This window comes from Bdellovibrio bacteriovorus (assembly GCF_048286975.1).
In the GTDB taxonomy this organism is placed as follows: domain Bacteria; phylum Bdellovibrionota; class Bdellovibrionia; order Bdellovibrionales; family Bdellovibrionaceae; genus Bdellovibrio; species Bdellovibrio bacteriovorus_H.
The window spans coordinates 115,344-346,029 of record NZ_JBLVRT010000003.1; the positions used below are offsets into that span (position 1 = coordinate 115,344).

At 50.7% G+C, this 230,686-nt stretch carries 197 protein-coding genes and 3 tRNA genes (2 of these 200 only partly in view); 93 read left to right on the top strand and 107 right to left on the bottom strand.

The window, feature by feature from the left end; genetic code table 11:
• From ACNQKP_RS11330 to pheS, 4 genes are all read right to left on the bottom strand, one after another.
• Positions 1-316, bottom strand: partial view of a MerR family transcriptional regulator gene (locus ACNQKP_RS11330; RefSeq protein WP_417864835.1) — the 5' portion only. The gene continues 227 nt to the left of window position 1, outside the view; 316 of the gene's 543 nt are visible here — the first part of the coding sequence; its start codon is at positions 314-316; its stop codon lies beyond the left edge, outside the window.
• On the bottom strand, positions 288-620 hold the full coding sequence (locus tag ACNQKP_RS11335; RefSeq protein ID WP_038451770.1) for an integration host factor subunit alpha: 333 nt from the start codon (positions 618-620) through the stop codon (positions 288-290). The genes ACNQKP_RS11330 and ACNQKP_RS11335 overlap by 29 nt, the downstream gene beginning before the upstream one ends.
• A gap of 188 nt (positions 621-808) precedes the next feature.
• Positions 809-3,250, bottom strand: coding sequence for a phenylalanine--tRNA ligase subunit beta (gene pheT / locus ACNQKP_RS11340; RefSeq protein WP_011164115.1), 2,442 nt, complete (start codon positions 3,248-3,250; stop codon positions 809-811).
• Positions 3,247-4,272 (bottom strand): phenylalanine--tRNA ligase subunit alpha, encoded by a 1,026-nt coding sequence (gene pheS / locus ACNQKP_RS11345; RefSeq protein WP_417864836.1) that lies wholly within the window; start codon positions 4,270-4,272, stop codon positions 3,247-3,249. The genes pheT and pheS overlap by 4 nt, the downstream gene beginning before the upstream one ends.
• Positions 4,273-4,383: 111 nt before the next feature.
• Between pheS and ACNQKP_RS11350 the strand changes: the two genes are divergently transcribed.
• From ACNQKP_RS11350 to ACNQKP_RS11365, 4 genes are read left to right on the top strand one after another with little or no spacing between them, the layout of a single operon-like run.
• Positions 4,384-5,250, top strand: a complete 867-nt coding sequence (locus ACNQKP_RS11350) for a 16S rRNA (guanine(527)-N(7))-methyltransferase RsmG (RefSeq protein WP_011164113.1) — start codon at positions 4,384-4,386, stop codon at positions 5,248-5,250.
• Complete coding sequence (locus ACNQKP_RS11355) at positions 5,250-6,377, top strand: winged helix-turn-helix domain-containing protein (RefSeq protein WP_417864837.1); 1,128 nt, start codon at positions 5,250-5,252, stop codon at positions 6,375-6,377. The genes ACNQKP_RS11350 and ACNQKP_RS11355 overlap by 1 nt, the downstream gene beginning before the upstream one ends.
• Entirely contained in the window at positions 6,374-6,787 is a 414-nt protein-coding gene (locus tag ACNQKP_RS11360) for a hypothetical protein (RefSeq protein ID WP_011164111.1), read from the top strand. The genes ACNQKP_RS11355 and ACNQKP_RS11360 overlap by 4 nt, the downstream gene beginning before the upstream one ends.
• 8 nt (positions 6,788-6,795) lie before the next feature.
• Positions 6,796-7,551, top strand: coding sequence for a TrmH family RNA methyltransferase (locus tag ACNQKP_RS11365; RefSeq protein WP_011164110.1), 756 nt, complete (start codon positions 6,796-6,798; stop codon positions 7,549-7,551).
• A gap of 37 nt (positions 7,552-7,588) precedes the next feature.
• Here ACNQKP_RS11365 and ACNQKP_RS11370 read toward each other — a convergent pair whose 3' ends face one another.
• The 8 genes from ACNQKP_RS11370 to rpmI all read right to left on the bottom strand — a co-directional run bounded on the left by ACNQKP_RS11370 (position 7,589) and on the right by rpmI (position 14,177).
• The gene (locus ACNQKP_RS11370; protein ID WP_417864838.1) at positions 7,589-8,326 is read right to left on the bottom strand and encodes a DNA alkylation repair protein; all 738 of its coding nucleotides are present in this window, start codon (positions 8,324-8,326) and stop codon (positions 7,589-7,591) included.
• A 76-nt stretch (positions 8,327-8,402) separates the two neighbouring features.
• Entirely contained in the window at positions 8,403-9,290 is an 888-nt protein-coding gene (locus tag ACNQKP_RS11375) for a mevalonate kinase (protein WP_417864839.1), read from the bottom strand.
• Positions 9,280-10,260, bottom strand: coding sequence for a diphosphomevalonate decarboxylase (mvaD, locus tag ACNQKP_RS11380; protein WP_011164107.1), 981 nt, complete (start codon positions 10,258-10,260; stop codon positions 9,280-9,282). The genes ACNQKP_RS11375 and mvaD overlap by 11 nt, the downstream gene beginning before the upstream one ends.
• Positions 10,257-11,156, bottom strand: coding sequence for a hypothetical protein (locus ACNQKP_RS11385; protein WP_417864840.1), 900 nt, complete (start codon positions 11,154-11,156; stop codon positions 10,257-10,259). Before ACNQKP_RS11385 ends, mvaD begins: the two co-directional genes overlap by 4 nt.
• Positions 11,157-11,165: 9 nt before the next feature.
• Positions 11,166-12,482, bottom strand: a complete 1,317-nt coding sequence (locus tag ACNQKP_RS11390) for a hydroxymethylglutaryl-CoA reductase, degradative (RefSeq protein WP_011164105.1) — start codon at positions 12,480-12,482, stop codon at positions 11,166-11,168.
• Positions 12,479-13,522, bottom strand: coding sequence for a type 2 isopentenyl-diphosphate Delta-isomerase (gene fni, locus ACNQKP_RS11395; protein WP_038448927.1), 1,044 nt, complete (start codon positions 13,520-13,522; stop codon positions 12,479-12,481). Before fni ends, ACNQKP_RS11390 begins: the two co-directional genes overlap by 4 nt.
• A gap of 49 nt (positions 13,523-13,571) precedes the next feature.
• A complete protein-coding gene (gene rplT / locus ACNQKP_RS11400; RefSeq protein ID WP_011164103.1) occupies positions 13,572-13,919 on the bottom strand; it encodes a 50S ribosomal protein L20 in 348 nt (115 codons plus the stop codon).
• Between the two features lie 66 nt (positions 13,920-13,985).
• Complete coding sequence (rpmI, locus tag ACNQKP_RS11405; RefSeq protein ID WP_011164102.1) at positions 13,986-14,177, bottom strand: 50S ribosomal protein L35; 192 nt, start codon at positions 14,175-14,177, stop codon at positions 13,986-13,988.
• 329 nt (positions 14,178-14,506) lie between these two features.
• Between rpmI and ACNQKP_RS11410 the strand changes: the two genes are divergently transcribed.
• The 3 genes from ACNQKP_RS11410 to ACNQKP_RS11420 all read left to right on the top strand — a co-directional run bounded on the left by ACNQKP_RS11410 (position 14,507) and on the right by ACNQKP_RS11420 (position 25,636).
• The gene (locus ACNQKP_RS11410) at positions 14,507-22,996 is read left to right on the top strand and encodes a CUB domain-containing protein (protein WP_417864841.1); all 8,490 of its coding nucleotides are present in this window, start codon (positions 14,507-14,509) and stop codon (positions 22,994-22,996) included.
• A gap of 31 nt (positions 22,997-23,027) precedes the next feature.
• A complete protein-coding gene (locus ACNQKP_RS11415) occupies positions 23,028-24,050 on the top strand; it encodes an alpha/beta hydrolase (RefSeq protein ID WP_038448925.1) in 1,023 nt (340 codons plus the stop codon).
• 98 nt (positions 24,051-24,148) lie between these two features.
• A complete protein-coding gene (locus ACNQKP_RS11420) occupies positions 24,149-25,636 on the top strand; it encodes an acetyl-CoA hydrolase/transferase family protein (RefSeq protein ID WP_417865070.1) in 1,488 nt (495 codons plus the stop codon).
• Between the two features lies 1 nt (position 25,637).
• Here the strand turns inward: ACNQKP_RS11420 and dtd are convergent, their stop codons facing one another.
• From dtd to ACNQKP_RS11440, 4 genes are all read right to left on the bottom strand, one after another.
• Positions 25,638-26,075 (bottom strand): D-aminoacyl-tRNA deacylase, encoded by a 438-nt coding sequence (dtd, locus tag ACNQKP_RS11425; protein ID WP_417864842.1) that lies wholly within the window; start codon positions 26,073-26,075, stop codon positions 25,638-25,640.
• A 126-nt stretch (positions 26,076-26,201) separates the two neighbouring features.
• On the bottom strand, positions 26,202-26,798 hold the full coding sequence (gene infC, locus ACNQKP_RS11430; RefSeq protein WP_038448920.1) for a translation initiation factor IF-3: 597 nt from the start codon (positions 26,796-26,798) through the stop codon (positions 26,202-26,204).
• A 150-nt stretch (positions 26,799-26,948) separates the two neighbouring features.
• Positions 26,949-28,913: a threonine--tRNA ligase gene (gene thrS, locus ACNQKP_RS11435; protein ID WP_041583513.1), complete on the bottom strand. Its 1,965-nt coding sequence runs from the start codon at positions 28,911-28,913 to the stop codon at positions 26,949-26,951.
• Between the two features lie 130 nt (positions 28,914-29,043).
• Positions 29,044-29,736, bottom strand: a complete 693-nt coding sequence (locus tag ACNQKP_RS11440; protein WP_417864843.1) for a PilZ domain-containing protein — start codon at positions 29,734-29,736, stop codon at positions 29,044-29,046.
• Between the two features lie 181 nt (positions 29,737-29,917).
• Here ACNQKP_RS11440 and ACNQKP_RS11445 point away from each other — a divergent pair, with 181 nt between their 5' ends.
• Positions 29,918-30,247, top strand: a complete 330-nt coding sequence (locus tag ACNQKP_RS11445) for a hypothetical protein (protein WP_417864844.1) — start codon at positions 29,918-29,920, stop codon at positions 30,245-30,247.
• 81 nt (positions 30,248-30,328) lie between these two features.
• Here ACNQKP_RS11445 and ACNQKP_RS11450 read toward each other — a convergent pair whose 3' ends face one another.
• From ACNQKP_RS11450 to ACNQKP_RS11495, 10 genes are all read right to left on the bottom strand, one after another.
• The gene (locus tag ACNQKP_RS11450) at positions 30,329-30,895 is read right to left on the bottom strand and encodes a hypothetical protein (protein ID WP_417864845.1); all 567 of its coding nucleotides are present in this window, start codon (positions 30,893-30,895) and stop codon (positions 30,329-30,331) included.
• A gap of 470 nt (positions 30,896-31,365) precedes the next feature.
• The gene (locus tag ACNQKP_RS11455) at positions 31,366-32,568 is read right to left on the bottom strand and encodes a hypothetical protein (protein WP_015090753.1); all 1,203 of its coding nucleotides are present in this window, start codon (positions 32,566-32,568) and stop codon (positions 31,366-31,368) included.
• 8 nt (positions 32,569-32,576) lie between these two features.
• Positions 32,577-33,158, bottom strand: coding sequence for a c-type cytochrome (locus tag ACNQKP_RS11460; protein ID WP_015090752.1), 582 nt, complete (start codon positions 33,156-33,158; stop codon positions 32,577-32,579).
• Positions 33,159-33,162: 4 nt separating this feature from the next.
• Positions 33,163-33,687, bottom strand: coding sequence for a DUF3341 domain-containing protein (locus ACNQKP_RS11465; protein ID WP_417864846.1), 525 nt, complete (start codon positions 33,685-33,687; stop codon positions 33,163-33,165).
• Positions 33,687-35,048, bottom strand: coding sequence for an NrfD/PsrC family molybdoenzyme membrane anchor subunit (nrfD, locus tag ACNQKP_RS11470; protein ID WP_011164088.1), 1,362 nt, complete (start codon positions 35,046-35,048; stop codon positions 33,687-33,689). The genes ACNQKP_RS11465 and nrfD overlap by 1 nt, the downstream gene beginning before the upstream one ends.
• Positions 35,045-38,182, bottom strand: a complete 3,138-nt coding sequence (locus ACNQKP_RS11475) for a TAT-variant-translocated molybdopterin oxidoreductase (protein WP_417864847.1) — start codon at positions 38,180-38,182, stop codon at positions 35,045-35,047. The genes nrfD and ACNQKP_RS11475 overlap by 4 nt, the downstream gene beginning before the upstream one ends.
• A 12-nt stretch (positions 38,183-38,194) precedes the next feature.
• The gene (locus ACNQKP_RS11480) at positions 38,195-38,677 is read right to left on the bottom strand and encodes a cytochrome c3 family protein (protein ID WP_048349851.1); all 483 of its coding nucleotides are present in this window, start codon (positions 38,675-38,677) and stop codon (positions 38,195-38,197) included.
• Positions 38,678-38,908: 231 nt separating this feature from the next.
• The gene (locus ACNQKP_RS11485) at positions 38,909-40,549 is read right to left on the bottom strand and encodes a cytochrome c biogenesis protein (RefSeq protein ID WP_417864848.1); all 1,641 of its coding nucleotides are present in this window, start codon (positions 40,547-40,549) and stop codon (positions 38,909-38,911) included.
• A complete protein-coding gene (locus ACNQKP_RS11490) occupies positions 40,546-41,961 on the bottom strand; it encodes a cytochrome c biogenesis protein ResB (RefSeq protein WP_417864849.1) in 1,416 nt (471 codons plus the stop codon). The genes ACNQKP_RS11485 and ACNQKP_RS11490 overlap by 4 nt, the downstream gene beginning before the upstream one ends.
• A gap of 92 nt (positions 41,962-42,053) precedes the next feature.
• Entirely contained in the window at positions 42,054-42,869 is an 816-nt protein-coding gene (locus ACNQKP_RS11495) for an N-formylglutamate amidohydrolase (RefSeq protein ID WP_417864850.1), read from the bottom strand.
• Positions 42,870-42,937: 68 nt separating this feature from the next.
• Here ACNQKP_RS11495 and ACNQKP_RS11500 point away from each other — a divergent pair, with 68 nt between their 5' ends.
• The 3 genes from ACNQKP_RS11500 to ACNQKP_RS11510 all read left to right on the top strand — a co-directional run bounded on the left by ACNQKP_RS11500 (position 42,938) and on the right by ACNQKP_RS11510 (position 46,236).
• Positions 42,938-43,513 carry a cob(I)yrinic acid a,c-diamide adenosyltransferase gene (locus ACNQKP_RS11500; RefSeq protein ID WP_038448910.1) on the top strand — a complete coding sequence of 192 codons (576 nt, stop codon included), beginning with the start codon at positions 42,938-42,940 and terminating at the stop codon, positions 43,511-43,513.
• Between the two features lie 11 nt (positions 43,514-43,524).
• A complete protein-coding gene (locus tag ACNQKP_RS11505) occupies positions 43,525-44,655 on the top strand; it encodes a hypothetical protein (protein WP_417864851.1) in 1,131 nt (376 codons plus the stop codon).
• Positions 44,656-44,781: 126 nt separating this feature from the next.
• Positions 44,782-46,236 (top strand): hypothetical protein, encoded by a 1,455-nt coding sequence (locus tag ACNQKP_RS11510; RefSeq protein WP_374028235.1) that lies wholly within the window; start codon positions 44,782-44,784, stop codon positions 46,234-46,236.
• A gap of 3 nt (positions 46,237-46,239) precedes the next feature.
• On the opposite strand, the gene ACNQKP_RS11515 is transcribed toward ACNQKP_RS11510, so the two are convergent.
• A complete protein-coding gene (locus ACNQKP_RS11515) occupies positions 46,240-47,718 on the bottom strand; it encodes a methyl-accepting chemotaxis protein (protein WP_417864852.1) in 1,479 nt (492 codons plus the stop codon).
• A gap of 75 nt (positions 47,719-47,793) precedes the next feature.
• Entirely contained in the window at positions 47,794-48,360 is a 567-nt protein-coding gene (locus ACNQKP_RS11520; protein WP_374028233.1) for a hypothetical protein, read from the bottom strand.
• A 175-nt stretch (positions 48,361-48,535) separates the two neighbouring features.
• On the opposite strand from ACNQKP_RS11520, the gene gspC reads away from it, so the two are divergent.
• The 6 genes from gspC to ACNQKP_RS11550 all read left to right on the top strand — a co-directional run bounded on the left by gspC (position 48,536) and on the right by ACNQKP_RS11550 (position 56,722).
• Positions 48,536-49,450: a type II secretion system protein GspC gene (gene gspC, locus ACNQKP_RS11525; RefSeq protein ID WP_417864853.1), complete on the top strand. Its 915-nt coding sequence runs from the start codon at positions 48,536-48,538 to the stop codon at positions 49,448-49,450.
• A 103-nt stretch (positions 49,451-49,553) separates the two neighbouring features.
• Positions 49,554-51,851 carry a type II secretion system secretin GspD gene (gspD, locus tag ACNQKP_RS11530; RefSeq protein WP_417864854.1) on the top strand — a complete coding sequence of 766 codons (2,298 nt, stop codon included), beginning with the start codon at positions 49,554-49,556 and terminating at the stop codon, positions 51,849-51,851.
• A gap of 74 nt (positions 51,852-51,925) precedes the next feature.
• Positions 51,926-53,551 carry a type II secretion system ATPase GspE gene (gene gspE, locus ACNQKP_RS11535; protein WP_367143999.1) on the top strand — a complete coding sequence of 542 codons (1,626 nt, stop codon included), beginning with the start codon at positions 51,926-51,928 and terminating at the stop codon, positions 53,549-53,551.
• Between the two features lie 80 nt (positions 53,552-53,631).
• Positions 53,632-54,849, top strand: coding sequence for a type II secretion system inner membrane protein GspF (gene gspF, locus ACNQKP_RS11540; protein WP_011164075.1), 1,218 nt, complete (start codon positions 53,632-53,634; stop codon positions 54,847-54,849).
• A gap of 137 nt (positions 54,850-54,986) precedes the next feature.
• Positions 54,987-56,348, top strand: coding sequence for a pre-toxin TG domain-containing protein (locus tag ACNQKP_RS11545; protein WP_417864855.1), 1,362 nt, complete (start codon positions 54,987-54,989; stop codon positions 56,346-56,348).
• A complete protein-coding gene (locus ACNQKP_RS11550) occupies positions 56,345-56,722 on the top strand; it encodes a hypothetical protein (protein ID WP_417864856.1) in 378 nt (125 codons plus the stop codon). Before ACNQKP_RS11545 ends, ACNQKP_RS11550 begins: the two co-directional genes overlap by 4 nt.
• A 30-nt stretch (positions 56,723-56,752) precedes the next feature.
• Here the strand turns inward: ACNQKP_RS11550 and ACNQKP_RS11555 are convergent, their stop codons facing one another.
• Together ACNQKP_RS11555 and ACNQKP_RS11560 are read right to left on the bottom strand one after the other, a co-directional pair.
• The gene (locus ACNQKP_RS11555; protein WP_417864857.1) at positions 56,753-57,178 is read right to left on the bottom strand and encodes a hypothetical protein; all 426 of its coding nucleotides are present in this window, start codon (positions 57,176-57,178) and stop codon (positions 56,753-56,755) included.
• A complete protein-coding gene (locus ACNQKP_RS11560) occupies positions 57,178-58,239 on the bottom strand; it encodes a hypothetical protein (RefSeq protein WP_417864858.1) in 1,062 nt (353 codons plus the stop codon). The genes ACNQKP_RS11555 and ACNQKP_RS11560 overlap by 1 nt, the downstream gene beginning before the upstream one ends.
• A 422-nt stretch (positions 58,240-58,661) precedes the next feature.
• Between ACNQKP_RS11560 and gspG the strand changes: the two genes are divergently transcribed.
• From gspG to ACNQKP_RS11585, 5 genes are read left to right on the top strand one after another with little or no spacing between them, the layout of a single operon-like run.
• The gene (gene gspG / locus ACNQKP_RS11565; protein ID WP_011164071.1) at positions 58,662-59,072 is read left to right on the top strand and encodes a type II secretion system major pseudopilin GspG; all 411 of its coding nucleotides are present in this window, start codon (positions 58,662-58,664) and stop codon (positions 59,070-59,072) included.
• 5 nt (positions 59,073-59,077) lie between these two features.
• Positions 59,078-59,662 carry a pilus assembly FimT family protein gene (locus ACNQKP_RS11570; RefSeq protein ID WP_011164070.1) on the top strand — a complete coding sequence of 195 codons (585 nt, stop codon included), beginning with the start codon at positions 59,078-59,080 and terminating at the stop codon, positions 59,660-59,662.
• Positions 59,659-60,159, top strand: coding sequence for a type II secretion system protein (locus ACNQKP_RS11575; RefSeq protein WP_011164069.1), 501 nt, complete (start codon positions 59,659-59,661; stop codon positions 60,157-60,159). The genes ACNQKP_RS11570 and ACNQKP_RS11575 overlap by 4 nt, the downstream gene beginning before the upstream one ends.
• Entirely contained in the window at positions 60,159-61,037 is an 879-nt protein-coding gene (locus ACNQKP_RS11580) for a type II secretion system protein GspJ (RefSeq protein ID WP_417864859.1), read from the top strand. Before ACNQKP_RS11575 ends, ACNQKP_RS11580 begins: the two co-directional genes overlap by 1 nt.
• On the top strand, positions 60,985-62,268 hold the full coding sequence (locus tag ACNQKP_RS11585) for a general secretion pathway protein GspK (protein ID WP_417864860.1): 1,284 nt from the start codon (positions 60,985-60,987) through the stop codon (positions 62,266-62,268). Before ACNQKP_RS11580 ends, ACNQKP_RS11585 begins: the two co-directional genes overlap by 53 nt.
• Before the next feature lie 61 nt (positions 62,269-62,329).
• Here the strand turns inward: ACNQKP_RS11585 and ACNQKP_RS11590 are convergent, their stop codons facing one another.
• Positions 62,330-63,283, bottom strand: a complete 954-nt coding sequence (locus ACNQKP_RS11590; RefSeq protein ID WP_417864861.1) for a hypothetical protein — start codon at positions 63,281-63,283, stop codon at positions 62,330-62,332.
• A gap of 673 nt (positions 63,284-63,956) precedes the next feature.
• Between ACNQKP_RS11590 and pilM the strand changes: the two genes are divergently transcribed.
• The 14 genes from pilM to ACNQKP_RS11660 all read left to right on the top strand — a co-directional run bounded on the left by pilM (position 63,957) and on the right by ACNQKP_RS11660 (position 80,525).
• Positions 63,957-65,624, top strand: coding sequence for a pilus assembly protein PilM (gene pilM / locus ACNQKP_RS11595; RefSeq protein WP_417864862.1), 1,668 nt, complete (start codon positions 63,957-63,959; stop codon positions 65,622-65,624).
• Positions 65,621-66,316 (top strand): hypothetical protein, encoded by a 696-nt coding sequence (locus ACNQKP_RS11600; RefSeq protein ID WP_011164064.1) that lies wholly within the window; start codon positions 65,621-65,623, stop codon positions 66,314-66,316. Before pilM ends, ACNQKP_RS11600 begins: the two co-directional genes overlap by 4 nt.
• Complete coding sequence (gspN, locus tag ACNQKP_RS11605; RefSeq protein WP_417864863.1) at positions 66,316-67,281, top strand: type II secretion system protein GspN; 966 nt, start codon at positions 66,316-66,318, stop codon at positions 67,279-67,281. Before ACNQKP_RS11600 ends, gspN begins: the two co-directional genes overlap by 1 nt.
• Before the next feature lie 162 nt (positions 67,282-67,443).
• A complete protein-coding gene (locus ACNQKP_RS11610) occupies positions 67,444-67,875 on the top strand; it encodes a single-stranded DNA-binding protein (RefSeq protein ID WP_011164062.1) in 432 nt (143 codons plus the stop codon).
• A gap of 126 nt (positions 67,876-68,001) precedes the next feature.
• On the top strand, positions 68,002-68,391 hold the full coding sequence (locus ACNQKP_RS11615; protein WP_417864864.1) for a hypothetical protein: 390 nt from the start codon (positions 68,002-68,004) through the stop codon (positions 68,389-68,391).
• A gap of 10 nt (positions 68,392-68,401) precedes the next feature.
• The gene (locus ACNQKP_RS11620) at positions 68,402-69,313 is read left to right on the top strand and encodes a hypothetical protein (RefSeq protein ID WP_417864865.1); all 912 of its coding nucleotides are present in this window, start codon (positions 68,402-68,404) and stop codon (positions 69,311-69,313) included.
• Positions 69,314-69,460: 147 nt separating this feature from the next.
• On the top strand, positions 69,461-69,961 hold the full coding sequence (locus tag ACNQKP_RS11625) for a hypothetical protein (RefSeq protein WP_417864866.1): 501 nt from the start codon (positions 69,461-69,463) through the stop codon (positions 69,959-69,961).
• A 199-nt stretch (positions 69,962-70,160) separates the two neighbouring features.
• On the top strand, positions 70,161-71,465 hold the full coding sequence (locus ACNQKP_RS11630; protein WP_417864867.1) for a PepSY-associated TM helix domain-containing protein: 1,305 nt from the start codon (positions 70,161-70,163) through the stop codon (positions 71,463-71,465).
• A complete protein-coding gene (locus ACNQKP_RS11635) occupies positions 71,462-72,649 on the top strand; it encodes an MFS transporter (protein ID WP_417864868.1) in 1,188 nt (395 codons plus the stop codon). The genes ACNQKP_RS11630 and ACNQKP_RS11635 overlap by 4 nt, the downstream gene beginning before the upstream one ends.
• Positions 72,642-74,393 (top strand): IucA/IucC family protein, encoded by a 1,752-nt coding sequence (locus tag ACNQKP_RS11640; RefSeq protein WP_417864869.1) that lies wholly within the window; start codon positions 72,642-72,644, stop codon positions 74,391-74,393. Before ACNQKP_RS11635 ends, ACNQKP_RS11640 begins: the two co-directional genes overlap by 8 nt.
• Entirely contained in the window at positions 74,390-75,367 is a 978-nt protein-coding gene (locus ACNQKP_RS11645) for a GNAT family N-acetyltransferase (RefSeq protein ID WP_417864870.1), read from the top strand. Before ACNQKP_RS11640 ends, ACNQKP_RS11645 begins: the two co-directional genes overlap by 4 nt.
• Positions 75,364-77,112 carry an IucA/IucC family protein gene (locus tag ACNQKP_RS11650; RefSeq protein WP_417864871.1) on the top strand — a complete coding sequence of 583 codons (1,749 nt, stop codon included), beginning with the start codon at positions 75,364-75,366 and terminating at the stop codon, positions 77,110-77,112. The genes ACNQKP_RS11645 and ACNQKP_RS11650 overlap by 4 nt, the downstream gene beginning before the upstream one ends.
• Positions 77,109-78,386, top strand: coding sequence for a lysine N(6)-hydroxylase/L-ornithine N(5)-oxygenase family protein (locus ACNQKP_RS11655; protein ID WP_417864872.1), 1,278 nt, complete (start codon positions 77,109-77,111; stop codon positions 78,384-78,386). Before ACNQKP_RS11650 ends, ACNQKP_RS11655 begins: the two co-directional genes overlap by 4 nt.
• Before the next feature lie 9 nt (positions 78,387-78,395).
• Positions 78,396-80,525 carry a TonB-dependent receptor gene (locus ACNQKP_RS11660; protein WP_417864873.1) on the top strand — a complete coding sequence of 710 codons (2,130 nt, stop codon included), beginning with the start codon at positions 78,396-78,398 and terminating at the stop codon, positions 80,523-80,525.
• Here ACNQKP_RS11660 and ACNQKP_RS11665 read toward each other — a convergent pair whose 3' ends face one another.
• The 11 genes from ACNQKP_RS11665 to ACNQKP_RS11715 all read right to left on the bottom strand — a co-directional run bounded on the left by ACNQKP_RS11665 (position 80,526) and on the right by ACNQKP_RS11715 (position 92,696).
• The gene (locus tag ACNQKP_RS11665; protein ID WP_417864874.1) at positions 80,526-83,120 is read right to left on the bottom strand and encodes an ATP-binding protein; all 2,595 of its coding nucleotides are present in this window, start codon (positions 83,118-83,120) and stop codon (positions 80,526-80,528) included.
• Positions 83,107-85,323: a RelA/SpoT family protein gene (locus tag ACNQKP_RS11670; protein ID WP_088565543.1), complete on the bottom strand. Its 2,217-nt coding sequence runs from the start codon at positions 85,321-85,323 to the stop codon at positions 83,107-83,109. The genes ACNQKP_RS11665 and ACNQKP_RS11670 overlap by 14 nt, the downstream gene beginning before the upstream one ends.
• A gap of 133 nt (positions 85,324-85,456) precedes the next feature.
• Positions 85,457-85,696: a DNA-directed RNA polymerase subunit omega gene (gene rpoZ, locus ACNQKP_RS11675; protein WP_041577399.1), complete on the bottom strand. Its 240-nt coding sequence runs from the start codon at positions 85,694-85,696 to the stop codon at positions 85,457-85,459.
• A 35-nt stretch (positions 85,697-85,731) separates the two neighbouring features.
• Entirely contained in the window at positions 85,732-86,277 is a 546-nt protein-coding gene (gmk, locus tag ACNQKP_RS11680; protein WP_417864875.1) for a guanylate kinase, read from the bottom strand.
• Between the two features lie 14 nt (positions 86,278-86,291).
• Positions 86,292-87,170 (bottom strand): YicC/YloC family endoribonuclease, encoded by an 879-nt coding sequence (locus ACNQKP_RS11685; protein ID WP_417864876.1) that lies wholly within the window; start codon positions 87,168-87,170, stop codon positions 86,292-86,294.
• 36 nt (positions 87,171-87,206) lie between these two features.
• The gene (miaA, locus tag ACNQKP_RS11690; RefSeq protein WP_417864877.1) at positions 87,207-88,133 is read right to left on the bottom strand and encodes a tRNA (adenosine(37)-N6)-dimethylallyltransferase MiaA; all 927 of its coding nucleotides are present in this window, start codon (positions 88,131-88,133) and stop codon (positions 87,207-87,209) included.
• Positions 88,133-90,013, bottom strand: a complete 1,881-nt coding sequence (gene mutL, locus ACNQKP_RS11695; protein ID WP_417864878.1) for a DNA mismatch repair endonuclease MutL — start codon at positions 90,011-90,013, stop codon at positions 88,133-88,135. Before mutL ends, miaA begins: the two co-directional genes overlap by 1 nt.
• A 24-nt stretch (positions 90,014-90,037) precedes the next feature.
• Positions 90,038-90,613 carry a hypothetical protein gene (locus tag ACNQKP_RS11700; protein WP_011164044.1) on the bottom strand — a complete coding sequence of 192 codons (576 nt, stop codon included), beginning with the start codon at positions 90,611-90,613 and terminating at the stop codon, positions 90,038-90,040.
• Positions 90,614-90,693: 80 nt separating this feature from the next.
• Positions 90,694-91,500: an SH3 domain-containing protein gene (locus tag ACNQKP_RS11705; RefSeq protein WP_417864879.1), complete on the bottom strand. Its 807-nt coding sequence runs from the start codon at positions 91,498-91,500 to the stop codon at positions 90,694-90,696.
• 16 nt (positions 91,501-91,516) lie between these two features.
• On the bottom strand, positions 91,517-92,212 hold the full coding sequence (locus ACNQKP_RS11710) for a polyprenol monophosphomannose synthase (protein ID WP_417864880.1): 696 nt from the start codon (positions 92,210-92,212) through the stop codon (positions 91,517-91,519).
• Positions 92,213-92,255: 43 nt separating this feature from the next.
• Positions 92,256-92,696, bottom strand: coding sequence for a hypothetical protein (locus ACNQKP_RS11715; protein WP_011164041.1), 441 nt, complete (start codon positions 92,694-92,696; stop codon positions 92,256-92,258).
• Positions 92,697-92,774: 78 nt separating this feature from the next.
• On the opposite strand from ACNQKP_RS11715, the gene ACNQKP_RS11720 reads away from it, so the two are divergent.
• The 5 genes from ACNQKP_RS11720 (at position 92,775) to ACNQKP_RS11740 (ending at position 98,864) form a co-directional block, all read left to right on the top strand.
• Positions 92,775-93,434 (top strand): hypothetical protein, encoded by a 660-nt coding sequence (locus ACNQKP_RS11720; protein ID WP_417864881.1) that lies wholly within the window; start codon positions 92,775-92,777, stop codon positions 93,432-93,434.
• A 48-nt stretch (positions 93,435-93,482) separates the two neighbouring features.
• On the top strand, positions 93,483-95,204 hold the full coding sequence (locus ACNQKP_RS11725) for a BamA/TamA family outer membrane protein (protein WP_417864882.1): 1,722 nt from the start codon (positions 93,483-93,485) through the stop codon (positions 95,202-95,204).
• Positions 95,204-97,540, top strand: a complete 2,337-nt coding sequence (locus ACNQKP_RS11730) for a translocation/assembly module TamB domain-containing protein (protein ID WP_417864883.1) — start codon at positions 95,204-95,206, stop codon at positions 97,538-97,540. Before ACNQKP_RS11725 ends, ACNQKP_RS11730 begins: the two co-directional genes overlap by 1 nt.
• 67 nt (positions 97,541-97,607) lie before the next feature.
• A complete protein-coding gene (locus ACNQKP_RS11735) occupies positions 97,608-98,243 on the top strand; it encodes a hypothetical protein (RefSeq protein ID WP_417864884.1) in 636 nt (211 codons plus the stop codon).
• A gap of 42 nt (positions 98,244-98,285) precedes the next feature.
• Positions 98,286-98,864 (top strand): Yip1 family protein, encoded by a 579-nt coding sequence (locus tag ACNQKP_RS11740; RefSeq protein WP_417864885.1) that lies wholly within the window; start codon positions 98,286-98,288, stop codon positions 98,862-98,864.
• 279 nt (positions 98,865-99,143) lie between these two features.
• On the opposite strand, the gene dut is transcribed toward ACNQKP_RS11740, so the two are convergent.
• The 12 genes from dut to ACNQKP_RS11800 form a co-directional block, all read right to left on the bottom strand.
• On the bottom strand, positions 99,144-99,593 hold the full coding sequence (gene dut, locus ACNQKP_RS11745; RefSeq protein ID WP_011164035.1) for a dUTP diphosphatase: 450 nt from the start codon (positions 99,591-99,593) through the stop codon (positions 99,144-99,146).
• A gap of 19 nt (positions 99,594-99,612) precedes the next feature.
• Positions 99,613-100,881, bottom strand: a complete 1,269-nt coding sequence (locus ACNQKP_RS11750) for a M16 family metallopeptidase (protein WP_011164034.1) — start codon at positions 100,879-100,881, stop codon at positions 99,613-99,615.
• A 3-nt stretch (positions 100,882-100,884) separates the two neighbouring features.
• Entirely contained in the window at positions 100,885-102,978 is a 2,094-nt protein-coding gene (pnp, locus tag ACNQKP_RS11755) for a polyribonucleotide nucleotidyltransferase (protein ID WP_417864886.1), read from the bottom strand.
• 100 nt (positions 102,979-103,078) lie between these two features.
• Entirely contained in the window at positions 103,079-103,348 is a 270-nt protein-coding gene (gene rpsO, locus ACNQKP_RS11760) for a 30S ribosomal protein S15 (RefSeq protein WP_417864887.1), read from the bottom strand.
• Between the two features lie 130 nt (positions 103,349-103,478).
• Positions 103,479-104,405 (bottom strand): tRNA pseudouridine(55) synthase TruB, encoded by a 927-nt coding sequence (gene truB, locus ACNQKP_RS11765; RefSeq protein WP_417864888.1) that lies wholly within the window; start codon positions 104,403-104,405, stop codon positions 103,479-103,481.
• A complete protein-coding gene (gene rbfA, locus ACNQKP_RS11770; RefSeq protein WP_011164030.1) occupies positions 104,395-104,799 on the bottom strand; it encodes a 30S ribosome-binding factor RbfA in 405 nt (134 codons plus the stop codon). Before rbfA ends, truB begins: the two co-directional genes overlap by 11 nt.
• Positions 104,799-107,723, bottom strand: a complete 2,925-nt coding sequence (gene infB, locus ACNQKP_RS11775; RefSeq protein ID WP_417864889.1) for a translation initiation factor IF-2 — start codon at positions 107,721-107,723, stop codon at positions 104,799-104,801. The genes rbfA and infB overlap by 1 nt, the downstream gene beginning before the upstream one ends.
• A 101-nt stretch (positions 107,724-107,824) precedes the next feature.
• On the bottom strand, positions 107,825-109,213 hold the full coding sequence (gene nusA, locus ACNQKP_RS11780; RefSeq protein WP_417864890.1) for a transcription termination factor NusA: 1,389 nt from the start codon (positions 109,211-109,213) through the stop codon (positions 107,825-107,827).
• A gap of 15 nt (positions 109,214-109,228) precedes the next feature.
• Positions 109,229-109,732, bottom strand: a complete 504-nt coding sequence (gene rimP / locus ACNQKP_RS11785) for a ribosome maturation factor RimP (protein WP_226988095.1) — start codon at positions 109,730-109,732, stop codon at positions 109,229-109,231.
• 239 nt (positions 109,733-109,971) lie between these two features.
• Positions 109,972-110,409 (bottom strand): GNAT family N-acetyltransferase, encoded by a 438-nt coding sequence (locus ACNQKP_RS11790; protein ID WP_417864891.1) that lies wholly within the window; start codon positions 110,407-110,409, stop codon positions 109,972-109,974.
• Positions 110,410-110,411: 2 nt separating this feature from the next.
• Positions 110,412-111,041 (bottom strand): hypothetical protein, encoded by a 630-nt coding sequence (locus ACNQKP_RS11795; protein WP_416481088.1) that lies wholly within the window; start codon positions 111,039-111,041, stop codon positions 110,412-110,414.
• Positions 111,042-111,197: 156 nt separating this feature from the next.
• Complete coding sequence (locus ACNQKP_RS11800) at positions 111,198-112,394, bottom strand: hypothetical protein (RefSeq protein WP_417864892.1); 1,197 nt, start codon at positions 112,392-112,394, stop codon at positions 111,198-111,200.
• A gap of 308 nt (positions 112,395-112,702) precedes the next feature.
• Between ACNQKP_RS11800 and ACNQKP_RS11805 the strand changes: the two genes are divergently transcribed.
• Together ACNQKP_RS11805 and ACNQKP_RS11810 are read left to right on the top strand one after the other, a co-directional pair.
• Positions 112,703-113,602, top strand: a complete 900-nt coding sequence (locus ACNQKP_RS11805; RefSeq protein ID WP_417864893.1) for a S1 family peptidase — start codon at positions 112,703-112,705, stop codon at positions 113,600-113,602.
• A gap of 107 nt (positions 113,603-113,709) precedes the next feature.
• Positions 113,710-113,791 (top strand) — tRNA-Leu (locus ACNQKP_RS11810).
• A 179-nt stretch (positions 113,792-113,970) separates the two neighbouring features.
• Here ACNQKP_RS11810 and ACNQKP_RS11815 read toward each other — a convergent pair.
• From ACNQKP_RS11815 to ACNQKP_RS11830, 4 genes are all read right to left on the bottom strand, one after another.
• Complete coding sequence (locus ACNQKP_RS11815) at positions 113,971-115,545, bottom strand: hypothetical protein (RefSeq protein WP_417864894.1); 1,575 nt, start codon at positions 115,543-115,545, stop codon at positions 113,971-113,973.
• Between the two features lie 16 nt (positions 115,546-115,561).
• A complete protein-coding gene (locus ACNQKP_RS11820) occupies positions 115,562-116,779 on the bottom strand; it encodes a hypothetical protein (RefSeq protein ID WP_417864895.1) in 1,218 nt (405 codons plus the stop codon).
• Between the two features lie 14 nt (positions 116,780-116,793).
• Positions 116,794-118,071 (bottom strand): hypothetical protein, encoded by a 1,278-nt coding sequence (locus ACNQKP_RS11825; protein ID WP_417864896.1) that lies wholly within the window; start codon positions 118,069-118,071, stop codon positions 116,794-116,796.
• 112 nt (positions 118,072-118,183) lie between these two features.
• Positions 118,184-118,990: a TIGR02147 family protein gene (locus tag ACNQKP_RS11830; RefSeq protein ID WP_417864897.1), complete on the bottom strand. Its 807-nt coding sequence runs from the start codon at positions 118,988-118,990 to the stop codon at positions 118,184-118,186.
• A 146-nt stretch (positions 118,991-119,136) separates the two neighbouring features.
• Here ACNQKP_RS11830 and ACNQKP_RS11835 point away from each other — a divergent pair, with 146 nt between their 5' ends.
• The 8 genes from ACNQKP_RS11835 (at position 119,137) to ACNQKP_RS11870 (ending at position 129,406) form a co-directional block, all read left to right on the top strand.
• Positions 119,137-120,291, top strand: a complete 1,155-nt coding sequence (locus ACNQKP_RS11835) for a hypothetical protein (RefSeq protein WP_417864898.1) — start codon at positions 119,137-119,139, stop codon at positions 120,289-120,291.
• Between the two features lie 141 nt (positions 120,292-120,432).
• Positions 120,433-122,199, top strand: a complete 1,767-nt coding sequence (locus ACNQKP_RS11840) for an ATP-binding protein (protein ID WP_417864899.1) — start codon at positions 120,433-120,435, stop codon at positions 122,197-122,199.
• A gap of 118 nt (positions 122,200-122,317) precedes the next feature.
• A complete protein-coding gene (locus ACNQKP_RS11845; protein WP_417864900.1) occupies positions 122,318-123,793 on the top strand; it encodes a CoA-acylating methylmalonate-semialdehyde dehydrogenase in 1,476 nt (491 codons plus the stop codon).
• Between the two features lie 15 nt (positions 123,794-123,808).
• Complete coding sequence (locus tag ACNQKP_RS11850; RefSeq protein ID WP_417864901.1) at positions 123,809-125,056, top strand: GTP cyclohydrolase II; 1,248 nt, start codon at positions 123,809-123,811, stop codon at positions 125,054-125,056.
• On the top strand, positions 125,049-126,266 hold the full coding sequence (locus ACNQKP_RS11855; RefSeq protein ID WP_417864902.1) for a URC4/urg3 family protein: 1,218 nt from the start codon (positions 125,049-125,051) through the stop codon (positions 126,264-126,266). Before ACNQKP_RS11850 ends, ACNQKP_RS11855 begins: the two co-directional genes overlap by 8 nt.
• A 23-nt stretch (positions 126,267-126,289) precedes the next feature.
• A complete protein-coding gene (upp, locus tag ACNQKP_RS11860; protein WP_417864903.1) occupies positions 126,290-126,922 on the top strand; it encodes a uracil phosphoribosyltransferase in 633 nt (210 codons plus the stop codon).
• 5 nt (positions 126,923-126,927) lie between these two features.
• Positions 126,928-127,551: a uridine kinase gene (gene udk, locus ACNQKP_RS11865; protein WP_417864904.1), complete on the top strand. Its 624-nt coding sequence runs from the start codon at positions 126,928-126,930 to the stop codon at positions 127,549-127,551.
• A gap of 91 nt (positions 127,552-127,642) precedes the next feature.
• Positions 127,643-129,406 (top strand): ABC transporter ATP-binding protein, encoded by a 1,764-nt coding sequence (locus ACNQKP_RS11870; RefSeq protein ID WP_417864905.1) that lies wholly within the window; start codon positions 127,643-127,645, stop codon positions 129,404-129,406.
• Here the strand turns inward: ACNQKP_RS11870 and ACNQKP_RS11875 are convergent.
• Both ACNQKP_RS11875 and ACNQKP_RS11880 read right to left on the bottom strand, forming a co-directional pair.
• A complete protein-coding gene (locus ACNQKP_RS11875; RefSeq protein ID WP_417864906.1) occupies positions 129,403-129,528 on the bottom strand; it encodes a hypothetical protein in 126 nt (41 codons plus the stop codon). The two genes, ACNQKP_RS11870 and ACNQKP_RS11875, sit on opposite strands and share 4 nt — an antisense overlap.
• Complete coding sequence (locus tag ACNQKP_RS11880; RefSeq protein WP_417864907.1) at positions 129,518-129,976, bottom strand: host attachment protein; 459 nt, start codon at positions 129,974-129,976, stop codon at positions 129,518-129,520. Before ACNQKP_RS11880 ends, ACNQKP_RS11875 begins: the two co-directional genes overlap by 11 nt.
• A gap of 164 nt (positions 129,977-130,140) precedes the next feature.
• Here ACNQKP_RS11880 and ACNQKP_RS11885 point away from each other — a divergent pair, with 164 nt between their 5' ends.
• A complete protein-coding gene (locus tag ACNQKP_RS11885) occupies positions 130,141-131,271 on the top strand; it encodes a hypothetical protein (protein ID WP_417864908.1) in 1,131 nt (376 codons plus the stop codon).
• Here the strand turns inward: ACNQKP_RS11885 and ACNQKP_RS11890 are convergent.
• Complete coding sequence (locus ACNQKP_RS11890) at positions 131,255-132,244, bottom strand: Ppx/GppA phosphatase family protein (protein ID WP_417864909.1); 990 nt, start codon at positions 132,242-132,244, stop codon at positions 131,255-131,257. The genes ACNQKP_RS11885 and ACNQKP_RS11890 overlap by 17 nt on opposite strands.
• Before the next feature lie 179 nt (positions 132,245-132,423).
• Between ACNQKP_RS11890 and ACNQKP_RS11895 the strand changes: the two genes are divergently transcribed.
• Together ACNQKP_RS11895 and ACNQKP_RS11900 are read left to right on the top strand one after the other, a co-directional pair.
• Entirely contained in the window at positions 132,424-132,654 is a 231-nt protein-coding gene (locus ACNQKP_RS11895) for a glycine zipper domain-containing protein (RefSeq protein WP_015090670.1), read from the top strand.
• A gap of 49 nt (positions 132,655-132,703) precedes the next feature.
• Entirely contained in the window at positions 132,704-133,267 is a 564-nt protein-coding gene (locus ACNQKP_RS11900) for a hypothetical protein (RefSeq protein WP_417864910.1), read from the top strand.
• Here the strand turns inward: ACNQKP_RS11900 and ACNQKP_RS11905 are convergent.
• The 3 genes from ACNQKP_RS11905 to ACNQKP_RS11915 all read right to left on the bottom strand — a co-directional run bounded on the left by ACNQKP_RS11905 (position 133,261) and on the right by ACNQKP_RS11915 (position 135,410).
• A complete protein-coding gene (locus ACNQKP_RS11905) occupies positions 133,261-134,217 on the bottom strand; it encodes a sigma-54 interaction domain-containing protein (RefSeq protein ID WP_417864911.1) in 957 nt (318 codons plus the stop codon). The two genes, ACNQKP_RS11900 and ACNQKP_RS11905, sit on opposite strands and share 7 nt — an antisense overlap.
• Positions 134,214-134,969, bottom strand: a complete 756-nt coding sequence (locus ACNQKP_RS11910; protein WP_417864912.1) for a type 1 glutamine amidotransferase domain-containing protein — start codon at positions 134,967-134,969, stop codon at positions 134,214-134,216. The genes ACNQKP_RS11905 and ACNQKP_RS11910 overlap by 4 nt, the downstream gene beginning before the upstream one ends.
• A gap of 105 nt (positions 134,970-135,074) precedes the next feature.
• Complete coding sequence (locus ACNQKP_RS11915) at positions 135,075-135,410, bottom strand: hypothetical protein (protein ID WP_417864913.1); 336 nt, start codon at positions 135,408-135,410, stop codon at positions 135,075-135,077.
• A gap of 89 nt (positions 135,411-135,499) precedes the next feature.
• Here ACNQKP_RS11915 and ACNQKP_RS11920 point away from each other — a divergent pair, with 89 nt between their 5' ends.
• The 3 genes from ACNQKP_RS11920 to ACNQKP_RS11930 are packed head-to-tail and all read left to right on the top strand — an operon-like array spanning position 135,500 to position 138,966.
• Positions 135,500-136,120 (top strand): murein L,D-transpeptidase catalytic domain family protein, encoded by a 621-nt coding sequence (locus ACNQKP_RS11920; protein ID WP_417864914.1) that lies wholly within the window; start codon positions 135,500-135,502, stop codon positions 136,118-136,120.
• A gap of 12 nt (positions 136,121-136,132) precedes the next feature.
• Positions 136,133-136,855, top strand: coding sequence for a pseudouridine synthase (locus ACNQKP_RS11925; RefSeq protein WP_417864915.1), 723 nt, complete (start codon positions 136,133-136,135; stop codon positions 136,853-136,855).
• A gap of 50 nt (positions 136,856-136,905) precedes the next feature.
• Complete coding sequence (locus tag ACNQKP_RS11930) at positions 136,906-138,966, top strand: M1 family metallopeptidase (RefSeq protein ID WP_417864916.1); 2,061 nt, start codon at positions 136,906-136,908, stop codon at positions 138,964-138,966.
• Between the two features lie 3 nt (positions 138,967-138,969).
• Here ACNQKP_RS11930 and ACNQKP_RS11935 read toward each other — a convergent pair whose 3' ends face one another.
• Positions 138,970-139,314: a hypothetical protein gene (locus tag ACNQKP_RS11935; protein ID WP_417864917.1), complete on the bottom strand. Its 345-nt coding sequence runs from the start codon at positions 139,312-139,314 to the stop codon at positions 138,970-138,972.
• 92 nt (positions 139,315-139,406) lie between these two features.
• Complete coding sequence (locus ACNQKP_RS11940) at positions 139,407-139,877, bottom strand: DUF2127 domain-containing protein (protein WP_417864918.1); 471 nt, start codon at positions 139,875-139,877, stop codon at positions 139,407-139,409.
• 134 nt (positions 139,878-140,011) lie between these two features.
• On the opposite strand from ACNQKP_RS11940, the gene ACNQKP_RS11945 reads away from it, so the two are divergent.
• Together ACNQKP_RS11945 and ACNQKP_RS11950 are read left to right on the top strand one after the other, a co-directional pair.
• Positions 140,012-142,207 (top strand): phospholipase D-like domain-containing protein, encoded by a 2,196-nt coding sequence (locus ACNQKP_RS11945; RefSeq protein ID WP_417864919.1) that lies wholly within the window; start codon positions 140,012-140,014, stop codon positions 142,205-142,207.
• A gap of 99 nt (positions 142,208-142,306) precedes the next feature.
• Positions 142,307-142,702, top strand: coding sequence for a hypothetical protein (locus ACNQKP_RS11950; RefSeq protein WP_417864920.1), 396 nt, complete (start codon positions 142,307-142,309; stop codon positions 142,700-142,702).
• A 61-nt stretch (positions 142,703-142,763) separates the two neighbouring features.
• On the opposite strand, the gene ACNQKP_RS11955 is transcribed toward ACNQKP_RS11950, so the two are convergent.
• The 8 genes from ACNQKP_RS11955 to ACNQKP_RS11990 all read right to left on the bottom strand — a co-directional run bounded on the left by ACNQKP_RS11955 (position 142,764) and on the right by ACNQKP_RS11990 (position 152,287).
• Positions 142,764-143,192 (bottom strand): ferritin-like domain-containing protein, encoded by a 429-nt coding sequence (locus ACNQKP_RS11955; RefSeq protein WP_417864921.1) that lies wholly within the window; start codon positions 143,190-143,192, stop codon positions 142,764-142,766.
• Between the two features lie 303 nt (positions 143,193-143,495).
• Entirely contained in the window at positions 143,496-144,902 is a 1,407-nt protein-coding gene (locus ACNQKP_RS11960) for a sigma-54-dependent transcriptional regulator (RefSeq protein WP_417864922.1), read from the bottom strand.
• A 38-nt stretch (positions 144,903-144,940) separates the two neighbouring features.
• Complete coding sequence (locus ACNQKP_RS11965) at positions 144,941-146,518, bottom strand: two-component system sensor histidine kinase NtrB (protein ID WP_417864923.1); 1,578 nt, start codon at positions 146,516-146,518, stop codon at positions 144,941-144,943.
• A complete protein-coding gene (locus ACNQKP_RS11970) occupies positions 146,519-147,736 on the bottom strand; it encodes a type II secretion system F family protein (protein ID WP_417864924.1) in 1,218 nt (405 codons plus the stop codon).
• 1 nt (position 147,737) lies between these two features.
• On the bottom strand, positions 147,738-148,781 hold the full coding sequence (locus ACNQKP_RS11975) for a twitching motility protein PilT (RefSeq protein WP_417864925.1): 1,044 nt from the start codon (positions 148,779-148,781) through the stop codon (positions 147,738-147,740).
• Entirely contained in the window at positions 148,781-150,481 is a 1,701-nt protein-coding gene (pilB, locus tag ACNQKP_RS11980; protein ID WP_417864926.1) for a type IV-A pilus assembly ATPase PilB, read from the bottom strand. Before pilB ends, ACNQKP_RS11975 begins: the two co-directional genes overlap by 1 nt.
• A 47-nt stretch (positions 150,482-150,528) precedes the next feature.
• Positions 150,529-151,362 carry a hypothetical protein gene (locus ACNQKP_RS11985; protein WP_417864927.1) on the bottom strand — a complete coding sequence of 278 codons (834 nt, stop codon included), beginning with the start codon at positions 151,360-151,362 and terminating at the stop codon, positions 150,529-150,531.
• Positions 151,343-152,287, bottom strand: a complete 945-nt coding sequence (locus ACNQKP_RS11990) for a bifunctional riboflavin kinase/FAD synthetase (RefSeq protein ID WP_417865071.1) — start codon at positions 152,285-152,287, stop codon at positions 151,343-151,345. The genes ACNQKP_RS11985 and ACNQKP_RS11990 overlap by 20 nt, the downstream gene beginning before the upstream one ends.
• A gap of 177 nt (positions 152,288-152,464) precedes the next feature.
• Here ACNQKP_RS11990 and ACNQKP_RS11995 point away from each other — a divergent pair, with 177 nt between their 5' ends.
• Positions 152,465-154,228, top strand: a complete 1,764-nt coding sequence (locus ACNQKP_RS11995) for an ATP-binding protein (protein WP_417864928.1) — start codon at positions 152,465-152,467, stop codon at positions 154,226-154,228.
• Positions 154,225-155,637 (top strand): sigma-54-dependent transcriptional regulator, encoded by a 1,413-nt coding sequence (locus ACNQKP_RS12000; protein WP_417864929.1) that lies wholly within the window; start codon positions 154,225-154,227, stop codon positions 155,635-155,637. The genes ACNQKP_RS11995 and ACNQKP_RS12000 overlap by 4 nt, the downstream gene beginning before the upstream one ends.
• Here ACNQKP_RS12000 and ACNQKP_RS12005 read toward each other — a convergent pair.
• On the bottom strand, positions 155,624-156,697 hold the full coding sequence (locus tag ACNQKP_RS12005; protein ID WP_417864930.1) for a glycosyltransferase family 9 protein: 1,074 nt from the start codon (positions 156,695-156,697) through the stop codon (positions 155,624-155,626). The genes ACNQKP_RS12000 and ACNQKP_RS12005 overlap by 14 nt on opposite strands.
• Positions 156,648-157,697 carry a glycosyltransferase family 9 protein gene (locus tag ACNQKP_RS12010; RefSeq protein ID WP_417864931.1) on the bottom strand — a complete coding sequence of 350 codons (1,050 nt, stop codon included), beginning with the start codon at positions 157,695-157,697 and terminating at the stop codon, positions 156,648-156,650. The genes ACNQKP_RS12005 and ACNQKP_RS12010 overlap by 50 nt, the downstream gene beginning before the upstream one ends.
• Positions 157,698-157,904: 207 nt before the next feature.
• Here ACNQKP_RS12010 and ACNQKP_RS12015 point away from each other — a divergent pair, with 207 nt between their 5' ends.
• Positions 157,905-159,026, top strand: a complete 1,122-nt coding sequence (locus ACNQKP_RS12015; RefSeq protein ID WP_417864932.1) for a cyclic nucleotide-binding domain-containing protein — start codon at positions 157,905-157,907, stop codon at positions 159,024-159,026.
• Here ACNQKP_RS12015 and ACNQKP_RS12020 read toward each other — a convergent pair whose 3' ends face one another.
• The 13 genes from ACNQKP_RS12020 to ACNQKP_RS12080 form a co-directional block, all read right to left on the bottom strand.
• Complete coding sequence (locus tag ACNQKP_RS12020) at positions 159,027-160,106, bottom strand: DUF3108 domain-containing protein (RefSeq protein ID WP_417864933.1); 1,080 nt, start codon at positions 160,104-160,106, stop codon at positions 159,027-159,029. It lies immediately after the preceding gene.
• Between the two features lie 59 nt (positions 160,107-160,165).
• Positions 160,166-161,050: a lysophospholipid acyltransferase family protein gene (locus tag ACNQKP_RS12025; RefSeq protein WP_417864934.1), complete on the bottom strand. Its 885-nt coding sequence runs from the start codon at positions 161,048-161,050 to the stop codon at positions 160,166-160,168.
• Entirely contained in the window at positions 161,022-162,041 is a 1,020-nt protein-coding gene (lpxK, locus tag ACNQKP_RS12030; protein WP_417864935.1) for a tetraacyldisaccharide 4'-kinase, read from the bottom strand. The genes ACNQKP_RS12025 and lpxK overlap by 29 nt, the downstream gene beginning before the upstream one ends.
• A complete protein-coding gene (gene lpxB / locus ACNQKP_RS12035) occupies positions 162,041-163,189 on the bottom strand; it encodes a lipid-A-disaccharide synthase (RefSeq protein WP_417864936.1) in 1,149 nt (382 codons plus the stop codon). The genes lpxK and lpxB overlap by 1 nt, the downstream gene beginning before the upstream one ends.
• Positions 163,189-164,115: a Gfo/Idh/MocA family protein gene (locus ACNQKP_RS12040; RefSeq protein ID WP_417864937.1), complete on the bottom strand. Its 927-nt coding sequence runs from the start codon at positions 164,113-164,115 to the stop codon at positions 163,189-163,191. Before ACNQKP_RS12040 ends, lpxB begins: the two co-directional genes overlap by 1 nt.
• Complete coding sequence (lpxA, locus tag ACNQKP_RS12045; RefSeq protein ID WP_417864938.1) at positions 164,108-164,932, bottom strand: acyl-ACP--UDP-N-acetylglucosamine O-acyltransferase; 825 nt, start codon at positions 164,930-164,932, stop codon at positions 164,108-164,110. The genes ACNQKP_RS12040 and lpxA overlap by 8 nt, the downstream gene beginning before the upstream one ends.
• A 58-nt stretch (positions 164,933-164,990) precedes the next feature.
• Positions 164,991-165,491 carry an OmpH family outer membrane protein gene (locus ACNQKP_RS12050; RefSeq protein WP_417864939.1) on the bottom strand — a complete coding sequence of 167 codons (501 nt, stop codon included), beginning with the start codon at positions 165,489-165,491 and terminating at the stop codon, positions 164,991-164,993.
• A 144-nt stretch (positions 165,492-165,635) separates the two neighbouring features.
• Entirely contained in the window at positions 165,636-167,990 is a 2,355-nt protein-coding gene (bamA, locus tag ACNQKP_RS12055) for an outer membrane protein assembly factor BamA (protein WP_417864940.1), read from the bottom strand.
• Between the two features lie 213 nt (positions 167,991-168,203).
• Positions 168,204-168,887, bottom strand: a complete 684-nt coding sequence (locus ACNQKP_RS12060; protein ID WP_417864941.1) for an ABC transporter ATP-binding protein — start codon at positions 168,885-168,887, stop codon at positions 168,204-168,206.
• Positions 168,880-170,109 (bottom strand): FtsX-like permease family protein, encoded by a 1,230-nt coding sequence (locus ACNQKP_RS12065; protein ID WP_417864942.1) that lies wholly within the window; start codon positions 170,107-170,109, stop codon positions 168,880-168,882. The genes ACNQKP_RS12060 and ACNQKP_RS12065 overlap by 8 nt, the downstream gene beginning before the upstream one ends.
• A protein-coding gene (gene prfB / locus ACNQKP_RS12070; RefSeq protein WP_144313807.1) for a peptide chain release factor 2 occupies positions 170,106-171,237 on the bottom strand; the annotation gives its coding sequence in 2 pieces (ribosomal slippage) (positions 170,106-171,155 and positions 171,157-171,237; 1,131 coding nt in all). Before prfB ends, ACNQKP_RS12065 begins: the two co-directional genes overlap by 4 nt.
• A 294-nt stretch (positions 171,238-171,531) precedes the next feature.
• The gene (gene ybeY / locus ACNQKP_RS12075; protein WP_417864943.1) at positions 171,532-171,984 is read right to left on the bottom strand and encodes an rRNA maturation RNase YbeY; all 453 of its coding nucleotides are present in this window, start codon (positions 171,982-171,984) and stop codon (positions 171,532-171,534) included.
• A 2-nt stretch (positions 171,985-171,986) separates the two neighbouring features.
• Positions 171,987-174,401 (bottom strand): HD family phosphohydrolase, encoded by a 2,415-nt coding sequence (locus ACNQKP_RS12080; protein WP_417864944.1) that lies wholly within the window; start codon positions 174,399-174,401, stop codon positions 171,987-171,989.
• A gap of 101 nt (positions 174,402-174,502) precedes the next feature.
• Here ACNQKP_RS12080 and mazG point away from each other — a divergent pair, with 101 nt between their 5' ends.
• The 13 genes from mazG (at position 174,503) to ACNQKP_RS12145 (ending at position 190,074) form a co-directional block, all read left to right on the top strand.
• Positions 174,503-175,321 carry a nucleoside triphosphate pyrophosphohydrolase gene (gene mazG, locus ACNQKP_RS12085; RefSeq protein WP_417864945.1) on the top strand — a complete coding sequence of 273 codons (819 nt, stop codon included), beginning with the start codon at positions 174,503-174,505 and terminating at the stop codon, positions 175,319-175,321.
• Positions 175,322-175,679: 358 nt separating this feature from the next.
• A complete protein-coding gene (locus tag ACNQKP_RS12090; RefSeq protein WP_417864946.1) occupies positions 175,680-176,741 on the top strand; it encodes a hypothetical protein in 1,062 nt (353 codons plus the stop codon).
• Between the two features lie 11 nt (positions 176,742-176,752).
• Positions 176,753-177,373: a PilZ domain-containing protein gene (locus ACNQKP_RS12095; RefSeq protein WP_011163968.1), complete on the top strand. Its 621-nt coding sequence runs from the start codon at positions 176,753-176,755 to the stop codon at positions 177,371-177,373.
• Positions 177,345-178,055 carry a MotA/TolQ/ExbB proton channel family protein gene (locus ACNQKP_RS12100; RefSeq protein ID WP_417864947.1) on the top strand — a complete coding sequence of 237 codons (711 nt, stop codon included), beginning with the start codon at positions 177,345-177,347 and terminating at the stop codon, positions 178,053-178,055. The genes ACNQKP_RS12095 and ACNQKP_RS12100 overlap by 29 nt, the downstream gene beginning before the upstream one ends.
• A gap of 55 nt (positions 178,056-178,110) precedes the next feature.
• Positions 178,111-178,656: an ExbD/TolR family protein gene (locus ACNQKP_RS12105; RefSeq protein ID WP_417864948.1), complete on the top strand. Its 546-nt coding sequence runs from the start codon at positions 178,111-178,113 to the stop codon at positions 178,654-178,656.
• 3 nt (positions 178,657-178,659) lie between these two features.
• Positions 178,660-179,163, top strand: coding sequence for an ExbD/TolR family protein (locus ACNQKP_RS12110; protein WP_417864949.1), 504 nt, complete (start codon positions 178,660-178,662; stop codon positions 179,161-179,163).
• Positions 179,164-179,167: 4 nt separating this feature from the next.
• The gene (locus tag ACNQKP_RS12115) at positions 179,168-182,881 is read left to right on the top strand and encodes a tetratricopeptide repeat protein (protein ID WP_417864950.1); all 3,714 of its coding nucleotides are present in this window, start codon (positions 179,168-179,170) and stop codon (positions 182,879-182,881) included.
• Between the two features lie 14 nt (positions 182,882-182,895).
• Positions 182,896-183,144, top strand: a complete 249-nt coding sequence (locus tag ACNQKP_RS12120) for a hypothetical protein (RefSeq protein WP_038448831.1) — start codon at positions 182,896-182,898, stop codon at positions 183,142-183,144.
• 15 nt (positions 183,145-183,159) lie between these two features.
• Positions 183,160-184,626 (top strand): AgmX/PglI C-terminal domain-containing protein, encoded by a 1,467-nt coding sequence (locus ACNQKP_RS12125; RefSeq protein ID WP_417864951.1) that lies wholly within the window; start codon positions 183,160-183,162, stop codon positions 184,624-184,626.
• 15 nt (positions 184,627-184,641) lie between these two features.
• Positions 184,642-185,406, top strand: coding sequence for an outer membrane beta-barrel domain-containing protein (locus ACNQKP_RS12130; RefSeq protein WP_417864952.1), 765 nt, complete (start codon positions 184,642-184,644; stop codon positions 185,404-185,406).
• Between the two features lie 23 nt (positions 185,407-185,429).
• Positions 185,430-187,559 carry a tetratricopeptide repeat protein gene (locus ACNQKP_RS12135; RefSeq protein ID WP_417864953.1) on the top strand — a complete coding sequence of 710 codons (2,130 nt, stop codon included), beginning with the start codon at positions 185,430-185,432 and terminating at the stop codon, positions 187,557-187,559.
• Positions 187,560-187,575: 16 nt separating this feature from the next.
• Positions 187,576-188,229 (top strand): hypothetical protein, encoded by a 654-nt coding sequence (locus ACNQKP_RS12140; RefSeq protein WP_417864954.1) that lies wholly within the window; start codon positions 187,576-187,578, stop codon positions 188,227-188,229.
• A gap of 195 nt (positions 188,230-188,424) precedes the next feature.
• Positions 188,425-190,074, top strand: a complete 1,650-nt coding sequence (locus ACNQKP_RS12145) for a HAMP domain-containing methyl-accepting chemotaxis protein (protein WP_417864955.1) — start codon at positions 188,425-188,427, stop codon at positions 190,072-190,074.
• A 23-nt stretch (positions 190,075-190,097) separates the two neighbouring features.
• On the opposite strand, the gene ACNQKP_RS12150 is transcribed toward ACNQKP_RS12145, so the two are convergent.
• Positions 190,098-190,334: a hypothetical protein gene (locus ACNQKP_RS12150; RefSeq protein WP_417865073.1), complete on the bottom strand. Its 237-nt coding sequence runs from the start codon at positions 190,332-190,334 to the stop codon at positions 190,098-190,100.
• Between ACNQKP_RS12150 and ACNQKP_RS12155 the strand changes: the two genes are divergently transcribed.
• Positions 190,246-191,898 carry a HAMP domain-containing methyl-accepting chemotaxis protein gene (locus ACNQKP_RS12155; protein WP_417864956.1) on the top strand — a complete coding sequence of 551 codons (1,653 nt, stop codon included), beginning with the start codon at positions 190,246-190,248 and terminating at the stop codon, positions 191,896-191,898. The genes ACNQKP_RS12150 and ACNQKP_RS12155 overlap by 89 nt on opposite strands.
• On the opposite strand, the gene murJ is transcribed toward ACNQKP_RS12155, so the two are convergent.
• Positions 191,870-193,378, bottom strand: coding sequence for a murein biosynthesis integral membrane protein MurJ (gene murJ, locus ACNQKP_RS12160; protein ID WP_417865072.1), 1,509 nt, complete (start codon positions 193,376-193,378; stop codon positions 191,870-191,872). The genes ACNQKP_RS12155 and murJ overlap by 29 nt on opposite strands.
• 115 nt (positions 193,379-193,493) lie before the next feature.
• Between murJ and rpsT the strand changes: the two genes are divergently transcribed.
• On the top strand, positions 193,494-193,757 hold the full coding sequence (rpsT, locus tag ACNQKP_RS12165; RefSeq protein WP_011163955.1) for a 30S ribosomal protein S20: 264 nt from the start codon (positions 193,494-193,496) through the stop codon (positions 193,755-193,757).
• Positions 193,758-193,780: 23 nt separating this feature from the next.
• Here the strand turns inward: rpsT and ACNQKP_RS12170 are convergent, their stop codons facing one another.
• The 3 genes from ACNQKP_RS12170 to ACNQKP_RS12180 form a co-directional block, all read right to left on the bottom strand.
• Positions 193,781-194,149, bottom strand: a complete 369-nt coding sequence (locus ACNQKP_RS12170) for a PilZ domain-containing protein (protein ID WP_417864957.1) — start codon at positions 194,147-194,149, stop codon at positions 193,781-193,783.
• Positions 194,150-194,217: 68 nt separating this feature from the next.
• Complete coding sequence (holA, locus tag ACNQKP_RS12175; protein WP_011163952.1) at positions 194,218-195,228, bottom strand: DNA polymerase III subunit delta; 1,011 nt, start codon at positions 195,226-195,228, stop codon at positions 194,218-194,220.
• Positions 195,229-195,243: 15 nt separating this feature from the next.
• On the bottom strand, positions 195,244-195,825 hold the full coding sequence (locus ACNQKP_RS12180; RefSeq protein WP_015090613.1) for an LptE family protein: 582 nt from the start codon (positions 195,823-195,825) through the stop codon (positions 195,244-195,246).
• Between the two features lie 75 nt (positions 195,826-195,900).
• Here ACNQKP_RS12180 and ACNQKP_RS12185 point away from each other — a divergent pair, with 75 nt between their 5' ends.
• From ACNQKP_RS12185 to ACNQKP_RS12210, 6 genes are all read left to right on the top strand, one after another.
• A complete protein-coding gene (locus ACNQKP_RS12185) occupies positions 195,901-197,064 on the top strand; it encodes a pyridoxal-phosphate-dependent aminotransferase family protein (RefSeq protein ID WP_417864958.1) in 1,164 nt (387 codons plus the stop codon).
• Entirely contained in the window at positions 197,061-198,047 is a 987-nt protein-coding gene (locus tag ACNQKP_RS12190; RefSeq protein ID WP_015090611.1) for a D-2-hydroxyacid dehydrogenase, read from the top strand. Before ACNQKP_RS12185 ends, ACNQKP_RS12190 begins: the two co-directional genes overlap by 4 nt.
• Positions 198,048-198,108: 61 nt before the next feature.
• On the top strand, positions 198,109-199,407 hold the full coding sequence (locus tag ACNQKP_RS12195; RefSeq protein WP_011163948.1) for an adenylosuccinate synthase: 1,299 nt from the start codon (positions 198,109-198,111) through the stop codon (positions 199,405-199,407).
• Positions 199,408-199,561: 154 nt separating this feature from the next.
• Positions 199,562-199,637 (top strand) — tRNA-Lys (locus ACNQKP_RS12200).
• Between the two features lie 27 nt (positions 199,638-199,664).
• Positions 199,665-199,740, top strand: a tRNA-Glu gene (locus ACNQKP_RS12205).
• A gap of 374 nt (positions 199,741-200,114) precedes the next feature.
• Positions 200,115-200,468 carry an ASCH domain-containing protein gene (locus ACNQKP_RS12210; RefSeq protein ID WP_038448819.1) on the top strand — a complete coding sequence of 118 codons (354 nt, stop codon included), beginning with the start codon at positions 200,115-200,117 and terminating at the stop codon, positions 200,466-200,468.
• Here the strand turns inward: ACNQKP_RS12210 and ACNQKP_RS12215 are convergent.
• The 3 genes from ACNQKP_RS12215 to ACNQKP_RS12225 are packed head-to-tail and all read right to left on the bottom strand — an operon-like array spanning position 200,406 to position 203,754.
• Entirely contained in the window at positions 200,406-201,881 is a 1,476-nt protein-coding gene (locus ACNQKP_RS12215; RefSeq protein WP_417864959.1) for an FAD-binding protein, read from the bottom strand. The genes ACNQKP_RS12210 and ACNQKP_RS12215 overlap by 63 nt on opposite strands.
• Positions 201,878-202,711: a TauD/TfdA dioxygenase family protein gene (locus ACNQKP_RS12220; protein WP_417864960.1), complete on the bottom strand. Its 834-nt coding sequence runs from the start codon at positions 202,709-202,711 to the stop codon at positions 201,878-201,880. Before ACNQKP_RS12220 ends, ACNQKP_RS12215 begins: the two co-directional genes overlap by 4 nt.
• Complete coding sequence (locus ACNQKP_RS12225) at positions 202,708-203,754, bottom strand: L-tyrosine/L-tryptophan isonitrile synthase family protein (RefSeq protein WP_417864961.1); 1,047 nt, start codon at positions 203,752-203,754, stop codon at positions 202,708-202,710. Before ACNQKP_RS12225 ends, ACNQKP_RS12220 begins: the two co-directional genes overlap by 4 nt.
• A gap of 88 nt (positions 203,755-203,842) precedes the next feature.
• Here ACNQKP_RS12225 and ACNQKP_RS12230 point away from each other — a divergent pair, with 88 nt between their 5' ends.
• Complete coding sequence (locus tag ACNQKP_RS12230; protein ID WP_417864962.1) at positions 203,843-204,673, top strand: LysR family transcriptional regulator; 831 nt, start codon at positions 203,843-203,845, stop codon at positions 204,671-204,673.
• Positions 204,674-204,690: 17 nt separating this feature from the next.
• Here ACNQKP_RS12230 and ACNQKP_RS12235 read toward each other — a convergent pair whose 3' ends face one another.
• The 6 genes from ACNQKP_RS12235 to ACNQKP_RS12260 are packed head-to-tail and all read right to left on the bottom strand — an operon-like array spanning position 204,691 to position 209,838.
• The gene (locus ACNQKP_RS12235) at positions 204,691-205,323 is read right to left on the bottom strand and encodes a MarC family protein (RefSeq protein ID WP_417864963.1); all 633 of its coding nucleotides are present in this window, start codon (positions 205,321-205,323) and stop codon (positions 204,691-204,693) included.
• A gap of 7 nt (positions 205,324-205,330) precedes the next feature.
• The gene (locus ACNQKP_RS12240) at positions 205,331-205,798 is read right to left on the bottom strand and encodes a YidH family protein (RefSeq protein WP_417864964.1); all 468 of its coding nucleotides are present in this window, start codon (positions 205,796-205,798) and stop codon (positions 205,331-205,333) included.
• Complete coding sequence (locus ACNQKP_RS12245; protein WP_038448808.1) at positions 205,788-206,141, bottom strand: DUF1622 domain-containing protein; 354 nt, start codon at positions 206,139-206,141, stop codon at positions 205,788-205,790. Before ACNQKP_RS12245 ends, ACNQKP_RS12240 begins: the two co-directional genes overlap by 11 nt.
• 11 nt (positions 206,142-206,152) lie before the next feature.
• Complete coding sequence (locus ACNQKP_RS12250) at positions 206,153-207,070, bottom strand: formylglycine-generating enzyme family protein (RefSeq protein WP_417864965.1); 918 nt, start codon at positions 207,068-207,070, stop codon at positions 206,153-206,155.
• 40 nt (positions 207,071-207,110) lie between these two features.
• Positions 207,111-208,811, bottom strand: a complete 1,701-nt coding sequence (locus ACNQKP_RS12255; RefSeq protein WP_417864966.1) for an arylsulfatase — start codon at positions 208,809-208,811, stop codon at positions 207,111-207,113.
• A 34-nt stretch (positions 208,812-208,845) separates the two neighbouring features.
• Positions 208,846-209,838, bottom strand: coding sequence for an HAD family hydrolase (locus ACNQKP_RS12260; protein WP_417864967.1), 993 nt, complete (start codon positions 209,836-209,838; stop codon positions 208,846-208,848).
• A 236-nt stretch (positions 209,839-210,074) separates the two neighbouring features.
• Between ACNQKP_RS12260 and ACNQKP_RS12265 the strand changes: the two genes are divergently transcribed.
• Positions 210,075-217,736, top strand: coding sequence for a Calx-beta domain-containing protein (locus tag ACNQKP_RS12265; RefSeq protein ID WP_417864968.1), 7,662 nt, complete (start codon positions 210,075-210,077; stop codon positions 217,734-217,736).
• A 71-nt stretch (positions 217,737-217,807) separates the two neighbouring features.
• Positions 217,808-220,642, top strand: a complete 2,835-nt coding sequence (locus ACNQKP_RS12270) for a hypothetical protein (protein ID WP_417864969.1) — start codon at positions 217,808-217,810, stop codon at positions 220,640-220,642.
• A 42-nt stretch (positions 220,643-220,684) separates the two neighbouring features.
• On the opposite strand, the gene ACNQKP_RS12275 is transcribed toward ACNQKP_RS12270, so the two are convergent.
• Positions 220,685-221,359, bottom strand: a complete 675-nt coding sequence (locus ACNQKP_RS12275) for a hypothetical protein (protein WP_417864970.1) — start codon at positions 221,357-221,359, stop codon at positions 220,685-220,687.
• Between the two features lie 110 nt (positions 221,360-221,469).
• On the bottom strand, positions 221,470-222,159 hold the full coding sequence (locus tag ACNQKP_RS12280; RefSeq protein ID WP_417864971.1) for a MarC family protein: 690 nt from the start codon (positions 222,157-222,159) through the stop codon (positions 221,470-221,472).
• 265 nt (positions 222,160-222,424) lie between these two features.
• On the opposite strand from ACNQKP_RS12280, the gene ACNQKP_RS12285 reads away from it, so the two are divergent.
• From ACNQKP_RS12285 to ACNQKP_RS12310, 6 genes are all read left to right on the top strand, one after another.
• Positions 222,425-225,583, top strand: a complete 3,159-nt coding sequence (locus ACNQKP_RS12285; RefSeq protein ID WP_417864972.1) for a S8 family serine peptidase — start codon at positions 222,425-222,427, stop codon at positions 225,581-225,583.
• A gap of 82 nt (positions 225,584-225,665) precedes the next feature.
• Positions 225,666-226,178: a hypothetical protein gene (locus ACNQKP_RS12290; protein WP_417864973.1), complete on the top strand. Its 513-nt coding sequence runs from the start codon at positions 225,666-225,668 to the stop codon at positions 226,176-226,178.
• A 114-nt stretch (positions 226,179-226,292) separates the two neighbouring features.
• Positions 226,293-226,601, top strand: coding sequence for a hypothetical protein (locus tag ACNQKP_RS12295; RefSeq protein WP_417864974.1), 309 nt, complete (start codon positions 226,293-226,295; stop codon positions 226,599-226,601).
• 344 nt (positions 226,602-226,945) lie between these two features.
• The gene (locus tag ACNQKP_RS12300) at positions 226,946-227,746 is read left to right on the top strand and encodes a hypothetical protein (RefSeq protein WP_417864976.1); all 801 of its coding nucleotides are present in this window, start codon (positions 226,946-226,948) and stop codon (positions 227,744-227,746) included.
• Positions 227,747-227,892: 146 nt separating this feature from the next.
• Positions 227,893-228,102 (top strand): hypothetical protein, encoded by a 210-nt coding sequence (locus tag ACNQKP_RS12305; RefSeq protein ID WP_038448790.1) that lies wholly within the window; start codon positions 227,893-227,895, stop codon positions 228,100-228,102.
• Entirely contained in the window at positions 228,095-228,265 is a 171-nt protein-coding gene (locus ACNQKP_RS12310; RefSeq protein ID WP_417864977.1) for a DUF1328 domain-containing protein, read from the top strand. The genes ACNQKP_RS12305 and ACNQKP_RS12310 overlap by 8 nt, the downstream gene beginning before the upstream one ends.
• A gap of 41 nt (positions 228,266-228,306) precedes the next feature.
• Here the strand turns inward: ACNQKP_RS12310 and ACNQKP_RS12315 are convergent, their stop codons facing one another.
• Complete coding sequence (locus ACNQKP_RS12315) at positions 228,307-229,260, bottom strand: YeiH family protein (protein WP_417864978.1); 954 nt, start codon at positions 229,258-229,260, stop codon at positions 228,307-228,309.
• Positions 229,261-229,382: 122 nt separating this feature from the next.
• Here ACNQKP_RS12315 and ACNQKP_RS12320 point away from each other — a divergent pair, with 122 nt between their 5' ends.
• On the top strand, positions 229,383-229,835 hold the full coding sequence (locus ACNQKP_RS12320; protein ID WP_417864979.1) for an OsmC family protein: 453 nt from the start codon (positions 229,383-229,385) through the stop codon (positions 229,833-229,835).
• A 39-nt stretch (positions 229,836-229,874) separates the two neighbouring features.
• Here the strand turns inward: ACNQKP_RS12320 and ACNQKP_RS12325 are convergent, their stop codons facing one another.
• Positions 229,875-230,686, bottom strand: partial view of an FAD-dependent oxidoreductase gene (locus ACNQKP_RS12325; protein WP_417864980.1) — the 3' portion only. It continues 754 nt past the right edge of the window; 812 of the gene's 1,566 nt are visible here — the last part of the coding sequence; its start codon lies off the right edge, out of view; the stop codon is at positions 229,875-229,877.

Here is a 230,686-nt window from a genome sequence, read left to right on the forward strand (position 1 = left end):
GGTTGTTAGAGGCTTTTTTCGGACGAAGAACTTCAAACTCTGTTTCCCAGTAACGCAAAACATATTGTTTGATGCCCAGGATCTCAGCCACGTCGCCGATCTTGAAACCCATTTTGTCCGGGATGGCATTGATTTCTTCCAGAAGCTTCTCATCACACAGCATCGCCGGGATGGAAATCGGAGTCGCCGCCGTCACAGGAACGGAAGTGGCTTTTTCGGTCTCTTCGACAAAATCAATATGATGATCCCCTAGCGACAGCTCGGAGCTGTCAGCCTCCAGGGACGGATTACTCATTGTCGTCGTAGTCATCATCATCGTCCTCATCTTTTAAGTGAGCGTACTCTTCACCGTTCAACATCGCCTTCAAAACCTGAGACGGACGGAAAGTAAGAACACGGCGTGCAGAGATCTTGATCTGCTCCCCGGTTTGCGGGTTGCGACCAATACGCTCGTTCTTGCCACGAACAACGAAATTACCGAAACCAGAAATCTTAACTTTTTCGCCATCTTGAAGAACAGTCTTCAAGGTGTCGAAAACAAGTTCCACCAATTCAGAAGCCTCTTTCTTGGAGAAACCGATCTTCTGATATACGTTCTCGACGATATCGGCCTTAGTCACAGTTGATTTACCTAAGTTCTGGCCTGCCATAATAGTCATTCACTCCAAATAATTTATCTTCAAGTGCTGCTTCAGCTTGCGTGCCTCTGGCACTCCAGCTCTGCCGGCGGAGCCGGGCTTCAGCTTCCGCAGCTACCGGCTGAAGCCGATACATAAAGCCTAACAACTAACTGAAAACAATCAAGAATTTATCTCACAGAAAGGTCAAAATTCTTCTTCAGACTCTCTAGAATCTTGGTTGTTGTCTCGTTAATCTGGGTTTCTTGCAGTGTGGCATTTTTATCCTGCAGCCAAATACGAATCGCTACGGATTTTTTGCCTGCTTCCATCTTCTCGCCTTCGTACAGGTCAAAGACGTCCACGTTCAGAAGCAAACCTGCTCCGGCCTTGCGGATGTCTTTCAGGACATCGCCGACTTTCAGGGCTTTTGGCATCACAAAGGCGAAGTCACGCTCCACGATCGGGAACTTGGACACGCTTTGGATGCGGTATGGACGAGGCTGACCTTTATAAAGCTGATCCAGATCCAATTCGGCCAAAGCCGCAGGAACACGGATCTTATTGTCTTCAAGCAGAAGCGGATGAAGTGTGCCGATGAAGCCCACTTTCTTACCTTCCACCAAAAGCTGTGCAAACTGCCCTTGATGCAGGAACTCTGGAACTTCGGACTTATTCGCCGGAGTCACCCAGGTGTAAGAAGAGATATTCAAAGACTTCAAAAGAACTTCAACTGCCGCTTTAAGTTCATAAACAACCGGATAATCCAGGGATTTGTTCCAAAGGTTGCTTGCGCGACCCCAGATAGCCATCCCGGCACGGCTGCCTTCCGCAAAACTTCCGTCATCCTTAACAAAGAACGTGCTGCCGATCTCAAACAGACGACCCTGCATGTTGCCGGAGTGGAAGTTATGGTTCAGGTTTTTGAACAGACCAAAGCTCAAAGAGCTTCTCATCACATCCATTTCCTCATTCAGAGGATTCAGGATGCGGATTTCCTTTTCAGTGGCTGCCAGACCCGTCGCTTTCAAGGCCTCCAAAGAACCCAAGAATGCTTTTTGAGCTTTGGAACCAACAAAGGCAAAGTTCACCGCTTGCTGGAAGCCCTCACCACGCAACAGTTCGCTGGTGGTACGGTTTAACATGAAAGTCTTGTCCTGGAAGCTTGGAGCTGCCGCCAAAGCCGGCAATGCCTCTGGAATATGCTCATACCCGTTCAGGCGAGCGTACTCTTCAACCAGGTCCATGTCCTGTTCGATGTCGAAACGGAAGGTCGGAGGAAGCACCGTGAAGGTCTCGCCCTTTTTGTTGATTTCACAACCCAGACGTTTCATGAAGTCGACGAATTTGTGTTCTTCAGCTTCATAACCCAAACGGTCAGAAACCGTTTTGATGGTGATATCCACCGGCGCTTTTTTCACCGGATTTGGATAGAAGTCATGATGATCAGCATAAGCTTCGCCACCCGCCACTTCCAAAATCAAAGCCGCGGCACGGTTCAAGCCGCGCAAAGTTCCATCTGGATCCACACCGCGGGCAAAGCGGTAAGAAGAATCCGTGTCGATACCGTGCGAACGTGAAGTTTTACGCGCACTCATCGGCAGGAAGTAAGCCGCTTCCAGGAACACTTCGGTCGTGGAATCAGAAACGCCCGAGTTTTTGCCACCCACAACGCCCGCCAGACACACCGGATGGTTCACATCACGAATAGTCAATTCAGCGCCGTTCAGAGCGATTTCAGTTCCGTCCAGAGTGATGAATTTTTCACCAGCAACGGCACGGTCCACGATGATTTTTTTTCCGTTGATGAAAGCCGCATCAAAGGCGTGCAATGGCTGTCCCAGCTCCAACATCACGTAGTTTGTCACGTCCACGATGTTGTTGATGGAGTTCATGCCCACGCTTTCAAGGCGCGCTTTCAACCAGGCAGGACTTGGTCCCACTTTCACACCCTTCAAGAAACGACCCGCGTAACGAGGGCACAGATCGAAGGCTTTGACGTCCAAAGCAATTTCAGACTTGCTGGATTTGCCATTGGTTTTAAGCTCAGAGGAAGGCACTTTCAGCTCTTTCCCGAACAAAGTGGAAACCTCACGTGCCAAACCGAAGTGCGACAGACAGTCTGCACGGTTCGCCGTCACTTTCAGTTCGAAAGTCACGTCGTCATAACCGCCGTATTCCGCATAAGCTTTACCCACCGGAGCATCCGCAGGCAAAATCGCAATGCCTTCCGATTCCGTCGCCAAGCCCAGCTCTTTCAAAGAGCACAGCATGCCGGCAGAATCCACTCCGCGAACTGCGGATTTTTTAATCGCAAAATTGCCTGGCAGTACTGCCCCCGGCAACGCCACGATCACCCGGTCACCCGCTTTGTGGTTTTGTGCGCCACACACGATCTGGTGAACCACGCCCTCGCCCGTGGAAACACGGCACAGGGAAAGTTTATCCGCATTCGGATGTTTGTCTTTTTCAAGGATGTGACCAATCACCACGTGATTGAAGTCCTTCGCGCGATTGGTGATTTCTTCAACCTCCAAACCGCCACGGGTCAAAGCTTCCGCCAGCACTTCCGGCTTTTGGAAGAATTCGGTCACATCAACATAATCATGGAGCCATTTTAAACTGATCTTCATTTTACAAACTGCCTTAAGAATCTTACGTCGTTTTCAGGGAACAAGCGGATGTCTTCGATGCCGTACTTGATGATGGCCATACGCTCAACACCAAAGCCGAAGGCAAAGCCCTGCCACTTAGGATATTCAATTTTTGCCGCCTGGAACACTTTCGGATTCACCAGACCGCAACCGCCGATTTCAATCCAGCCGCTTTGTTTGCACAAAGAACAGCCTTTGCCTTTACAGATCGGGCAAGAGCAATCCACTTCCGCAGAAGGCTCGGTGAACGGGAAATAGCTTGGACGGAAACGGGTTTTCAGACCCGGACCGAAGAACTCACGCACGAAGAAGCTGATCGTCCCTTTCAGGTCCGCCATGGAGATTTTCTCATCCACGCACAAAGCTTCAATCTGATGGAAGTTCGGCAAGTGAGAAATATCGCTGTCACAACGGAACACCGGACCCGTCCCGATCACACGCAATGGAAGTTCTTCATTTTCCAAAGAATGGATTTGAATCGGAGACGTGTGTGTTCTTAAAACGTGGGTTTTGTCGACGAAGAAGGTGTCCGCCATGTCACGCGCGGGGTGATCTGCCGGAATGTTCAGGGCTTCAAAGTTATAATAATCCTTCTCGATCATCGGACCTGTACGGATGCTGTAACCCAGACGGGACATCACGGTGAAGATTTCTTCCACCACGATATTCACCGGGTGCGCGGTCCCCTTTGGCTGGGAGAACGCCGGCAAAGTCATGTCGATTTCCTCCGCCGCCATTTTGGCAGAGATCTCTTTCTTTTTCAGAGCGTCTTCTGCTTCGGTGTAAGCGGCTTCCAGAAGCTGCTTCACTTCATTTACTTTTTTACCAAACAGAGGCTTTTCCTCTTTCGGCAAAGAAGCCATTTCTTTCATGATTTCAGTCAGGGACCCGCTTTTACCCAGGTACTGAACTTTCAGATCATAGAGGTCTTTGGAGCTGGGGGCCGCATTAAAGGCCGCCAGGGCGTTATCTTTGATGGAATCAAGTTTGGTCGTCGACATAGGTTCTCAATATCCCTCCGGAGGCCCGTATTTTCAAGCATTTAGCTTTTACACACGGCGCAGAAAAGACTTGAGGTTTAAGGCCTTTAGACCTATGTTCCCCCGACTGCTATGGCCCATAAGAACAAGACCAACTACAGCCCGTATAAAGCCCGCCAAGAAGCCCGTCATGGGTCCAAAGGCGCTGGCGCACCTCCTGCGACCTCCAACATGGGCCGCCATAAGAAACCAGAGACGATCTATGACATCCATGAGGCCAATGACCGCCTTGCTGATGTCTTCCGCAATCACGGATTTGATCTGGTCAGCCACAGCCAAAGACAGCAACTGGCGCACTTTTACCGCCTTTTGATGCTGAATCAGGAAAAAGAGAACTTCACAAGACTTCTGAAACTTCGTGATGTGGCCATCAAACACTTCATCGACAGCATCATCATCATGAAATACACCGACCTGCAGTTCCCACTGCTGGACGTGGGCACGGGCCCCGGCTTCCCGGGAATTCCCCTTAAAATCATGTACCCGGATCAACAGATCCTGTTGGGTGAAGGCGTTCAGCGCCGTGTGGAGTTCCTCAAGCATGTCCGCAGTGAGATGAATCTTAAAAACCTCGACATTCTGGGCCGCAATATCAACAAACATTGCGTTTATCCGGTTCGCGGCGCCATCACCCGCGCTGTTGAAGATATCGGCAACACCCTGGGGAACGTGATGAGCTGCCTTGAAATCGGCGGCCGCGTTTACTTCATGAAAGGCCCCGGCGTGGGTCCTGAAATTGAAGCCGCCAAAAAAGACTGGGGCGAGTACTACAAACTGGTTCAGGACGTGGCGTATTCCCTGCCGCAAACTCCGCACGAACGCCGTCTGGTCGTTTATGAAAAAATCAAAAACATGCCTTTGCCGGAAGAAGACGAAGGCGAAGAGCTTTTGATGGACGAGCTGTCCAACGAAGAAAAAAGACGCTGGGCTAAGTACTGATGTCAAACTCCACCCAGAACACTTCATTGCAACTGGCACGTTTGCAGCACCGTAAAGGGGCGCTGCACGAGGCCCGTTTATTGAGTGAAGAAGCCATGGTGGCGGCTTCGGCCCGCGGACTTTCCCAAGACTGGATCGAATCCGCCCGTCTGTACTTCCAATGCTGTCATGAGCTGGAAGAGCTTTCAGAAGCTCAATCCGTGATTGATCAGACTCTCACTTTAAGTCGCAACACTTCGGACGAGCGCCTGCAGGGCATGGCCGAAAACCTGATCGGCTCCTGGCTTTTGGCCAACGGTAAAATGCAAGAGTCCGAAGACTACATCAACTCGGCCATTGCCAAAGCCACGCAAACTGGCGATCTGGACACGCTGGTGCGCGCCCTGTTCACCAATGCAATGACCCGCGCTTTTGAACCAGCCCAATTCGCGCAAAGCCTGGTGCAGCTGAACAAGCTCGACACCATTTTGGCTGAAATGGATAACGCCGAAATGCAGCTGACGTCCCGTCTGTTGCGCACACACATCTTCACACAAACCGGGAAACTGGAAGCGGCGAATGATCTTTTGTGGGACTGCTATGAACAAGCCAAACTGCACGGCTTCCATCTGCTGATTTCCCGTATTCTGGCGCAAATGGCCCATGTGAACCGCGAACTGGGTAACAAAGAAGCTTATCGCATTTATGCAGAGTTGGCGCTGCGTGGAACGGACAAAGCCCGTCTGCCACGCGTTTATAAATTCATCCGTCAAATGTGCCCTGAAGATATTGTTCGCAATGCTCCTCAGTTTGATTTCCAGATCGACGAGGCGGCACGCAGCGTTCAGGAGCGCACCAAGGGCCTGATTGACTTCCGCAATCAGCATATTCTTTTTGACCTGGCTTTGTTGTTCATCAAAAAAGCCGGCACCCGTTATTCCAAGGAAGACTTGATAGAAATCATCTGGCAGCAGGCTTATGACCCTGAACTGCATGACAATCTGATTTACGTTTCGATCAAACGTCTGCGCGCCCTGCTTGAGCCTGACATGGAAAGCCCAAGATACATCCTGCGCGACCGCAAAGGTTATTACTTTAATCCGCAATCATCTGTGCATTTCAGACAATCGGAGGAAGCTACTTTATGAAAACACTCCTGTTAGTAATTCTCGCTGTTTTCAGTATTTCAGCTCATGCCCGCGGCCCGGGTGGTGACCCTGTCATTCCATGGCCAACGTTTGTTTCACTGACTCCGGTCACTTGCGAACAGCTCCAGGGCGACTGGGTGGCTTATGATCACAACTCCATCTGGTTTGTGAATCTGGAAATGCGTGAAGGCGACGCTCTGTCCACGTTGCGCATCAAGTCCCATGCCCTGTTCACGCACAAGGCCACCGGTTGGCTGGAAGCGGACGGTCCGCTGTTCTATGGTAAGATCGCCATGGATCCGACCCACTTCTATGACGTGATTGTCTTCAGAGACCTGGATGGAACCAAGATTCGTATCATCAAAGGTCCGCAGAAATACTTCGACCTGAAACTTTACCGCCGCGAGTAGGATCAGCCGTGATTGAAATCAGCTCTAAAACCAACGACCATTTTCGCCGCTGGAGCGATCTTAGCTCTGCGCGCGGAATTAAAAAGCATTCTGAATTTATTCTGATGGGCGAAAAGCTGATCGAAGAGTTTTTGGAAAACCCGAACTTCCGCATCAAGGGTGAAATCGTGCACGAGGACCTGAAGTCCGTGACGATGACCGCGCCTAAGCTTAAAGGCCAGCGCATCCCGGTTTTCAAACTGCCAAAAGCACTGTTTAACGAAATTGACGTCGTGGGCACGCACTACAATCTTCTGGTTCTGGAACCGAAAGAGATCGCTCCGCTTACAACTGCAAAAGCTGAGGGCCTGGAAGTGATCTCCCCGTTGGGCGACCCTTCCAACCTGGGCGCTTTGGCGCGTTCCTCTTTGGCATTTGGTGCGAGCAAAATGATTCTGACCGAAGAAAGCTGTTCCCCGTACCACCCCAAAGCGATCAAGGCTTCCGCGGGGGCTTTGCTGAAACTGCCGTTGTTTAAGATTGGTAAATTTGCAGACTTTGTTTCCAACAATGATCAGATCTATGCTTTGGACATGAAGGGCGAAAGTGTCGCGAATTTCAAATGGCCTAAAAATGTGCGTATTGCCTTGGGCGAAGAAGGTCCTGGCTTCAGTGGGATTAAGAACCTGCAGCGCCTGTCTGTAGCCACTCAGAGCGTGGAATCCCTGAATGCCACCGTCGCTGGCAGTATTGCGCTGTACAGCTATTCTTGTCAGCACCGCTAACCCGTTCAGTCTTGGCGCAGAAGCGAACTGCGCCTGTTTATTTATTCATATAATGCCTGCGTTTTTCTGCAGGCAGCTTTTCCAGAGAATAGCGCAGCATCGTTCTTGGCATCTTGGCCGCATATTGATCCAGAAACTTCAGCAGTTTTTCTTCGCTGACTCTTTTACCCATCTCCCGCAGCATCCAGCCCACCGCCTTGTGAATCAGGTCGTGCTCGTCCTTCAACAGAAGCTTTGCGATCTTGAGCGTGTCGGCGGACTCGCCATTATAGATAAAATGAAACGTCGCCAACATGGCAATACGGCGCTGCCACAGGTTCTTGGATGTCGCAAGTTTCTGCAAAACAGGACGATCTCGATTCAGCAGATAGCCACCAACAATGGCTGGTGCGGAGGTGTCCACTAGGTCCCAGTTGTTCACGCACTTTGAATTCTTGATATAAAGCTTAAAGATACGGGCTTGTTCTTTTTCAGTGGCCTCTTGAAACTGCGACACCAAAATCAGCAGAGCTATCAGACGCTCTTCGTGATTCGCGGACTTCATCAGACTATCAAGCTCTTTCAAACCAAGGGCGGAAGCATACTTTTTGGCGATTTTACGGCTTTGCGGAACGGTCAGACCTAAAAAGACATCGCCCTCAGCATACTCGCCTTTTCCGGTTTTGAAGAATCTTTGCAAGACGACGGCGCGACTGGCATCCGCATGACTGTGAACGTCCTTTTGCAACTGCGATACCGCTGACAATGCTTGCGAAATGCCTGACTCTTTCTTCATGCTCGCCGCCTTAGAGGGAATAGTGATCTATTCCAATACTAACGCTTTGTAGGCAGAAAAAACAACCAGGCACCTTTTAGCAGGGGATCAAATGAGATTGGATTTCTGCCGGAGGCAGTGAGGTCCACAGGGACAAGACATAGCCGCCGCCGCCAGAGCCAGTTGGTTTTACAGCCAGGGCGCCTTGTTCTTTGAGCCAGGCGATGTGTTTTGCGGGTTCGCCTTCGTTCAGGTCCCACTTTTCAAAGCAGTCACCTGCCAGGGTCAGGGCTTTTGCCAAAACTGGCAGGCCTGTTTTTTCATCCATCTTCAGGGCTGTTTCCAAGATGCCCACGGCTTCAGCCATCTGCTGGTCGATCTTTTCACCCACAGTGGGATTTTTCAGAAGCAGGTCTTTCACCTTGTTCACAGCATCCACGGTGACACCGCGTTTGCCAGAATAGGAGATGTACCAGTGCGGTTTCCACGCCGGGGTCAGAGGCTTCTTTTCGCCATTGCGAACAAAACGCAGACCTTCACCACTTAAGGCAACGGCGATATCAACGCCGCTGGATTCGCCATGGAAAAGGTTTTCCAAGTTGCGGGCGAATTCATAGTAGTCCTCTTCAACAACATACCCCAGATATCCCAACCAACGGGTCAGGGCCACACAAAGGGCGGCGGAAGCGCCCATGCCCGCCCCCACAGGAATGGAGGATTCCAGCAACAAGGTGCCTTTTAAATCGGAGCGTTTAATGCCTTTAAGCTCGCACGCCTTTTCAAGCACGCCCCACACCAGCAATTGCAATTCTTTGCCGTGATCCCCGACCAGACGCAGTTCCAACGGCTGCTCGCCGCGGGAATAACTTAAATCCAGATTGCGGGACTGGATGGGAAATACCACCGCCGGCACACCACGCAAAACCGCGTGCTCACCAGCTATGATACATTTACCAAAGGCTTTGCAGGTGAAATCAATGGACATTGTCTTTCACACCTTCAAAGGCCATGACCTTGAAGTCCTTTTCAAAATGCTCACGATACTGCGCGAACTGTTTTTTCTGATCATGACGGAACAACAAGTGCACGTTGGCACCCGCATCCATGGTCACCAAAGGGCCATCTTGCCATTTGTTCCAAAACGCCTGGCAATCTTCCAGAACCTTTTTGGATCCATCGTTCATATAAGTGAAAGACGGCGTGCTGGTTTCAAACAAACGGTGCATATCGATGAATTCATCCCAGACGATCTGACGCGCGATATGCCAGTCATTGAACTGCAAGGCCATGCTTAGGTCTTTCAAGCGCAATTCCGCACGCTCTGGACGACCCGTGAAACGCGGGCTTGTGGTCACAAGTTTGTGCGCCTCAGAACTGGAAACCTCTTTTTTAGAGTCTTCGACAATCACCACCATGTGGTGCAGGTTTTTGACTTCAAACGCCATCGGCTCGGCGTATTCATGCTGCCACAACGCCCACGGTGTGAACAAGGAACGGCAGGAAGAACCCGAACCCTGGCGGGAAAGCTCGGAAAGATATTTTTTATCCGTGCCCCACGGCTGTGGGTTGATCTGCTGGAACATTTCCGCCGCCGCCAAAGTCAGGGCCGCAAAGCTGGAAGCCGAGCTGGCCAGACCGCAGTCTGATGGGAAATTGTTCGCGGACTCAATCAGGAAACTTTGTTTTATGCCCCACTTGTCCTTTAGATTTTGCAGGTGCTTGATAAAGCGCTGCTGGCCTTTTTCAGACAATTCAATTTTTTGCAGGTCTTCACGAACCAAGGGCTTCCACTGATCTTGTGCGCCGTCGACTTCAGTCAGGCGAACATAGGTGCGCAGGTTTTCCAAAGTATAGGACAACGAACCGTTGGTCGGTTTATTGCCAGAGCCCTCAATTTTACCCATGTACTTGATAAGGGCGATATTGGATGGAGCAGATACAGTCACTTGTTTCATAGACTACCTCGGACCTGAAGTCCGGACGAGATTTTATCAGAGGATGAAAGCACGGACAGGCCCTTGCTTTCACAGTAGGCTTTAACACCTGCAGTTTCACCTTTGGCCGTCACAATCGCCATCACATCCACCCCCAAAGCGCCACAACCTTTGGCGGCTTTGACTCCTGGAATTTGACGGATGTCAGACAAAAGTTTTAGCGTCGGTTCACAGGTGAAATTCAGTTTTAACAGTTCTTGGGCATAGGCTTTGATCCCTTCGACAAAACGAACACTGTCGATTTTGTCGAAAGCTTCCCGGATCGTCAGCATGGCGCTTTCAAGCCCTGCGGTCGGGAACACCGGCAGCGTGCGCAGATGTTCGTGGGTCGCAAGCTTGTTGCCGGTATGAACCAGCAACAATTCCAGATCCTCAAACGGCCAGTTGGTCACAGAGATCATCCCACTGCGCTTCTCAAAGAAGGTCATCGACCCCTTTAATTGTGCTACCAGATCCGCGCCACTGGGTCGCTGACCCTGCCCGTTCCAGGCCACGTGATAGTACACTTCAAGCATGTGTTTGAAGTCGAGATACTTTTCCATGTCCATTTGATGGGCTTCTCTATAAAGCCACATCGCATAGACGGAAAGGAACTGAGCCGTCGAGGCCCCAAAGCCACCTTTGCCGGAATAAGCATCACGGAAAGTGATATCAAAATTTCTGAAATAACCCCGGTGTTTGCTCATGAAAACCCCGGCAGGGCTTTCCGGATGAATGCCCAGAACATCGCCCTTGCCACGGGAGATTTCCGTTTCAAAGCAAGGCTGCGAAAGGAAGAACAGTGTCGGCCCTTCCGCCAGCGCCAGATATTCACCAGCAATAAATGTTTTTCCGGGAACGGAGAAGACCAGCGACAAGGTCCGCTCCTAGGAATGATGTTGAGTCGTGGAGGCTGGGGTTTTCTGAGCCGCACGAAGTTCTTTCAGAACGTCGATGGCATTGCTCAGGGATATGCGCTTGCGAATCGCCAGAATTTCTTCCAGCTTCTTCTGAACCAGAGGAATTTCTTTTTCCTCGGCTCCTGCACCCAAAGCCAGGTTTTTTGTGTGAAGCTTCATGTGACCTTCGATGATACCCACCGTGGTCAATGCCTTCAAAGCACCCAGGTTCTGCACCAAGCCCACCGCCGCAACAATACGGGACAATTCATTGGCAGATTTGGTGTCCAGCATTTTCATGGAAAGCATCGCGGTTGGATGCAAAGTCGTCACACCACCTACGGTGCCCACAACCAGTGGTGCTTCAAACACGCCCACCAGGCTTTTGCCTTCACGGTACCAGCGAGTGATCGAACGGTACTGACCATCACGGCAAGCATAAGCATGAATACCCGCTTCCACCGCGCGCCAGTCGTTGCCGGTTGCAATCAGAATCGGATCAATGCCGTTTAGAACACCTTTGTTGTTGGTGGCTGCACGGTACGGGTCCATTTGCGCGAACAAAGAAGCTTCTTCAATTTTTTCTGCCAACTCAGGCTCGATGTCATCAATGCGCACAACCGCGCGAGTGACTTTGGAATCCACCAGATTGGACAGGATGCACATGGTGACTTTTTCACCGCTGAACTGCTCAATCGGCTCTTTCAGGTATTCGCACACCTGATTGATGATGTTAGCCCCCATGGCATCGCACGGGTCCATCAGGATGTGGATCACGGCCATATCTGAGCCGTCACCGCGAGGCACACGGCGCACTTGCAGGTCACGCACTCCACCACCACGACGAACCAGACCGAAGGCCACTTCACGGTTGGCCGCTTCGATCAGGTAATTTTTCTGAGCCAGGATTTGTTTTTCAAAATCCGCAAAGCTGCGGATTTTTGCCAATTGGATCTGACCGATGATTTCGTTTCCGATCACTTCGGTGGTGATAGAACCGGATTCACGGATCCATTTGGCCGTTTTAGAGCACGCGGCCACGATAGAGGTTTCCTCCACCGCCATAGGAACGACAAAGTCCTTGCCGTCCACGCGCATGTTGGTGACAACCCCCAGCGGAAGCTGGAAGTAACCAATCACGTTTTCAATAAACTTTTCACCCAAAGAAGTGTCTTTCAACCCACCCTTGGCAAGATAGTCAGCTTCGGCTTCGTTCAATGCACCGACTTCTTTAAGTGCTTTCAGACGTTCTTCACGAGACAGTTTGGAGAAACCTTTAAAGATATCCTGAAGTTGTTTTGTCATTGAATCACCTTCTTGCTTTGGAGGTCTTTCAGATTGCGGCTGCCCGTGCAGAACATAGTTACTTTCAACTCTGTTTCCAACTGGGTCAGCAGTTTCTCAAGGGCCTCATCGCCCTGAAGAGCCGCTTCGAGGAAAGGTTTTGCAACCCCCACCTTTGAAGCTCCCAACGCCATAAGTTTACCAATTTCCAATCCATTTCTCACGCCGCCCGATGCCCAGAGCTGATACTCTACCCGGGCTTCGATGGCATTCAGCATGCTTTGCTTCGTGCTGATGCCCCAGTTGGCGAAAGTTTGGGCTACGTGATAAAGCATGTCGGATTCCTCCGAACGATAACCTTCCACGCGGCCCCAGTGCGTGCCACCCTTGCCGCTAACATCCACACCGTAAATGCCGGTGCTGGAAAGTCGCTTCAGGGTATCGACAGAAAAACCACAGCCGGTTTCCTTCACAATCACCGGCACGCCAGCCAGTTTTACCAGATTTTCAATCGCGGCCAGGCCGTTTTTGAAATCAGTCGTGCCTTCGGGCTGCAAAGCCTCTTGCAAAGGATTCAGGTGGACGAACAAAGCCACGGCTTCCGTGGAATCAATCAGTCGGCGGATTTTATCAATCGGCGACTTGATGAGCTGAGCGATTCCAATATTGCCAAGCAAGCGGGCCTTCGGTGCTTGTTTGCGCACGCGAGCCCATTCTTCGGCAGCATTGGAATCTTCCAGTTCACGACGTTGAGAGCCAACTCCCATCAGAATCTGACGGCGGTCGCTCAGACGCGCCAAAGCTTCATTGATCTCCCGGCCCTTTTCGTGGCCCGCAGTCATTGAAGAGATAAAGATCGGAGAAGAAAGTGGGATGGACTCCCCGGAAAAAAAGAAAGAGGTCGAAATGTCGACCTCTTTAAAGTTCAGATCAGGCAAAGCCTCATGAATCAAAGTGATCGAGTCCAATCCGTTTTGTCCATCGGTCTGGGACCTTGGATCCAGCGCAATCCTGATATGATCACGCTTTCTTTTTTCAAACTGACTATTGGACTCGTCCATGGGGCTAAGGCTCCTTTAACAGAGCTTTGCTGTACTTTTTAGCTTTGGCTTATGCCAAAGCGTGTTTGCAAAGTGCAGTGAATGCTGCTGCGTCGTTGATTGCAAGGTCAGCCAAGATTTTACGGTCAACTTGGATGCCAGCTTTAATCAAGCCACCGATCAAACGAGAGTATGTAGTCCCGTTCAAACGAGCTGCTGCATTGATACGTTGATTCCACAAAGTGCGGAAGTTACGTTTGTTAACTTTGCGATCGCGGTAAGCGAAAGCCATACCACGGTCATTTTTCTCTACCGCGTGGATGTACGCGCGAGAACCCGCAGAGTAGTAACCTTTTGCTCTTTTAAGAACTTTTTTGTGACGAGCACGATTTGTTTTACCAGATTTTACACGAGCCATTTTGAACCTCTATTACGCCACGGACTTAGCCGGGCACCGAAAGACATTAATTTTAAAATTTAAAAACTAGAATACCAAACAACGACGAACTTGAAGCATGTTCGCGTCTTCAACGTATGATGTTTTGCCTAGTTGTCTTTTCGTCTTAGAGCTCATGTGAGAGTTCAAGTGACGCATGCGAGTGCTTTTTTTCTTAACTTTACCGCTTGAAAGAACTTTCAAACGCTTCTTAGCGCCAGAGTGAGTGCGCATTTTCATATAGATACCTTCCACCGATAAGGCGTTCTTCCCGAAAGGGAGGACTCTTAACCATTGCCTTAGACAGTCGTAAATACGGACTCACTGTTTTAGGGTGAAAGGTGGGGGAAATCAAGCTTTTTGAGGACTTAGTGGTTTTAGCTCCATTTAAGAGACATTCTCATATTATACTCGCAAAATCGCGGTCATTACCGCATTTTAATTGCCCCCGAAAACAGCCCTATTTCCGCGAGGACCCAGCGGAAAGGCTGGTGTTTCCAAGAGTTTATTGAACATTTTCCCCCAAAATGGGGATTTAGTTTCATTCACGGAAACCCGAAGAACCTTCCATGAATTGTACGTTTCTTAACACCATCTACCTAACCCAACAGGCGAAAAGGCTTCTTCTTTCCTTTTCCCTGATGGTTTTGGCCGGGTGTTCTCTGGAACTGCAAATCGCTGCTGAAAACTCCACCCCCACCACCCTGAAATGGAGCAGCGATTCCCTGGGGCAGCAGGGTCTGCTAAAGGCCGAGTGGATTCTTCCTGAAAAAGCCGACATCAAAGAACAGCAGGTTCTCTATTTCCGAGGTGACTCTTGCGCCACCCCGATTCTGCCGGTAGCCAACGTCGGTCCCGCTGAAACATCTCACCTTCCGACCTTCACTCCCGAAGATGGCGTCGAGTACACTTTCAAGGTCTTCGTCCTGTCTAAAGACGGCAGCGTTGCTTCTTCATCTTGTTCGAACCCCATCACCTATTTTGGCGCCTTTTCCATCGAAAGCCTTTCTCAGTCCATCATCAATGAAGGCAACGTGACGGCTGCCCCCTTCAAAGGAACCTGCCTGCTGGGATCCTCGATCGAGTTTTCCGCGGCCGCGACACCTTTGCTGATCTTCACCTGCAGTGACCGTCAGTGGACAAAGAATCTGGATTTCAGCTCTTTGCCAAACTTGTACAGCGGCGACTTGATCGCCACTGTCACTGCCCCTGGCGGCACACCGAAGGAGTACCGTCTGGCTATCACCAAAGACGTGGTGCCTCCGACGATCACTCTGAATGCCCTGTCCACCATCACCTCTGTGAATCAAAATGCTTACACGGTCAGCGGCACCTGTTCTGAAACAGGCCGTAATGTTTCCGTCACCGCAGGAGCCGTGAGCGCCGAAGTCGTCTGTTCTGGCGGAACCTATTCAACGTCAATGAACCTTAGCTCGCTATCAGGCACGTCGGTTGTGGTATCAGCAACTCACACGGACCCCGTCGCAAATACGCGCACAGCCACATCCACCGTCAGCCGCGATGTCACGGGGCCTGCGGTGAACTCTTTGGCTCTGAATAACGGCGATGCGGCAACGAATTCGCTGAGTGCAACTCTGAACAGCTCGGTCACTGATGCCGCAGAGATGTATCTGAGTTCGGTGGCTGCTTGTACCGGAGGAAGCTGGGTCGCCTACAATGCGGCAGCCCCTTGGACTCTGACAAACAGCAATGCCACAAACACGGTGTATGCGAAATTCCGCGACAGCCTGGGTAACGAATCCCCTTGTGTCAGCGATGATATTCTTCATGACAATGTCGCTCCGACTCTGGCTTTCACACTTCCTGTTTCCGGCACTATCATCAATTCCGACAATGTGAACGCGTTCACGGTCAGTGGCACCTGTTCTGAAAACAACCGATCTGTGAACTTTTCTGGTCCGGGTGGATTCACCGGAACGACAATCTGTACAGGCTCAGCCTTTTCCGCGATCCTGGATCTGAGCGCCCTTCCACAGGGAACATTCCAGCTGACGGCTTCCTTGAATGACGTTGCTGGAAACTCCAACACCGCAAACTCGCCAACCTACAACAAAGATACACAGGCTCCGACGGGAACCCTGAGCATTAATTCAGGCTCAGCCACAACCAATGACCTTGCTGTTTCCCTGGGACTGACAAGTGCGGATGCGGCGGAGATGTATGTCACCAACACCGCAGGTTGCGCCACGGGCGGTACTTGGGAATCCTTTGCCACTGGAAAATCATGGACGCTGCCAACGGCGGATGCCCTGAACACTGTTTACGTTAAGTTCAGAGATGCCGCAGGCAATTCTTCTGTCTGTTACGATGACAGCATCACTCACAACAGCACGGTGCCGTCACTGTCGTTGGCCTCCCCGGCCGATGGCAGCTTTGTGAATCTTGCCAATGTTTCAGCCTTTGTGATTTCCGGGGCCTGTTCTGAGGATGGCCGCCCGGTTGAAATTTCTGTGACGGGCCAGTCTGCCACAACAGCAACATGTTCCAGTGGCACCTGGACTAAAACTCTGGATCTTAGCACTTCAGCCCAAGGGGATCTGACGTTCACTCTGAATCACTCGCGTGCCAGCGGCGCGACGGCCCCGACGGTCACGAAAGTCTTTGCCAAAGACACAGTGGTTCCGACAGTGGACAGCTTTGTCATTAACAATAATGATGCCTACGCCACCAGTCTCAGCGCCACACTTGCAAGCACCACCACTGACGGCGTCCAGATGTATGCCACAAACACGGCTCTGTGCCTGAATGGCGGCACCTGGGAAACCTACAATGCCAGCAAGTCCTGGACACTGCCGACAGCCAACAATACCAATACGATTTATTTCAAAGTCCGCGATGTGGCCGGGAATGAATCTGACTGCGCGTTTGATTCCATCATTCATGATTCCGTTTCACCGACGGTCACGCTGACTTCTCCGGTGGCCGGGACCTTTATCAATTCATTGAATCAGACAGCATTGAACCTTTCCGGCGCCTGTTCTGAAAACGGTCGTTTGGTCAACCTGACCGTCACTGGTCACGCCGGAGTGACCGGATCTGCAACTTGCACCACGGGTTCGTGGACAGCTTCTTTGGACTTCAGTTCTTTGGCCGATACTTCTGGCACTCCATTCACAGTGGTCGCCTCTCACAGCCGAGTCAGCGGCAACAATGCCACAGCATCATCAACTTATCCGAAAGACACCCAATCCCCGGGAGCTGCGACAATCACAGGGGCTCCGACAGGAACCAACTCCACCAGCACACTAAACATCACTGTCGGCGGCACGGATATCACTCACTATCGTTACTTTATAATTGCTCCGGGCGGCACCGAGGTCTGCACAAACAGTACCGCTTACACCGGGAGCGATATTCCCGTAGCCACAAAAATCACCGACACACTGACGGAGCAAGGGGCCTATAAGCTCTGCGTCTTTGGTCGCGACACTGCAGGCAACTGGTCCACGGCAACATCCCAGGCGACTTGGACAAGGGATACTCAAGGCCCTGTCATCCTGACTGTGGATGCCACCACCGCTGATGGCGTGTATGGTCCGGGTCAGTCTGTGCAGGTTCGTGTGACGTTTGATGAAAATGTAACCGTCACCGGAACTCCGCAACTGACCCTTGAAACTGGCACGACCGACCGAGTGGCCAACTATTCCAGCGGCTCCGGCACAACCCAGCTTCTGTTCACCTATGTCGTTCAGACCGGTGATGAAACCCCGGATCTGGATTACACCAGCACGACCGCCCTTGCCTTGAACGGCGGAACAATGAGGGATGCACTTAGCAATAACGCCACCCTGACACTTCCGGCGCCGGGAACGGCGAATTCTTTGGCAGGAACCAAAAATATCGCCGTGGAAGCTTACTCAAGTCCTCTGGCCAAAGCCATTCTAAGCAACACACCGATGGGAGCGGATTCCAACGACACTCTTAACATCACTGTGTCGGGATTGGATGTCGTTTCTTATAAATACAAACTGGGATTGTCCGGATCTGTCGACTGTTCCACTTACACGGATTATTCAGCTGAAATTCCGGTGGCGACCCCTATTACGGACACCATCAGTGCGCATCCGAAATATTCGTTCCTGAAAATCTGCGTTCTGGGTAAAGACAGCACAGGAAAATGGCAAAAGGCTTTCGCCGTCACACAGGCGCAATGGCACTATGTTGAAAATCTGCCATCCTTCAATCTGTGCGGAACCGTCAAGTCCTCGACGGCTCCCAAAGGGCGTCTGTATGACTCCGGCGGGCCGACCGCCAACTACAGCGACAATGAAACTATTGCCAACTGCTATTTCTCGATCAATACAGGTACGGCGATTTCCGCCACTGTTAGCTACGACACTGAAAACAACATCAGCTATGATTTCCTGAGACTGCGTGAAACGGGAGCTGCTGGAGCAGTGATTTTGGGCCCAGTGGCTGGCACCGTCACCAACACGGCTGTCAACTCGACCTCCGGCACTCTTTATGCCGAATTCAAGAGTGACGGCTCCGTGGTGGGTGCTGGTGTGATTCTGGTATGGGGAGGAGCCCCAAATCTGACGCCCACCATGACCCTTACTAACGTAACAAATGCGACCGTGAATACCGTTTACAGCCGTGTTGCGGCTGCCTATGGCCTTAGCACAGCCACTGTGTTCTCGGTTTCAGGTTATGACTCGGAAATTCGCAATGTCACAACCTCTTCCGACTTCTCAAGTTCTGTGCTTGTGAATCCTGGAGATGCGGTTGAAGTCCGCATGACTTCACCAAATGCGACAGACCAATACCGACTGGCCCATGTTCGCGCCGGCGATGCCAGCTATTACTGGATGGTGGCGACTCCACTGCTGCCAACAACCGTGACTCATGTTACTGCCACAAATCCTGATGGCACTTATAAGCCGGGCGACAACATCGACATTCAGGTTGTCTTCACAAAACCAGTCACGGTTCTGGGTACAAACCCGGTCATGACTTTGGCTGCCGGTTCCGGCGTGACAGCCTCATATCTGAGCGGCAGTGGATCCACAGAGCTGATCTTCCGTTATACCGTGGCCTATGAACACAGTGCTGCGGACCTGGACTATTCATCAACCACATTAACCAATGCCGCTTCCATTAAAGATGCCATGGGCAGCAATGCCACCGCCACGCTACCAGCTATTGGCTCAGCAAATTCCCTGGCCGGAAGAAAAAATCTGGTTATCGAAGGTTACCCGTTTGTAGTCGCCACGGCCAGCAATGTACCGGCTTCCAACAACAGCACGACCACTCTGGATGCCACGGTGGGGGGCGCCAATGTCGTATCTTACAAATACAAACTTGGAACATCCGCAACCACGGACTGTACTGTTGCAACCGGATATGGATCTGAAACAGCCATTTCATCCAATATCACTGCTGATCTTAGCGTCTTTGCAAATGAAAGACTGAAACTTTGTATCCTGGGTAAACACACCAATGGAACCTGGCAGGCTCTCTGGCACCCAACGGAATATCAATGGGACCGCTACAACGTACAAAACTTCTACTCACTGTGCTCAGCAACAGCCTCGACGGCCACAACCGGGTTCATATATGACTCCGGCGGCGCGAGCGGTCTGTATCAGAACAACGAAAACTGTCAGTTCGAGATCAATACGGGATCTCCAATCAGCCTGACCTTCACGGCCTTCAACACGGAAGCCTCCTGGGACAAACTGAGCGTCTATGACGGAACAACCGCAGGAACTCTGCTGCTGAATCAGGTCAGCGGAAGCTCTATTCCAGCAACACAAACTGCCAACTCCGGTAAAATGACAATCAAGTTCACCAGTGACGGCAGCGCGACTCGTGACGGCTGGGTTGCCTATTGGGGAAATCCAGGCCCGATCCTGACAACACCACCGACTTTTGCGAAAATTCATAATGCGGCTTTGAACACCCGCTACGCCACAGCCAATACAACCATCAGTTCCCTGAATCAAACCGCCATCGCCACAGTCACGGGAGCAGATGCGCAGATTCGCAATATCACAACGGGAAGCTACTGGGGTGGGTCTGTTGCAGTTTCTAACGGTCAAGTCATTCAGTTGCGCATGACGTCCCCTGCCGCCAACGCCCAAACCAACACAGCCACCGTCACCATCGGTAACGCGGTCAGTACGTGGGAAATCAGCACGCCATATCCACCTCCGACTCCAACGCTGACAGGATATCCGGTCGGAATTTCAACAACGTCGACTTTGAATGTGACTGTCTCTGGGTTCCGTGTGACTCAATATAAAAAGGCGATCATCACTTCCGGCACTTGTGCTGCTGCAACATACTCGGCGGCTTACAACACTTCCACCAACATCACCGACAATATTTCGGCTTTGCCAAATGGACCGGTGACGTTGTGTGTGCTTGGTGGTGATGCCACAAACTTATTCCAAGCAGCGGCCGATGCGGTTTCTGTCAGCTGGACCAAGGATTCCATTTCAGCAGTGAATATCACCAGCACAAGAATGAATCGGGTTCAGGAGGGTTCGGGTCCCCGAACAATCAATGTCAGCCTGACTCCGGCAAAAAGCTATGATGTGACCACCTATTACAAGATCACCGGCGATGCCGTGAATCCGGACCACCATGACCTGAGTTCAGGTTTCATCACTTTCCCGGCGGGCTCCACGACCGCCACAATCACTGTCAACTTCCCTGACAACAGCCTGGTGGAAGGCGAAAAACTATTGAATCTGCACTTCACCCACACCGATTCGCCACTGGCGACCATGGGCGACAACTATCAGGCTCAGTACTTTATTGCGGATGATGAAAAGAATCTGAAAGCCTCCCAGCTTTCCATGGCCCGCGGCCACCAGTGCGCGATCATGGAAGACTCGTCCCTTCGATGCTGGGGTACAAACATGTACCGCCAGATTGATGGTTCGGTGAGCGACTTCAAGGCTTCTCCGTTCGTCATCAACATTGCGGGTGTGACTGGCTACCGAAGTGTTTCAACCGGTGAATTCCACACTTGCACCGTCACTCTGGACAACCGCCTGTTCTGCTGGGGTAACAGCAGCGACGGTCAAGCTGGCGGCGGAACCACGGGGAATCAATGGTCGCCACTGCACGTGGACAACGCGACGACCTATCTTTCCGTCACATCCGGAGACTATCACTCTTGCGCCATCACGACGGCCAACAAGCTGAAGTGCTGGGGCAAAAACGACTATGGCCAGTTGGGTGTGAATGATACCACCCTACGCACGTCACCGACTGATGTGGACAATGCTAACTCTTACAAATTTGTCCATGCCGGCTCCCGTTCCACCTGCGCTATTCGCAGTGACGACAAGCTGTTCTGCTGGGGCAGCAACGTTAACTATCAACTGGGTGATGGGTCAGCAACAGCCCGTGGAGTTCCGACGGCCATTGACGCCGCCGAATCCTACAAGTCCGTGGCTATCGGATCAAAACATGCCTGCGGTATCACTCTGACCAACAATCTGAAGTGCTGGGGTACGAACAACTATGGTCAGGTTGGTGACAATGGTGTCACAACAAGGACAACTCCGGTTGCCGTCTCGGGCTCAGAGGTTTACAAAACTGTTTCCGTGAATGATGACGGCAATATCGCAACAGCCCGTGGTTTCACCTGTGCCATCACATCCAATGATGTTTTGCAATGCTGGGGCTTCAATTCCCTGATACAGCTAGGGAACGGAACTTCCAACATGCAGTACGTCCCGGCCACATCGGATGCGGGTACAGCCTATGCAGCAATTCAGATTTCTGCGGCCCGTGCCTGCGGCATCACTCTGACAGGAGCTCTGAAGTGCTGGGGAAATCTGCTGGGCGACAGCTCCCCGCAAAGTTCTTACAGCTATGGAAGTGGTAATGCCCGCCATCAGTATGCAGAAAAAATGACCAAAGCGTCCGAGTGGACCTTTGACACGCTTTCCGTCTTTGGCGCTGATGCCATTGACGACCACTATTCAGGAACTTGTGGAATATCCTCCAACAAACTTTACTGCTGGGGCTCGATGAAAGCGACGGAAGGTCCTTTTGGTGACGGTTCTCAAACCGATGCACGTCGCCCAGCCCCGGTGATGATTGATCCAAGCACAAATTACAGCTACATCCACACCCGCAGATCTCATGACTTCTGCGCCATCACCAGTGCGGGACAGATGAAGTGCTGGGGTATCAACAACTACGGCGAACTGGGCGAAGCCGCAGCCGTCAGTGCGACTGTTCATACTCCGACCGTGGCAGACAGCACCACCACCACCTATACGAAAGTGGTTTCATTTAATCATGCGACCTGCGGCATCACCACCACTGGTGTCCTGAAATGCGCCGGCAACAATGACAACGGCCGCCTGGGACTGGGAGACACCACAGCCCGCACCGGATTCACTGTCGTCGACAGTGGCGTCAGTTATAGCGACATCGAAATGGGCATGACTCACACTTGTGGGCGAACGACCACGGGTGTTTTGAAGTGCTGGGGTAGTAACTCTCAGGGCCAGATCGCCAAAGCCAGCGGCACCTCTGCCTATTATCTTCCAGATGTGGTGGATTCTGGCGTCACTTATACGAAGATCGCCACGGGGTCTTTCAACAGCTGCGGCATCACCTCTGCCAACAAGCTGAAATGCTGGGGAGCCAACTTCCTTGGGCAACTGGGGGATGGAACAAGCGCAAGCCGTTACACCCCGACTGCGATTGATGCTTCGGCTGATTATTCGGATATTTCCATGGCGTCGGGCCATACTTGCGGCATCACCGCCGGACAAATCAAATGCTGGGGTAATGCGACCTATTCCGGACTGGGAGCGCCCCAATATACGGGAGGCCACACGGTCTATATGAGCCCAATGGTGGTGGATGGCGCCAACACATACACCAAAGTGTGGGCTGCGAACTCGTCCACGTGCGCTAAAGCCACGTCTGGCGAAGTGCGCTGCGTGGGTCGCGCTTACGGCGGAAACTTCGGCTATGTAGATTCTGCCGTTTTGATGACTATCGGCAGCGGAATTACCAAGATCATCTACACGCCAACATTCATACACAAGTGGCAAGGCTATTGACCTGACTTGTGAACGTGGCAGAATTTCATACATGATTAACCATGAAGTTCTGCCCAATTACCGTTCCTATGAAACCCCACAATTCAAAATCGAGACTTTAAAAATCGAAAGCTCGATTCTGAGATCAAACCCGCTGCAGGATCCAGCCACCCGCTTCAACCCGGTGCTGGTCCCACATGTGCCAGGTCCGTGGCCAGTGGTGGTGATTTTAAGCGGCTTTACCAGCAACGCCCCTTTTAACTTCAATGGCAAATTCAACGAAAAGAACCCGGTGCAAATCATCAATGAAGCTGCGGCCCGTGGTGAAGCTCCGCAGGCGCTCTATGTCTTTGTCGATGCCCTGACCACCTGGGGAGGGTCCCAGTTCATCAATTCCAGCGCGGTGGGAAATTACGAAGATTATATTATGCAGGAGCTGATCCCGGCCGTGAAAAAGCACTTCACAGTTTCTGACCAAAAGTCAGACTGGTGTGTGACTGGTGGATCCAGCGGCGGTTATGGAGCGCTTCACCTGGGATCAAAATATCCTGACACCTTCGGCGTGATTGCAGCGATTGCTCCGGACTCTTTCTTTGAAGCCAGCCTGCTTTCAGAATTCTACCAGACGGCCCCTCTGTGGGAAAAGTATCAGTCAGGACTGAAAGCCCTGGAAGAACTGCGCAATGGCAGACTGACAAAGATGCGCAACTGGCACACACTTTTAAATGCTTTCGGCATGGCGGCTTGTTATGCACCGAAGGGCGAGCATGGCGACTTCCACTTTCCGCTAGAAAAAGACGGCACAAAAAACTCTGCCGTGTGGAAAACGATTCTGGAAAAAGATCCGCTGCACTTTTTGCCGCAGCGCTTGGGTGCTTTGAAAAACACTGCGGTCTATCTGGATGTCGGCAACAAAGACAACTTCCATCTGCAGTATGGATGTCGGCAGATTTCTGAGCTGTTCAAAAAAAATAGCATCACTCACGATTATATTGAATTCGATGGGAACCATTTTGATATTGGTGAAAGACGAATTGAAGTTTGGCGCTGGCTCTCCACCCAATGGCGGAGATAAGAAAAGCACTGAGTGTCAATTCATCGGAGCCCTTGATTTTTAGTCTCTCCTCTTCCAACGTTGTACTTTAAGAGATGATGTTGGAAGTGAGTGATACTATGCACCCTGAAAGAGTTAAACACGGCGAACTAAGCAAAAAAATCATGACCGCCCAAGAGGCGGCCGCCTTCATCAAAGATGGAATGGTCGTCGGCGCCAGCGGCTTCACCAAAGGTGGCGACAGCAAAGTCGTACTGAAAGCTCTGGCACAGCGGGCCTCTACAGATCCACTGAAAATCACACTGATGACCGGAGCTTCCCTGGGCCACGGCATTGACGGCCGCCTGGCCGAAGCCAAAGCGCTTTCGCGCCGACTGCCTTTTCAGGCCGATCCCATTCTCAGAAACAGCATTAACTCCGGCGAGGTTATGTTCGTCGATCAGCACTTGGGTGAAACTGCTGACCTGCTGGCGAACGGCTTTTTGCCTCCGGTGGATATCGCGGTGCTGGAGGTGGCGCAGGTTCTGGAAAATGGTCACGTCCTGCCCACAACTTCCGTTGGCAACAATCTGGCCTATGCCCAGCACGCCAAACACATCATTCTGGAAGTCAACGTCACGATCCCACTTGAAATTCGTGGCTTCCACGACATTTTCTATACCGGTCTTTCCCCGCACCGCTCGATCATTCCGGTGACGGATGCCGGATCGATCATCGGCACTGACACCATGCCAATGGATCATGAAAAAGTGATCGCCATTGTCTTTTCTGATGCTAAAGACAGCCCGGCAGAACTGGTCGCACCCGACACAAAAACCAGCGCCATTGCCGGTCACCTCATGGATTTCTTCAATCACGAAATCAAAATGGGCCGCATGACTCCGTCCCTGCACCCGCTTCAGGCCGGCATCGGCAAAGTGGCCAATGCCGTTTTAAGCGGCTTTGTTCATGGGCAGTTCGAAAACCTGACGATGTATTCGGAAGTCCTGCAAGACAGCACCTTTGAACTGATTGATTCTGGCAAAATGACTTTTGCGTCAGCCTGCTCTTTGGCGGTTTCGCAAAGCTGCTATGAAAAGTTTTTTGCCAATCTGGAAAAGTACCGTGGCAAAATTCTGCTCAGACCACAGAACATCAGTAACGCGGCTGAAGTCATCCGCCGTCTGGGGCTGATCGCAATCAACACCGCCATCGAATTTGATATCTATGGCAACGTCAACTCGACCCATATTGCCGGATCAAAAATGATGAATGGGATTGGTGGTTCCGGGGACTTTGCCCGAAACTCTTACATGAGTATTTTTGTGACTCAGGCGGCTTCCAAGAACAACACCATTTCACACGTGGTGCCGATGGCATCGCACGTGGACAGCAACGAACACGACGTCGACATTCTTGTCACAGATCAGGGATTGGCGGATTTGCGTGGACTGGCGCCGCGTGAGCGCGCCAAGGTCATCATCCAAAACTGCTGTCATCCCGAGTTCCGGGATGCTTTGAATGAGTACTATCAAGAAGCCCTGGCTCGTGGCGGTCAGACCCCTCACGTGCTGAGCAAAGCCCTGTCCTGGCATCAGAAGCTGCAGGACACAGGCAGCATGAAATAAACTATACTTCCAGCAGCAACGTCACCGGGCCGTCATTCAGCAAACTGACCTTCATGTCGGCCCCGAATATACCGCCTTGGGTTTTTACGCCTTGAGATTCGCTGAGCACCAGAGCCTTTTCATAAAGTTCTTTGGCGCGATCCGGAAGTTCTGCTGCGATGAAGCTGGGACGATTGCCTTTGGAGGCATCCCCCAGCAAAGTGAACTGCGACACGATCAGGTGCTGCCCGCCCACGTCTTTCAGGGACAGGTTCATCTTGCCGGTTTCATCCGGGAATATTCTTAAAGCAAGGATCTTGGTCATCAGCTTTTGCAGTTGTTCTTCACTGTCGCCCTTGGCAACCCCCAACAACGTCAAATAGCCTTTATCGATGGAGGAAACCAACTTTCCATCCACAACAACGGAGGCATTCTGAACTCTTTGCACTACGGCTTTCATAGGGGCTCCTGATAAATCAGATTCTAAAAAAACAAAACCCACATTCTTCAACGTGGGTTTGATTGAACAAATTGTATCAGCTTACTGGTTCGATGCAGCGCTTCGGAAAAAGTAAGCAGGTACCTTTTACTCTTCGTCGTCTTCTTCGACTTCTTCAAGTTCAGCAAGTTCTTTGGTGTCTTGCTTGGACTTGTTCGGGTGAAGTTTCTGGTATTCTTTGATCTTGAGCGGGTCTGGACCCAGCATCAGGAACATGTTCTTACCTTCCATCTTCGGCTGAGATTCAACCAGTGCCAGATCATCAACGAAAGCGATGCACTTTTTCATCACGTCCATACCCAATTCCTGGTGGGCCATTTCACGACCCATGAAACGCAAGGAAACTTTCACCTTGTCGCCTTCCAGAAGGAAGCGGCGGGCGTGGTTCATCTTGGTTTCAAAGTCATGCTGATCCGTGCGAGGACGCATCTGGATTTCTTTGATTGTCACAACAGTCTGTTTTTTACGGGCCGCAGTGGCTTTTTTCTTATTCTCGTACTTCCACTTGCCGTAATCCATGATTTTACAAGTGGGAGGAGTTGCTGTTGGAGCAATCTCAAGAAGATCGAGGCCTCTATCTTCAGCAATGCGTAACGCCTCAGGAACTGTCATCACGCCCAGCATGTTACCTTCATCATCGATAACACGGATCTGTTGCGCGCGAATCTCGCGGTTGACTCTCAATGAGTCTTTAGAGTCTTTTTTGTTGCGATCAAAGCGACCGCCACCTCTAAAATTACCTTCAAACTTGCTAATGGTAAACCTCCACTGGCTTACACTCCGGCTTCGCCGGAGTAATTTAAGTTAAATTCTAGCGTCGCTTAAGTGCGCCGTCTAGTTTGTCGTTGCAGACTTCGCAAGAGAGCTCTGCAAACTTCTTGTTTTAATATCTGTCGTAATCAAATTCATCACCTGATCCACAGTCAGACCTTTGTGTTCTGAACCGTCTCTCAAACGCAATGAAACCGTTCTGGATTCAGCCTCTTTATCCCCCACAATAATCATGTATGGGATTTTTTGCAGCTGCGCCTCACGGATTTTATAATTCAACTTCTCGTTACGGCGGTCAAACTCAACGCGAACGCTGTGTCCTTTCAAAGAGTTTTGCAACTCTTCGCAGAACGAGTTCACACGGTCCGTCACGTTCAGGATCGCCACTTGCACTGGCATCATCCACGGTGGCAGGTGACCTGCCGTGTGCTCCAGGTAAACGCCGATAAAGCGCTCCAAAGAGCCCAGGATCGCACGGTGAAGCATCACTGGACGGTGCTCCTTGTTGTCCTCGCCCGTGTATTTCAAATCAAACGCCTGCGGAAGATTTGGATCCACTTGAAGTGTACCCAACTGCCAAGGACGATTCAATGCATCGACGAACATGATATCCAACTTAGGTCCATAGAAGGCCCCGTCCCCTGGATTCAGCTCAAATGGCAAATTCAGGGATTTCAAGGCTTCCGCCAAGGCGCCCTCTGCCATATCCCAGTATTCCTCACTGCCCATACGGTTGTCCGGACGAGTGGAAAGGAAGATCTTGTAATTGCCCATGCCCAGCTTGTCGTAAACACGATTCAGCAGGTTCATGAACTTGGCGATTTCCTCCTGCAACTGATCCATGCGGCAGAAGATGTGCGCGTCGTCCTGACAGAACGTACGAACACGGGTCAAACCGTGCATGGCACCCGATTTTTCATAACGGTGCAAACGACCAAAGTCCGCCATTTTGATAGGCAGATCACGGTAAGAATACTTCTCAGAGTTATAAAGCAAACAGTGAGAAGGACAGTTCATTGGTTTGGAAGCAAAATCACGCTCATCCACTTTGGTGAAGAACATGTTTTCTTTGTAGTTCTGATAGTGACCGGAAGTATGGAACAGGTTCACGTCGAAGATCTGCGGCGTGATCACTTCCTGATACCCTGTTTCGAAATACAGCTCACGCAGATAAGTCTGCAAAGAGTTGTAAACCGTCGCACCCTTACCCGTGAAGAACGGAGAACCCGGAGCCAGTTCGTTGAAATAGAACATGCCCAGTTCTTTACCCAGTTTACGGTGATCGCGTTTTTTGGCTTCTTCGATGTTGTGAAGATATGTTTCCAGATCTTTCTTGTCGTTGAAGGCTGTCGCGTACACGCGCTGAAGCTGGGCGTTTTTCTCGTCGCCTCTCCAGTAAGCCCCCGCCACGCTCAAAAGTTTGAACGCTTTGATCTGGCCTGTGGACTGGATATGAGGACCGCGGCACAGATCAAACCAGCTGGTGCCGTTAAAGTAGATGCCAACAGTGGTCTCGCCTTTTTTAGCCAGGTCCTCGATCAACTCAACTTTAAAGCGTTCGTTCATGCCCTTGAAGGTCTCGATCGCTTTTTGAATCGGCCAGTCTTCACGATGAATTGGCAGATCCTTGGATACGATCTCAGACATCTTCTTTTCGATTTTCTCGAAGTGCTCTTCCGTGAAGGCAAACGGAGAATCAAAATCGTAATAGAAACCATTGTCGATCACCGGACCGATAGTCACTTTCACTTCAGGCCAGATGTCCTGAATCGCCTGAGCCATGATATGCGCGCAGGAGTGACGAACAACCTCAACTGATTCAGGAGATTTTGTGGTGACCAGAGCCACCTTCGTTTGATCTTTCAAAACGGTGCGAAGATCAGAGATTTCAGTTGATCCGTTCAGTTTTGCACCCAGAGTTTCTTTGGCCAAGCGAGGGCCAATGGACATCGCCACTTCCAGCGCTGTCGGTTCATGGTCAAAAACCTTCGTAGAGTTATCCGGCAAAATAATTGTAATTTGTGACATTAGCGTGCTTGCACTCCGGCCTGGCCGGAGTCAGAAAGGGTCGTCGCGGAAAGCGCCGTACTAGTTTGAAAATGTGATGAATAATTATGCATTTGCATCACATTAGTAGTAATCCCCCACCCTCAAGGGGTCAAGCACTCACCGCAAGAAATTGCACACCAATAATCTGCTCACCCTCAGGCGAACAGGCGACCCAGCGGACCTGAGATTCCACAGACACCCAGACGCCATGCTGGTTCTTGTACATCAAACTTATGAAGTCCTTTTTCTGGACCTGTTCCTGTCCCAGGGAGATCTGTGCCCCGCCTTGGGAAAAGTCCACCATGTGGCCTTCACGCAGAAACTGAACCCAGGCCCCGGTCGGCGAACTTTCCGCCATTACGGACTTCTTTAACATCACCGGAGAACTGACCGCCATGCGATCCTGTTTGCGGCTTTTTAAGCTCTCGCCATTTAGGCGACGCGTCACAAGCTGTTCTATTCTTTCGCGCTCAGACTCCCTCAGAACAAGGATGTCCGGGCGATTCAGAATAAGTTGATGTACAGAGTTTTCAATATGTTGAGCGATAAAAATAAACGACGCCTTTACCTGGGAATGACTCCAGCTCAAGAAGGCCTGAACCGCGCGCAGACTGAGGTTTTCGGTGCGAATGATCACGTGAAGATCCCCTTTTGAAGATTGAAGTGTTTCCTTAAGTTCAGCCGCACTTCGCGACCGATACCAGCGCACGCCCCGCAGTCTTTGCAGATACAAAGGCAAATGCTGGCTCGAACTGAGATAAATAAGGTCCTTAAAACGCTCATTGGGCATGAAGGACTTCATTGCAAAACGGAAGCCCGCGGATCAAACGCGTCTATATTTGAGATCACCGTATAGCACGTGGACAGTCGTATAGAATGCTTTAAACAACATTGTTAAATTACTGATTTACCTGAATTAAAATACAAATAACTATCTTTGAACAATACTCATGAAATTCAACAATCTATTCAAGGAGACCTCAATGAAATCAGTTTTTTTGGCAAGCGTGGCATTTCTGGCTATGACGTCCCTGGCAACTGCCGAAGAAAGCATGACCGACAAGGCCGCAACAAAAATGGAAAAAGCTGGCGACAAGACCAAGGAAGTCTATAAAGACGCCGAAGTCGGAACCAAAAAAGCCGCCCGCAAAGCCAAAAGAACAGCCAAGCAAGGCATGAATCGAATTGAGGAAGCCACATGCATGGAAGGTGATATGAAGTGTGCCGCAAGAAAAGCCGGCAATCACATGGAGGAAGGCAAAGATGCCGCCGTCGATGCCGCAAAGGATGCTTCAGACACAATGAAAAAGTAACCCTTCAGCGTAAACCCCTAAAAAACAAAACGACCGGCCTGAAATCGGTCGTTTTGTCATTTAAATCCTTCAAAACAGCACTTACCTGCACTGCTGGGCGACCTGCCTCAACTCTGACATCTCGTCACAGTCAAAGCGCGACAGCCGCGAGCACACATAGTCGATGCAGGAAATATCCACCAACCCCCTGCACAACCCCACCACCTCAAAGACCTCGACCTTTTCATCACAGGAAAAACGCGACATGCGACTGCACAAGCTGGTCACACAAGGCCCACTGACATTGCGACAAGCCCGGGTGACTTCATACATATCGTCCTTGTCGTCACATTCAAAGCGGCTAAGCTGCTTGCACACAGCCTCTACACAACGCCCGGGAAAACCTCCCCCTCCACCACCACCGTCCGGAGGACAATTCGGAGGCCGGTTCGGTGGCGGATTGCCAGGGTTGTTAGGAGAATCCGGCGGATATTCCTCAGGCGGCAAAGGCCTTGGAGGATTCCCCAAGATAGAGACCCAAAGGTCTTTGGCAGCATAAAACTGATCCACCAACTGCTGAGTTTTGTCGGCAACATTCACCGGCACCGCCAGCGAATCCACCGTCGTTAAGAGCAACAAGATCACAAGCACAGAGAGCAAGTTTCTCATACGTCCTCCACACAGCCCAAGGATGTGCCAATGGAAAACAGAAACAACTAAAGACGCCAAATAAGGCCAAAATACAGGTCCAGAACCCCACCAATGACACACCGTAGACGTAAAAAATCACCAGGCACCTTTTAAACCTTTTAAAGATACCCCTCCCTCCGCCAACGGGCGACCAGCGGCGCCAGCACGCTGTAGCTATTCGGGCCGGGCGCCTTTCGCCAAAGGCGAAACAGCCAAACGTCTTCGAGGCGGCGATGAAACACCCGGTGCCGAATAAGAGCCAGGAGGCTGGCGGAGTGGGGGCCTTGGCCCTCAAAACCGAGTTCCGCAGCACCTGAAAAAAACTGCCGTAGTAATCAGAAGAGTAAAAAGAATAAAAAAAGGGAGCCAAGATAGGCTCCCTTTGTGCGAGGACTGTCTGAGCGTTTTGAGGGCCAAGGCCCCCACTCCGTCAGCCGACCACGTGCTACTTAGTAAGCAACGTGGTGGTTCAGCGCTTCGTGCATTCTTGGGTCTTTCAACGGAACCAAAGAGTGCTTAGACCAGAAGGACATGATTGTCAGAAGGAACGCACCCGCGAAACCAGCGAAGATGCCGATTTCCCAGAATCCGAAGGTCACGTGACCGTCGAAGAAGTTCGGGTAAACCATCCAATAAATGTCCACGTATTGCATTACCAATACCAATACAGAGATCAACAACACGTTGCTGTCGTTGCGTTTCATTCCACGAGGCAAAAGCGCCAGGAACGGAACCACGAAACGGAAGATCAGAAGAGCCATTGAGATGCTCATCCAGCCGCCTTGAGCGCGCGCGATGTAGTACTCAGTTTCCTCAGGGATGTTAGCGTACCAGATCAACATGAACTGAGAGAACGCAATGTAAGCCCAGAAGATGGAGAATCCTTTAAGGTATTTCACCACGTCGTGCTGATGCTCTTCAGTCACATAACCCTTAACCAAACCAGAGCGTCTCATCAAAACGATAACGATCGCCAGGAATGCCATGCCCGCCTGGAACATACCAGAGAAGCCATAGATACCAAAGATGGTGGAATACCAGGTTGGCAGCAAGGACATCAACAGATCCACGCAGAACAAAGAGAACATCAAAGCGTAGAACACGATGAAACCAACAGATGGAGCCACGGACTTCGTAGTCAAAGACTCGTCACCGGACTTGTCCTGTTTCAAAGAGTTGCCCACGATCACATGACGGAAGATCATGCAACCCACCGCAAAGATGAACAGACGAATCACGAAGCCACCCATGTTCAGGTAGCCGGTTTTCGCTGCGATCACCGGATTTTCAGCCACCACCTCTGGGTTCGCCCAAGGGTAAAGGTGTTTGAAACCAACCAACAGAACCAAACCACCGATCAGAATCGCCGGCAGGAAGGACGTTGTTGCTTCAGCATAACGACGGATGGATACAGACCAGCCGGCTTTAGCCACGTTGTTGATAACGATCCAGAACAAACCACTCAATGCCAGGCAAGAGAAGTAGAAATAGGACACCAGGTAGGAAGTCCACAATCTGTCCTGATTTTTCATAAGACCGATCACGAAAGTCAAAAGACCAATTGCGATCAGGGCGAAGCTCAGCGTTTTCAATTTCGCTGGAGCTTCAAATTTCGATACATGCAGATTTACATGATGATTGCTTGCGCCCATTTTACAACCTACTTAGCTTCTTGCTTCTCTAGGAAGCGAATATAGTTAACAACCTGCCAGCGGTATTGCTGAGGAATGTGGGAAGCATAAGGACCCATCACACCCTGGCCCACTGTGATCACGTGATACATGTGACCATCAGTCCAGCCTTTGACTTTATCAGTCAGCAAAGAAGGTGGTTTCAAAGCCATTTTTGCGGAGATGGTGGACTTCGCAGCCTCACCGCCTTCACCTTTGTAACCATGGCAAAGAGCGCAGTTTGTTTCGTAGAATTTCTGACCTACGATCAAAGTCTCTTCGTCCATTTTGCCAGCCAGTGGATTTTTCAGATTCTTGGAAGCGGCTTCCACGTCGGTGGCATATTGGTACGGTTCAAAACCAACCGGCGCTGTCCCTTCTGGAGGAACACGCATGCCACGGTGATGAGGAGCATCCGCATCGTAGGACTGAGCCTTGACTGCCGGAGTCACCATCATATCCTGGATAATTTCCACATTCGGCTTGTTGCCACGAGGACCGCAGCTGGACAACGCCAGAACAGCCAATCCCGCTGCTGCAACACCCATTGAAATATTCACGATGTTTCTCATCTTACTAGTACTCCGTCTTCTTCACTTCAGTTGCGCCAAGCTCTTTGAACATAGATTCAATTTTAGCTTCGTCGTAACCGTTGTCATTGTGCGGGATAAAGATAGCGAACTTGTGGCAGCTTAGATCCGGATCGATCACCGGTGGATCCATGCGCGGAATACCGCAGGCATAGAACAAAGCCCCTACTGAAGAAAGCGCCGACAACAAAATCGTCAATTCGAACATGATAGGTACAAACGCAGGCAAGCTGAAGAACGGCTTACCACCCACGTTCACCGCCCAGTTCACAGCAGATGTCCAGTAAGTCAATGCAAGACCACCAGCCAAACCAGCCAGACCCATTGTGAATGCCACGTAAGGAATCCAGGAGCGTTTGATGCCCGCTGCTTCTTCCATTCCGTGAATAGGATAAGCAGAGATCGCTTCAAACTTCGTGAAACCGGACTCACGCACTTTGCGGGTCGCTTTCAGAATTTGGTGCTCTTCCAACCAGATACCAGCAATACCTTTAGTATATTTAGCCGCCATTAGTGGTGCCCTCCTTTATCATCGTAACCCACATGCAATACGGGCTTCACTTCCGCGATAGAAACCGCAGGGAACAGACGCAAATACAACAAGAACAGTGTCAGGAACATACCGAAGGATCCAACCAGAACCCCGGTATCGAACCAAGACCAAGCATACATGCCCCAGGAAGAAGGCAGGAAGTCTCTGTGCAAAGAAGTCACAGTGATCACGAAACGCTCGAACCACATACCGATGTTCACCAGGATGGACACTACGAACATCACCGGGATGGAACGACGGAATCTGCGGAACCAGAACAACTGAGGGAAGATGGTATTACAAGAAACCATGATCCAGTAAGACCAGCCGTAAGGACCGAACGCACGGTTGATGAACACGAAGCGCTCGTATTGGTTGCCAGAGTACCATGCAATGAAGAACTCAGATGCGTAAGCGTAACCAACCAGCATACCTGTGGTCATGATGATCTTATTCATCACTTCCATATGATCCAATGTTACGTAGTTCTTGAATTCAGGGAATCCAATACGAACCAACGTCATCAGAGTCACAACCATCGCGAAACCGGAGAAGATCGCACCGGCAACGAAGTATGGAGGGAAGATCGTGGTGTGCCAACCCGGCAAGTTAGAAACCGCGAAGTCGAAGGATACGATCGTGTGAACGGACAAAACCAGCGGAGTGGAAAGACCTGCCAGAAGCAAGTAAACCATTTCGTAGTGAGACCAGTTCTTCGCAGTACCTCTCCAACCCAAAGACAACGCACCGTAAACAGTACGGCGAAGTTTGTTTTTCGCACGGTCTTTGATAGTTGCAAAGTCAGGAACCAAACCGATGTACCAGAACACCATGGAAACTGTCGCGTAAGTGGATACCGCGAAAACGTCCCAAAGAAGCGGAGAACGGAAGTTCACCCACAATGGACCACGTTGATTCGGGTACGGGAACAACCAGTAATCCAACCAAGGACGACCGGTGTGCAACAGCGGGAACAGACCCGCGGTCATAACCGCGAAAACGGTCATCGCCTCTGCGGTACGAGCTACGGAAGTTCTCCACTTTTGACGGAACAGGAACAGAACCGCGGAAATCAGAGTACCGGCGTGACCGATACCGATCCAGAATACGAACGTAACGATCATCGTACCCCAGAACACCGGGCTGTTCACACCCAGAAGACCGATACCCACACCCACGACGGATGCCAGGATACCGATATAGAACAGAAGCAACGTCTTCGCACCCAGGAACATCCCCACCCAACCTTTGGATGGGAAGCGTTCCACCGGAGCGCAGATGTCGTCAGTAACATCTTTCAAAGTTTTATTGCCAAGGACTAATGGGCTACGCTTCATCATGAGTGCTCACCTTGTTTTGCAGTACCGTGACCTTTTTGATCACCAGTTGATTCTTTATCATTGTTACGGATCTTGGAAAGATAGCGAACGGACGGAGCCGCATGCCACTCTTCAAGAAGTGCATAACCACGTTCTTCAGTTTTGAAGATTTTGGCTACAGCACTGTTTGGATCGTTCAGGTCACCGAATACGATACCGCCTGCAGGACATGCAGTCTGACACGCAACCTTAACATCCCCGTCTTTCAACTGACGTTTTTCATTGCGAGCCACTGTTTTGGCATCCTGGATTCTTTGAACGCAGAATGTACATTTCTCCATCACCCCGCGGGTACGAACACCCACAGAAGGATTCAGAGCCATGTGCATTGGCTTCTCGATCAGTTTCGCATAGTTGAACCAGTTGAAACGACGTACTTTGTACGGGCAGTTATTCGCGCAATAACGAGTACCAACGCAACGGTTGTAAACCATGTCGTTCAGACCCTCGTCAGAGTGAACCGTCGCCAGAACCGGACACACCGTTTCGCACGGAGCATTGTCACAGTGTTGGCACATCACCGGCTGGAAGACCGCTTCTGCGTTCTCCGGATTGCCGATGTAGTAACGGTCGATACGCAACCAGTGCATCTCACGACCTTCAAGAACGTATTTCTTACCCACAACTGGAATGTTGTTCTCGGATTGACATGCAATCACGCAGGAAGAACAGCCTGTGCAGGAATGAAGATCAACCGCCATACCCCATTTGTGACCACTGTATTCGTGACCGGACCAGATGGACCAAACGTGTGGGTGCGGGATGCCTGTGGATTTCTTTTTGTTGTAATCAGCCAGTGTCGCTTCAACCGCGATAGTACGGCCTTCCATTGTGTGGTGACCTTGCGTGATCGCAATTTCATACTTCTTGGAAGTTTTCTTGAAGGACGCAGCAGTACCAGCAGCAATAACTTTACCGTCTTTAGCCGTTACGAATGCAAAGGCGTTTTGACCGATGCCATTACCAACTTTACCAGCGCGCGTGCGACCGAAGCCGACAGCCACTGCCAAAACATCGTCGTGAAGACCCGGCTGGATCAACACTGGAAGTTCCAGAGTTTTACCGCCCACAGTCAGTTCAACCACAGTCGCTTGCTTCAGGCCGTGCTTTTCAGCCGTCGCCAAAGAAACCATCACATAGTTGTCCCAAACTGCTTTGGTCACTGGATCTGGAAGTTCATGCAACCAGGAAACGTTCGCCAAGGAGCCGTCGCCGTGTTGAGAAGTGGAATAAAGCGCAAGTTCAAAGCCTTCTTTAGCCGCTGCCGGTTTGATGGATGTGAATGCATCCACTTTGAAGGAACGAGAAGAAGATCCAGAGTTGATCTCCCCTACATAACCTTTTTGCAGAGCCGTCTGCCAGAAGTCCTCGAAGGACTGACCTTTTCCGTATTTAGGGAAGATGTCAGATTTCCAGAAGACGCGCAGGTAATCATAGAAGGTCTCGTAGTCACGAAGACGGGATGGACCCATGTTCGCAAGGTACGCCCAAGTCATCAAAGACAACTGGAAGGAACGAGTGTCGTACATTGGACGGATGGACGGCTGGCAGATGCTGTAAACGCCGGAAGCCAGTTCCATATCGCTCCAGGATTCCAACGCGTGGTTGTCCGGAGTGATGTAGTCAGCAAATACGCCTGTTTCGTCGATACGATCACCTGTGTAAACAACCAGGTCGACTTTTTTGATAGCCTCAGCAAAGCCCATGTCCGCGCCCAGAACGAAGCCTGGATTCACACGGTGGATGATCAAAGTTTTCACTTTGCCATCTTTCATGTCTTTGATCAAAGCAGCCATGTCAGCATTGGAAGCTTTGTCACCTTTGTTTCCACCGTTGTGGTCAACAGTCTTACCGTCGTTACCCAGGATGGAGTTCAGGAAGTTCACTGCCACCTGAAGTTCTTTGGATTTTTCAGTCAGAGTGGTGATACCACCTGCAACCACCAGGGAAGTACCCTGATTAGCCCAAAGATCTGCCGCCACTTTCGCGAACAAAGCAGGTTCCACATTCAGTTTTTTAGCCACGTCAGCAAATGGAGCCAAAGCCGCTTTCACCGCGCTGTTGCCAGCGTGAGAGGAAGCACCTTTCTTCACGATGATTTCGTGAAGAAGACCCATCACAACATCCAGCTGCTGGGACGGCTTGATTTTCATGCGGATGTCCGCATTGGCGCCAGTCAAAGAGTAATTAGAATCGAAGGACACCAAACGGTTCATGTTTTTGATGTCTTTACGGCCTTCAACGAACTGATTCGTGAACGCTGTAGGAGAAATCCATGTACCAAGGAAGTCAGCATCGATGGAAACGATCATTTTCGCTTTATCGAAGCGGAATGCCGGGACCACGTCGTCGCCGTAAGAGGCTTTTTGACCTTCACGAACGTCGTCGTTGGAAAGAGCTTCCCAAACCACGTGCTTGGCTTTGAAACCTTGAGCGAAATCACCGATCACCGCGCGGGTTGCCGGAGAAGCCACGTTGCCAGAAAGGATGACAACGTCACCTTTTTTCAGTTGCTCAACAACTTTTTTATCCAGGTCTTCCCACTTAACGTCGATCACCTGGCTGTTGGATTTCTTTTCGTTGAACAGGTTGCGCTGAGGACCTTTCAGTCTTTCAGGGTCATACATGGACAACAAAGAAGCCTGGGAACGGATGCTCAAACCGCTGATGCTGAATGGGTGACCAGGGTTTGCTTCGATTTTAATAGGACGGCCTTCGCGTGTCTTAACCAAAACACCCAAAGCGTCAGAACCGTCGAAGTACGCAGAGGTATAGTAGTTCGCCATACCCAGAGTCACTTCTTCCGGCTGTTTGTTGTAAGGAACGATTTTCTGAACCGGACGACGGATGCAACCTGCAGAAGCCATCGCAAGGGATGCACCCATCAGCTTCAGGAATTCACGGCGTGCCCAGCCGCCTTCATCGTCACTCTCACGCAATGGAGAGGACTGGAATTCAGTGGAAGCAATTTTGTTGAACTCTGGATCGTTGCTCCATTGTTCAAGACTGTTCCAGTATTTTGTGTCGCGCTCCACTTTCGGGCGAAGCGCTTTTTTCATTTCTAAATCGTGATCGTGATCATGATGTTCAGACATTTTACCAAACCCTTAGTAGTGGCAAGTTGAGCAGTTAAGTGGAGCTTTGTTCTCTGGCTGACGGTGACAGTTCACGCACCAACCCATAGAGAGATCAGAGAACTGTTGAACGGTTTTCATGGTCTCAATCGGACCGTGGCACGTCTGACAGTTCACGCCTTTGGCAATGTGGGCATTGTGGTTGAAGTGAACGAAGTCCGGAAGCATGTGAACGCGAGTCCATTCAATGGAGTCCCCGTTATCATAAGCTTCACGCAGCTTTTGGATTGCCGGTTTGTCGGTGGCAACCTGCAAGTGACAGTTCATGCACGTTGAAAGCGCAGGAATGTTTGCGTGTTTTGTTCTCTCGATTTGATTGTGGCAGTACTGACACTGCATTTTGTGCGTACCCACATGTAGAGAGTGATCAAAAGGAATCGGCTGTTCTGGAGCGTATCCTTTATTATATCCCCAACCCGGCTGGAATTTACAGCCTGTCAGAAGTGTTGTAACCATGAGCGCGCCAATAAACGCCATTGCGCCCGCCGCTGTTCTTTTGAATACCCGATGCATAATCATCCTTCGCTAACTCATTACGATGTGGGCCAAAGACAAACGAATGCTGTCCTAATTTTAGTTTGCTCCTATTTAATGGTGGAAAAGTCCAGTTGTCCATATTCTTTTTGCAAGCATATTGAAAAAGAGAGAAACTCGGACCCGTCCGCTCAAAAAGTGTGCACACCAAATTTAAGACTCTTTCGTCGCCTTCTTCCCTCTGCCTTGTCTAATCACACTTACATAAACCACTAACAGCATGTGCGCTGCCACGAAAGCAGACACATACTCAACCCCACCAGCACCGAAGCCGTAGGAATGAAGCCCCGCGCCAAGTACGAAGTTCACTCCGTACCACGCCATGATCACCAATGAGAAAGTGATAACCGCTGTCACTACCATTCCGAAATGCTTCAACATGCCTGCGTATCGAGCATGCAGCACCGCCAGATAACCGAGCAGCGCGATCAAAGCCCAAGTTTCTTTTGGGTCCCAACCCCAGAAACGACCCCAGGAGTAATCCGCCCAGATACCACCAAGGATGATCCCTGGAGCCAGGAACGCGACACCAATCTGCATAGCGCGATAGATACTGGTAGTGATAGCCTTGATCTGTGCCTGGTGTTTATCTTCGCCACGCAGGTAATAGAACAATCCCAAATCACCCAACCCGAACGCCAGGAAGAAGGCCGCATAACTGATAGTGATTGTCATCACGTGGATCGTCAGCCAGTAGTTGCTGCGCAAAACCGGCTCAAGCGGTTGCAAGCTCGGATCCAAAACCGCCGGCGCAAAGTCCGCGATCACCAGACCAAAGGCAGCCACCAAAGTCCCCGCCACCAGAATCAAACGGTACTTGTAAATGATTTCCAAAATCGCCGCAAACAACACAGTTCCCCAGGCAACCCAGACAACTGTTTCATACATATTGGATACCGGCGCACGGTCCATGATGTACATGCGCAAACCAAATCCATAAGTGTTCAGCGCAAAACCGATTCCCAACAGCACCCACGCCGCCGTCATCAGGGACTCTTTGCTCAAAGCCCACACCAGCAACAACACAAGGAATGCCAGGAAATAGAACACATACGCCCAGCGGAACGGATGGAAGGAATTATAGTGAACTTCCGCCGTGATTTTGCCACCCAGACTGTACAAAGCCGGATTTTCCGTTTGTGCCGCCGCCTCAAAAGCCGCCACGGCTTCATCCAGAGCTTTGCCGGAAACAGAAGAGTCCCCTTTTTCCGCGATCACACCCAGATAAGTCACAAAGGCCTTGGTCACATCCAGGAATTTCGCCTGTAGATGCTCTGGCAGATCCGCCACCGCCAGCCACGTGTCGCCTTCTTTAGGAGGAGCGACCTTCAGCATACGGCCGGCTGCAATTTCCTGGAACACAAAGAACTGGTTTTCCAAACGCTGCAAAGCCTGGAAGTACGGATCCAGCTTTTCCTTGGTTTCACGCTTGGCCTGAAGTTCCTGGCGAAGCAGGGTGAATCGTTCGTTGGCAAAAAGCTCTTCGCCGTTGAAATAGCGCTGATCTTTCGGAAGATTCATCGCCTGCAGAACCTGGTGGTTGCGCACTTCAAAGATTTTTTTGCCTTCCCACGCCTGCGGGGACAGCATCCAGGTCAAAACGATTTCGGTGGCATTGCGGCCCTCGAACTTCGTTTTGCCATAAACAATCTCCAGCATTTCCTTGGCGAAGCTGTCGTAAGGCTTGATACGACCGCCGTCCTGAACCGGCATGGATTTCAGCAGATCACCGGGCTTGGCCACAGCTCCGCAAGTCACCAACAATGAAGCAATGATGAGGAATATTTTTTTCATGATTCTTTCTTCCCAGTCCCCGCCTTACGGGCGAGTTTGAAATCGAGATGTTTAAACCACATTAAAAGCACGATACCCAAAGACAAAACCAAAGACCCCAGGTACTTCAGGAAGCGGCCCGGATCATGGTTGATAGAGAAGATCGAAGCCACTGGATGACCTTCTTCTTCCTGGAAGCTGGCCTGATAGATGGTCAAACCTTTGTATTTCAAAGGCTCATTCATCGAAATCAGATATTCGCCAAAATCCGGAACTTCCACCAGACTTTCATAGGCGGCCGCCCGCATGGTTCCCTGATAGCGCGCCACTTCGAATTTTTTAAGCTTCAAATTGAAACCCAAATCAATACGGCGGTTGCCGTAGGTCAGAAGGTAGACTGAATTCGTGGTGAAGAGCTTCACCATGTCATTCAGAAGAACCCAGTTTTCTTTACCATCAAAGATGATCTTCACTGCGGAAGTGGTCAGCGGGGTGGGACGACTGGAATCCTGCAGATCCCAATCTTCACGCGCCGCCGGCAGGAAACGCAGCACACGGAAATTCAGGGCCATTTTAAAGCCTGGATCAAACACATCGCCCTCTTTAACAAAGCCCTTCTTCAAAGGTTTGTCAGAGTCTTTCTGGAAGACCACGTATTTCAAACCGTCTTTTTCCGGCGTCAGGAAAATTTCATTGGCGCCACGAGGCTTTTCCGGAGCCGGGCCCATAAAGATTTGTGCCGGACCGAAATTGTGGCTGACCAGATTGCCCGGTTTCTTTTGAACCAGCCATTCGATCACATTCACGTTGTCATTCTGAAGCTGGAAACGCAGGCCTGCCCCGGTTTTTCCGACTTCGCCTTCAATCACCTTCTTGGAGGGAACAACGTATTTTTTGTAATCAACAATTCTGATTTCGCCTTCATAGGCAGGAATGATGAAAGGCTTGTCAACAGTCGGCGGATTCCTGAAGAAGTCCACTTCTTGTTCCAGAGTTTTTGTGTAGCGGTCACCGTCAAACGAAGTGTAGACGACGATATCGGTTTCGGCGGTTTGCACGAAGTTATTGGCCTCACCAATACCCACACGCATAGAACCGTCCAGACCCCATTTCCAGGTCAGAAGAGAGCCCGCCAGCAGGATGATAATCCCAATGTGCGCCAGAACAAAGGCCGCATGACGCTTTTTCCAGGGCCAGCGATCCGCCATCACGGCGATCAGGTTGATCACCAAAAGCCCCATGACTGCATACATGTACCAAGTGTCGTAAACCAACTTTTTGGCGGCATAAGCATCATACTTGGCTTCAACAAAAGTCCCCACTGCAGTAATCACGGCCAGGGCCACAATGATGAAAACCGCGAGCTTCAACGACGCCAAAGGCTTATTGATTCTTTTAAACAGGGATTTTTGGGGCGCAGAGGTCTTATCCAAAGCCGATCCTTATTGAGAGCTTATTGATTTTGGTATAGCTATCAATAGTTTAGATCGGCTTTGATGACCACGCTTTTTGGCTTTACGACGCCCTACATTATATGCATCAAATTGTTGCGGACATAACTTACGGCCGACAGAAGCTTCTCCTGAACTTTCTTCGCTTCTTCAGGTTTCAGCTTTTTGGTCTTCTCATCCATGTACAACGAGCGGTTTAGCTCCACCTGCAGTGTATGCTGGTCGCGCTTTGGATCACCATACTGCTCTGTGACGCGCCCGCCAAAGTACGGCCAGTTGTAACCGACTTTGAATCCGGCAGAAGCATAGGCCGCAATCACCAAATCTTTAAAGCGCGGGTCACAGCTTTTGCCTTTGCTGTCGCTGACAACGATATCGGCTCTCAGCTCGCCTGGATCGCGGTGTTCACTGGTCCCCAAAGAAGGCATGCTGTGCGCATCAATGTGATAAGTTTTCTTGAAACCTTTTTCGTGCAAGTCCGCATACAGCTTGCGAACGCCGGCATGGAAGGGCTCATAAACCAGCTTCACCAGTTCGTTGTGCGCATCCACCGACATTGGTTCTTTCATCAGCTGATGTTTGTAAGTCGTGATCACCCAGTGAAAGCCACGGTTGTGCATGCCGGCCGGGTTGCTGTTGCCGATAACGGACGTTGCGTCCACGTCTTCAGGCACCCGATTCAAATCGGCCGCATAACGATGCCACTCGGTTTTCACATAGGGAATGTGCAGCTTGTGCAAAGTAGGTTCATACAGAAAGTCGACAAAGCGATCCACGTCGCACATCAAAACTTCCTCGGGCAATGACTTCAGCCAAGGCGTTTGATCCGGAACTTTTTCACCGGAATGGGGGATCGTCACAATCAAGGGAACTTCATTTGCGCTTGTCATATATAAACTCTCACTTCTTGACCTGATAGACCTTAACCGTGACACTAAATACAAGAAGGGTCAAATCTATGACGAATGCTCCCAAAGCCAAAATTTATACGCGCACCGGCGACAAAGGCAGCACCCGCCTTGTGGACGGTTCCTGTGTTGAGAAATTCAATCCACGCGTCGAGGCTTATGGGACCGTGGACGAACTGAACAGCTATCTGGGTGTGGTGCGTTCGACTTTGGCCCCCTTCCCCGAGATGTCAGAACTCAATCATTCTCTGGAAAAAGTGCAAAACGAGCTTTTCAACATCGGAAGCCTGCTGGCGACTGAAAAAGATGAGGTCTTCAAACTTTTGCCGCCCATTACGGAAGAACAAATCCGCTATCTGGAGCTGCAAATTGATGAACTGACCACAACCCTGCCGGAACTGCGCAACTTTATTCTGCCAGCCGGTCACCCGACATCCGCGCACCTGCATGTGGCGCGCACCTTGTGCCGCCGCAGCGAGCGTCGTTCCGCCGAAATTGCGGTTAAAGACGAGCGCTATTCCATGACTTTGCAGTATCTGAATCGACTGAGCGACTATCTGTTCGTGGCAGCCCGCTGGGCCAACATGAAACACGGAGTCGCAGACGTTCTTTGGAAGAAAACCTAGGAAAAAACTTAATGAGATTAGAGATCGCAAAACCTGAGGACTCCAAAGCCCTTGTTGAGTTTTACAAAAGCTTCCCCCTGAACGGCCCGGTTGAAATCCGCATTGATCGCGAAAAGGATTTTTTCGCGCCCTATTCCGTGCAATCCGACCAGCACCTGACTTACCAGCTTAAGACCGATGAAAACAAAATCGAGGGTATGGCCAGCTTCGTGGTTCGCGATGTGTGGCTGGATGGGAAAGTTTCCACCGTCGCCTTTGGCCGGGATTTGCGTATTTCTTCCAATCGCCGTGCGATTTTGGAATGGTCTCAGCACTTTTTGCCGGTGATGAATGAAGTTTCCCAAACTCTGGGGAACAAGTATTTGTTCTCGGTGATGAGCATGGCGGATGTGCAGGCATTGAATGCCTTTGTGCGCCCCCGCTCGATGAAGCGTCCTTTGCCGAACTATCACCTGTTCCGCCGCTTTAACATGGTTTCCGTGCATGGCCGTTTGCCGTGGGCGTCCAACCCACTGCCGCATCTGCGCCTGCGCCGCGGAAGCGCGCAAAACGTGGATGCATTGATTTATTATATCACGCAAAAATCCCGTCAGCGCGATCTGGCCACGACGTGGGATGAAACCAGCTTTATGGAAAAACTCGACCGCTGGAAGGGTTTGAAGCTGGAAGATTTCATCATCGCTTTTGACAAGAATGAAAATATCGTGGGCTGCGTGGCCCCGTGGTCTGCCGGAGGCATGCAGGAATTTATTCCGATGCAGTATTCTTTGCGCGGACACAACTTCCGTCAGTTCCTGAAGTTCGGAAAGATGCTGGGTTGGACCCGCACCTTGACGAAGCCTTATTCCCGTCTGAAAATTGAAGCGGGATTGAACTTCAAATATTTGAATTTCCTGTTTGCCGACAACGGCGACATCTTTGAAAGCCTGCTTTGGAAGGCCTTTGATGATGCCAAGGAAAATGAATTCCTGGTGTACACGCAAACGCGCACTGAATTTATCTATCGCCGTCCCCGCAACTGGATTTCAGCAAAGATGCCGTTTGGGGTTTACCTGCTGATTCCACCGGATGCCGAGGTGCCGTCATTCATGCACCCGAACAACGAAAAACCCGCTGAAATCGAGCCCTTCTTTGCCCTGTAGCCGGTAACTATTTTGGGCACTTTCGACAGTGCTTAGGGGCTTAAATCAGCCCTGCTTTATCCCGTGCAGGCGCTGGTTTTGCTTGTGTTTTCCTATATGGGAAACTCACAAGCGCGCCGTCTCAAAATGAAACAGTTCTCTAAAGCCTTGGTTGCCGGGGTTTTGGGCCTTTCTTTGACCGCTCAAGCCAGCGACCTGGGAACGGATGTAAACAACATCTCTTCTGCCAATAAGATCGCTTTGACCCTGATCAGCAAGCTTCCCAATTCAGGCGTTAAAGACGGCCTTGAACGCTATTACAACATTCTTTCCCTGAAGTCTTATACCTATGACAATCAAGTGGCCAACGCCAACACCGGCGTGGCTTTGTTCTTTGAACAACAGTTCGAGCAAAATGCCTGCTTTGCGGAAAAAGCCTATTTGTTCTATCGCGATTTGAAACTAAGCACGAAACAACGCCAAACTGCTGAAGGTGATAAGTCCCGCCATGCGCGACCGTCTTTGGGGGATGTGGCTGGCAAAAACCGCAAGGATTTAAAGCCCGGCTGGCTGTATGAAAAAGCACTGAAGTACGCCAACGGAAATCCCAACGTGGCGATGAGTCTGATTGGGCTTTGCGGACATGACGATAAAAACCAGGGCGAATTCACCAATCAGGATGTTGAAATCAAACTGACCAACAGCGGAATTCCTTCTGATGAGCTGTACTCCCCGACTGACGGGAACTCGGAAATCAACACTGTCTGCCCTTCTCAGTATGCGGATTTCTATGTGGCCGGCGGCCTTTCCAAGGCCTCTGATATCAGTGATGACCTTAAGAAAAAAGTTTTAAGCATTCAGTATCCGGGCAAGAAAGACATTCAGATTGCCTCTAAAAACTATCATGTGATGGGTGCCGCTTTTATGACCTGCCAGATGATCGAAGCCGGCTTAAGTCCGCTTCTGGCCATTCAGGTTGAATCCATGGCGGCCCACCTTTATCGCGGCATTCGTCTTTGTCAGCAAATTGAAATTCCGGCGCATCTATTCTGGAGCTTGCAAAGAACCAAAGAGGTCGCCTTGCGCGGCATGGGCCGCACCTTTGAAGAAACCGTCATTGAAACCACTTTGAAACGTGGCCGAGAAAAACAATGCGGTTACGACAAAGTTGCCAAAGATCCTTTCTGTAATTTCTTAAAAACTGTGGGTGCACCGTTTGATCTTTCCGTACCGCGCATTGAAGCCCGTGCCCGCACGATGCTGGAAAAGTACATGGATAATATGGTTGCCAGCGGTATTTACTCCTCGTGGCATGTCAGTGGCGAAGTGGCCGGCATCAGCCTGCCTTGTTCGCGCGATCAGCTGTGGGGCCCACACCCGTTCCTGCAATGGTTGATTGCCAAAACCGAAGTCAGCCTGAATATCTGCGGCAATGGTCTGACGATGGAATCTTGTCGTAAAGCGGTGCGCACCGTGAAATCCTGGGAAACTGATTTTGACTGGACCGTTTCCCAACATGCTGCGGGCGCACGTTTTGCCGCCAAGGTGTGCAAACCTTACCCCAAAGGCAAGAGCTCATTTGACGGCATGTGTGGAAATTAAATTCTATCCGGCTTTCTTAAGACCCGTCAGGGTCTCAAGATTGTTAATGGTGGCCGTCAACCCCTCGGTCGAATGACTCAAGCTTCCGGCAGCTTCAGAAATGGTCTCTGAAGATGAAGCGTTGGTTTGTGTAACCTGATCCAACTGATTCATAGCCTGGGAAATCTGCGACACTCCGGTGCTTTGCTCCTGACTGGCCGTCGCGATTTCATTGTTCAAGCTGGCCACTTTATTCACCGACGTCACGATTTTATGAAGAACTTCATGACTGCTCTTGACGACAGACTGACCTCTTTCAACCTGCCCCACACTTTCTGAAATCAATCCGGAAATCTCCTTGGCAGAAGTGGCACTGCGCAATGCCAGGGCGCGAACCGCCTCGGCCACCACCGCAAACCCCTTGCCCTGTTCTCCGGCGCGGGCGGCCTCAACTGCCGCATTCAACGCCAGCAGGTTCGTCTGAAAGGCGATATCATCGATCACATTCACAATCTCTTCGATCTTTTTTGAAGAGTTGGCGATTTCATTCATGGACTGCATCAGGGATGCAATTTCCTGCGCCCCTTCTTCAGCCGTGGTTTTGGAAACCTGGGACATTTCCGAAGCCATCTTCGCATTGTCGGCATTAAGTTTGATCATACTGGTCAACTCTTCCAAAGAGGCCACAGTTTCCTCCAAAGAAGCCGCGGACTCCGTCGAAGCCGCGGACAGCGCCGAACTTGATCCCGTAAGGTCGCTGACCAGACGGCGTATCTGCGCATAGGCAGCAGACAAAGACTCCGTTTGCTGACGGATGCCTTCCTTCAATGAGAAAGACGACATAAACATCGTCACTGACAGAGCGATAATCATCACAGCCACGCATCCCAGCGCCAACTTGGCATACCACAGTGCCTGCTCAACAGCGCCACGCACTCGCGCATGCAACACGGCTTCGAACTTGTCGATAGGCTCCCCGATGGTTGCCACGAACTTATGGTACGACTCATCATGCATCAACTGACGCGCCAGATTCAAATCAGGCTCTTTCCGCACTGTGAACTGGCCTGAACTGTCAGCATAAAGCCCCTTTACTGCGTTCATTGCCGCAGTTTCAGTTTTCACCAGGTCATTGGAACGCTTTTCGGCCTCTGCCAGCAGCGCAAATTCTTCCGCCGAGAATCCCGCCTCCTGCATCAGGGTTTTAGCCGACACTTTTTTTCCGTCTGGGCGAGCCTCTTCACCATTTCGAACCGCGATGATCTTTAGATAAGCATCTTCAAACTTTGTGTCCCCGGTCACAACATAGGTGCGGGCATTGCGGGTCAAAGCCGCAGAATCATCGCGCAATTGCTGCGCAAGCTGGATGGAGTTAAATTTGGAGTCGTGAGCACGATTGAGTTCCGCCTGATATCGGAAAGCTGTTCCGATGCAAACATACAGAGCCAGCACCAGACCAATGGATAGCAGATTAAACAATCGGACTTTTGAAAACACGTTCATAGAGACCCTCGCATATTATAGTGGAGGGCTTTTCGGAATTTTATATGGGCTCTTAAGCAGGTAACTTTTGTTTATTTAGATAAGTCCAGCCGATGAAACCATAGATTCAGAGACATGCGGCCAGAACCAGTCAAGTTGTGGGTCTGACGCGATCACATCTTTAATCAACACTTTCACATCACTGCGAGTGGAGATTTCGCGTCTCAGCCACATCTCAATTTCGTCGTAGCCGGGGCCAATAATGGTGATCTCAATTGAACTTAAGAAATGCAGCAGGTGCAGGTCTTTTGTCGCCACGGGGCGACCTTCCAGCTTGCCGTGGATGAAGTTCAAAACTTCCGCTTTGATTTCAGCAAAATTGCGATGATTGATACGACGAAGAATCAAGTCCGCGCGGTGATCACGATTGATCCAGCGCTGATGCAGTCCCCGTTGAACCAAATTGATCAGGTAGTTTCTCAATACAGAAGGGACCAGACGAAAATCTTCGTCCGGCAACGCCATCACCTGCATCAAATCTACGTATCGTGCCTGTTCCTGGCCTCGACGTAGAGAGGTGAGCACCTCCGGGATACGCAATAAGGACTCGCGAATACCCAAGAGATCGATTCCTGCTCCATCCGTGAAGTAGAGAATTCTCATATCCCTATCATGACCTATCTTTACGAAATGTGTGCAGAAAAATGCAGGACCCAGACCAGGGTCCAGTATGTATTTTTTAGTGCAGTCACCTCGCCTTTTTGATAGGCTAACAAGAGGCCCAAGGACTAGGAGCTGTCAGCAGTAATGCTGGTTAATTACAAAGGATTGTACAACCGTGACTTCACGCAACTCGAAGAATCAAAGACCACCACTTGAAAAGTGGTATCCCTATATTCTCTTTGCATTTATTGGTTACTGCGTGGCCGATCTGGGTATTCTCGCTTATCGCGATAAAATGCTTCCGCAATCTGCTCCCCCATCCCATCCGAAATCCAGCCAGTTTGAAGCCGGCGTCAGTCGTGGCGCTTACAACTCTATCACCAGCCGTAACATCTTTGCTTCCAGCGGCGTGATTCCTGATGCTTTGGTGGATAAATCCAAAGGCGCAAAAGCCCAGCGCGAAGCGGATCCGGTTCCTTCCCAATTGCCTTTGAATCTGATCGGAACTTTGGTGCACTCCAACCCTGAAAAATCCCTGGCCGCAATTGAAATTCGCGGCAAGCAAGGCGTGGTTTCTTACAGCCCGGGCAAGCAGATCGAAGGCATGGCTGAAATCATGAAAGTGGAGCGCCAAAAGGTGGTTTTCCGCAATCTGAATTCAAACCGTCTTGAATACATCGAAATGAAAAAAGAAGGCGGCAAAGTCGCCTTCGGAGCTGGCAAACCATCTGGCGATGGCAGTAAAGAGGTTCAAAAAGTTGGCGACAACAACTTCGTGATCAAACGTGCGGATCTATTGAAATACACCAATGATCTGTCCAGCATTCTGATGCAAGCCCGTGCGGTTCCCAATCGTGAACCCGGCACCGGCAACATCAACGGCTTCCGTATTTTGGACATGCAACCTGGCAGTATTTACGAACAACTTGGCATCCAAAGAATGGACGTCATTAAGTCTGTCGACGGCACCCCTGTCGACAGCCCTGCCAAAGCCATGGAACTTTACAACACACTGAAGAACTCACCCAAAGTGACTCTTCAAGTGGAGCGTAACGGTAAAAACGAAACCATGACGTATAATATTCAGTAGTCGGCCTGGCCGGCAGAGCCGCAGCGCCGGAGGCGCGTAGGCTGAAGCAGCTTTAGAAGAACTTAAAAGGATTTTAAGACAACTCCTCAGGAGGAGAAGCAACATGAAAAAGAACGTCAGCATAGGACTTGCTTCATTGATGACGGCCCAGCTTGTGGGCCCGGCAGCAAAGGCTCAGTTTGAGGACTTCCCGCCTCCACCACCGCCACCAGATTTCGGCGACATGGGTGGTGGTGATTCCGCTCCTTCTGATTTTGGCGGCAGCAATTCCGGCGGTCCGTCCGGGATGGCTCCACGTGGCGGATCTGAAGCTGCGACAGGATCCTCACCTTTGAGCAAGGCGGAAAAAGACAAGTTTGCCAAAGCTCCAATCGAAGACATCAACAACAAGAACTTCCCGGAAACCATCGAGTCTTTCGATTTCCCGAATGTCGAGATTTCTGACATCATTCGCGCGATCAGCGAATTGACCGGCAAGAACTTCATCATCGATCCGGGCGTTCGTGGTAAAATCACGATCATTGCTCCGACCAAGATCACCGTTTCTGAAGCTTACAAAGCGTTCTTGTCAGCTTTGGCAATCAATGGCTTCACCGTGGTTCCTTCCGGAAGCTTCCTGAAAGTCAAATCCGCAAGAAATGCCCAGCGTGATAACATCGAGACCTTCTCTGGCGCTTACTACCCTAACGCTGATCAGATGATCACACGTATCATCCACTTGAAGCACATCTCGGCTTCTCAAGTGAACCGTGACCTGCGTATCTTGCCGTCCAAAGACGGTGAAATGAACATCTACGAGCCAACAAACTCCATCATCATCTCGGATTACGGTTCCAATATCGACCGCGTGATGAAAATCATCAGCCAGTTGGACGTTCCAGGATTTGAAGAACAACTTGAAGTGATTCCGGTTAAGTACGCTAAATCCAAAGATCTTGCGGACCTCGTTGATAAAATCGTCAATAAAGGCAATAAAACTCAAGGTTCTGCTCCGGGCACCTTCACTGCCGGCGTTCCAAGATTCTCCCGTTCTGCGGGGGCGACGTCCCAACAGGGCGCCAGCTTCTTTATGGCGATTCCTGATGACCGTACCAACTCTATCATCGTTGTGGGTAACAAGTCCGGCATCGTGCGTATTAAAAAGCTGATCTCTCAGCTGGACTTCAAAATCCGCGCTGAAGAATCCGGTGGCGTTTACGTTTATAACGTTCGTCACGGTGATGCTGAAAAAATCGCTCAAACACTTCAGGGTGTGACCAAGGATGCCGCTCCAAAACCGGCAACTGGCGGCAGCCTGCTTTCCCCGCTGGGTTCTCAAGGGATGCAAGCTCCTCAGGAAATCTTCGGTGGCGATGTTAAAATCACAGCTGATAAAACCACAAACAGCCTGATCGTGACTGCCAGCAAGCAGGATTACGATGTGGTTCTGAATATCCTTTCTAAAATTGATACTCCTCGTGACCAGGTCTTTGTTGAAGCCATCATCATGGAAATGTCTGTGAATGACGGTAATTCCTGGGGTATTGGTTACTACCAGTACGGCGACAGCGGTTACGGCAAGGTTGGTTTCAACGGTCTTTCCAATATCAATGACTTCCTGTCCCCGACAGGTGGCTCTGGTGCCGTGATCGGTTTCGGTCAGGGTAAAACAGTGGAAGTGACTGATCCGGTTTCCAAAACGACTTTGAAGATCCCAAGCCTGCTTGGTTTCATCAACTTCCTGAAAACCGCGAAAAAAGCCAACATCCTGTCCACTCCTCAATTGATGACTTTGGACAATCAAGAGGGTGAATTGGAAGTGGGTGACAAGGTTGTTGTCGGTGAAAACGTGCAGAACGTTGGAACCAGCGGCACGACGGTCAGAACACCGCAGTTTGAAGACGCAACGATCAAACTTGCGATCAAACCATTCATCAGCCCGGCTTCCAATCAGATCCGCATGGAAATCAAACAACAGGTGGCGCAGCTTTCTACAGCTTCCACGCCGAAAGCGTTCCAGGATTCCACACAGCCTTTGGCAAAACGTTCCCTGAAAACCGTGATCAACGTGAACAACGGTGACACAGTGGTTCTGGGTGGTTTGATGAAAGAACAAGACCAGGAGTCCGTCACGAAAGTGCCTCTGCTGGGTGATATTCCAATTATTGGATGGTTGTTCAAGTCCCGCACGATCGTAAAAGACAAAACGAACATGGTTGTGTTCCTGACTCCGAAAATCGTGCGCAACAACATCGAAGCCAATGCCATCGTTTCCAAAAAACTGGATGAGCGCGTGGACTTCGTAAAAGCTCAGGGCGGCGTGGATCCATACGGTGCAAAACTGGATGAAATCCGCCGCAAAGCAGAGGCACCTTCCGCTGCTGATGTGCCTGCGACTGCTGAACCTATTATTGAGGAGTAATTCTGATGGCCTCCGTGGATGTTTCAACGATACTTGCCAAATCAACCTCTTTAACACAGGACCAAATCCGTTCTGTGTTAAACAACCCTTCGGTGGTGAGACCCGTCACCGTGGGCGAGGCTTTGGCTGCGAAGGAATTTTCCACGGCGGATGAAGTGGTCTCCGATCTGTGCAAAGAACTGGGCTTGGATTTTATCCGCGACATCCCGGTCAGCGAGATCGCCGTCGACTTGATCCGTGACCTTCCGATCAACTACGCAAAACAGCACAATGTCCTTCCCTACAAGGAAGATGCGGACCTGCTGATTGTTCTGACCAGCAATCCGGTGAATCTCAAAGCCCTGGATGACATGAAGGTGCTGTTCGGAAAGCGCGTGCGCCCTCTGATCACCACTTCCAGCCGTGTTCAGGATGCGATCAATAAAGTTTATGAAAAAAGCACCGCGAATCTTTCCGGTCTGGATGAAATCGCCGAAGAAGATTACGATTTAGATGATCCTATCGTGGATTTGCTTGAGGCCGGCGAAGATGACGCTCCGGTGATCAAGATGGTGAACAGCCTTCTGTTCCGTGCGGTGAAAGAAAAAGCGTCTGATATCCACATCGAACCTTATGAAAAAGACATGGCCGTGCGCTTCCGTACGGACGGTATTTTATTCGACGTGTTCAAACCACCTAAAAAGCTGCAAAACGCCATCACGTCCCGTATCAAAGTTATGGCCAACCTGAACATCGCCGAAAAGCGTTTGCCTCAGGACGGTCGTATTCCTTTGAAAGTCGGTGGTAAAGATATCGATATCCGTCTGTCTTGCGTCCCGACCACGTTCGGTGAGCGTCTGGTTATGCGTATTCAGGACAGATCCTCTGTGGTGCGCGAACTGGCGGCCTTGGGCTTCTCTCAAGACAACCTGTCCCGCATGGAGGAAGACATCCTGACTCGTTCCTACGGGATCTTCCTGGTCACGGGTCCAACGGGTTCTGGTAAGTCCACAACTCTTTACGGGGCCCTTTCCAAGCTGAATCAGCCTGACGTAAACATCCTGACAGTTGAAGATCCGGTGGAGCAACGTATCCACGGGATCGGTCAGGTGCAAGTGAACTCGAAGATCGGCCTGACTTTCGCCGCCGGCCTTCGTTCCTTCCTTCGTCAAGACCCTGACATCATCATGGTCGGTGAGATTCGTGACTTGGAAACCGCCGAACTGGCGATCCAGGCTTCTTTGACGGGTCACTTGGTTCTATCCACACTGCATACGAATGACTCTGCCGGGGCCTTCCCACGTCTGATCGACTTCGGGGTGGAGCCATTCCTGATTGCGACCTCTATCACAGGTGTTATCGCCCAGCGTTTGGTGCGTGTTCTTTGCCCTCACTGCAAAGCCCCGCATGAAGCCACGGATTTTGAAATTCAGCTTTTGGGTATCACTCGCGAAGAAGCTAACAAAGCCAACATCTGCAAAGCCATGGGTTGCAACCACTGCTCGCAGAAAGGCTACTCCGGTCGTACCAATATCGGGGAACTGCTGATCGTAACGGATGACATCCGTTCATTGATCATGCAGCGAAAAGACGGTAATACAATTAAAAGACAAGCAGTTGCCAACGGAATGAAGACCTTCCGTGACCACGGGATCCAAAAAGTCCTTGCGGGTATCACGACGATTGAAGAACTGACTTCCAATACGCAGCTGGATATTTAGGGCGGCGGCAGCCGCGGAGAGCGCAGGGGCTTCGCCCCTGCAGCTGAACCAGCTTAGAAACGACTTATAAGGTAACCACGATGCCTATTTTTGAGTACAAAGGCCTGTCGAAAGACGGAAGAAACGTAAAAGGGACCATCGACGCTGAGAACCAGCGTGCGGCCCGCACCAAGCTCAAAAAAGACAATATCTTTGTCATCGACATTAAAGACAAAAAGAAGATCGATCCAAAAAAGAAATCCGGTCCCCGCGCCACTAAAAACGTGGGCGTGAAAGACCTTTCTTTGATGACCCGTCAGCTGGCGACTTTGATCAAAGCCAACATCCCATTGGTGGATGCGCTGACAGCCGTTTCTGAACAGGTCGAAAACCCGACTCTGGCGGAAGCTTTGGCTGACTGTAAGAACATGGTCAACGAAGGTTCCACCCTGCATAAAGCCATGCTGAAATACCCGAACGTCTTCACCACGATCTATGTTTCGATGGTGGAAGCCGGTGAAATGTCAGGAAGCCTGGATGTCATCTTGATGCGTCTGGCTGAATTCACCGAGGCTCAGGCCGATTTGCGCGCCAAAGTCAGCAGTGCGATGACTTATCCGGTGATCATGTTGGTTGTGACCTTTGGTCTGATGGGCTTCTTGTTCATCTTCTTGATTCCTAAAATGGTGACCGTGTTTGAGTCCGCTCCACAGTTGCAGCTTCCGTGGTACACAGTGGCTTTGATTGATGCGTCCCAGTTTGCGGTGAACTATTGGTATCTGATTTTGGGAAGCATGCTGATCGTGTATCTGCTCTTCCGTAACTGGAGAAACACCCCGGCCGGCAAAAACCAATGGGATGCGATTTCTTTGAAATTGCCGCTGATTGGCCCGACGGTTCGCATGGTTGCGGTTTCCCGCTTCACCCGCACCCTGGCGACACTCCTAAATGGTGGCGTGCCGATGCTGGCGGCGATGGATATCGTCAGAAACGTTGTCGACAACCACGTTCTGGCCAAAGCGATTGATGAAGCCCGCAGCAATATCTCTGAGGGTGAATCTATTGCCGGTCCATTGAAAAAATCCGGCCAGTTCCCCCCTATCGTGATCCACATGGTGAACATCGGCGAAAAAACCGGCGAGCTGGAAAACATGCTAAGCCAGGTTTCGGATGCCTATGACTTCCAGGTAAAAACCAAATTGGAAGGCCTAACCAGCATCATGGGTCCGATCGTCATCGTTATCATGGGTGCCGCGATCGGTATGATCGTTATGGCCGTCATGGTCCCAATGTTCGAAATGGCGAACGTTGCGGGGTAGGCCTCTGGCCCCGCTTCTCCCTATCGAATCCCATTTCTAATAAATAAGACTCCACAAACCCCTCATCTCAAACCTATTGCTTTTAGACCTCTATGAGGATGGCCTCCGGATTGCGATATCCGGTCTGCGGAGGCCATATGAAATCAAAGAAAATTGTATCTCTTTGCCTAACATTCGCATTCATTCTGAATAGCTTTGCATACGCCGATGATCGCATACCTATCGACTTCGGAGATGACGGTTCAGTTATTACCTCAGGAGAAGACCGTTACGAAGGTCATGAAGACGGCAACTGTATTGGTGCTGGATGTGATGATCGAGGCAACGGCGGCGGATACAATCGTGGAGATTATGACGACGACAGCCGCGATGATGACTTCGAACGCCATTCATTTAATGAAGGTCGAACCCACTATGAAAGAGATGAGCGCGGCGCGCGCTATGCTCGCGGGTCCAAAGCTATTCAAAACGCCCAACAACACGTAAATCCGGGTAACGACAATTCAGATATTTTCTATGACAACCACGGCACAGAATATGTGAAGTCAACCGATGGAAAAAAGATGCTCCCTCTGCGTGGCTTACTTTCCTGTTCTGAAACATTGAGCTGTTTCCAGCAGGGATATAAAGCCGACTGGTGGAACTACAGCACCGTTCCCGGAGAAAATGCCACTGAGGCCGGCGACTACATGGAGCGCAGCGATTTTGCGAAGAAGTATCAAGAAGTTGATCGCTCGCTGGACAGACTCAAAAACAGTTCCCAGCAAAGCCACCAAAAAGCTGCCTTGGCTAGAGTTTCCACAGCCCTACAAAAGGATGCAAAAAATGCTTATCTAGATAAAGAGTATGATGCCGCAGATGATCTTCTAGAAGGCGCGCGGGCCCTCGCTACATTTGCACTCGAACTCGGTGTTTCTATTTCTCCTGCTGGGTGGGCAAAAGATGTCTATGAGTTCACATCTGGTCGAAGCTTTGTAACCCAAACTCCATTGTCTGACGGAGAAAGACTGATGGCCGGACTAGGTATGGTTGCACCAGCTCTGGGTCCTCTGGGCTTTGCCGGGATCAAAATCCTCAAAAGTACAAAAGCAGGTCTACCCGGGAGGATCCTTAACGCTATAGTTTCCGCACGCTCCCCTCAAAAAACAGGGAAGTTCGTCAGAAACCTTCCACCAATACGTAAGGACTATGGAGATGCTTTTGAAGGTCATATTTTTCCAGGAGTCTACTATGCAGGTGAAGTTGTCCATCAAGTACAGCGAGCTGGTGCAACTACCCCAGGCCGATGGTTTACGCCAATTCGTCCTCGTGATGCAAAAGAGGCTGATGAAATGCTAAATATTTTCAAGTATCACAACTATGCAGATCAAATTAAAACATACGTTTTCAAAGAAAATGTTTCTGGATATGCTGGTAAGGTCGCGGGAGGGAGTGGCCACCAGTTTTATATCCCTGACGATGTACCTTTAAACGAAGTTCTCGACGAGGTGTCTTTATGACTCACTATCTACTGTCTTTCTCGAATGCCAATGAAATACGAATGGGCTCTCCGCTCAAGGTGGCGGACGTGGAACTTCGTGGCCCATTCATCCCGGACATGAAGGGATACTCCTTTCAAGACGTGGGTTTAGTCTCTCAGGACGGCCTTCATTGCTTCTTGATCCAATGGACTCTAGGGAAAAATGAACCGCGCTTTAAAGTTTGGCACCTTGACGGAAAAAAGAAGATGCTAACAGTTTCACCAATTTTTATCGGCGGATGCTATGGAATCAAAGAAATTAATGACGGAATTGAGTTGAACATTGAAGAGTGGTGCTCAGAGGAACGAAAAGTATATTCCAGGGTCGAGCAGATCAAGGTGATTTGGGACTAATGAAAAAGGAGCCCTTGAGGCTCCTTTTTTTTATTCGGAGAATTGCAGATCGTAGGTGGAGCATTGCGAGACTGGATACGTCCCCTTCTTAATCCCCTCGATCAGATGGCGGGCTTCACGGCCCACGGAAGAAACGTATTTTGGTCCATGGCACATCACCGCGCTGGACGGGCGATACACTGGAGCGGATGGAGTTGTGTCATCCACATACTTTTGCAGTTCCGCGATCTCGGCTTCGCCCCAGAATGTCACAGCCGTCTTTTCGATCATCACGCCATTGCAGCAATGACTTTTCAGTCCTTGCAGCAGGTTCACCGGGCCCCAGGTTTTCAATTCCTGAGCAGTCACTGAAGCATTATCAGGCTTGCGCACAGGCGCCGCCTCAGGCCCCTTCCATACAGACCCACAGCCCGCAAAAACAAATCCTGCCAACAACATCAACAATGCATTTTTCATTAGCGAGCTCCTTTTTTAAGCTGTTTTGCAGAGGCCTGTAACATCTCGGCCACGTATTTCAATTCACCCGCAGTCTTAAAGGTGTCACGATCCTGTCTTTCCATTGCCACGAACTGCAGTTGCTCTCCCAAAGCGGCAAGACGCAGTTGCAAACTTCCCAGCAGGAAGTCACGTTCTTCAGACTTCATTTTGGCAACTTCTGGCTTGTTCTTGGCGTCTTGCAGGTACTCAACAAGAGCAACCCCGGTATCACGCAAATTCTTGCGGGCCTCAGCGCTTAAAGTATCCCCCTTAAACAAAGCTTCCTGCACGCAGTCTTCTGCCGCATCCATATTCTTGAAGGACTCACGCACCTGATCCGGCACATTCTGATTCTTTTGCAGATAATTTTCCATGGAATCACAACGATAGAAGGCCACCGCCTGACCACACTGGGAGCTCTTGGAGTTGATCACATTTTGGCGACATCCCGGTTTATCCGGGACTTCGTAGGTCCTGTAAACCTTATCCAATGTCTGCAATTCATAAGGCGCCATGTTGCTAAAACCGTTTTTAGAGTAGGCGATTTTTTCATCGATATAGATGAACCCGTGATATTCCTCAGTCTTATTAAAACCCGCGATCTGACGAATGGCACCGACATCCCCCGGCTCTTTCTTTTCACCGTCTTTTAAAGCGCGGCAAAGAGGCGGACGCATATAGAAATTCATTTCTTCCGGCGTAGAATAACGCATGGCTGGCAAAATTTTACTCATCACCAAAGACAGATTCCAACAGTTTGGCCCATCCACTTCCGGCCTGGCCCCATGATATTTGACCACATGTTCGGGCACACAATCCGTGATATCCAAATTACAGGAACCACCGGACTCCCCAGCCACAGCCGCAGGATCACAAGTCTTCCCCGTCTTAGCATTTGTGCTCCACCGCGCCAAAGAAGAGTAAATACTTTTCCCCTCTTCACACGCCCCCGACAAAATAAGCTTGCCCGATTGCTTCGAAATTTCAAAAGCCTGCGCCTGCATCAAAAACAAGAACACGACACCAAATATACTTCTCATTCCAAACTTATCGGCAGCTCCCTCACTCAAAACAAGACAGACAAACGTCCAACCAAAAACCTAAAGTAACCCATAAACTCCCCACCCCAAACCATCCACACACCTTCACAACCCAGCAAAGGCAGTCCCGACCAATGTCCCATACAATCTCACTGTGATATCCAATTCGAGCCTGAAGAGGAGACTGAGGCCTGAGTCACGCCGAGTTCCGCAGCCGAGCCACCCAACAAGGCGAAACAGAAAAAGCCAACACGAGCGAGGACTGTCCGAAGGCGAGACGCAGGCCTCAGTCTCCTCTTCAGGCGTCGCAAAACCGAAATCCCAAGCGAAGAATTATTATGTGACATTAGTCCGGCTGCCGCTCTGTCCTTTGATTTTGGGCTAGGTTTTGTTATCCTCAATGTCTGTAAAAAGGAGTAAGTATGTCTCTTCTCAAAAACCGCAAGGGTATGACTCTGATTGAAATCATGATCGTCCTTGCCATCATCGGTGGTATCGCAGCTCTTCTTCTTCCTAACATCACGGGACAATTGGATAAATCCAAAGCCAAAGAGGCTAAGATCCAACTGACACAAATCGTGAATGCCCTTTCCATGTACTACACGGATTGCGGTAAATATCCTCAGACTTTGGAAGGCCTGACAACTGCTGATCCAAACTGCTCTAACTGGGGTCCTCAGCCTTACTACACCAAGAAACTTCAAGATCCATTCGGTCACGATCTGGTTTACGAACTGGAAGGTGGCGAATACTCTTTGAAATCTTTGGGTAAAGACGGCCGCGAAGGTGGTTCTGGCTTTGACAAAGACATCACACTGGATGATCTGAACTAATTCAGATGCCTGGTAATCAGCGGGGTTTCACTCTCATTGAGATCATGATCGTGCTGGCCATTATGGCCGCCCTGATCACAGTGGGAGCCCCCCGACTTCTCAAAAAAGACGGCAACATCAAGTCCGTCGCCCGCAACTTCATCGTTCTTTCCAAAGAAATCCGCAACAAAGCCCGTTTGACCAACTCCACGTACCGCCTGGCCATCAGCATGGAACCGGGAGAGGAAAAGTATTGGCTGGAACGCGCCAGTGGCCCCCAAGCTGTGGATCCTGAAGCTGCGGAAAAGGAAAAAGACCGGGATGAAGAGGGCGCTCCTCCTCCACTGTTTCAGATGGACAAGTCCCTGCTGAAAAAAGAAAAAGAGCTTCCCGAGGGCCTGCGTTTTGCCTCGGTGGAGACTGTGAATATGAAATCCCCTATGACTTCCGGGGTGGCCTACATCCATTTCTTCCCAGAGGGCTTTGTGGAAGCCTCTGCTGTGCAGATCACGAATGGAAATAATTTAACTTGGACTCTTGTTTTTAATCCTTTAACGGGTCAAGCTGATATCATTGAGAAAGCTTCTTCGTTAAAGGAAGTCCAGCGGTGAAAAAAAACGGATTCACATTGATTGAAACCATCATGGCGATGGTGATCCTGTCCTCAGGAATTATGCTTTTGGCAAATTCCTGGAGCGGTTCTTTCATGCGTGTCCGCAAGACCCAACTGTCCACCGAAGTCACCGCCTTGCTTGAGCGAAAAATGGTCGAAGTCGAAATGGAGTACGCCGGAAAACCTCTGGACTCCATCCCGGAAGAAACCGAAGACGACTTTGGCTCTGAGTACCCGCAATACACCTGGAAAATGACCTCCAAAGAATTTGAAGTCCCGGATATTTCAGCGACCCTCACCGCCCAGGCTGGTGGTGCCGATGAAATGGCTTTGACCGTGATGAAGACTTTGACGGAGCATCTTTCCAAGTCAGTGAAAGAAGTCAAAGTGACTGTGATCTATAAAGGTGCCAAAAAACCTTTGGAGTTTTCTGCCACTCAGTACTTTGTCGACTATGACAAGGAACTGCCACTGCCTTCGATGCCGGGGATGTGATGATGAAACACAACCGCGGCTTTACCATGATTGAGCTTATGATCACGATCACCATCCTGGGGACACTCACGATGCTGACAGCACAGGCCATTCAACAGGCCGTGAAGGCCAAGGTCAAACTGCAGGATCAGATCGACGATGTGTCCCGCATGCGTGATGGTTTGCGCCTACTGGAAAGAGACATCAATCTGGCTTACCACTATCGCGACGTTGAAAAAGAGCTGGAACAACTGATGAAGAAGAAAAATAACAATTCTTCAAACCAGAACGGCACAATCCCCGATGGCACCATTCCCGGCGGAATCCCCGGCGGCCAAATCACCAACGATATGCATGAGCAGCCTGAGCAACGGGAAGTTCCCCGCCGCGATCCCGAGACTCACTTCGTAGGCAACAACGAGTCCATAAATTTTGTGACCATGAACAACGCCCGCACGGTCAGAAACACCAAGCAGGCGGACTTTATCGAAGTCGGCTATGCCCTGCGCGATTGTAAATCGTTGCGCGAAGGCGGCGGCAGCTCCAAGTGCCTATGGCGCCGAAGCTCCCCGTACGTGGATCTGGATGTCACCAAAGGTGGCGACGAGGTGGCGTTACTGGAAAACGTCAGCGAATTCAAATTGCGCTACATGGGTAAAGGCAAACAAGATTGGGCCAATGACTGGCGCACAGATGCTCAAGGCGATGCGGCGACCAAAGGCAAGTTCCCGCAAGCGGTTGAGATCTCTTTGACCGTGGAAAAGAAAACCGCCGGTAAAAGCAAAAAATATTCAATGCAATTGATCGTCCCTATTCACTTCCCCAACAATTCAGAGGAGGGTGCAAATGCTCAAGGCAATCAAAGCTCTTGGCCGCGAAGTACACCGTCCACTCAATAACGCCCGGGGCATCGCGCTGATGATCGCGATTGCCTGTATCATGCTGATGATGTGGATTGCGATGGAAGTGTCTTACGATTCCAACGTCGAATATCTGGTAAATTCACAGGGTTTAAACCGTGTGAAGGCCTACTATGCCGCGAAGTCCGGCATGCAGCTGAGCCTGCTGCGTATTAAGATTTACCAACAGGCCCAAAGCAAATTGGGCGACAAACTGGGTGACACCAAAATGCTGGATCAAATCTGGCAGTTCCCGTTTGCATGGCCATTGCCAATTCCAGATGAATTAAGCGCCATCGATAAAGATGCCTTTAAAAAAGCCGTCGCGGATTCCACGATGGACACAAGCTACATTGTGACTATCGAAGATGAAGGCTCCAAGATCGATCTGAATGACCTGGCCTCCCCGTCAAAGTCTTTGCAAGAATTGACCAAAAAACAGCTGGTCACGATCTTTGCGCAAAAAATCAAAGAAGACGAAAACTTCCAGCGTGAATACAGCAATGTCCGATTTGACGAACTGGTGAATAACATCGCCGACTGGATGAGTCCCAAGTCAGCCTCCTTAAACGGCGGCGACAAACGCGCCAACTATGCCGAACTGAACCAAGCTTCGCAGAGCGATTACTATCCGCCAAACCGCCCGTTCCGCTCTGTTGCCGAGCTGCACATGGTCCCGGGCATGAACGATGATTTCTATGACTTGCTGGCCCCGCGGGTCACCATCTATGGAATGAAGGGGATCAACCCGAACATCGCGACCCGCGAAGTTCTAAAGTCCCTGGATCCGGCGATGACCGATGAAGTGGTGACCGAAATCATCAAACGCCGCGGTTCCGAAGAAGAAGGCGGTCCGTTTAAGTGTGATCAAGGCGGCGGCAGCAGCGACTTCTGGCAGTTCGTTCAAGGCAAAGGCATCCGTACCGAAGGAAATCCCGAAGACGTGCCACTGATCTGCGACAGCGTGATGAACTTCAAAATCCGCAGCACCGGAGAATTCGCCGGCGCCACCCGCGAAATTGTTGCGGTGGTGATGGACTTGCAAAAAACCGCAAACAAAGTGAAAACCTACGTCGACAAAGACAAAAAAAACAACGGCGGCGAAAGCAAGTCTGACCCAGGCGGTGGAGGTAATCAAGGCACCACACCCGGTGGAAATGCCGGCAACAATGCCAACGCCACGCAAATCCCCAAAGGCCCTCCAAGAGTTGTCTACTGGAACGAAAGATAAAAAAAAGAAACCCCGGCGATGAACCGGGGTTTTTAGTTTTTAGAACCTAAGATTTTTTTAATTAGTAATTATAGTCTGTGCAACTGCCACGAATGGTTTGTTTGGCAGATGCGACAGCCTCACGCACCTGCGCCACTTCAGCAGTTTTGTACGGGCAACTCGCCTCTAGCAAGTTGGCATAGAACTCATAAAGTTTCGCCGTCGCCTTGGCATTGTCACAGATCCCAACGCCCTCATTGATAGTTGCAGAGTGTTTGTCCATCTCAAGACCCAAAGCATAGTCATCACAAGCCACTTTCGGAGCTTTGTACTTGCCGATGCCATACCCACCACCAGAAGAAGCCCCATTCCCACCATTCACCGGAGGCTGCGCCGGAGCATTCGGATTCGGACGAGGATTCGGATCAAATGCCGGAGGACGATCCCCACCACCGCGAGTCCCAGCAACGGGAGGCATGAAATCCGACACCGGAGCCATCCCCTCAGGATTCTTCCCACCCAAAGCCTTCGCCGCCATCAGCTCCTTACAAGGCTTGATAGATGCGCAGGGCTTTAATGTTTCAACATGCATAGGAGTGAGAGCGGGATCAACCTTATAGACGAACGAGCTTTTGGAGCCATTGAACTCAGAGTCCCACTGATAATAACTGCCGACAACTCTCTTGCCGTGATGATAACGCAACAAATAGGCTGATTTTCCAACAATCGCATTATTCCCGTCTACAGCAGAGTGCCTTACATATCCATACCCTTCTGCCAAACCGTTCTCACACTTCCCACTCCACGTCACCTGCGATCCAAAGACGAGTAAGCTGGGTTGCTGAAGCTTACATCCATCAGAAGTCAGAATTTGTTCATAAGGATGATTTGCAGCCACGAACGAGTCAATTCGAGCACATTGCTGCATATTGCTCTTCTTATCTTTGCAATCATGAGTTCCAAGTGTGCTTTGGTAGTAATCTGTTTGACCGGAAGTATACCAGTAGCTTCCCGGAAGAACCCATCCACGCTGCATTTGAACTGCAAAGGCTTTATATGAAACTCCATTGGCTTGTTGAACAGAGACCCAACCAATCCCCTCCGCATAACCGCTAGGGCAGGCTCCGCTCCAAGAATGTTTATTTTTAGGGTTGATATAAAGATCTGACAAATTCAAGCTGCACCCGTCAGCAGTTTTAATTGTATGTCCCTTTGAATACTCGGAAACAGGGGTGTTTTTTTTCTTCTTCCCAAACAAAGCATGAGAATTAAACGACACAAGACAGACCAAGACAAAAACGCCAAAAAAACGCATGAAAACCTCAAAAGATTGAATTTGATCCGCGTTTCTACCACTAAATACGTTTCTGTATGATTACATCGAAGAAACCAGCAAAAATTCCCCAGCCGTCCACCCCATAGACACCCACACTCGATCAAGGTCCAGTCAAAACCCATCCCCATCCCCATCCCCCACCGCGCCTTCCCCAAAGGGGAACAGCCTACATCCCCACGCCAAGATGCAGGTCTTTTATGCCATTGGCTCTGTGTATAGCTATTATTGTCGCCCTTCGGTGGCGCATGGATGCGCGAACCACAGCGAAGCTGTGGCACCGACTGAGCCCGGATGGCGTGGCGACAATAATAGCTATACACAGAGCCAAACGTCGCATAAACTTAGACCAAAGCCAGTTCATGGAGGAATTGCTTTGAAATCTCTCGGCATTGACATCGGATCCAGCAGCATCAAGGTTGTTGAAGTGCAGTCCACTTCAAAGGGCTTTCAAGTAACTCAGTTCATGGAGCATCCACTCGGAATTTCTCCAGGCGCTGATCAGGAGCTTGAAATCCTTGAGTATTTGCGTGACCTCTCCAGTCTTTATGACCCGTCACAAACTCGGTTTAACTTTGCATTGCCACAAAATCGTGTGGCGATCCGAAACAAATTCTTCCCGTTCAATGACCGCATCAAGATCTCCAAATCTCTGGCCTTTGAGCTTGAAGAAGATCTGCCATTTTCATCTGACAATGCCATCTTTGACGCTAAAATCATCCGCACGGTAGGTTCTGGCGCGGAAGTTCTGGCGTGTGCGGCTCCAAAAATCCACGTGCAGAATCTGATTCAGCGCGCGCAGGATTCCAACATGGATCCGTTCATCATTTCTTCCGAAGGAACTTCCTTTGCGAACGTGTTCGAACGCTGGAATGAAGCTCCACCCGCTTTGGCCGCTCCGTCTTTGGGACTGGAAGAAGAAGTACGACCCGTTCGTCAAGTCACTATCACTTTGAACATCGGCCACAGCCGCACCTTGGTGTGTGCTTTTGAAGGCAGCTCTTTGATTCAGGTGGGGTCGATCCTTTGGGGCGGTAAAAATATCGCTGACGCCATCGCCAAGAAATATGAAATTCCGTATATCGAAGCGATCAAAGAACTTCAGACCAAAGCATTCATCCTGACCAATAAACAGGGTGCCACTTTCGATCAGGTCACTTTCTCTGACACAATTGCCAAGTGCGTGCGCGAAATGGCGCGCGATCTGCAACTGGCGATTCTGGAAATGAAAAGTGAATTCAACGCGCAGATCAACAACATCCACCTGACCGGCGGTGTCTCTCAAATTCAGAATCTGGGCCCGTTCCTGACGCAAGTTTTGGAAGTGCCGGTGAACCGCGTGTCGGTTCTGGATCAGATCCCGAATGTAAACTTCGAACGCTCGGCTTACCACGGCGCTATTTGCGGCGTGGCTTTGGGTCTGGCGATTGAAGGCTTCAAAAAGCCAAGAAATCCACCTTTGAACTTCCTGCGTGGTGAATTCGCCAAAGAAAATCACCAGCTGAAAATGTTCTGGGAAAAATGGGGCTCGACAATCAAAGTGGCGACAGCGGCTTTGGTGGTTCTGTTTGTATACTCTTCTTTGCGTGAAAGCTTTGCTTTAAGTCTTGCCGACCGCACTCAGGAAGTCCTGAAGTCCCAGGCCAAGACAGTGGCGGGTCTGAAAGGACGTGCCGCTTCTGAAAATGGCATTCGCAAGTACATCCGTGACAATAAAAAACGCGCCGCTGATCTTAAAACTCTGGCGAGCGTTGCCAATATGAATTCCGCCCTGGATATCGCCAAAAAGATCAACGATGCGGCTCCGCCGAAGTCCTCGATCACTTTGGACATCCAGCAAATGGCAATTCAGGATGCGCAGGTGACTTTGCAAGGGTATGTGAACTCCCCGCGCGAAATGAGTCTTCTGCAACAGGCGCTGACCAACGTTTCCACGGATGGTCAGGTGAAAAGTGGCCAAAGCACTTTGGGTGCTCTGCCCGGCCGCACCGCTTTTTCATTCAGCTTCAACGTCGATCGCAATGTTGAGAAGGTGACAAGATGAGCAGTTTTGACGATTTAAAAGAAAAACTTGTCAGCGACGCCCGCGTAACCTGGGAACGCATCCAGGAAAGTGGTGCTTACAACCAACTGCGCGACCGCTATGAAAACATGACCCCGGCCATGCAAAAGCTCACTTTGGTGGGTGGCGTGGCGCTGGTTTCTTTGATCATCCTGTCCGTTCCCTATGGCAAATACACTCAGTCCACTGAATACGTCGGCGAATTTGAAAGCAAACGCATGACCATTCGTGAATTGCTGAAGGTCAGCCGCGAATCCTCGGATGTGCCGCAGATTCCTCAGGCGCCAAGCATGGACATGATTCGCAACAATATCGACAATCAGATCAAAGCGGCGAATCTTTTGCCGGAACAAATCAAAGGCACCGAGGTTCAGGAAAACAATTCCAATCTGGTTCCTAAAAATCTGACGGAAGGTCTTTTGCAGGTCAGCCTTGCAAAATTGAACATCCGTCAGGTGCTGGATCTGGGTTATCAGTTCCAGAGCATCAACCCCAGCGTGAAAATGAAAGACATGGTGATGACCGCCAACCGCGAGGACAACCGCTATTTTGACGTGGTTTACAAGCTGGTGGCCCTGGCCGTCCCTGCTGCTCCGGCACCGGAAGCTCCAGAGCCGCCTTCCCGCGGCAACCGCTTCAAACGCAATAACAACAATGACAGCGGAGACGAATAATGGAGCAGGTTCGTCAGTTGCTGAAATTGATCCGCGAAAGCAAAGGCAAAATCTTTGTCATGGTGGTTTCCGCCCTGGTGTTTGCTTTCATGCTGTTCCCGTTTGATGACCTGAGTGATTTGATTTCTTCCCAGGTGTCCCGTCTTTCCAATAATTCCGTTTACGTGCAGTTTGAAAAACTGAAAATGAGCCTGTTCCCGCAACCGGGCGTGAAAATGGATCAAGTCTATATTGAATCCATCAGAACTCCGGCGATTTCTGCGACCGAGCTGGTGATCACCCCGTCGGTTCGCGGTCTGATTCAGCAAAAACCTTACGGTCATGTATCTGCAAAGGGTTTGTTGAAAGGTGACGTCGACGTTCAAGTGGGTAAAGGCAGCAAAACCGAAAACGGTGCTGAACGCCACAAGATCGAAGTCAGCGCGAAAAAGATTTCCCTGCATGACCTGCGCGAAATGGCGAACTTGCCAATTCTGCTGAAAGGTCAGCTGAATCTGGAATCCACAGCACTGGCTGATCTGACTTTCCAGGAACAACCTGATATCGAGATGAATCTTTCCATCAATCAGTTTGAACTTCCGCCTTCCAACGTGAACACCCCGATGGGTCCGTTGACGTTGCCGGATCTGAAACTGAGCACGGTGGAACTGAAAGGCCGTCTGGCCGCCGGACAGTTCGTGATTGAAACCGGCACCATTGGTAAGCCAGGTGATGAACTTTACGGCACTATCAAGGGCAAGATTGGCCTGACGATTGTGAATCGTGGAAACTCTTTCGGTCATCAGATCGGCGCCTATAACATCGAAGTGGATTTAAAAACAAAACGCAGCTTCCAAGAGCGTGCGGCTTTGTTTTTGACGTTCATCGATGGTTACAAAACACCGACTTCCGAAGGTTCTCAGTACAAATTCAAGGTTTCCGCCAGCAACCCTATGATGCCGCCAAGCATCGGGGCTGTGCGTTAATCCGATTTTTAGATCCCCCACCAGCCCCGCTTAAATTAACTTGATGCGGGGCTCTGCCTAAATATTGCTCACCCTCTTCACAATACAAATCAAGCGTGAAGTCCTTATTGACTTCAACCCGGTTCTGACAAAAAACGAACTGGTAAATTAAGTGGAGGGAATATGTCCGGAGTAAATAAAGTTATCCTTGTAGGCCGTTTGGGCGCTGATCCTGAAGTTAAAGCTATCGGCAGTGGCAGCACTGTTGCGCGTTTGAACCTGGCTACAAGTGAGTCATGGGTAAAAGACGGTCAACGCCAAGAGCGCACTGAATGGCACCGTATCACTGTATGGGGCAAATTGGCTGAGATCTGCGGCAAACACCTTTCCAAAGGCCGTCAGGTTTACGTAGAAGGCAAACTGCAAACTCGTCAGTGGGAAGACCAACAAGGTCAAAAACGCTACACGACTGAAATCGTGGCTTCCACAGTTCAGTTCCTGGGCGCAGCTGGTGGCGAAAAGTCCTCTGGCAACTCTATGGGTAACGACGATTTCAACTTCCAAGATTTCGGTCCGGAGCCTAGCTTCAACAGCAACGACGAAATTCCTTTTTAGTCCGCCCCGCGGGCAGAGCTGGAGCGTCGGAGACGCGTAAGCTGAAGCAGCATTAAATTAAGCCCAAAGCCCTGAAGTAATTCGGGGCTTTTTTTTTGCCTTTTAAGTTCTTATAATTAAAGGGCTATGAAAAGTTTCATACTTTCCTCCCTTTTTGTGGTCTTGCTCAGCGGTTGTACAATCTACCGTTCGGAGGGTCGTAAGCAATTTGAATCCGAGGCTCCGGGCAAAGTGGCAGCCGCTTCTTTCCAGCTGATCAGCTGTAAAAAAGAAGGCAAGCTAGAGACCTGGTTCAACGAGGAATTTCCTTCTCACACCTACGAACTTGTCCTTTCTGAAAATGATCTGGAGATCTGGCGCACTCACCGCGGTGAACTGGTCGAAGTCAAAGCTTTGCAAAAAAGCGAGCGATCCACTCAGTCCTGCATCTATCAGTTCGCCAGCGAAACCGTCTGGACTTTGTACAAAGATCAATTCATCCGTGAACTTGAAAACAACCTGATGACACTAGAATAGAGGCCCCCGAGTGAATTTCAAAAACCAGCTGTGCGCCTTGAGTCTTCTGCTTTGTTTTTCCTCCACAGGCCTTGCCGCATCGGTTTCTGCAGTCAAAGGGCAAAAAGTTCTGATCAACCTGGATGGTGACGCCACCGAGGTGGGTGAAGAATTCTATCTGATCAATCCATCCACACAAAAACGTTCAGCCATCATTCGCATCAAACAAGTCAAAGGCAACAAAGCTCTGGGTGAACTCGTGCGCGGTAAAGCCGCTGATGGCTTTACTTTGCAGGCCAAAGCGCCATCCGCCATGTCCGCTGACGCCCCTGCCGAGACAAGCGAAGAAGCCACCCCTAAGCAAACCAATGCCACCGGCTATTTGCGCGTCCTGAAGGACTCCTGGGGCGTTTTGGGCGGCTATATGATGAACTCCATGGATGCGGACATCACTTATCGCGACAGCTTCGGTATCAGCCAGAAGGCCTCTGCCAGTATGTCCGGTACGGGTTTTGGTTTCGGCGGCTTTTACGACTATGCCCTGAACAACAGCCTGGTGGGCCGTGGTTATGCGGCGATGGAACAATTCAACGTCACTGGCAGCTCAAGCGAAGCGGCTTGCAACAGCAGCACTACGTGTGATGCGAAAATCAACTATCTGTCCCTGTATGGACTTCTGAAATGGTATCCGATTCAGAGTCAATACCGTGTGTGGCTGGGAGGTGGTATGGGCTATCTGCTGGCACTTTCCAAGTCCTCCACGGCGTTGAATGAATCAGAAATCTCCACCAATCAGGTCTTCACTTTCGGAGGCGGTTTGGACTGGCAGATGGATCGTAAAAACTACATTCCCTTCAGCATCGAATACAATATGTTCCCGGCTTCCGACACGGTGAAAGCCAGCATGATTGTGATCAAAGCCGGCTGGGCCTGGAACCTGTAAAAATACATCTTAGTTCGGAGTCAGTAATTTCCTGAAATGATAACCCGTTTATCAATAGATTCTCATTAGATTTGAAAAGTTGACCCCTGCCCCTCTTTGATTTTAAAAACCACGCCAGTTCATTAAAACCTCAATTTAGGAGAAAACATGAAAAAATTCGTACTGGCACTAATGATGGTTCTTCCGTTCTCTGCACAAGCTAACCAAGACCTGGTTCTTGATGGCGAAAGATGGTTGGCAAAATTCACAGCTTACGTTTGTGACGATGGCAACACTCAAACTGCAACTCCGGTTGATATCTCTTCCCGCAACATCATCTTCACTACTGCATCTGCAGACTACTCTTTGGACAACATCCTTCTTAAGGCAACTTACACTGAAGGTGACTCCACTTGTAACTACAGCACTTTGATGTTGGCAGACAACGCATTGTGGACTGTATCTTTGGTTAACTCCAAAGCTTACGCAACTTCCGGCACTTCTGACTGCTCTGCTGGTAAAGCTTACCTTGATCAATTGCTGGCTAAAAACGACTACAAATACCTTCACGGTCGCGTAGCTGTTTACGTTCCTGTTTCTGACGCTGCTGACCTGTGCGATTCCGACAAAGTTGGTATCCACATCCAAGTTACTGGCCGCGTAAAGTAGTTTTACCGTCACCTTGACCGGTAAAATTGAAAAACTCCCACTTCTAATCAGGTGGGAGTTTTTTTATTTCTAAGCCCCCCTCACAAAGACCCTCCAATATTTTCTCAATACGCTTACATCCACTCTGAAACCTTGCCCCCTCTGGCGCCCCATATTAAAACCAACCGACCCTAAATGACTCTTATTCGCAGGAAGTTTTGTGAACGGACGGTTTTTTAAATTTCTCTATAAAATCCACATATATGTGGGCATTTTTGTCGCCGTCCACCTATTCATTTTGATCCTGACCGGGACCATCCTGATCCTGAAGGACGAAATCGAAGGAAACGCTGGCCACGGTGAAGAACACCACGCGGAAGTCGTTCCGGCGATGGACGCCCACTTGGAAAAAATCCTGCTGAAATATCCTGGGGACCGCCCGCAGTCCTTCAACGTCGAAGAGGCCGATCACGACGTCGCACAACTGCGCATGGGTAACAACGGTTCAAAACTTTTCCGAGAATCCCACCGCGTGTATTTCAACGTGCACACGGGCGAAGAGGTTGCGGCGCCCAAAAAATCTGACGGCGTGATGGACTTTATCCTGCGCCTGCACCGTGAGTTCCTGCTGGGCTCCAACGGCAAGCTGTATGTAGGCTTGATCGGCGTGCTGTATGCTTTCACTTTGATTTCCGGATTCTTCATCTATGGAAACTTTGCGCGCAAAACAAACTTTGGCGAAGTCCGTCGCGGATCCACCCGCGCCACCATGGGCGATCTGCACCGCTTTGTCGGCATGACGGCCTTTGCGTGGAGCTTGATGATAGGCGTGACCGGATCGTTCCTGGGCTTCTCGTCCACGCTGATCAAAGTTTTCCAGTACAGCGAACTGCAAAAGCTGAATATTCAGTACCCGACGGCTCCGCAGGCACCGCTGGCGTCTTTGGACAAGGTGATCGCGTCCGCACAAAAAGCTCTGCCGGAATCCACTTTTGACTTCATGGTCTTCCCCGACACTCAGTTTTCTCCTCCGGGTCATTTCATGGTGCTGATGCATGGAAACACGCCCATGACCGAGCGTCTGGTGGAACTGGTCATCATCGATGGCGTTACGGGCGAACTCACTGAAGTGCGCGAGCTTCCGTGGTATCTGAAAGTCGCAATGCTGTCAGAACCTTTGCATTTCGGAAATTACGGTGGTCTGTTCCTGAAAATCTTGTGGGTGATTCTGTCGGTGGCTTCCTTGGTGATGCCGGTGTCAGGCATCTATATCTGGTGGAACCGCCGCCGCAAAAAAGCCCCAGCCCCGTCCGCCAAGGCCACGTCCGTGCAGCCTTGGAAAGGTGTCTTGTTTAAAAAAATCTACACCGTACCGGTGATCCTGTCCGTGTTTTCAACCGCGGCTGTGATCGGCAGCTTCCTGGCTCAAGGAGCACTGAACACCGTGTTCGTCGCAGCTCTTGTTGTGCCGGTGTCCATTGTCGTTTATTTCCTGATCTCGTGGCTGAAAAAGGGATCTCAATGAAGAAACTGAGCGCCCTGGGACATTTAAACACCACCACTTTCAGTGCCATCCAGATGATGACTTTCACCCTGATTCCTTTCATCGCGGAAAAAGGGGCTTTAAGTCTTTCATCTGTGGTTCTTAGTTTTAGTGTGGGCAGTTTTTTGTTCCTGTGGTCCAGCCCCTTCTGGGCTTCGCGCAGTGACAGCTGGGGTCGCATGAAGGTTTTGTCCGTAGGCATGTTGGGTCTGTTTCTTTCCACGGCCATTTTGACCGCTGTGCTGATGTCACCGGGTGCGCAATCGGTGAATGAGCTTGCCGTTTGGGGCAGTCGCCTGCTTTACGGTCTGACCGCTGCTGCAATCGTACCGGTATCCCAGGCTTTGCAGATTGATCAGCATCCAGAACAAACTCCATTAAAATCAATGTTGTCCAATTCCATGAGCCTGAATGTCGGCCGCGCCCTGGGCCCGCTGTATCTGCTTTTGGGTGGTGGTTCTAACATGCTTTTGGTTTTACAAAGCACGACGGCATGGGCGCTGGTGGTTTTCTTATTGAATCTCTTTGGCATCACACAATCGGAAGCTCCGAAGGCCACAAAAACCGAACGCATTTCTTTGGTTGAATGGAAGTCCGCCCTGCGCCACATCGCTGATATTTTTTCATTGGCGATCCTGTTCACAAGCTTTGTCGGCATTTTGAATTTCTCTTTGGCTTCCATTTTGAAAAAATCTTTCGACCTGACTTCGGTGGATTCCAGTGTCCTGATGGCAAAATTGCTTTTGGTCAGTGCGATCCTGGCCGTGGTTACCCAAGCCCTGGGTAAAGTGCTTTTCAAAAATCCATGGCAAGGCGCCATGATCGTGGGAGTTGCCACCTTGCTGGGGGCCAGCCTGATCTTGGGTCACTTGGGTGGCTGGCCACAACTATGGGTGGCGATTGTTCTGTTGTCTGTGGGGCTATCCCTGATTCCACCGTGCTATATGGCTTTGATGGCTACTCGCGGACCTGAGATGCAGTTTGGCCGTCGTGCCGGCCTTGCAGCGGCTGCCAACACTTTGGGTTACACCTTGGGCGGTGGTTTGGCGGCTTTGACTTTTAAAATGGATCTTTTCGGCATTGAAAGTGTGATGACAGCCCTGGTGGTGGTCATGGCTCTGAATATCGCCCTTCTTTACAGACGTCGCGAGGCGGTCTATGCATAATTTCAACAAACTGGCTTTGAAACACACTGTGTCCTGCTTTATGAATTCCCTGTTCAGGGAGTATCAGAATTTTTATTTTGAAGCAGGAACGACTCCGGAAAAGACCGACGTCATTTCTGTGGATCTTAAAAACGGCCAGGAAGTTTTGATTCCTCTGAGCAAAAAATCCCTGCTGGGGCGCCACGAATACGTGGGCACATTCTATCTGCGCCAAAACTCCGCCCTGACAGAGGTTGATTTCAATCAAACTGTGAATGAGCTCTTGACCTTCCTGTGCAAGCACTGGCAACAGGATCTTTCCAAAAAAGACCTGTTCATGGGTCGCCTGGAAAACAGCCTGCACAACATGGAGCTTTCCCTGAAAGCTCGTGAAAAAGACATCGAGCACATCTATTCCGGCAAAGTCAGCTTCATCGAGGCCGAACAAGGCCTGATGATCGGTCACAACTTCCACCCGTATCCAAAAATGCGCGAAGGTTTTGATGACCGTGATTTCGAGATTTACTCACCAGAAATGGGCGGTCACTTCCCGCTGCACTGGTTCTTTGTAAAACCCGAAGTCCTGCACGTGCAAACAGCCGAAGCCTTTGCCACCAAGAACTGGACAACTCGTTTGTTCCAGGCAGAAGGTGCAGGCATTGTTCCAGAAGGCTTTATCCCCTTCCCCGTACACCCGTGGCAGCGTCAGCATCTTCTAAAGAATCCTGCAATTCAATCATACGTTGAACAAGATCTGATTGTGGATGGCGGCGCTGTATCCGGTAAAAGCTGGCACCCGACGTCTTCGCTGCGTTCGATCCATGGTGCTCACAGCCCGTACATGCTGAAGTTTTCTTTGACCGTGCGACTGACGAACTCCATCCGTCATCTGACCGATGTGGAAGTCGTGCGCGGCCTGCAAGTGTACGATGTGATGTCGACCACCGTCGGAAAGAAATTCCTGAACGAAAATCCGCAGTTTGAAGTGATATTTGAGCCGGCCTATGCTGCTCTCAAAACCGCCGATGGCAAAGTCATCAACGAAAGCATTGTCGTCTGCCGCGAAAATCCGTTCCAGCAGGAAATCCCCGACGAAGAAAACATCGTGGTTTCCACGCTGGCCCAGGACAACCCCCTGGGAGGCGACACCCTGATCTGGAAACAGGTGCAGAAGCTTGCCAAAGCCTCTGGGGAAAACCTCAAGGACGCCAGCCGCGAATGGTTTAAGCACTACATGCAAGTGGCGCTGCAGCCGTTTATCACGGCACAAAGCGAATACGGTATTTTGTTGGGGGCGCATCAGCAGAATATGATACTGCGTATCTCAAATAATCTGCCAGTGAAGGCTTACTTCCGCGATTGTCAGGGTACGGGCTACAGTGAACACGGCTACAGCCTTTATCACCAGGACGTGGCAAGCCTGACCCGTGAAAACGGCAACATTCTGGATAACAAGGGTAATATTCTTTTTGCTTACTATCTGCTGGTGAATTCAACCTGGAATATTCTGGCGGCCCTTTCACACCCTGAAGGAGCCAGCGAAGCTCAGTTGATTGCCGACATGAATGATTTCATCAAAGGTCTGTACAAACCAAATCTGCCGGACACAAGCTTCCTGGATTATGTGACCAAAGATGCGCGCATCTGGCAAAAAGGTAATTTCATCTGCAGTCTGCAAAGCCTGAATGAAAACACTGTGGCCAACCCCTTAGCCATTTATAATTTGATCGACAACCCTACTTCTTTCTCTGGAGCCCTGTCATGAACATCCAATTCTCCACTTATGCCTGCGCCACTGGTCAGGCTTTTAACGTACAAATCGAAGGCACAACGGGCCTTCTGAAAACGGACAAAGTTCAAGTCCCTTTCAAAGTTTCTGTCGACGGCGACAAAGCCACCCTGACTGCCGAAACCGCTTCAGGTGTTGAATCTTTGGCGATTCTGGAAGCACTCTTTAACAAAAACACTTCTTTGCAGTCTGTGACAGTAACCAACTCCAACCCGGAACTGCAAAACCTGGTGGGTGCAAAGGCGTCTCCGTTTGCGGTTTTCCGTGAGGACTTCTTCCAGCTTCGCCCTCTATGGGTTCACAGTGGATTGACGGCGTTGACTCCGGAAAAATGGACTGTCACCAAAGAAGTGGCCCACCCGGTTCGTCCGGCAATTACTGAAGGTCAGATTCTTTACCGCCGCACACTGGCTGACGGCAAAGTTTTGACTTTCCGAGTGACGCAAATCGAAAAAGACCTGGATATTTTCCACGACTGGCACAATCAGCCGCGCGTATTGAAGTTCTGGGAACTGGACAAACCCAAAGAAGAACTGCGTGATTACCTTGCAAAAGGTCTGAAAGACGGCCACCAGTTCCCTACGATTCTGGAGTTTGATGGTGTCCCAGTGGGTTACTTTGAAATGTACTGGACCAAAGAAGACCGCCTGGGCCCGTACTATGATTCTGAAGCCTTTGACCGTGGTTTCCACTTCCTGATTGGGGATGTCAGCGTGCTGGGCTTTGCCAACACCGATGCCATCCTGAAATCCGTTTGTCATTACCTGTTCCTGGAAGAGCCCCGCACCCGCAAAATCATGGCCGAACCACGTTCGGACAACGTCAATGTTCTGAAGTATCTGGAAACTTTCACAGCGTGGAAGAAGCTGAAAGAATTCGACTTCCCTCACAAACGTGCGGCGTTGCTGGAATGCCGTCGTGAAGCCTTCTTCGGGGGACGCTACCTATGAGTTCTTTGGCCGACTGGAAAAACATCAATCTGCAGATGATCGCAAAAGGTCTGCAGGAACTCACCTATGAACAGGTGATCAACCCCGTGGCCACAACCATGCGGGATGAATCCGTCGTCGGCCCTTATGAACTGCCCCTGGCTAATCAGACCGTTTACAAATTCAGTGCCTGGCGCGGTCTTTGGACGGATCTGAAGGTGGATCCGGCGTCCATCACCCGCAATGGTGTCACCGCTGAAAGTGCGGGACAGTTCTTTATCGACTGCCAGAAAGAAACCGGCATGGATGACATCATCCTGGCGAACTTTCTGGAAGAAATGCACAACACCCTTTACGCGGACTTGCGCGTGTTGGAGCTGAACCGTCAGGTTTCTTCAGATGACATGACCGCTTTCAGTGGCGAAAAAGTTCAGACCCTGTTGAAAGGTCACCCTAAAATATTGCTGAACAAAGGCCGTATTGGCTGGAGTGCCGCAGATCAGGATCTTTATGGACCTGAAAACGCCAAACCCGTTCAGTTTTATTGGGTGGCGGTTCGCAAAAATCAAACCCTGGAAGGACTGGATGCCCATCTTTCCTGGGACGATATTTTGAACGAATGTCTTTCGGACAAAACGGCTTTTGAAGAACAGCTGGCCGCTAAAAACATCTCCAAGTCTGAGTACCACTTTGTCCCGGTTCATCCGTGGCAGTGGGAACGCTATATCAAAATTCAATACGGAACGGATCTGGCCTGTGGCCACATCCATTTCTTAGGCGCCTTTGGTGATCAGTACCTGCCGCAGATCAGTCTGCGCACGTTCAGCAACATCACCCGCCCTGGAAGGCTTGATATCAAGCTTCCGATCACGATTCTGAACACGTCGGCCATTCGCGGAATCCCGGGCAAGTACATGAAACAGGGGCCCGCTTTAAGCACAGCTCTGACCGAGCTTTGCCAAAAGGACAGCGTCCTTGCGGGCGTGACGGTGCTTGAAGAAAAAGCCGGACTGTCTGTCGGTCATGGTTTGTACAGCCAGATCGCTCAAGCCCCTTACCGCTACAACGAGCTGTTGGGCGTGTTGTGGCGCCAAAGCTCGGACTTCCACCTTGCTGAAGGCGAAACCGCGATTATCGCGGGCAGTCTGTTCCATCGCGATACCCAGGGGAAGTCGCTGTTGGGTGCTTACGCCAAGGCCTCGGGGCTGGATATTGGCCAATGGCTTTCCCAGTACTTTGAAAAGGTCTTTATCCCTCTTTACCATCTGCAGGCCCGCTATGGGATCGGCTTGGTGGCCCATGGGCAGAACGTGGTCATCCGTCTGAAAAAATCCACACCTGTTGGCGTCTTCCTGAAAGATTTTCAGGGGGATCTGCGCCTGAGTGATGACTCCAGCTCTCTTTCGGGGTTCGATCTGACCCGTTTACCGAGACATTATCTGATTCATGATCTTTTGACTGGTCATTTAGTAACGGTGTTACGTTTTATCTCTGAAACTTTGCAAGAATGCGATACATATCCCGAGATTGAATTCTATGCCGTTTTGGGTAGGACCCTGGAGTCTTATCTGGCTAAAAATCCGGAGATCAGAGCTTTGAACTATTTTGGCAAAATCGACCTTCTTCAGGACACTTTCCACCGCGTACTGGTGAATAAAGTCCGCTTCAAAATCGGCTATGCGGATTCTGCCGAGCGCCCGTTGCCGATCCTGGGTGAAGATCTGAAAAACCCCGTGGCTTTGGCTCTGAAAAAGGGGCGCGTATGAGCGAAAACAAACACTATGACCTGATCGGTATCGGCATTGGTTTGTTCAACCTGAGTCTGGCAGCTTTGCTAAGCAAGACTCCGGATGTGAAATTCCGCTTCTTTGATCGCAAGCACCGCTTTGACTGGCACTCTGAAATCATGTTCGCGGATTCTGAGATGCAGACGTCCTACATGAAGGATCTGGTGACAGCCGCAGATCCGACGAACCCATTCAGCTTCATGAATTTCCTGGTTCAAAAGGGGTTGTTCTATGCGTTCCTGAACACAGGACGCCAGACGATCACCCGTCGTGAATTTGAAATGTACTGCCAGTGGGTCAGCCAGAATATGCCTGATCACCTGAGCTTTGACAGCGACATCGAGTCCGTCACCTATGACGGCAGCCGATTCGTGCTGACTATCAACGGTGAAACATTCACCGCCACTAACATCTGCATCGGCACAGGTCTTGTCCCTCACCTGCCGGATTTTGCAAAGGACTTGGAAGGCCCGGACGTCTTCCACGCCAAATCCAGCTATCTGAAACTGCTTGATGCCACCAACAAAGACGTTGTTGTGGTGGGCGGTGGTCAGACCGGCCTTGAAATCTTCCGCAACTGTCTTCAGGGCAAATGGGGAAATCCTAAAAGTTTGAAACTGATTGCCAGCCGTCCGAACCTGGAACCACTGGATAACTCCCCGTTCGTGAATGAGTACTTCACACCTTCTTACGTGAAGGAATTCCTGCAACTGGGCCAGGATCAGAAAGATCCTATCGTGAAGTATCAAAAACTGGCCAGCGACGGAAACACTCCGGAGTATCTGGAGACCTTGTACCGCGAGCTTTACCAGTTGAAACACGTCTGGGGTGACAAACGCGAAATCGAGATTCTGCCATTCCGTCGTGTGACAGAAATGGCGAAAATCGGTGATCGCTACAAGCTGCACATCCAAAATGGCTTCAACGGACAATCTGAAACGGCTGCCGCTGACGCCGTGGTGCTGAGCACGGGCTTCCGCGTGAACATCCCGGCTTTGATTGATCCTCTGCGCCCGATGATTAACTTCGATGCGGATGGCCGCTTCCAGATGAATCAGGATTTCCAGGTTTCCTGGCAGGGTTCTGCGCAGAACAAGATCTTTGCCCTGAACTTCAGTCGTCATGGTCACGGAATTTCCGAACCACAAACCAGTCTGATGGCCTGGAGATCCGCGCGCATCATCAATAATCTGACACAAAAAAGCATCTTCCCTATCGAGAAGGCTGTTCCCAATTTTATTACCTACATCTAGAGAGAAACAATGAAACGCATCATCACAATTCTGACCGTTTTTCCGCTGATTCTGAACGCCCAGACTCCGGCCGCTGAAGGGACCTCAGCAGAGGAATCCTCCACTCTGGAGGCCGTGCAGGTTCAAGGGACTAAAGAAAACAAATCCTATCAGGAAAGCACCGAAAGCATTTCTGTGGTTCCCAGCCGTGAGCTGGACTCCCCGATTCAGTCTGATTCCATCCAAGCCCTGAATGCTGTTCCCAACGTTTCCATCAACAAAAACGACGACAGCTTCAGTATCCGTGGTGTGAACAACACCGGCGTGACGGGCTTCCAGAAAGACAATCTGTCTTCTATCTTGGTGGATGATGTTTTCCAAACCGACCTTGCGATCAAGGCTGGCAGCTTTGACCTGTGGGACTCCCAGCAGGCGGAAGTTTACCGCGGTCCTCAGTCCACCACTCAGGGTGTGAACTCTTTGGCCGGCAGTATTTTGCTTTTCCATAATAAGCCTGCGGATCAGACCGAGGCCGCGGCAAAGCTGGGTTATGGAAGCTTCAACCGCATCGAAGCGGGTGTGATGACCAACAACGTGTGGCTGGATGGAAAACTGCTAAGCCGCGTGTCTGTGAATCACGAGCAGGATGATGGTTTCATCAAAAACATCAAAACTGACAACAACAAATGGGGCGGGAAATCCAAAGACCATCTGGGGCTGGATCTGACCTACAAAATCAATGAAACCGATTATGTTCGCTGGAATACCAAGATCATGCAAAATGAAACTGGTGGAAACTACGTTCAAAGTGCCAACCCGTTTGACTATGAAGTTAACGAGGACGTGGACTTTGAAAGCAAAACCGGCAACCAACAGACAAGCCTTCGCTATTTCGTCAAATTGAATGACAACTGGACGAATGAAGTTATCGGCGCCTATTCCCAGGCGAAAAACGATGAAACCAGTGATGCGGATGGCACGGCCAACCCAACAGCGGGTGTTCGCACGGAAGAACACAACGACCGCTTTGTCAGCGTGGAAAACCTTTTGAAGTTCCAGAACGAAAAAGTAAAGAACGTCCTGGGCTTCCATGCGCATGACTACTATCTGAAGGACGACGCCCGCTTCGACATCCTGTACCCGCTTTCAGCCTCTGTTTTCACGCCCGTTGCTTCAAGTCAGGTGACTGACAAGTACCGCACGGTATTTGCCCTGTTTGATTCTTACCTGTGGAAGTTCACCGAAAATCAATCCATCAATCTGGGGCTGCGCTACGAGTTCGTGAAAAACAAATACGGAGCTGACGTCACCGCCACCCGCAAGCAGAATCTGGGGGCCGGCACCAACGCCGCGGTGGATGCCTATCTGGACAGCGTGACTGGCAGCTATGAAGACGAGGACAACAACTCCATCCTGCTTCCAAAAGTGGCATACATGCTGACTCAGGATCAGCACAGCTACGGGGTCTCTTACACCGAAGGCTACCGCACGGGTGGTTTGTCCATCAACCGCAAGCGTGTTCGCGTGGACACCTACGATCCGGAAAAAACCGGCAACTACGAATTGTCTTACAAGTATGCTGCTTCCAACTGGAACTTCAGCTCGGCTGCGTTCTATACCGACTGGAAAGACCAGCAGGTGATGGTTCAGTTGTCGAACGACCCGTTTGACACTCAAGTGGTCAACGCTGCCAGCTCGGAGCTGTACGGAGCGGAAGCCGAGATCAACTGGAAACCGGCGTCCCGCCATGAATTCAATCTGGGGGCTGGTTATGTAAAAACCCGCTTCAAAGACTTTGTGAACGGCAGCAAAGACTACACCGACAATGAATTCCCGTTTGCGCCCAACTGGACCGGTCGCCTGTCTTATGGCTATCAGATCAGCCAGGACTGGAATGCCGCAGGTATCTTCAGATACTTGAGCAAGTCCTATGGCAATGCGGAAAACACCATGGATTCGCCGGAACAGTTCTATCTGGATTTGCTGGGGCAGTATTCTTTGGCTGCGTGGAGCATGAATGTGGATCTGTACGTGCGCAACGTGCTTGATACCCGTTATGTGATCTATGACCGCACAAGTTCTATTGGCGGTCAGTCCGTCAGCTACAACCAGGTCAACTCACCTCGAGAGCTGGGGCTGCGACTGAATTATTTCTGGTAGTTAGTGTTTAGCAGGAAGCCAGACCACGAACCTTGTTTGGCTGGCTTCCGTATCCAGATAGAATCTGCCTTCATGAGACCGCACGATTCCCTCTGAAATGCTCAATCCCAGACCGACCCCCTTGCCGACCTCTTTGGTCGTGAAAAAGGGCTCCATAATTTTATCGCGCAGGAACGCCGGCACTCCCGGACCGGAATCGGAAATTGAAATCTCGACACCGTCCTTCACGCCTTTGGCTTCCACAACCACCTTACGGGTGTTGACCGACTGAACGGCATCCGCCGCATTATTCAGAAGATTCAACAGCACCTGGGAAATCTGATACGGCCGCACATACACTTTCAAGTTCGGCTCCAGACGTGCAATCAGGTCCACCCCTTCATGCCGGAACTTGTCTGAACAAAACGCCAGTGTGTCATCAATGATGGCATCCACTGTCACCCATTCCATATCGCCTGGATCAGATTCCCGTGAGTAGTAGCGCAAGCCCTTGACGATCTTGGCGATGCGCTGGGTGGTGTTTTCGACGACTTCGACGCGCTTTTGCACTTCAATGTCCGTGGCAAGCCCCCGAGCCCCCAGCAGGCGGCGCAAGACGCCGACGTGACCATTGATGATGGTCAAAGGATTGTTGATTTCGTGGGCGATGCCGGCTGCCATTTCACCCAGCGAGGCCAGGCGTGCACTGGCAATGATCTTGTCTTCCTGCTCCTTGATCTGCTTTTCCCGCTGACGTTTTTGCGTGACGTCCTCAACAACCGCCAGATACCCCGTCATTTCCCCGTTTTCACCAAAGACTTTTCCAACAAACAGCTGCCCAAGGAAGCGGGAACCATTGCGATTCACATACGTCCACTCGGAAGCAGTGTTAAAGCCCGCTTCAAACATGGCTTCGAAGAAATCAAGTCCCAGTTCAACCGGACGCTTCAGCACACTTTCAAGTTTCAGCCGCATCAGCTCCACATCCTGAGGGTCATGGAAGATGAACGGGTGCTCTTTCCCGGCGATCTCATCGGCCTTCCAGCCGGTCTTTTCTTCCGCAGAGCGATTCATTTCCCGAACGATGCCGTGTTCATCAAAGGAAATTATCATCAACGGAGTCGCATCCATCGCCGCCGACTTCCAGTCCGCGACAGCCCGCGCCCGTTTGCGCATTTCATCAGAGCGGTTGTAAAAGCTGAGCGACAGCCCCAGTAAAACGGAAATACCCACGGCAAAAACCAGCACCACCGAAGGCAAAGCCGATGTATTGCTGCGAATGGCTCCAGTTGAAGGTGCAAAGACGATCGCCCAATCCACCCCCATATTGGTATAATGAATGCGCGTCAGCCAGTCCCGCGACAACACAGGATCCCAGTCTGAACTGCGGTAAACCTCCTGCCCGTCCTCGTAAATGGCCACATGGTAACCTTCAATGCGCGCAAAACGATCCAGAAAAGTCTGAATCTCGATCCCGGCACTGAGAATTCCCGCAAACTCTGTATTCTTATAAACCGGGACCAGCAGCGCAAAACCACGCCCGCCGGACTTCATGTCAATCACGCGAGAAATGCGGGATTGATGGGACTCACGGGCCATATCCAAACTGCGTCTGATTTCAGCCGAACGCCCCATGGTGGTGTTGCGGATATTTCGACTGAAGTCGTCCATTGGATACAGCCAGCGCAACAGCAGATTCTGATCCGCCCAGGCAATTCGACGGATGCCTTTGAATTCCTCGTAGTAAAACTGGGCATCCATACGCCACACAGATTCATCACGATAGGCCCCCACGGCCATACGACGGGACATGTGCTGCAAGGCTTTTTCAAGGGGAATAAACGTTCCATCAAGCTTGCTGCGGAAGCTTTCAGCACGAATCAAAGTGATGCTGCGGTTTCTTTCGATATCCTTCAGCAACAACAGCTGCCAGATACCCACTGCCGTCAGAACTCCGGTCATAACCACATACAAAGGCACGACGGCAGAGCGGCCGGACTCTTCATCACGCACCGAACGGCGCAGCTGTATGATGTGCGCCAATGACAGCAGAACGAACGACAGCGATGTATGAATCGCCATGCGGGAAATCGCCCCCCATCCGTACTCTGAACTGAAGTTCAGGAAGTACCCCAGAAAACCCAACGTACCAAATCCAAGCACCAGGGAACTGATGGTGATGCGCACCATCCGGCGGGCATAAGAACGACCCGACACCACGCCCATCAGGCCCAACAACAACATACACACAGATGTGCTGATGGACATGCGCCCCGGCGAAGCCACCCCCACACTGTAAAATGGCTCAACCAAGGCCTGATCAATGCCCAGATCAATACCTGTCAGATACTGAAGCAGGTTGATCGTCCCCAATAAAAAGGCAAACAGCGAAGAGAAAATGGAAATTCTTGGAAAGCGCCCTTCCGAAAAAAGAAGAGCCATGGACAGAGCGGCCAACCCCAACGCCGTGTTGATCACCATCGGGGCAAAGTCAGGACGAATTTGAATCAGGGCCGGGTCCCGCAGAATCCATCCGAAAATCACGACGGCGGCGATACTCAGCACGGCCAGAGCCATCAGGAAATGCAGATTCTTCCTGATGTTAGTGAATAACACGGGTGACCCCAATGATCCCCTTGATCTTCTGGATTTCAAACACCGCCTGGTTCAACTGGCTCGCGTTCTGAACGCTCACCTCGAAGTTACATACGGCTTTTTTATCCTTGGTCGTACGGATTTGGGCTGACTGAATGTTGATCCCCTGCTGGGCAAAGGCCTCTGACATCAGTTTTAGCAATCCCGGCACGTCCTGGGAGATGATCTTCAGGCGCACGATGCGCTCCTGACCTTCTCCGGCTTGTTTCACGTTCCAGGTCACATCGACTTTGCGAAGTTGATCGAATTCAAAAGCTTTGCGGCAATCGCTGCGATGAATGGAGATACCACGGCCACGGCTGATAAAGCCCACGATCGGATCCCCTGGAATCGGATGACAGCACTTCGCATAGTGCACCAGAACGTCATCCATGCCATCCACACTGATAAGGGAGTTGGTCTTGCGTGTTTTTTGAGTCGCGGCTCGCATGACTCTTTCCATAAAGGTCGAGTCTTCAGTTTTTGCCGCTTCTTTGGCGATATTTTCCGGGGAAAGTCTTTCCACCAGAATGCGCGTTTCAAGTTTTCCGTAACCCACGGTCACGTACAACTCATCCAGATCCGCCAGGCCGTGGTCCTTCAGGTAAGCCTCAAAGGCCGGGCCTTTCAGATACTTCACGGCGGCCATGCCGAACTTGCGGAATTCTTTTTCCACCAGTTCTTTACCCAGCATGATCGCACGACGGCGCTGCTCTTCTTTGACGAAGGCGCGGATTTTGGATTTGGCTTTATTGGTAACGACAAATTTCAACCAGTCCTTGGAAGGCACCTGGGTTTTGGAAGTGACAACTTCGACTGTGTCGCCGTTTTGCAGCTGATATTTCAGCGGCACCATTTTGCCGTTGACGCGGGCGCCGACAATGCGGTTGCCAAGCTCTGTGTGAACCGCGAAGGCAAAGTCCACCGGTGTGGCACCTTCAGGGAATTCACGAACATCTCCGGTCGGAGTGAAAACGTAAATTTCAGTTTCGAACAAATCCGTTTTGACGGTGTCCAGGAATTCATCAGGATTGCGCACGTTCTGGTGCCACGACACCAGATCACGCAGCCAGTTGGCCTGCTGCAGATCACCGTCGTCCATCATCTTGCCGCGCTCTTTGTACTTCCAGTGAGCAGCGATACCTTTTTCCGCAACCAGATGCATTTCACTGGTACGGATTTGAATCTCGATACGCTCCCCGCCCGGCCCCATGACGGTCGTGTGCAGGGACTGATAGTTATTGGCCTTGGGCATGGCGATGAAGTCTTTAAAACGACCCGGGATCGGCTTCCACAACGAGTGGACCAACCCCAGAGCGGCATAACATTCCGCCACAGATTCCACCAAAACACGGAACGCCAGAACATCGTAAACCTGATCGTAATCGATGTTACGGGATTGCATCTTGCGGTAGATGGACCACAAGTGCTTGGAACGTCCATACACTTCATAACGGAAACCGGCTTTGTTAAGCTCTTTACCGATAAGCTGTTTTACTTCCTCGATATAGCGGTTCTGCTCGGCTTCGGTCTTTTTGATCTGCTGAACAAGTTCATAGTACATGTCCGGGCGATAGTAACGGAAGCAAAGGTCTTCCAGTTCGATCTTCAGCGCACTGATACCCATGCGCCCCGCCAGCGGACAGTAGATTTCCAAAGTTTCAAGCGCGATGCGCTCTTGCTTTTCAAAGGGCATGAAATTAAGCGTCCGCATGTTGTGCAGGCGATCGGCCAGCTTGACCAGAACGACACGCACGTCTTTGCCCATGGCCACGATCATTTTGCGGATGTTTTCACCCTGCTTTTCGTGACTGTTTTTGAACTTCATCTGACCGATCTTGGTCACCCCGTCCACAAGATGCGCAATCACATCGCCGAATTCGCGGCGAATATCTTCCAACGTGGCCGCGGTGTCTTCAACGGTGTCATGCAAAAGACCGGTGGCAATGGTGTCCAGATCCAAATGGAAGTCCGCCAAGATAGCAGCGACAGAAAGAGGATGAGAAATGTACGGCTCGCCGCTGCGGCGGATTTGTCCTTCGTGCATTTTCTCTGAGAATGAATAGGCCTTCTCAATAATTTTGAGATCCGCATTCGGATAATAGATTCGAATGCGTGCCAGCAGATCGTCGACTGTTTTGACCGGCTTGTTGGTTAAGCCATCCTCTTTCAGGAAATTAAACATATTCCCTATAGCTTACCTGACCCCAGAGGGGTGTCCAACGAAGAATTACAGGCGTCCAGAAAACGCAAAAAGGGAGACTTTCGCCTCCCTCTATTGGGTTCACATGCAAGCGGGCTTCACCCTCTTAATGTGATTACTTGTTCAGATCTTTTTCGATCTGACGGATAGCTTCGTTGGCATCCAGGCTTTCCTGATAGCCCACGTTGCCCATCGCGACTTCACGAAGGGAGCTTACGATGTATTTGTTGCTACGAGTGGAAACAGTCGCTTCTGCACCTTTCAGAAGTTGCTTCGCACGTTTTGCAACCATCAAAACAAGGGCAAATCTGTTAGGTACTTTTTCCAAGCAATCTTCAACGGTTACACGAGCCATTACGCCTCCAGCAAATAGATCAGGCCAAATTACAGCTAAGCTAGTAAATCTTCAACGATTTTCTTAAATTCCCCATAGGATTTCTCAAACACGTCATTGACGATCTGATAATCGAACTTGGAGGCCTCTCGGATCTCCTTTTCGGCATTAGCCATACGAACTTCAATGTCCGCAGGGACCTTGCCATCGCGCTTCTCAATGCGACGACGCAGCTCGTCAATGCTTGGGGGATGGATAAAGACGGTCTTAGCGTCCGGAAACTTGGATTTAAAGGTCGCCACGCCCTGAATGTCGATGTCCATAATGGCGGTTTTACCCTGATTCCAGGCTGTTTCCAGGGACGAATATGAGGTTCCATAGAAATTGGTGTGAACCTTCGCCCACTCCACAAAGAAGCCCTCTTTGATCTTTTGTTCAAAATCCGTGTGATCAATGAAATTGTACTGCAGACCCGGCGTTTCTCCCTGGCGGATAGAGCGCGTTGTGAAAGTGACGATATCCACCAAGCGGGAATCCTCCCGGGTGATCCTTTCGACAAAGCTGCTTTTTCCTGCGCCACTTGGAGCGGCGACGATAATCATGCGAGTTTTCATAATTACTGAACGTTTTGAACCTGTTCTCTAAGTCTTTCAATAAGGGTTTTTGCTTCTACCACAGCCGCAGTGATCTTGGCTACCTGAGACTTTGACCCGATGGTATTCACCTCACGCAGCAATTCCTGAGTATAGAAATCCAGCTTTTTACCCTCAGCAGTCACCGACCCCACCAACTGTCGGTAGTTCTTGATGTGTTCCGCAAGACGGCTCAGTTCTTCGTTGATGTCGGCTTTTTCCAGCTGAATCACGATTTCCTGGGACAAACGCGCGGAATCGATTTCACTGCCTTTAAGGCGCGCACGAACTTTTTGCTCGTAACGATCCTGAAGTTGCGCATTGGCTTCGCCACGCAACTCGCTGATAATCTTTACTTGTTTCTCTAAAGACACCAGCAGCTTTTGCAGATCCTTTTGCAGGGATTTGCCTTCGCGGGCGCGTTCCTTGTCACAATTGGAACAGGCTTCCGTAAATGCTTTTTTCAGAATCTTGTCTTCACCACTGAACAACTCATAGGTTTCTTCAACTTTGATGATCTCAGGCAGTCTTGCCACAACCTCAAGGTGCACATTAAAGGGCACACCCAACTCTTTGGAAAGATGCTTGTAAGCGGACATGTATTTTTTGGCCAAGGCATCATTCACGGTCATCTGCGCCTTGCTGGCCGTGTTCTTCACACGGCGGGAAACGAAAACATCCACCGTGCCCCGATGAAGGGTCCCACTCAGGATTTTCTTCAACTCCCCTTCATAAGAAACAAATTCACGCGGCAGGTGAAAACGTGGCTCCAGGAAACGTCCGTTCACGGAGCGGATGCTCACTTCCACAGTGACGTCTTTAGTCTGAACTCTTGCGGTGCCGTAGCCAGTCATGCTTTTCATAAGTACCTCTATTCTCGGCTTTCCACCGAATCAGGGTCAAGGTTTGAGAAATTTCTCGACCACGGTTCGAGCCTCAGCAAAACCCGAGGCTCCGTCGAACCACTGAATGTCTTTATCCCGCTGAAACCAGGTTCTCTGTCTTTTGGCGAGCTGATGAGTGTTTGTCGTGATCTGTTCCTGCAGCTGCGAAAGACTCATCTCTCCACGCAGATATTCAAGTGTCTCTGTATAACCCACGCTGCTCATCGGCGCCCACGAAGCCAGACCTTCATCGAGAAGCCCCCGAACCTCTGCCACCAAACCGGCAGCGAGCATCTTTTCCACGCGCTGCCCGATGCGGGCACGCAGCACTTCGCGATCCCAACTAGGACCGATCTTCAACAGCGGAAACGGGAACGGCTTTCGCTGGGATTCAAATTCGGCCTGAATCTGCGTGACGCTTTTTCCCTGGCTGCGAATCAGTTCAATCGCCCGCCCGATACGATAGCGATCTGCCAGATGAATCTTGGCGCCGTATTCAGGATCGGCCTTCATCATTTCGGCGTGCAGGCGGATGGCGCCTTCTTCAGTTTCAAGCTCAAGGGCCACCTGGGCCTGAATTTCTGCCGGCACCGGGATCACGGGATACATGCCCTTTTCAATGGCCATAAAATAAAAACCAGTACCGCCCACCACAAACACCGGCTTTTCTGCCGGAATGGTTTCAAGCATATCGTAAAAATCGCGGCAGTAAGTTCCGGCCGTCATTTCTTCCGGCGGATTTACGTAATCCAGCAAATAGTGCGGCACCAAGGCCTGCTCTGCCTTGCTGGGTTTGGCTGAACCGATATCCAGTTTCTTATACAGCTGAACCGAATCACAGTTGACGATGATGCCGTTGAATTCCTGCGCAAGCTTCAGCGCCCACTCGGATTTCCCGGTGGCCGTGGAGCCGACAACAAAAATCACATGCCTTTTCGCCATTAAACTATTCGTCCGAAATCTTTTTCCAGCTTGTAGTATGGGTATTCCACACTGACCGGGCGACCGTGAGGACAGAAGCTTGAAAGCGGGAACATGTCCATGTCACGAAGCAGGCTGCGCATCTGATCCGGGCTGAGTGACTGCCCCGCACGCACCACGGAATGGCACGCCATCGTCGCACAAATGTCGCCCACAGTTCTTTCCAAAGAATAACTGCCACCCTGATCCACGATCTCGGTCGCCATCTTGTCCAAAACACCACTGAGGCTGGATTCTTTGATCATCAACGGGGCGGCTTTAACACCAACCGTGCCCGGACCCAAAGCTTCAATAAACACACCCAGGCGTTCCATTTCTTTGGCCATGGTCAAAAGACCTTCGACTTTTTCCGGAGACATATCAATCGCCAGCGGGAACAGGAAGTCTTGAATATCAACCTTCCCGCCCTTCCAGGCGTTCATCAGTTTTTCAAACACCACACGCTCGTGAGCGGCGTGCTGATCCACGAACACCAGCTTGTCTCTGGACTGAGTCACGATGTACGTCAAATTCGCCTGCCCCAGAACCTCCAAAGAAGACCAGTAACCCAGTGAAGCCTCCTCTGCTTTCGGAGCAAAGGATTCACGCTGAGCCGCCGATTCAGCCAGGGACTGATAAGTGGTCTGCGGCTGTTGCAATGATGAGACCGGAAAACTGGACGCCGGGAAGTTGAATTCTTTTTTCTGGAACTGAGTCACTTCCAAAGAATTGTCCTGGAAGCGCAGATTCTGCTGAGGCATGGGTTGCGAAGCAAAGTTCGGAAGCCCGTCGGTGGATTTGAATTCTTCAGAAGAGTTCTGCGTAAGCGGCATGGTCACATTCTGCGTTGCCACATCCGAGCGCTTGATCCAGGGTGCCTGCTCCAGCGTGCCACGCAAAGCCGCCGCCACAGCCCGGAATGCCAGGGACGGATCCTGGAATTTCACCTGGGATTTTGTCGGGTGAATATTCACGTCCACACAGTCCGGATCCACTTCCACCCACACGGCGGCAATCGGATATTCTCCGTGCATCAGAAGACTGCGATAGGCTTCGTTCACGGCCGCCTGCAGACTGCGATCCTGGATCCAGCGATTTTGCGCAAACAGCCAGATGTTTTTAGAAGTCTTGGCGACGTTATGAGGATCGGCAAACACCGCATAGGCCTTCACGTTTTCACGGGAAGCTTCGCCTTCGAACAGAGGTTTGATTTCAAGAATTTGTTCAACACGGTCCTTGCGGGATTTACACGCCGGCCAGAACGCCACAAGCTTGCCATTTTCCTGAATGCGGAACTCGACATCGTAATGTGACAAGGCCATCGCCTTCAAGGTCGTCTTGATCGCCGAGTTTTCAGCCGAATCAGACTTCAGGAATTTCAAACGCGCCGGAGTGTTATCAAAAAGGTTTTCAATCAGGATGGTCGTGCCTTGCGAACCGCCGACTTTGTCGATCTCTTTTCTTTTTCCGTATTCACTGATCAGTTGATGGGCCTGCTCATCCCCGGCACGACGCGAAGTCAGTGTCAGCTTGCTGACAGAGGCGATACTGGCCAAAGCTTCGCCGCGGAAACCGAAAGTGCGCAAAGACCACAGGTCATCGGTTTTTGAGATTTTGCTGGTTGCGAATCGTTCCAGGGATTTGGGCAAATCTTCCGGGGACATCCCCTTGCCGTTGTCGATCACCTTAACGATGCGGCCGCCGTCGTAGAATTCCACGTGCACGCGGGTGGCGCCGGCATCGATGCTGTTTTCCACAAGTTCTTTGACGAGATGAGCAGGACGCTCCACCACCTCGCCCGCGGCGATTTGGTCAACAACTTCAGGGGATAAAATCTGGATCGACATAGGGGGAATTTGCATGAGCTCCCCCCTCAAGTCAAAGGACTATTGTGGGCGCAGACACTCGCCCCAGGCCTGACATTTCAGCAGTTTCGAGCGCAGTTGTTTGACCTCGGTCAGAGTCAGTTGGATCTCTTGATCAAAGCCCTTTTTTAGACCGCCAAACTGAGAAATAGCGCGGAATTTAAACGGCCCCTGGAAGTCCTCCACGCGGAAGTTCAGGCCTGTATCGGGCTGAAACTGAATGTGATTGGCGTGTTTGGTCAAATTCCATGTAAATCGGTCACGCTGAGCTTTCAGCTTGTCCATGGCCTGCTGCAAATTTTTCCAGCACTTCACCTCGGCCACCAGAACGACTTTATGCGTGGATTTCTCAAACACCACCACATCAAGCTCTCCTAAAGTGTCTTCCCCCAGGCTGTATTCCACCCCGGTGGTCACTTCATAAGCATCACCAAATTCTTTGGTGACTTCAAGACGGGCAATTTCCTCACAAACAGTGCCGTCAGGTTCAAAATTAGCGCCGGAATTTTTCAAAGCCTCGAAGTAAGGCTCAATGTCCCCACCCGCAAAAGAAACAGAACTGAAAAGAATGACAAAAAACAATGCAGCCAAACGCACAAAGAGCCCCCTCTAAGAAGCGCCTTCATAACACCTCGCTTCCACAAAAGGTACCTGCTTACTTTTTCCGAAGCTGCGCGTCAGAAGTCCCAGCCCAGATTCAGGCCGAAGGCGAAATATTTGGTTCGTTCCCAGTAGTATTTCGCATTGGTTCGTAAGGACATGCCGCCCAGGCGGGCGCCAATCCCCAGATCGATCACCGCTCCGAGAGTCATATCATCGGCGGAATAACTTAAAGTTTCGCCGTTGCTGGGCACATCGATATTGAAGTGTGAATACTTAAACATCGGACCAAAACCATAGTAGTAAATAAAATTTTTGCCCTGGGGGATGACTGTCTGGAAAGTGAAGTCCGTCATGAAGATAAAGCCGTCAGCGGCTTTTTTGGTATAGTCCTCGTAATACGAAGGCGCACCGAAGTGGAACAAGATATTGGCGTCCGTGTAGATCTCGCCGCTGAAAAGCGTGTTAAAGCCATTAAACTTCACTCCATAGAACAACAGGCTGTCAGTGCGCTCTTCTCTTAACGTGTCTTCAGTGAAATTCGTCATCTGCAGAACCGGGCCGCGATAGCGGGTGGCAAAGAAAGGTCTTTTCTTTTTTTCTTCCTTGGCTTCGCTCAGCTTGACCTGCTCAGGCTTGGGAATTTTGATAATGCCCGGCTTGATATCCGTGTCGGAAATCCACCCCAGATGCCCGGGTTTCAGACGGATTTTATAGAACGGACCTTTTTTGTTGGTGGAGATATTAAAAACAGAACCGATTTTCAAAGTGGTGATCACCGGCGCATCAAAGTCGGCGTCCTGATACACCAGGGCGCCATCCAGAATCACCGTCGCCTGCTGGGCCTGCGCCCACAAGTTGACGGGAAAAAGAAAGAACAGCAAGAGCAGCAGTGCTGCCCTATTTAAAGCGCATAAGCCAAACACGATAGAAAGCCTCAAGCACAATTTTCAGAGACATTTTACTTTGGCCCACACGACGGTCTTCAAAGACAATCGGAGACTCCGCCCCTTTGAAACCCTTTTTCAAAGCTTTGTATTTCAATTCAATCTGGAAGCTGTAACCGTTGGATTCAACCGTGGAAAGATCAATCCCGTGCAGAACCTCTTTTTTCCAGGCGTTGAACCCCCCTGTCCAGTCATTCAGCGGGAAGCCCAGAATCAATCGGGAATAGATGCCGCCCCCGCGGGAGATGATCTTGCGGATCAAACCCCAGTTCACCGTGCGCCCACCATCCACATAGCGGGAACCCACAGCAAAATCATTGGCTTCCATTGTCTTGATCAAAGGCCCCAGGTCCTCGGGACGGTGAGAAAAATCTGCATCCATTTCGATAATGCCCTCAAAGCCATGATCCATGGCCCAGCGAAAGCCCGCGATATAAGCCTTACCCAAACCCTGCTTGCCAGGACGGGAAAGAATATGAAGTTGCGGCATGCTTTTTTGCATTTCACGAACAATGGCCCCTGTGCCATCCGGAGAGTTGTCATCAACAACCAGAATTTCGACGCCCAGGTTCTGCGCCAATACAGCAGGCACAATCGCCTGAATGTTTTCTTTTTCGTTGTAGGTAGGAATTACGACCAGATTTTTCATGGCTCTAAGCTGTCACAAAGAGCCCCGACTTGCAATCTTTAGATCAAATTGAACGCGATACCAAGCGGCCTTTGCCCTTATCCTGAAGGGCCTTCGCTTTGTCTGCGGGAATTGCGGGCAAATTCAGAGGTTTTGCCAGCAGATATTTAGGATCCTGACGGCGAACATCCAGCTGTTCTTTCACTTTACTCGCCGCCTGCTCCGGTGCCTTCAGATAAAGAACAGGATCAAACCCGCACACGCGGCAGACCACGGACAGTCTCCAGCGGATTTTCACGAAGACTTCAGAAATCGCCAGACACACCACAAAGGCCACCATCACACGCGGATCATACTGCTGCCACAACGCGAACATAATCACCACGGATGCCAAGGCACTGCCCAGAATATTCATCAGTGAAATATTCTTGCGACGATAAATACGGCGGGGGCTTTTACAGAAGGCACAGTAACAATTATGGCGAGTCTTAAAGAACGACAACATACTTCTAGTCTGCCAAAGACAAGGTCCAGAACGAAAGATCAATTTTTGAAAAATGACAAAGCCTTGATAGAATGGGGTATGCAAATCATTAAAACAATTCAGTTCGCTTTGATCGCCGCTTCCCTCTTTACCGCTCCCACCTTGGTCCAGGCCGCTTCCGGCGACTCTGAGTATGAAGAGGTCAGCTATGAGGACCTGCTCAATGAATTGAGCGCAAAAAAGCAAAAAGTGACCCAAAGCTCTACGAGTTCGTTTGATGACGTTCGCCTGCACGCGGGAATTGGCTATGCCAACTCTTTCACCAACATTTCCGCCAACAATCAGAACTTCAACCGCCACACCAATGGCATTCAGCTGTCCCTGGGGATGGATCTGTTTTCTCCGAACTGGTACTCTGAAGGAGTGTTTAAAAACTACGGCGTGTCTTCTTCCGGCAGCGAAGAGTTCACTTTGCGCGAAATGGATCTGAAAATCGGTTACACCAACCGTCTGGAAAGCATCTGGTCTTATTCCATCAGCTCGGGCCTTTCCAACCGCTTCCTGCGCTTCAGCGACTCGTCCAAAGGTATTAGCGTTAATGAAACAACACCGTCCCTGATTGTTTCCACGGGCTTTATGGCTCAGGTGCACAAACACCTGTCCCTGGGGGCTGAAGTCAGCGCTCACACGGCCATGGTGAACCGCACATCTGACAAAAACTCTTTTGACTTCGCTTTCCGCCTGAACACATCCCTGTAAATCATTCCCGAACCTTGCCCGCATGCCTAAGAACTGTTAACTCTAGGCATGCCCTTTTTCCTGTTGTTGCTGACACTTCTGACCTCTGTTTCTGCCAAGGCGGCCACCACATCCCTGTGTGGCATTCGCATTGAAGGCAGCGAAGAGATCAAATTCACCGACACCGAAAAAGACTGGCTGTGCGGCACCCCAAAAAATGACGCGTGGAAAAGCATTCCGGACAACCAACGTATTTTTTTCCTGAAAAGTTTCCTGCAAAGCCGCGCTTATCATCAGGCCCAGTTCACCTATGAAAAAGATCTGCTTCTGGTGCAAACCGGGCCCAAGTCCCACGTAAAAAAGCTCAACGTCCTGCACGCCCCGCCCGTTTGGGACTGGAAGAAGCGCCGATATATTCTGAATCGCCCCTTCACTCCGAATACCCTGGATGAGATCAACAAGTGGGCCCTGCGCCGCCTGCAGGAAAATGGTTATGTGTGCCCTCAGGTTGAATCCCGCGGAATCATCGACGAAGAAACCTTTCTGCTGGATGTAAATGCCGGAAGCCCTGCCGTCTTCGCCACCTATCCGACCGTGGGTGAAGAGGATTTAGATCCCGCCATCCTGGAGCGCTTTTCCGCGTTTCTTCCGGGCGAGCCCTTTGACATTCGCCTGCTGGAGCTAAGCTCCACCCGAGTGCTGAATGAAGATTTGTTTCTTAGCACCTATTACGACATCGCCTGCCAGAAGGACGGAAGTTATTCGATCGTGCGCCGAATGATCCCCGCCAAACCCCGCTTGCTCAGCTTCGGCGTCGGCTTTGATTCTGAAGGCGGTGCTTTGATCAAATCGACGTTCAAACAGGCGCGCCTGACTGACTCAGCGGATTCATTAGAGACTTCGCTTTACGCTTCGTTTATCGAGCAGTACATCACCTTCAATCACTATCACTATTTCCTGGATGACTTAAGCTCGCGCACCCACCTGATCAGCGGCGCAAAAATTCGCCACGAATCAGAAAGCAACTACGAGGCCATGACTTATGAGATGGGAACCGGAGTTTCATTCGGAAAGGAGTGGTCCACTGCGACGAGCAGTTTTCAACTGGGGCCTTACCTGACTCGAACGGATGTTATCCGGGGCCCGGGGCCGTACCGCATCGACTCTTTGTATCTGGGCACTGAAGTCAGTCTGACCAGCCACATGTACGAATACTATCTGGCCGATCCCCAGAAGGGTTGGACGGTCACGTTTAATTCCGCCTCGCAGGTCGAAGGGGCTGTTGCCAATGAAGACTTGCATCGTCTGACTTTGCGCCATCAGGTGCTTTGGAATTTGCAGGGTTGGGATCCACCGTTTTTGATTTTGGGCTGGCGTGGTTCGATGGGAGCTTTCATTTTGCCGGATGGCTTTACTGAAAGCAGTCAGATCCCGGTCAACTGGCGCTTCTTCATGGGAGGCGACGCCGACTTGCGCGGCTTTGCCCGTAAGCAGTTGCCTCAGGAGGGACAAGGCTATCTGACTTACATCTATCAGGGCCTTGAGCTGCGTGCCGGAGATGTACTGCCTTACAATCTTCAGCCGTTGATCTTTTTTGACGCCGCAAAGGGTGGCGAGTCTTCGATGAAGCTTAACTCGGCTCTTTATTATTCTCCGGGTGCGGGGCTGCGCTGGGGTTCCCCGATCGGATCCATGCGTGCGACTCTGGGCCGGGGCTTTGTCATTGATCCTGTTCCAAACGATGTCGATCCGGGGTATCAGTTCTTCTTCAGCTTCGGAAGGGAGTTCTGATGGCGTTGCTAAAGAAATCCCTGAAGATCTTTGCTCTGTCCCTTCTGCTGCTGTTCATTCTGCTGATTGGCGCATTGGCCTATGTGTGGATGAGACCTGAAGTTGTCATCAACGAAAAAAACGTGCGCTGGGCTTTGCAGTATGCCCCTGACAATCTGAAAATTTCCTGGGATGAGCTGGGCTTTAAATTTGAAAGTCCGGACTGGAGTCACAAGCGTATTCAGGTGGCGGCTAAAAACCTGTGCGTATCTTACGCCCCTCTGCTACACACCTGTGCACCCGCAATTTCTGTGGATGTGGCGATGGCTGTCACAAACTGGCGACCGCATCTGGAACAGCTGCGCGAGGTCACCATGGACGTGTCCGAGCTGACCCTCAACCTGCCCGCCAAAGAAGAGACCCCGGAGGAACCCAAATCCGTGCTGCCTGATTTGAAACTGCCGGCGTTTGCTGAGCTGATGCCGCAGCAGCTGGATTTCAATTTGATTGGGTCTTTGCGTCTGTCACTTAAAAATATCCGGGTGAACTTCGCCGAAGGGGCCCCGCTGCTGGCCCAAGCAGAACTGACTCGCCTGCCAGGTGATCAGGCCACAGAATTGCATTTCAATCTTTCCGCCCAGGCAGAACAAGCAGGCACTTTTGCCGCCAAGGCGCAGGCCAATATCCTTTTGGATTTACAAAAGTTAGTGGTGAATGGAACAGCCCAAGTCACGCTGCCATCCCTGAGCATCGAATCACCTTTATCGGCGAACTGGGGCCGCGATCTTCGCGCGCAAGCAAAGCCATTGATCCGTTATGGGAAGATCAAACTGAACCCCGCTGTGGACCTGCACTGGTCGAATAAAGAGCTGAATGTCACTTTGGGTGACATTCAGCTTAAAAACGTCTGGCGCAAAATTTCACTGCGCCTGCAGGACTGCGCAGTGAAGGCGACTCTGGATTCCGAAAAAGGTTATCCAGCCAAAGCCGGCCTGCAATGCGGATTGATTGTCACCCCTGACAAGAACCGTGCGGGAATCAAAAATGTGGAAACACTTCTGAGCGCCACGCTGGCCGCTCACACACTGGGCAAGGGCGCTGCCGAGCGCTTAAGAATTGGCGGTCAGGCCGAGCTGAGTGGCGCCAACACGTTCCTTCAAGCACAAGCCAAGTTAGATGGCGAAGTGGAAATCAAACTGCAAAAGCCATTGAAAATCACCGCCGCCAAAGCGGGGGTCGAAGTCCACTTGCGCATCCCGGACTTTGTGATTTGGAAAGATCTGTTCGAATCCACACCGTTTGCGGTACCCGCCCCCCTGCACGTGCTGACCGGCGACGTCGATCTTGACGTTCATGCTCAGCTGACGGATCTGGAATCACCGCTGACTGCGGATGCGACTGCGCAGACTCGCTTAAGCTCCAAGAATCAAAGGCTGTTTGTGAAAGCCACTGCAGATCTGGAAACCCTGGGGAAGGTTTTAAGACCTCAGGGCCTAAAGGTTCATTCCGATGTCGTTTTGCAAGACGTGCACTTGCAAGCCCCACCTTTGCGCTTGGCCGTCCCGCCACAAGTTCTGCCAGACAAACGCTTCGTCATGCGCAAGGATCTGGATATTATTGAAGAAGAAAATCCCTACCCTACAACCAAGCTGCCGTTTGAACTGCAATGGTCCGTGAGGGTCAAAACAGAAAAGCCCGTGCTGATTTCATCGAACCTGTTGCAAAGTCCTGTGCCAATTGCTTTGGACATTCAGGCGCAAAGTGATCGCAAGCCCCAAGGCAAGGTCATGGTGCAAAGCTTTCCTTTTGAATTCTTCCGCAAAAAGGCCACGGTCAACAATGTGGATTTGATCTTCCATCCGGACACCGTCGCCCCGGAACTGTCCGGTAAGATCTCTTATTCCAATCCGGAAGTGAACATCCGTATATTGTTGCTGGGAAACACCCAGCGCCCGATCGTGAACCTGGAAAGCGACCCACAGCTGAATCAGCAGCAGATTCTTTCAGTGCTGCTCTTCGACAAGTCTTTGGATGAACTGAACGAGGATGAGGTCAACTCCACATCCAACATGAGCAGGGCGGTGTCTGATGGTGCACTGGGTTTATTCTCGCTGCTGTTCCTGTCTTCGACACCGATTCAGTCTATCAGCTATGACCCCAACAGCCAGTCCTACACCGCCCGCATGCGTCTGGACGACAACACCACCTTCAGCATGCAGTCGAATATGACCGAGCAGCGCCAATTCACTTTGCGCCGCCGTCTGGGTGGCAACTGGTCTGTTCGCACAGAACTTAGCCAGGAAGATGACCGCGCCGATGTAGTGCAGACCTTGCTTGAATGGATGCGCCGATTCTAGAGACCTTGATTTTTCTGCAGAAGAATTTCTATAATCAAGTGTGGACGTTATTGTATTTACTCTTTCCTTGGCAGTTTTCTTTCTGGGGTTGGCTTTGATGACCAACCGGGCCCGCCGTCGTAAAGACGTATCCTTTGAACTGAAACCCAATTGCCTTTTAACCCGCTTCCCTATGCTGTTTGTAACAGGTCCCCGTTCGATGTTTTACTTCAGCACCTACTGGAATCTTTATACTCCTTATCTGGCTGAACACGGCTATGAAGTTTTCACTTTGCATCTGCCCTGGAACAAAACCCGCCTGCGCCAGGAGCGGTTTGAATATTTCCTGAATCAGCAGGAGTCCCAAAACCGCAAGTTCCATCTGGTCGTGGACACTCCGACATTCCTGGAGCTTCAGGATATCTTGCGCAAAAGATCGCCGTCGGTCGTCAGTATCACCCGGATTTGCGACAGCGATCTGGAAGCCGGCCCGGCGGATCTGCGGGCCTTTCCCTTGCCCGTGGGCGAAATTGAGATGGTGGACACCCCTAAAGGCAGCCTGTTTTTGCATCTGGGATATCGTCTGCACAAGCAATGGGTCCGCCGCAAGGACCTGAACAGTTTAAGTTCTTTGGGAGCTTTGCCTGACACCGCTCTTGAAAACTCAGGCCTGCTCCTGGAGCGCGCCCAAACATTGGCGGAAATGGATCTTCGGCAGTCCTAAATACACCTTGCCAGACCTAGAGCGTGGTGGTGAGATAATACTATGAGCGACTATCGTGACGTCACCCCGAACAAACAGCAGCCCTCTTTTGAAATGACCAAAGAGGTCGTCCGCTACATCATCAACTACCTTCGCCACCCGGTTGAAAAAATCAAAACACTTCCCGACTGGAATTGGCCGTTGTTGATCATGACTTTGGTGGCTTTGTCGATCATCTCCGGAGTTCTGACCGGCCTGGTTCCGCCAAACTTCTTCCGCATCATGGGTGGCATCATCGTGTCCCCGATCGTGGCGGCAGTGACGACCTTCATCGGTTCTTTGTTCATCTACTATTACTTCCAGGTCTTTGAAAAACGCACCTGCTCCCTGCGCAAGATCTTCACGCTGGTGCTTTTTGCGAACATCCCGTTCTTTATTTTCCAGGTGGGATCAGAACTGCTGCCCCCGATCACCCTGGTGGGCTTTGCCTTCACAGCACTGCTGATGGCGGTGGGCCTGACTGAAAACTTCCAGATGGAAAAACGCCGCGCGCTCAGATTAGTCACAATCCTGTTCGCCATCGTCTTCATCATCTGGCTCTGGAACAGAATCGACATCTCCCGTCTTGAACGCCTGGGGTAGATACGACGGGCCTGTCTTGGCTCCGTCAGTCTGCTGCCTGCAACTCCGCAACACGCCGTCCGGGCTCTGCCGTGGCCCGCGCTGCGCGCGGGTGCGCGCCATCGTGGCGCCCACGGAGGTCGCTTCTGTTTCTGGCATCAGTCTGCCGGAACCAAGACAGACCCTCTTTCTCGAGTTCACGTTATTAACACGCTTATCTTGAAACAAAAAAAGAGCACCTAAAGGTGCTCTTTTTGATTGTCCAACTTTGACAGACAGTTTGGTTTTTCTTCGAAAGAACTATGCTCTTCCAGTGGAGCCGAAACCACCTGCTCCACGCTCGGTGTCGCTTAGTTCGTTAACCAGTTCGAATTGTGCTTGGATTACGGGTGCCAGCACCAGCTGAGCGCAGCGCTCTTGATCGTTGATGGTGACCGCTTCGTTGCCCAGGTTGATCACGATGATTTTTACTTCGCCGCGATAGTCAGCATCGATGGTGCCCGGAGTGTTCAGGACAGTCAGGCCGCTTTTTGCTGCCCAGCCGCTGCGGGGGCGCGCCTGGATTTCGTAACCCAGCGGGATTTCGAAACTGAGGCCGGTTGGGATCATCGCTCTTTCACCCGGGTTCAAAACCACTGGACCGGCAAGCTGGGCACGCACGTCGAAACCACTGGCGCCCAAAGACTGATACTGAGGCAGATCGCCATGGAAGTTTTCAAGTTTTTTGATTTTTACAGCCAGTTTTTGCATTTGATGCCCTTCCTAAATTTTACAGTTTTAGATCTTGCCACCAGTCCTGAAGCTTGGTCACTTCAGGGCCCAGCAGAACGCCTGCGGCTTTGTCCAGATCCAGGACGTTGCGAATATACTCATTCACTGAATCCACTGTCACTGCTTTGATTTCATCAATGACGGACTCTACCGCGCGATAACGTCCAAAGACCATCTCGTTCACGGCCAGTGAGGTCATGCGGTTTTCAATGTCGTCAGATCCCAGCAGGATGCTGCCGATGACTTGAGTTTTACACATCTCAACATCCGCCTTGGTCACACCCGCTTTGCGGATCTTGGCGAATTCTTTCGAAATCAGATCCCCCACCTTGCGCGCATTCTTCGCCTCGGTGCCGGCATAAATTGTCAGCATGCCGGAATCAATGTTGGTGTTCAGACTGGAGTGAATGGAATAAACCAGGCCTCTTTTTTCACGCACACTTTGATACAGCTTCGAGGTCATCCCTCCGCCCAGCAAAGTGTTGGTGACCACCGCCTCAAAACGGTGTTTGTCCTGGAAGCTGGCTGTCGGAAGACCCAACAGCATGTGAACCTGCTCCGCCTGTTTTTCAACGACGTGACGACGGTTCAACCAGCGTGGCACGCGACGGGTGTTTTTCAGTTCACTTTTCTTTTTTGCGCCCAGGCGCTTTTGGATCCCGGCCATCAGATCATCATGATCGATGCACCCGGAGGCGCTGACGATGATATTTTTGCCGGTGTAGGTTTTTTTATAATAGTTCATCACTTGGGTCTGCTTCATGCGCGCCACCGATACCGGCGTGCCCAGAATAGGACGACCCAATGGATGTGCGCCATAGACCTGTTCATAGAACACGTCATAGACCATGTCTTCATGGCTGTCTTCGGACATGGCGATTTCCTGAAGGATCACACCTTTTTCAAGGTCGAATTCCTTCTGGGTCAGCTTCATGTTCGAAACCAGGTCTGCCAGAACATCCAGGGCTTTTTCCCAGTGATCCTTCAGAACCAGAGCATGATAACAAGTGTACTCACGGGTGGTGTAAGCGTTCAGCTCCCCGCCCAGAGCTTCCAAGGATTTGGCAATTTGATAGGCCGAACGGGTTTTGGTCCCCTTGAACACAAGGTGCTCAAGCAAATGAGAGATCCCGGCCACGTCAGGAGTTTCATCCCGGGTGCCCGTCAAAACCCAAATACCCATAGAAACGGCACGGGACCCTGGATGGAGTTCACTCACCACCCGGATCCCGTTAGAAAGTTCAGATTTTTTGAACTTTGTATTCATCTATTACTGTAGCAAAGCCTTGCGGGAAAGCTTGACGCGACCAGAACGGTCCACTTCAAGAACTTTCACATCGATGATTTCACCTTCTTTTAGTACGTCAGAAACTGCGCGTACACGTTCGTTGGAGATTTCAGAGATGTGCAAAAGACCTTGTGTGTTCGGAAGGATTTCAACGAAAGCACCGAACTCAGCGATTTTCACGATGCGGCCTTTGTAGGTCTTGCCCACTTCAGCTTCAGCGATGATGTCGTTGATCATTGCAATTGCTTTCTTGGTTGCTTCCGGATCTGCAGACGCGATGTTGATTGTACCGTCGTCCTGGATCTCGATCTTAACGCCAGTAGCTTCAGTGATACCACGGATCACTTTACCACCGGAGCCGATCACTTCACGGATCTTGTCTGGCTTGATTTTGATGGTTTCGATACGAGGTGCAAATTCAGAGATCTGACCACGAGGAACCTTCATCACTTTTTCCATCTCATTCAGGATGTGAGCGCGGCCTTCTTTAGCTTGCGCCAAAGCCTGCTCCATCACTTCGAAGGAAACGGAGTCAATTTTGATATCCATCTGCAAAGCAGTGATACCCGCAGGAGAACCCGCCACTTTGAAGTCCATGTCACCCAGGTGATCTTCGTCACCAAGGATATCCGTCAGAACCGCAACGCGGTCACCTTCCTTGATCAGACCCATTGCCACACCGGCAACGTTGGCTTTCAAAGGAACACCGGCGTCAAGCAAAGCCATGATACCGGAGCAAACAGTACCCATGGAAGAGGAACCGTTGGATTCCAAAACTTCAGACACGATACGGATTGTGTAAGGGAACTTTTCGAAGTCCGGAAGAACCGCTTTGATCGCGCGTTCAGCCAGGTTACCGTGACCGATCTCACGACGGCTGGTACCGGACATACGACCCACTTCACCCACAGAGTATGGAGGGAAGTTGTAGTGAAGCATGAACTTGCGCTTCTGAAGACCCAACAGTGAATCCACCATTTGTTCGTCGTCAGCCGTACCCAAAGTCACAGTGCCCAAAACTTGAGTTTCACCACGGGTGAACAAGCCGGAACCGTGAGCGCGAGGCAGGATACCCACTTCGTTCGCGATAGGACGTACAGTTTTCACGTCACGACCGTCGATACGAACAGCGCGATCCAGAATCATGGAACGGGCTTCCTGGTATTTCAAATCTTCAACGATAGAGTTCAGTTCTTTTTTACGCTGCTTCAAAAGCTCTTTGTCAGCGATGTCAGCAAGAAGAGCTTTTTCAGCTTCCGCCGCTGCTTCGTTGGCAGCTGCATAACGGTCCTGCTTTTCCTTGATGGAAAGAGCCGCCGCAATTTTTGGTCTCAACAGGCCTTCAGCTTTGTTTTTGAAGTCTGCATCGATGGATGGAGCAGTGAAAGCGCGTTTCGCCACAGAACCGGCTTTTTCACGCAACTCATCCTGTGCGTTCAGAAGAGGAATCAAAGACTGGTGACCGAATTTCAATGCTGCCAAAGCGTCTGCTTCAGAGATGAATTTCGTTTCACCTTCAACCATCAACAAACCATTGCGAGTACCCGCAACGATCATGTCCATGTCAGATTTTTCCATCTGCTGTGGAGTTGGGTTGGCAACGAACTGACCGTCAACGCGTGCGATTTGCACAGCTGCTGTCGGGCCGTTGAATGGAATATCAGAGCAATGCAAAGCCGCGGATGCACCAAGGCTCGCTAGAATTTCCAGAGGGAATGCGCCATCCGCAGACAACACCGTCGCAACGATTTGTGTTTCGTGGCGGTAGCCTTCAGGGAATACAGGGCGGATTGGACGGTCGATAAGACGAGCGATCAGAACCGCGTCGTTGGTTGGTTTTGCTTCACGTTTGAAGTAACCACCTGGGATTTTGCCTGTTGCGTAGAACTTCTCAATGTACTCAACAGTCAGAGGGAAGAAATCCAGTTCAGAGGCTTTTTTTGAGGAAGTTGCAGTAACAAGAACCATGTTGTTACCGGAGCTTACCAAAGCGGCGCCATCCGCTTGTTTCGCCAAACGGCCTGTTTCGATGGTAATCTGTTTTCCACCCACCGATGTTGTGACAGTCGTTTTCATTAAATCTCCTTGAAGTTATCACAGAGCCTTATGCTCTGCTGCTGTGGCTTGAAACGACGAAGGGGCTCTGCGCCCCTTCATTGCATTTAGTATCTTTTGATTACTTACGGATATCCAAAGCCTTGATAAGGTCTTGGTATTTTTTAACATCTTTGCGATGCAGGTAATCCAAAAGTTTTCTTCTTTTGTTAACCATAGTCACCAAACCGCGACGGCCGTGGTGGTCTTTTTTGTGTTTCGCAAAGTGAGTTGTCAAATCGTTGATTTTCGCTGTCAAAAGAGCGATTTGAACTTCAGAGGAACCAGTGTCCAAGTCGGAAGTTTTGAATTTTTTTACGATCTGAGATGTTTGATCTTTAGTGACTGCCATTAGCGTCTCCTTAAGTGTTTCCAGGTTGCCCTGAAATGGTTTTAGTTATCACATCCCCCTCGGGCGTCATGGCTGTCGCTCCAGAGAGATTTTTTGTGAAGTTATGGTTTAAACCCAAGCCCCATACGGGTCAAGAGTATTTAAATACCCTGCGTAGAACGAACCCCCGGCCGGGCTCCAGGCCAATAACGGCCAAAAGCTCGCCCCCCTCTTGGGCCAGAACCTGAATGTACTGGTCCACATCGGGGTTGAAGGCTGAAATAAGCTGGGATCTGAGGTCATGGCTGATCTGGCCATTCCCCAAAAGGACCTTGTCCTGCCCCTTGATTCGAATACGTTTCACCTGAGGCAGCGCCAGCTCCATGGGAACAAAAGCAGGGCCTAAAGAGCCGCCTTTGACCGAAGCCTCGATCTGCTCCAGAGTCTGAGCCTGGTCAATTTTATAGGGTGAAGACCACGTCCGGCGCAGGCCGCTCATCGCCGCCCCACACCCCAAGGCCTTGCCCAGCAGGTCGATCCAGGTGCGAATATAGCTGCCCTTGCTGCATTTGATATCAAATTCTGCCCAATCAGCGCCGATTTCCACCGGCTCGACATCCCAGAACTTCATGACCTTCTTGGGAATGGCCACTTCCTGCTCACCCCGGGCGTATTCATAAAGCTTTTTGCCCTGAACCTTGATTGCCGAGTAAATAGGCACTTCAACTTCCATCTCGCCCTGAAGCTTCAAAGCCTCGGACAAAATCAGCTCGCGGGTTAAATGTCCGGTAGGGAGAGTTTCCAGGGTCTCACCTGTTGTATCCAGGGTATCGGTACGAATCCCGAACTGCGCACGCAGGCGATAGCCCTTGTCGCCTTCCAGAATGTATTGGCTGAGCTTTGTGCCCTCGTTCACCAGGCAGGCCATCAGACCCGAAGCCATGGGATCCAGAGTGCCGGAGTGCCCGACTCCACGCGTGGAAAGAATGCGGCGCAAACGCGCCACAACGTCATGGCTGGAGATCCCTGAAGGTTTATCCACCAGCAGCAGACCATTGAATTGATTTTTATTCGTCATCGGATTCGTCGGAACCTTCGCCAGGGTTATTGGCTTTGCGCTCAAGCTCAAGCTCGTGAAGGATTTTTTCAACCTTCAACACCTGCTCGGTGGCGTGATCCAGGTAAAAGGTCAACTTCGGGCAATAACGCATTTTCAGCTCTTTGCCGATATAGTTCTGAATTTCAAAGGCACGCTCTTGAAGAAGATCCAGGGCTTCATCCTGTTGCTTTTCGTCTCCAAGAATACTGACATAAACTTTTGCCGCACGAAGATCCGCAGGCATTTTTACAGAAGCCACCGTCACCAGACCTGGCAACGGTGTTTTGAAACCACGAATCAGGAACTGAGCAATGGTCGCTTGAATTTCACGCTCAACGCGGGCAATACGGCGCCCATCACCCATATTCTTCATTAGTTAGCTCCGCCCTCTAGCTCGCGAGCCACTTCTTTTTTAACGAAGGCTTCCATCTGGTCGCCCACTTTAACGTCGTTGTAGTTCTCGATACCGATACCGCACTCATAGCCGGAAGCCACTTCTTTGGCGTCGTCTTTGAAGCGTTTAAGGGAGGCAATTTTGCCTTCGTATACAATTTTATTTTCACGCAGCAAACGGATGCTCGCGTTACGCTGAACTTTACCATCGATAACGAAGCAACCTGCAATCGTACCAACTTTAGGAACAGTGAACACGTTACGCACTTCTGCACGACCCAGGACTTCTTCGACGATATCCGGAGACAACAGACCGCCCATGGCCGCTTTCATCTGGTCGATCAGTTCGTAAACGATAGAGTACGTACGAACATCCACGCCCATTTGTTTTGCTTTCGCCTGCGCGCCCAGATCCGGACGTACGTTGAAGCCCAGGACGATACCTTTTGCCGTGTTGGCAAGAACGATATCACCCTCGTTGATACCACCCACTGCAGAGTGGATGACACGAGCTTTAACTTCCGGAGTGGAAAGCTTGGCAAGCATTCCGTTGATCGCTTCCAAAGAACCATGCACATCGGCTTTCAACACGATCGCTAGCTCTTTCACGTCGCCGGCTTTTACTTTCGCAAACACTTCATCCAGAGACAGTTTCGCCGCCGGAGTCGCTGCCGCTTTTTCAGCCTGCTCTTTTCTCAATTCAGAAACCTTGGTCGCCGTGACTTCGTCTTTCACGATGTCGAACTTGTCACCGGCAGCAGGAACCGCCTCAAGACCCAGCACCTCAACAGGGATACCAGGACCCGCGGACTGAACACGCTCACCACGGTCGTTGGTCAAAGAACGAACGCGGCCTTTCATGGTACCAGCAACGATGTACTGACCCACTTCAACCGTACCGTCTTTAACCAGCAAAGTCGCCACAGGGCCTTTGCCTTTTTCCATTTTCGCTTCGATTACCAGACCGGTACCGGAACGTTTTGGATTTGCTTTCAATTCGGCCACTTCCGCAACCAATTTGATCTGCTCCAGCAATTCAGTGATACCCGTTTTCTTCAATGCAGAAACTTCGCAGAAGATCGTGGATCCACCCCACTCCTCAGGAACGATTTCAAGCTCAGTCAACTGTTGCTTGATACGCTCTGGGTTGGCGCCTGGTTTATCAATTTTATTCACTGCCACGATGATTGGTACGCCCGCCGCTTTCGCGTGGTTAATCGCCTCTTGAGTCTGAGGCATCATACCGTCATCCGCTGCCACCACGATGATCGCGATGTCAGTGGCATTGGCACCACGAGCACGCATAGCCGTGAAGGCTTCGTGGCCCGGGGTATCCAGGAATGTGATCAGGCTGCCGTCTTCGATTTTCACGCTGTAAGCACCAATGTGCTGCGTGATACCGCCGGCCTCACCTTTAGCCACGTCCGCATTGCGAATCGCATCCAAAAGGGATGTTTTACCGTGATCGACGTGACCCATTACAGTCACTACTGGAGGACGAGTCACTGGAGCTGCATCCAGATCACCGAATGCCGTCTGTTCAGCAACTTCGTCCGCCGTTTTAAATACGTTTTGTGCTTCCCAACCAAACTCCGGAACGATCAAGGCGATCGTGTCGAAATCCAGATCCATGTTCATGTTGGCCATCACACCCTGTTTCATCAGTTCACGAACCAATTGAGGCGCCTTCAGACCCATTTCCATGGCCAGGTCGCTCAATTTCATAGTGTTATTCACCTTCACGACACGTTTGTGCGCGGAAGGAGTCGTGATCTGAGTTTTCATGGCGTCACGATCCAACAGACCTTTTTTCTTTTTAGGCTGGAAGACCATCTCACGCTTACGGAATTCAACCGCGTTGAAGCTGACTACAACTTCTTCTTTTTCACCAGCACCACGACCGGCAGCCGCTGGGCCTGCAGCCGGAGCCGCCGGACCAAACGTGCGTTTACGCTTGTCGAAGTCACGACCACCGCGATCTGCACCCGTCTCTACGATTGGTTCGGGCGGCTGGTTGGCTGCCACGAAACCAGTACGGATGTTGCGCGTTGGCGCTCCACCCGCTGGACGGTTGAAACCGCCCGGACGCTGACCAGTGAAGCTGGCGCTGGCACCGCGCTGTTCGCCACCTGCACGTGGAGTGAATCCACCTGCAGGGCGTTCGCTTTGAGGGCGCTGCGGAGCCTGGGACTGAACGCGGGAAAGATCCATGCGTCCGATGATATTTCTTTTAGGAGCGGAAGCCGGTGTTGCCGAGCTGGATACACCACTCGTGCCCACAACAACTTCCTTCTTGCGCGCCTGAGGAGCCGGAGCTTCAGGAGCTGGTGCCACCGGAGCGGCAGGAGCTTCTTTGGCAACCACGGGTTCTGGCTTTTCAACCGGAGCCGGCGCTTCCTCTTTCACAGCTGCTTTAACAGGAGCTTTTTCTTCAACTGGAGCCGCTTCCACTTCCGGAGTTTCTTCAACTTCTTCCGCTTCTGCTTTCACAGCCGGCTTTTTCACCACGACACGTGTGGTTTTAGGAGCCGCTGCCGCCTCTTCAACTTCACCTTCAGGCTTCGCCACCACTTTGGCTTTTGGAGCCTCAGCAGGCACTTCGTCTTTTTTACGACGAATCACAGGAGTTTTTGCCGCCGCCGCAGAAGCATCAGCTTCCGGAACCGGAGCAGCTACAGCCGCCTTTTTCGGCGCCGCTTTGCGAGCCGCTGTCTTTTTTGGTTTCGCCTCATCGCCGGATTTTTCACCGCCGCTGAGTTTAATTTTAATTTGCTCCAGAACTTCGGGCTCCAGCTCCGCCATGTGGCTCTTCACCGGCAAATGCCACTCGCGGATCTTATCCATGAGGGCCAGCGGGGTCATCCCGATCTCTTTTGCAAATTCAAAAACCTTTGGATTACTCACTCAGTCTCCCTGCTTAGACCCCGGAACTTTCCGGGGCAGCCTGCCTCACCCCGATACTTTGCCGGGGCGGCGTTGTTGTTCTCTATCCAAATAACTAAATACTACTCTTCTTCAGCTTCGAGTTTTTTCAACTCTTGTTTCAACAGAAGATCAGCCTGCTCTTTTGCAGACACATTGGAACCTTTGTCCTTGGCAACTGAAGGAGCGGTTGGAACCGGCACACCTTCAGATTCATACTTCGCAACCAGGCCTTTGGCTTCTTTGGAAAGCTTTTCTGCCTTGTCTGGATCATCGTAACCAGGGATGGTCATCAACTCATCAACACCTGCCGACGCCACAGCCTGGAATGAACCGAAGCCGGACTGGAAGATGTTCTGAGCCATGGTTTCACTCATGCCCGGGATCAACATCAGATTGAAGATGGATTCCGCAGTACGGGAAGCCGCTGAAGATTCAGAAATGATATCCAGCTTCCAAGTCGTCAGTTTCGCTGCCAGACGCACGTTTTGACCACGTTTACCGATAGCCAATGACAATTGAGAGTCCGGAACAACGATTTCCATTTCACGGTTGGCATCATCCAGGAACACGCGGGAGATTTCCGCAGGCGCCAAAGCGTTGCACGCGAAACGAGTGATGTCCTCGTCCCAAGGAACGATGTCGATTTTCTCGCCACGAAGTTCCTGAACGATATTCTGAACACGGGAACCCTTCATACCCACGCAAGCCCCTACCGGGTCCACGGAGTTGTCTTTGGAACGAACCGCGATTTTCGCGCGCTGTCCCGGCTCACGAGCCGCCGCCATGATTTCCACAACACCGTCGTAGATCTCTGGAACTTCCATTTCGAAAAGTTTCATCAAATAACGTTCATCAGCGCGGGACATGATGATCTGAGGACCACGAGTCGTCTGACGAACTTCAGAAAGGTAACCCTGGATGCGATCGCCTGGCTTGTATTGTTCGCCCGGGATCTGTTCACGAGGCGGGATGTAAGCCTCAGTGCGGCCCAAATCGACAACGATCGCGCCTTTTTCAACACGACGTGCGATACCGGAAGCGATCTCGCCTTTGCGCTCTTCAAATTCGTTGAAGATGATGTTGCGTTCCGCATCACGCACTTTCTGCATGATGATCTGTTTTGCAGTCTGAGCAGCGATACGGCCCAGGTCGGAAGCTTCCATTTTGATACCAATGGAGTCATCCAGCTGAACATTTGGATCCAGCTTCTGAGCTTCATCAAGAGGAATCTCAACTTCTTCATCGATGTATTTTTCACGAGGAACAACTTCTTTGAACTCAAACAGTTCAACTTCGCCGGTGTCTTCGTTGTATGCAGCTTCGATCTCGCGGTAAGTACCGTATTTTTTACGTGCAGCTACCAGCATACCCTGAGTGATTGCATCGATAACAACCTGTTTGTCGATACCTTTGTCTTTTCCGACTTGATCAATCACCTTGGAAAGATCTGAAAACACATTTTCAGCCATGATTTTCCTCTCTCGTTACTTTTTCTGACCTTTAGTATATTCAAAAACCAATTTTGCCCTGTCGATCATCGCGTACGGGATTTTGATCTCCACGTCCTTCACAACAAAGCGAACACCCTGCTCGTCGGCGGATTCAAGAACCTCTTCGACGGTTTTGGCGTTCTTCCATTTTTTGTCTTCCACTCCCACGGACTCCAGCGCCTTGGTGGTTTTGATGTAAACCTTTTTGCCAATCGCCTTTTTGAAGTGCCATGGTTTTTTAAGATGACGATCCAGACCCGGAGTGGAAACCTCCAGATTGTATTCACCACCAGGAATCATCTCTTCATCCGCATCCAGGATTTCGCTCAAGCCGCGGGACACATTGGTGCAATCCTCAATGCTGATTGCGCCTTCTTCTTCTCTGTCGATGAAAAGACGAAGCGTGCGCCCCTTGCCCAAACCAACGAATTCAATATCGTAAAGCACACAGCCTTGCGCGGCCGCGACGTCGTTGGCGATCTTTTCTACTTTTGCCATCCAAGATGGAGACTCTGACATTTCGTTCAATCCTAAAAATAAAATAAGCTCAAACAAGCCCCTAAGAACCTGTCTCAGCTACCTCGTCGCACGTTTTGGGTCGACATGTGGGAACTGCCCGGGCGGGGCCGGTACAAAAAAAAATGGGCCTGCGGGGCCCATTGAACGGATCCAAATTAACAATAAAATCGAAGAAGTGCAAGGGTTTATCTGAGCTGAGCCCCTGGGGGCCCGACAGGTCAGGACAGTGAGTACAAAATGGCTGTGGCCCCGTCCTTATAGTACCGGGGACGTCGGCGAACTTCCGTAAACCCGAGTTTTTCATAGAGTTTTTGCGCCGAAACATTCTCTTCATGAACTTCCAGCCACAGCGCCCGACCTTGACCCCTCGCGGCGATCATATGCTTTAACAGGTGCTCCATCAGCCCGCGACGGCGAAACTGAGGGTGGGTCGCCACCAAAGAGATCTCCCAAACATCGGGGGTCTCACGGTAAAGAACAAAACCCGTAAGAACCTCACCTTCAAAAACACCCATAGCTTCAGCCGTGGCCATCTCAGCTCCCAGAAGATCCTGAGGCCAGTAAAAAGACGGCATCAACCCCTGCTCGGCATGAATCGCCTCGACCAGGGCACGCATCGCGGGCTTTTGAGGCCCTTTCAGAACTTCCACATGCATAGTTATTCCGCCACGAAATTTCGGACTTTGTATTTGCGCTGAATGACTTCAAACCACGAGCGGATGCGCTCTTCCAGTTGCTGCTGGGCCAGGAAAGCCTTGATGTTATCGCGGAAATCCTCAAACGGAGAACTGCCGAACTTGGCGCGGTTTTTCTCGTAATAAGCCTGCGCCTCCTGATCGGTGATAATCCCGGTCATGGAGTTGGTTTTGAACTTTAAAAAGCTTTTGGCAATCAGCTTGCGTGTGGTGAAACGGCGAACTTCTGCGGACGTGGGTTCAATCCCCGCCCAGTAAGCCCGGCCCGCCACTGCTTTTTCAACTTTGGCCACCGCCGCATCGACTTCCGCATCCGGTACACTGGCGACATTGAAGTTTTCCGCTTCCAAAGCCACAACCTGCTCCAGCAACACCTGAGTCACCGCCCCTGAAAACTCCGGCTGACCCGGACGCACTTCCGGCAAAGTGTTTTTAGGTAATTTTGAACTGGGCTCCAAAACCTGCCCAATCACCAAAGAAATCTGCACTTCACGACTGGTGACCACATAATCAGACACCTGCCCCACCGTCTCCGTCACCAGAGTCGCCGCTTGAGCCGAAATCGTAAAAAAGAAAATCAAAAGAAAGCGCATAGGATTACTATGCTTAAAAAGCACGACGAAGTCCAGCCTTCGCACCGCCCGGTGCTTTGGCCCCCCGGGCTGTCGCCCGAAAAAACACAACCCCCGCTTTTTAGGGCGGGGGTTGATAACCACTGAGGAATTTAACTTCTTACTTTTCTAATTAAATTAGAAATTTACGCGTCCGACAATAGACATTACGTAATATTGCAGTTTTTCGATCGGAGTCCCGTACTGAGGTCCAGACATCCAGGTATTTTCCGCGTTTACACGGCTGGAAAGATTCCACATGTAACGGAAGTCCACACCCAAAGAGTACTTCGGAGAGAACTCAAGGTCCGCACCCACGATAGTACCGATATCAACCGCGTGAGAGTTCGCAGTCGTGTCGTTGTAGTAACCGTAGTTGTCGTTAGACCAGCTGAAAGATCTGTAAGAGTAAGACACCAAACCACCAATCACTGGCTTGATGATACCGCTGAACAACTGAACTTTCGCAGCCAACTGACCAGAGTACTGGTTCACGTCGATGTTATTCGGGATCCAAGTGCTCGCGTTATTGTACGGATAGTTGTTGTAACCGTTATAACCGTAGCCACCAGAGTAGTAACCTTGACCTTCAACTGTGTAGTTGGAGTAAAGGAAAGAACCCTCGATCACGAAGTTGTCATATTTGTTACCGAAAGCCACACCCAAAGAGTAGTTGCCTTTGACGTTCTTAACATCTGGATAGTCACCCACCCCGACGATACCGGCAACATACTTGGTTTCGATTGGAGCCAACGCTGTTTCTTCTTCCACTTTCATGGCAGCAGCCAGTTCCTCACGAATGATGTCGCGGGTGTTTTCTTTTGGTTCTTCAACCTGCTGAACCTGAACAGGCTGTACGTACACAGGCTGCTGAACAGCTTGAGGTTGTTGTTGCTGCTGTTCGTTCATTTGATTGAACTTGTCACCAAATAGAACGTTAGCGCGTTTTTTCTCATCTTCCATACGGGCAGATTCAAGTTTTTCAACAATGCGCTGCTCAGTCTGCATTTCAGCGTCCTGACGGGCACGACGGATTTGTTCCGCGCGGCTTTCAGTCAGCGGAGAAGCCTCAATAATAGTTGTAGGCTGCTTCTGGATTTGTTGCTGTTGCAACTGAGCTGTGGAAGTCGGTGTCGCCTGGTTCAGGATATATATAGGCTGACCGCTTACCGGTGCGGTGTTGGCAATTCCGGCCTGAGCGGCTGGAGCAGCAGGTGCTGTTTGGCTTGAATACATTTGATCAAGCTCAGCATCAACATCGCTTTCAATACTTTGAGCAAGAGCAAACGTCGGCGCGATGCTCAAGGCTGCAAGTATATAAAAATACTTCTTCATAGGATCTCCTCGTGGTTCTGGTTATATAAAAAACCTTTTATCACTGGTCGCATAAAGCAAGCCTGATGCCAACGGCGCCAAAATGCGTCGCCAGCGTCTAAGTTATTGATATCCCCGACATCTCAGGCTCCCCCCCGAAACACCGCTTTTTCCGAAGTGACGAGATTTGTGACAACTTCCAGTACGCTTTCTGAAATTCTTGCAAACCAGGGTCATTGTGCCCCTGACTATGGATAAATTTGGTAAAACCTCTGCTCGAGCCCATCCGGCGATGCCGGAGTATAGACAATATATAAGGAGATTTCCGGATGTCCCCTGCTCTATTCCTTCGTTCCTCTGCTCTTCTTCTGTCTCTTTCTCTTCTTGGTGCGTGCGGCGGCTCTGGCGGCGGCAGTGAACTTAAAGTCGAACCTTCGAACTGTGAAGTATCCGGCAAATCCTTTGGTATCGTGAATGGACAAACCCTGGCTTCGGGGAATGAGTTGAGCTCATCCACCGTCATGGTCATTCATATAAATTATAAAGAAGAGACCAGCATCTGCACCGGAACCCTGGTTGCAAATAACAAAGTTCTGACCGCGGCTCACTGTATTTCCAGCTGGGGCGGCAAAACGGCCATCGCTTTTTCCAATAACGTGGGCTGTGTTTCTTCTGCTCCGAAAAGAACTTTGCGTCTCGTGACTGATACGGCGGTTCCTGATGCTTACTCTTATTGGAATAAAACAGACTTCAATAACGCCTCGACAGATCTGGCCGTGCTGAAATTCTCTGGCAGCGTCCCTGAAGGCTACAAAATCCGTGAACTGCCACAAAAATCCTATAGTGTGGCACCCACGGACCGTTTGGTTATGACGGGCTATGGAACCACCACGGAAAAAGGCGAAGACTCTGGAACTTTGCGTTTCACGTCCACGCCTTCTTCCAATGTTCTGGGCACCAGCTTTTATCTGGCCTTGGTTGGAAAGTCAGTTTCAGTTCCTAAAACCATCATCGTGGACCAGGCCAACACTGGCGTTTGCACCGGCGATTCCGGCGGTCCTCTTTATAATCAGGTGGGTTCAAGCCTGACCCTGGTGGGTATCACGTCCATGGGGGTCGACAACCGCGCCACCGATGAAAAGAAAGTGCGCGTCTGCCACGGTGTTGCCCTGTTCACGGATGTTCGCGAACACCTGGATTGGATCAACGAAAAGATCAAATCGCTGTAAATCAGCTTATTTAGTAAGCAAAAGGGGCCTTGCCGGCCCCTTTTTCATTTTTTATTTAAAAAGAACTTGTCAGTTCCGGGCAAATTCAATACAAAAGACGTCTCACTGCGGGTGTGGTGAAATGGTAGACACAGAAGATTCAAAATCTTCCGCGAAAGCATGGGGGTTCAAGTCCCTCCACCCGCACCAAATCTTCCCCTTTAAATTCTTCGGACACATCCTCGCTCTTGTTATTTATTTTCTGGCTTCGCACTGGCGTTTTGCTTCGCTGTGGAACTTGAATTTAAAGGGGAGGATTTGGGTAGCTGGGGCTCTCGGTCTGCGGTGCGGGGGCGCGCCCCCGCATTGGATTAAATTGCGATCCGCTGTTATCTTGAGATCGAGCAGTTTTTCATCGGTGGGGTGCCTAGAATCTGGGTTAAATCCTGACCCTGTTTAAATTTGATCTTCATGATGTAGATTGAATTAAAGGCGGCGTTGAAGATTTCCTGAGTCTTTACCACGCTGTCTTGTGCTGACAAGATGGCGCGGTCTGAAAGCACGTGGTTGGCGGAAAACTCGTTCACCGACTGATATCTTCTGATGCGCCCCACTTCGGATTCCAGAATATTGTTTGCCATCGTCAGTTCTTCGTTCTGTCCATAGTTGGCATTCTGGAATTCGCCGTTTTGGTCCAGACGGAACAATTCGATATTTTCAATGTCCTTGGCATACATCACATCCACATCAAGTCCCACGCGGACATCACTTAGAATCTGCATGTTCGAATTTCTGACTGGCAGATACCCACACTGCGTGCTTAATGAAACCGCACTGACAGCGCGCGATGGGACGTAAACCGAAAATGGCGCGACCGCGGGAAGATTGTCGCAGTTGTAGCGGTCCAGACACTCTTCCGCTCGCGAGCGGATCTCACTGATCTTGGTTTCAAGAGCTGCGGCCTTGGGATCAAAGTACACGGTGTAAAGGGCTCTGCTGACCCGGGCTTGCATGCTTTTGATTTCGACCAGCAATTCCTCATGCTCAAAAATCCAGTCAGCCAGTACTTTCAACTGTTGCCATTTTTTCTGTCTTGGACGGATGTTTTCTGCACCCTCGAAAATATCCAGGGGTTTTACCACATAGGCAAACACCGGGGAGTTTTCGATCGTAAAGCTTCGGAAGTATTTCTCTGCCGCATTTTTAATGCTTTGCAGATCATCCACCGCAATTTCACTGGCAAAGACACCCAGCGCATCCGCCCCTTGTCCGCCGACAGAAACCACTTTCACTTCAACCGAACCAATCTTGTCCAACTTGCGGATGAATTCTTTGTACTGAACATTCAAATCCCCGCCGAAATTCAGTTTGGGAACTTTCAGTTTGTTCTTCAGATCCAGAATCTGTTCTTTGATGTCTTCAGTGCGGGAATTCTTCACGTGGATCAGCACAACAACTTTGGAGCGGTGAATCTCTTCTGAAACAAAGTGCGTTCCGCATCTTCTCAAAACTTCCTGCCACTTGCCGTTGTCCAGCAGGGTCTGATACTCGGGCTTCAGGGATTCTTCTGTCAGGCCTTTGCGACCGTAGGAAAATTCCGCCGTCAGTGCAAAATTCAGACTGTTCTTGCTTTCCAGAAACTTATGAATCACCCGGTATGAATTCTGACTGTCAAAATTCACGGCCTTGATTGTGCCCGCCGCATTCAACTGAACATCAAAATTCATTTTTCTTTCCAGCTCACTGGAAGTCTCAATCATACTAAGATCAAACGAGGTAGAAACCGGCGTGTTGCCATCCAGCCATTCACGATCCGTGTTTTTCACACAGTTTGCTTTGGCTCTGTCGGGGTGATCCATATCCACCCCGGCCCCCAGTCTCAAAGAACCATTCTCGCTGTAACTGATTGTTTGCGCGAACGACGGCATCGATAACAACAACATCGCAAAAATAATTTTTTTCATAAATTTATCCTGTCCCTTACGGAAGTTTCAATCTGAGGATTTTCAAATTCTTTTCTGTTCCCAGCTCTGGCAGCTTGTCGAAATAGTCCTCGGGAACCGTCTTCACAAATTTGAATTTCGGATCCAGAATTTTGACACCAGCCAAACCGTCCTGCCCCAGGCGCCCTTGTGGGCCTGCCAGTCCCGGCTTGCCATCAAGACCTCTTTTCCCATGGCGACCGTTATCACCTTCACAAGGAGGAATCTGACAACTTGAGGTCACTAAAGCCGTGCCCGAAGAACCGCCTTTACCGCCGTCGCCCCCTTTGCCACCGGCACCGCCTTCGCCACCCATACCTGGCTGACCTCCGGGGCCTCCGCGGTTGTCGAACTCATCTCCGGTCAGTTCCAGCGTGTTGAAGACTTCGGCCACATACAAAGCGATCTTACCGCCGTTGCCACCTCGGCCCCCGTCACCACCGGCGCCGCCATTACCACCATTACCACCGTGTCCCCCATCACCACCGTCACCTCCATCGCCCGAGCGATTCCAAATGGCGTATTTCTGGTTCCCACCGCGACCGCCATCGCCACCGACGCCCCCATTGCCGCCTTGTTGCCCCCGGCCGCCTTTGCCGCCAGTGCCTCCTTCGCCCCCGACAGCGCGGATGCGGAATCCAATGGTTCCTTCGATTCTGTTGATCTTCAGCACGATATCCGAAGCATGAACACCAGATTCACCCGGGGCACCATTGTTACCGTCGAGGCCATCCATGCCGTTATAGCCATGCTGACCCCGGCCCCCGTCCTCTGGAGAATCGGTCAGGCTGCCGCCACTGCCATTGCCCCCGCGGGCACCGGCAGAACCGTCATTGGCAAGTACCAGCACGGCCGGGGCAAATTCCCCTTGCTGCCCTTTGACTCCACGAATGCTTTCCACATTCATAAAGCCTTCGACAGAGTCAGCAACGATCTGCAAATTGGATTGAGTCAGAATTCTTCCCCCATTTCTGAATTCAATTCGCTTACAGATCAAATCAACATTCAAAGGCGCCTGGCGCAGGTCCTCATCCTTGCGAGTGAATTCCACGTCGCCGTTGATCACGAGCGTTTCATCCTGACTGCAAAGAAATTTTTGTTCTTCCAGCAGCACGCGGGTTCTTTCGGAAGGGTCCCCCAGAATCCGGGCCCATGCAGGATCCGCAAAAGTCACAACCGAAACCAAAGGTATCAAATTCTTAAATACATTTTTCATAGTCATTTTCCTTACTAAAATTGAAAGCTCTCAATAGAGACATCGTTTGAAATATAAATCTCCGCCTTGGTCACAAGACCCTCGCGGCCCTCAACACCGGGACGGCCCTCTTGGCCATCTTTGCCATCCTGACCTTGCGTTCCCGCACTGCCAACAAGGCCCGAGCTGCCACCGTGACTGAAGACAGAACCGTCACCGCCGTTACCGCCTTCTCCACCAAGACCACCGCGGCCACCTTTGCCTGCCAGTCCTTTGGCTCCGCCCGGTCCTCCTTTACCACCAGCAACCAGCACATTGATGTTGTCGTTCACTTTCACCATATCCATAAAGCGCGGCTTGACCACGACAACCACCAGACCGCCGTCACCGCCTTTGCCTCCATCACCGCCAAAGCCGCCATTACCACCGTTGCCGCCGGCACCACCCGCGCCACCGTGACCACCGCGACTGGCTTTGCGATCCCACTTGGCTCCGCCGCCACGGCCGCCTTTACCACCATTGCCACCTTGTCCAGCATCCTGAGCATTCAGGCCTTTCAGCCCCTTGAGGCCCGTGCCCCCACTGGCGACAATTTCCACCCCGCTGCACAGATCCACACTTTCAAACTGTATGAAAAGTTTGTGAGCATTCAGCCCCGCAACGCCGGGCGCGCCGTTGTCACCGTTACGGCCGTTCGCACCGGCACCGCCAGAAGCTCCTGCGCCGCCATCAGAACTGGGTGTGGATTGTGGAACACCCCATTTGATTTTGCCGCCAGCATCACGGCCATTTCCCCCTGCTCCACCATGACTGCCATTGGCTGCAGCCACACTTGCACAGGACATCAGAGTGCATCTTTTGAAGGGCTCTGTTTGTTCGGGATTGTTCTTTAATTCTTTGAAGAAAACGACCTGGTTGGCGTGATCCATTTCAGCTGAAAGATTCAGCGCCGCCACATCCAGCATTTGCACGCGCGAGGATTTCATCACCTCAGCCACAACAAGACGCGCATTTTGAGCATAGAAAATCATGGCGTTATTTCGAACGGTCAGTTTGCCAATTCTGGCCAGATATTGAGACGGGTTTTCAGGCAGCACCAGAAGGGTGTCTTCTTTAATCAGAAGATCCTCTCCTTGAAGGCGAACCCACAAGGGCTTTGCTGCCTTCGCGCGTTCCTGAAGGGATGGCAGTTGTTCAGCCAGAGCCTCAACAGTCCATTTCGATTGGTACCGGTCATTCAGACACAACGGGCCCGCATGGGCTTGCACCTGAGTCAGGACCAACAACACGAAGATCAATTTGGAAAACTTCATAAAAACTCCTCATACGATTCATTTCGCATGAGAAGCTTTTTACAGAATTCAGAAAAAATCCGCGAAGTCCGGTTGGTTAAAACGGAAGGGTTTCAGTTTACTTTTGGTAAAGTCAGTATTCGTACCAGTCTATATTAAGGCAGTAGCCGACCTCAGGGCTTCCCTCGCGCGATAAGTTGATGATTTCCTTGATGTTTGCACGCAGATAATCCCGTATCTTCTGGGCCCCTTCGGCGGACAAGGACATGGGGCTTGTGTAGTGAACATGGGGGTCTTTGTAAAAATCCATCTTTGCAATGGCTCGCTGTCGCCAGTTCTGGTGGTGCCTTAAAATCATCGGATGGGTCGAATCCAGGTGGGTAAAACCCTGTTTGTAATAAAGCTGCCCGTTCTTTCTTTCACACAGACCCACTTCGATCAAAAACTGAATGGCCGTGTCCACTTTTTCCAATGGCACGCCCAGCTTTTCGGCGATGGTTTTCAATTCTTTTCCCACCGGGGTCGGCAGCAGATTTCTGACTCCAGTATATAACCACGAAGAATAGTACGTGGCCTTGTCCACATCACTCAGAACAACATCTTTGGGAACTCGGGCACTGATGGATTTGGCTTCTGACTGCAGCACCTGGATCTTGCCTTTGATACGTGACTGAAGCTTGACCGAGCCCGCCCGTCCCAGCTCGATCATCAACATAAAGACATCCGTTTCTTTGTCGCCAAAACCAAAGAACGCCGCAGCTTCCAAACCCTGTTCGGAAGAAAGATTCTTTTCACCTTTTAGGATCTGCGAAAACAGCGACGTGCTGATTCGCATGGCTTCAACCAGTCTTCCGCGGTACTTCTTGTCAGTCCGCTCTTGGGATTGAAGTACGTCCTTAAAGAAAAGCCTGTAGTCGTCGTAGTTGTAAATATCCAGCATGTTCTCAGTTTACTAACGGTAAACAAAGCCCGACCTGTTTTTCGATTTCCGGGCCAAAAATCAAGACCTTACTCCTGTCTCAAATTGAGATTTCGGGACCAACAACGGGGCACGGCGCTTGCTCTTAAGTTTGTCAGGAGTCGATTATGACCGTGCAAGCATCGCGAAACAGATTCTATTTGCGCCTTATGCCCTGGCTTCTGTGCGGCTTCATGACGTTAATCGTCGCCTGTCAACCCAGTGATCACACCAGCACCGGACCCACTGAAACCAGCGGCGGCGGCGGAAACACCGGCGATGGCGGAGGCGGCACCGGCTTTAACTCCAAAATGTATGAACAGTACATCACCAAACTTGAAACCCTTGGCATCTGGAAAACTGAAATCAGCAAGGTTCTGGAAAGAACCTCAACGTTTGCACCGGCTTTGCTGAATGTGCTGCAAAAGAAAACCTGGATTTTTGTGCCGCAAAAGCTGAATCGCATCGATGCCGAAAAAATGGGGATGGAATTCCGAACAAAGGATTATGAGCAATATGCCTTTCAGACAGAGGGTGAAATCTGGATCGACTCCAATGCCTTCAACACCCTGTCCCCAGAAACGCAAGCCTATCTGATTTTCCATGAGACAGTCATGGAGCTGTACGTTCAGTCCAAAGCCCTCGCAGTTGCCGTAAGGCCAAAATCGCTGTACTCCGTTTTGACTGCAGCTGACTATCCTAAAATTCGCGAAGCCACGCACCTGCTGATGGATTCCAATTCAGGCAAGTCCTCTGACGAGATGTTGGTGCATCTTATCGGCCTTGGTTTTGATGAGAAAGTCGTCGGTTCAGCACTACGAATCAGCCCTCTGGAAGAAAATGGAGCCAAAGAAGTTAAAAATCTGATCTCGTGGATCGAAAACAAATCCATCGAAGAAAGCTGTGTCATCAAAGATCTGGATACGAACCCAGGTCAGGATCAAAAATGCTCCCTCAGTTTAAGCACAGACAAAAAGGCCGCTATCATCAAAAATGGCGACTCTTCATTTCAATTTGAGCTTCCAGGCGAGATCCTGCATGGACAGCAAACTATCCACCTGATCACCAAAGAAAAGACCGTCAGGATTTCCTATCTGGTCCGCGAACCCGAAGACAAAGACGGTTGGACGGCAGTTGCCTCCCACGAACTTCTGATCTCTTATTCAGGAACTGGCCAGCCCGCCTCTGTCAGATTTGAAACCACAAGCAACCTGACACCGGTGAAGATCTGGACATTCTCGAAAATCTTCTCTTTACCCCCAGGAGTAGGTTTCGAGTTCTAAGTGGCATCCTACAATGTTTAGCATTGCCAGATGCCGGCTCTTCATAAGCTCAGCTTGCCAGCCCACATCCCCGATCCCCCAAGCGGGGGTGTATTAAAATAAATTGCGGTCGCCTTAAATTAAACAGGCTATTCTTTATTTATGAAACTCGCTGACTGGTTTCGCAATAAGGGAGCCCGTTTTTTCCTTTCAGAGCCTGAAAAGGCTTTGTTGGATCGGTTTGAAATCAGCGAACAGCGCACACGCACGATTCTGGATTCGGCCTACAACGCCTTTATAGGCATGAACAGCGAGGGCCTCATCACGGACTGGAACCGGCAGGCGGAACTGACATTCGGTTGGAAGCGCAAAGAGGTTTTGGGAAAAGAGCTCTCAGAAGTCGTCATTCCGCACAAGTACCGCGAAGCTCACAGACAAGGGCTGGCGCACTATCTGAACACGGGCGAGGGGCCGGTTCTGAACAAACGCATGGAGATCACCGCCCTTCACCGCGAAGGCCACGAGATCCCGGTCGAAATGACCATTTTTCCGTTTGAGCACAATGGAAAGCACCTGTTTGGATCTTTCCTGCATGACATCACTGAACGCAAAAACTCAGAGACCAAAGTACGCTCTCTTTACCAGGAGCTGGAACAGCGGGTGCAGGAACGCACTCAAGAGCTGGCACTGGCCAACAAACAACTTAAAGAAGATGCCAGCATCCGACAGCGTCTCTACGAACAGGCACAAACCGCCAATCGCCTGAAAGACGAATTCCTGGCCACCGTCTCGCATGAACTGCGCACACCCTTAAATGTCATTTTGGGTCACAGTGATATCCTGAAAGACCCCAACACATCCCCGGAAGAAGCCAAGGCCTCTATCAACGCCATTCATCGCAATGCTCAGATACAGGTGCAGATCATCAGCGACCTGCTGGACGTGTCGCGCATCATTTCTGGAAAACTGCAGCTGCATGTAAAACCGATTGATGTCGAGTCCGTGGTGGAAGCCGCCTATGAAAGTGTGCAGATCGCAGCCAAATCAAAAAACATCCGGGTGCGGGTGGAAGGGCCAGAACGCGTCAAAGCTGTCGGCGGTGATCCCGAAAGACTGCAACAGGTTTTGTGGAATCTACTTTCCAACGCCATCAAGTTCACACCCAAGGGTGGCAATATCACTGTCAAACTGTCCAATGTCGAATCCCGTGTGCAGATTGATGTCATCGACAACGGCAAAGGCATTGATCCGGAATTTCTGCCCTATGTGTTTGAACGATTCCGCCAGGAAGATGCCACCACCACCCGCCGCTATGGCGGACTGGGGTTGGGGCTGGCCATTGTTCGACATATCGTCGAAGGCCACGGCGGCACAGTTTCGGCCACCAGTGCCGGTCCCAATCAAGGAGCAAAGTTCACTGTGTCTTTGCCCGTCCTGGCAGCCCAACTGCACGAGGGATTCACAACCAGCCATTTTGGTTACGAAAACTTTGTGGAAACCAACCCCGAACATCCCAAAACTCTGGATGAAGTTCGTATCATGATCGTCGATGATGACGCAGACACCAGAAATTTACTCAGTGTGGTTCTGAAAAAAGCCGGCGCCAATGTGGTGACGGCCGACTCTGCCCAAAAAGCGTTTGATCTATATCAGGTATTCAATCCGCAGATTCTTCTAAGTGATATCAGCATGCCTGATATTGACGGATACAGTCTGCTTAAAATGATTCGCACGCTTCCAGGCAGCGAAAACCTGTGGTCAGTCGCTCTGACCGCTCACGCCCGTCCCGAAGAACATGAACGCGCGCTGGCTGCCGGTTTTCACATGCATATTGCAAAGCCCGTACAAACTTCTGAATTGATCAATGCGATTTCAAATCTGCTTGCCACTGGTGACAACAAAACCACATTACAAGATCGCACATTGTAATGTTCGTTTTCGTCCGCACTTTCTCGCATCCATGGGATTTAATACTTCATTGTAATTATTCAATTCACCGCTTTTGACTTAGAGTTTCTGCTTCATTTTTGCAAAGAGGTAGAAATTCATGAGCGTAAAAATTCCGACAACTCCCATCCCCTGCCAAAACTTTGTCAGCGGAAAATTTCTAAAAGGTTCCGGCCCCGCAATGGATGTTATCAGTCCTTATAATGGACACATCATTGGCGGCCTTCATGCCTCCACCGCAAAAGACATTGATCAGGCCGTCAAGGAAGCACATGAAGCGCAAAAATCCTGGGCTGATGTCCCGTTAAAAGAACGCACCAAAATCATGTTCAACTTCCGCCAGATTCTGATGCGGGATCTGGATGAAATCGCTCACCTGAAAAGTTCTGAATCAGGAAAGACCTTCGCTGAAGGCAAAGCCGGTCTGATGAAAGGAATTGAGGTTCTGGAGTTTGCCCTGTCCCTGCAAAACATGGATCTGGGTGGAAAAATGGAAGTCTCTCGCGGAGTCAGCTGCGAATTCCGTCGTGAACCACTGGGTGTGATCGCCAATATCACGCCGTTTAACTTTCCGGCCATGGTTCCGATGTGGACCATCCCTATTGCGCTGACATTGGGGAATGCCTATATCTGGAAGCCGTCTGAAAAAACTCCGTTGACGTCGATGAAAATCGCTGCCGCCCTTCAGGAAGCAGGATTGCCGGATGGCTTGTTCCAGGTTCTTCACGGCGGCAAAGACACGGTGGATGCGATCATTGATCACCCGCAGGTCAAAGCCGTGGGCTTTGTTGGCTCCACAAAAGTGGCACAGCATGTTTACCAGCGAGGCACAGCCCTGGGAAAACGAGTGCTCGCTTTGGGCGGCGCTAAAAACCACATCGTGCTATTACCAGATGCAAATCCTGATCTGACCGGGCCTGGCATCAGTGACTCATTCACCGGATGTGCGGGTCAGCGCTGCATGGCCGCCGCCGTGGTATTGGCTGTGGGTGACGTCGATCATCACATCCAGAAAATCATTCAGCGCGCGCAATCCCTGGTTCTTGGCAAAGACATGGGTGCGATCATCTCCAAATCTCAGGTGCAGTTCTTAAAAGACGCCATCACCCGCGCCGAAAAAGAAGGCGCGAAAATCCTGCTGGATGGACGAAACACTCCGGCGCCAGCCGGTTTGGATCAGGGTCACTGGATTGGTCCGACCATCATGGACAATGTGGCTCCGAACAGCGAAGCCGCGACGTTGGAATATTTCGGTCCGGTTCTGAGCATCATCCGCTGCCGTGACATCACTCACGCGATGCAAATTGAAAACAGCAATCCTTATGGAAATGCCTGCTCGGTGTTCACCTCCAGCGGCAACCTGGCTGAAAAAGTCATTCGCCAGGCCTCAACCGGCATGGTGGGTGTGAATGTCGGTGTGCCGGTGCCGCGTGAGCCGTTCTCTTTCGGTGGCGTGAATGCCTCCAAATTCGGACATGGCGATATCACGGGTGCGCAGTCTCTGGATTTCTGGTCCAACACCAAAAAAGTAACAATCAAATGGGAAAAACAAGACGACAGCAACTGGATGTCTTAAAAAAGGATTTATAAGATGAAAAGAGCAGCCCACGTTATTCTGACCTCTCATTCTAGCCAGGTGTTCAAGGACAGCCTGCCAATTCACTGGGGAGTCAAAAACCCCATGCACCGCGGTCCTGTCATTGGATCATTGACCGACGTCAAACAAAGAAATGCCATCGGGACTCACAGCGGTTCCTATGCGGTTTACCGTGCGCTTTCCATTGCGCAAGGGTCCTATTCAACCACTCACAAACCTGATCTGCACAATACTGACAGTCCGGTGCGCATGGGGCCGTTCCCTTCTTGGTCTGACCCGGACAAAATCGTGTCCATTGATCCTTGGGGTCTGGATATTCCTATTCACTTCAAAGATCTTTACGAAGCGGGCTATGACATCCGCCCGACTATTGCGGTGACTCAAGCCCACTTGCAGATTCCAGAAATCCATCAGGCCATTGATGCCGGACGCCTGAAAGTGGATGGCAAAGTCGTTCTGGAAAACAAAGACATCAAAGTTACAAAAGTGGCCTTTGAACCCGTATGGTATTTGCCGGGAATCGCCAAAAGACTGAATGTCGACGAAGGCGATCTGCGCAAGATCCTGTTCCAGGAAACCGGCGGTATGTTCCCGGAACTGGTGACCCGTCCGGATCTTAAAGTCATGCTGCCACCTATCGGCAGCACCACCGTTTATATTTTCGGAAGCCCGCAGGATCTGGCGAATGAAAAAATCGAACTGACCTGCCGCGTGCATGATGAATGCAACGGCTCGGATGTGTTTGGTTCAGACATCTGCACCTGCCGACCTTACCTGATTTACGGCATTGAAGATGCCGCCAGAACCGCCCAGCGCGGTGGCGTGGGATTGATCGCCTATTATCGCAAAGAAGGCCGTGCTTTGGGTGAAGTCACCAAGTTCCTGGTTTACAATGCCCGTAAACGCCAGGTCGGTGGTGATTCCGCCTCCACGTACTTCCACCGCACCGAATGTGTGGCCGGGGTCGAAGACGCCAGATTCCAGGAACTGATGCCGGACATACTGCATTTCTTTGGCATCACCAAAATCCACAACCTGCATTCGATGAGCAACATGAAATACAATGCCATCGTGAAAAGCGGTATTGAAGTGGTCAACCGCATCTCTATTCCTGCGGAACTGATCCCGGCCGATGCGCAAGTTGAAATCGAAGCCAAAAAAGCTGCGGGTTATTTCAACCCGGGCGAAACCAAAACCGCGAAGGAACTGGAAACAGTTCTGGGGAGACCCATCGATGAATAACTCTCACACTTACTCTGCCCAGGATCTGGATTTTCTGCTGTCCCCTTTGGCGATCCGCCAAAGTGCAGAAAAGATTTTAGAACTGACTAAATCAGGCCAGACGCACTTCCACTATCACGCTGATCAGTTTGAACCCGTTGTGGACTATGTGATTGAAGTGATCCGCCAAAATTACCCAGCTCTGGAAATTCCGTTCCATTCACGCTGGGGGCACTTCCGTGCCGGTGGCATTGATCGCGTAAAAATCCTGCAAGAGCAGATTCAAAACTTTGACGCTCTTGAAAAAGCCCGCATCAAGCTGGATCTGGTCATCACTTCGGTGCTGCTGGATGCCGGCGCCGGAAACGTCTGGTCTTTTCATGAACAGAGCACTCAAAAAGACTTTGCCCGCTCTGAAGGTCTGGGTGTTGCAAGCTTCTATCTTTTCATGGAGGGCGCCCTTTCTGACAACGCAGATAAACCACTGCAAGCCACTGCAAAGGGTCTGCAGCACCTGACGGCGCAGAAGATTTCTGAAGTTTTCCAGGTCAGCGACCAGAATCCTTTGGTGGGCGTTGAGGGTCGCCTGTCCCTGTTACGAAACTTGGGTAAAACCATCAACGACAAAAAAGACCTGTTCCCCGGCGGCCGTCCCGGCAGTCTGGTGGACTATCTGCATTTGCGCTATGGAAAGAAATTGACCGGACCTCAGCTGCTGCGTGCGGTGCTGGATGGACTGGGTGAAATCTGGCCAGGCCGTGTGAAGGTGGCGGGCGTGAATCTGGGGGATATCTGGAACTATTCTAAAGTTCCCGGGGGCCTTGCAGCCTTCCACAAGCTGTCCCAGTGGATGACTTATTCTTTGATTGAGCCTTTGCTGGAGGCAGGCTTTGAAATCACCGAAGTCGAAAAACTGACCGGACTTGCCGAATATCGCAACGGCGGTCTGCTGCTGGATCGCGGTCTGATTTCTTTGAAAGATCCCGGCATGGCCGAACAAAGCCATCGCCCGGATTCAGAGTTAATCATTGAGTGGCGAGGCCTGACGGTGTCTTTGCTGGATCGTATCGGTCAGCAGGTTCAGACCAAACTGAACAAGTCCCCGTCTGAATTCCCGCTGGCAAAAGTTCTGGAAGGCGGCACCTGGTGGGCCGGTCGCAAGGCCGCAAAAGCTTTGCGTGCGGATAGTTCGCCTCCGCTGAAAATTGAAAGCGACGGCACTGTTTTCTAAGGTTTATTATTAAGGAGCATTTTGTGAATTCAAAAGTCAAAGTCATCGACCATCCCCTGCTTCGTCATAAGCTGGGTTACCTGCGCGATAAAAACACCTATTCCCAGGACTTCCGCGAGATCGTCAAAGAAATCTCCAAAGTTCTGGTTTACGAGGCCATGCGCGACTGGCAGCACCTGGAAAAAATCGCCATTGAAACCCCGATCGCCAAAACCGAAGCACAACGCATTGTGCGCGCGCCGGTGGTGGTTTCCATCATGCGTGCTGGAAATGGCATGCTGGATGGCGCCCTTTCCATGCTGCCTTTTGCGAGCACCGGATTTATCGGCATCTATCGCGACAAATTCATCCACAACACGGTGGAATACTATTTCAAAATGCCTCAGGACATCAAAGGCAAGGATGTGCTTTTGTGCGATCCTTTGATCGCCACCGCTGACACGATGATTGCAGCAATTGACCGTCTGAAAAACTATGGCGTCGGTCAAATCAAAGTCATCAGCATTTTGACCAGCCAAACTGGTCTGGACAAAGTTCATCACTATCACCCGGATGTTGAAGTCTATACGGTCAACATTGAAACCGAGATGAATGAAATGGGCTATCTGGTGCCGGGCCTGGGTGATGCCGGAGACCGTCTGTTCCAAACCAAGTAGGTGTTATGAATCGTCCCCACATTATCGGAGTCGCTGGCGGCAGCGGCTCTGGCAAAACATACTTCGCCAAAGAACTGCAAAAGATGCTGGGTTCTGAAAACTGCAGCATTCTTTATCAGGACAATTACTACATCGACCAGTCCGCTCGTTTTGATGGTGATGGGGGCTCGGTGAACTTCGATCACCCGCACGCCTTGGACTTTGCCTTGCTGGCGCGGGGCCTTCAGACCCTAAAAAAGGGCCAGCCCTTGCATGTGCCGATCTATGATTTTGTCACCCACTCCCGTAAACGCGAAACACTGCTGGAAAGTCCCAAAAAGGTCATCATCGTCGACGGGATCTTGATCCTGCACTCACTCGAGGTCCGAGCCGAGCTGGATGAAGCCGTCTTTTTTGACACCCCGGAAGACCTGCGCTTTCAACGCCGTTTGCACCGCGATGTGCATGAACGCGGGCGCACCCCGGAGGGCGTCAAAAGGCAGTTTGAGCTTCAGGTCAGACCCATGCATGACGAGTTTGTAGAACCCTCTAAAAGGCATGCTCAAACCATTGTGACGGACTCGGGGGACTATCACGCAGTACTTTCACAGATTTCACACCGTCTGCAAAACACCCTGCCCGCTCGGTAATCGCGGGCCCGTCGTTCATTGAGCTTTCACTTATGACGATAACGGCATTTTGAGATGGACCCAGGGTGCGGACAGGTGTAGACAATTCGCCATGGCACACTCTTCATCATTTACGTCGTTCGCTCGCCTTTTTTCTTACACCAAGAAACACCGTCGTGACTTCTATTTGGGAAGTCTGTTTTCGTTTCTAAATAAAACCTTCGATATTGCGCCGGAAATTCTGATCGGTATCGCGATTGACGTCGTCGCCAATCAGGAAAAATCCTTCCTGGCAAAATGGGGCGTTGAAGACCCGGGACATCAGCTGATTTTGCTGTCAGTTCTGACTTTGCTGATCTGGATCTGTGAATCCCTGTTTGAGTATCTGCTGCTTTTGAAATGGCGCGGGCTTGCCCAGTCATTGCAACACGAATTCCGCACCGAAGCCTATGATCACCTGCAAAGACTGGATATGTCCTTCTTTGAAGATCGCAGCACCGGCGGCCTGGTTTCAATCCTGAATGATGACATCAATCAATTGGAACGCTTCCTGAACGGCGGCATGAACAGTTTGATTCAGGTCTTCACGTCCGTGGTATTGATTGGCGCCGTGTTCTTTGCTCTGGCACCAAGTATCGCCATCTTCGCCTTCCTGCCGATCCCGGTAATCCTGTGGGGCGCCTTCTACTTCCAAAAACGCGCGGCACCGTTGTATTTGGATGTGCGTGAAAAAGCCGGTCAGATCGGATCTCGTCTGGCGAATAATATTTCCGGCATGGCGACCATTCGAAGTTTCACCTCCGAATTGTTGGAATCCAAAAAAGTTGCCAATGACAGTATGACTTATCTTCAGTCCAACAAAGAGGCGATCAAAGTCTCTTCGGCCTTCAATCCTTTGATTCGTATGGCGGTCTTGATGGGCTTTATCGCCACCTTCGTTATGGGGGGCCAGATGGCCCTGCGCGGAGACTTGAACGTCGGATTCTATGGCGTGCTGGTCTTCCTGACCCAGCGTCTATTGTGGCCGTTGACGGGCCTTGCTGACACCGTGGATCTGTTTGAACGTGCGATGGCTTCGGCTGACCGAGTTTTGGATCTGATCAAAACCCCGGTGAATCTGGAATCCACCAAAGCGGCCCGCGAATTTGATCATGCCAAAGGCATTGAGTTCTCCCATCTTGATTTCGCCTACAGCAATGGTGTGCCGGTTCTAAATAACGTCAATATCCAGGTGCCGGCAGGAAAGACCGTGGCGATTGTCGGCCCTACGGGTTCTGGTAAATCCACCGTCACAAAACTGCTTTTGGGGTTCTATAAACCGTCGGCAGGAAAGATTCTGTTCGGTGGTCAGAACACTGCGGACTGTGATCCAAAAGATCTGCGTTCACAGATTGGTCTGGTCAGTCAGGACGTGTTCCTGTTCCACGGAAGCATTTATGACAATATCGCCTATGGCAGCCCCGGTGCCACTCGTGAGGCTGTATTGGATGCCGCAAACAAAGCCCATGCGATGGAATTTATCGAAAAGCTTCCAGAAGGACTGGACACGGTGATTGGTGAACGTGGGCAGAAACTGTCCGGTGGTCAACGTCAACGCATTTCCATTGCGCGGGTGATTTTGAAAAACCCGCCGGTTTTGATTTTGGATGAAGCCACTTCAGCGGTGGACAATGAAACCGAAGCGGTGATTCAGGCCTCTTTAGCGGAAGCCACCAAAGGTCGCACGACCATCGTGATCGCGCACCGCCTGTCCACCGTCACTCAGGCAGACAACATCTATGTTGTCGCCCAGGGGGGCGTGGTGGAAAGCGGCACACATCAAGAACTTCTGCAAAACCGCAAGATGTACTTCCAGCTTTGGAATGCTCCACTTTAAGTGCAGCCTCGAATCAGAAACAGAATCAGCAGAATGGGAACTGGGATACCGATCAACCACAGGAAGATCCAGCCCAGTTTACCGCGCTGATTCTGTATCGGCTTTTTAAAATCAGAGTTCATGTCGTACCTCCGGAGCAGGCCATAATCTGTCCCGCAAATCCGGTCCGGTGACTGCAGGGCCCAGATCTTTAGGAATTTCCATGGATACCACTTCTTTTAACGGTCCGCTGAACATGCTTCGCATGCGTCCCAAAAACTGAGGTGCGGCGATCAGCACAACTTCATCGAAGGAGTTCGCATAACGGGCTTCTTCCAGATAATCAGAAACCCTTTTTGCAAACATCTGTGACACACGATCAGTGGGTGACTGGGCTTTTTCTTTGGTGCCCCCATGCCCTGCCACGCCCGGAGAGAATCCCGGCTTATCCGCATTGATGTCCTGGGATTTCAGACGTCCACGGGGATTTTCAAGCTTTTGCACGAACTTCACATCCCCTTTGTGTCCTTTACCGTCGCTTTCAAAAACTTTGGCTTCAACTCGATTGACGACTACAATCCATGTTTTCATGACTGTCCTCTTTTCTTGGAAGTTGAGGATTCTCCTTTCACTATAGCGGCTGGTGGTTATGTGCCACAAGCTGACCCCTTACACTGGACTGTCACAAGACACTTTGAGTTCGCTAGGGAAAGAACGGATTATAGAGAGATTCCCTCTTCGTCCCAGGAGTTGCCATGCTTGAAAAACTCACCCACGATGATTTATTAATGCTGACCTCTGTGAATGAAGGTCCGTGTATTTCGATTTACATCCCCGGTATGCCTGATAAGACTCTGCTTTTGGAGTACGAGACACTGGTGCGCCGAGCCGCTCATCTGCTGTCGTTGGATGCAAAAAATGGTGAAAAGAAAGAACTTTTGGATTCGCTGTATTCATTCAACCCGGCGGAGCACCTTCAACGCTCGGATTTTGGTATGGCCATCTTTGTGAACAAACATTGGAAGGGCTTCTATATGGCCGCCCACACCGTCCCGTCCAAAGTGGTGGTGGCCGAAAGCTTCCACCTAAAACCTTTGCTGGAGGACCTTCAAGGTGAAAGCAGCTACCACATCCTGACACTGACCCCGCTGGAGGCCGTGCTGCTTCATTGTGATGGCGGTAGCGGCACTGAAATTCACAATTTCCTTTTTCACCAGGGGCAACACAGCAACAGCATTCACTGGAAGCACCTGGATGAAACCGAAACCTCGCAGATCCCGCACCTGAAAAGTCACATGCGTGGCCGGGGCCTTGACGACAACCAGTGCAAGAAAAAATCCGGTGTGAAGCTCTTCTTGCGCTGGATCGAAGCCAAGATCAGCCGCGAACCTGGTTACAAACAAGTCCCTCTGTTTGTGTTTGCGGGTGAAAATATGTTTCACACCTACAAAGAAGTCACATCGCACCCCAGTGCTGTGTTTTTCAAAATGGATCCGTCCAAGTCATCCCCGCGTATGGAGGCGCTGATTCATCAGGCGCAGATTCACGTCAAAAAAGAACTGGCGCAGCAGCGCAATCTGTCGGCCTATGAATTGGAAAAAATGAATCATCAGAAAAAGGTGATCGACGATCTGGTAAAAATCAGCCGCGCCGCTATCAATGGCCATGTACGCACGCTGTTCTTACAAAACAACAGTGAAATCTGGGGCGAACTGCACCGTAAAAGCGGTCAGATCACCTTCCATGAAAAACAAACCAATGCCAAGGATGACGATATTCTGGATGACATCGCCTGCGAAGTGATCCGGCATGGGGGCGAGGTGGTGGTGCTGTCCAAAGAGGACATGCCCAGTCAGTCGCCGGCCGCGGCTATTTTAAATTCTTAAATATCAGGCCCTGGCCCAAAGAGGCCTGGGCAGTTTCGACCTTTTCGATCTTCAGTGCTTTCATATACCCCAGAACCAAAGCCAGATTGGAAATGTCTGAAATACGGTATTCACTTTCGATTTCGGAATCTTTCAGCTGGGACCTTTTTATCAAGGTCTCTTCCAAGGCACTTTGCGTGAATTCAGAGCCGCCCGCATGCACCTGCTTTTGCACGGACATCGAAATCACACCACCCACACCCACCCAGCGGGCTGCAGGTGCTTTGGCTTTGAAATAAGCCGGCACATTCAAGTAAGCATGATTCTTTGCCAGCTGTAAAGCGGCCTCGCGCTGACGACCCAAAGGATTCGGGGATGATTCCTTTTTTGGATCCTTAAATTGCAGCACCTGCAGAATTTGATTCTTGAAAGTCACCGATGCCAGATTTCCTTCAAAGATATGCACTTTGCCTTTTTCACGGGAATACATCTGCATCGATCCCCCGCCGATATCCCACACGATCAGATTATCCGTGTCAGAGATTCCCCGCTGAGCCAGTGCGGACCAGTACCCCAGTTCGGCCTCTTGCTCCTGGCTGATGACCTCGATTGGAATCTCCAGTTTTTTGGAAATGCCTTTGGCCACGGACTGCCCGTTTTTCGCCACACGAAACACCGAGGTTGCCACTGCATTAATGCGTTTGACGTTGTAGGTTTTCACTTTTTGCAGCAGCAATTCAATTCGCGGAGTGTATTCCCGGACAGTTGCTTCCGGTATTTCCTTGGTCGGTGATTTTTCAAGGGCCTCATTGAATGCCAAAGGCAGACGTTCCTCGAACAGCACCTTCACAATTTTCTTTTCACACGTGTCGACCGTCGCCACATAGGCTTTCGTGGTCCCGGACCCAAGATCCAGGGCCGCCCGGTTTTCATGACAGGGATTCGCATACGCGATTGCAGAAAAAGCAGAAACAAGTACGAAGGTTTTAATCATGCCGTCATGCTAACGCAAAGACCGGGTGCGGGGCAAGTTTCCAGTCCAGCGGGGACTATTTGCCTCTGCAAGTCGTTGTACTGCCACCTCTTTGAAGCTGAGCATGGCACCAATGCTGCTACCGTCTTACTTTGAGTTGCATTGCTCGTAACATTAACCATGAGAAAAGGAGAAATGCCATGGAAGCTACTACAGGCGAATTCAGAAAGAAAATGGGCGACATCAAAGAAAACGTGGCTCAGGAGCTTGAAAAGAGTGCATGGAGCGACCGCTATCATGCTGTGGAATCCAGAGTGAAAGAAGGTGTGGAGGCTTCTGAAGACCTTGTGAAGGCCCATCCTTTCTATGCCATCCTCGGAGCCGCCGCAGTAGGCTTTGTGGCCGGAGCCCTGATCAACCGCAAACACTAAAATCAAAAAGGCCCCGCCAGGGGCCTTTTTGTACACCCAGGAGAATGCTATGAAGTGGTTAGGATTTATACTTCCTTTCATCATGAATTTAGGCAAAGGCAGTAACAGACCCCGTCACAGTCTGAAGGACACTGCATTGGAAATTTATGACGCCATCACCATCCGCAGCCGTACCGCAGTCTTCCTGTCGATGACAGGCCTGGGGGCCATCGCCTTTGTCTGTGGCGGTGTCTTTATGTTTATCACCGAAGCCACCAGTCAATACGACACAACGGGCTTCGTGTTCTGGAATGCAACCCTGATCACAAGCCTGTGTCTGACCGCCGCGGCCGTCGGGGGCTTAAGTTATGTTTACTTCTTTGCCTGGCCGGGTGTGCGCGCCGCTGATCGACGCCGTGAAGCTGCCGAGGCCGAATTCAAACGCCAGCAGGAACTTCATGCCGGATCTTTGGAATCCGCTCTGTCGGCCCTGGTTATGGACTTTGTGCGGGAGCGAGAAATGCGTCGTGCGCAACGCACTGGCACCGCACCTCCAGCACCTGAATCCGGCACAGAGTCAGAACTGCACCGCGCCCGTGCTGAAGCCGAACGCCCCTCTGCAAATCTTCACTGAAGAGGCGCGTGAGTTTTCCGGTATAGGGTTTTACGGTCTATTCCCAAATCGCGGGAGCTTTTTTCACGGGCTCCCCGATTCGTCTTTAAGACAAATTCTATATAGGCTCTGCTCAACTCCTCCAAAGAAAGAATACGTCCCTGGGTCTGGTGCATTTTCTCAAAAATCTGATCCAGGCTGCATTCCCGCACCTGCAGATCGTCCTGCAGAACTTTCAACGGTATCACCCCGGCGGGACTTAGCACCACGGCCCGCTCGATGGTGTTTTCAAGCTCGCGCACATTTCCCATCCACGGCCTGGTCAGCAGAAATTCCTCGACGTCCCGGCCCCATTTTTTTTCCGGCATCTGATAGCGCCGCGTGAATTTATCCAGGAAATAATGCGCCAGAGGCAGAATGTCCTCGCTGCGTTCACGCAGCGGCGGAATCTTGATCGAAACCACCTTCAGACGAAAATACAGATCCTCGCGAAAGCGTTTTTCCTGCACATCACCTTCCAAATCATTGTGGGTCGCCGCCACGATCCGCAGATTCAAAGGGCGATAATGATTTTCCCCTACTCTTTTGACTTTCTTTTCCTGCAGTACACGCAAAAGCTTGGCCTGCAGGTGCAGATCCAGATCACCGATCTCATCCAGGAACAGGGTCCCGCCATCAGCCTCTTCAAAGAGGCCCTGCCGGGCATTCATCGCACCGGTGAATGCGCCACGGGCATACCCGAAAAGTTCAGATTCCAACAAAGGTTCTGGAATGGCCGAGCAATTGATGGGCACAAAGGTTTTGCGCTGTCTGGCACTTTGATCGTGAATCAACCGGGCGATGACTTCTTTACCGGTGCCACTTTCCCCGGTGATCAATACATTGGCAGAACTGGCCGCCACCAGACGGGCCAGCTCCAGCACCTCGAGAAACCGGGGGCTTTTGGCGATGATGCGCGAATCCGCCGTCACAAACCACCTCGATGGAGCTGCTGCGGTTCATGCCACTCACACCAGTTCTGTTCCGGCACGATGCGCCCTTCTTCGATGAATTCCAAAACTTCCACCATGGCTTTGCCAACTCCGGCCGCCGAAGCGGGATTCTGCCCGGTCACCAGGCGGCCGCTTTTAACCACGTGCCCGGCAAACTTGGGTGAAGACGTATGATGCGCGCCCCGCTCCTGCAGGCGCGTCTGCAGCAGAAATGGAACGGCCTTTTCCATCCCGACAAACTCTTCTTCATCGTTGGTGAAGCTGGAAACTTCATGGCCTTTCACCAGATATTGGCCATTTGAAAGACGGACATTCACCAGTGCCGCAGGGCCATGACAAACGGCCCCGACCACGCCATTATTTTCATAAATTTCCGCCGTCAGCTTTTGCAACTGCAGGTTTTCCGGAAAATCAAACATCGTCCCATGCCCGCCGGCAAAAAAGATCGCGCAATAGTCACGACCTGAAACCTGCCAGGGTTTCACCGTGCCTTCGACTTTGGATAAAAACTCTTCATCATTCATCCAGGTGGCATTCAGAGGATCGTCCATTTTCACTCCGTCCAGGGGAACTTTGCCTCCCAGCGGACTGATCATATCCACTTCATATCCTGCACGCACAAACTCATCATAGGGATGTGTGATTTCGGAAAGATAAGCGCCCGTGTGATGGCCGGTATCACCAAGCTGCTCGGTGCTGGTCAGAACAAAAAGCACTTTGTGGCTTTTCATGGCCGTTCCTCCTTCGCAATAAGCCTATCTTCTCAAAGGGGGCTTGCGAACTCAAAGCTATGCCGGCACAAGTGCAAATCAACAGTCATTCACCGAAAAAGGTCTTTAACACTTCCACCGGTTGCAAGCCCATCCGGCACTGTCGACCCTCAAAGAATCAAACTGAAACTGATGAGCCACAGTTTTGATGAAAGCCTCATCGGAAATGTCTTCCCCGTTCACCCAGAATTCCCGGGCCAGAGTATGCCTGAACACCAAGCCCAGCAGCGGCTCATGCCTTGAAGCCGCGATCGAATACTGAATGGCTTTCAAAGTGTTGGGTTTGCCGATGGGAAAAGCGATGTCGATTTCAGGCATCAGGTTCTTCACCACCAGGCGTTCTTCAAGGGCATAACAGAACGGACAATTGAAATCGCTGTACAGAATCGCCTTGTGTCTCATTCCGGGCCTCCTGCCTAAGTCTAGATGAGTTCATCCCGACGTCAAGTCCGCGCCGAAAGCTCCGATTGGAACAAGACGGAGACTGACTTATGAAAACATATTTTCTGACTTTGATCGCCAGCCTGTTTTTTGTCGCCCCGGCATTTGCCGAACTTCGTCCGTCTGAAGTGGATTTGAGCAAGTACGATTATGTGGATCCTCAGCGTGAAATTCCCACCAAAGCTCTGACCAAAGCGCTTCGCTATTACGACGTTTATTTTGACAAGATCACCAACAAAAACTATCTGACGGTGATTGATTTCACTCAAAGCTCCAACAACAAACGAATGTATGTGGTGGACATGAAAACGGGCCTGGTCACGCACTATCTGACCGCCCACGGCAAGGGCTCAGACCCCTCCCACACCGGGATGGCCAAGAAATTTTCCAATAAAGAGGGCTCTTACATGTCCTCCATCGGGATGTACGTGACCGGTGCGGAATACAGTGGTAAACATGGCCGCTCAATGCGTCTGGTGGGGCTTGAAAAAACCAACGATCAGGCCATGAACCGCGCCATCGTCGTGCACGGCGCCTGGTATGTCGATCCCCAGTATAAACCTCTGGGACGCAGTCAGGGCTGCCCGGCGGTAGAGCAAAAACACATTAACACTGTGGTCTCCCAGCTTAAAGGCGGCAGCGTCTATTACATCTGGGCCGGACAAGAGTGATAAAGGATCCTCGTGGAGTTACTGTACAAAGATGAATACTTTATTGCCGTGAACAAGCCTTCCGGCTTTCACGTGCATCCCCACGAGAATGTCCAGCACCGTGTTTCCCGCGACAAGATCTGCCTTTATCATGCCCGCCGCATGATGAAACAGCACGTGTATCCAGTGCATCGCCTGGATGCCGGCACCAGTGGCGTGCTGCTGTTTGCACTTTCTTCGGAATCCGCCAGCAAACTGTGCCGCCTGTTCACTGAACGCGCCACCCATAAAACCTATCAGGCTGTGGTGCGCGGTTACGTGAAAGAAGAAGGCGAAGTGGAGCTGCCGTTGGAACTGGATTCCACCGGCGACCTGGTGGACGCTCGGACCAGCTTTAAACGCCTGGCCACCGTGGAATTCCCGGTGGCTGTCGGTAAAAAGTTCCCCACCGCCCGCTATTCTTGGGTGGAGGTCATCCCCCACACCGGCCGATACCACCAGATCCGCCGTCACTTCAACCGCATCTCCCATCCCTTGCTGGGGGACGCCGTTCATGGCGATTCCCACCACAACCGTTTCTTCAGAAACCACTTGGATATCGAGGGTTTGTGCCTGAAAGCCCTGCGCATGGAGTTCACTCACCCCTGGAGTGGCGAAAAAGTCTCTATCGAGGCCCCGCACTGCGAGAAATGGAAGAAAATTCAACTTCTGTTTGATCCTGCGCTCCCGCTTGAGAACAAACTGAAATCCCTTTGACGTTACCCTGTGACGGGCGTAAATACAGACCCCGTTTTCAGAGGTAAATCATGTCCAAAGCGCAAGCGCTTAACAAGTTGTTGATCGTAGTCGGTCTGCTGTTCATTTTGCTCGTTTCCATGCAGTCCCACGGCCAGACTTTGCATCACAAACTGAATGTCGAGCTTTATCCGGGCCTGAAGATGATCAAGGCACAGGACACTCTGACTTTTCCCAAGGACTCTCCCCGCAAAGTCAGCTTTCTGCTGCACAAGGATCTGCAAGTCTCTGTGACCAGCAGTGACGATTCCGTCGTATTGCTTCACCCAGCAACCCAAAAAGAACCCTATGCCGAATACGGCCTGACATTGGGAAACATCGACAGCAAAGTCAGCTTGCAGTATTTCGGTGTGATCTTTGATCCGGTTCTGAACGACAACAGCAACGGCCTGATTGCTCCGGAAGGTGCAACCCTGTTTGGCAGCACCTACTGGTATCCATTCTTCCTGGGTGTTCAGAAAAGTTTTGACGTCACGGTGCAGACCCCAGGTGACTGGATGTCTTTGGTGCAGGGCCAGATCGCCAGCACCGTGGTGGAAGGCTCGATTCGCACCTCCCGCTTTGTCGAAATTTATCCGCAGGAAGAAATCTATCTGGTGGCAGGCCCCTTCAAAAGCTATCAGGTCGATACTCCCTCAGGCAAAAAGGTGCAGGTTCTTCTGCGCAAAGATGATCCAGCCCTGGCTCAAAGTTTTTTGAGTCTGGTTCCAGAATACATCAAACACTATTCCCAGATCATTGCGCCTTATCCGTATTCATCTTTCAGCGTGGTTGAGAACTTCTGGGAAACCGGCTATGGCATGCCAGGCTTCACGCTCTTGGGGCCCACTGTTTTGCGCCTGCCATTTATCCTGAATTCTTCCCTGCCACACGAAGTGCTGCACAACTGGTGGGGCAACAGCGTTTATGTGGACTATGAAAAAGGCAACTGGTGCGAGGGTCTTACGACCTATATGGCTGATTACTGGCAGCAGGAAAAAGCCGGCAGCGAGCGCACCTACCGCATGAACACCTTGTTGAACTATATGGACTTTGTTGCGAGCAGCCCGGAAAAAGACTTCCCGCTTCGTCAGTTCCGCGGACGTCATAATTCGAGCTCTCAGGCCGTGGGGTATGGCAAGTCCATGATGCTGTTCCATATGCTGGAATTCCGTTTTGGCAAAGAGGCCTTCCACAAGTCCTTGCAGGATTTCTATACACGCAATCTGTTTAAGAAAGCCTCTTTCACTGACATTCAAAACAGCTTCGAGTCCGTCACCAACCAGAATCTGGAAACGTTCTTCAGCCAGTGGCTGGATCGCAAAGGTGCACCAGAAATTGAACTGGGTGATGTGCGTATCATGAAATGGCACGACGGATCCACCAGCACCACCTATGTGCTCAGCCAAAAGCAGACGGATCTTTATGATCTGAACATCCCGGTGATCTGGACGCTGGAATCCGGTGCAGAGATCCGCCAACTGGCGCGTCTTTCCGACAAGACCCAGTTCTATTCTTTGACGTCTCCATCCCGCCCGGTGAAGGTTTCAGTTGATCCGGACTTCCGACTTTTCCGTCGTCTTTACACGGAAGAGCGCCCGGCAACGTTGTCCAGCGTTTTGGGATCTGCTGAGATTCACTATTACTTTGACCCGGCCGATGCTTCTGCGAAGCAGTTTGTTGAGGTGTGGTCCCGGAAAACAGAAGGCAGTGATGTCCTTCACTTCAGCGGTGAGCCTTTGGATGTCCCGGCTAAAGGATCGATGGTCTTTGTGGGTGATCAGCAGAACTTTGTGAACTTCATGAAAACCCAGCTGGCTGAACAGAACCTGCAAATCACGGCTGACACCATTTCCATTGAAGGTCAGAAATATAATCTGAACGAAGTCAGTACAGTTCTGGTGGCGCGCCTTAAAAACCATCCACAACAAACCGTGGTGTGGGTGCGCTGGAGCGCTGACAGCAACCCTGCCGAGTGGGCGTCACGCCTGACCCACTATGGAACTTTCGGTGTATTGGTATTTAAAGGCCGGCCGGTGATCCAGAAATCCACCTGGCCGGTTCTGGCTAGTCCTCTGCAACGCGCGCTTTGATATTCAGTAGCCTTCGTCAGGCTCCCCGTTATAACGGCACTTGGCGTCCGTGTGGACCTTCTGGGTGCCTGATCGAAGGTCATCCGTCGTGATGGTGCTGGCCTTGCGATCCAACGTGACCACGTAAAGGTCATTGGCGTAGTCCTTCACCTCTCCGTTTTTCCAGCGTGGAGAAAGGAAGCCTTCATTATTGGAAGCCGACAGAAGAATCGCCATGTCGGCCTCAATGACCAGTACGTCTTCCGTCTTGTTTTTATCAGCATCAAACCCTTTGCAGGTGATCGTTCCATCCGCCATCGCCGAAGAAGCCATAACCGACATCAAAGAAAACAAGATCCACTTTTTCATAAAGCCTCCAAAGGTTTATACCACCCACCCCTTGTTGCAAGCCCCTTGCCCGGGTAAGACGGTTTATAGTTCATTTAAAGCCCCCACCCCTGTTAAAAAGGCTGAGAGGGTGACAAATTAGAGCGACCGCCCCTGCGTCTCCGAATCAGATAGTAAACCAGGGCCACATTCCCCAAGGTGATCAAAATCCGAATCAAAGTGGGGTGCTGAATCAGCTTGTACATCTCAACGGGAATATAAAGACTGCCTGAAATGATCGCCAGCCATTCCGCCCAGGGCCTGGCAAGCCACAACCCCACGGCCTCCACCAGCCTTAACGTCGCATACAGTAAAGCCACCACCGCCATCATCCGAACGCTGGAGTTACTGATCTGATCAAGAAGCCGTCGAAACACACCGGCCAGCGCACCATGATCCAATCCCAGATGATGAACAATTTGCTGACTGGAATTTTGCACGTCAGCTCCCAACAAATGTAAAAGCTCGAAGCCCACCAGCAAAACGAAAACACCCTTGGTCCCCTCGAACAATGCTATGGCCTTCAGTCCCTGATTCTGAAACACGGATCCTCCGAAAAGCAGGACCATTATGCCCCTGTTTTGTCTCATTTTGATACTCCGACTGCGAAGACACAGATGACGCTCTGGTAATCCCGGAAAATGTTATGTCCTTGTCAGGTTTTTCCGATAAATTCAGAATGAAAAAGACTGAAAACTTTGGAACGCTGCTTGGTGTTTTGCTTCTTTCCTCCACTTTGATTTCCTGCCAGACTCCGGCACAAAGAAATCCCAGCTCAGTCGAGGTCCCGCCGGATGTGGCCTTCTACGTGCAAAAGCTTTACAGCGACAACCTGCAGGCCGAACTGAACAAAGAACAGCTGCTGATTCTGAAAAGACGGCAGACCACTCCACATCCACACAAAAAAGACTCCTTCCCTCAGGAAACCCGCGAAGAACGCGCTTACAAAGAAATGAGCGCCCGACAGGAACGCCAGCTGCAGATCGTGAATCAAAGCTCTGCAATGACTCAGCAGCGCATCAACGCACTTCGTGCTGACACCCCGGTTTCAGTTCTAACAAGCAACAACGAATCCTGGCGCACTCAGGAACAGCGCCTTGAGATGAATTCCGCAACGGACTTCGCTCTTCGCAACGGCCAGATTCAGCGCATTTTTAAATTCGACCGCATGCATGCCAAAGACTATGAGGTGCAGATCAAGAACTATCTGATCAGCACTGATGATCCAAATGAAGAGCGCAAGAATGAACACTTTGAGGCGACCGTGACCTGCGATGGTCCGTTCCGCATCAAAAAGACGTTCTCGGACAAAAAATTTGTGGCCAACCAAAAAGCCACTTTCCGCATGTACGACAGCAAATACAATGGCGACAACCTGCGCCTGCTCCCGGCCAGCTCCGTGACCAGCTGCGAATTGAAAGCCGGCCCCCCAGGCGCCCCGGCCCTGTTCGGTGTTCGCTTTGTTGAGCCGGCAAATCCATATCTCGATCTGCACAATCTGGTTGAAGGCTGTCTGATGCCTCGCACGGATAATCTGACTGGCATCGAAAAGTTCTTCATGACTGACAAGTACGCCTCGATGACCTGCCCTCAAGCGGTTCCGGCGGTAGTGAATTTGCCGGAAGCTGTGGACTCTCTGAAATCCAAAGCTGAAGCCCTGCTGGGTCAGCCGCTTCCGTCTCACTTCATGGACCTGCACGATCCTTATGCTCCGTTGGATTTTTCAAAGGCTCCTTACCTGGACAGCATCTATGTTTCCTATCTGGTATTCCGCGCGGACTACTATGGAACTTTCATGGCGCGTCTGCTTGATTTTCACGCCAAACGCGGCACCAAAGTAAAGATCCTGGTGGCCGGAGTGATCACTTTGGACAAAGATGAAGTCCTGCTGCGCAAGCTTGAGGCCCAGAATCCGAACATCCAGTTGCAGGAGCTGAAATACAAAGTGCCTTCCGGCGGCAGCCTGAGCGACCGCTTCGATCGCCTGCACCGTTCAATGCACGTGAAGCTGTTTTTGACCCTGTCCAAGAAAGAGCCCAAAAACAACGTGGCCTTCATCGGTGGACGTAACATTCACGATGGCTTCATCTTTAAAAAAGCTTACGACTATCCCCGCCCGGAAATGGTCAACTATGTTAAGGGTGATGAAAGCTTCGTTCACTGGCGTGATTTTGAATTCAAAATACACGACAAGGACTTTACAGAAAAAGTGGCAGCGCACTTCCTGACTCTGTGGGATCGTGATTATAAAACGATGCAATTCCGCAGCATCAACGTCAACGTGCCGATGGTCGCACAAACCAGCCCGTCCTACCTCAACAACCGCGAACCGCTGGTGCGTCACTTCATGTCGGTTCCCTTCAAAGACGACGAACGCCTGATTCAGTTCTATGTGGAAATGCTCGACAGCGCGAAAAAGAAAATCATGATCTCCACACCGTATTTCCGCCCGCCAATACAGATTGTTGAAGCGCTGGAACGAGCCGCCGCCCGTGGGGTTCAGGTCACCGTGATCACCCGTCTGGATTTGAAGGGCGACACTGTCGACTGGATCCTGAGTGAATCCAGCAAACCGGCAGTAAATCGCCTGTTCCAACAGCTTTCGATCTATGAGTACACCGAGCCGAAGGTGATTCTGCATTCAAAAATTGTTTTGATTGATGACGTGTATTCATTCCTGGGATCGGTCAACTTGAACAAGCGCAGCTTCATCCACGACATGGAAAACGGTGTGATGATTTATGGTGCTGCCTATAACCGCGAAATGACGGGTATCTACAATCAGTATAAAAAAGATTCCCGACTGATCGATGACCGACTAAAGAGAAACTACTTCAAAGCCATGATTCTTGGTGTGTTCGACACAGAATTCTAGGGGCAGGATTAAGTTACTGTCATAAAGGAAAAGAAGCTGGAGGGGGGCGAATCCCCTCTGCTACAACCTAAGGTCTCAAATAAATCAGGAGGCCTTACCATGTGGAAGCTGACCCTTTCCTTTGCCATCATTTTTTCTGCGCTTAGCGCAAATGCTTCGTTTGTCACAATCACTCAATGTGATTCTGCATCCAGCACGCACACCCTGAAGATCGTTCAGGATGGTGATGATGCCGAAGTCACGCTGGGGGACAAAAAACCTCACAAGTATGACGACCTGGTCAGCAAAGCGCCGGGCAACAAAAAATACAAACTGACGGGGCAAATGACGAACACATTCCGGGTTGCAGATATCAGCCTGCCAGAACTGCGCGACACTCAGAAGGTCACTGATTTGGTGGCGTCATTGATGTTCCAGCGCCCTGAATTCGACGGCGAATACGACATGGTCTATTCTTATGCCAGCGACCTGGTTCACAATCTGAACTGCCGCTAGGTCTTAAAAATAAAAAGCCCGCATGACCGCGGGCTTTTTCAATTCTGAATGTCAGATCACTCTAGTGAGTGGTGTCCAGCATCTTAACCACTTCTTCAATGTGCTCAGTTTCCATACGCACCATTGAACGGATCAGTTCTTCCAAAGCAACGTCATCACCACAATGCTTCAGTACGCCTTTGTACTTCGCCAAGGCAGCCTGTTCGAACTCAAGGCTTTCTTTCAGAATATCCAAAACCTTGTGGGTTTTAGTCTCAGGAACCGGAGACACACGCAAAGTTGGGTGACCACCCAAAGCTGTCACTTTTTCGCCCATCAAGGAAGCATGCTGGTAACCTTCGTTAGCCTGCTCATGGAACCATTTAACGATTGGAATGCGGTTCGGTCCTTTCACCATCAATGCATAGTGCAAGTAACGAACAACGCCAGAGATCTCCATCTCGATAATTTCATTCAAAAGATCCACTACTTTTTTGTTTTCTTTAGTCATAAGACCTCCACCCCCCGAATGATTGCAGAATCAGGCAGCCAAGGCAACAGTTGAAAACGTATTGAGAATAATCAAACTTGATAATCGTTTTCGATTTCACTTCGACAGGACCTTTGCTGAAGCCCCAAAAGCAAAACGACCTTTTCAACCGGTTAAAACCGTTCAAAAAGGTCGCAGCGCAAGGCGGAGGTGTGGCATCGCAGCGCAGGCGTGCTCCAAGCACGTCGAAGCGAGAAGCCCCGCCGACAACGCAGTCGATGGGGCCTTTTTCAACGGTTTTATTACGTCGCCCGGAACGGGCGCTTATTCATCGTCGAGTTCGTCGTCGCCGACGACGCCTAGATTATACTTTTCGATGCGATATCGCATGGATCTGAAGGAGATGTGAAGCAGCTTTGCAGCTCTCTTCTTCACGCCGCCGGCAGAGTGGATGGCTTTGATCAAAAGTTCTTTTTCGATCTGACCCATCACCTTGTCCAAATCAACCCCATCGTCACCGATTTCGATTTCATTGGAGGAAGCCATCTTGCGACCGGAAGAAGTGTTCACCATCGGTGGCAGGGATTCAGGAAGAATTGTCGCCCCGCCTTCCAAAGCCACGGTGCGCTCGATCATATTTTCAAGCTCACGCACGTTCCCTGGATAGTCGTACTTTTTCAGGATTTCCATCGCATCCGCGCTGATTGCACCGATGTTTTTGTTCAGGCGTTCGTTGTACTTTTTCAGGAAATGATTGGCCAAAAGCGGGATATCATCGCGACGCTCACGAAGACCCGGCGTTTTGATATTGATAACATTCAGACGATAGAACAAATCCTGACGGAAGCCGCCCTTTTGAACCATGTCTTCCAGGTTACGGTTGGTAGCGGCGATGATACGCACATCCACCTTCATGTCTTCTGTCGCACCCACGCGGCGGATCACACGCTCTTGAATCGCACGAAGAAGCTTTACCTGAATCGTCAGTGGCAATTCACCAACCTCATCCAGGAACAAAGTACCGCCGTCAGCCACTTCAAAAAGACCCGCTTTATCAGCCACCGCACCGGTGAAAGAGCCTTTTTTATGACCGAACATTTCGGATTCCATCAGGTTCTCAGGGATGGCACCGCAGTTCACTGTTACAAACGGACGATCTTTCAACGGACCATTATAGTGAATGGCTTTGGCAACAACCTCTTTACCTGTACCGGATTCCCCTGTGATCAAAACGTTGGTTGGCGTCTGGGAGACACGCTTTACCATATCGTAGATCGCATGCATAGCCTGAGAATTCCCCACCATGTTCTGGAAGGAGTATTCTTTTACCAGTTCCTTTTTCAAGGATCTGTTTTCCACTTCCAAATTGCGGGAACGAAGTGCGTTCTGGATGTTCAGACGGACTTCATCAATTTTGAATGGTTTTGTCAGATAATCATACGCACCCATCTTCATCGCTTCCACCGCAGTTTCGGTTGTACCGAACGCTGTGATCAGCATGAAGACTGTATCCGGATAGGATTCTTTGACGTGCTTCAGAAGCTCGATCCCCGTCACATGGGGCATCTGCAAGTCTGAGATGATCATATCAAATGTTTTTTTCGTAAGAAGGTCTTTCGCCTTTTGGCCGTCTTCAGCCAAAGTGATCTCATAGCCTTCTTTTTTCAGCATGATCTCTAAAAACTCGCGTATTGATTCTTCGTCATCGACAACAAGAATTCTCGACTTCATTTATGTGCTCCCACGTCCTTGTGTTAAAAACTATTCTCTCAGTGTGCTCTGGGGAAAGTCAAAATAAACTCAGTACCTACGCCCACTTCACTCTCCACGAACACCTGCGCTCCGTGCCCCTCTAAAATCTTATGGGTCACAGCTAGACCAAGGCCTGTGCCTTTCGGCTTTGTCGTATGGAAAGGTTCAAACATCTTCTTGCGAGTCGCCTCGCTCATGCCACAACCGGCATCACGGATGCGCACGCGCACTTCCTTGTCAGTGACCAGAGCTTTCACCGAGATCTGCGGTTTCTGAGAATCATTCATAGCCTGATAGGAGTTGATGATAATGTTCAGGAAAGCCTGCTTCAACTTGTCCCGGCGGCCCAGGATCTGCAAACCCGGCTCAAACTCACGAACCTGCTCAATGTCGGCACGGACCTGAGCATTGAGCTTCATCGAATCCAGAACCTCTGTCAGCAGTGCCGAAAGGTCCACGGCATCTGTCGGCGGCACTTCCGGCCGGGCATAGTCCAGGAACTCGGTGATCAAGTTGTTCAAACGGTCGATTTCACGCAAAACGATTTTCATCAGCTTGCGATCGTCGTCATTGTTCACGGTCTGACTTAATAGCTCGATACTGCCACTGATACCGGCCAGGGGATTGCGGATTTCATGAGCAATCCCCGCCGCCAAGCCGCCTACGGCCGCAAGCTTTTCATTTTGTCTGGCAGCATACTCAAGCTGGCGAATCTTAGTCAGATCATCAAACAAGCCAATGGACAAATGCGCTTTCAACTCGGGGCTATAAATCTTTGACAAGGTCATACCGAGAATCTTGGCATTGCCATCGTTCTTGGCGGTGTATTTCACATCGCCTTTGAACAACCCCTCTGATCTGCGGGTCTCCGGAAACAGCTCATACCAGTTCAAGGTGGACAGATCAGAATAACCCAGGATCTCAGCCGCGGAAGAATTGGCTTTCACCACCTCTCCGGACTCGGTGAAAGACACCATCCCCGTGGGAATATTTTCGACCAGCACTTCATTCAATTCCTGGGCAGAACGAAGACTTGCCCCCGTTTCAGAAAGCTCTTTCCCAACGGTTTGCAACTGCTCACTCAGGTATCCAGACAGCCCGGCGACCGAGAAGAACGCAATGTTGTTCAAAGCCAGCAGGAAGAAGAAATTCAAAGCCTTCATTTCCGGCGAAAACAGTGCTGCGACCGTAAAGAAGATACTGGTAAACAGGGCCAGCGTCACTGCCCCCACACCACGGCAGGCAATCCCCGCCAGCAGGATATTCACCAGGTGCAGGAACAGGAACAGGGACTGATTGATCCCGGAATAATAAATTAAAAATGAAATCAGCAGGGAATCAACAACGAAGCCCACGAACAGCAGCCATGGACTTTTCAGCAGCCGGTCCCACATCGAGAACCACACCACATGAACACCAAAGGCCACGCTCAGGATCGCGTAAAACGGACCCAGAATCTGCCAGTTGATGAAACCTTCCTGAAACACACTGGAAACCGCACTGATCAGCAAAATCAACGCAAAAAGGCTGACGCGGGTAAATTCCACCGTCAGCCCCTGATTTTTACTGTTCTGCAAAGCAAAACTTAAACGCATCTATTGAACCACATCCGCCATGTTGAAGATCGGAAGATACATCGCCACAACTAGAACCGCGATGATACCACCCAGAACAACCATCAATAATGGCTCCAGCAAAGAGGTCATGGCCTTCACGGCAGTTTCAACTTCATCTTCATAGAAGTCCGCAATTTTACCCAGCATGATATCCATCGTACCGGACTGCTCCCCGATAGAGATCATCTGAACCACCATCTCAGGGAAAGCTTTTTCCTTCGCCAGCGGGGAGGCAAAAGTACGCCCCGCCGTCACGGACTCTTTACAACGAAGCAAAGACTGCTCAATCACCACGTTACCCGCAGTTTTAGCAGAAATCTCAATCGCCTCGATCAAACCCACACCGGAAGAAAGCAGCGTCGACAACGTACGTGTCAAACGCGCGATCGCGGATTTTTGCACAACCTCACCGAAGACCGGGGCTTTCATGATGAAACGGTCAAAGGCGTCTTTACCACCCTCGGTTTTCAGCCACTGCATCAGGGCCATCGGGCCAATCACCATCACACCCAGGTACAGATACCAGTTATTGATCATCGAGTTACTCAAGTTGACGACCATCAGTGTCAGCATTGGTGGCTCTTTACCGGATCCGGCGAAGAACTCCATGAACTTTGGAATGATAAAGACCAAAATACCGGCGATAACGATCATCGCCACGCAGATGATGACCATCGGGTAAACCAAGGCCCCTTTGACCTGGGCTTTGATTTTCTCGGACTTTTCCATATAGCTCGCAAGACGCTGCAGGATCCCGTCAAGGATACCGGCCTCTTCACCCGCCTGGATCATATTCACATACAATTTATCAAAGACGTTCGGAACCTGCGCCATGGAGTCGGCCAGACGACGACCGCCCTCAATTGATGTTTTAACCTGGGCTGAAGCTTCCTTCAAAAGACCCGGGCGCAAACCTTCAGACAGGATTTTCAAAGAATCCACCACCGGGATACCGGCGTTGATCAACGTTGCAAACTGACGGGTGAAAATCTGCAGATCCTTGCCCTTTACGGTCGGAGCAAACAGACCGGGGGTTTTTCCCGCAGAAGCACGTGAGGCACCGAAGGCCACCACTCGAACTGGCAAAAGCTGCTGGGCGCGCAGACGGATGATGGCTTCCTGCTGGGAAGCCGCTTCAATCTCGCCCTGAACCATTTGGCCAGAGGCATTCTTGGCCTGATACTGGAATTTTGCCATCTTAGATACCTACCTTCTTAAGAAGCTGATCAAGGTTGTCTGGGTCGCGGGACACTTCAAACGCGGTTTTCAAATCCACGCGACGACGGATCAGATGCTGCAACAAAGACTGATTCAAAGTCAGGATGCCGGAGTTTTCCGGCGCCTGCGTCAAAAGATTTTCCAAAGACTTCAGATCCTGATCCTCAATCAGACCACGCACCTGAGGCTTCATCAAAAGCACTTCATGGGCGAAAACCTTTTCGCCACTCAAGCCCGCCACCGGATACTGACCGGAAGCCATCGTCAGCACTTCCGCCAAACGAGGCGCCCCGTGTTCACCAAAGCGATCACCCAAAGTGGACAGCGCACGACGAAGAGCATTCGTCACAGATGGCGCTTTCATGGAATAAATCACAAACACACCCTGCTCGGCCAAAGAAAGGGCTTCAAGCAAAGAGTCTTCGTCATGGAAGCCGTCATAAACCACCATATCCACGCCCGCCATCAGACTTTCTTTTTCTTCCGCACGGGCAAATTCACCCGTGTGATACAGATAACAGGATTTGGATTCACGCACCTGCGGGAACGCCTTGCGCGAGAACACCACACCCAGGAAAGATTTTTCATCAGAAATTTTCTGCAGGATTCTGTGCAATGCCCACACCTGCCCGGCTTCACCCGGACCGGACAACAGCACCAAGCCCTTCATGCGCAGACACGCTTCCAGCAAAGAAGGCGGCAGCGCCACTTCCTGCTTTCCTCCGTCCAGATCCATGTCCAAAACAGCCTTCATGGTGCTGTCCTGCTGGAAAAAGGAAAAACCAATACGCAATGTATCCAGGGCCGCTTCCCCTTGCACCACACCCGTGGTTTCAAGCACCGCTTTTTGCTGGGTGCTAAGCAGGCTTTGCTGCAAAAGATTCCATTCCGTCATCAGAGCAGGTGATGAGCGCAGACTTGTCCAGCCCGAAGCCAGACGAGCGCGCGGCTCACTGCCGACCACAAACAAAAATTCTTCCGCTTTTTTGGCTTTAGCCTGCAAAAGGAGCTCGGTCAGACTCATTAGGTGTCCTTCACTGATGCGTTGAGCACTTCTTCAATAGTTGTTACGCCACGTTTTAACTTTAACAGCGCACTTCGGCGCAGAGTCCTCATCCCCTGCTCACGGGCCAGGAAACGAAGCTGACCGGTGGAGGCACCCTTCAAGATGGCCTCTTTCATTTTCTCGGTCATCGCCAGCAATTCGTAAATCGCCAGACGGCCTTTGATGCCGGTGTTGTTGCAGTTGGCGCAACCTTTCCCACGCATCAATTTGTAGTCGCCGATTTCAGCCTGAGGCACACCCAGGTTTATCAGCGTCTGCGCCGGCACTTCCACCGGCGCTTTGCAGGACTCGCAGACTTTACCGACCAGACGCTGAGCCACAATCAGATTCACTGTCGAAGTGATAATATAAGGAGCCACACCCATCTCGGTCAGACGAATGACAGTTCCGGGAGCATCGTTGGTGTGCAGGGTGCTTACAACCAAGTGACCTGTGGAGGCCGCTTTAAAGGCGATCTCTGCTGTTTCAAGGTCACGAATCTCCCCCACCATCACGACATCCGGATCCTGACGCAGGAAGGACTTCAAGGCGCTTGAGAAATTCAAGTCAATATCCGGGTTCATCTGAACCTGATTGATACCTTCCAAGTTGAACTCCACCGGATCTTCGGCTGTGGAGATGTTCACATCCGGCTGATTCAGTTCCGCCAAGGCGGAATAAATCGTGGTGGTTTTACCCGAACCCGTCGGGCCCGTGATCAGAACCATGCCCTGAGGGAGATTGATTGTGGATTTAAACAGTTTCAAATCGTCTTCTTCAAAACCCAGCTTGGTCATGTCCAGCTGCAAATTGGATTTATCCAAAAGACGCAAAACAACTTTTTCACCCCAAAGAGTCGGCAAAACGCTGACACGGAAATCCATCTCTTTGGCTTTGGTGCGCACTTTCAAACGACCATCCTGTGGACGGCGCTTTTCCGCGATATCAAGCTTGGACATGATCTTGATACGAGAGGCGATCGCCGCTGCCGTACCTGCCGGAGGCGCAGTGGCTTCCACCAAGTTACCGTCGATACGGAAACGCACACGGTATTTTTTCTCGTAAGGTTCAAAGTGAATATCAGATACTTTCTTACGAATCGCATCTGCCAGGATCGAGTTCACGAACTTGATGATCGGCGCGTCCTCTGACCCGCCATCCTGATCGATGACTTCCGTCGCTGGACCGGCACTGAGGATAAAGTCATCCTCATCACCCACGCCCATGGTGTTCAAAGACTTGGTGCTGATGCTGCCGCCATAGTACTTTTCAATACCGGACATGATGGCACTTTCAGTCCCCACCACCGCTTGGATGCGGCAACGAGTGATGAAACGCAAATCTTCTTTGACTATAATATTAGAGGGATCAGCAAAAGCGACAACCAGGGTGTTTCCGGCTTTCTGCAGAGGGATCAATGTGTTTTTCTCACACACATCTTTGGGAATCATTGCAATGACAGTCGCATCGATTTCAAACGTATTGACCTCGACCCCCGGAACCGCGAAGTGTTTTTCAACAGCGCGAAGGATCTGATTGTCTTTTAAGTACCCGAGTTGAATGATGGAATTCGTCAGCCGCTGTCCGGTTTTTTTCTGCTCTTCCATGGCCAATGCCAATTGATCAGGCTTGAGCAAACCTTGCTTGACTAGAATTTCCCCGATTTTGAGTGAAGACATTAGGACTCCCCTGGACTCACTTTACTCCAGGGTGCCATTTTTTGTAACTAGACCGAGGATGAGTTTTGTTTCAAAAAGCGGGTCCAGCTTTCGCGAATATCCTCATGACTCAAATTATGATCCGGAAGCAGACGTTCCAACCACAGACGAGTCAGCTCTTCTGCAACCAACACCGGATGAAGCACACGAAGCTCCGCCTTCTCGGCCTCTTCAAGCAATAGATTCTGAAGTGGCAGCAGATTCAGGTCCAGAGCGTAGCCCGTGCCTTTCATATAATTGAAATAGGACAAATCCGTCAGCAGTGCCTGCTGCCCTGACAAATCCACCGTATTCACCACGATACCGGCACTCACCGCCTGCATCGTCAGTTCATCATTCGGCAGAATATGAAAACGGATTCCCAGATGAGACCGCATCAGGGCCTGCTGGTGCTCTTCCAGTCCGTCAGACTCTCCGACCAGATAAATATCCGAAATCCCCATCAATGCCAGAACCGACGCCACCACACGAGCTTCTTCATTGTGCCCGATCACAAAGGCCGGTGCACGAATATCCAGGTCCCGGGCTTCAGCCACCAAAACCATGCGCAAGGCCTCGTGCAACAGGACTCGCGGATACCACGATCCATCTTCAGGAAAGAAAGAATCCAGAACCTGCACCGCACGCACTTGCGTGGGCAGAACTTTCATTTGTGGCAGGACTTCAGCGGACAGGGATGCAGGAACTTTGACTGCGGCGGCACCTTGAAAAACCTCCGCAGAAAATTCACGGACAGTTTCAAACTGCCAGTCCCAGCCTTTTTCACCAGCAAGGGCCTGCATAAAGCGCATGAACTGTCCGGGCGTGCCATCAGCACGGATCTCACGAATGAGGATGCTCATCAAAATACTTTCTGGCTTCTGCCATGTCGTTTTGAATCTGATTTTTCAGTTCTTCGATGCCCGAGAATTTCTTTTCATCGCGCAGGAATTTCAGCAGATACACTTCAACCTCGATGCCATAAAGCTGGGCATCAAAGTCAAATAAATGAGTTTCAATTTTCACCGGGCCTTTGCCACTTTCCTGAAAGGTCGGATTCACACCGATATTGGTGATCGAAGGATGCATATGCGAGCCGATTTTGGTCAGCGTACAGTACACCCCCTGACGCGGGATAAACTCAACATCCGGATGAACATTGGCCGTGGGTACACCAATGGTGCGTCCGCGCTGAAAACCTTTTTCCACGTGGCCGCGCAGATAGTAAGTGCGCGCCAAAAGGTCATTAGCCTTTTGCACTTCGCCGTTTTTCAGATGCTCACGAATGCGCGTTGAAGAAACCACCGCGCCCTCGAAATGGAACGGTGGAATAATGATCAGACGAATGCCTTTTGCTGCACAGTACTTTTCCAGGAATGGAATGTTCCCGGCACGATCGGCACCAAAATTGAAGTCATGCCCCACCACCAGAGTTTTCGGATTCAGTTGCTTCAATACATAGTTGTCTAAAAATTCCTGCGGGGTGACTTTGGCAAAATCCCGGGTGAACTCCTCGATAATGACGTTTTCAATACCGCGTTTTTCAAACTGTTCCTGCTGGTCTTTCAGGTCAAAAAGGCGATAAGTGGCCCTTTCAGGGTGAAGAACCTTCACGGGGTGAGGATGGAAAGTATACACAACCGACGGGACCCCGAAATACTGAGCCTCGCGCACGACATTCTCGATGAGCTGCTGGTGGCCCAGATGGACCCCGTCAAAATTCCCTATAGTGACGACAGAAGCCGCCAAGGGAGCGCTCAGATGTTTGGCACCTTGATAAACCTGCATATTTTTCAATATACCTGTTTCTACGCCTCCCGGTAAGAGCTTTTAATCGTTGAATTTTTCAATAAATTTGCTATGTTGCGACGCGTGCAAAAGGGACTCTTTCATCACCTCTTATACCGACTCGAAGTCCTGCTTCGATTCTTCTCCCGACGCCGGGGTTTTTGGCTGCGTTGCCTTTTGTGCTGGCTTATCGGCTGCCTGGCATTGTCCAACGATGAAATCACGTCTTATGACCAGCGCTTCCAACTGCGCGGAGACCAAAAGACCTCCCCGCAGATCGTTTTGATCACCATCAAACAATCTGACTTTGCGATGATCTATGATGCCCGGACAAACTTCCTCGACAACATGAGCGAAGTCACCGACATCACCGACAGCTTCTTCTGGAACAAACCCCTGTGGTCCGAACTGTTATTGCGTATTCTGCGCCAGAATCCACAATCTGTGGGTGTGACCCTGTACTTTGGCGACAACATCGGCACCGTTCGCATGACCCCGGAAGATCAACGCATCTTCCTTGATCCACGCATTGTGTGGGCTTCGACCACCAATTCTCTGGAACGCATCCTGACCCCGGTCTTTACCAACCGCGACCACAACAATCTGGGCAGCAATGAACTTCGCCGAGACGAAGACGGGGTCGTCCGTCGCGTATTCCCGCAACGAGCCGAAATGCCTCACCTGGTGGAAAAAATCACGGGCAAGAAGTTCCCGACCCAATTGGCAGGACTGGCGATCAACTATCGCGGCTCTGCCCGCGTGTTTAAACAGTATTCTTTAAGCGAAATCATCTATGACGAACTTCCGGCCAATGCCTTCACCGACAAAATCATCTTGATCGGTGCTGAGACTTCTTCCGCGCCCGTTTACATGACCCCAATGGGGACTTTGTCGCGCACTGAAATTCTGGCTCATATCACTGACACCGTTTTGGGTGACAAGTGGATCAAGCGCTTAAGCTTTGTGTGGTATGCCGCCGGGTTCTTTGTACTGATGCTGATGGCGGTCTTTGTGATCACGACCTATCCACAGTCGGTGGCGCTGTTCTTTATTCTGTGGATCGGGACGCTGCTGGCGGCCCTGTCGGCGTGGGTCTTTGACACGTTCTATTTCTGGTCCCCGGCGTTTTCTCCGTTCGTACTGCTGGCCACAAGCTGGATCATCTTCATCGGTTATCAGGCCACCAAGATTGAACGCCAGAACTTCCATTTACAGCAGGAACAGGAATATCTGGCACAGCTGGAACAGTTGAAAAACAACTTCGTCAGTCTGATTTCCCATGACCTGAAAACGCCGATTGCAAAAATTCAGGCCATCGTCGACCGCCTGATGACCCAGCATGCGCAGGAAACGGAATTGGGACAGGATCTGAAATCCCTGCGCCTTTTCAGTGATGAACTGAATCGTTATATCCAGTCCATCCTGAAGGTTCTTCGTGTCGAGTCCCGTGATTTCAAAATCAACAAGGAAGTTGCCGACATAAACGAGATCATCGAAGAGGCCCTGCAGCACCTGCGCCCGCTGGCCCGCGAAAGAGGCATTCAGATTCACACGGCGCTGGAGCCGATGTTCTCTGTGGAATTTGACACCACCCTTTTGAAAGAGGTTGTGATCAATCTGATTGAAAATGCGATCAAGTACACGCCCAGCGGCGGACAGATCGAAGTGATCTCGCACGAGTCTGAAGAATTCGTGCACGTCCTGGTGAAGGACACCGGGGAAGGGATCAAACCCGAAGACATGGAAAAGGTCTGGGGCAAATTCACGCGCGGTTCCGATCAGGATCTGCGCACCAAGGGAACCGGCCTTGGACTTTATCTGGTTAAATATTTTATTGAACTCCATGGTGGCAAAGTGACGATGGAAAGCAAAGTGGGCCTTGGGACCACGGTTGCCTTCACCCTGCCGCTGGATGCTGAAGAAGACGAGGTGTTAGTATGATCAATAAGCTCCACACACTGATTGTTGATGACGAGGCCGAACTGCGCCGTTCGGTGATTTCGATCCTGAAATCCACCATGCCCGAAATTGAATTCACCATCGAGGAAGCAGCCACGGGCCGCGAAGCCCTGGACAAGGTGAAACAACAGCAATGGGATCTGGTTCTGATGGATGTCAAGATGCCGGAGATGAACGGCCTTGAAGCCCTGACAGCGATCAAAGAACACGATCCCCGCACGTTCGTGGTTTTGATGACGGCTCACTCCAACCTTCATGACGCTGTTGTGGCGATCAAAGAAGGCGCTTACGACTACGTCGAAAAGCCAGTGCAGCCGCAACAACTGGCCGAAATCGTGCGTAAAAGTCTTGAGGCCCGTGATCTGATCTCCTCTTTGGCGATGTCCAATCCGGTTTTTGATGACGACATCGAATCCGAGATCGTGGGTGGTTCTTCGAAAATGAAAGAGGTCTTCAACCTGATCTACCGTCTGTGCAAAGTCGACACGACGGTTCTGGTGCGTGGCGAAAACGGGACAGGCAAAGAGCTGGTGGCCCGCGCGATTCACTTCAACTCCCCTAGAAAATCCGGTGCCTTTGTTGCCATCAACTGCGGTGCTATTCCGGAAAACCTGATGGAAAGCGAATTGTTCGGCCACGAAAAAGGTGCCTTCACCGGCGCGGTGGAACGCAAGATCGGCAAATTCCAATTGGCGAACAACGGCACTTTGTTCCTGGATGAAATCGGCGAACTTCGCCCGGACATGCAGGTGAAACTTCTGCGCGTTCTGCAAGAGCGCAAGTTCACCCCAGTGGGCAGCAATCGCGAAGTCAAAACCACGACGCGTATTATTGCCGCCACCAACCGCAACCTGGAAAAGATGATGGAAGAAGGCGAATTCCGCGAAGACTTGTTCTATCGCCTGAACGTGATGCCGATCTTCCTGCCGCCATTGCGCGAGCGCGCTGACGACATCGAGGCGCTGGCTGGTAACTTTATTAAGAAATTCTCAAAACAACACGGCCGTCAGATCACCGCGATCACTCCCGAAGCTTTGGATATGCTGAAATCCTATCGCTGGCCAGGAAACATCCGTGAGCTTGAAAACATCATCGAGCGTTCTTTCATCGTGGAAAACAGTCACCAGATCACGGTGGATTCTTTGCCGGAATCCATTAAGCTTGCTCCGAAAGATGGCGCTGACAAAACTGCGAGTGTTGGTTATTCCGGCCCGCTGGATTTTGACGCCTTCAAAGAAGAGATGGAAAAGGAATTTATCGTCAGTGCTTTGAAAGCCAACAACGGTCGTATCAATCAGACCGTGGCTCAGGCGAATATTCCGAAGAACACCCTGCTGCGCAAGATCCGCAAGTACGGCATCAATGTGAAGGAATATACTAACGAAGAATAAACCCGGCGGTGCGAAGGACTTCCTCTGCGGGGATGTCCTTCATACACACGTGGGTTTTGATCGGACAAACCTTGTGGCCATGCTTGCCGCAAGGTCGACAGCGCAGATCCTCTTTCTGGACGACATAAGATTGTGCTGACCACGGGCGATAGCCAAACTCTAAAATCGTAGGACCAAATACCGCAATCAAAGGTGTTTCACACACCGCCGCCAAATGCGTGGAAGCGCTGTCGTTTCCAACCAGCAAAGCCGCGCGGGCAATCAGCTGCGCAGACTCGATGATCTTGGTTTTTCCAGCCAAAGACACCGACCCCGGAATACCCGCCGCCACTCGTTCTGACAGGGTTTCTTCCCCGGGACCACCCATCACATAGACTTCATAGCCTTTTTCTTTCAGAGCCTTGCCCACGCCAACAAAGCCCTCTTCTGTCCAGCGCTTGGTTGCCCACACGCTGCCCGGGAAGATCAAAACAGCTTTGCCGTCTTCAAACCCCTGAAGATTGAATTTGGTTTTTAACTGCTGAAACAATTCAGAATGCGCCAGAACTTTTTCACGCTGGCTCATGGATGCCCAGGCCGGAGGCGCAGGCAACAAACCATGATCAGCCGGCAAATACGGTTTGGCCCGGGTGACATAGTCTTCGATGTTCTTTTTCAGTTCTGGATCAAACGGCGCCAAAAGGCTGAGCTGCCTCATGGCATCCGGCAGACGCACGTCGCGTTTTACGCGGGTTTGGAATGCCAGAAAGTTCCAGGCGTTTTTATAAGAAATTTTATGAGTGGCCTTGATCTGCATGCAGAAAAAAACCGTGCGCATGGATTCATGAGGAGAAATCAGATGATCAACAGTTTCAGATCGCAGGGATTCAATGATACGGGCATAAGTGTCTTTCTTGCCCTTTTCGATTTCATAGACGTGATCAACGATGCCAGCTTTGACGAAGAAGTCGCCCAGCCCTTTACGGCAAACCAATCCCAGCTTGTGGTCAGGCCACAACGCCCGGCATTTTTTAAGGAGCGGGATTGAGAGCAGTAGATCGCCCAGAAAGGCGGTTTGCACAACAAGATTCAAGGGCATCAATAACTTCCTCTAACGAGACCTGATCGTAGCACATAATGGCCTTTTCACAAGTCCTCTTCCAGCACGGACTGCAGGGGCTTTTTGTCAAAAGCTTAAAACCTCTGTCATAGATGTCGATCTCGTGAGCACAAGTCGGACCAAACCAGGCCACCACTTGTTTTTTCTGCGAAATCGCCATGTGCATTCCCAGACTGTCCCCGGTCACCACCACGTCACAGGCCGCCACACTGATCAAACCATCACGAAGCCCGGATTCCGTTTCCGAAGAAATCACGGAATAGCCCTGCTGAATCAGTCCATTGCGAATAGTGTCTTCAGGTCCACCCAGCAGCACAATTTCTGCATAGGGAAATTTCGCCTGAATGCGCTCGATCAACAGACGATGATAATCCACGGACAATTTTTTATAAGGAATCACGGGGCTGCAACCGGTGTTAAGCCCGATCACGAGCGATTTGTTATTTTCAGCCAGCCACGCCTCTTTGCGGCGGCGGGCTTCCCGGTCTTCGCTTTCCGTCAACGGCAACCAGTAGTCATCGCGCTGGTATTCGCCCAATTCAAGAGCTTCAATCATCAGTTGTGTTTCCGGCTTTTGATTCACAAAGAACTTCTTGTGATTGTCCAAGCCCAGTTCCCACAACTCTTGTGCCGCTTCGGTCGCGGGCACGATAGCGCCATTGGTGCCCTGGACAGTGAAACCATAGATCTGATCGACTTGGGTGCGCTTCACCACCCCACAGGCCTTCAGGGATTTATCAATAACAAAGCCCACTTCAAACTCCAATGTGGACAATTGCAGCAAGTCCGCCTCACTGGTGGTCAGAACACGATCGATCGCTGGATGATTTTTTAACAGATGATGAGCTGGCGCATCGGTTACCCACGTAATCATGGATCCCGGGTACTTTCTTTTGATCGCCTTCAGCAAACTGGTGCTGCGAACCACGGCCCCCAAAGCGCCCAGATGAACAATCAACACAGAACTTGTGGGCACATCCTTTTGCGCGCAGGAGGCGTCACACACCGAATTTTTGGAGCAGGGTTTGTAACCGGAAAAGTGTCTGCAGTTGATCATCGCCATCCCTATATTCTATGTCAGTTGCCCACGGATCGCGCAGATCCAGACTGGGTTTTCAGGACCTTTGTATTGTTGAAAGCAGCCCAAAATATTCCGATAAGCCCTCGAATGAGAATCGAGAAAGAACCCCTGCAAATCCCTGCCCTGCAAATGCAGCCCTCGGCTGACGGCGGCAGCTTTACGGTTCTTGCCACCCGCAAAAGCTACCGCCTGAATCCCCTGCAGTACTCGTATCTGGACGTGCTTAAAAACGGCAGTTCGATTGAGGGACTGGTGCAGTTCTTTCTGGGACAGGGATGGCTGGTCAGCTTCCGTGAACTTTCTGCCTTGCTGGAATTCCTGATTCAAGAAGGTCTTTTGCAGAATCCAAATGTTCAGACTTACTTCAACCGCGCCCACCAGGCCATGAACGAACAGGGACACTTAAGCGGACAGGGACAGCAAGTTATGTCGCTCAATCCTTCACAGCTCCCCTTCTTCCGTTCTTTGGAGCCGGCATTGGCACAACACCTGATGCAGAGTTCAGAACGTTTCCAGGTCCCTGCCAACATCAAAGTCATTCAATCCGGCAAAAACGACCGCGATCTGTTCATTCTGCTAAAAGGTCAGGCCGGAATTTACCGTGTCTTCGGAAATCAGCAGCGCCAAATGGTGGCAGCCCTTAATTCCGGCGCCCTGTTTGGCGAAAGTGGCTTCTTACTGAACCAACCACGCACGGCCGATGTCATCACCCTGGCGCCCAGTGAAATTCTGCGCGTTCGTCATCTGCCAGAGTTCGATCAGCTGATCAAAAGCGACAAGGCGCAAAGCCTGCAACAGCGCTTCTGGATCCTGCAAGCCCTGCAGTCCTCTAACGTGTTTAAGAATTTGCCCGGTGATTGTCTGGACAGTCTGATCTTTTCAGGCCGCTTGGTAAAAGCCCCAGCCCATCAAAGACTGTTCGCAGAAGGACAACCCGCCAACACCTGCTACATCGTCGTCCAAGGAAGCGTTGTGATCAGCCAACAAGGCCGCAACATCAACGTCATGGCCCAAGGTGCCTGTTTCGGCGAAATCTCACTCTTAATGAGCGGCGGCCAAAGAACCGCGACGGCGACAACCCAACAAGAAACCATTCTGCTGGAAATCCAGCAAAACAATTTCTATCAAGTTCTGTCTCAGAATTTATTCTTAGCAAAAGAAATCGAAACCCTGGCCGCCCAAAGACTCGAAGCGGACCGCAAACGCTAATTACTTGCCGGGTTTAATTTCCACGACTTCGGAAACCAGAGTTCCGATTTTGATTTTGGATTCAATTCTCAAGATATACTTGCGATCATCATCCGACAACCAGATGAAATTGTCCCCGATCGGGTTCAATTTACCTTTAAGAGTGATTTTAGGCTGAACCACGATGGCTTTAATGGGTCCCAGCTTGGTGTTCAGGACTTCACGGCGCAGGGCTTTTCCGGAAAACACAAGATTCTCGTTGTCGTTACCGACGCGGAAAGAATACTCTTTGCCCGTTTCCCACTTGAAGTTTCTCATATAGTAAATCGCGCTGTACACGTTTTGCGTGTAAGGCAGGATTTCCCAATTTTGTTTTTTCTCTTCTTCACCGTGATCCTTGGTCACCTTCTTTTCCCAGAAGGTTGCCGTGTTTTTCTCGACATCAAAGAGCATCTTGGCTTCACGCAACTGACCGGATTCCTTGACGTGCAACTGGAACACGCGAGGCACAAGATCCTCGTAGTCTACAAATGTCTCTACGCGGTCTTCAACGCTGTAAAATGAGCTGAACAAAGAGCTGGTTCGGATTTCCACCGCGAAAGTGTAGGACTTGCGGTTGTTGACCATGGCAAAAGGCTCCACCTTCATACGAAGCTCCCCGGCCGAGACTTTGAAATAATGCACATCATGCACCACCTCTTCACCCACGCGGAAAGGATCGTTGACCGGACGGCGACCGTTGAAACCCTCAGAGTCTTCAATTTCAGGCTGGCGGGTTGCGGTCTCTGTCACGACCGCTTCGGTTTTGGCTGACGCCTTGGAGGATTTTGCGGGAGCCTTCCCCGCCGGCACTCCTGGAGTTTTAACTGCTTTTTCGGAAGACTTTCCCGTGGTCTTCGCAGAGGTTTTGCCTGCGGATTTACCGGAGCTTTTAGTGGCTGATTTGTCTGCCTTTACGGGTGTCTCGGATTTCGCCGCCGTTTGTTCTGCGGGGGGAGCTTCCGTACCCGCCGACGAACTTTCGGCCTGCGGCTTAACTATCGTCACCGCTCCTTCGAACTCCTCGTTCTTCTTCATCTGGTCGGCCTTTTCATACTTCAAAAATGAAGTCGAACAAGAAACCAAAAACAATGAAACGAGAGCACCAAGAAGCAGCTTATTCACCGAAAGTCCTTCCAACGTCGATGCACCCACATCCATTGTTCCGGGTGCTTTCTGACGATCTCTTCCAACTTGTCACAATAGCTTTGTGTCAGATTGAGAGTCGTCTGGTCTTTATCATCAGTCACACAGGAAGCCGTGTCCATCGCTGGCTCGACAACCACATGAAGTTTTTTATCTTCCCCCTCGTAGGTATAGATGGGAAGAACCGGGGCTTTGGTTTTTTGCACAAACAGAGCTAGACCATAGGCTGTACCTGTCTTTTTTCCGAAGAAGGAGGTCTCAATCCCAAAGGGACGCCCCATAAACTGATCCAGAACAAAGACCACGGCCGAGTTCTTTTTCAACGCCTTGAGTATTTCAAACGCATTGTTGGGGGCGTGCGCATCGATGTATTGAACACCCTTGGCCCCACGAATGGAGAACCACAGATCATCAAACCACTTGGTTTTAAATCTTTTCGTGATCAGGTTCACACTTTGCCCGTTTAGCACAATCGTGTTGCAGGCCAGATCCCCGTTCCCCAGATGCAAAGTCAGGAAGAACATTCCTTTCCCGGCAGCCCGGGCATTTTCAACATGCTCCCAGCCGTGAAACACCACATTCTTGGCGATCCATTCAGGCGTCACAGACGGAATGAAAAAGAATTCAGCAAAGTTATACCCCAGCTGATACACAGATTCGCGACCGACGGCTTTTCGTTGCTGGTCGGTCCACTCGGGGAAAGCCAGTTTCAAATTATCCAGAACGATTTTTTTGCGAAAACCAAAGACATCAAACCACAAAAAGCCCACCCAGGACCCTGACTTGCGCAACCAACGGCGCGGCACCAGTGAACTGAAAAAAACCATGAGGTTAACGAAGAACTTGAGTAATAATCTCATGAAGGCGTCCCTTCTTTCCTGCTTCAACCACTTCCAAAGAAGTGCTCCACAGGATGGAGGAGTCGTTGAACAAATGACGAAGTTTCACGGCATCCTTGCCTGTTGTCACCAGCATATCCGCCCCTGAAAGTTCAAAAGCTTCAGTGATGTTCTTCACATCCTGAGCCGTGTATTGATGATGATCGCGATAATGCAGGCTCTGCTTGGAAACCTCGCCGATTTCGCCCATCATTTTTTCAAAGACATCCGGTCTTGCGATGGCGGAAACCAGGAATAATTTTTTACCCTGAATCTCACTGCGCTTCAGAACCTGTCCGGTTTTGACATTCTGACACTGCTGAATCTCGTATCCGAAATAAAGCACTTCCTTGTCTTTGGGAAGCCTGGCCTCCAAAGCCTTCAAAGCATCCTCTGGCGCCAGATTGCATTTGGATAAAATCAGAACATCCGCACGCTGAATTCCCGCCCACGATTCTCGGGCGCGGCCTTCCGGCAGAACTTCATAGTTCGACAGACTTTCCGTCGCATCCAGAATGACGATATTCAAATCGCGATGCAGGCGGCGGTGCTGAAATCCATCATCCACTATCAGAACATCATACTTGTGAACTTCCGTGGAATAGCGGGCTGTGCGCCACTTGCTCGGGCCCACATAAACTCTAACATCCGGATTGGCCTGAGCCAGCAACACCGGTTCATCGCCAAAGTAGCGTGCGGCAAACGGATGATCCACATCCACCAGACAAGGTGAATCCGCATCGGCGCGGTAAGAGCGACTGATCACCGCCACTTTTTTGCCATCAGCCACCAGGGACTTCAGGCAGTAATCCGTAATTGGTGTTTTTCCCGTCCCACCCACTGTCAGATTTCCGATACTGATCACCGGGACCGGCGCTTTGTAGATGCCGAATACACCGCGGTCAAAGAGGCTGTTTTTAACCCCCACGACCTGATCATACAAAAATGACAGTGGACGAAGATATGATCTCATCAGACGAAGTACTCTTCCAGGGCTTTCACCACACGCTGAGTGGCCCCTTTGTCGCCAAGATACTGACGAACCTGACCCAGATCAGAAACAACCGAGTCATGGTACTTTTTATCCAGAACGTAACGCTCCAGCTCAGCGGCCAGATTTTCGGCAGTAACTTCGCTCTGGAACAGCTCCGGCACAGCTTCTTTGTTCAGAATCAGATTCACCAGACCAAAATATTTGGTCCCACGAACGAAGAGTTTGGCAAACACGCCGGTCAACCACTTCATCTTGTACATGATGACCATTGGCTTTTTAAGCAAGCCCACTTGCAGGGTTGCAGTTCCTGAAGCCACCAGCATCATGTCCACCAGATGAATCATTCTGAATGGTTCATCCTTCAGCAACATATAAGGCAGTCGGAAGTTCTCCAGACGATCCTGCATGTATTCTTTGGTGAAGGTCGGCGCCGTCAGAATCAAAACTTTCAGATTCGGGAACTTTCTGGAAAGAATGCGAGCGGCATCCAACTGAATGTCCAAATGCTGCTTTACTTCCAGACGACGACTGCCCGGCATAAGACCCAGCACGATTTCGTTGTCACGGATGCCACACTGGTTGCGGTGGGTTTTTCGATAAGCCAGATCATCAATCAGGCGCTCGTCCAATTCATCCAAAAGCGGATGACCGACGAATTCCACCGGCACACCGTGCTCTTCATAAAACGGCACTTCAAACGGGAACAGAACGAAAACTTTTTTGCAGTATTTCTTGATGGTCTTCACGCGACCTTTGCGCCATGCCCACACCTGCGGAGAGATGTAGTAAACAACCGGAATGCCCAATGCGTGCAGCTTTTTAGCCAGCATCAGGTTGAACTCCGGATAATCCATCACGATCGCCACCTTCGGACGGCGCTTTTCAGCTTCCGCAACCAGGCTGTCAAAAACACTTTTCAGATGGGAATACGCACTGATGATTTCAGCGGCACCGACAACGGCCATCTCTTCAGATTTGCCAAGGCGTTCAAAGCCGATGTCTTCCATATCCTGACTGCCCACGCCAAAAGCATGGACCTTGCGGCCCTGGGCTTTCCAGGCTTCCAGAATTCTTTGGGCATAGGTCACACTGGAGGCTTCCGCCGCCACAATCAGAACCTGATCCATCAGCCCTCAATCATTCTCTGAACGTCTTCGATGGCTTTCAGGGCTTTCAACCCATCAAGACCTGTGACGACAGGTTGTTTGTCATTCAATACACAATCGATGAAAGCGTCGGTTTCTCTTTGCAGAGCATCGGCTTTCTCCACACTCCATTTGGTGACCGTCAAGAACTCATCACCACCAGGCCCCGGAACCACTTTTTCAAGTTCCAATGTCCCTGTCTGAGCCAACAGCGTGCAATCATCCTGCAGCACACGGATGGATCGCTGAGCCACCGGGGATACACGACTGACGTTGATCATCACCTGCATGCCATTCTTCATTTTGAAAGACACAGAGGCGGTATCCAGCTCTTTGGAAATCAGCTTGGTGCCGGTTCCGGTCATGGCTTCAATTTCAGAACCCGTCAGCCAGAACAACAGATCCATATCATGGATCATCAGGTCGTGCAGAACGCTGACATCTGAACCGCGCTTATTATAAGGAGCCATGCGGTTCAATTCGATGAATTTGGGATTCTTCAGATGCTTTTGCAGATCGTTGATTGCCGGGTTGAATCTTTCGATATGCCCGACAGCCACTTTCACGTTCTTTTTCGCCGCCAGCGCCAATAGTTCTTCCGCTTGCTGAACCGTGGCGGTGATCGGCTTTTCAACGTTCACATGAACGCCGCTTTCCACGAACATCTTTGCCAGCTCAAAGTGACTCAGAGTGCTCGCCGCGATCGTCACCAGATCCACATGACCTATCAAATCCTGCGGCTTGTGGAAGCTTTTTACCCCCAACTCCATAGCGATTTTGTCGGCCTGAGCCGGGAAGTGATCACACACCCCGACCAGCTCCACATTCGGATTGTTTTTGTATTTCTGAGCATGGAACTTACCAAGGTATCCAACCCCGACAACCGCGCCACGAAGTTTCTTACTCATCGTCCTGCCATCCTTTAGGGCTTCTGTCCACGGCAATACCGCGTTTGGAAGAGCGAATGAAATTCACGAAGTACTCAATGTTCGGGCTCATCGTGCATTCATTCAGGATGCGCTCGATGCCCTCTTCCACAGTGTGAGAACCCATGATGATGATACGGATGGCCTTGTGTACGTTTGCGATTTCTTCACGCGGGAAACCTTTGCGCGCCAGACCGATTTTGTTGGTCGCGCGGATTGTCGCGTAAGTGCCCTGAGCACGACAGAACGGCAGGATGTCCTTGTTCACGATGGAGGATCCTGCAACGAAAGCACCACGACCCACTTTGGTGAACTGGTTGAAGGCGCACACACCCCCGATGGTCACACCGTCTTCAATTTCACAGTGTCCGCCCAAGTGGGAGTTGTTGGCGATGGTCACATTGTTGCCGACTTTGCAGTCATGCCCGATGTGCGTGTAAGCCATGAAGTAACCGTTGTTGCCGATTTCAGTTTTACCATCCCCTTTGCTGGTCGCAAGGTTGGCGGTGGAAAACTCACGGAACGTGTTGTTGTTACCGATAATCAATTTGGTTGGTTCACCTTTGTAGGAAAGGTCCTGAGGAGCCCCTCCGATTACAGCACCGGGACAGAAATGATTGTTTTCGCCGATTTCGATGATGCCGTGACGGGAACCCAGTGTCACATGACCTTCGACGAATGTGCCTTTGCCAATAAAACCTTTGCCTTGAATCAAACAGTAAGGACCGATTTCAACGTCGTCGGCGATATGCACGTCTGGAGAGATAACACTGCTTGGATGAATCTTATAATTTGCCATGAACTTCTATTCCTAAAATAGAAAAGGGCCTTTGCAGGCCCTTTCGTTTTCTTATCAACTACTTTTCTTTTTCGAAGGCCGCGATTACTTCAGTTGTCAGGTCCGCATCCGCTGTTGCGTAAAGAACCATTTGAGAGTTCTCCAGCACCAGAGTGTAACCTTTGTCTTTCGCAAGTTTCGCGATCACTTTTTTCATTTTATCAAGAATCGGAGCCGTCAGCTCACGTTCTTTTTTCTGAATCTCGATCTGGCTTTTGCCTACCACATCACGATACTTCAGCATTTCTTCCTGGAATTCAGCTTGTTTTTTACCAAGCGCTTCTTCAGAAAGAACAGACTTTTTCTTTTCCAGGTCTTCACCCATTTTTTTCAAGTCTGCTTCTTTTTTCTCTAGTTCTTTTTTCTTCTTGTTGAACTCTGTTTCAAGTTCAGTTTTAGCTTTCTTACCAGCAGAAGTGGATTGAATAGCTTTTTGCATATCAACAAATCCAACTTTTGCTTCCGCTTGTGCCAAAGATGCCGTCAGTAGCATGCTCAACACGATCAACATTCTTTTCATTCCAAATCCTCCTTAAAAGGTTTTAAAAATAATTTAGTACTGGTTCAGCTACGCGGGCAAAGCCCGCTGCGCTCTCCCGGCCCAGCCGGCTAAGTCCAGCTACGGCGCCCAGAGGGCGCCTGCGCTTCCTGCGCCCAGGCGCGCTTAGAAACTAGGCCCGATGGAGAATTCGAAGACGGTGGCGTCTTGGTAGGCTGGGTTGCGGTTCAGTGGGAAGCCCCATTCGAAACGCAGAACACCGATTGGTGAGTACCAGCGGATACCGAAGCCGACGTCCGCGAAGAAGTTGTTGTCCGAAAGGACATCATCCGCGGCACCGATATCGAAGAATCCAGCTCCCATGATGCCAGCTTCTTTAACCAAAGGGAACTGTAATTCCGTCTGGTACATGGCCTGCTGAACGCCCCCGTAGAAACGCCAAGCTTTCTCACGAGCTTCCGCCTCGGATTTACCGTCAGCGATCAGATCGTTATAAATCATCTCAGAGAACTTCATTTTACCCACGCGGTAAGATCTATAACCACGCAAAGAGTAAGGTCCACCCAGAAGGTACAATTCAGAGAACGGAACTTCCTGACCATCCAAGCCGTCGATACGGGAATATTGGATGTTATTTCGCCACACTACATCCCAGAACAGGTTCTTGTAGTATCTGAAGTTGGCATTTCCGCGAGTATACTTCAGATCTCCGCCCAGACCGGCGTATTCATAAGACGCACTGGAATAGATACCTTTGGTCGGCATCTGACGGTCATTACGCGTGTCATATTCAACAGTTCCAGTCATGGAACTGGTCACACCAGACGCCGATTCCAGCGGGAAAAGATCCGGATCCGTGATCAGCTTGCCATCACTGTCGTATTTTTTAGACAGTTTGGTGTCGTCATATTTGTACTTCAGGAAGCCGCGCGTGTACTCGGCCAACGGGTGACCCAAACGAATCGCACCACCTGTGTGATTTTCGTCATAGTCCACACGTCCAGTATTCGCACTTTGATAAAGATCCGCCCCCAAAGACCACAACGTGTCTCGGAAGTACGGCTCTGTGAAGGACAAGCTGTAGTAACTGCCCGTGTTGCTCAAATTCAGGGACGCGCCCAGATTCTGACCTTTACCCAGGAAGTTCGCCTGACTGATAGAACCCTGCAATGTGAAACCTTGAGAAGTCCCGTAACCCGCACCCAACTGGATCTGACCGGTGTTACGCTCTTTCACGGAAATATCGACGTTCATGACTTCTGTGCGTTCCGGATCAATCGAGGTCTTGAAGTTCACTTCCTCAAAGAAGCCCAGACGCTGGATGTTTTCCAAGGACTGACGACGGCGGGTTTCGTTGTACAACTCCCCTTCATGAACTTTCAATTCACGACGGATGACCTTGTCGCGGGTCTTGGAGTTTCCAACCATATTGATTTTACCGAAGTAAACCTTGTTGCCCTTGTCGAATTCAAACACCAGATCCACACGACGTTCTTTGTCGTTGAAACGAGTGCGCGGAATAACGTTGGCGTAGGCATAACCCAGATCCCCGTACTTCGCCGTCAGCTCACTGATGTCTTTTTGCAACACATCGTAAGCAAAGACGCCATTGTCATCGATCTTGATCACTTCGCGCAGTTCAGATTTCGGGAACAAAAGATCACCGGCGAAATCCACGTCACCGACATTGTACTGCTCGCCCTCTTCAATGCGGATGGTGATATAGATATTCTTTTTATCCGGTGTCACCGTCACCTGAGGACGATCGACCTTGGCCTGGACATAACCCTGATTCCAGTAAAGGAAGCGAAGAATCTGAACGTCACGTTCGAACATCTCTTGCTTGTACTGACCGGAACCACTGATGCCTGAGAAGAAGCCACCCTCTTGAGTCAGCATTTTGCTTTTCAGAGAGCTGTCACCCATATGGTTGTTTCCAAGGAAGGTGATCTTTTTAACTTTTACTTTATCATTTTCGCGGATCTTAAAGACCAGACGAACAGTTTCGTCTTTGGTGACCTCTTGAACTTCAGAATCGATCTTGGCCAGGAAGAAGCCCTTGTCTTCATAAAGCTTCTGGATTTTCTCAACCGCCTCTTTAACTTTGGCCATGTTCAGAAGCTGATATGGCTTGATACCGGTGGCATCGGCAATATCTTCAGACTTTACTTCACTGTTGCCTTCGTAAGTGATTTCAACCACTGATGGTTTTTCCAGGACAGTGTAGGTCAGCGTGACATCTTTGCCCGTGGTCTTACGATCCACCTGAATGTCGTTGAAGAATCCCAAGTTGAACAACGCCTGAACATCTTCACGGATATGCTGGGTGCTGTACTGCTCTCCAACTTTGGTGACGATCTTTGCCAGGATGGCGTCTTTTTCAATTTTGCGATTTCCGGCAACTTCGATGTTTTTAACGATCAAACCGGAAGAAGATTCCAAAGATTCCGCAGCCACCACAGGCGCCTTGGCCCGGGAGTTTTTCTTTTTGGCAGGCTGAGCTGCCACCGTCGCGGACATGAATGTGATTAACAGTGCACAAAGAAGCTTACTCAAAGTTCCCATTCCCCGTTATTTTTTAAAAATCTATAAGATTTTTAAGTACTTACAATTTAGACAAGGAATCGTAACTTAAGACCAAGGTCCTGTCAAAGCCACCCACCAGACAACACCACTTTTTTAGCCGCAAAGCACAAGTAAATCATGAAGATAGCCCCTAAGAATTGAAGAGTTCTAGGACTGCCACTGACCGTCTTTCATTCTGTACACCTTTGGAAAGCGTGTCGCGAAGGTCAAATCGTGGGTCACGATGACCAGCGCCAGCTTCATCTCTTCCTTTAGACGGAAGAACAGCTCTTGAATTTTTCCGCTGGTGTGAGAATCCAAATTCCCCGTAGGCTCATCGGCGAACAGAATCTTTGGATGGCGCACCAAGGCACGAGCGATGGCTACGCGCTGCAACTCGCCGCCCGAAAGCTGGTTCGGATGATGGTCGGCACGATCGGCAAGCCCCATGAAGTCCAGAAGATGCAACGCCTTTTCTTTAGCCACCTTGATAGACTCCCCACCAACCCGGCAGGGAATCATGACGTTTTCAAGAGCATTGAATTCACTTAAAAGATGGTGAAACTGGAACACAAAACCCATTTCGGAATTACGAAAGCGAGACAGCTCATCATCGCTCATCGCCAGCAGATCGCGACCTTCACAGAAGAGCTCGCCCTTGTTGGGACGATCCAAAGTTCCCATGATTTGCAACAAAGTGGACTTACCCGCACCAGACGCTCCCAGAATCGCAAAGGCTTCCCCTTCACGGATGTCCAGACTGACGCCACGAAGAATCTCAAGCTCGCCCACCCCTTGGGAATAGGATTTGTGAATGTCCACGGCACGCAAAAGAATGTTTTCGCTATTCACTTCTTAGTCCCTCCACTGGTTCCAGCTTCGCTCCGCGACGGGCCGGTGCGATCGTGGCAATCAAACAGATCACGAGTGTTGCAATACAGATGGCCACGCCATCGATGAAACGGATTTGCAATTCAATATTTTCCAGTCGATAAACCTCGCCGGAAATCAGACTTAAACGTCCCTGCATGAATTCAAACAGATAGGCAATCCCGATCCCCAGGGCGAAACCCAGCACCAATCCGACCAGACCCATAAACAATCCCTGACAGACAAAGATCTTCATAATGTCTTTTTGGGACAGACCCACGGTTTTAAGAATGGCAATGTCCTTGAAGCGGCGAACCACATTGACAAACAAGGTCGCCGACACATTGAAGGCTGCCACAATGGTGATCACCAAAACGACAAAGAAGATACCCGGACGCTCGACATTGATGGCTTCAAAAAGGTTTTCATTGGCATCGCGCCAGTCACGCACCCAGTAAGGCGCCCCCAGAACACCACTCAAATTGAAAGCGGCCTCACGGGCATGATCCACATCCTGAAACTTCAACAGCAAACCCGAATAACGATCCCCGATATCGGCCAGATCCTGGGTCGCTTTCAAGTCAGACAAAATAAAACGTTCATTCCAGTCATGCTTTCCCAAGTCCAAAACGCCCTGCACCTTAAAGGCACCCACCCGGCGCTGGAACTTTGACGGATCCACAGAGTCCGCCACCGGCACCACGACACGGAAGGTGTCACCGACATTGAGATTCATTTTTTTGGCAAGATTTTTACCCACCAGTGCCAAGGGCACATCGCTGGCGACATTTAAATCATCAGTCCCGCTGACAATTCGGCGTTTGAAATTCAAAACCTCGTTGACCCGCTGGGTGTCCACACCTTGAATCAGCACACCCGAGATCTGACCTTTATTGGCCAACACCGCTTCAATGAAAACAAAACGACTGGTGCTGATCAGAGTCGGTTCAGCTTTGCGAATGCGCTCTTCCAGCTCTTTCCAGTCATCAGGGAAGCGCGAGCGCTTCACCACTTGCGCATGACCGGACACTTCGGCCATGGCTGTTTTTAGAGTGTTTTCAAAACCACTCATCACCGCCATCGAGGCCACCAGCGCTGCCACCCCCAAAACCAGTCCGAGCAGGGCCAAAGGGGCCGAACCGCCAAACATGGTTTTGCGCGAGAAAAGCAGTCGCCAGGAAAGCCAGGGCAATGACGACTTCACGAAGGCTGACTTTCTGCCGTCAAAGTCGATTTCAAGTAGGACATGATAAATCCATCCAGATCCCCGTCCATCACGTCATCGACCTGATTGGTTTCGAAATCAGTGCGGTGGTCTTTCACCATCTGGTAAGGATGCATCACGTAAGAGCGGATCTGCGAACCCCATTCATTGGCTTTCTTCTGGGAATTCATCGCGTCTTTTTCCGCGTTGCGCTTTTCGATTTCCATTTCATAAAGGCGCGCTTTCAACATCTTCAGGGCTTTTTCACGGTTCTGAATCTGAGATCTTTCCACCTGACAGGTCACAATAACCCCGGATGGAATGTGAGTCATACGAACCGCTGAATCCGTTCTGTTGACGTGCTGACCACCGGCCCCGCTGGCGCGGAACGTGTCCACTTTCAGGTCCTCAGGACGAACTTCGATATTGATGTCATCATCCACTTCCGCCCAGGCAAAGACGGACGCAAAAGATGTATGGCGACGGGCATTGGAATCAAACGGAGAAATACGCACCAGACGATGCACTCCGGATTCCGCCTTCAGATATCCATAGGCATAAGGGCCTTCGATCAAAAGCGTGCAGGATTTAATCCCGGCACCCTCGCCCTCGGTCATCTCGATGATTTGAACTTTAAAGCCATGCTTGTCAGCATAGCGCGTGTACATACGCAGCAGCATGGAGGCCCAGTCACAGGACTCCGTACCACCCGCCCCGGAGTTGATGGACAGATACGAGCTGTTGCTGTCCAATTCGCCGTTCAGAACTCGTTTCAACTCAAGCTCTTCCCCCAACTTTTCCAGTGCCACGACCTCGGCTTTGGCTTCAGAGAAACTCCCTTCATCCTGGGCTTCTTCGGCCATTTCCAGCAGAACCTTGGAGTCGCTCAAGCGACTTGCAAAGGCGTCGAATTCACCCACGGCTTTTTCAAGCAGGGCTTTTTCTTTGTTCAGCTTTTGCATTTCAGCAGGTTTTTCCCAGAGTGCGGGATTTTCAGCCTGAATGGAGATCTCTTCCAGGCGCTTTTTCTTGCGATCTAAGTCAAAGATACCCCCGAAGCTCCTTAGAGAAGGCTTCGAGAGACACGATTTTACTTTTTATTTCAGAGGCTTCAGTAACGATAGACATAGGCCCAGTGTAATCACAGGGCCCTGTCTGTCAAGAAAAACGCCTCCGAGAGAAGGGAGGGGAAAATCTCTCGGAGGCGACAGTTTGGGAGAAACACACATCTGCCTAATACAAAGGCGATGCCAACCGGGTCCCTTCTGACTATTTGCGAAATAAATGCGGGAAAGCCCCAAAATCTGGGCTCGCACAAGGGAATCGTTCAAACTTTAGACAAAACCACGGACGCAGAAGGTCCTTTTTGGTCCTTCCGAGGTGATTTCAAATCTCTTGTCGATTTTAGAGGGAAAAGACGCCTTATTTGGCAGAAACTTTTTTCAAAAGGACTTCGAAAGCGGCATCCTGAATGCCGAACATTTCAAGAGCGTCCTCTTCACTGGTTTCATGGTCATAGCCCAACAGATGCAGCACTCCATGCAGCAGCATGTAACCCAGCTCCTGCTGATAGGTGAGCCCATGTTCTTTGGATTGACGTTTCAGAACCTCGGGGCACAAAACAAGCTCCCCTAAAGACCCCGGATCCATCGAGTCAAAACTCAACACATCCGTGGCGTAATTCTTACTGCGAAACTCCATATTGATTTTCTGAGCGGGCTTTTTATCCAGAAACACCAGCGTCAGTTCGCGGCGGGCTTGCTCGGCCTTCAGCACTTTTTTGCGCTTCAGTTCAGCCACCACAAGCTCCATCCAGGTTTGGATGAACTTGCGAGGAGCCGCGTGTTTGGATTCATTGACGATTAAAACTTCCATGTTCAGCCCTGTGATGTCGTACTGTGACCCACGTCACCCAAACCACCCCCGGCACTGCGAGGATAATCAATACGCTGGTGATAGATGCCCAGAAGGATGCGGATGAACGCCGCCTCGACCTTGGAGATGTCTTTCAGGGTCAGGTTACACTCATCCAACTGCCCGTCAGAGAACTTTCTTTGCGTGATGTTCTTAACGATATTTTGCAGACGCGCCGGAGTCGGCTCATCCAAAGAACGAGCGGCAGCTTCGATACTGTCGGCAAGCATGCACAAAGCAGCTTCGCGGAACTGCGGTTTCGGACCTGGATAGCGGAAGTCCTCTTCCCCAATTTCCGGACCGTCTTCTTTTTTCAGATCCAGAGCCTTGTTATAGAAGTAAGAAATCAGCGTCGTTCCGTGGTGCTGCAAAACCCCGTCAATGATGGGTTTACCCAGTTTGTAAGCCATCCCCATTTCCACCCCGTCTTTAACGTGGGCGATCAGCAGGGTTTTACTCATGAACGGAGAAATATGATCATGCGGGTTGTGGCCCGGCTTCTGATTTTCGATAAAGTAATTGGCGTGCTCCATCTTACCGATGTCATGGTAATAGCACATAACTTTACCCAACAGCGGATTGGCACCGATTTCTTCCGCCGCCGCTTCCACCATCGAACCCACCATCATCGAATGGTGATAAGTTCCCGGGGCTTTCACGATCATTTCTTTCAGCAGCGGGTGATTCAGGTTGCTCAGCTCAAGCAGTTTTACGTCTGTGGTGTAGCTGAAAACGGATTCCAGCAGCGGAACAAACATCATCGCCACCAGGGCCGAGAAAATACCACCCAGGAAGCCCGCCGGGATTGAAAGCAGAATCTCTTTGACTCCGCCCTCTTGGTCGAACTTGGTCATGGTCAAAATGAAAGCAATCATCGCCGCATTCACCAGACCCGTGCGCACACCCGCATAGTAAACGTCGTTACGGGTTTTACAGTTGTACACCCCGCGCGCCGCCGCGATACCACCCACCAGGGACACGAACATAAAGGCGAAGTTGTAATCCACCATGATGCCCAGGCACACCGACAGAAAGGCTGTGAACAGCCAAACGATTTCACCATACGTGATCAAAAGACCCACCAGCATCGGACCCGCCGCCACTGGAGCCGCATACAGGAAGATCGCCGGAGGCAGGAAGTGGCCCAATTTTGAGGCAAAGGCCGCATCCGTGATGAACATGTAGATCTTGGTGAAGAAGATGATGCCAAAAGCGATCAGCATCATGACGGAAACGTCTTTGAATTCGATTTTTACTTTATTGATGGTGAAACGTTTCAGGTAAGAGAAGAACACCAAAATGGCCACCGACAACATCAGCGCCATGGACAAGGACATGATGTCTTTGCGTTTGTCGGCACGGATATTTTCGATTTGCTTGATCACTGCCATCTGGAACGGCTGAACCACCGACCCTTGGGCGATAATATTCTGATTCTTTTTAATGGTGATCGTCACCGGAATCACCGCATCGCGTGCGGCCTGACGTCGGCTGGCGGTTTCCTGCTTGTTCAGGGTCATGTTTGGCACAACCAGCGAACGAGCAAAGTACAGGATATTGGCCTGATCCGACTCAGAGAAACGATTCAGGTCTTTTTTAAGTTCCAGTTCGAAGTTTTCCGGGGACTGAAGATCCAGGATCTCTTCCCGCGGGATCGGGAATTCTTTACCCAGATTGTTCTTGTGCACCACCCGGCCCAAAACAGCGGCCTGGCTGGCCGGGATAAAGCGGTCCGGTGCTTCAGCCACTTTGCGGTCATACCAGTTTTCCAGGTTGCGGATGACAATGGCCTCAATGCGCGGATTGAACTTCAGATCAATAAGCCACTCGAACATAAAGTCCGAAACACCCACGCCCAGTTCTTTTTCAAACTGTTTTTTGTACTGGAAGAAGTCCTTCACCGCCAATCGGTACTTGGAAGGAGCCGTCGGCCACTGGGTCTCGCGGTAATAGGCACGCATGGTACGGAAGGAATGAATCAGGTTGACCGACACACGTTCAAAAACGCTGGTGTCATAGTCGTAAACGATCGGCACCGTGTATTCAGCCTTCAGGCGTTTTTCCTCGGTGGTGACCTCGTCCGTCATTTCAAAGCCCATTGGGGAAGTGACATCATACTTGGCCACATCACCCACAGTGAAGTTGTACGGGATATCGAACTGATAGAAGATTGTGTACGACAGCAGAACGCAATAGAGGAAGATCAAAGCAGCGCGACGAATGAAGAACTTTTCTTCCATGAGCTGCACAATTCGACCCAGGAATGTTTTCTCCAAACCGATGGAATCCACCCAGTCCAAAAACTTCAGACTGTGATCCTCATAGTTGACCCGCTTGGCTGGGCTTTCGCCCTTTTTTGGATTTTTTCCTCGTTGCATATCTAGTTTTTCTACCGTAACCCATATTGCGAAAATTGTCGAAATCACTATGCATTTGTGTTAGCAATAAAGAGATTCCATCAGAAAGTCGAGGAGTCCCCATGCCACATATTCCCTCCAACTTACGTCATATTGAGTCCTTAGTCGAGATCGTTGCTTCCTTGCGCGGCCCCGGCGGATGCCCTTGGGATAAAGAGCAGACTCACGAGTCTTTGACTCAATACGCAATTGAAGAGACTCACGAGCTGGTGGAAGCCCTGGAACTGCCCGCTTCGGACGCCACGAAAGATCTGAAAATGAAAGAAGAACTGGGGGATGTCCTCTTCCAAGTGGTTCTGCACGCTCAGCTTGCCGCCGAACGTGGAGCTTTTACTCTGGAAGATGTGATTGCCGGAATCAGTGAAAAACTGGTGCGCCGCCATCCGCATGTCTTCGCGGACACCCAAGTTGCTGACAGCGCCGAAGTCATCCGCAACTGGGAAGAAATCAAGAAACAGGAGAAAGCTTCTTCTGCCGCACCGTCGCCATACGCCCTGAATGTGCCTCCCCTGCCGGCTTTGCAGAAAGCCTACAAAATTGGCAAACGCACTGAAAAATTGAAGTTCGACTGGGAAGACATGGACGGCGTCCTTGCGAAGGTGGAAGAGGAATATCAGGAACTGCGTGAAGCTTTGGACGAAGGCAATGACAGCGAGATCGAACACGAACTGGGTGATGCCCTGTTCTCACTCGCACAACTGGGACGTCATGTGCAGATGGAACCCGAACAGGTTTTGCGCAAAGCGAATCAACGTTTTGAAAATCGCTTCAATATGATGGTGGAACTTGTTGAAAAAGACCAAAAGGATTTTTCTGCAATGACTCTGGAACAAAAAGAAGAGTACTGGCAGAAAGCCAAATTACTTTTGAAGAAGAAATAGAACGCAGGATCCTCCATCGAAGGTCCCCTTTCTTTGAGGCCTCGTAATAAAAGAGGATCTTGGTTGTGGCGAGAAGTTCGACAGTTCCGAGTATCTTCTAATTTCGACGCGCACTTAGCTGAGAAAACGCGACGGAAAGCCTGACAAACTGGCTATAGGTTTGACACAAGAAAATATTTTGAAAATTGATTGATTTCACAACACCCTGTTATTTCACACACTTAGCGTGTCTCAAAACTGGACCAATTAAAAATTAAAAAACGAATTCATGCAGTTACCTGAAATTTCAGTTTTGGGTTGTTTTAAACGAAACTGAATCCATCAAGAAGCATGGTGGGGCTCAGGAGGGCATAACCGTATGAAAAAAACAGTCGCTAGCAAAGCACTAATGATGGCTTCAGCAGTGGCACTGGTAGCTGGTTGCAGCAAGGGGACTGGTTCTTACTCCCTCTTGAATGATGCAGAAGACTACAAGCAACAAGCAGTTTTCATTCCAAAGCAGATCGACATCCTTTGGGTGATCGACAACTCCGGCTCCATGAAGACGTCTCAGGACAATCTGGCGGCGAACTTCCAGTCTTTCATCTCGCGCTTCCAACAATACAACTATGATTTCCACATGGCCGTAACAACCACTGAGGCTTGGGAAAAACAATTTAATTCAGGCAGTGATAAAGCCCGCATCAAGGACGGTGCGGTACTACAGACAAATCCAAGAATCGAAACCCACTCTGGTGTGTTCATTATGGATAAGAACACCGCGAACCTGGGTGATGTATTCTCTACCAACGCCAAGCAGGGAACGCTGGGTAACGGTGACGAACGTGCGTTCTCAAGCTTCAAGGAAGCTTTGCTTGAGCCGCAAAATGCGGGTTTCCGCCGCAGCGAGGCCTTCCTGGCGGTGATCATCGTCAGTGACGAAGAGGACTTCTCGTCTTCCTCCGCGGCTTTCAATGAAAGCTACGGCAACGCCAACCTTCACACAGTTCAAAGCTATGTGGACTTCCTGGATGGATATGTTGGCAGTCGTAACTATTCCGTCAGCACCATCACGGTTCCTGACGACACTTGCAAAACCACTCTGTCCACAGACGGTTTTGCGCGCAAGATCTCCACTCGCCTGCCGGAACTGGCAACTTTGACTGCGGGTGTGAAAGGGTCTTTGTGCTCTAACTTTGGTTCAACTCTGGAGCTCATCTCTGATTCCATCATCCAGCTTTCCAGTGTCTTTAAACTGAATCGTGAACCACAAGAGGACACGATCGTGATCACGGTAAACGGAGTTTCCGTGCCCAACGACGCAGCCAACGGATGGACTTACGATGCATCAAACCTGACCATCACCTTCCACGGAAGTTCGGTGCCGGCAGCGGATGCTAATATCACGATCGACTTCTATCCTAAGTCGATTAAACTGTAAAAGGATGTTGTATGGGTGGGGTACAGACAGCAACTAATCAGCAGCAGTGGTATATACTGCGTGGGGAAATGAAATATGGTCCCTACGAGTACAGATCACTGATCACGATGATCCAAAATGGCGAGCTCTACGACTACAACTTCGTATGGGCTGCGCACCTGGAAAATTGGACTTTGCTGGGCGATCTTCAGGAGTTTTCCAAAGACCGTCTGTGCAGACTGATTGAAACCAAGGATCATATCGCAGGCTCCTTCAAAGACAGAAAATGTCCACGCGTGGATCTGGAAACACCAGTCTATGCGCACAATGATCACAACTTTTTTGACGGCCACACATTGAGTGTGAGTGAAAATGGGGCGCTGGTTCTTTTGAACGATCCCCTGCTTCTGCCCGGGCAAAAGATTCTGCTCAACTTTAGAACCTCTGAGGTGAACCCTCAGACATTCAACGTGCTTTGTGAGATTATTCGCAAGAATTACTCCAAGCAGAGACTCAACGTTAAATCCGGTTTGCATTACGCTGTTCGTTTCCTCTCAGTGCAAGAAACCGGTATGGCTCAATTAACAAAATGGACACGCGGTGGCGTTTCCAAGGAGGAAACAAATGATGGCATTCTTAAAGTTCATGAATGATTCCGGTGTTGTCGGCTGGTTTATTCTGCTGGTGGGCGTAGGCTCTCTGGTACTTGTGGCCGAACGCGCAAAAGCTCTTTACAAAGAATACGGAATGAATGTCGATGAATTCATGGGCAAAGTTCAGAACCTGGTTCTGGCGAAAAAGCTCGATGAAGCATTGCTTCTTTGTGCACAACTTGAGAAAAAGCCATTGGCCTCTGCCTTCAAGACCATTCTTGAAAAAGCAGACCGTGATGACGACACAATCTTCCAGGCTCACGACATCGCCTTGAGCGAAAACGTGCCTTTGTACACCAAACGCCTGCACTACCTATCCATGCTTGCCAACGTGGCAACATTGTTGGGTCTGTTGGGTACAATCCACGGTCTGATCCTGTCGTTCCAGGCGGTGGCATCTGCCGATCCTGCACAGAAACAAGCTTTGCTTGCGCACGGTATCTCTGTGTCCATGTACACGACGGCTTTGGGTCTGGCAGTGGCGATCCCGGCGATGGTGTTCTTCTCGGTACTGACTGCCCGACAAAACGAACTGATCGAAGATATGTCTGAGAAATGCTCCAAACTGACAGAGCTTCTGACCAGTGCTCATATCCCGAACCTGACCCGCCAAAACGTGTTCCCGGATCACGTAACGGCACCAAGTGTGACGCCTCCGTCCCCAGGCCAGAAGGTCTCCTAACGGAGGCCTTTTTCCCGGAGCGGTGGACCTTACATAACTAAGGATGGGACGATTTATGAGACGCGCACGCAAGATCAAAGTTGATCATAACAGTGAATTCGAACTGGATTTGGCACCACTGCTGGCCGTAATGGTAAAGCTGGTACCAGTTCTTTTGGTTTCATCAGCCTTCGTGCAAATGATGGTGATTGAGACCGAACTTCCTCAGGTGGTTAGCGAAGCTATCCAGCGTCAGGAAAATCAGAATACTCCGACAAATGTGGCAATGGAAATCGATGCCAAAGACGGCATCCGCATCATCATCACAGAAAAAGGCCAGGAAAAAGTCGAGACCATTCCATTGAAGGACGGCACTTTCGACATGAACACCCTGCACCAGAAGCTGGTGGCAGTGAAAAAGGCCCATCCGGAAGTTTTCAAGCTTGAATTGAATCCCGACGGCAAAGTCCCTTACGACACCATTGTGAAGATCATGGACGCTGCCAGACAGGCCCGCGACAACACGGTCAAGTTCCCTGTATTTGATACCAAACAGGGCAAGAACGTGGAAACCAATTACATGTTCCCAGAGATCATCTTTGCGAACACCATGGAGGGCTAAGTCATGTCACGTCGTCGCAGATATGAACCAAAAACCAAAAAGAACTCCACATTCGGTCTGAACATCACGTCTATGACAGACATGTTTACGATCATGCTGGTATTTCTGCTGCAAAGCTACAACACATCAGATGTTCAGATCACCCCTGAAAGCAACCTGCGTTTGCCTTCTTCAGCGTCTATGACCAACGCGACTGAATCAATCAAACTCTCACTCAATGGCGAGGCTTTAAAAATTGACCAGACCAAGATTGCAGATGTGAAGAATTCAGACTTCCTGCCACAGGATCTGGAAGAAAAAGACACCAATTTCATCAAGCCTCTGTTCCAGGAGCTGGATAAGATTGCGAAGTCCGAGACTGAAAAGGACAAAGCCCATGTGAAAGAGGGCCGTATCCTTTTACAGGCAGACAAGGATCTGCCGTACGCGACGCTGAGAAAAGTGATGTACACCGCTTCGATGGCGGGGTTCCCTCAGCTGAAGCTTGTCACCATGGTTGGAGAGTAAGTTTATGATTCGCACAATAGTTCTGCTTCTAGCATTTCATCTGTTCTCGCATTACTGTTTTGCTGCCGACAAAAACGCAAAAGGGCTGCTTCCGGAAGTCAGCATGACCCAAGGCAGTGAAAGTGAAAATGAGAAAAAAGCCTTCAGCAGCGAGATCATGATCACTCGCTCTGAAAACAGAGCTATTGAATCCCTGCAGGTCATTATCAAAAAAAACAAAGGTGCCAAGAACGAAGCTGACCTGTGGTACCGCCTGGCGGAGCTGTACATGCGACGCTCCAAGTCCGGCCGCTTCTTTGACCTTCATCAGGACACTCCCCTGATGAAGCTTTCGCCGTTCCCGGTACCCAACGAACGAGGCGCCGAAGCTATCAAACGCGCAATCAAGATCTACACCAAGATTGAAATGGAGTTCCCGCATTTCAAACAAATGGATGCGGTTCTGTTCAATAACGCCTTCGCCAATCAGCAGATTGCGCAGTACAAGGTGTCTGAACTTCTTTACCACAAGCTATTGACTCAATTTCCAAAATCCCCGCTGATCGCCGACGGTACTTTGGCGGTGGGTGAACTGCTTTATGACCAGGGTAAATTCTCTCAGGCACTGGAGCACTTCCTGCGCGTGGAAAAATTCCCGAACAGCCGTGTTTATTCCTACGGTATGTACAAGGCCGCCTGGGCTTACTACAACATGCGTGACAGCGAAAACGGCATCAAGAAACTGGTTCAGGTTGTGAAATCCAATCCGCCACTACAGGATGGCGAAGTTCCAACCAACCGTCACAATCTGCGTCGTGAGGCCATGCGTGACCTGACGGTGTTCATTGGTGACTCTTATCCAGCCAACAAGCTTTATTCTTTCTTTGAAGACCTCGCGACCGAAGAGGAACTGGGTCAGTCCATGATTGACCTGGCGAAACTTTACGAATCCCACTCCCGCCAGAAAGAGATGAATATCTTCCTGGAAGAATACATCGACAAACGCTCGATGGGTCCGGATGTGGTGCGCTCTCACCTGTTCCTGGTGGAAGCCAACGAAACATTGAAAAAACGCGACAAGGTCATCAACCACCTGCAATACGCTTCCGATCTTTGTAAGAAAGACTCCGCTTGGAGAGGCATGCAGAAAGCCGACGTGCTGGAAACTTCCTGCGTGGAAGGCTTCCGTCACACAAGCCTCGACATGGCGAAAAAATGGTGGGAGATCTGGCTTAAGAACAAACAGAACATGGAATTCTCGGACCTGACCCAGCAGTTGTTCAAACTGATCCTGGAAAACGAAGATCCGACGAAACCGGACCTGAAAACGCGTTTTGCTTACGCGGAACTTTTGTTCCAGCTGCAAAAATATGACGAAGCCAGCGTCCAGTACAAAATGGTTGGTGACAAGTCCGCTGAGCCGGTCATGAAACACGATGCGAACTATGCGGCCCTGTATGCCAAAGAAAAAAGCATCGAAAAGAAAAAAGATCCACTTAAGGAAGCTGAACGCAAAGAGCTTGCTGCCAACTATCTGGCCAAACACCCGACTGGCAAGTTTGCGACTTTGATCAAATTCAAAATCGGTCACATCGCTTACGAGGAAGCCAACTATCCGGAAGCGGAAAAATGGCTGACGCCGCTAGCAGCACTGAAAGGTGCTGACAATGCAGAGATCAAAAAGAAATCTGAGGACCTGATCCTGGATATGCTCAATATCCGCAAGGACTATGCGGGTATCAAGGACTTCTCCAAGAAAGTCATGGCTTCCAGTACCGATGAAGGCCGCAAGAAAAGCATGAATAAAATCATGGAAGAGGCGCATTTCACTGAAATTCAGGAATTCGCAAAAACCGGTGATAAAAACCAGGCTTCTGAAAAGCTGATGGCTTTCGCCAAAGAACACGAAGGCTCCAAACTGTCCCAGGATGCTTTGTGGCAGGCACTGAGTCTGCAATACAGCGAAGGCCGCATCTATGATGCTGCGGAAGCTTCCATGAAATTCGTACAGAAACATCCAGAAGACAAACGCAATCTTGACGCTTTGAAAGAGGCAGCCAAGGCTTATGCGGATGTCGGCCAGATTTCCAAGTCTGCAGAGACTCTGTTGAAAATCGCGGACCTGGACAAGAAAAACCGCAATACTCACCTGGAGCTGGCGGCGGACATTTATATTCTTGAAAAGAAAAACAAGGAAGCCCGCGCCGCTTACATGAATATCCTGAACGGAGCCGACAACAAAACCCTGCAGCGTATTTATGGCAAACTGATGGATTCCTACAAAGCAGAGCCACGCTCTGGCGAGCTGGAAAAAATCCAGAACCAGATCCTGGCAAAGGGTCTTGAGCCGTACACGACTCAGATCATGATTGACCGAGCGAAAGCTTTGCTGGACTCCGGTAAAACCACGGCTGCCTTTGACCTGGCGATGAAAGCCAACGGCCGTGATGTGGCGCCGGAAATCCGTGCCGAGGCCCGTCTGATCCAGGCACGCATTCTGGAAAAGGAACTGGTATCGCAAAGTGTGAAAGCCCGCGAGGAAAAATTCGCGATGGTACTTTCCATGAAAACTGAAAAGCTGGACAAAGCACATACCGCTTACTACACAACTCTGAAGATGTCCAAGGACCCGTTCCAGCAGCTGGAAGCCATGCGCGGTATTGACCGCTGTTATGACAACTTCATCTCCAGCCTGACAAACATGCCTCTGCCGGCATCTTTGACTCCGGCGGACCAGGAGGCTCTGCGTGGCGAGATCGCCAAGCTGACGGCTCCTATTCAGGACAAGAAAAATGAAAACGAAGCCAAACTGAAAGTTCTGGCCGCAGCAAAAGGCCAGGCCGCAACCAACGAGCGCAGCTTTGCCTCTATCCGTGTGGATCAGACTGTTCCGCCCACGGCGCAGTACCCTGCTCCCGAAAAAATGGCGGCTTATCTTCCGGCTGGCTCTGATATGACCATCGGCAAAGTGTCCCGTTTTGAGACTCGCACACCGAAAGCTTGTAACAGAAGCGCAATTCTGACTGGTCAGCTGGCCAGCGTGAACGCACTCGAAGTTGCAGGAAATTGTTATTATTCTAGACAGTACGAAATGGTCGAAAAACTGGGTCTTGAACTAGCGAAGTCCAAAGACACGCGCGCCTTGGGCCTGTTCTATGCCAGCGTTGGTGCCGATGCCCGCGGTTACAACGATAAAGCACTGTGGATGATTGAGGCTGCATTGAAAACCCAGCCTGAAGCCGCACCTTACGTTTACCAAAAAGCCCGTCTGCTTTACAAAGAAGACGGCATGAATTCCGCGATGCCGTTTTTCGATAAAGTTTTAGACATGCAAATGTCTTCAACAGAAATGAAAACTTTCGCCGGAGTGAAGGCTTTCTCAGAGGGAGATTTTACGAAGGCAATTGAAAATTTGTCTGCAATCTCTAAAGAACAATTGTATACTTTGAACGTGGGCACTCTGATGAGTGAAGCTTACGCCCAGAAGGGTGAAGTCGATAAAGCACTGAGCGTGGTGAAAGACCTGCTTGGCAGCAAGAAAGACAACACTGATTTCCTTCTGCAACAGGCTCACTTGTTTGAGACCTACAAACAGAGTCCGACGCTTGCGCTGGATTCTTATGAAAGAGCATTTAAAGCCAGTCAGCAATTGGAAATGCGCGACTGGTTGGGTAAGAAGATACAGTATTTGAAAAATCAAAACAAAGTCGGTCAGCACGTTATCTCGGGAGACTTGTAGTATGGAGGGTACAAGTGAAAACTATCATCACAGCGATGGTTGCTTTCATTCTCTTGGGAGCATCGGCTGGCTTTGCCAAACAAAGAACAGTCCGTAAAGTCCAGGAAGTCAATTTCGGTGACATGAACCTTAAGGGAACGATTCGTAACCCTGACGGCGCCTATCTTGTGCAGAAAAGAGGCATCAAGTTTATGCCTCTTTACGATGTGCAAAAAGATATGGATGGCCGCATCCGCGAATCAGCTCTCTACTTGAATAACTAATTCATGAGGTAACACATGCTCACGTTGATTGTACGTCAATCCCTGAAAAACGGGACGGCGAAAACCTGGAAGTTAAGATCCAACAACACAACACACACCTTCGGGTCTTCCCGTCTGGCCGATGTTATCTCCATCGCACCGGATTCCAAGGGCATCCAGGGTCTTTTTGAATACCGTGACGGCGCCTGGTGGTATGTCGATATGGACATGAACACCAGCGCTTCCGCCAAGGGCTCCCCGGCTCTGCGCCTGGATGAGGAAAAATCCCTGACTATTGGCGACTGCACCCTGCAGTTTACTCCGGTGGTGAAAGAGGCGGATCTTTATCTGCGTCTTGAAAAGGCCGGCAAAGAACAGCGTGAAGCCGGCAAGCAGTTCCAGCTTTATATCGTGAAGCAGAACGATCAGGTTCTTGAAACCAAGATCCTGCCAATGAATAAAAAATTCAAACCTTCCATGGCACTGACTCCAACAGTGGTGTCTTGTGTTCCTTCCCAGGAATGGCACAAACAAATGGTCGGCGACCTTGAAGTGAAACAAAGAACCGTTTCTTTGGAAGATGCGGCCCGCATGGCCCGCCTTTCCACAGACCAGCTGATGGATGAAGAATCCAAAAAAGGCGTGTTCATTATTCTGGGTGCGGCTTTGTTCCTGGTGACTGTGGGCCTGTTCGCCCCGAAATCCCAGGAGCTTGAGGTTGTGGCAGCCCCGCCAAAAGCGGCGCAAAAAATCATTGTTAAAACTGAAATCAAACCGAAACGCAAAAAAGCTGAAGCCGCCCCTGCCCAACAGGTGGTGGTGAAAGAACAGGCTCCGGCGGCAAATCAGAAAACGGCAGAGATGCCAACTGGTGGCAGCAAGGTTTCAAAAATGATGAAATCTCTTTCCGGCGGTCGTATTTCCCAGCTTCTGGGTAAAGTTTCCGCTCAAGCCGCACGCAGTGGCAACGTGGTTATCGCCACGGGTGTAAAGGCGGGTTCCGGTGCTTCCGGTCGTGCCCTGGCTGCTGTCGGCAGTATGGAACGCTCCGGTCGTGACTGGGGTAACGAAGGTGCGGGCTCCGGCGGCGGTGTCGGTACAGTCGGCCGTGGTGGTGGCGGAAGCGCTTCCGGCATGGGTGGATTGGCAGCTGGCGGCACTGGTTCCGGCGGCGTGGGTCTGATCGAAGAGGAAGGTGAAATCACCGGCGGTCTGGACCGCGAAATCATCGCTCAGTACATCAAATCCAAACTGGGTCAGATCTTGTATTGCTATGAAAGACAACTGAGTGCCAAGCCGGATCTGTTCGGTAAGGTCGCTGTGAAATTCACGATCGGTCCATCCGGTCAGGTGGAACAGCAGCTCATTGGTGACACAACACTTAAGAACGCAACCGTTGAGGGATGTATATTGAATAGGGTTGCCGCGTGGAAGTTTCCTGCTCCACAGGGGGGAACACGCGTGCTAGTGACTTATCCATTCTTATTCAAAAGTACAAACTAAGGCGGGGGTTATATCATGTTGAAGAAGACAGTTCTAATGTTCATCCTGACGGCATCTCAGGCATTTGCACAGCAAGCGGCAGACAGCAAAGCTGATCAACGCGGCAGCGACAAGCTGGACATCAAAAAGCTGGAGCAAAAATACTGGGCAGCAAAAGACGACGACTTCAGTGTCGTTCAGAACAGACGCTACGTGAAAGCGGAGCGTTTCTACCTGACCGGTGCAGCCGGTATTCCATTCAATGACCCCTACAGCACAGGAACTATCGCCGGCGGAAGCCTGGGGTATTTCTTCAATGAACGCTGGGGTCTTGAAGGCAGCTACAACTCGGCCAGCCTGAAGGACAACGATGCGGTAAAACAATTCGTTGATACCTATGGCGCGATTCCAGACCACAACGTTTTGAAATCGTCCTATTTCCTTTCCGGCATCTGGGTGCCGTTCTATGCGAAAATGAGCGTGGTTGACAAAGCCATCATCTATTTCGACATGGGGATCTCGTTCGGTGTGGGGTCACTGAACTATGAAATCACCCAGGCTGAGGGCAACGTCTCCAAAGACGCCATGGCTTACAAACTGGGCGTGTTCCAGCAGATCTTCTTCTCTGAGCACTTTGCGATCAGAGCGGATTTGGTCAACACCTGGTCCACTCAGGAAAAAATGAAGTACTATGCTCCGGGAACAAACGTGGGCGGTACGGTTGTGGGCGGTCAGCGTGATCTGGGCAGTGAGACTATCAACGATACATCACTGATGATTGGTATCACGTACTGGCATTAATTTTCTCCAGGGTGGGGGGATTTATGAACAAGTCTTTAAGCATTCTAATTACTATTCCATTTCTGTGCGGCACGGCTTTGGCTGAACCTGCACTGACAGTAAAAAAAGGCGGTCGCCCGGCGGCTGCCAGCCTGAAGGTCAAATCCAGTCTGGTTCCGACTTTTGATGTTTATCAAAAGAAAGTCGTGAAAGGCAAAGTGGAGGTCTTCAAGGTTAAAAACATTCCTTTGCTGGATGTCGGTGAGGAACGCGAAGTGCAGGCTTCTGAAATGAGCCCGCTGCGCCTCCCCGCCTCCCGCGAAGTTTCTTTGAAAGAAACCCGACGTCGCGAGTCTCCAGTGGCAATTGACTTTGTCCTGAAGCCTTACACTGACGTGGTGAACCCGGCCAAATCGCTGACCACAGCTGATGCCTTCAACAAGATTCCAGATGTGAAAATCCTGAATCCGGTGGCAGAGCCTGTGACCAGGGATCCTCTGGTGCAGTTGGCAAAGCTTGAAGACATGCAGCCGAATGATTACAAACTGCTGCAGGCTTTGATCTTCCTGGAGATCCAGAAGAACTACGAACTGGCGATGGGTTTGTTCTCGGAACTGATCGAGGACCCGGAACACCGTATCGAGGCTTTGTACCACTATGCCATGACTGCCAAGGGGCTGGGGCTGAACTCGGAATTCCGTCAGTACATGATCCAGGTGGCACAAGAGACCAAATCCAAAGAATGGCAGCAAAAAGCCACGGAAGCTCTGGTTCAGAATATCAACACGCTGGAAACCACGGACATCGCTTTGATCGATCCGCTGGTGATCAAGTATGAAATGGACATCACTAAAAATGATGACTACCAGATCACCCGTGCAAAATACTATTCTGACAAGGGCCAACTGGGCCTGATGGAAGACGCTTTGATCTTTATCGGTGAAAAGTCCCCGCGTTATCCGGAGGCTTTGCTGCTGAATGCCCTGTTCAACTATCGTCAGGGTAAAGTCGAAGAAGCCACCATCTATCTGGAAAAACTGATGGCGGCAACCGAAGCTGACAAAACATCCCAGCTGCGTTCGGTGGGAGCTTTGACACTGGCGCGCATGCAGTTCCAGAAGTCCCAGTACAAAGAGGCTTTCCAGTCTTACCTGAAAGTAGACAAATCCAATCCTCTGTGGCTGCAGGCCATGGTGGAAAGTGCGTGGACCCAGATTCTGGGTGAGGACTATGAGGGCGCTGCGGGGAACATGTTCTCTCTGCACACGGACTTCTTCAAAAACGCGTTCTCTCCGGAATCCTATGTGGTTCGCACGGTGGGTTACCTGAACCTGTGCCAATACGGTGACGGTGTGCAGGTGCTGAATGAAATGAAAAAGAAGTATGCCCCTTGGAAGCAGAAACTGGCTGCCTACAGCACTTCCCACAAGGATTCTTCTGCATACTACGAAACGGTGAAAGGCTGGTTGAAAAACTCGGACCTTAAGGAAGTTGACGGTCTGCCACGTTCCTTCATCGTCGAACTGGCGCGCCACCCGGCTTACATGAGCGTGCAAAAGCAGATCAACGCCTATGAGGACGAGATCGTGAAATTCAACCGCATCGCGCTGACTTTGGTGAAAAAAGAGCGTGAACTGATTGCAAAACAAAACGAAGCCAACAAAGAACTGGCGGAAGCCAAACGTGGCCTGAAAGGCGACAGCCCTTCTGAATCCACTGTGGCGGCGGTGCAAAGAGCCGAGCAGAAGCTGCTGAGCTATCGTATCCAGTTCCACATTGCCAAGAAAGCCCGCACGTCCATCAAGAATCTGCGCGCAACCGGCATGGCCCGTATTGAAAAAGAAAAAACGGTGCTGCGTGCCCAGGCGTCCCAGGCTTTGAAAGGCCGTTTTGACGAGATGCTGGCAGGTCTGGACAAGGTTCTGGATCAGAACGATGTTCTGCAGTACGAGCTGTACTCTGGCGCCGGTGAGCACATCCGCTATCAAATGGCTGGTGGCGAGATCAACGAAAAAGAGCGTCCAGAGCTGAAAGTTCAGAAGGAAAAATCCCTGAACTGGAAGTTTAAAGGTGAAATCTGGGAGGACGAAGTGGGTCACTATCGTTCTTCTTTGAAAAATGTTTGTGCCCAAGAAGGTCAGGACGGCAGTGTGGCCGGCTTGTCTGAACAATAAGGAAAGGATTTTCAAGATGAAATTCGCTAAAGCAATGACGACTTTGTCCCTAGGTGTTTTGATGAGTCTTGGCACAACCGCAATGGCGCAGAATTCCGCCAAAGACGGCCTTGAGAAAATCAAAGGCAATCTGAACAACTCAAAAACCAATCTTCAGGAGTACGAAAAGAACCTGAAAACCGTGGAAGGAAATCTGTCGGAAGTGGCCAAAGCCAAATCCCAGGTGGAGAACCAGCAAAAGCAGGTGCACCAGCAGGCTGAAGAAAACAATCAGGCCATGGGCCGCATCGGTGGTCAGGAAAAAGAAATTCAGGGCCTGATCAATGAAGAGAAAAACAAAATGTCGCAGGAAACCCAGAAGATCGCCGAACTGGAGGCCATGATTGCCAAGATCAAGGAAAACCAGAAAAAGCGCGAGCTGAACATCAACGACTATCAGTTGCAGCTGTCCCAGTTGACCGAAGAAAAAAAGATCTGGAATTCACGCGCATCCACTTTGAAAGAACAGAACGAACAGGTGAACCAGAAGCTTCGCGGCCTGGCCAGCGAAGAAAACGAATGGAAAGCCAAACAGCGCGGCTATCAGGGCGAAGTCAAACGCTGGAGCAAAGAGGTCGAAAGACAGCAGAAGATCAGCGACAGCTACAACTCTTTGGCTGAAGTGAAGTAAAACCTCGCTTTCAAATAGAACCACCCAGGGACTTCTTCCTCGCGGAAGAGTCCCTTTTTTTTTGCCTGACGTTCATCCACTTTCGTTACGCACAAAATGAAAAACTGGACTCCACCCCGGGATTAAGAAGTCCGAACAAATCTCGGTCAATATTTCTTTAGCATACTAAATAACTTAATTTTATTAGGAGAAAAAATGAACGCCACCGGAATTGGATCCTGGTTCAGAGGGATCAAAGGTAAACTACTTCTTGCCGCAGCCCTGCCCGTCATCGGATTCGGGATCGTGTATACGATTTCCAATCAGGGAATGAAAGGCTTTGAAGCTTATCTGGAAAATTCCCACAAGAACATCATCCCGAATCTGCAGGCCCTTGCAGAGATGCGCCAGGCCCGCAATAAATACGGCTATCAGGTCTTTGCCGCGATGAGCGTAAAGACAGCGGAAAAGCGCGAACAACGACTGAACATTGCAAAAGAAGCTGTTAAAGAGTTCACAACGGCAATGGACCAGTATGCCTCCACCCCATTCACACCGGAAATGGAAAAAGCCTTTGAGCCGGCAAAACAAGCGCGCGCAGAGTATGAAAAACTGCTGATGCTGGTCATTGAAGAAATCGCGACTGGCACCCCAGAGGCCTTCGCCAAAGCGGAAGGACAACTGGACGGCCGTCTGTGGGAAATCGGAACCATCATGCATAAGATGAGCTCTGATTCCATGGCCTACTACAACAAAGCCGCCGCCGACGACGACAAAGCGGCGGAAGAAGCTTCCATCCGCATTAACAACCTGACACTGTTTGTGACTTTGGCTTCCACGATCTCCATTCTGGCGATCCTGCTTTGGATTGCGGCGCGAATTTCAAACTCTGTCAGCTCTATTGCTTCCCGTCTGTCAACCGCTGGCGGTCAAGTGGCCTCTGCAGTTGAACAGCTGAATGAAGCCGGTAATTCTTTATCCCAGTCTTCAACTGAAGCCGCGGCATCCCTGGAAGAAACAGTTGCCGCGCTGGAAGAGATGAGCTCTATGGTGCAGATGAACTCTGACAATGCGAAACAGGCGGCCGCTTTGTCTGCAAGCTCCCGTGATTCTGCTGAACAGGGTGAAAAAGAAATCCAGTCTTTGATTCATTCCATGACCGAGATTTCCCAGTCTTCCAAAAAGATCGAAGAAATTATCTCTGTTATTGATGATATCGCCTTCCAGACCAATCTGCTGGCATTGAATGCCGCAGTGGAAGCGGCTCGTGCCGGGGAACAAGGAAAAGGCTTTGCCGTTGTTGCCGAAGCGGTTCGCGCCCTGGCTCAAAGAAGTGCGGCCTCAGCCAAAGACATTTCCTCTTTGATCAAAGACTCCGTTTCCCAGATCGAAAGCGGCAGTGAGATCGCTGACAAGTCCGGCGCCGTTCTGACAAATATCGTGAATTCAATCAAAAAGGTTTCAGATCTGAACAACGAAATCGCCGCTGCCAGCTCTGAGCAGACCACTGGAATTCAACAAATCAGCAAAGCGATGAATCAGCTGGATCAGGCCGCCCAAAGCAATGCCGCTTCCGCTGAAGAGATCGCCGCCACCAGCGGTGAAATCAACGGTCTTGCAGCAACCAATCAGAATCTGACGGTGGAACTGAACACGATCATTCTGGGCGGCACCAGCGTGATGAACGATGTTCCGGCTGAAACCACAGCAAAGACCGTCAAGAAAGTGCCCAACTTCACAAAGCCCGCGGCGAAAAAAAGCAATGTGATTCCGATGAAGGCCACCCCGGCTCGCAAAGAATCCCAGGATATGATCCCGTTTGATGAAGATGACCGTGCAAAGGTTGGAACAACCGACGGATTCTAGCCCGCGAAGTACATCAAGATTTGTTAACAAAACCCCACGACCATCGTGGGGTTTTGTTGCTTTTTCTCCCCCATTATTCGCATTTTTAATTCTGGACTACTAAGCAGTCGTTCAAATTCCGAATAAATATCTGTTAAGAAACCATAAAAGACTTTTACGGAGACTCTACTTATGTCGGAATTTAAATTATCAAGCTGGTTCAAAGGAATTAAAGGGAAATTGCTCGTTGCCGCATTTATGCCGATGGTGGGATTTGCCATTCTTGGCTCCATCGCTCTCAACGGGATATCAAGCGTGGTCCATCTTTTGGACGTCGCTAACGAACAGGTTATTCCAACATTTGATCTGATTGGTGAAATGCGCCAAGCGCGGAATAAGTTTCAATATGGCGCCTGGGCAGCCATGGAACACACTGACGAGCCTGAAAAGCTGACTTCCTATCTTAAGACTGCCTCCGAAGGTATGAACGAGTTCCGCAAGGCTCAGGAAACCTACGATCCAATTCCTAGAACACCGGAAGAGGACAAGGCTTACCAAATGGCGAAGCCTCTTTTTCCGGAATATTACGCCTCGATGGAAAAAATCATCAGTCTGATCGGTTCTTCAGATCCGGCAAAATCCAAAGAAGCTGAGCTTCTGCTGGATGGCCGCTACAACGAGATAGGCAAATCTGTTCAGGACTGGAATAGCGCCGTCACCGATATCTATGCCAAGATGGCCAAAGACGGTGTGGCCGAAGCCGCCTCCACTGAAGCTTATGTAAAAAATCTGATTTATCTGGTTTCTGCAGCGACGGGTGTCACAGTGTTTGCCGTCCTTCTGTGGATCGCAGCAAAGATCGCATCCTCTGTAGGTTCCGTTGCAGACCGTCTGACAACAGCCGGTGGCCAAGTGGCTTCTGCGGTTGAGCAGTTGAACGAAGCTGGTAACTCTTTGTCTCAGTCTTCTACGGAAGCTGCAGCCTCCCTGGAAGAAACGGTGGCGGCACTGGAAGAAATGACTTCCATGGTGCAGATGAACTCTGACAACGCGAAACAGGCAGCAGCTTTGTCTGCAAGTTCCCGTGACTCTGCTGAACAGGGTGAAAAAGAGATTCAGAATCTGATCACATCCATGACATCCATTTCTCAATCTTCCAAAAAGATCGAAGAAATCATTCATGTGATTGACGATATCGCCTTCCAGACAAACTTGCTGGCATTGAATGCCGCAGTGGAAGCTGCCCGTGCCGGTGAACAAGGCAAAGGCTTTGCGGTGGTGGCGGAAGCTGTCAGAACTTTGGCGCAAAGAAGTGCCGCTTCTGCCAAAGACATCTCCTCCCTGATCAAAGACTCTGTGTCTCAGATCGAAGAAGGCAGTGCAATTGCCGACAAGTCCGGTGCTGTCTTGACGAACATCGTGACCTCAATCAAAAAAGTTTCTGACCTGAACAATGAAATCGCAGCAGCAAGCTCTGAGCAGACCACCGGTATTCAACAAATCGGTAAAGCCATGAACCAGTTGGATCAGGCCGCTCAAAGCAACGCGGCTTCCGCGGAAGAAATTGCAGCGACCAGTGGCGAGATCAACAATCTGGCAACCACTTCCCTGAACCTGACTGTGGAACTGAACGAAGTGATCCTGGGCAGCAGCGAGGTATCCAAAGCCTCTGCTGCGGCAGAAGCTCCGGTGAAAGCTAAAGCGAAAACATCCTTTATGCCGAAACCGAAAAAATCAAATGTGATTCCGATGAAGGCTGCGGCTCCGAAAAAGTCCGCTTCTCAGGATGTGATTCCATTTGATGACGACGAAAGAGCTAAGGTGGGGACGACCGACGGATTCTAGAAATCTGCTCGCAACCCAAAACATAAGCCAGACCGAAATAGGCGACAACCGCCAACAGGATTGTGACAAAGAGGGCCAGCATCTGCAGCCCTCTTCCTGTTTGAGCCATCAGCAGTTCATACGTCTGCAAAGAAATCACCATCCCCGCCCCGGCTAATGCAAACTTCACCGCCGGACGAAGCAGCACGGACATTCTGATTCCCGGGGAATACTTTTTCAAAAGCCCCATCAGCAATACGGCATTTAAGAACGCCGCTGCCACGCCGGAAATCATCAGGCCTTCAAGCCCCCACTGTCGCATCAACACCGGAGCCAGAGACACATGCACCGCCAAAGAAACCAACGCCAGCACCATGGGAACTTTCGTGTTTTTTACGGAATAATACAGCGGCATCAAGACACGACTGCAGGACACCAGCAACAAACTGACAGCATAAATGCGCAAGATCGCTGCCGTCATTTGCACATCCTGCACGGTGAACTTGCCCCGCAGGAAAAGAACCTCAATGATCGGTTCAGCCAGAATATAAAGTCCCAGCGCTGCGGGCCACGCCAGAAACAGATTCATCAGAAAACTTTCTTCGGCCGTTTCCTGGAACTTTTCTTTCAGTCCCCGGCTGGCAAAGTCACTCAACGTTGGCAGCAGCGCGGCCCCGATGCTGACTGAAATCAACGACAATGGAAGCTCCAGCAAACGGTCGGCCCAGTAAATATAAGAAATCGAACCTTCGGGAAGGGAGCTGGCAAAGTACAAATTCACCAAAGTCGAAAACTGCAAAAGCCCCATGCCGATCAGCCCCGGCAACATCCCCCGCACCACGGCTTTGACTTCCGGAGTCCACAACGTCTTCTGCAGTCGCGGCAGATAGTTTCGCTGCTTTAAAGCCACTGCCAGCAGCAATGCCTGCAGCAGCCCCCCGATCAACACTCCCCACGCCAGGCCGTCTCCGTGCACCGCAAACCACTGTGGCGGCATAAAGGTGAAAACCAGCATAGAGACATTTAAAAGCGCCGGCGCCACCGCGGGCAGACCGAAACTGCCCAGGGCATTCAGAATCCCCATATAGAAGGCATAGGTGCAGACAAAGAACACAAACCCAAACATGATCCGCCCCATGCGCAGGGTCAGTTCCCACTTGGCGGCATCCAAGGCATAATCCGAAGAAAGAATCAGCCGGAAAAGAGGCTCGACATAAACGATCCCCAGCAGGGTCAAAACCCCCAGAATCACCAAAAGCAGCGAATAAAAGGCATTGGCTAAATTCCGGGCGCGAGCCCCGGTGGAATCTTCCGATTGTGTTTGCATGAAAACGGGAATAAAACTCACAGCCAGGGAGCCTTCCCCGAATAAGCGGCGGAACAGATTAGGGATACGGAAAGCGGCAGTCCAAGCGTCAGTCACCGCCCGGTCGAACAAAGCCCCCAGGGCAATATCCCGGAAAAGCCCAAGGATGCGGCTAGTTAATGTCCCGGAGGCCATTAAAAAGGCGCTTTTGAGGACCTTTTTGCGATCTTCTTTTAATCCACTTGCTTCGTGAGACACCCTATGTTAATCCCTTTGGTTCGTCTATAAAAGTTACTGTGGAGGTTATCCCTTGGCAAATCATAAGTCTGCAGCAAAAAGAGCTCGTCAGTCTATCCGTAAAACTGCTGTTAACAACGCTCGCAAAAGCACTGTTAAAACAGCTGAGAAAAAACTTGTTAAAGCTATCGAAGCTAAAGATCTGAAAGCTCTTCCTGAATTGTTGAAGAACTTCTCTTCTCAAGTAATGAAAGCTGCAAAAACTGGCGTTATCAAGAAAGAAACTGCATCCCGCAAGATCAGCCGTCTTTCTACTCGCGCTTCTGCAACGAAGTAGTCTGAAAAGATAAAAATCGGTTTTTAATTGAGTTCTGAGTCGGTTCGCGCTGATACAAAGGCGCGAATTTGTCGTTTTGTAGAGAACGCAATCTGATTGAAGCTCAATCCGTGGGTGACTTTATGGTCACCCTCTTTTTTTTGCGTTGAACGAACCACGCCGCGAAGGAATACAAAGTCCCCGGCTGGCACTTGGAAACTGACCACCACCTCGTGGCCCTCGGTCAGAACGTAATCGGTGATAATGGACATACCACCCTCGCCGATCTCTCCAGATTCACAGACAAAGTAAGTCCCATCGCACAGGATGCCGATCTTGCGTTTCATCGCACGACGCGGATACTGGCGGCGGAAATAACCTTTATCTTCAAATGCAGGATTGGCTTTGTTCATCACAAAGCTTATCGGTCAATTTTGTTATCAACTTGAAATTGTCTGCACTCCAGCTTCGCTGGAGTAGTTCACATGGCGTATTGAGTGCCGCAGGTCTTTAAAACAAGATTCTCCAGCCAGATGTGACTGGACAATGGTGAGGATTTCAAAGCCTTGTCTGTCTCAGACAGAACCACCAGGGTTTGTTCCAGCTTTTTAGCAGTCCAAAGTCGGGCTTGATCCAGATAACTTTCCAGGAAATAAGGCGGCACCTGGGCAAAATGCGCGAGCTTCGCGCCGTGCAGGCCCTCTTCCATTCCCCGCTTCAAAGTCAGCAGGATACGCACGTGGCGGGCCACCAAAGACACGATCCCGATCTCGTTCTGCCCCTGATCCAGCAAGTGAACCAAAAGCTCCAAGGCCTTTACACGGTCGTTTTCGCCGATGGCTTTGGTGAAATCAAAAACGTTTTCTTCCTTCGAGCGGGACACGGCCTGAGCCACGTCTGCCACTTCAATACGGCGCTCGCCTACAAATTCACCCAGTTTTTTAAGTTCCCCTTCGATTTCGGTCAGGTGATGACCCACCAGCTTATGCAAAAGCAAGATGGCATCGTTACTGATCGTCAAACCCAGGGACTGGGCGATGTAGTTGATCCAGGAAGGGATCTGATTTTCGTAAGGTTTTTTGAATTCAACACAGTCGGCTTTGTCGAGCAAAAGACGGATCTGTTTTTTGCGCTTGTCCACGCGGGACGCCAGAATCACAAACACGGTGCTGTCCACCGGGGATTCAAGCAAAGGCTCCAGCTCGGCCCATTCCTTGTCGGTCAATTCCTGGGCTTCTTTCAGGATCACCAAACGGCGCTGAGCCATCATCGGCAAAGTTTCAACGGCATCACGCACCGACACCACATCCGCATCGGAAGCATAGAACAGGCTGTAGTTGAAATCCACCGCGCCCTCGGTCAGGACCGCGTACTTAAAGCGCTCGACGGATTGATTCAGCAGGTAAGGCTCTTCCCCGAAAAGGAAATACATCGGCGCAGTCTGACCTTTTTCAAGATCGCGATAGAATTTCTGCGCATCGATGAGTGCCACGAGTTGAATATCCTTTTAGAAATTTTCGGTAATACGATCATGAGCTTCGGACATAATGTCATAAGCCATGAGGTCAATGTTCTGCCTTCGCGCAGAAAGATTGTAAAGCGGATTTATGGAGTTAACACCGGCCAGCGTTACCTGAGGTGCTGCGTATGTTCTCTCTCCACTGAAGGACCCACTCCAAAGTTCAGTCCCATCCGCCTGACGCACGACTTTCACCGTCACATTCAGCAAGATACGATACTCTGACGCAACGACAGTTCCATTAGGCAAATAAGGCGCGGAAGAGTCCCCGGCCACACGTTTGGCGCCCGGCAGATACTGAACAGAATCAATCTGCCCGATCACTGCCACTTCCGACAAAGAATTGTCCACAATTCGGGCAACTCGGGAGCGCTGGAACTCCTGAATCAGTGTGTTTGTGAACGCCACTTCGATCCCGGTTTCCTGTGTTTTATTTTTGAAAATGGGCACAGAAATCTGCTTATAGCCGCCAGGAATACTGCGCGTCCCGCTGCCCAGGCGATAGGCACATCCCGAGAGGAACAGCGACAGAATCAGAGTGATGCGAAAAGCTTTAAATATTGCGTCCACGACCCCAGTTGAGTATAAAATTAGCAGGAAGTCATCACAGAAATAGTGACTGCGCGACGCAATCAAGGAAGAAATATGGCAACTCAAGACGATTACAGTTTGCTGGCTCCGGGCCCCGTCAATATCCATCCTGAGGTGCGCAAAGCGCTGGCACTGCCGATGATTCACCATCGCACTCCGGAATTCGATAAAATCCTTAAGAAAGTTCTGACTCAGATCAAAACTGTTTTTCAAACCGAACAAGATGTCTATCTTTTGACCTCCACCGGCTCTGGCGGGATGGAAGCTTTACTGGTCAACACCTTGTCACCTGGCGACAAAGTCATTGCCATTGTTTCAGGCAAATTCGGCGAGCGCTGGGCCGATATGGCTGCGCATTTTGGCGCCACAGTTCTGACCATCAACGTCCCTTGGGGCGAAGCCGTCAAAGTTTCTGAAGTTGAAGAACTGCTGCAGAAAAATCCTGACACCCGCGCGGTTCTTTGCCAGGCGTGTGAAACCAGCACAGCCGTGGCCCACCCCATTGAAGCTTTGGGTAAAGTCATTCAAAAATATCCCGACACTTTGTTCCTGGTGGATGCGATCACCGCACTGGGTGCGTACCCACTGCCGATGGATGCCTGGGGCATTGACGGCATCGTCGCGGGATCGCAAAAAGCCTTTATGCTGCCGACAGGTTTGTCGCTGCTTTCATTCTCAAAAAAGGCCTGGAGATTCATCCCCGACGCCAAATGCCCAAGATACTATTTTGACATCCGCAAAGAGAAAAAAGCCAACGCTGCTGGCGAGACATTCTATTCTTCCAACGTCGCTTTGATTCGTGCTTTGGATGTGGTGCTGACGCTGATTTCGCAGCAGGGTTTGGAAAAACTTTTCCACGACATTCACCGCCGCGCAGAATTCACCCGCATCTTTGGTCTGAAACTGGGTTTCACTTTGTATGCGCAATCCCCGAGCAACTCGGTAACTGCTTTGCTGGTACCGCCACAGATGGACGGACAAAAAATCCGCCTGCATCTGGAAGAAGTTCACAACATCACCATCATGGGTGGACAGGATCAAGCCAAAGGGCGAATCATCCGCGTGGGTCACATGGGTTACATCCAGGATCATGAACTGATCCGCCTAGTGGAATGCCTGGGGCACACCATGCGCCACTTTGATTCGGATTTTATGTCGCTAGAGCATATTTCCAATATCACTACCGAAGCGAAACACTGGCTGGAGCAAAATCCGTGAAGAAAAAAATCCTGATCACCGACCGCTTTGCCCAAGACAGCTTCCTGTATTTGCAGCAGCACAGCCAATTTGAAGTTGTTCGCAGCGACAACCCCCAGCACCTGCCGCTGGAACATCTGGTCAGCGCCAACGCCCTGATAATTCGCAGCCGCACCAAAATTGACGAAGAACTTTTGAAAAAAGCCCGTCAACTGCAGCTGATTGTGACTTGCACCAGCGGGTTTGATCACATCGACCTAGAAGCCACGCAAAAATGGGGTGTGACTGTCATGCATACCCCGACGGCGAACATTGAATCCGCCGCTCAGTTAACCTGGGGCTTGGTTTTGTCGTGCGTGAACAACATTCAAGCGGCGCACAAGATGGTGAAAGCCGGCGAATGGAACCGCGATCAAATCACCGGCATTGAACTGGCTGGCAGAAACTATGGCATCGTGGGCTTGGGACGCATTGGATCCCGCGTGGCGGAACTGGCGCAAGCCTTCGGCATGAATGTGGTCGCCTATGATCCCTATCAAGAAGACGAAGTCTTTGAACGCCTGCACATTCCCCGCCTCAGTTATGAAGAGGTTCTGAAGACCGCTGACGTGATCAGCTTCCACGTGCCAAAGACCCTGGAAACCGAACACATGCTGAACCGCTCACAGTTTGAATACATTCACAGAGGCATCGTCCTGATCAATACGTCGCGTGGTTCGGTCATCAACGAAAACGATCTGTGCGAAGCCCTGGAAAAAGGCTGGCTGCGTTCGGTGGGTTTGGACGTGTACGAAAAAGAGCCCTTGAACAGAAACTCTAATTTGCTGAAATACCCGAACCTGGTTTTGACTCCGCACATTGGAGCCAATACAGAGGACGCGTTCTTTAAAGCCTCCCAGATTGCAGCTAATAAGCTTATGGCCTTTTTTGTGGACGGATCGACCTCTGACACCCTCCCGCCAAGGGCCCCTTGGTATGGGGCGGCTCCATTTAAGGGCGAATAAACTTGCCTGATATCCCCTCTTTGAGAGACAGTTCTAGGGTCTGTTTTAAGAGGTACGTATTATGTCAGGCGTTGTTGTTGTCGGTGCTCAATGGGGCGATGAAGGTAAAGGTAAACTGATCGATGTGTTCGCTGAAAAAGCGGACATGGTTGTGAGATATCAGGGCGGAGCCAATGCTGGCCACACCCTGGTAGTGAACGGGCAAAAGACCGTTCTGCATCTTGTTCCCAGCGGCATCCTGCGCCCGGAAACAACATGTGTGATCGCCTCCGGCGTCGTGATCGATGTTTTCTCAATCCGCGATGAAATCAAAAAGCTGAAAGACACAGGCTTTTTACAAAACCCAAAACAACTTTTGATCTCGGATACGGCCACTTTGATTTTGCCATATCATAAAGCTCTGGACGCTGCTCGTGAAGCCGCACTGAGCGACGGCAAGATCGGCACCACTGGCAAAGGCATCGGCCCGGCTTATGAAGACCGCGCTTCCCGCCGCGCAATTTTGTTCGGTGATCTTTTCGACAAAGACAATCTGAAAAAGAAACTGGAACTGGCACTGACTGAAAAGAACTTCATGCTGGAGAACTACTACAAGGGCTCCACGTTCAAAGCCGATGATCTGATCAAGGATCTTCTGGCCGTGGCTGAAGAGCTGGCTCCGTACCGCACAAAAGACACCTCGCTGTTTATCAGTAAAAGTCTGAAATCCGGAAAAAGAGTTCTGTTCGAAGGCGCGCAAGGCACGATGCTGGACATCCTGCACGGCACATATCCATTTGTGACGAGCTCTTCCACTCTGGCTTCGAACGCCTGCGCCAGTGCCGGTATCGGCCCTGCCAGCGTTCAAAAAGTCATCGGCGTGTTCAAAGCCTACACCACTCGCGTGGGCAGCGGTCCATTCCCGACTGAACTGAACGATGAAATCGGCAAAAAGATTCAAGCCGACGGTCACGAGTTCGGCTCCACCACCGGCAGAAGCCGTCGTTGTGGCTGGTTGGATCTGGTAGCGTTGAAATATGCGATCCGCGTGAATGGTATTACAAATCTGGCGATGATGAAATTGGACGTGCTGACTGGGCATGATCGTATCGGCGTGTGCACAGCGTACAAACTGAACGGCGAAATCATCACTGATCTGCCGACTTCACCGTATGAGCTGGAAAAAGTGGAACCCGTGATCGAATGGATCCCTGGTTGGACACAAGATTTGACGAAAGTAAAAACTCTCTCGGATCTTCCACGCCCAACAACGAACTACATTGACTACTTGGGCTCGCAATTGGGCACTCCAATTGACGTAATTTCCGTCGGACCGGGCCGAGAACAGACACTGTGGGTCAAGCCTTTGTTCAACAATTAAGCAGAGTTAGCAGTTTTTAGGGGGCCTTTGCTCAGAGCTTGAGCAAAGGCCTTTTTTTTATCAAAAAATCGCAAAAATTTTTAAAAAACTGCAAGAAAGTGTATTGACTTTGGACCCCTCTTACTACAAATTAGCACTTCCTCAAACGGACAGTGGTTCGCTAGCTCAGCTGGTAGAGCACTTCACTTTTAATGAAGGGGTCGATGGTTCGAATCCATCGCGAGCCACCATTTTTAGTTCGTTTGTTTTCTCTAAACGTTCCCATCGTCTAGGGGCCTAGGACACCTCCCTTTCACGGAGGATACAGGGGTTCAAATCCCCTTGGGAACGCCAATTTTTGTACTAAAAATAAAAAACCCGAATCGAAAGATTCGGGTTTTTTATTTTTACCCACAGCTTGGTTTTCCCAAGGGGCTTTGAACTTAGAGCGCCGGCGCAAAAAGAAAATCTCAAAGCACCAGCGAAGCTAGGTGCGCCGGCACAGGGGTTGTTTCGGGCTCCTGCCCTCAACCCCTTCGGGGCTTGCGCGCCAAAATAGCATCCTGCTATTTTGGTCACCGGCGTAGCAGGATGCTACCCCGAAGGTGCCGTAGGCAGGGCGAAGCCCCGAGGAGCCGGACGCGACGAGCCTCATCCCCGCGAAACCGAGAACCCAAGCGAGTTTCAAGCGAAGCGCGAAACAAGCCAGACAAAACCGGAGCAAAACAATGACCCACAAAACCCTCTCCATAGTCCACCCCAACGGCACCCGCATCGCCAACGGCGAAAAAACCATCGAAGTCCGCCGCTGGCTTCCACCCGCCGACCTCACCGGTGATCTCCTCATCGTAGAAAACAAAAACTTCCTCTTCAAAGAAGGCGAAACCGACATCGGCATTCCGGTAGCAATAGTTAAAATAAAATCCGTCCGACCCTTTGAAGAAAAAGACATCCCCGCCGCCTGCGCAAGCAAATGGGAACCCGGCTACTATTCCTGGGAACTGACCGAAGTCAGAAAACTAAACTCCACCCAACAAGTCCTCGCAGCAAGAGGCATCTACGAACTGGAAATCGACCTCTAAACCAAAAGCCAATTCCACAAGCTCTTCAACCCGCTCAAGTGAGACCACGGATTCAATATAAGCATCCGGTCTCACCAACACCGCCTGCCCCGCATAGACAGAATCAGAAGCACGAACCACAACAAGCTGAACGTACTCCGGCAACTGAAGATCCAACTCTACATCCCCAAACACAAACAACGTATACTTCGTATAATCCAGCAAAGAATAAAGCCGAACCTTCCCCGTACCGAAGCTCACTTCAGAATCAAACAACCGAGTGCCGACAAGCCCCTCGCCCGCATAGCGAATCCCCATACCCGTGATATTCCCCGCACGCTTCTGCACGATCCGAACGTAATCCTCGGCATGCGTCCCATTCACAGAATATTTGGTTGAACGAACAAGTTCTCCCGAAGACTCAATGACACTTAAAGCTACGGGCTTCCGTTCCGATTCATAGCTCTGCAAAAGGGCGCGAGCCCCCCCGTGATTCAAAGTCATATTCAGCTTCCAGATAAGATTGAACGCATCCGCCAGGCCCGTGTTCAGCCCCTGCCCCCCGTTCACCGAATGGATGTGGCACGCATCGCCGGCCAGAAACACGCGATCCTGCACGTAAAACTTTTCGGCCACAGACTCTTTCACCGAAAACTGGGAAAACCACACGATCTTTTTAAATCCCAAAACATGGGGCTTGATAGCGCGATTGATTTTCGCCACAGCTTCTTCCAAGGTGAAATCACTGACATCCATACGGACGTAAAAGCGCTCAATATTTCCTTCCCGAGGAATCCAGGCCACGTCCGAAGTTTCAGCCTGAAAAACGATGATTTCAGGCACTTTCGGAAAGTCCGTTTCAACAACCCCATCAATAACGGCCCAGATGATCTGCGGCCTGACGATTTCAAAAGGCACCTTCATCTTTTCGCGAACAAAGGAACGTGAACCATCAGCACCAATAACATAGCGGGATTGAATAGTTTCACCGCCCGCCAAAGTAGTCAGACACCCGTCTTTGACAATTTCAACATTCGATATCGCCGTGGACCGGCGGACCGCCACCCCTTGTTCGGCCAGACGCCCATCCAAGAGCTGTTCCACATAAGACTGCCCCAGCATCAGAAAGTGCTTGTGCAGACAGCCTTCAAGCTCGTCCCACCACGAAGACTGGCGCGAAAGAAACTTTCCGTCCGCCCACACCGAACTGGTGTTGCAGGGCTTTCCCAACGGATAAAGCGCATCAAAGAGCTTACCCACTTCCAGCAGCTGCAAAGTTCTGGCGTTCAGGGCATCGGCACGACCGACCTGCAATGGCCCGTCGGATTTATCGACAATCACGGTACTCATCCCGCAAAGATCTGCAAGATAAGCACACATCAGCCCCACCGGACCCGCCCCGACAATAACCAGATCAACCACTTGAGGGGTCATTTGTAAGACTCCAGACCAGGGTTATTAAATGGCGGACTGCTTTGCACCTGCACACGCTGCAGATGACGTGGAGACTTCGACGTAAAACCCTCCCGTCCGTGCAGAAGAGAGAAATTATCCGTAATCACCACATCCCCGTCCTGCCATTCATGCGCATAGAAGTTTGCGGGCGAATAAAGGGCGTCTTGCAACCCCTGATGGAATTCCTTCACTTTTTCGCCCGGGACACCCGCGAACTCCAGATCCGGAGGATTCACGAAGTCTTTGCCTTCGCAGGGAGGTTCATTGTACCGAATCACAGAGAAATCCCTTCGTGGGTGCTTCGTGATAATCGGTGACACTGTTTTACTGTTGTAGAACTCCATCTTTCTTTGATAGATGCCCGTCACTTTGCCCCAAAGTTCCTTCAACTCGGGCGCCGCATTCTTTAGGGCCAACACGGTGTTTGAAAAAGTGGTTCGCCCACCATGGCCCGGCAGTGGCGCTTTCACGCAATGAAAGATCTGATACTCAGGAACCTGAGGGCGATACATTCCATCCCAATGCATCGGAACGTAACGGTGATCAAAGATATGATCCTGAGGATTGTCCTGTTCGATCAGCTCCAGCACTTTTCCGAAAGGCCAGATACTGATTTCGCCCCACAGCTCACAATACTTGGCAAAATCTTCAGAGTCCCTGAAGGTAGAGAAACCTCTGAGCACCACGATTTGTTCCTGCAAGAAGAACTGGTGCAAGGATTTTAAATCCAGCTCTTTCACATTCATACCCTGAACCACAGGCTCAACAATCACACCAAAGGGCTTCAAATGAGTCGCTTTAAAATTCACAGGACACCTCCCATTTTATAGTGGCTGGGGCGGCCGTCAGATGAATAAACCAACTCAGCCCCCAATGCTTCGGCTTCGGAACGTTTAAGCAGAACGTGGCCGTTCTTGGTTTCAACAGCCACCCCATGCCATGGCGTCATCCAGCTTTCGTCGCCGACCAGGCGGATTCCCAGTTTCGCAGCCCCGCAGGTCTGCGGATGAATGGACAGCCGGACGGCTTCGGGAAAGCGCTCGGCAATCAGTTCGCTCCAGGCGTTGCTTCGGCGAATGACTTCATAGGATTTCAAACGGGATTCTTTTTGAATCGCAGAACGGCTTTTGGTCTGCCCTGGGTGCAAAGAGTCCTCGAACAGAAAGCGCGTGATCCCACAATACATGCGATGGGCATCTTGTTCGTCAGCAGTTGCCTGGTCCCCGGCACCATTGCGAATCTTATGCTTTAAGAAGTCCAGAGAACTTCCATAGCGCTTCATCAGCTCATCACGCATTTGGTTGAAGCTGAGCTCTCCATAAAAATCATCCAGATTGAAGGTCTCGATATCTGAAAGGGAGAGTTTATCTTTAAGCACCGACAGCTCAGACTGGTAAGCCGTCACATTGCTTTCTTTCATGCCCACGAGGTCACTGAAAACCCTTCCGTCAGAACACAGGATGATTTTGATCCCCGGAGGATAGTATTTTTTAATCCTCTGACCAAGACGGCCCAGGAATTCCAGCGCCAGCTGTTCTGCATAGTCTGGGAAAGCCCCCAGAACCTTTTCCGGATTCGGCGATTTACCGGGAAAAGCCGGAAGCACAAAAGTGACAGGTTCATTGCGGCGAATTGCAGAAATGAATTTTGGTAAATGAATGGAAGCACAGGACTGGCATTCTGCATTGCCGCACTGGTCACTGGCACTTGGAATACGGCGATAGTTCATGACCTCAGCCAGCATTCTTCGGGCCGTTTCAGTAGCCGGATCGACATCCGGGGACCTTTTTAGATCAAAACTCTGTTGGGAATGACTCTGTATTGAAATTAGTTCAAGGGCTGCAGGCTTCATAAACTCCGTTTCCTCCTAAGGCGGAAACTAGCGAGTTTCTAGAAATAAATAAAATGACCTGTTTAGTTCATTGTGATAAAAACTATTTATGTCTTTAATGATGGATGACATAAAATACTTTGTGACCGTGTGCGAGACCCTGAATGTCACCAGGGCTTCGGAAATCATTGGCATATCCCAGCCGGCGCTGAGCTATTCCATTAAAAGACTGGAAAATGAACTGGGCGGAAATCTGCTGATCCGACTTAAAAACGGCATTCAACTGACCAAGCTGGGGGAAGAGTTCAAACAACGCTCTCGCCGCCTGCTTTATGAATGGGAACAAGCCCAGAATCTGGCAAATCCCGAGTCCGGCCTTGTTCAGGGAAGTTATACCATCGCGGTTCACCCCTCGGTCGCCCTCTATACTCTGGGGGCATTCATGCCGATTCTTCAATCAGACTTTGCGGGCCTTGATTTCAATTTTATCCATGGTCTTTCCCGAGAAATGACTGAAAAGGTCATCAGCTGGGAGGCTGATTTTGGTATTGTCGTAAATCCCATCAAACACCCGGACCTTGTTATTCACAAACTGTGCACGGATGAGGTCACCATCTTCCACACGAAAAACGCACAGGATAAATTGATTTATGATCAGAACCTGGCCCAGTCCCAGTACATTCTAAAAAAAATCAGCAAAAGAACCAGCTTCAGCGGTGTGCTAAGTTCAGGAAACCTTGAAGTGGTGGCGAAACTGACCTCCTTGGGTTTTGGATATGGTCTTTTGCCGACAAGAGTCGCCGCGCAATACAAGCAGCTTGAAAAACTAAAAGAGGCCCCTGTCTTCAAGGACGAAATCTGTCTGGTTTACCGCCCCGAAAAGCACAACAACACCGTCAGCAAAAAAATCATTCAGACTATCAAATCCAGCTCGTTCTGAATCTTGACCCAGTTGATTTAGCTGAAGATATCTTTATGCAACTCCATCAGACTTAGGTGAATGATCGCCAAAGCCAGCCCGGCCTGCATCACCCCCAGCACCACGCCAAACACCTGCATGGCGACGACTCCGACTTTTCCCAGAAAGATCCTTTTATAAATCATCGCCAGCATATTCAGAATCATCACTCCAATCAGGACCCCAAAAATAAGAAGGGTTCGCGCATTGTCCTGGCTTACTGCCAGCAGAACTATCAGCGTGGCCAGGCCATGCGCACTGACCACCATTTTCATCGCCACACCCAAGGCACTGATAGGCTCCCTGTCTGCGGGTTCATCTGACTTTTCCTCGGTCTTCTGGCTCCCCTTTAACAAAATAGAAAACGCCACGACGGCAAAGATCAAGCCCGCCGTCAGCTCCAGCACCGCGCGCGGAATCTGCCAGTTTTCCATCAGAACGCGCCCAAAAAGACCCAACACTATCAAAATAGGAATCACCACCAACGTGGATTTCACCGCCAAAGAATTCACCTGCGACTGGGACATATCTTTCGTCGCCTTGGCAAAGGGCTGAATCATTTGAAAGGGCCCCAGCATGATAAAGAAAACAGTAAACAGCTGGCTCGGCCCCAATGCGTATGTACCTTCCATAGTCACCTCACCCCATGATCATCCATAAAACTGAGACGATCCCAATAAAAATCAATGACAGCGTAAAAATCCGCACGGATCGATGCGCAGGCAAATAGTGATGCGATTCAATCTGCTTCGCGGTTTGCGAATACCGATATAAAGACCATATCAGCATGGCACAGCCCAGAATCACCATCCCCAGCCCGGTGTTTTTGGCATCATGCAAAAATGGACGGCCCCCGTAACGGGAAATCTCTTTATTTTCCAACAAGAACCAGCTGAAGCGGTTCATCGTGATGCCCAAACTGACCAGTGAAATCCCGGTTCGCATGTACGCCAAATGCGTGCGCTCGTTCGCCAGATGACTGCGCACTGCCGACAAATCACTGCGACTTTCGGAAAGCTCGGTTCTGTGTTCTGACAGGTCCGTTCTATGCTCAGACAAATTGGTTCTTTCCTGCGCCATCTCGTTTGACGTGCGTTCAGGTTCCATTGTTCAGCTCCTTTCGGGAAGCGACTTCCAGATCTCTTTCCAGGAAATAACTTAAGAAAGTTCGGATCAACGCAATTGCGGCCAGCATGCCGATGGCGTCCCAGGACGGAGAAACAATCGTGGATACGATGTCTGCGGCCAGCATGAATTCAAGCCCCAGGACAATCCACCTTGCAAAGCCCAGCCAGATGTCTTTTCTGACGCCCAACCCCCGTTGTCCAAAAATGGAAAACTTCGCCAGTCTGACAAGCCCTTCAATGGCGCCGATGGCGATCAAGAGAGCTGCAAAGAACTCAAGACAAATCGAAATGACTTCAGTCCACTGCCGGACGGCTTCTTCCATGAAAGTCCCCTTTAACTTCGTTCACCTCGAACAACACAGCGAACACCCAGGTGTGATGTCGATGTGTCCACGGGTTGTGCCATGCGCGCCGAAGGACGATAACGTTTGCAGTAATTAGGAGCGCACAAGTGAGATCCCCCCTTCATCACCTTGCGGGGAATCTTTAAAGCCTGACGAGGATCAAAGCTGTCTGTTTCAGCCCCGCCTCGCGGATTTTTTGGAATACAACAGGCTTTCGGTTTTTCATCAGGATGCCGAGGACTGTACCAATCCACCGTCCATTCCCAGACATTGCCGATCATATCAAACAGTCCATAGTCGTTCGGAGGAAAGCTTGTAACCGGCGACGTACCTTCAAAACCATCCGCGCTGAGATTCTGCCAGGGAAACTGCCCTTGCCAGATGTTGGCGTGATGACGGCCATCGGGCTCAAGCTCTTCACCCCAGGCGAACTCTCGCCCCTCGTGTCCGCCACGTGCGGCAAATTCCCATTCGGCTTCGGTCGGAAGTTTTTTGCCGATCCATTTAGCATAGGCCTGAACATCTTCCCATGACACATGCACCACCGGATGATCCATACGGCCTTCAATGGTACTGCCGGGACCTTGCGGGGAACGCCAGTTGGCGCCGGGAATGAATTGCCACCACAAATAGGGATTGCGCAGATCCACAGGCGCTGCGGGCTTTACGAAAACCACTGACGCCGGATCTTTCATGGACTCAGGCGCGCCGGGATACAAGCTTAAATCAGGCACCCTTTCACAAAGAGTCTGATAACCCGTGGCCTCGACAAAGACTGAAAAATCGCGATTGGTCACTGGGTGAAGATCCATCCAGAAACCATCGACTTTCACTTTATGAGCCGGCGCTTCCTCTGCATAGTGATGGTTGGAGCCCATCGTAAAGGTCCCACCAGGAATCCAAACCATATTAGGAAAAGGGGCCGATGGCCCCTTTTCCTGTTCAGGTCTAATGAGTACTTCTGCGTTGTTCACTTTCATCCTGTCTGCCTTTCACTGGCGGCATGCCCTTCCCGTCTTCACGATGGGATTCCGGGGACTCTTTGATATTTTTCCCGGCGGAGTCCTGGTGAGCATAGCCTGCGGCATTGCTCATTTTCTCCATGACCTGATCAATGGTGAAACTGGCTGCCTTTTGACGCGGAGGAAACTCCGAGAAACTTTCCAGAAACTTACCCACCAAAGCCTGAGCGGCGAGAAGAATATAGGCTTTACTAAGATACCAGTCCCAATAGGTGTTCGAAGTCACATCGGCCCGTTCGTACGGATCCATACGCAGGTTGAAGAGCTTCGGTACACGCAGGGCTGTAAATGGCTCAGCCCAAACACCCAGAGTCCCGGCCTTTCGCTGTTCCATGAACACCATTTTCCAATTCATATATCGAAGTGCTACCAAGTCACCGTCATCACTGAAATATATAAAGCCTTTGCGTGGACTCTCTTTCACTTCACCTGTCAGATAAGGAACCAGGTTGTATCCGTCGACATGAACACGGTACTTGTTTTCTCCGGCTTGGTGTCCGCGCAACAGTTTGTTGACGATATCAGGTTCTCCGGCCGCAGCCAGGAAGGTTGGCAACCAGTCATGATGCTGGACAATCTCATTTGAAACCGTTCCTTCTTTCACCCGCCCCGGCCAACGCAGCAGCAGTGGAATACGGAAAGCCCCTTCCCAGTTGGTATTCTTCTCGCTGCGGAACGGAGTCATCGCCCCATCCGGCCAGGTGTTCATGTGAGGACCATTGTCAGTGGTGTATAAAACAATTGTATCGTCCGCAATATCCAGATCATCCAAAAGATCCAGCATCTGCCCGACATTTTTGTCATGATCTATCATCGTGTCGTGATACTCGGACTGCCCCGGCCCGGCCTGCCCACGACTTTCAGGTTTAACATGAGTGCGGAAGTGCATGTGAGTCGTGTTGAGCCACACAAACCAGGGTTTTCCCTCAGAGTTTTGACGATTAATAAATTCTTTGGCGGCATCCACGAACTCATCATCACAAGTTTCCATTCGCTTTTTTGTCAAAGGCCCCGTGTCTTCGATGATTTGTTTTCCAACGCGCCCCCAGCGTTCATGCACCGTCGGATCATCCTTGTCCGTGGCCTTGCAGCGTAGAATGCCCCGAGGCAAAAAACGGTCTCGGAATGCATCCGATTTAGGATAGTCCACGTCCTCAGGCTCTTCCTCTGCGTTCAAGTGATAAAGATTTCCATAGAATTCATCAAAGCCGTGCACAGTTGGCAGATATTCATTGCGATCACCAAAATGATTTTTGCCAAACTGACCGGTAGCATAACCATGTGGTTTCAATAGAGCTGCTATCGTCGGATCCTCCTTTTTGATCCCCACGTCGGCACCTGGCATTCCCACCTTGGAAAGCCCCGTGCGGAACACACTTTGTCCCGTCATAAAGGCCGCTCGCCCCGCCGTGCAACTTTGTTCGCCATAGGAATCGGTGAACATCATACCTTCATTGGCGATACGATCAATATTGGGGGTATGATACCCCATCATCCCACGACTGTAGCAGCTGAGATTCGAGATACCGATGTCATCACCCATAATGACGAGAATGTTGGGCTTCTTGCCCGCCCCGTCACCACTCTCTTTTCTTTGAGTCTTTTGAGATTCTCCGGATTTAACCATAATGGAACTCCTTTTCCATGTGTTAATGATTCAGCTAAAAATCCTTCGCAATTGATTTCTGTGACGGAAAGACCTGCTTCCAGTCACTCTTAATACTTAAAACTTTGAATCCAAATTTCTTGGCTGCCGCCAAAGAGGCATTATCCTTTTCGCTGTAGGCCGCCTCGCGAACCTCGTCATCATGATTGATCATGATCTGAAAATTAGGCAAAGCAGACTCTCGGGAAAATCGAAGATGGGCGATATCGCCACCACTGCGCTCATTACCAACAGAGAAAATCGGACGCTTGCCAATATGTCTAAGAATACCAATGGGTTTATTTTCTTTGTCGTTGAGCAACCCCAGAGCCGAAGTTCTGACTGCCACCAAGCGGCCGTTCTTTTCTTCAAGCTTATCCACGAAATAAGAGCCAATGATGTTTTGAGAAGGAACCCCATAGATTGTCGTTGCCACTTCCCGCATAAATGAGATTTCACCGCCTGAACTGATAAACAACGTGAAATCATTGGCGCGAAGATAGGCCAAAAGCTCCAGCATCGGCTGATACACCGCCTGGGTGTATGGCACCTGCAATTTGGGATGAAGTGCGGTTTTAAAGAACTCGCGCACTTCACTGGAGAACTCTTCTTCGCTCATTCCGGTGTGAGTCAGCGCCACGATTTCCAAAATCTGCTTTTGTGTCAGCTGTGTGACCGGCGTTCCTTTGAGCAGACTTAGGTAGGGCTCTTGTTTCTTAAGATTGGGATTCTTTTTCAAAGCTTCCTGAAGCCGGTTTTTTGTGAACTCCACCTCAATCGTCGGAACTTCGGACCACAAGGTGCCGTCATTATCAAAGGTGGCAATCCGGTCTTCAGGTGGCACAAATCGCGAGCCCGCTTTCATTGTAACCTCTGAAACAAATTCGATGATCGATTTCTTTAGATTTCCATCCTGCCAGGACGGCAGCGGATCTGTGCCTGCGGCATGACTGGAAGATGAAAACACCAGTGCAAAAGCCAAAAGTGCAAATCGAATGAGCCGGCTCATTTTTCCTCCATTTGCTTTTTGCTGCTTCAGGCGAAGCAAATCACCATCCCCCTAAAATGCGCGAAATGTTTCATATTCCTTTTAGGACTAAACCTCAGAAAAGACTGGACTATTTCTGGTAAAAATCACTTAACAATTCCGCCAAATCTGCCGAAAAGAACCATAAGATGTTTCACGCCAGCACGTACCTAAAATACATCTCAACTGCTTTCCTTGCGCTCTTACTTACCAGCTGCATGGATGCCTCGTTGTCTCCTCTGCTCAGCGAAAATCAGGTCCTTCGAAAAATCACTGTGGAATCCGGAAAGACTGTGATTCTGGAAGAAGGCATTGGTCATCAGATCACTTTGGGCGTTGAAACTCCAAGTGTGCCGGGCGTGACGTTGAAACCTGAAGACTTGGGCTGGACTCTGAATGATGAGGACGGCGACTTTGAAGCTTCCAATGGCACTTTGCTGGTTCAACCGGGTATCACTTCCGTTAGCTTCATCATCAAAGCCACCCGCGATGCGGTGATTGAAAGTGATGAAACTTTCGAACTTCGTTTTACGGGCGATCGTTTCTCGGGTCTCGACAACAACGTTATTTCCTTCGTCGTGAAAGACAAAACCACCCGTGCGAAAGTGACTGCCGCGGCGACTTTGGATTTCGGCCCGCAGATGAAAGACACGGTGATTGAAAGATCCGTGACCTTCCAGAACACCGGCGATGCTCCGGCTCAAGGCCTGACTTTGGGCACCTTGTCGGCACCATTTGCCTTTAAAGGCGGATCATTCCCAGGAAACGGCGGAACCTGTTCCACCACTCTGAATGGTCACTCTTCTTGTTCGGTTGTTATTACCTACAGCCCGACAGAAGTGAACACCCACTCACAAACTCTGACTTGGAATTACACCAATCCGGATATCGCTGATAACGGTTCTTTGGGCATTTCAGGTTTGGGTGTGGAAGTTGCTGCCGTGCTTGGCGGCCGTCCGGCAAATCCCACCAACGTTGAGGATCTGGACATCACGGTTTCTGGCACCAACGTGACTCATTATCGCTACAAAGTGGGTACTCAAGGTTCGACGGATTGTTCAGTTTCCACCGGCTATTCTGTTGAAACTGCCGTTGCCGCTAAGATCATCGACGACCTTGCTGCTTTGGCCAATCAGAATCTGAAAATCTGTGTGGTGGGTAAGGATTCCAACAACTTCTGGCAGCCGTTTACCGCGGCGACGACTTATTCCTGGAACTTCGACACCATCCGCCCGTCTGTGGTAATCAGTCAAAAAACGGGACAAGCCGATCCTACCAACTCTCTTCCGGTCAAATTCACTTTGGTATTGAGCGAAGCTATTGCTGAAAGCTCTTTGAGTGATGCAGATGTCAGCTTCGCAGGCTCGGCCCCGGTTAACACCCACACCCTGACTAAGATCGACAGCACTCACTATGAACTGACCGTCTCTGGCTTGGATAGCAACGGTGTGATTCAACCGGTTATCAACGCCGACAAGTTCTCGGACCTAGCCGGAAACTTAAACGTTATCTCAACGAGCTCTGACAATCAGGTGACTTATGATACCAGTGCTCCAAACTTGCCGACGACACTAAGCTGGACTCAATCGTCCCCTACCAAGGTGACTCCGGCTGCGGCCAGCTGGACTTTGTCTGATTCCACTGACATCGCTGAACAAAAAATTCAGTTCTATAAAGACGCATCCTGCCTGCTTTTGGAAGGCACCGCGATTTCTCTTTCCACTTCGGCGATCACCCGCAATTTTGCCGGCACCGATGGAGAAACCTATACTTATAATCTGACGGTGATCGACACATCCGGAAACGTCTCGGTTTCCGGATGTTCGACAGCGCTGACCATGGATCGCACGGCGCCTTCCTTGGCTTCTTTCAATCCTGCGACCAGCGTTCGTTCAAGCCTTCCAGCTTCAGTGACGGTGACCTTCAGCGAAGCCATGTTGCAATCTGCGGTTGAAACTGAAAGCAACTGGGGTGTCACCTGCTCTGCCGGAGCCAATGTTTCTATTGCGGGTGTTTCTGCGGCAAGCGCCACTTCTGCTGTTGTGAATTTGACGGTGACGACATTGCCAGCCAATGCTGAAGTCTGCACCCTGACGGCAAAAACAACGCTGACGGATTTGGCCGGAAACGCCCTTTCTGCTGCGGGTACGGTTCAGTACACGCTGGATCTACCGGGGACGGTCGTCTCTGTGACTTCTTCATTGGCGAACGGTTCTTACAAAGCATCCCAGGTTGTAACAGTTTCAGTCCAGTTCAATGAAAACGTGACTGTGGCTGGCGGTACTCCTGAGCTATTGATTGAAACCGGATCCACGGACCGCGTTGCTACCTATATCAGTGGCACTGGCACCAACACCCTGGTGTTCCAATACACTGTTCAAGCGGGTGATAACTCTTCTGATCTTGATTATGAATCCGTCAATGCTTTGACTTTGGCCGGTGCCACGATCAAAGACAGCTTCGGTAATGACATGATTCTGACTTTGCCAGCTCCGGGCGCTGCAGGTTCACTGGCTGCCAATAAAAACATCGTCATCGACACGCAGGCGCCGGACGCCTTTGTGATCGCGGGTGTGACTGGCGGTACGGATTCGACTCAGGATGAGTGGCTGACCAATGGTTCCACCGCAACTGTCCACTGGGCGGCGGCGGCTGGCAGCACCCAGTATCTGGTTGAAATCCGCAACAGTGATGCTTCCGCTTCTGTTTGTGCGCAACAAACCGTGGCGACAACATCCCACACATTCACTGGATGCACCCTTTCAAACGGCACTCAATACACCGCGCGCATTTCTGCCCGCGATGCCGTTGGGAACTCCACCGCAGCCACCAATAATGACTTTGTGTTCACGGTGAACACTTCCGCAGTTATTGCCACCATTACGGGTCAACCTACCGGAAAAACCAATCAGACGACCCTGAATATTGACGTGGCTGGTGCTGACGTTCAGACCTATCGCTATAAGGTGGGCCCGGCGGCTTCCACCAACTGTGCCGTTGCAACTGATTATTCCGGTGATATCGCGATTGCCACCAATATCACTGATTCAGTCAGTGGCTTGGGTAACACTGATATCAAGGTGTGCGTGATCGGCAAAAACTCGGCCAGTGTCGAACAAGCCCTGACCTCTGCCACCACGGCAACTTGGACTCAGGATCTGGTCGCCCCGACTTTGACCATCAACCAAAAATCCGGTCAGGCTGATCCGACCAATGCCGTCCCGGTGGAATTCACCATCGTGGCCAGCGAAGCCATCGCAAACTTCGTTACCGCCGACATCACTCAGTCAGGAACCGCCACGGGCATCACCTGGAGCCTGACAACTTCAGACAATATCACCTGGTCCCTGAAGGCCACGGCCATCACTGGAGCTGGCACCCTGATCCCATCCATCACCGCCAATAAAGTGACGGATGTGGCTGGCAATAACAACACTGCCAGCACCAGCACGGACAATCAAATCACTTACGAGACGACCAAGCCGTCTTTGACCATCAATCAAAAAGCCGGTCAAACAGACCCGACCAACACCCTGCCGATTGAATTCACAGTGGTGTTCACGGAAGCCATCAATGCCAGCACCTTTGTGGTGGCAGACATCACTCAAGGCGGGACCGCTTCTGGTATCACTTGGAGTCTTTCCACTTCCGACAATATCACCTGGACGTTGCAAGCCACTGCCGTCACCACGGCCGGAACTTTGATTCCGTCAATTACTGCTGGCAAAGTCAGCGATCCGGCCGGCAATACCAACAACGCTTCGACCACCACTGATTCCACGGTGACATACGATATCACAGCCCCAGTGAATGCCGCTTCCCTGGCTTGGCAGCAAACATCCCCGACAAACACCACAAGCCTTGTGGCTTCGTGGACCAAGTCCACCAGTCCGGATCTGGCATCACAAAAAGTCCGATTCTACACCGGTGCTGCTTGTGACACTTACACCGGCACGGAAAACTCTGCGACCAGTTCTGCGACCACGTCGAACTTCACAGGCGTGAACGGCACGACTTACACTTATCAGGTCATTTCTTTGGATACGGCCGGGAACTCGATCACTTCGGCTTGTTCCAGCGCGATTGTTATTGATACGACTGTTCCAACCGTTACCAACATCACTTCCAATAAAGCCAATGGCGCTTACACAGTGGGTGATGTTATTGACGTGCGTATCACGTTCTCTGAAAATGTGAACGTCACCGGGACTCCGCTGATTGCCCTGAATACGACCCCGGCCCGTTCAGCTTCTTACGCTTCTGGCACCGGCACGAACACACTTGTCTTTAACTATACAGTTCAAGCCACGGACACCGCGGCGGACCTGAACTATGCCGCGACCACGTCTTTGACCGTAGCCTCTGCAACCATTCGTGATGCGGCTGCCAACAACGCGACTCTGACCTTGCCGGCGACGGGGGCTGCGGGCTCATTGGGCACGAATAAAAACATCGTGATCGATACGACCGCTCCAAGCATCACCACATTCACTGTGACCAATACGACGCCAACAAACAGCACGACATTCAATATTACTTCTGCCGTCAGTGGCAGTCCGACCACTTATTGTATTATGGAAAACAACACGGCGGTTGCGTCCTGCACTTGGACGGCCGGCGCTTCACTTCCTGCGACGTTTACTGTGACCACCGTGAATGAAGCCAAAACACTTTATGCCTGGGTGAAAGATGCCGCAGGCAACGTCAGTGCAATGGCTAGTTCAGCATCGATTACATTCGATAACACTCCACCGACGGCAACCCTGTCCGGCCAACCCACCGGGTCCAGTGCAAAATATGCACTGAATATTGATGTCAACGGCAGTGATGTTGTCGCCTACAAATATAAATTGGGTGTCGCCGGTTCCACGGACTGTACTGTGGCAGCGGGATACTCGGCTTCTGAAGTATCCAGCTCAACAAATATCACTGACAACATTTCCGCACTGGCTAATGGAAGCATTAAGGTGTGCGTGGTCGGCAAAGACACCGCTGGAAACTGGCAGACCTATGCGGCTGCAACCACTGTGACCTGGACTAAAAATTCTCCGGCTATTCAGTTTAGCGCTACGACATCCAGCGTTTCTGAATACAACGATCCGACGCATACAGTGGCAGTCAGCATCCCATCCGCCGTCGATATCGCCGTCAGTGTCAGCTATACCTATTCCAATGGTTCCGCACCTTCGGCAACGATGGGATCCGACTATACCGCCACAAACGGCACGGCAACAATTGCGGCAGGCAGCACTTCCGTGAACATATCAATTCCGATATTGGATAACAGCACGGAAGAATATAGCGAAACCTTCAAAATCACCCTGAGTTCGCCAGTGGGTGGTTCACTGGGTACGAATACGGTTCACACCGTGACAATCACAGATGACGAAGCTCCCCCGCTGGTAACGATTCAGGATGTCTATGTTGTCGAGGGCGCTTCCACAAGCCTGATGGCAACACTGTCACACCCAACAGACAAAGGCTCTGTTTCCATCAACTGGACCCGTGATACCTGCACAGGCACTGACTGTGCCACGGCTGGTACGGACTATACGATGACAACCACTTCGGGCACAGCTTCTATTGCATCAGGGGCAACCTCTGTCACGTTTGGCAGTCTGACAACAATCAACAACTCGGCTGACGAACTTTACAAACGCATTCCAATCAAAATCACCGGTATCACCGGTGGTACATCTTATATTTCCAATGCCGATATCTTTATCAACGACAATGACAGCCCGGCCGGAAAGGATGCCGTGGATGTTGCTGCCGGTGACAACCACACCTGCGCCCTGACCAGCAACGGTAACGTCTATTGTTGGGGCCACAATGGGGCCGCGCCTCTGGGACAAGGGAACTACTATCCGAGTTCTTCACCACTGCTGGTTCCGTTAGCCGCCCCTGCCGTAGGGATTGCCTCCCTATATAACAACGTCTGTGCTGTGTTAAACAACGGGGCGCTTTACTGTTGGGGTCAAGGAAGTCACGGTACTTATCCGGGCGGTGGTTTTACCGGAACCAGCTCAATAAGCACTCGTTTGACTCCGACACTTGTGACAGGAATGAGTTCGGGCGTCACCCACGTAAGTATTGGCTGGGGTAACTCTTGCGCCATTCAAAACGGGGCCGTTTATTGCTGGGGTATCAAAGAAAGTGGTATTCTCGGAGATCCCGCAACCGCTTCTCCGACAACAGCGCCCGTAGCAATTCCAAGCTTGAATTCGGGTGTGACAAAAATCTCAAGTGGCCAGTTCCATGCTTGTGCCATCAAATCCGGAGCATTGTACTGCTGGGGGCAAAACTCCAACGGCGAAGTGGGTGTTGGCAGCACCACTCTGGTGGGTACACCGACGGTGATCAACGGCCTGGGAACTGTCACTGATGTTTGGACGGGCTACTATGGCACCTGCGCGAAAAACAATTCCAATCAGGTCTATTGCTGGGGTAATAATTCTGACAACCAGCTGTTGAGCAACACCACTGCGGATGTCACCTCGCCGCTTTTGATGGCGGAACTTGCCGGAGCCACAGATATTTACTTTGGTATCCAGTTCTGCGCAGCTTTAGCCGGTGATTTGCATTGTAAAGGCAGAAACTATTTTGGTGAAGCCGGAATCAATCAGCCGACAGGAACCTCTGTGATTCCTCTAACCCCAGTGGTTGGAGGCTCTGGCGGTGTCACAGCAGTTGCGGGCTCTACAGGCGCTCACACCTGTTTCGTGCGCAGTGGCCAGGTTTATTGCACCGGATTCTCTGGATTCGGTCAGCACGGGGACCAGCAGCCTCTGCAGTCCAATGCCCACGTCCTCAGCCCTAAATTCAGTGGTGCCAGCACCATTTCCATTTTCACTGAACATGCTTGCGGCATCTTCAGCGGGGCCGTGAAATGTCTGGGTGACAGCTACTATAACAAAACCGGAAATCTGCTGACAGATCGTATTTATCAGGCTCCGACCCAGGTGAAAAATTTGACCTCTGGAGCCACCAAACTTGCAAGTTCCAGCTCCGGCACTTGTGCCATTGTGTCAGGCGGTGTTCAATGCTGGGGTCGCAACTTTATTCGCGCTGCCGCAAGCTCTTCGGGAAATCCCAACATTCCCGCCGGGCTCTCTTCAGGGGTTACGGATTTGGCAATGAGTTTTGGCAGCACTGTTTGCGCCGTTGCGGCGGGCAAACTTTATTGCTGGGGTCAGGTTGATATCATTCCTTACTTGGATCTTGCTGTAGATTTCTATTATGCGCCGGTAGAGATCACCGCCGCTGGCTCCAATAACGTGTCCGTCTCTCTGGGACGCCATCACGGTTGTGTGTTGAAGACAGACAAAACCGTCTGGTGTACAGGGTATAACGCCCACGGTCAGTTGGGTCAGGGGGATACCACTGACAGAATCAGCCTGCATCAGGTGCCGGGTCTGACGAATGTCGATGAATTACAGGCTTCCAGTTATGGAACTTGTGCCCGCATCGGAACAACGTCCATCAAATGTTGGGGGCAAATAACTGGAAATGGAACCAACACCAACCAAAAGACGCCTGTTGATATAGGAAGCTTCACGAACGTGACTCGTCTGACCAGCGGTTACACCAACCACTGCGCGATCAACAACGGCGCCGCCTATTGCTGGGGCTTTAATCGCTATGACCAACACGGCTTGAATGACTATCAGACGAATGAATACCATTTTTCTCCGACGGCTTTGGCGACTCTCAATGCCATCGGCACTGTGACTGATCTGGAAGTTCGTGGCGCTTATGGTATTTGCGGTAAAATTGGCACAAACTGGTACTGCTCGGGTATCGACACCAACAGCGAGCTGGGAACCAACAGAAAACCATTCCGCCTGGCCCCGGTTTCCATGGGACCGTTCCCTAATTAAACCAAATTACTTCTTGATTAACCCTCTGTATCCCCCCTAAATTTTAGGGGTTCAACACACAGAGGAACCTAATGAAAAAGCTTCTTTTATCCATGCTGGTGGCCCTTTTGGCGCCAACGGCGGCCCTGTCCCAGTATGAGGTTGTCGATAACTCTCAAAGCCCCCCTCTTCAATGGAAGACGATCGAAAACGAATACGTCAAAGTCATTTACCCGGAAGCCTTCCGCCCGAAGGCGGTCTATGTGGCGAATCTGATTAAACACAACGCCGCTGTGGTGGGCCTGAGTTATGGAATCACCAAGCCGAAAAAAGTGACATTGATCATCCGCAACGAAGTGGCCCTGCCCAACGGATTTGTGGCACGCGCTCCCCGCCGCACCGAGTGGTTCAATGCCGGTGCTTACAGCCCGATGGTGGGTTCTTTGGAATGGCTGCAAATCCTGTCCATCCACGAATACCGTCACGTCCAGCAGATGGATGATTTTAACAAAAACACGGTTCGCTACTTTGACTACCTGTTGGGGGACCTGGGCCTGAATCTGGCTGACGTCATTTCCAAAAAACCCTGGATGGCCGAAGGTGATGCCGTTTACGCGGAAACCAAATACACCGACGGTGGCCGCGGCCGATCCCCGCGCTTCCTGACTCGTCTGAAGGGAATTTTGCTTGGAGGCGAAACTCCAAGTTACGATCAGTTCGTCAACGGCACTTATCGGGATGTGCTGGTGAATCAATACGTTTACGGCTATGTGCTGATCTCGCGCGCTTATCAAAAGTACGGCGATGACTTCTGGGAAAAACTGACAGACAAAATCACTCATGGCCCCCACCCGTTCCGACTGGAATCCGCGTTCAAAGAGCTGACCGGTGTGGAGTTTAAAACCTTCTACTATGAAACCTTCAGTGAGCTGCGTGAGGCCTGGAAAAAAGATGCCTTCACGGATGTTCCAAAGACAGAGTACTCTGTATCCTTTAATCCCAAGATTGCAAATGGTCACATGTACTATGTGAAATTTGACATGAACACGGTTCCGGCGATCTACAAGTCCACCGCTCAAGGCGAGGAAAAAGTTATTGATGTGCCTTACTCCGAAGACCTGAGCCGTATTGACTATTCCGGCACCCACGCCGTGTACACTGACTATGTACCTCACCCACGTTATGGCTTTGAGGGGTCCGCGAATCTGACCCTGGTGGATCTGAATGACGGATCTCAGTCTTACATCACTTCGCACCGTCGTCTTTACAATCCGAAGTTCAGCACCCACGGCAAATCCATCCTGGCGGCGGAATACACCGACAAGATGGCCTGGAACATTCAAGAGATCAGCCTTGAAGGCAAAAACCTTCGCACTCTGTCGCTAAAAGGATTGGACCTGCTGGAAGCGGCGGCACTGAATGCGGATGAGGTGATTGCCATTGCTTCTGACAACACCGGACACAAGGCGCTGATTCAGGCACGTTTCGGGTCGGATCAATACAAGGTCCTTTTGCCCTTCTCTCGCAACAACATCTTCTGGCTGCAGACCAACACCAACGGAGAGGCGCTGTTTGAGGCACAATACAAAGGTGCCAACGAAGTCTTCCATATTAACTCTGCAAGCGGCGCGCTTAAACAGTGCACGCAAAGCAGGATTTCCTCTTATGCGCCGAGCTTTGATGGCACTTCCGTGCTCTATACGGAAGAAACACCTTACGGAGCACGCACCAAAAAAGCCGACCTGAGCGCATGCTCGGATCTGGCGTCGTCCCAGCTTGTGGACTTTAACTATCTGGGTGACAATCCAAGTGACAACTACAACAAGTTCCCACCAGCTCCCCTGAAGGATCAGGCTTCTTTATATACAGCGAATGCGGACCAATACCCAGAAACTGATTACGGCATGCTGGATGCCCGCGGGTTCACACCGCACAGCTGGAATTTCTTTGGCGGCAGAGGTCTGGCCCTGACAGTGATGACCGACAACTATCTGCGCGATTTTGGCTCTGCCATCACGATCGGATCTGATGGAGAGGAAAACACGCCGTTTACGTCGGTAAAAATTGACTTTAAAAGATACTGGCCGGTCGTCAGCCTGTTGGGAGACATCCGCAATCGTGCCGCAGACGTAAATATGAACACACAGGAACTGACCTGGCGTGAAGGTTCGTACGGTTTGGGTGTGGCCCTGCCGTACACTTTCAAGAATCACACGTACAGCGGCTACCTTCAGCTGGATTATTCAGCGAAGATTCTGAAAACCGAAAGTTATCGTCTGGACAAAGTTTCCGTTCCGGGATCCCAGGCTTCCACTTACGTGGATCAAAAGGCAGGGGTGCTATTCTCTTATACGAAATCTGCGCAACCTCGTGCGATTCTGCCGCCATTGGGTGTCGATCTTCAGGCGTTCTATGAAGATGCCAGCGGTGTTTCTGATGAAGAAGCGCCGGGTTCTTACCGCACCTTTGGACAAGCTCGCTTGTATCTGCCAGGGTTCCTTGCCAACAACGGCATCCGTCTGACTGGAAACGGTCAGGAAAATCGTGAAGGCACGGGCAACTATATCTTCCCTACCCCGGCGTTCAATCCGGTGGGCTACATCTATTCCCGCGGCTTTGATTATCTGCCGGCAGACCGCTTCGTAAAGGGCAGCTTTGAATACATGTTCCCGCTGACCTATCCGGACTACAACCTGGGGGCTTGGATCTATTTCAAACGTCTTTATGGAAATCTGTACATGGATCACACCAAAGTGGTTCTTGGGAACATCCATGCAAACTTGAACAGTTATGGTGCGGAATTGATCGCGCAGACTGTGGTCTTCCGCTTCCTGCCAGTCGACTTTGGCTTCCGCTATATTCAGAAAGTGGAACCGGCCGAGGGTGAAGGCGAAATCTTCCTGGGCACAAACTTAGCTGTGTTCTAAAAACAAAAGGCCTGCGAAAGCAGGCCTTTTGTTTTTCCAGTCCTAGCGACCGACAGTCCCGGGAATCCCGTCAAACATGATACCCACCGTAAAGTAGGACCCCGACAGATCCAGAGAGTTCACACTGGTACTGACCGAACCAGAGCGTTTCAGGTCATCCACCTTGTTGTGCTCAATAGCGCCTTCAAATACAAAATAGAATCGCTTGTAACCCAAAGCCAATGAGACTCCCGCCGCGGCACAAGGGGATGCGTACCAGCTCTCTCCGACACTCTTGGTGTAGTCACCGTTTTGAGCCAGGGTCTTCATCGTGACTTTCGTGTTGGTGCCGCCAACACCAGCAAAGGCATCGACGCGATAAAAGTCCTCACGAACAATTGGAACACGTGCAATCAGCAGGAAAGCATCCTGGTCAATTTTGGCCGAATAGTCGGTATTAGGGTCGGCCGGATTTTCTTCACTGTCAGCGAGCTTCTTGGCATAGCGAGCGCCCACATCCAGATATTTCATCACAGGATAGGTAATTTCCAGGCCCAACTGCGTGACACCTTCAATTTTTTTCATGGATTGAGCTTCCAGACTGTCATTCAGTTCATCAAGCTTAACACCCGTCATTCCCGCAAAAAAACGGGCCTGAACCGGAATCTCAACCGCCGCAGAGGCCGTGGCTGATACGATTAAAGAAAATAATCCAACGACAATAGGGAACTTCATCATACTCACCTCGTGAAGTTCTATAGTAAGTATGACGAAGCAATTTGCTCAAGTCTGGGCCGATGGATCCCATCCATTTCTCGACCGCAAACTTGGGATTGTTTTCAGGACTTTTAAGGTTTCAACGATGGGTAAATCTCAATCAGACTGATCATCCCGTTCACGATGATCTGAAGCCCCACGCAGAACGTGAGAAAACCCACCAGTTTGTTGCAGACCTGCGCGGCCTGAGGGCTGAGTTTGGCCAGAATGGTCGGTGCAGAATAGTAGCAAACAAACACCGTCGCACACATCAACACACACGCAACAAGAACGGCCACGACTTTGAACAAGTGCACCTGCGTGTCGGGATGGTAGCTGTTGGCACTGAGGGCCAGTAAAACTGAAATGGTCCCGCCTCCCATCGTGGTCGGAAACGCCAAGGGATAGAACAAATGTGACATCAGGGAATTTTGCGGTTTTTGAGTGGCCGCTATGTTTTTCTCAGGGTCTTCCTCATCGTCGGTCTTAGAAAGAATCTGCAAGGCCATACGTGCAATGATAAAGCCCCCCGCCAACTGTACAACTGCTGTTGAGATTCCGAACAGGCGGAAGAAATAGACCCCGAAAATAGACACCACAAAACACAGCGCCAGACAGAACACCGCGATGGAGATGGCTGCCTTGCGACGAACCTCTGCGGAGTGCCCCATAAAGAAGGGCCCCACCACCAACGAGCTTCCAATCGGGTTGACCGGCGGAAACAGGGCCAGAAATGACAAAAAGACCAAATGAAAGAATGAATGAATTGAGACTGTTTCCATCGTTATAATCCTGGTTGGTTTCCACCTAAACTACTTTAAGTTCGCCCTGGCAGACAATGACAATTGATTCGCCTGCGGGCACACAAATAGTCCTCATTTCCTCACAATAAGCTTGCGCTAAGCCCTCCAAAGCACTAGAAAAAGTGCCGAAACTGGTGGCATTTTTTCCGGCACGGATCTTGGAATATTCCCCACTGGAATTCCAAAAACCCGTTTTTCGGTGTCGCTATGGCACTGAAATGCAACATGAGAGCAAAGGGCGCAAATGAGAACGTCTAACCCGAACACAACACCAAGAATTTTTTCATCCCTGCTGATTTCAGCTTTGCTGTTCACTGCCTGCAGCCCATCGGCTCAAGCTCCGAAAGGTCAGATCTTCAATTCAGACTTCCTGGAAGGCCTATACAGCAACCGCCCTACCGTTGAAGATCCGTACATCTTTATCGTCAAACTTTCCAATCCGGCATTGCTTGAAACTGCGCAAAGAAAAGACGGCAAGCTGGTCATCGATAAAAAGCTTCTTGCCGCGATTCAAGCAGAGCAGGAAGCCACTGTTGAGGAACTTAAAAAGATCTCTTCAGACATCAAGGTTCTTATTCGCTACAAACTGGTATTGAATGGTTTCGCAGTTTGGGCACCCGCAAACGTCTATGAAAAGATCAAATCAGTTCCTAACATCACCCTTTCCGAAAAAGCCGGCTCTTTCGCCCGTCCAATGGAAGAAGACGATATCAATCTGAAAGGACTGGTAGGTAAAAATACATCTGTGAACTTCATCGGTTCCGAAGCGGCCTATGCCCAGAACATCCGTGGTCAGGGCATGCGTGTGGGCGTGATTGACACCGGTGTCGACTACACACATAAAATGCTGGGTGGCGAAGGAACGGAAGAAGCTTACAAAGCCGTGAATCCAAATGAAGCACATGCGTCCTTCCCGAACAAAAAAGTTGTTGGTGGTATCGACATCGTGGGCTCTGAGTACAACTCTGGGCATACGAACCCTCTGAAGCGCATTCCGGTTCCGGATGCCAATCCTTTGGATGAAGCGACTCACGGCACACACGTGGCTGGGACTGTGGCTGGTGTCGGTGATGGTGTAAACACCTACAGCGGTGTGGCTCCTGATGCAGACCTGTATGCGATCAAAGTCTTTGGCGCGAAAGGTTCCACCAGTGATGAGGTGGTTATCGCGGCCTTGGAGTACGCGGCGGACCCGACGGGAGACCTGACTTTCCAGAAACAACTTGATGTTGTAAACCTGTCTTTGGGCAGCGGTTACGGCAATCCTCACATCATGTACAATCACGCCATCAAAAATCTCGTGCGTGGTGGAACCATTGTTGTGGCCGCCGCTGGTAACAACGGCGACCTGCCATACATCGTGGGCGCGCCGTCTGTTTCTGATGACGCCATTTCAGTTGCCAACAGCATCGACAACATGAACCAGAACGTTCAGTTCCCGGCAGCGGAATTCACAGTCAGTGGTGAAGCCCTGATTGTTGAAGCCACTGAAGGTGCTATTTCAAAACCTCTGGCGGATGTTCAATCCCTGAAAGAAGAGCTGGTTTACATCGGCACTGCCGCAAAACCATTGGACGAAGCGACAAAGGCGCGTTTACAGGGTAAAATTGCTTTGATCGATCGCGGTGAAGTGAACTTCTCCGTAAAAATCCAGGCGGCTCAGGAAAATGGAGCTATCGGTGTGGTTGTTGCCAACAATGCTGAAGGTGCGCCAATCGTAATGGGCGGCGAGGGCAAGTTTGACATTCCGGCGATCATGATTGATCTGGCCTCCGCAAAAAAAGTGAAAGCGGGCATGGCGCAAAGCCCGGTCGTAGTTGATCTGAAGACCACTGCGAAAATCGAAAAGCCGTGGATGGCGGACACTATCTCCCCGTCTTCTTCGCGTGGCCCCCGCTCTGAAGATGGCATCATCAAGCCTGAAATCTCCGCTCCGGGTACAAACATCATCTCTGCTGCCAGCCGTGCAGGAGACAAAGGTGCCAACATGACCGGCACCAGTATGGCCAGCCCGCACATCGCCGGCGTTATGGCGTTGCTGAAGCAGAAATACAATGCCCTGTCCCCGGCTGAACTGAAATCCGTTTTGCTGGCGCATGGTAAAGTAATCAACGCAGCTGATAAAAAAGTTTACTCCGTCAGCCGCCAAGGGGCTGGCCGTGTGCAAGTGGCCGAATCCCTGAATGCCAAAATCGTGACAGTCCCTGCCGCTGTTTCATTCGGCATCACGGACGTTGAAAAACAAAAGACTTTGGCTAAAGAAATCACCGTCAAAAACATCAGTGACGAGTCTGTGACTTTGACGGCTCACTGGACGGGTTCTGAGGCATTGCAGATCTCAGCTCCGGCTGTGACTTTGGCAGCTGGCGAATCCAAGACGGTTTTGGTGAAGGCAAAAATCAACGCTTCATTGATGGAAAATCAAACTGACGAGCTGGATGGTTACCTTTCCCTGAAATCCCAGGATCAGACTTTGGCACAACTGCCGGCATTGGCCGTGACCCGCAAGATTTCCAGAATTTCTGCGTCTTCTTTGGTGGTTCACTCCTCTTCCAAAGCGGACAGCGCTGGCAGTCTGGCAGAAGTCGTGCTGAAAAATGACAGTGTGAATCCGGGTGAAGCTTACCTGTTCAACCTGTTGGGTGCTGACGGTCGCAAGAAATCCCCGAAGCAGGATCTGGTTCACAACCGCAACTGTGACCTTCAGTCTGCGGGTTACCGTGTGATTGAATCCGACAAGGGCCGCGTACTGCAAGTTGCTTTGAAATTGTACGAAGGCATGACCACTTGGCAGCGTTGTGAAGTGAATGTGCAGATTGATTCCAACGGTGACGGTTTGGCGGATCAGGAACTGGCGGGTTTGCCGGCTTCGGACCTGCCGGGTATGACAGGCGATGACTTTGTCAGCCTGCTACTGGATGGCAACCAAGCCCGCGAAATGCGTCGTCAGTACGAAAAAGACTTCGCCGCAGATCCAGGCAAGGCCAAAGAAGACTACAGCGGTGCTGTTTTGGATATGCGCGGAATGGGCGTCTTTGACAACTCCACTTTGGCTATCATCGAAGCTGATATTTCCATGCTTTCCTTTGCAGAAACTGGCGAGATCAGCCTGAAGGTCTCTACGACCCACGGTGACAACGGCGCGATCGAATACGACGACTATCTGGGTGAGCACAGCTCTCAATGGGAAAAGGTTTCTGTGAACACGAATGCTCAGGCCTACACCCAGATTCCGGAAGTGATCGAACTGGATGCTCAAAGCAGCACAACCGTGAACCTGATCAAAGGCTACGGCGCTGGCGACCTGATCCTGTACGCACCACAGAATCGCTCTGTCCGGGACGTGCTGCTTGAGGACAACCAGTCCCAGCTGATTCCAGCCTTGTTCAGCGACGAAAATTAATTTTAGTTTGTAATTTTCGCTAACATCCATAAACTTTAAAGGGGGATTGCAATCCCCCTTTTTCTTTTTAAGGATGGTGGCTATGAAACAACTTCTGGTAATTGCGGCTTTGGCACTTCTTTCTTCTTGCGCGATGAAGGGACAAAGCATTCGTGATGTTCCCACCATCAACTCTCAGAACATTCAAGCGCCATTGCGTGACCTTCCCAAGAAAGAAGTGGCCCTCAGCGTGGTTGACGCCCGTAAAGATGAAGTGAAAGTTCAAAGCGATGAATTGCGCTCGGAAGTCCGCCGTGCTGTTGCCGAGGCATTGGAACGCCAGGGCGTGGCAGTCAAAACTCCGGGGGCGAATTCGCTGTTGCTGACAATTGAAGATTATCAAACCGGCCAGTTCAAAGAAGGCTGTGTGAAAGTTTCCGGTGTTCTGACCATTCCAAACAAAGCCAAGGCCAAAGCCGAAGCTTCCAGTTGTTTTGAAACCAAACACCCCTTCGGCTTCAAAATGGGCACGGATATCACCAAAGCCTATGAAGAAGCATTAAACCTGCTGTTTAAAAATCTGGATTCCGCTTTGTCTGAGGTTTATTTGCGCTAAAAACGCGGCCTTACCGGTAATTTCAAAGATCTCAACCATTCCCTGACAATCTCCTGACAACATTAGCGGAACATTTTGGTTATAGTCCCGGTTCTAAAAACACAAGGAGATAGAATGAAAGCACTTATCTTTGCTCTTACTTTGGGCCTTTCTGCTGCTGCTCAGGCCGACAACTGCGTTTCTGCTGATGGTTTGATCATCCCGAACGGCAAAACTGTTCGCATGTATTATAGCTCCCAGCCAACAAAAGAAATCGGCCCGAACTACACATGCAACAGCACTTTCCGCACTCGCACCTGCATTGATGGCGCGCTTTCTACTTCCGTGATCACTTGCAGTGAATATGATTCTGGTGGCTGTGTTGACTGGTGGATGGACCGCTTGCAAGACACAGACTTCAGCTTCGCTCAGTGCAACGACTAAGTTCATAAATAAAAAAAGCCAGGGTCTCCTGGCTTTTTTATTCCAGCATCTTCTTCAACTGGTCTCATTCCGCATCCCCTGCCATGCCCATCACTTTCGTTGAAAATTCTCTGATTTAAAGAATCATCAACTTCATTTCTTGCCAGACTTCCGTCGGCATTTTCAAACCCATCGTCCTGAAATTTTATGTTTCAGTGTGAAATTTAACATACTTCACAGGCCTTCTTGTATTTTGAAAGTACAGCTTTGTCTTACACCGGTGACATGATTTTGAACCCATAACAGTTTAGCCGGCACCGTTTTCACGTTCTTCAAGCAGGAGCCCCCGACACTCTGGAGGTCTTTTGACGAACCTTAAGCATCTAACGAAAGCTGTTTCTTTCGCCGCTATTGCTATTGCCTTTCTGCTGGCGGCAGGTTGCTCCCCTTCCTCTACTTCCCTGAAAGATCTGGCCAGCACCATCGAAGATGGAAACGGCAGCGCAGGAACCCCGGATGACGGCGAACAAGCACCAACCGAGCCCGCCACACCCGCCGAACCTTCCGTGCCGTCTGTACCCGACAACAGCTACAAAATGGAAGCCCTGTCCTGGGAAACATCCACAAATCCTGAACGCAGACAGTGGTCTGAGTATCTGCAAAAAATCGTCCTGGATGACTGGAACACTCTTTTGGGTGGCGCGGATGACATGAGCAAGTTCTGCCCTCGCTACAGTTCTTTGGACAACGATCAGCGCGCCAATGTATGGGCTGCATTGTTCTCAGCCATGGCGAAATACGAAAGTGCTTACAGCCCGACTTCACGCATGCATGAAACGACCATGGGCACAGATCCTGTGACCGGAAATCCGGTTTATTCGGAGGGTCTGTTGCAGCTGTCCTATCAGGATGTGCAGTGGGCGCGCTGGTGTGAATTTGACTGGAGCAAAGACAAAAACCTGGCTGCGAAAGATCCGAAGAAAACCATTCTGGATCCGTACAAGAATCTTTACTGTGGTGTTGGCATCATGGCCAAACAGATCAAAAACAAAGGCCTGATCACAGTAGGATCCGGAGCGTACTGGGCTGTGCTAAAAAGCGGTGGCAAATATCAGAAGATCACCGAGATCTCGGGTATGGTCAAAAAATTATCCTTCTGTAAGTAACAAGACGGTCGGGCGTCGCTCTGATTTCCCTCGGGGGGCGCCCGTTCCGCACGATCTTTTTGTTTTCTAAAACATTTCCTTTAAAATCTTAGCCTTTCAAATCTTCTGCACCGATCCTATAGACCACCACATACGTGGGAGGAATCATGCAGGAGCCATTGGATCAGTCTGAAAAACATATCCAGGAACTGTGCCCCATCTGGGAGCTGGACGAGATGCAAAGAGCATCCAAGCGCCATCAGCGCGAAACCGTCCCGTATCCGTCGCAGATGAACAGCTCACGGGACAACTTTGAAGACTACTATCTGCACCCGCACTCGCCTCCTGCCCCAACTGAAAGGAGCTCTTATGCTTAGAGCCGCGATAGCTTTCTTTATTTTAGCGATTGTAGCTTACATCTTCGGTGCCAGCGGCATAGCGGGACTGTCGGTGGAAATCGGACGAATCCTGCTGTTCGTCTTCCTGGCTTTGGCCGTTATTAGCTTTATCATCAATCTTGTCAGCGGTCGAAAGCCCTGACGGAAAAATAAAAACGGCGCTGGAAACAGCGCCGTTTTTATTTAGTGAATCCAACCAATGAGAATGGCCCCCAGAGTGCAGGACGCCACCACCACCCACAAGCCCACCCCTTGCAGAAAGGGTTTGATGCCGACACTTTTCAGTGTCTCTTTGGTGAGGTTGGCACCAATCAGGAACAAGGTGACCACCAAGGCACGCTTTGCCACAGCTTCAACCACGTGGCCCGCCGGGCGAAGTTCCGGAATCCAGGTCACCAAAGCGGCTGCAATCAAAAAGCCCAGAATGAACCATGGCTTTTTTGCTTTACCGGCTCCACCCTCCACTTTTTGACCGCGGAAATAGAATAAACCAATCAAGAATGTGACCGGAACAATCCACAAGGCGCGTGCAAGTTTAACTGTTGTTCCCACCTGCAAAGATTCCGGGCCGTATTGCAATGTGGAGCCCACCACCGAACTTGTGTCGTGGATTGCCAGCGCACTCCAAAGTCCGAACTGGGTTTGTGTCAGATTCAGCAGATGTCCAATCCAAGGAAAAATCACGAGGGCACAGGCATTAAGCATAAACACCGTTCCCAAAGCCACCGACACTTCATGAGATTTGGCGCGGATTGTAGGAGCCACCGCCGCAATGGCACTGCCACCACAGATCGCAGTTCCCACTGTGATCAATGTAGAAGTATCCCGTTCGATCTTAAGCATACGCCCGATCAACATTCCCAGCAGCAGAGTGAACGATATGCCCACCACGGTGTAACCGATGCCTTGGAAACCCACCCGGCCCACAACCATCAAATCCATCCCGGCACCCAGGCCAATCACAGAAAGACTTAACAGATGATGGGTGTAGCTGCGGGTCTTATCTACATAGGGATTTCCCAAAAATACGGCCAGTAAAACGCCCAGAACCAAGGCTGCCGCAGAAGAGACAAAGGGGAAAAAGCACAAAAGTGCCGCTATCGGAAACGCAATTTTTGCGATTTTTGTTTTGTTCATAGAACCACTATGCGCGGCACGCATCCTTCTGTCACCTAGCAATCGTAAAAATGCATTTTGTCGGAGTGCTAGGCGAAGGCCACTTTAACATCTTATGCTTTCCTCGAACAAAGGAGGTTGCAATGCAACGCAAAGGTTCAGCTCACTGGCAGGGAAATCTTCAAAATGGCAGCGGCGAACTGTCCACCGAAAGCGGCGCCCTTAAGAATCTTCCCTATTCATTTTCCGACCGCTTTGAAAATGGCATGGGGACCAATCCCGAAGAACTGATTGGTGCCGCTCACGCCGGGTGTTTTTCCATGGCCCTCTCTGGAGCCCTCGCCAAAAAGGGATTCAATGCGGAGTCACTGGATGTTTCTGCGACAGTGAGCCTGGAAAAATCCGGTGAAGGGTTTTCCATCACTTCTTCCAAGCTGAAGCTGCGTGCGCTGGTTCCGGGCATTGACCGCAAACTGTTTGAAACCATCGCTCAGGACGCCAAGGCCAACTGCCCGGTTTCCAAAGTGCTCAAGGCTGAGATATCTTTGGAGATCGACTTCCACGAAGTTCGCTCCCCGTCAGCAACTGCACACTAGTCAGTAAATCACCCCCGGATCTTTCCGGGGGTTTAAGTTTCAGGGATGATGATCGCGTTCGTGTTGATGGAAGATTTCGTGGATCTTCTTCTCATCGTACTGACCGATTGCTTCCTCCACCAAAAGGCTTTCCCGATCACGGCCCAGCGTCAGTACTGCCGCCACTTTTTGATCTTCATAATAGGCCACGGCGAAATCTCTGCTGTTAAGATCCCCCATCACGTCCATTCGATCAAAGCGATCTGAATGTCCGACATATCCCAGGCTCAAATCATAGTGCTGTGTCCAGAAGAACGGCACATCCTGAAACTTTATCCGGTCCCCCATCATATTCAACGCCGCCGTCTGCCCCTGACGTTCTGCGACCTCCCAGTGTTCCACCCTGATGGAACGCTGACTGTGCGGATCGGGCCATCGGGCGATATCCCCGGCAGCAAAGATGCCGGGAACGCTGGTTTCAAGATATTCATTCACCAGCACCCCATTTTCGACCCAGCAGCCCGCCTGTTCAGCCAATTGAGTGTTAGGGCGAATTCCCGTGCCCACTATCACAAAGTCACAGTCCACACTGTGCCCGTCATCCAGCAGAACACTGCGCTGACGGATTTCTTTGATCGTGTGCCCCAGATGGAAGATCACCCCGTGTTCTTCATGCAGTTTGTGCAGCACACTTCCAACATGGACGCCGACCACCTTCAACAAGGGCATTTCTTCCGGTGCCACGACATGCACTTCCAAATTGCGCTGACGAAGAGCCGCGGCCACCTCAAGGCCGATAAATCCGGCCCCCACAATCACCACTTTTTGCGCCCAGGATGTGCGACCAATAATGCGCCGGCAGTCCTGCAGGG

Coding starts and splice junctions, on each gene's coding strand:
- pheT (WP_011164115.1), bottom strand. CDS start 3,250: ATGAAGATCAGTTTAAAATGGCTCCATGATTATGTTGATGTGACCGAA.
- pheS (WP_417864836.1), bottom strand. CDS start 4,272: ATGTCGACGACCAAACTTGATTCCATCAAAGATAACGCCCTGGCGGCC.
- ACNQKP_RS11350 (WP_011164113.1), top strand. CDS start 4,384: ATGGCCCATAAGAACAAGACCAACTACAGCCCGTATAAAGCCCGCCAA.
- ACNQKP_RS11355 (WP_417864837.1), top strand. CDS start 5,250: ATGTCAAACTCCACCCAGAACACTTCATTGCAACTGGCACGTTTGCAG.
- ACNQKP_RS11360 (WP_011164111.1), top strand. CDS start 6,374: ATGAAAACACTCCTGTTAGTAATTCTCGCTGTTTTCAGTATTTCAGCT.
- ACNQKP_RS11370 (WP_417864838.1), bottom strand. CDS start 8,326: ATGAAGAAAGAGTCAGGCATTTCGCAAGCATTGTCAGCGGTATCGCAG.
- ACNQKP_RS11375 (WP_417864839.1), bottom strand. CDS start 9,290: ATGTCCATTGATTTCACCTGCAAAGCCTTTGGTAAATGTATCATAGCT.
- mvaD (WP_011164107.1), bottom strand. CDS start 10,260: ATGAAACAAGTGACTGTATCTGCTCCATCCAATATCGCCCTTATCAAG.
- ACNQKP_RS11390 (WP_011164105.1), bottom strand. CDS start 12,482: ATGACAAAACAACTTCAGGATATCTTTAAAGGTTTCTCCAAACTGTCT.
- fni (WP_038448927.1), bottom strand. CDS start 13,522: ATGGACGAGTCCAATAGTCAGTTTGAAAAAAGAAAGCGTGATCATATC.
- rplT (WP_011164103.1), bottom strand. CDS start 13,919: ATGGCTCGTGTAAAATCTGGTAAAACAAATCGTGCTCGTCACAAAAAA.
- rpmI (WP_011164102.1), bottom strand. CDS start 14,177: ATGAAAATGCGCACTCACTCTGGCGCTAAGAAGCGTTTGAAAGTTCTT.
- ACNQKP_RS11410 (WP_417864841.1), top strand. CDS start 14,507: ATGAATTGTACGTTTCTTAACACCATCTACCTAACCCAACAGGCGAAA.
- ACNQKP_RS11415 (WP_038448925.1), top strand. CDS start 23,028: ATGATTAACCATGAAGTTCTGCCCAATTACCGTTCCTATGAAACCCCA.
- ACNQKP_RS11420 (WP_417865070.1), top strand. CDS start 24,149: ATGCACCCTGAAAGAGTTAAACACGGCGAACTAAGCAAAAAAATCATG.
- dtd (WP_417864842.1), bottom strand. CDS start 26,075: ATGAAAGCCGTAGTGCAAAGAGTTCAGAATGCCTCCGTTGTTGTGGAT.
- thrS (WP_041583513.1), bottom strand. CDS start 28,913: ATGTCACAAATTACAATTATTTTGCCGGATAACTCTACGAAGGTTTTT.
- ACNQKP_RS11440 (WP_417864843.1), bottom strand. CDS start 29,736: ATGAAGTCCTTCATGCCCAATGAGCGTTTTAAGGACCTTATTTATCTC.
- ACNQKP_RS11445 (WP_417864844.1), top strand. CDS start 29,918: ATGAAATCAGTTTTTTTGGCAAGCGTGGCATTTCTGGCTATGACGTCC.
- ACNQKP_RS11450 (WP_417864845.1), bottom strand. CDS start 30,895: ATGAGAAACTTGCTCTCTGTGCTTGTGATCTTGTTGCTCTTAACGACG.
- ACNQKP_RS11455 (WP_015090753.1), bottom strand. CDS start 32,568: ATGGGCGCAAGCAATCATCATGTAAATCTGCATGTATCGAAATTTGAA.
- ACNQKP_RS11460 (WP_015090752.1), bottom strand. CDS start 33,158: ATGAGAAACATCGTGAATATTTCAATGGGTGTTGCAGCAGCGGGATTG.
- ACNQKP_RS11465 (WP_417864846.1), bottom strand. CDS start 33,687: ATGGCGGCTAAATATACTAAAGGTATTGCTGGTATCTGGTTGGAAGAG.
- nrfD (WP_011164088.1), bottom strand. CDS start 35,048: ATGATGAAGCGTAGCCCATTAGTCCTTGGCAATAAAACTTTGAAAGAT.
- ACNQKP_RS11475 (WP_417864847.1), bottom strand. CDS start 38,182: ATGTCTGAACATCATGATCACGATCACGATTTAGAAATGAAAAAAGCG.
- ACNQKP_RS11480 (WP_048349851.1), bottom strand. CDS start 38,677: ATGGTTACAACACTTCTGACAGGCTGTAAATTCCAGCCGGGTTGGGGA.
- ACNQKP_RS11485 (WP_417864848.1), bottom strand. CDS start 40,549: ATGAAAAAAATATTCCTCATCATTGCTTCATTGTTGGTGACTTGCGGA.
- ACNQKP_RS11495 (WP_417864850.1), bottom strand. CDS start 42,869: ATGACAAGCGCAAATGAAGTTCCCTTGATTGTGACGATCCCCCATTCC.
- ACNQKP_RS11500 (WP_038448910.1), top strand. CDS start 42,938: ATGACGAATGCTCCCAAAGCCAAAATTTATACGCGCACCGGCGACAAA.
- ACNQKP_RS11505 (WP_417864851.1), top strand. CDS start 43,525: ATGAGATTAGAGATCGCAAAACCTGAGGACTCCAAAGCCCTTGTTGAG.
- ACNQKP_RS11510 (WP_374028235.1), top strand. CDS start 44,782: ATGAAACAGTTCTCTAAAGCCTTGGTTGCCGGGGTTTTGGGCCTTTCT.
- ACNQKP_RS11515 (WP_417864852.1), bottom strand. CDS start 47,718: ATGAACGTGTTTTCAAAAGTCCGATTGTTTAATCTGCTATCCATTGGT.
- ACNQKP_RS11520 (WP_374028233.1), bottom strand. CDS start 48,360: ATGAGAATTCTCTACTTCACGGATGGAGCAGGAATCGATCTCTTGGGT.
- gspD (WP_417864854.1), top strand. CDS start 49,554: ATGAAAAAGAACGTCAGCATAGGACTTGCTTCATTGATGACGGCCCAG.
- gspF (WP_011164075.1), top strand. CDS start 53,632: ATGCCTATTTTTGAGTACAAAGGCCTGTCGAAAGACGGAAGAAACGTA.
- ACNQKP_RS11545 (WP_417864855.1), top strand. CDS start 54,987: ATGAAATCAAAGAAAATTGTATCTCTTTGCCTAACATTCGCATTCATT.
- ACNQKP_RS11550 (WP_417864856.1), top strand. CDS start 56,345: ATGACTCACTATCTACTGTCTTTCTCGAATGCCAATGAAATACGAATG.
- ACNQKP_RS11555 (WP_417864857.1), bottom strand. CDS start 57,178: ATGAAAAATGCATTGTTGATGTTGTTGGCAGGATTTGTTTTTGCGGGC.
- ACNQKP_RS11560 (WP_417864858.1), bottom strand. CDS start 58,239: ATGAGAAGTATATTTGGTGTCGTGTTCTTGTTTTTGATGCAGGCGCAG.
- gspG (WP_011164071.1), top strand. CDS start 58,662: ATGTCTCTTCTCAAAAACCGCAAGGGTATGACTCTGATTGAAATCATG.
- ACNQKP_RS11570 (WP_011164070.1), top strand. CDS start 59,078: ATGCCTGGTAATCAGCGGGGTTTCACTCTCATTGAGATCATGATCGTG.
- ACNQKP_RS11580 (WP_417864859.1), top strand. CDS start 60,159: ATGATGAAACACAACCGCGGCTTTACCATGATTGAGCTTATGATCACG.
- ACNQKP_RS11585 (WP_417864860.1), top strand. CDS start 60,985: ATGCTCAAGGCAATCAAAGCTCTTGGCCGCGAAGTACACCGTCCACTC.
- ACNQKP_RS11590 (WP_417864861.1), bottom strand. CDS start 63,283: ATGCAGCGTGGATGGGTTCTTCCGGGAAGCTACTGGTATACTTCCGGT.
- ACNQKP_RS11600 (WP_011164064.1), top strand. CDS start 65,621: ATGAGCAGTTTTGACGATTTAAAAGAAAAACTTGTCAGCGACGCCCGC.
- gspN (WP_417864863.1), top strand. CDS start 66,316: ATGGAGCAGGTTCGTCAGTTGCTGAAATTGATCCGCGAAAGCAAAGGC.
- ACNQKP_RS11610 (WP_011164062.1), top strand. CDS start 67,444: ATGTCCGGAGTAAATAAAGTTATCCTTGTAGGCCGTTTGGGCGCTGAT.
- ACNQKP_RS11615 (WP_417864864.1), top strand. CDS start 68,002: ATGAAAAGTTTCATACTTTCCTCCCTTTTTGTGGTCTTGCTCAGCGGT.
- ACNQKP_RS11625 (WP_417864866.1), top strand. CDS start 69,461: ATGAAAAAATTCGTACTGGCACTAATGATGGTTCTTCCGTTCTCTGCA.
- ACNQKP_RS11635 (WP_417864868.1), top strand. CDS start 71,462: ATGAAGAAACTGAGCGCCCTGGGACATTTAAACACCACCACTTTCAGT.
- ACNQKP_RS11640 (WP_417864869.1), top strand. CDS start 72,642: ATGCATAATTTCAACAAACTGGCTTTGAAACACACTGTGTCCTGCTTT.
- ACNQKP_RS11645 (WP_417864870.1), top strand. CDS start 74,390: ATGAACATCCAATTCTCCACTTATGCCTGCGCCACTGGTCAGGCTTTT.
- ACNQKP_RS11650 (WP_417864871.1), top strand. CDS start 75,364: ATGAGTTCTTTGGCCGACTGGAAAAACATCAATCTGCAGATGATCGCA.
- ACNQKP_RS11655 (WP_417864872.1), top strand. CDS start 77,109: ATGAGCGAAAACAAACACTATGACCTGATCGGTATCGGCATTGGTTTG.
- ACNQKP_RS11660 (WP_417864873.1), top strand. CDS start 78,396: ATGAAACGCATCATCACAATTCTGACCGTTTTTCCGCTGATTCTGAAC.
- ACNQKP_RS11670 (WP_088565543.1), bottom strand. CDS start 85,323: ATGTTTAATTTCCTGAAAGAGGATGGCTTAACCAACAAGCCGGTCAAA.
- rpoZ (WP_041577399.1), bottom strand. CDS start 85,696: ATGGCTCGTGTAACCGTTGAAGATTGCTTGGAAAAAGTACCTAACAGA.
- gmk (WP_417864875.1), bottom strand. CDS start 86,277: ATGATTATCGTCGCCGCTCCAAGTGGCGCAGGAAAAAGCAGCTTTGTC.
- ACNQKP_RS11685 (WP_417864876.1), bottom strand. CDS start 87,170: ATGAAAAGCATGACTGGCTACGGCACCGCAAGAGTTCAGACTAAAGAC.
- miaA (WP_417864877.1), bottom strand. CDS start 88,133: ATGGCGAAAAGGCATGTGATTTTTGTTGTCGGCTCCACGGCCACCGGG.
- mutL (WP_417864878.1), bottom strand. CDS start 90,013: ATGCAAATTCCCCCTATGTCGATCCAGATTTTATCCCCTGAAGTTGTT.
- ACNQKP_RS11710 (WP_417864880.1), bottom strand. CDS start 92,212: ATGAAAAATCTGGTCGTAATTCCTACCTACAACGAAAAAGAAAACATT.
- ACNQKP_RS11715 (WP_011164041.1), bottom strand. CDS start 92,696: ATGTTGTCGTTCTTTAAGACTCGCCATAATTGTTACTGTGCCTTCTGT.
- ACNQKP_RS11720 (WP_417864881.1), top strand. CDS start 92,775: ATGCAAATCATTAAAACAATTCAGTTCGCTTTGATCGCCGCTTCCCTC.
- ACNQKP_RS11725 (WP_417864882.1), top strand. CDS start 93,483: ATGCCCTTTTTCCTGTTGTTGCTGACACTTCTGACCTCTGTTTCTGCC.
- ACNQKP_RS11730 (WP_417864883.1), top strand. CDS start 95,204: ATGGCGTTGCTAAAGAAATCCCTGAAGATCTTTGCTCTGTCCCTTCTG.
- ACNQKP_RS11740 (WP_417864885.1), top strand. CDS start 98,286: ATGAGCGACTATCGTGACGTCACCCCGAACAAACAGCAGCCCTCTTTT.
- dut (WP_011164035.1), bottom strand. CDS start 99,593: ATGCAAAAACTGGCTGTAAAAATCAAAAAACTTGAAAACTTCCATGGC.
- ACNQKP_RS11750 (WP_011164034.1), bottom strand. CDS start 100,881: ATGAATACAAAGTTCAAAAAATCTGAACTTTCTAACGGGATCCGGGTG.
- pnp (WP_417864886.1), bottom strand. CDS start 102,978: ATGAAAACGACTGTCACAACATCGGTGGGTGGAAAACAGATTACCATC.
- rpsO (WP_417864887.1), bottom strand. CDS start 103,348: ATGGCAGTCACTAAAGATCAAACATCTCAGATCGTAAAAAAATTCAAA.
- truB (WP_417864888.1), bottom strand. CDS start 104,405: ATGACGAATAAAAATCAATTCAATGGTCTGCTGCTGGTGGATAAACCT.
- rbfA (WP_011164030.1), bottom strand. CDS start 104,799: ATGAAGAATATGGGTGATGGGCGCCGTATTGCCCGCGTTGAGCGTGAA.
- nusA (WP_417864890.1), bottom strand. CDS start 109,213: ATGGCTGAAAATGTGTTTTCAGATCTTTCCAAGGTGATTGATCAAGTC.
- rimP (WP_226988095.1), bottom strand. CDS start 109,732: ATGGCAAAAGTAGAAAAGATCGCCAACGACGTCGCGGCCGCGCAAGGC.
- ACNQKP_RS11790 (WP_417864891.1), bottom strand. CDS start 110,409: ATGCATGTGGAAGTTCTGAAAGGGCCTCAAAAGCCCGCGATGCGTGCC.
- ACNQKP_RS11795 (WP_416481088.1), bottom strand. CDS start 111,041: ATGCGCTTTCTTTTGATTTTCTTTTTTACGATTTCGGCTCAAGCGGCG.
- ACNQKP_RS11800 (WP_417864892.1), bottom strand. CDS start 112,394: ATGAAGAAGTATTTTTATATACTTGCAGCCTTGAGCATCGCGCCGACG.
- ACNQKP_RS11805 (WP_417864893.1), top strand. CDS start 112,703: ATGTCCCCTGCTCTATTCCTTCGTTCCTCTGCTCTTCTTCTGTCTCTT.
- ACNQKP_RS11815 (WP_417864894.1), bottom strand. CDS start 115,545: ATGAAAAAAATTATTTTTGCGATGTTGTTGTTATCGATGCCGTCGTTC.
- ACNQKP_RS11820 (WP_417864895.1), bottom strand. CDS start 116,779: ATGAAAAATGTATTTAAGAATTTGATACCTTTGGTTTCGGTTGTGACT.
- ACNQKP_RS11825 (WP_417864896.1), bottom strand. CDS start 118,071: ATGAAGTTTTCCAAATTGATCTTCGTGTTGTTGGTCCTGACTCAGGTG.
- ACNQKP_RS11830 (WP_417864897.1), bottom strand. CDS start 118,990: ATGCTGGATATTTACAACTACGACGACTACAGGCTTTTCTTTAAGGAC.
- ACNQKP_RS11835 (WP_417864898.1), top strand. CDS start 119,137: ATGACCGTGCAAGCATCGCGAAACAGATTCTATTTGCGCCTTATGCCC.
- ACNQKP_RS11840 (WP_417864899.1), top strand. CDS start 120,433: ATGAAACTCGCTGACTGGTTTCGCAATAAGGGAGCCCGTTTTTTCCTT.
- ACNQKP_RS11845 (WP_417864900.1), top strand. CDS start 122,318: ATGAGCGTAAAAATTCCGACAACTCCCATCCCCTGCCAAAACTTTGTC.
- ACNQKP_RS11850 (WP_417864901.1), top strand. CDS start 123,809: ATGAAAAGAGCAGCCCACGTTATTCTGACCTCTCATTCTAGCCAGGTG.
- ACNQKP_RS11855 (WP_417864902.1), top strand. CDS start 125,049: ATGAATAACTCTCACACTTACTCTGCCCAGGATCTGGATTTTCTGCTG.
- udk (WP_417864904.1), top strand. CDS start 126,928: ATGAATCGTCCCCACATTATCGGAGTCGCTGGCGGCAGCGGCTCTGGC.
- ACNQKP_RS11870 (WP_417864905.1), top strand. CDS start 127,643: ATGGCACACTCTTCATCATTTACGTCGTTCGCTCGCCTTTTTTCTTAC.
- ACNQKP_RS11875 (WP_417864906.1), bottom strand. CDS start 129,528: ATGAACTCTGATTTTAAAAAGCCGATACAGAATCAGCGCGGTAAACTG.
- ACNQKP_RS11880 (WP_417864907.1), bottom strand. CDS start 129,976: ATGAAAACATGGATTGTAGTCGTCAATCGAGTTGAAGCCAAAGTTTTT.
- ACNQKP_RS11885 (WP_417864908.1), top strand. CDS start 130,141: ATGCTTGAAAAACTCACCCACGATGATTTATTAATGCTGACCTCTGTG.
- ACNQKP_RS11890 (WP_417864909.1), bottom strand. CDS start 132,244: ATGATTAAAACCTTCGTACTTGTTTCTGCTTTTTCTGCAATCGCGTAT.
- ACNQKP_RS11895 (WP_015090670.1), top strand. CDS start 132,424: ATGGAAGCTACTACAGGCGAATTCAGAAAGAAAATGGGCGACATCAAA.
- ACNQKP_RS11900 (WP_417864910.1), top strand. CDS start 132,704: ATGAAGTGGTTAGGATTTATACTTCCTTTCATCATGAATTTAGGCAAA.
- ACNQKP_RS11910 (WP_417864912.1), bottom strand. CDS start 134,969: ATGAAAAGCCACAAAGTGCTTTTTGTTCTGACCAGCACCGAGCAGCTT.
- ACNQKP_RS11915 (WP_417864913.1), bottom strand. CDS start 135,410: ATGAGACACAAGGCGATTCTGTACAGCGATTTCAATTGTCCGTTCTGT.
- ACNQKP_RS11920 (WP_417864914.1), top strand. CDS start 135,500: ATGAAAACATATTTTCTGACTTTGATCGCCAGCCTGTTTTTTGTCGCC.
- ACNQKP_RS11930 (WP_417864916.1), top strand. CDS start 136,906: ATGTCCAAAGCGCAAGCGCTTAACAAGTTGTTGATCGTAGTCGGTCTG.
- ACNQKP_RS11935 (WP_417864917.1), bottom strand. CDS start 139,314: ATGAAAAAGTGGATCTTGTTTTCTTTGATGTCGGTTATGGCTTCTTCG.
- ACNQKP_RS11945 (WP_417864919.1), top strand. CDS start 140,012: ATGAAAAAGACTGAAAACTTTGGAACGCTGCTTGGTGTTTTGCTTCTT.
- ACNQKP_RS11950 (WP_417864920.1), top strand. CDS start 142,307: ATGTGGAAGCTGACCCTTTCCTTTGCCATCATTTTTTCTGCGCTTAGC.
- ACNQKP_RS11955 (WP_417864921.1), bottom strand. CDS start 143,192: ATGACTAAAGAAAACAAAAAAGTAGTGGATCTTTTGAATGAAATTATC.
- ACNQKP_RS11960 (WP_417864922.1), bottom strand. CDS start 144,902: ATGAAGTCGAGAATTCTTGTTGTCGATGACGAAGAATCAATACGCGAG.
- ACNQKP_RS11965 (WP_417864923.1), bottom strand. CDS start 146,518: ATGCGTTTAAGTTTTGCTTTGCAGAACAGTAAAAATCAGGGGCTGACG.
- ACNQKP_RS11970 (WP_417864924.1), bottom strand. CDS start 147,736: ATGGCAAAATTCCAGTATCAGGCCAAGAATGCCTCTGGCCAAATGGTT.
- ACNQKP_RS11975 (WP_417864925.1), bottom strand. CDS start 148,781: ATGAGTCTGACCGAGCTCCTTTTGCAGGCTAAAGCCAAAAAAGCGGAA.
- pilB (WP_417864926.1), bottom strand. CDS start 150,481: ATGTCTTCACTCAAAATCGGGGAAATTCTAGTCAAGCAAGGTTTGCTC.
- ACNQKP_RS11985 (WP_417864927.1), bottom strand. CDS start 151,362: ATGAGCATCCTCATTCGTGAGATCCGTGCTGATGGCACGCCCGGACAG.
- ACNQKP_RS11990 (WP_417865071.1), bottom strand. CDS start 152,287: ATGCAGGTTTATCAAGGTGCCAAACATCTGAGCGCTCCCTTGGCGGCT.
- ACNQKP_RS12000 (WP_417864929.1), top strand. CDS start 154,225: ATGATCAATAAGCTCCACACACTGATTGTTGATGACGAGGCCGAACTG.
- ACNQKP_RS12015 (WP_417864932.1), top strand. CDS start 157,905: ATGAGAATCGAGAAAGAACCCCTGCAAATCCCTGCCCTGCAAATGCAG.
- ACNQKP_RS12025 (WP_417864934.1), bottom strand. CDS start 161,050: ATGAGATTATTACTCAAGTTCTTCGTTAACCTCATGGTTTTTTTCAGT.
- lpxK (WP_417864935.1), bottom strand. CDS start 162,041: ATGAGATCATATCTTCGTCCACTGTCATTTTTGTATGATCAGGTCGTG.
- lpxB (WP_417864936.1), bottom strand. CDS start 163,189: ATGGATCAGGTTCTGATTGTGGCGGCGGAAGCCTCCAGTGTGACCTAT.
- ACNQKP_RS12040 (WP_417864937.1), bottom strand. CDS start 164,115: ATGAGTAAGAAACTTCGTGGCGCGGTTGTCGGGGTTGGATACCTTGGT.
- lpxA (WP_417864938.1), bottom strand. CDS start 164,932: ATGGCAAATTATAAGATTCATCCAAGCAGTGTTATCTCTCCAGACGTG.
- ACNQKP_RS12050 (WP_417864939.1), bottom strand. CDS start 165,491: ATGAAAAGAATGTTGATCGTGTTGAGCATGCTACTGACGGCATCTTTG.
- bamA (WP_417864940.1), bottom strand. CDS start 167,990: ATGTCCGCGACGGTGGCAGCTCAGCCTGCCAAAAAGAAAAACTCCCGG.
- ybeY (WP_417864943.1), bottom strand. CDS start 171,984: ATGGAAGTTTTAATCGTCAATGAATCCAAACACGCGGCTCCTCGCAAG.
- ACNQKP_RS12080 (WP_417864944.1), bottom strand. CDS start 174,401: ATGCAACGAGGAAAAAATCCAAAAAAGGGCGAAAGCCCAGCCAAGCGG.
- mazG (WP_417864945.1), top strand. CDS start 174,503: ATGCCACATATTCCCTCCAACTTACGTCATATTGAGTCCTTAGTCGAG.
- ACNQKP_RS12090 (WP_417864946.1), top strand. CDS start 175,680: ATGAAAAAAACAGTCGCTAGCAAAGCACTAATGATGGCTTCAGCAGTG.
- ACNQKP_RS12095 (WP_011163968.1), top strand. CDS start 176,753: ATGGGTGGGGTACAGACAGCAACTAATCAGCAGCAGTGGTATATACTG.
- ACNQKP_RS12100 (WP_417864947.1), top strand. CDS start 177,345: ATGATGGCATTCTTAAAGTTCATGAATGATTCCGGTGTTGTCGGCTGG.
- ACNQKP_RS12105 (WP_417864948.1), top strand. CDS start 178,111: ATGAGACGCGCACGCAAGATCAAAGTTGATCATAACAGTGAATTCGAA.
- ACNQKP_RS12110 (WP_417864949.1), top strand. CDS start 178,660: ATGTCACGTCGTCGCAGATATGAACCAAAAACCAAAAAGAACTCCACA.
- ACNQKP_RS12115 (WP_417864950.1), top strand. CDS start 179,168: ATGATTCGCACAATAGTTCTGCTTCTAGCATTTCATCTGTTCTCGCAT.
- ACNQKP_RS12125 (WP_417864951.1), top strand. CDS start 183,160: ATGCTCACGTTGATTGTACGTCAATCCCTGAAAAACGGGACGGCGAAA.
- ACNQKP_RS12130 (WP_417864952.1), top strand. CDS start 184,642: ATGTTGAAGAAGACAGTTCTAATGTTCATCCTGACGGCATCTCAGGCA.
- ACNQKP_RS12135 (WP_417864953.1), top strand. CDS start 185,430: ATGAACAAGTCTTTAAGCATTCTAATTACTATTCCATTTCTGTGCGGC.
- ACNQKP_RS12140 (WP_417864954.1), top strand. CDS start 187,576: ATGAAATTCGCTAAAGCAATGACGACTTTGTCCCTAGGTGTTTTGATG.
- ACNQKP_RS12145 (WP_417864955.1), top strand. CDS start 188,425: ATGAACGCCACCGGAATTGGATCCTGGTTCAGAGGGATCAAAGGTAAA.
- ACNQKP_RS12155 (WP_417864956.1), top strand. CDS start 190,246: ATGTCGGAATTTAAATTATCAAGCTGGTTCAAAGGAATTAAAGGGAAA.
- ACNQKP_RS12150 (WP_417865073.1), bottom strand. CDS start 190,334: ATGGCAAATCCCACCATCGGCATAAATGCGGCAACGAGCAATTTCCCT.
- murJ (WP_417865072.1), bottom strand. CDS start 193,378: ATGGCCTCCGGGACATTAACTAGCCGCATCCTTGGGCTTTTCCGGGAT.
- ACNQKP_RS12170 (WP_417864957.1), bottom strand. CDS start 194,149: ATGAACAAAGCCAATCCTGCATTTGAAGATAAAGGTTATTTCCGCCGC.
- ACNQKP_RS12185 (WP_417864958.1), top strand. CDS start 195,901: ATGGCAACTCAAGACGATTACAGTTTGCTGGCTCCGGGCCCCGTCAAT.
- ACNQKP_RS12195 (WP_011163948.1), top strand. CDS start 198,109: ATGTCAGGCGTTGTTGTTGTCGGTGCTCAATGGGGCGATGAAGGTAAA.
- ACNQKP_RS12210 (WP_038448819.1), top strand. CDS start 200,115: ATGACCCACAAAACCCTCTCCATAGTCCACCCCAACGGCACCCGCATC.
- ACNQKP_RS12215 (WP_417864959.1), bottom strand. CDS start 201,881: ATGACCCCTCAAGTGGTTGATCTGGTTATTGTCGGGGCGGGTCCGGTG.
- ACNQKP_RS12225 (WP_417864961.1), bottom strand. CDS start 203,754: ATGAAGCCTGCAGCCCTTGAACTAATTTCAATACAGAGTCATTCCCAA.
- ACNQKP_RS12230 (WP_417864962.1), top strand. CDS start 203,843: ATGTCTTTAATGATGGATGACATAAAATACTTTGTGACCGTGTGCGAG.
- ACNQKP_RS12235 (WP_417864963.1), bottom strand. CDS start 205,323: ATGGAAGGTACATACGCATTGGGGCCGAGCCAGCTGTTTACTGTTTTC.
- ACNQKP_RS12240 (WP_417864964.1), bottom strand. CDS start 205,798: ATGGAACCTGAACGCACGTCAAACGAGATGGCGCAGGAAAGAACCAAT.
- ACNQKP_RS12245 (WP_038448808.1), bottom strand. CDS start 206,141: ATGGAAGAAGCCGTCCGGCAGTGGACTGAAGTCATTTCGATTTGTCTT.
- ACNQKP_RS12250 (WP_417864965.1), bottom strand. CDS start 207,070: ATGGTTTGGATTCCTGGTGGGACCTTTACGATGGGCTCCAACCATCAC.
- ACNQKP_RS12255 (WP_417864966.1), bottom strand. CDS start 208,811: ATGGTTAAATCCGGAGAATCTCAAAAGACTCAAAGAAAAGAGAGTGGT.
- ACNQKP_RS12260 (WP_417864967.1), bottom strand. CDS start 209,838: ATGAGCCGGCTCATTCGATTTGCACTTTTGGCTTTTGCACTGGTGTTT.
- ACNQKP_RS12265 (WP_417864968.1), top strand. CDS start 210,075: ATGGATGCCTCGTTGTCTCCTCTGCTCAGCGAAAATCAGGTCCTTCGA.
- ACNQKP_RS12270 (WP_417864969.1), top strand. CDS start 217,808: ATGAAAAAGCTTCTTTTATCCATGCTGGTGGCCCTTTTGGCGCCAACG.
- ACNQKP_RS12275 (WP_417864970.1), bottom strand. CDS start 221,359: ATGATGAAGTTCCCTATTGTCGTTGGATTATTTTCTTTAATCGTATCA.
- ACNQKP_RS12280 (WP_417864971.1), bottom strand. CDS start 222,159: ATGGAAACAGTCTCAATTCATTCATTCTTTCATTTGGTCTTTTTGTCA.
- ACNQKP_RS12285 (WP_417864972.1), top strand. CDS start 222,425: ATGAGAACGTCTAACCCGAACACAACACCAAGAATTTTTTCATCCCTG.
- ACNQKP_RS12290 (WP_417864973.1), top strand. CDS start 225,666: ATGAAACAACTTCTGGTAATTGCGGCTTTGGCACTTCTTTCTTCTTGC.
- ACNQKP_RS12295 (WP_417864974.1), top strand. CDS start 226,293: ATGAAAGCACTTATCTTTGCTCTTACTTTGGGCCTTTCTGCTGCTGCT.
- ACNQKP_RS12305 (WP_038448790.1), top strand. CDS start 227,893: ATGCAGGAGCCATTGGATCAGTCTGAAAAACATATCCAGGAACTGTGC.
- ACNQKP_RS12310 (WP_417864977.1), top strand. CDS start 228,095: ATGCTTAGAGCCGCGATAGCTTTCTTTATTTTAGCGATTGTAGCTTAC.
- ACNQKP_RS12315 (WP_417864978.1), bottom strand. CDS start 229,260: ATGAACAAAACAAAAATCGCAAAAATTGCGTTTCCGATAGCGGCACTT.
- ACNQKP_RS12320 (WP_417864979.1), top strand. CDS start 229,383: ATGCAACGCAAAGGTTCAGCTCACTGGCAGGGAAATCTTCAAAATGGC.